This is a genomic window from Sulfolobus acidocaldarius DSM 639 (genome assembly GCF_000012285.1).
Taxonomy (GTDB): Archaea; Thermoproteota; Thermoprotei_A; order Sulfolobales; family Sulfolobaceae; genus Sulfolobus; species Sulfolobus acidocaldarius.
This window is the reverse complement of sequence record NC_007181.1, coordinates 229,064-454,943: the sequence shown is the minus strand read 5'-3', so window position 1 is coordinate 454,943 and position 225,880 is coordinate 229,064. Positions and strand designations below refer to the sequence as shown.

General features: G+C 37.2%; 269 protein-coding genes, 6 tRNA genes and 5 pseudogenes (2 of these 280 cut by a window edge). 158 read left to right on the top strand and 122 right to left on the bottom strand.

The window, feature by feature from the left end; genetic code table 11:
- On the top strand, positions 1-621 hold the 3' portion of the coding sequence (locus SACI_RS02655) for an alcohol dehydrogenase catalytic domain-containing protein (RefSeq protein ID WP_011277454.1). Its footprint begins 384 nt before the window's first position; the window shows 621 of its 1,005 coding nt (coding positions 385-1,005); its start codon lies beyond the left edge, outside the window; the stop codon is at positions 619-621.
- On the opposite strand, the gene rtcA is transcribed toward SACI_RS02655, so the two are convergent.
- On the bottom strand, positions 608-1,615 hold the full coding sequence (gene rtcA, locus SACI_RS02650) for an RNA 3'-terminal phosphate cyclase (RefSeq protein ID WP_011277453.1): 1,008 nt from the start codon (positions 1,613-1,615) through the stop codon (positions 608-610). The two genes, SACI_RS02655 and rtcA, sit on opposite strands and share 14 nt — an antisense overlap.
- Before the next feature lie 14 nt (positions 1,616-1,629).
- Here rtcA and SACI_RS02645 point away from each other — a divergent pair, with 14 nt between their 5' ends.
- Positions 1,630-2,070 (top strand): hypothetical protein, encoded by a 441-nt coding sequence (locus tag SACI_RS02645; RefSeq protein ID WP_011277452.1) that lies wholly within the window; start codon positions 1,630-1,632, stop codon positions 2,068-2,070.
- On the opposite strand, the gene SACI_RS02640 is transcribed toward SACI_RS02645, so the two are convergent.
- Positions 2,047-3,111, bottom strand: coding sequence for a DNA polymerase IV (locus SACI_RS02640; RefSeq protein WP_011277451.1), 1,065 nt, complete (start codon positions 3,109-3,111; stop codon positions 2,047-2,049). The two genes, SACI_RS02645 and SACI_RS02640, sit on opposite strands and share 24 nt — an antisense overlap.
- Positions 3,108-3,971 carry a carbohydrate kinase family protein gene (locus SACI_RS02635; RefSeq protein WP_011277450.1) on the bottom strand — a complete coding sequence of 288 codons (864 nt, stop codon included), beginning with the start codon at positions 3,969-3,971 and terminating at the stop codon, positions 3,108-3,110. Before SACI_RS02635 ends, SACI_RS02640 begins: the two co-directional genes overlap by 4 nt.
- A gap of 105 nt (positions 3,972-4,076) precedes the next feature.
- Here SACI_RS02635 and SACI_RS02630 point away from each other — a divergent pair, with 105 nt between their 5' ends.
- Entirely contained in the window at positions 4,077-5,435 is a 1,359-nt protein-coding gene (locus SACI_RS02630; RefSeq protein ID WP_011277449.1) for a RuvB-like helicase, read from the top strand.
- Between the two features lie 21 nt (positions 5,436-5,456).
- On the opposite strand, the gene SACI_RS02625 is transcribed toward SACI_RS02630, so the two are convergent.
- On the bottom strand, positions 5,457-5,924 hold the full coding sequence (locus SACI_RS02625) for an NUDIX hydrolase (protein ID WP_011277448.1): 468 nt from the start codon (positions 5,922-5,924) through the stop codon (positions 5,457-5,459).
- Entirely contained in the window at positions 5,911-7,362 is a 1,452-nt protein-coding gene (locus SACI_RS02620) for an L-aspartate oxidase (protein WP_011277447.1), read from the bottom strand. Before SACI_RS02620 ends, SACI_RS02625 begins: the two co-directional genes overlap by 14 nt.
- 66 nt (positions 7,363-7,428) lie before the next feature.
- Between SACI_RS02620 and SACI_RS02615 the strand changes: the two genes are divergently transcribed.
- Together SACI_RS02615 and nadC are read left to right on the top strand one after the other, a co-directional pair.
- Complete coding sequence (locus SACI_RS02615) at positions 7,429-7,995, top strand: GMP synthase subunit A (protein ID WP_011277446.1); 567 nt, start codon at positions 7,429-7,431, stop codon at positions 7,993-7,995.
- Positions 7,995-8,831 carry a carboxylating nicotinate-nucleotide diphosphorylase gene (nadC, locus tag SACI_RS02610; protein WP_011277445.1) on the top strand — a complete coding sequence of 279 codons (837 nt, stop codon included), beginning with the start codon at positions 7,995-7,997 and terminating at the stop codon, positions 8,829-8,831. The genes SACI_RS02615 and nadC overlap by 1 nt, the downstream gene beginning before the upstream one ends.
- On the opposite strand, the gene SACI_RS02605 is transcribed toward nadC, so the two are convergent.
- Positions 8,823-9,608: a KaiC domain-containing protein gene (locus tag SACI_RS02605; protein ID WP_011277444.1), complete on the bottom strand. Its 786-nt coding sequence runs from the start codon at positions 9,606-9,608 to the stop codon at positions 8,823-8,825. The two genes, nadC and SACI_RS02605, sit on opposite strands and share 9 nt — an antisense overlap.
- A 70-nt stretch (positions 9,609-9,678) precedes the next feature.
- Here SACI_RS02605 and SACI_RS02600 point away from each other — a divergent pair, with 70 nt between their 5' ends.
- From SACI_RS02600 to SACI_RS11805, 5 genes and pseudogenes are all read left to right on the top strand, one after another.
- On the top strand, positions 9,679-10,146 hold the full coding sequence (locus tag SACI_RS02600) for a protein-tyrosine phosphatase family protein (RefSeq protein WP_011277443.1): 468 nt from the start codon (positions 9,679-9,681) through the stop codon (positions 10,144-10,146).
- Complete coding sequence (locus SACI_RS02595; RefSeq protein WP_011277442.1) at positions 10,131-10,721, top strand: endonuclease V; 591 nt, start codon at positions 10,131-10,133, stop codon at positions 10,719-10,721. Before SACI_RS02600 ends, SACI_RS02595 begins: the two co-directional genes overlap by 16 nt.
- 25 nt (positions 10,722-10,746) lie before the next feature.
- Positions 10,747-11,349 carry a cysteine hydrolase family protein gene (locus SACI_RS02590; protein WP_011277441.1) on the top strand — a complete coding sequence of 201 codons (603 nt, stop codon included), beginning with the start codon at positions 10,747-10,749 and terminating at the stop codon, positions 11,347-11,349.
- A 16-nt stretch (positions 11,350-11,365) separates the two neighbouring features.
- Entirely contained in the window at positions 11,366-12,343 is a 978-nt protein-coding gene (locus SACI_RS02585) for a DHH family phosphoesterase (RefSeq protein ID WP_011277440.1), read from the top strand.
- 154 nt (positions 12,344-12,497) lie between these two features.
- Positions 12,498-12,638 (top strand): annotated as a pseudogene (locus SACI_RS11805) (putative integrase); the annotation flags it as partial.
- A 37-nt stretch (positions 12,639-12,675) separates the two neighbouring features.
- Here the strand turns inward: SACI_RS11805 and SACI_RS02580 are convergent.
- Positions 12,676-12,748 (bottom strand) — tRNA-Gln (locus SACI_RS02580).
- A gap of 71 nt (positions 12,749-12,819) precedes the next feature.
- On the opposite strand from SACI_RS02580, the gene SACI_RS02575 reads away from it, so the two are divergent.
- From SACI_RS02575 to SACI_RS02565, 3 genes are all read left to right on the top strand, one after another.
- Positions 12,820-13,923, top strand: a complete 1,104-nt coding sequence (locus SACI_RS02575; RefSeq protein ID WP_011277439.1) for an S-methyl-5-thioribose-1-phosphate isomerase — start codon at positions 12,820-12,822, stop codon at positions 13,921-13,923.
- Between the two features lie 61 nt (positions 13,924-13,984).
- Positions 13,985-14,389 (top strand): hypothetical protein, encoded by a 405-nt coding sequence (locus SACI_RS02570; RefSeq protein WP_011277438.1) that lies wholly within the window; start codon positions 13,985-13,987, stop codon positions 14,387-14,389.
- Between the two features lie 116 nt (positions 14,390-14,505).
- Positions 14,506-14,581 (top strand) — tRNA-Gly (locus SACI_RS02565).
- 28 nt (positions 14,582-14,609) lie between these two features.
- Here the strand turns inward: SACI_RS02565 and SACI_RS11540 are convergent.
- Positions 14,610-14,762, bottom strand: a pseudogene (locus SACI_RS11540) (putative integrase); the annotation flags it as partial.
- Positions 14,763-15,037: 275 nt separating this feature from the next.
- Between SACI_RS11540 and SACI_RS02560 the strand changes: the two are divergent.
- Both SACI_RS02560 and SACI_RS12365 read left to right on the top strand, forming a co-directional pair.
- Positions 15,038-15,637, top strand: a complete 600-nt coding sequence (locus tag SACI_RS02560) for a radical SAM protein (RefSeq protein WP_011277437.1) — start codon at positions 15,038-15,040, stop codon at positions 15,635-15,637.
- A gap of 166 nt (positions 15,638-15,803) precedes the next feature.
- A complete protein-coding gene (locus tag SACI_RS12365) occupies positions 15,804-16,739 on the top strand; it encodes an MFS transporter (protein WP_338057621.1) in 936 nt (311 codons plus the stop codon).
- A 555-nt stretch (positions 16,740-17,294) separates the two neighbouring features.
- Here SACI_RS12365 and SACI_RS02545 read toward each other — a convergent pair.
- Positions 17,295-17,921 (bottom strand): ATP-binding cassette domain-containing protein, encoded by a 627-nt coding sequence (locus SACI_RS02545; RefSeq protein WP_230937990.1) that lies wholly within the window; start codon positions 17,919-17,921, stop codon positions 17,295-17,297.
- On the bottom strand, positions 17,918-18,655 hold the full coding sequence (locus tag SACI_RS02540; protein WP_011277432.1) for a hypothetical protein: 738 nt from the start codon (positions 18,653-18,655) through the stop codon (positions 17,918-17,920). The genes SACI_RS02545 and SACI_RS02540 overlap by 4 nt, the downstream gene beginning before the upstream one ends.
- Before the next feature lie 115 nt (positions 18,656-18,770).
- On the opposite strand from SACI_RS02540, the gene SACI_RS02535 reads away from it, so the two are divergent.
- The 7 genes from SACI_RS02535 (at position 18,771) to SACI_RS02510 (ending at position 23,313) form a co-directional block, all read left to right on the top strand.
- On the top strand, positions 18,771-19,430 hold the full coding sequence (locus tag SACI_RS02535) for a hypothetical protein (RefSeq protein WP_011277431.1): 660 nt from the start codon (positions 18,771-18,773) through the stop codon (positions 19,428-19,430).
- A gap of 172 nt (positions 19,431-19,602) precedes the next feature.
- Positions 19,603-19,734, top strand: coding sequence for a hypothetical protein (locus tag SACI_RS12325; RefSeq protein WP_011277430.1), 132 nt, complete (start codon positions 19,603-19,605; stop codon positions 19,732-19,734).
- An 8-nt stretch (positions 19,735-19,742) separates the two neighbouring features.
- Positions 19,743-20,453, top strand: a complete 711-nt coding sequence (locus tag SACI_RS02530) for a hypothetical protein (protein ID WP_011277429.1) — start codon at positions 19,743-19,745, stop codon at positions 20,451-20,453.
- Complete coding sequence (locus tag SACI_RS02525; RefSeq protein WP_011277428.1) at positions 20,432-21,736, top strand: YcaO-like family protein; 1,305 nt, start codon at positions 20,432-20,434, stop codon at positions 21,734-21,736. Before SACI_RS02530 ends, SACI_RS02525 begins: the two co-directional genes overlap by 22 nt.
- A 5-nt stretch (positions 21,737-21,741) precedes the next feature.
- On the top strand, positions 21,742-22,443 hold the full coding sequence (locus SACI_RS02520; protein ID WP_230937875.1) for a SagB/ThcOx family dehydrogenase: 702 nt from the start codon (positions 21,742-21,744) through the stop codon (positions 22,441-22,443).
- Entirely contained in the window at positions 22,440-23,003 is a 564-nt protein-coding gene (locus SACI_RS02515; protein WP_015385449.1) for a hypothetical protein, read from the top strand. Before SACI_RS02520 ends, SACI_RS02515 begins: the two co-directional genes overlap by 4 nt.
- A gap of 10 nt (positions 23,004-23,013) precedes the next feature.
- Positions 23,014-23,313, top strand: a complete 300-nt coding sequence (locus tag SACI_RS02510; protein ID WP_011277425.1) for a transcriptional regulator — start codon at positions 23,014-23,016, stop codon at positions 23,311-23,313.
- 888 nt (positions 23,314-24,201) lie between these two features.
- On the opposite strand, the gene SACI_RS02505 is transcribed toward SACI_RS02510, so the two are convergent.
- Positions 24,202-24,274: transfer RNA gene (locus SACI_RS02505), tRNA-Asp, on the bottom strand.
- 131 nt (positions 24,275-24,405) lie between these two features.
- Here SACI_RS02505 and SACI_RS02500 point away from each other — a divergent pair.
- Positions 24,406-24,479: transfer RNA gene (locus SACI_RS02500), tRNA-Met, on the top strand.
- Between the two features lie 784 nt (positions 24,480-25,263).
- On the opposite strand, the gene SACI_RS12320 is transcribed toward SACI_RS02500, so the two are convergent.
- Positions 25,264-25,398, bottom strand: a complete 135-nt coding sequence (locus SACI_RS12320; protein WP_257719734.1) for a hypothetical protein — start codon at positions 25,396-25,398, stop codon at positions 25,264-25,266.
- 71 nt (positions 25,399-25,469) lie between these two features.
- Here SACI_RS12320 and SACI_RS02495 point away from each other — a divergent pair, with 71 nt between their 5' ends.
- The 4 genes from SACI_RS02495 to SACI_RS02480 all read left to right on the top strand — a co-directional run bounded on the left by SACI_RS02495 (position 25,470) and on the right by SACI_RS02480 (position 28,876).
- Positions 25,470-26,831, top strand: a complete 1,362-nt coding sequence (locus tag SACI_RS02495) for an ATP-binding protein (RefSeq protein ID WP_011277424.1) — start codon at positions 25,470-25,472, stop codon at positions 26,829-26,831.
- A 137-nt stretch (positions 26,832-26,968) separates the two neighbouring features.
- On the top strand, positions 26,969-27,100 hold the full coding sequence (locus SACI_RS12315; RefSeq protein ID WP_015385447.1) for a hypothetical protein: 132 nt from the start codon (positions 26,969-26,971) through the stop codon (positions 27,098-27,100).
- A gap of 221 nt (positions 27,101-27,321) precedes the next feature.
- Positions 27,322-28,125: an integrase gene (locus SACI_RS11535; RefSeq protein WP_015385446.1), complete on the top strand. Its 804-nt coding sequence runs from the start codon at positions 27,322-27,324 to the stop codon at positions 28,123-28,125.
- A 79-nt stretch (positions 28,126-28,204) separates the two neighbouring features.
- Entirely contained in the window at positions 28,205-28,876 is a 672-nt protein-coding gene (locus tag SACI_RS02480) for a hypothetical protein (protein ID WP_011277423.1), read from the top strand.
- Here the strand turns inward: SACI_RS02480 and SACI_RS11530 are convergent.
- The 3 genes from SACI_RS11530 to SACI_RS12165 all read right to left on the bottom strand — a co-directional run bounded on the left by SACI_RS11530 (position 28,834) and on the right by SACI_RS12165 (position 30,893).
- The gene (locus tag SACI_RS11530) at positions 28,834-29,097 is read right to left on the bottom strand and encodes a hypothetical protein (RefSeq protein WP_011277422.1); all 264 of its coding nucleotides are present in this window, start codon (positions 29,095-29,097) and stop codon (positions 28,834-28,836) included. The two genes, SACI_RS02480 and SACI_RS11530, sit on opposite strands and share 43 nt — an antisense overlap.
- Before the next feature lies 1 nt (position 29,098).
- The gene (locus SACI_RS02475; protein ID WP_230937877.1) at positions 29,099-30,610 is read right to left on the bottom strand and encodes a helicase HerA domain-containing protein; all 1,512 of its coding nucleotides are present in this window, start codon (positions 30,608-30,610) and stop codon (positions 29,099-29,101) included.
- 70 nt (positions 30,611-30,680) lie between these two features.
- On the bottom strand, positions 30,681-30,893 hold the full coding sequence (locus SACI_RS12165) for a hypothetical protein (protein ID WP_230937878.1): 213 nt from the start codon (positions 30,891-30,893) through the stop codon (positions 30,681-30,683).
- Positions 30,894-31,005: 112 nt separating this feature from the next.
- Here SACI_RS12165 and SACI_RS02470 point away from each other — a divergent pair, with 112 nt between their 5' ends.
- A complete protein-coding gene (locus tag SACI_RS02470; protein WP_011277421.1) occupies positions 31,006-32,469 on the top strand; it encodes a hypothetical protein in 1,464 nt (487 codons plus the stop codon).
- Positions 32,470-32,505: 36 nt separating this feature from the next.
- On the opposite strand, the gene SACI_RS02465 is transcribed toward SACI_RS02470, so the two are convergent.
- Positions 32,506-32,925, bottom strand: coding sequence for a hypothetical protein (locus SACI_RS02465; RefSeq protein WP_011277420.1), 420 nt, complete (start codon positions 32,923-32,925; stop codon positions 32,506-32,508).
- A 161-nt stretch (positions 32,926-33,086) separates the two neighbouring features.
- Here SACI_RS02465 and SACI_RS12035 point away from each other — a divergent pair, with 161 nt between their 5' ends.
- On the top strand, positions 33,087-33,242 hold the full coding sequence (locus tag SACI_RS12035) for a hypothetical protein (protein ID WP_011277419.1): 156 nt from the start codon (positions 33,087-33,089) through the stop codon (positions 33,240-33,242).
- Positions 33,243-33,430: 188 nt separating this feature from the next.
- Here SACI_RS12035 and SACI_RS02455 read toward each other — a convergent pair whose 3' ends face one another.
- The gene (locus SACI_RS02455; RefSeq protein WP_011277418.1) at positions 33,431-33,853 is read right to left on the bottom strand and encodes a hypothetical protein; all 423 of its coding nucleotides are present in this window, start codon (positions 33,851-33,853) and stop codon (positions 33,431-33,433) included.
- Positions 33,854-34,014: 161 nt separating this feature from the next.
- Between SACI_RS02455 and SACI_RS12030 the strand changes: the two genes are divergently transcribed.
- Entirely contained in the window at positions 34,015-34,170 is a 156-nt protein-coding gene (locus SACI_RS12030; protein WP_011277417.1) for a hypothetical protein, read from the top strand.
- Here the strand turns inward: SACI_RS12030 and SACI_RS11495 are convergent.
- Positions 34,167-34,673, bottom strand: a complete 507-nt coding sequence (locus tag SACI_RS11495) for a hypothetical protein (RefSeq protein WP_147127836.1) — start codon at positions 34,671-34,673, stop codon at positions 34,167-34,169. The two genes, SACI_RS12030 and SACI_RS11495, sit on opposite strands and share 4 nt — an antisense overlap.
- A gap of 111 nt (positions 34,674-34,784) precedes the next feature.
- Between SACI_RS11495 and SACI_RS02440 the strand changes: the two genes are divergently transcribed.
- Positions 34,785-35,072, top strand: a complete 288-nt coding sequence (locus SACI_RS02440) for a hypothetical protein (protein ID WP_011277414.1) — start codon at positions 34,785-34,787, stop codon at positions 35,070-35,072.
- Here the strand turns inward: SACI_RS02440 and SACI_RS02435 are convergent.
- A complete protein-coding gene (locus SACI_RS02435) occupies positions 35,069-35,620 on the bottom strand; it encodes a conjugal transfer protein (protein WP_230937879.1) in 552 nt (183 codons plus the stop codon). The two genes, SACI_RS02440 and SACI_RS02435, sit on opposite strands and share 4 nt — an antisense overlap.
- Positions 35,621-35,848: 228 nt before the next feature.
- Between SACI_RS02435 and SACI_RS12360 the strand changes: the two are divergent.
- Positions 35,849-36,052, top strand: a pseudogene (locus SACI_RS12360) (transposase); the annotation flags it as partial.
- Here the strand turns inward: SACI_RS12360 and SACI_RS02425 are convergent.
- The 3 genes from SACI_RS02425 to SACI_RS12025 all read right to left on the bottom strand — a co-directional run bounded on the left by SACI_RS02425 (position 36,049) and on the right by SACI_RS12025 (position 37,673).
- Positions 36,049-37,044, bottom strand: coding sequence for a transposase (locus SACI_RS02425; protein WP_011277412.1), 996 nt, complete (start codon positions 37,042-37,044; stop codon positions 36,049-36,051). The pseudogene SACI_RS12360 and the gene SACI_RS02425 sit on opposite strands and share 4 nt — an antisense overlap.
- 39 nt (positions 37,045-37,083) lie before the next feature.
- On the bottom strand, positions 37,084-37,263 hold the full coding sequence (locus SACI_RS02420) for a hypothetical protein (protein ID WP_011277411.1): 180 nt from the start codon (positions 37,261-37,263) through the stop codon (positions 37,084-37,086).
- Between the two features lie 251 nt (positions 37,264-37,514).
- On the bottom strand, positions 37,515-37,673 hold the full coding sequence (locus SACI_RS12025) for a hypothetical protein (RefSeq protein ID WP_011277410.1): 159 nt from the start codon (positions 37,671-37,673) through the stop codon (positions 37,515-37,517).
- 140 nt (positions 37,674-37,813) lie between these two features.
- Between SACI_RS12025 and SACI_RS02415 the strand changes: the two genes are divergently transcribed.
- Both SACI_RS02415 and SACI_RS02410 read left to right on the top strand, forming a co-directional pair.
- On the top strand, positions 37,814-38,275 hold the full coding sequence (locus SACI_RS02415; protein ID WP_011277409.1) for a conjugal transfer protein: 462 nt from the start codon (positions 37,814-37,816) through the stop codon (positions 38,273-38,275).
- Positions 38,262-39,245 (top strand): hypothetical protein, encoded by a 984-nt coding sequence (locus tag SACI_RS02410; RefSeq protein ID WP_011277408.1) that lies wholly within the window; start codon positions 38,262-38,264, stop codon positions 39,243-39,245. The genes SACI_RS02415 and SACI_RS02410 overlap by 14 nt, the downstream gene beginning before the upstream one ends.
- Positions 39,246-39,318: 73 nt before the next feature.
- Here SACI_RS02410 and SACI_RS12020 read toward each other — a convergent pair whose 3' ends face one another.
- A complete protein-coding gene (locus SACI_RS12020) occupies positions 39,319-39,471 on the bottom strand; it encodes a hypothetical protein (protein ID WP_011277407.1) in 153 nt (50 codons plus the stop codon).
- Positions 39,472-39,615: 144 nt separating this feature from the next.
- On the opposite strand from SACI_RS12020, the gene SACI_RS02405 reads away from it, so the two are divergent.
- The 3 genes from SACI_RS02405 to SACI_RS02395 all read left to right on the top strand — a co-directional run bounded on the left by SACI_RS02405 (position 39,616) and on the right by SACI_RS02395 (position 41,861).
- The gene (locus SACI_RS02405; protein ID WP_011277406.1) at positions 39,616-40,062 is read left to right on the top strand and encodes a hypothetical protein; all 447 of its coding nucleotides are present in this window, start codon (positions 39,616-39,618) and stop codon (positions 40,060-40,062) included.
- Positions 40,063-40,196: 134 nt separating this feature from the next.
- On the top strand, positions 40,197-41,051 hold the full coding sequence (locus tag SACI_RS02400) for a hypothetical protein (RefSeq protein ID WP_011277405.1): 855 nt from the start codon (positions 40,197-40,199) through the stop codon (positions 41,049-41,051).
- Positions 41,052-41,276: 225 nt separating this feature from the next.
- Positions 41,277-41,861 (top strand): hypothetical protein, encoded by a 585-nt coding sequence (locus SACI_RS02395; protein WP_011277404.1) that lies wholly within the window; start codon positions 41,277-41,279, stop codon positions 41,859-41,861.
- A gap of 155 nt (positions 41,862-42,016) precedes the next feature.
- Here the strand turns inward: SACI_RS02395 and SACI_RS02390 are convergent, their stop codons facing one another.
- Positions 42,017-42,865, bottom strand: coding sequence for a hypothetical protein (locus SACI_RS02390; protein ID WP_011277403.1), 849 nt, complete (start codon positions 42,863-42,865; stop codon positions 42,017-42,019).
- A complete protein-coding gene (locus SACI_RS02385; RefSeq protein ID WP_011277402.1) occupies positions 42,858-43,565 on the bottom strand; it encodes a hypothetical protein in 708 nt (235 codons plus the stop codon). The genes SACI_RS02390 and SACI_RS02385 overlap by 8 nt, the downstream gene beginning before the upstream one ends.
- An 888-nt stretch (positions 43,566-44,453) precedes the next feature.
- Here SACI_RS02385 and SACI_RS02380 point away from each other — a divergent pair.
- Positions 44,454-44,792, top strand: a complete 339-nt coding sequence (locus tag SACI_RS02380; protein WP_015385441.1) for a hypothetical protein — start codon at positions 44,454-44,456, stop codon at positions 44,790-44,792.
- 24 nt (positions 44,793-44,816) lie between these two features.
- The gene (locus tag SACI_RS02375) at positions 44,817-45,353 is read left to right on the top strand and encodes a hypothetical protein (protein WP_011277400.1); all 537 of its coding nucleotides are present in this window, start codon (positions 44,817-44,819) and stop codon (positions 45,351-45,353) included.
- Positions 45,354-45,598: 245 nt separating this feature from the next.
- Here SACI_RS02375 and SACI_RS02370 read toward each other — a convergent pair whose 3' ends face one another.
- Positions 45,599-46,429 carry a hypothetical protein gene (locus SACI_RS02370; protein ID WP_011277399.1) on the bottom strand — a complete coding sequence of 277 codons (831 nt, stop codon included), beginning with the start codon at positions 46,427-46,429 and terminating at the stop codon, positions 45,599-45,601.
- 739 nt (positions 46,430-47,168) lie between these two features.
- Here SACI_RS02370 and SACI_RS02360 point away from each other — a divergent pair.
- Together SACI_RS02360 and SACI_RS02355 are read left to right on the top strand one after the other, a co-directional pair.
- A complete protein-coding gene (locus tag SACI_RS02360; RefSeq protein WP_011277397.1) occupies positions 47,169-47,462 on the top strand; it encodes a winged helix-turn-helix transcriptional regulator in 294 nt (97 codons plus the stop codon).
- Between the two features lie 51 nt (positions 47,463-47,513).
- Positions 47,514-47,723, top strand: a complete 210-nt coding sequence (locus SACI_RS02355) for a MarR family transcriptional regulator (RefSeq protein ID WP_011277396.1) — start codon at positions 47,514-47,516, stop codon at positions 47,721-47,723.
- Here the strand turns inward: SACI_RS02355 and SACI_RS02350 are convergent.
- Both SACI_RS02350 and SACI_RS02345 read right to left on the bottom strand, forming a co-directional pair.
- Positions 47,720-49,024 carry an RNA-guided endonuclease InsQ/TnpB family protein gene (locus SACI_RS02350; protein ID WP_011277395.1) on the bottom strand — a complete coding sequence of 435 codons (1,305 nt, stop codon included), beginning with the start codon at positions 49,022-49,024 and terminating at the stop codon, positions 47,720-47,722. The genes SACI_RS02355 and SACI_RS02350 overlap by 4 nt on opposite strands.
- A gap of 31 nt (positions 49,025-49,055) precedes the next feature.
- Complete coding sequence (locus tag SACI_RS02345; RefSeq protein WP_011277394.1) at positions 49,056-49,361, bottom strand: hypothetical protein; 306 nt, start codon at positions 49,359-49,361, stop codon at positions 49,056-49,058.
- 88 nt (positions 49,362-49,449) lie between these two features.
- Here SACI_RS02345 and SACI_RS11795 point away from each other — a divergent pair, with 88 nt between their 5' ends.
- Positions 49,450-49,617 (top strand): hypothetical protein, encoded by a 168-nt coding sequence (locus SACI_RS11795; RefSeq protein WP_011277393.1) that lies wholly within the window; start codon positions 49,450-49,452, stop codon positions 49,615-49,617.
- Positions 49,618-49,619: 2 nt separating this feature from the next.
- Here the strand turns inward: SACI_RS11795 and SACI_RS02340 are convergent, their stop codons facing one another.
- Positions 49,620-50,069 carry a hypothetical protein gene (locus SACI_RS02340; RefSeq protein ID WP_015385440.1) on the bottom strand — a complete coding sequence of 150 codons (450 nt, stop codon included), beginning with the start codon at positions 50,067-50,069 and terminating at the stop codon, positions 49,620-49,622.
- 361 nt (positions 50,070-50,430) lie between these two features.
- Between SACI_RS02340 and SACI_RS02335 the strand changes: the two genes are divergently transcribed.
- Positions 50,431-50,718 (top strand): helix-turn-helix domain-containing protein, encoded by a 288-nt coding sequence (locus tag SACI_RS02335; protein WP_011277391.1) that lies wholly within the window; start codon positions 50,431-50,433, stop codon positions 50,716-50,718.
- Positions 50,719-50,727: 9 nt separating this feature from the next.
- Here SACI_RS02335 and SACI_RS02330 read toward each other — a convergent pair whose 3' ends face one another.
- The 3 genes from SACI_RS02330 to SACI_RS02320 form a co-directional block, all read right to left on the bottom strand.
- Entirely contained in the window at positions 50,728-51,027 is a 300-nt protein-coding gene (locus tag SACI_RS02330; protein ID WP_011277390.1) for a MarR family winged helix-turn-helix transcriptional regulator, read from the bottom strand.
- 595 nt (positions 51,028-51,622) lie between these two features.
- Complete coding sequence (locus tag SACI_RS02325; protein ID WP_011277389.1) at positions 51,623-52,189, bottom strand: hypothetical protein; 567 nt, start codon at positions 52,187-52,189, stop codon at positions 51,623-51,625.
- On the bottom strand, positions 52,186-52,476 hold the full coding sequence (locus SACI_RS02320; RefSeq protein WP_011277388.1) for a hypothetical protein: 291 nt from the start codon (positions 52,474-52,476) through the stop codon (positions 52,186-52,188). Before SACI_RS02320 ends, SACI_RS02325 begins: the two co-directional genes overlap by 4 nt.
- Before the next feature lie 173 nt (positions 52,477-52,649).
- On the opposite strand from SACI_RS02320, the gene SACI_RS02315 reads away from it, so the two are divergent.
- Positions 52,650-52,886 (top strand): winged helix DNA-binding protein, encoded by a 237-nt coding sequence (locus tag SACI_RS02315; RefSeq protein WP_230937882.1) that lies wholly within the window; start codon positions 52,650-52,652, stop codon positions 52,884-52,886.
- Positions 52,887-52,919: 33 nt separating this feature from the next.
- Here SACI_RS02315 and SACI_RS12310 read toward each other — a convergent pair whose 3' ends face one another.
- A complete protein-coding gene (locus SACI_RS12310; RefSeq protein WP_015385439.1) occupies positions 52,920-53,054 on the bottom strand; it encodes a hypothetical protein in 135 nt (44 codons plus the stop codon).
- A gap of 119 nt (positions 53,055-53,173) precedes the next feature.
- Between SACI_RS12310 and SACI_RS02310 the strand changes: the two genes are divergently transcribed.
- From SACI_RS02310 to SACI_RS02285, 6 genes are all read left to right on the top strand, one after another.
- Positions 53,174-53,527 carry a hypothetical protein gene (locus SACI_RS02310; RefSeq protein WP_011277386.1) on the top strand — a complete coding sequence of 118 codons (354 nt, stop codon included), beginning with the start codon at positions 53,174-53,176 and terminating at the stop codon, positions 53,525-53,527.
- Entirely contained in the window at positions 53,524-53,844 is a 321-nt protein-coding gene (locus SACI_RS02305; RefSeq protein WP_015385437.1) for a hypothetical protein, read from the top strand. The genes SACI_RS02310 and SACI_RS02305 overlap by 4 nt, the downstream gene beginning before the upstream one ends.
- A 21-nt stretch (positions 53,845-53,865) precedes the next feature.
- Entirely contained in the window at positions 53,866-54,015 is a 150-nt protein-coding gene (locus SACI_RS02300) for a ribbon-helix-helix protein, CopG family (protein WP_011277384.1), read from the top strand.
- Positions 53,997-54,206 (top strand): hypothetical protein, encoded by a 210-nt coding sequence (locus SACI_RS02295; RefSeq protein WP_015385435.1) that lies wholly within the window; start codon positions 53,997-53,999, stop codon positions 54,204-54,206. Before SACI_RS02300 ends, SACI_RS02295 begins: the two co-directional genes overlap by 19 nt.
- A gap of 128 nt (positions 54,207-54,334) precedes the next feature.
- Positions 54,335-54,988, top strand: coding sequence for a nuclease (locus tag SACI_RS02290; protein WP_011277383.1), 654 nt, complete (start codon positions 54,335-54,337; stop codon positions 54,986-54,988).
- A 1-nt stretch (position 54,989) separates the two neighbouring features.
- Positions 54,990-55,916: a phosphoadenosine phosphosulfate reductase family protein gene (locus SACI_RS02285; protein WP_011277382.1), complete on the top strand. Its 927-nt coding sequence runs from the start codon at positions 54,990-54,992 to the stop codon at positions 55,914-55,916.
- Between the two features lie 22 nt (positions 55,917-55,938).
- Here SACI_RS02285 and SACI_RS02280 read toward each other — a convergent pair whose 3' ends face one another.
- Both SACI_RS02280 and SACI_RS02275 read right to left on the bottom strand, forming a co-directional pair.
- Positions 55,939-57,306: a hypothetical protein gene (locus tag SACI_RS02280; RefSeq protein WP_011277381.1), complete on the bottom strand. Its 1,368-nt coding sequence runs from the start codon at positions 57,304-57,306 to the stop codon at positions 55,939-55,941.
- Between the two features lie 14 nt (positions 57,307-57,320).
- On the bottom strand, positions 57,321-59,255 hold the full coding sequence (locus SACI_RS02275) for an ATP-binding protein (RefSeq protein ID WP_011277380.1): 1,935 nt from the start codon (positions 59,253-59,255) through the stop codon (positions 57,321-57,323).
- A gap of 295 nt (positions 59,256-59,550) precedes the next feature.
- On the opposite strand from SACI_RS02275, the pseudogene SACI_RS12400 reads away from it, so the two are divergent.
- Positions 59,551-59,643, top strand: a pseudogene (locus tag SACI_RS12400) (integrase); the annotation flags it as partial.
- An 84-nt stretch (positions 59,644-59,727) separates the two neighbouring features.
- Here the strand turns inward: SACI_RS12400 and SACI_RS02270 are convergent.
- Positions 59,728-59,818 (bottom strand) — tRNA-Glu (locus tag SACI_RS02270).
- Between the two features lie 412 nt (positions 59,819-60,230).
- Between SACI_RS02270 and SACI_RS02265 the strand changes: the two genes are divergently transcribed.
- The 8 genes from SACI_RS02265 (at position 60,231) to SACI_RS02230 (ending at position 65,398) form a co-directional block, all read left to right on the top strand.
- Entirely contained in the window at positions 60,231-60,479 is a 249-nt protein-coding gene (locus SACI_RS02265) for an antitoxin VapB family protein (RefSeq protein ID WP_011277379.1), read from the top strand.
- The gene (locus SACI_RS02260; RefSeq protein WP_011277378.1) at positions 60,466-60,834 is read left to right on the top strand and encodes a type II toxin-antitoxin system VapC family toxin; all 369 of its coding nucleotides are present in this window, start codon (positions 60,466-60,468) and stop codon (positions 60,832-60,834) included. The genes SACI_RS02265 and SACI_RS02260 overlap by 14 nt, the downstream gene beginning before the upstream one ends.
- Before the next feature lie 294 nt (positions 60,835-61,128).
- Positions 61,129-61,785 (top strand): hypothetical protein, encoded by a 657-nt coding sequence (locus SACI_RS02255; protein WP_011277377.1) that lies wholly within the window; start codon positions 61,129-61,131, stop codon positions 61,783-61,785.
- 49 nt (positions 61,786-61,834) lie between these two features.
- Positions 61,835-62,350 (top strand): hypothetical protein, encoded by a 516-nt coding sequence (locus SACI_RS02250; RefSeq protein WP_230937883.1) that lies wholly within the window; start codon positions 61,835-61,837, stop codon positions 62,348-62,350.
- Positions 62,347-63,249 (top strand): DUF1464 family protein, encoded by a 903-nt coding sequence (locus SACI_RS02245; RefSeq protein ID WP_011277375.1) that lies wholly within the window; start codon positions 62,347-62,349, stop codon positions 63,247-63,249. Before SACI_RS02250 ends, SACI_RS02245 begins: the two co-directional genes overlap by 4 nt.
- Positions 63,216-64,130, top strand: a complete 915-nt coding sequence (locus SACI_RS02240; protein ID WP_011277374.1) for a nucleotidyltransferase — start codon at positions 63,216-63,218, stop codon at positions 64,128-64,130. The genes SACI_RS02245 and SACI_RS02240 overlap by 34 nt, the downstream gene beginning before the upstream one ends.
- Entirely contained in the window at positions 64,099-64,971 is an 873-nt protein-coding gene (locus tag SACI_RS02235; RefSeq protein WP_011277373.1) for a triphosphoribosyl-dephospho-CoA synthase, read from the top strand. The genes SACI_RS02240 and SACI_RS02235 overlap by 32 nt, the downstream gene beginning before the upstream one ends.
- Positions 64,934-65,398, top strand: a complete 465-nt coding sequence (locus tag SACI_RS02230; RefSeq protein WP_011277372.1) for a hypothetical protein — start codon at positions 64,934-64,936, stop codon at positions 65,396-65,398. Before SACI_RS02235 ends, SACI_RS02230 begins: the two co-directional genes overlap by 38 nt.
- On the opposite strand, the gene rimI is transcribed toward SACI_RS02230, so the two are convergent.
- On the bottom strand, positions 65,378-65,884 hold the full coding sequence (rimI, locus tag SACI_RS02225; protein ID WP_011277371.1) for a ribosomal protein S18-alanine N-acetyltransferase: 507 nt from the start codon (positions 65,882-65,884) through the stop codon (positions 65,378-65,380). The two genes, SACI_RS02230 and rimI, sit on opposite strands and share 21 nt — an antisense overlap.
- 43 nt (positions 65,885-65,927) lie before the next feature.
- Here rimI and coaBC point away from each other — a divergent pair, with 43 nt between their 5' ends.
- Together coaBC and SACI_RS02215 are read left to right on the top strand one after the other, a co-directional pair.
- Positions 65,928-67,157 (top strand): bifunctional phosphopantothenoylcysteine decarboxylase/phosphopantothenate--cysteine ligase CoaBC, encoded by a 1,230-nt coding sequence (gene coaBC, locus SACI_RS02220; protein WP_011277370.1) that lies wholly within the window; start codon positions 65,928-65,930, stop codon positions 67,155-67,157.
- A gap of 39 nt (positions 67,158-67,196) precedes the next feature.
- A tRNA-His gene (locus SACI_RS02215) sits at positions 67,197-67,271 on the top strand.
- 249 nt (positions 67,272-67,520) lie between these two features.
- On the opposite strand, the gene SACI_RS02210 is transcribed toward SACI_RS02215, so the two are convergent.
- On the bottom strand, positions 67,521-67,835 hold the full coding sequence (locus SACI_RS02210; RefSeq protein WP_011277369.1) for a 4Fe-4S dicluster domain-containing protein: 315 nt from the start codon (positions 67,833-67,835) through the stop codon (positions 67,521-67,523).
- Positions 67,836-67,898: 63 nt separating this feature from the next.
- On the opposite strand from SACI_RS02210, the gene SACI_RS02205 reads away from it, so the two are divergent.
- Genes SACI_RS02205 through SACI_RS02195 form a run of 3 tightly spaced genes read left to right on the top strand, consistent with a single transcriptional unit; the run spans position 67,899 to position 69,927 of the window.
- Complete coding sequence (locus tag SACI_RS02205; protein ID WP_015385827.1) at positions 67,899-68,486, top strand: helix-turn-helix domain-containing protein; 588 nt, start codon at positions 67,899-67,901, stop codon at positions 68,484-68,486.
- Positions 68,483-69,436, top strand: coding sequence for an aminotransferase class I/II-fold pyridoxal phosphate-dependent enzyme (locus SACI_RS02200; RefSeq protein WP_011277367.1), 954 nt, complete (start codon positions 68,483-68,485; stop codon positions 69,434-69,436). The genes SACI_RS02205 and SACI_RS02200 overlap by 4 nt, the downstream gene beginning before the upstream one ends.
- Positions 69,437-69,495: 59 nt before the next feature.
- The gene (locus SACI_RS02195; protein WP_011277366.1) at positions 69,496-69,927 is read left to right on the top strand and encodes a GtrA family protein; all 432 of its coding nucleotides are present in this window, start codon (positions 69,496-69,498) and stop codon (positions 69,925-69,927) included.
- A 79-nt stretch (positions 69,928-70,006) separates the two neighbouring features.
- Here SACI_RS02195 and alaXM read toward each other — a convergent pair whose 3' ends face one another.
- Positions 70,007-70,711 carry an alanyl-tRNA editing protein AlaXM gene (gene alaXM / locus SACI_RS02190; RefSeq protein WP_015385432.1) on the bottom strand — a complete coding sequence of 235 codons (705 nt, stop codon included), beginning with the start codon at positions 70,709-70,711 and terminating at the stop codon, positions 70,007-70,009.
- Between the two features lie 75 nt (positions 70,712-70,786).
- Between alaXM and cdvB1/B2 the strand changes: the two genes are divergently transcribed.
- The gene (gene cdvB1/B2 / locus SACI_RS02185) at positions 70,787-71,431 is read left to right on the top strand and encodes a cell division protein CdvB1/B2 (protein ID WP_011277365.1); all 645 of its coding nucleotides are present in this window, start codon (positions 70,787-70,789) and stop codon (positions 71,429-71,431) included.
- Positions 71,432-71,489: 58 nt separating this feature from the next.
- The gene (locus SACI_RS02180; RefSeq protein WP_011277364.1) at positions 71,490-72,635 is read left to right on the top strand and encodes a tryptophan--tRNA ligase; all 1,146 of its coding nucleotides are present in this window, start codon (positions 71,490-71,492) and stop codon (positions 72,633-72,635) included.
- On the opposite strand, the gene cbp1 is transcribed toward SACI_RS02180, so the two are convergent.
- The gene (cbp1, locus tag SACI_RS02175) at positions 72,626-73,114 is read right to left on the bottom strand and encodes a CRISPR DNA repeat-binding protein Cbp1 (RefSeq protein ID WP_011277363.1); all 489 of its coding nucleotides are present in this window, start codon (positions 73,112-73,114) and stop codon (positions 72,626-72,628) included. The genes SACI_RS02180 and cbp1 overlap by 10 nt on opposite strands.
- A 158-nt stretch (positions 73,115-73,272) precedes the next feature.
- On the opposite strand from cbp1, the gene SACI_RS02170 reads away from it, so the two are divergent.
- Positions 73,273-73,836 (top strand): LysE family translocator, encoded by a 564-nt coding sequence (locus SACI_RS02170; RefSeq protein WP_011277362.1) that lies wholly within the window; start codon positions 73,273-73,275, stop codon positions 73,834-73,836.
- Positions 73,826-74,545, top strand: a complete 720-nt coding sequence (locus SACI_RS02165) for a 5-formyltetrahydrofolate cyclo-ligase (RefSeq protein ID WP_048054420.1) — start codon at positions 73,826-73,828, stop codon at positions 74,543-74,545. The genes SACI_RS02170 and SACI_RS02165 overlap by 11 nt, the downstream gene beginning before the upstream one ends.
- Here SACI_RS02165 and abfR1 read toward each other — a convergent pair.
- Complete coding sequence (gene abfR1 / locus SACI_RS02160; RefSeq protein ID WP_011277360.1) at positions 74,516-74,866, bottom strand: biofilm/motility transcriptional regulator AbfR1; 351 nt, start codon at positions 74,864-74,866, stop codon at positions 74,516-74,518. The two genes, SACI_RS02165 and abfR1, sit on opposite strands and share 30 nt — an antisense overlap.
- 101 nt (positions 74,867-74,967) lie before the next feature.
- Between abfR1 and SACI_RS02155 the strand changes: the two genes are divergently transcribed.
- On the top strand, positions 74,968-75,180 hold the full coding sequence (locus SACI_RS02155) for a hypothetical protein (RefSeq protein WP_015385431.1): 213 nt from the start codon (positions 74,968-74,970) through the stop codon (positions 75,178-75,180).
- Here SACI_RS02155 and SACI_RS02150 read toward each other — a convergent pair.
- The 8 genes from SACI_RS02150 to SACI_RS02125 form a co-directional block, all read right to left on the bottom strand.
- Positions 75,177-76,064: an Mrp/NBP35 family ATP-binding protein gene (locus SACI_RS02150; protein WP_011277358.1), complete on the bottom strand. Its 888-nt coding sequence runs from the start codon at positions 76,062-76,064 to the stop codon at positions 75,177-75,179. The genes SACI_RS02155 and SACI_RS02150 overlap by 4 nt on opposite strands.
- A gap of 12 nt (positions 76,065-76,076) precedes the next feature.
- Positions 76,077-76,646: an adenylate kinase family protein gene (locus SACI_RS02145; protein WP_011277357.1), complete on the bottom strand. Its 570-nt coding sequence runs from the start codon at positions 76,644-76,646 to the stop codon at positions 76,077-76,079.
- 8 nt (positions 76,647-76,654) lie between these two features.
- Complete coding sequence (locus tag SACI_RS12015) at positions 76,655-76,822, bottom strand: hypothetical protein (protein ID WP_011277356.1); 168 nt, start codon at positions 76,820-76,822, stop codon at positions 76,655-76,657.
- On the bottom strand, positions 76,819-77,385 hold the full coding sequence (locus SACI_RS02140) for a rhomboid family intramembrane serine protease (RefSeq protein ID WP_011277355.1): 567 nt from the start codon (positions 77,383-77,385) through the stop codon (positions 76,819-76,821). The genes SACI_RS12015 and SACI_RS02140 overlap by 4 nt, the downstream gene beginning before the upstream one ends.
- 13 nt (positions 77,386-77,398) lie before the next feature.
- A complete protein-coding gene (locus SACI_RS02135) occupies positions 77,399-78,013 on the bottom strand; it encodes a M50 family peptidase (protein ID WP_011277354.1) in 615 nt (204 codons plus the stop codon).
- 14 nt (positions 78,014-78,027) lie between these two features.
- Positions 78,028-78,657 carry a hypothetical protein gene (locus SACI_RS02130; protein ID WP_011277353.1) on the bottom strand — a complete coding sequence of 210 codons (630 nt, stop codon included), beginning with the start codon at positions 78,655-78,657 and terminating at the stop codon, positions 78,028-78,030.
- Positions 78,658-78,668: 11 nt separating this feature from the next.
- A complete protein-coding gene (locus tag SACI_RS12010) occupies positions 78,669-78,836 on the bottom strand; it encodes a hypothetical protein (RefSeq protein ID WP_011277352.1) in 168 nt (55 codons plus the stop codon).
- Positions 78,837-78,901: 65 nt separating this feature from the next.
- A complete protein-coding gene (locus SACI_RS02125) occupies positions 78,902-79,738 on the bottom strand; it encodes a thiamine-phosphate synthase family protein (protein WP_015385428.1) in 837 nt (278 codons plus the stop codon).
- A gap of 46 nt (positions 79,739-79,784) precedes the next feature.
- On the opposite strand from SACI_RS02125, the gene SACI_RS02120 reads away from it, so the two are divergent.
- From SACI_RS02120 to SACI_RS02110, 3 genes are read left to right on the top strand one after another with little or no spacing between them, the layout of a single operon-like run.
- Positions 79,785-80,483, top strand: coding sequence for a DNA double-strand break repair nuclease NurA (locus SACI_RS02120; RefSeq protein ID WP_230937884.1), 699 nt, complete (start codon positions 79,785-79,787; stop codon positions 80,481-80,483).
- A gap of 2 nt (positions 80,484-80,485) precedes the next feature.
- On the top strand, positions 80,486-82,219 hold the full coding sequence (locus tag SACI_RS02115) for an ATP-binding protein (RefSeq protein ID WP_048054419.1): 1,734 nt from the start codon (positions 80,486-80,488) through the stop codon (positions 82,217-82,219).
- Positions 82,216-82,866 carry a protein-L-isoaspartate O-methyltransferase family protein gene (locus SACI_RS02110; protein ID WP_011277348.1) on the top strand — a complete coding sequence of 217 codons (651 nt, stop codon included), beginning with the start codon at positions 82,216-82,218 and terminating at the stop codon, positions 82,864-82,866. Before SACI_RS02115 ends, SACI_RS02110 begins: the two co-directional genes overlap by 4 nt.
- Before the next feature lie 579 nt (positions 82,867-83,445).
- Here the strand turns inward: SACI_RS02110 and SACI_RS02105 are convergent.
- The 3 genes from SACI_RS02105 to SACI_RS02095 all read right to left on the bottom strand — a co-directional run bounded on the left by SACI_RS02105 (position 83,446) and on the right by SACI_RS02095 (position 85,668).
- Positions 83,446-83,625 carry a hypothetical protein gene (locus tag SACI_RS02105; protein WP_011277347.1) on the bottom strand — a complete coding sequence of 60 codons (180 nt, stop codon included), beginning with the start codon at positions 83,623-83,625 and terminating at the stop codon, positions 83,446-83,448.
- Between the two features lie 122 nt (positions 83,626-83,747).
- Positions 83,748-85,148 (bottom strand): APC family permease, encoded by a 1,401-nt coding sequence (locus tag SACI_RS02100; protein WP_011277346.1) that lies wholly within the window; start codon positions 85,146-85,148, stop codon positions 83,748-83,750.
- Positions 85,149-85,347: 199 nt separating this feature from the next.
- Positions 85,348-85,668, bottom strand: a complete 321-nt coding sequence (locus SACI_RS02095; protein WP_011277345.1) for a hypothetical protein — start codon at positions 85,666-85,668, stop codon at positions 85,348-85,350.
- 279 nt (positions 85,669-85,947) lie between these two features.
- Here SACI_RS02095 and SACI_RS02090 point away from each other — a divergent pair, with 279 nt between their 5' ends.
- Positions 85,948-86,709, top strand: coding sequence for a hypothetical protein (locus SACI_RS02090; RefSeq protein ID WP_015385427.1), 762 nt, complete (start codon positions 85,948-85,950; stop codon positions 86,707-86,709).
- Between the two features lie 26 nt (positions 86,710-86,735).
- On the opposite strand, the gene SACI_RS02085 is transcribed toward SACI_RS02090, so the two are convergent.
- The 3 genes from SACI_RS02085 to SACI_RS02075 are packed head-to-tail and all read right to left on the bottom strand — an operon-like array spanning position 86,736 to position 89,658.
- Positions 86,736-89,057 carry a tRNA(Met) cytidine acetyltransferase TmcA gene (locus SACI_RS02085; protein WP_015385426.1) on the bottom strand — a complete coding sequence of 774 codons (2,322 nt, stop codon included), beginning with the start codon at positions 89,055-89,057 and terminating at the stop codon, positions 86,736-86,738.
- On the bottom strand, positions 89,058-89,303 hold the full coding sequence (locus SACI_RS02080) for a MazG nucleotide pyrophosphohydrolase domain-containing protein (protein ID WP_015385425.1): 246 nt from the start codon (positions 89,301-89,303) through the stop codon (positions 89,058-89,060). It abuts the gene before it with no gap.
- On the bottom strand, positions 89,293-89,658 hold the full coding sequence (locus tag SACI_RS02075; RefSeq protein ID WP_011277341.1) for a hypothetical protein: 366 nt from the start codon (positions 89,656-89,658) through the stop codon (positions 89,293-89,295). The genes SACI_RS02080 and SACI_RS02075 overlap by 11 nt, the downstream gene beginning before the upstream one ends.
- 37 nt (positions 89,659-89,695) lie before the next feature.
- On the opposite strand from SACI_RS02075, the gene SACI_RS02070 reads away from it, so the two are divergent.
- Positions 89,696-91,135: a gamma-glutamyltransferase family protein gene (locus SACI_RS02070; protein ID WP_011277340.1), complete on the top strand. Its 1,440-nt coding sequence runs from the start codon at positions 89,696-89,698 to the stop codon at positions 91,133-91,135.
- On the opposite strand, the gene SACI_RS02065 is transcribed toward SACI_RS02070, so the two are convergent.
- On the bottom strand, positions 91,121-92,020 hold the full coding sequence (locus SACI_RS02065) for a BadF/BadG/BcrA/BcrD ATPase family protein (RefSeq protein ID WP_011277339.1): 900 nt from the start codon (positions 92,018-92,020) through the stop codon (positions 91,121-91,123). The genes SACI_RS02070 and SACI_RS02065 overlap by 15 nt on opposite strands.
- Positions 92,021-92,065: 45 nt before the next feature.
- Here SACI_RS02065 and agl3 point away from each other — a divergent pair, with 45 nt between their 5' ends.
- Complete coding sequence (agl3, locus tag SACI_RS02060; protein ID WP_011277338.1) at positions 92,066-93,247, top strand: UDP-sulfoquinovose synthase; 1,182 nt, start codon at positions 92,066-92,068, stop codon at positions 93,245-93,247.
- A 52-nt stretch (positions 93,248-93,299) separates the two neighbouring features.
- On the opposite strand, the gene SACI_RS02055 is transcribed toward agl3, so the two are convergent.
- From SACI_RS02055 to SACI_RS02030, 6 genes and pseudogenes are all read right to left on the bottom strand, one after another.
- Positions 93,300-94,073, bottom strand: coding sequence for a nucleotidyltransferase family protein (locus SACI_RS02055; protein ID WP_011277337.1), 774 nt, complete (start codon positions 94,071-94,073; stop codon positions 93,300-93,302).
- On the bottom strand, positions 94,070-95,209 hold the full coding sequence (locus SACI_RS02050) for a glycosyltransferase family 39 protein (RefSeq protein WP_011277336.1): 1,140 nt from the start codon (positions 95,207-95,209) through the stop codon (positions 94,070-94,072). Before SACI_RS02050 ends, SACI_RS02055 begins: the two co-directional genes overlap by 4 nt.
- Positions 95,210-95,220: 11 nt before the next feature.
- A pseudogene (locus SACI_RS02045) lies at positions 95,221-96,040 on the bottom strand (class I fructose-bisphosphate aldolase).
- 15 nt (positions 96,041-96,055) lie between these two features.
- Positions 96,056-97,555, bottom strand: coding sequence for a hypothetical protein (locus SACI_RS02040; RefSeq protein WP_011277335.1), 1,500 nt, complete (start codon positions 97,553-97,555; stop codon positions 96,056-96,058).
- An 87-nt stretch (positions 97,556-97,642) separates the two neighbouring features.
- On the bottom strand, positions 97,643-97,858 hold the full coding sequence (locus SACI_RS02035; RefSeq protein WP_011277334.1) for a hypothetical protein: 216 nt from the start codon (positions 97,856-97,858) through the stop codon (positions 97,643-97,645).
- A gap of 6 nt (positions 97,859-97,864) precedes the next feature.
- The gene (locus SACI_RS02030) at positions 97,865-98,272 is read right to left on the bottom strand and encodes a CBS domain-containing protein (protein ID WP_011277333.1); all 408 of its coding nucleotides are present in this window, start codon (positions 98,270-98,272) and stop codon (positions 97,865-97,867) included.
- A gap of 61 nt (positions 98,273-98,333) precedes the next feature.
- Here SACI_RS02030 and htpX point away from each other — a divergent pair, with 61 nt between their 5' ends.
- A complete protein-coding gene (htpX, locus tag SACI_RS02025) occupies positions 98,334-99,329 on the top strand; it encodes a zinc metalloprotease HtpX (RefSeq protein ID WP_015385421.1) in 996 nt (331 codons plus the stop codon).
- On the opposite strand, the gene SACI_RS02020 is transcribed toward htpX, so the two are convergent.
- Together SACI_RS02020 and SACI_RS02015 are read right to left on the bottom strand one after the other, a co-directional pair.
- On the bottom strand, positions 99,298-100,419 hold the full coding sequence (locus SACI_RS02020) for an ATP-binding protein (protein WP_011277331.1): 1,122 nt from the start codon (positions 100,417-100,419) through the stop codon (positions 99,298-99,300). The genes htpX and SACI_RS02020 overlap by 32 nt on opposite strands.
- A gap of 22 nt (positions 100,420-100,441) precedes the next feature.
- The gene (locus SACI_RS02015) at positions 100,442-101,821 is read right to left on the bottom strand and encodes a cobyric acid synthase (protein ID WP_011277330.1); all 1,380 of its coding nucleotides are present in this window, start codon (positions 101,819-101,821) and stop codon (positions 100,442-100,444) included.
- 14 nt (positions 101,822-101,835) lie between these two features.
- Between SACI_RS02015 and cobS the strand changes: the two genes are divergently transcribed.
- Together cobS and SACI_RS11520 are read left to right on the top strand one after the other, a co-directional pair.
- Positions 101,836-102,594, top strand: a complete 759-nt coding sequence (gene cobS / locus SACI_RS02010) for an adenosylcobinamide-GDP ribazoletransferase (protein WP_011277329.1) — start codon at positions 101,836-101,838, stop codon at positions 102,592-102,594.
- Positions 102,549-103,484, top strand: a complete 936-nt coding sequence (locus SACI_RS11520) for a cobalamin biosynthesis protein (RefSeq protein WP_011277328.1) — start codon at positions 102,549-102,551, stop codon at positions 103,482-103,484. The genes cobS and SACI_RS11520 overlap by 46 nt, the downstream gene beginning before the upstream one ends.
- Here the strand turns inward: SACI_RS11520 and SACI_RS02005 are convergent.
- Together SACI_RS02005 and SACI_RS02000 are read right to left on the bottom strand one after the other, a co-directional pair.
- Complete coding sequence (locus SACI_RS02005) at positions 103,392-104,366, bottom strand: zinc-dependent dehydrogenase (RefSeq protein ID WP_230937991.1); 975 nt, start codon at positions 104,364-104,366, stop codon at positions 103,392-103,394. The genes SACI_RS11520 and SACI_RS02005 overlap by 93 nt on opposite strands.
- Before the next feature lie 84 nt (positions 104,367-104,450).
- Positions 104,451-105,251 carry a hypothetical protein gene (locus SACI_RS02000; protein ID WP_230937885.1) on the bottom strand — a complete coding sequence of 267 codons (801 nt, stop codon included), beginning with the start codon at positions 105,249-105,251 and terminating at the stop codon, positions 104,451-104,453.
- A gap of 210 nt (positions 105,252-105,461) precedes the next feature.
- Between SACI_RS02000 and SACI_RS01995 the strand changes: the two genes are divergently transcribed.
- From SACI_RS01995 to SACI_RS01925, 15 genes are all read left to right on the top strand, one after another.
- Positions 105,462-106,013 (top strand): hypothetical protein, encoded by a 552-nt coding sequence (locus SACI_RS01995; protein ID WP_011277325.1) that lies wholly within the window; start codon positions 105,462-105,464, stop codon positions 106,011-106,013.
- Positions 105,988-106,293 (top strand): hypothetical protein, encoded by a 306-nt coding sequence (locus SACI_RS01990; protein WP_015385417.1) that lies wholly within the window; start codon positions 105,988-105,990, stop codon positions 106,291-106,293. The genes SACI_RS01995 and SACI_RS01990 overlap by 26 nt, the downstream gene beginning before the upstream one ends.
- A gap of 331 nt (positions 106,294-106,624) precedes the next feature.
- On the top strand, positions 106,625-107,245 hold the full coding sequence (locus SACI_RS01985; protein ID WP_011277323.1) for a hypothetical protein: 621 nt from the start codon (positions 106,625-106,627) through the stop codon (positions 107,243-107,245).
- A 22-nt stretch (positions 107,246-107,267) separates the two neighbouring features.
- Entirely contained in the window at positions 107,268-107,795 is a 528-nt protein-coding gene (locus SACI_RS01980) for a hypothetical protein (protein WP_232463162.1), read from the top strand.
- The gene (locus tag SACI_RS01975; RefSeq protein WP_015385415.1) at positions 107,792-109,120 is read left to right on the top strand and encodes a hypothetical protein; all 1,329 of its coding nucleotides are present in this window, start codon (positions 107,792-107,794) and stop codon (positions 109,118-109,120) included. The genes SACI_RS01980 and SACI_RS01975 overlap by 4 nt, the downstream gene beginning before the upstream one ends.
- 270 nt (positions 109,121-109,390) lie before the next feature.
- Positions 109,391-110,221 carry an isoaspartyl peptidase/L-asparaginase gene (locus SACI_RS01970; RefSeq protein ID WP_015385414.1) on the top strand — a complete coding sequence of 277 codons (831 nt, stop codon included), beginning with the start codon at positions 109,391-109,393 and terminating at the stop codon, positions 110,219-110,221.
- A complete protein-coding gene (gene cbiG, locus SACI_RS01965) occupies positions 110,218-111,195 on the top strand; it encodes a cobalt-precorrin 5A hydrolase (protein ID WP_011277319.1) in 978 nt (325 codons plus the stop codon). Before SACI_RS01970 ends, cbiG begins: the two co-directional genes overlap by 4 nt.
- Positions 111,188-111,844: a cobalt-precorrin-7 (C(5))-methyltransferase gene (locus SACI_RS01960; protein ID WP_015385413.1), complete on the top strand. Its 657-nt coding sequence runs from the start codon at positions 111,188-111,190 to the stop codon at positions 111,842-111,844. Before cbiG ends, SACI_RS01960 begins: the two co-directional genes overlap by 8 nt.
- A gap of 216 nt (positions 111,845-112,060) precedes the next feature.
- On the top strand, positions 112,061-113,062 hold the full coding sequence (locus SACI_RS01955) for a precorrin-8X methylmutase (protein WP_015385412.1): 1,002 nt from the start codon (positions 112,061-112,063) through the stop codon (positions 113,060-113,062).
- Positions 113,059-113,814, top strand: coding sequence for a precorrin-3B C(17)-methyltransferase (locus SACI_RS01950; protein ID WP_011277316.1), 756 nt, complete (start codon positions 113,059-113,061; stop codon positions 113,812-113,814). Before SACI_RS01955 ends, SACI_RS01950 begins: the two co-directional genes overlap by 4 nt.
- The gene (gene cbiD, locus SACI_RS01945; protein ID WP_015385410.1) at positions 113,801-114,847 is read left to right on the top strand and encodes a cobalt-precorrin-5B (C(1))-methyltransferase CbiD; all 1,047 of its coding nucleotides are present in this window, start codon (positions 113,801-113,803) and stop codon (positions 114,845-114,847) included. Before SACI_RS01950 ends, cbiD begins: the two co-directional genes overlap by 14 nt.
- Positions 114,844-115,422, top strand: coding sequence for a precorrin-6Y C5,15-methyltransferase (decarboxylating) subunit CbiT (gene cbiT / locus SACI_RS01940; protein WP_011277314.1), 579 nt, complete (start codon positions 114,844-114,846; stop codon positions 115,420-115,422). Before cbiD ends, cbiT begins: the two co-directional genes overlap by 4 nt.
- On the top strand, positions 115,419-116,090 hold the full coding sequence (locus SACI_RS01935) for a cobalt-factor II C(20)-methyltransferase (protein WP_011277313.1): 672 nt from the start codon (positions 115,419-115,421) through the stop codon (positions 116,088-116,090). The genes cbiT and SACI_RS01935 overlap by 4 nt, the downstream gene beginning before the upstream one ends.
- Positions 116,077-116,874, top strand: a complete 798-nt coding sequence (cobM, locus tag SACI_RS01930; protein ID WP_011277312.1) for a precorrin-4 C(11)-methyltransferase — start codon at positions 116,077-116,079, stop codon at positions 116,872-116,874. Before SACI_RS01935 ends, cobM begins: the two co-directional genes overlap by 14 nt.
- 39 nt (positions 116,875-116,913) lie before the next feature.
- Positions 116,914-117,168: a hypothetical protein gene (locus SACI_RS01925; protein WP_230937888.1), complete on the top strand. Its 255-nt coding sequence runs from the start codon at positions 116,914-116,916 to the stop codon at positions 117,166-117,168.
- Here SACI_RS01925 and SACI_RS01920 read toward each other — a convergent pair.
- From SACI_RS01920 to SACI_RS01910, 3 genes are read right to left on the bottom strand one after another with little or no spacing between them, the layout of a single operon-like run.
- Positions 117,161-117,907, bottom strand: coding sequence for a DUF1614 domain-containing protein (locus tag SACI_RS01920; protein ID WP_011277310.1), 747 nt, complete (start codon positions 117,905-117,907; stop codon positions 117,161-117,163). The two genes, SACI_RS01925 and SACI_RS01920, sit on opposite strands and share 8 nt — an antisense overlap.
- On the bottom strand, positions 117,907-118,398 hold the full coding sequence (locus SACI_RS01915; protein WP_011277309.1) for an NTP transferase domain-containing protein: 492 nt from the start codon (positions 118,396-118,398) through the stop codon (positions 117,907-117,909). The genes SACI_RS01920 and SACI_RS01915 overlap by 1 nt, the downstream gene beginning before the upstream one ends.
- Positions 118,370-119,311, bottom strand: coding sequence for an AIR synthase family protein (locus tag SACI_RS01910; protein WP_011277308.1), 942 nt, complete (start codon positions 119,309-119,311; stop codon positions 118,370-118,372). The genes SACI_RS01915 and SACI_RS01910 overlap by 29 nt, the downstream gene beginning before the upstream one ends.
- Before the next feature lie 28 nt (positions 119,312-119,339).
- Here SACI_RS01910 and SACI_RS01905 point away from each other — a divergent pair, with 28 nt between their 5' ends.
- Positions 119,340-120,089: an ABC transporter ATP-binding protein gene (locus tag SACI_RS01905; protein ID WP_015385409.1), complete on the top strand. Its 750-nt coding sequence runs from the start codon at positions 119,340-119,342 to the stop codon at positions 120,087-120,089.
- Positions 120,064-121,053, top strand: a complete 990-nt coding sequence (locus SACI_RS01900; RefSeq protein ID WP_011277306.1) for an ABC transporter permease — start codon at positions 120,064-120,066, stop codon at positions 121,051-121,053. Before SACI_RS01905 ends, SACI_RS01900 begins: the two co-directional genes overlap by 26 nt.
- A 44-nt stretch (positions 121,054-121,097) precedes the next feature.
- On the opposite strand, the gene SACI_RS01895 is transcribed toward SACI_RS01900, so the two are convergent.
- Complete coding sequence (locus tag SACI_RS01895) at positions 121,098-121,340, bottom strand: SelT/SelW/SelH family protein (protein ID WP_011277305.1); 243 nt, start codon at positions 121,338-121,340, stop codon at positions 121,098-121,100.
- A 186-nt stretch (positions 121,341-121,526) separates the two neighbouring features.
- On the opposite strand from SACI_RS01895, the gene SACI_RS01890 reads away from it, so the two are divergent.
- Both SACI_RS01890 and SACI_RS01885 read left to right on the top strand, forming a co-directional pair.
- Complete coding sequence (locus SACI_RS01890) at positions 121,527-121,913, top strand: hypothetical protein (RefSeq protein WP_011277304.1); 387 nt, start codon at positions 121,527-121,529, stop codon at positions 121,911-121,913.
- Between the two features lie 172 nt (positions 121,914-122,085).
- Complete coding sequence (locus SACI_RS01885; protein ID WP_015385408.1) at positions 122,086-122,961, top strand: NAD(P)-dependent oxidoreductase; 876 nt, start codon at positions 122,086-122,088, stop codon at positions 122,959-122,961.
- On the opposite strand, the gene SACI_RS01880 is transcribed toward SACI_RS01885, so the two are convergent.
- The 3 genes from SACI_RS01880 to SACI_RS01870 all read right to left on the bottom strand — a co-directional run bounded on the left by SACI_RS01880 (position 122,948) and on the right by SACI_RS01870 (position 125,347).
- A complete protein-coding gene (locus SACI_RS01880) occupies positions 122,948-123,313 on the bottom strand; it encodes a DUF2203 domain-containing protein (protein ID WP_011277302.1) in 366 nt (121 codons plus the stop codon). The genes SACI_RS01885 and SACI_RS01880 overlap by 14 nt on opposite strands.
- Positions 123,314-123,587: 274 nt before the next feature.
- Positions 123,588-125,147 (bottom strand): sodium:solute symporter family protein, encoded by a 1,560-nt coding sequence (locus tag SACI_RS01875; protein ID WP_011277301.1) that lies wholly within the window; start codon positions 125,145-125,147, stop codon positions 123,588-123,590.
- A 5-nt stretch (positions 125,148-125,152) separates the two neighbouring features.
- Positions 125,153-125,347, bottom strand: a complete 195-nt coding sequence (locus SACI_RS01870) for a hypothetical protein (protein WP_011277300.1) — start codon at positions 125,345-125,347, stop codon at positions 125,153-125,155.
- A 418-nt stretch (positions 125,348-125,765) separates the two neighbouring features.
- Between SACI_RS01870 and cobB the strand changes: the two genes are divergently transcribed.
- Positions 125,766-126,524, top strand: a complete 759-nt coding sequence (gene cobB / locus SACI_RS01865) for an NAD-dependent protein deacetylase (protein WP_011277299.1) — start codon at positions 125,766-125,768, stop codon at positions 126,522-126,524.
- A gap of 7 nt (positions 126,525-126,531) precedes the next feature.
- The gene (gene sfsA / locus SACI_RS01860; protein ID WP_015385406.1) at positions 126,532-127,209 is read left to right on the top strand and encodes a DNA/RNA nuclease SfsA; all 678 of its coding nucleotides are present in this window, start codon (positions 126,532-126,534) and stop codon (positions 127,207-127,209) included.
- Here sfsA and SACI_RS01855 read toward each other — a convergent pair.
- Positions 127,177-127,869, bottom strand: coding sequence for a hypothetical protein (locus SACI_RS01855; protein ID WP_011277297.1), 693 nt, complete (start codon positions 127,867-127,869; stop codon positions 127,177-127,179). The two genes, sfsA and SACI_RS01855, sit on opposite strands and share 33 nt — an antisense overlap.
- Before the next feature lie 55 nt (positions 127,870-127,924).
- Here SACI_RS01855 and SACI_RS01850 point away from each other — a divergent pair, with 55 nt between their 5' ends.
- Positions 127,925-128,872, top strand: coding sequence for an ATP-binding protein (locus SACI_RS01850; protein WP_011277296.1), 948 nt, complete (start codon positions 127,925-127,927; stop codon positions 128,870-128,872).
- 6 nt (positions 128,873-128,878) lie between these two features.
- Entirely contained in the window at positions 128,879-129,337 is a 459-nt protein-coding gene (gene priX / locus SACI_RS01845) for a DNA primase noncatalytic subunit PriX (RefSeq protein ID WP_011277295.1), read from the top strand.
- Positions 129,338-129,397: 60 nt separating this feature from the next.
- On the opposite strand, the gene SACI_RS01840 is transcribed toward priX, so the two are convergent.
- The gene (locus SACI_RS01840) at positions 129,398-129,712 is read right to left on the bottom strand and encodes a hypothetical protein (RefSeq protein WP_011277294.1); all 315 of its coding nucleotides are present in this window, start codon (positions 129,710-129,712) and stop codon (positions 129,398-129,400) included.
- Positions 129,713-129,744: 32 nt separating this feature from the next.
- Between SACI_RS01840 and SACI_RS01835 the strand changes: the two genes are divergently transcribed.
- The 3 genes from SACI_RS01835 to leuS are packed head-to-tail and all read left to right on the top strand — an operon-like array spanning position 129,745 to position 134,926.
- Positions 129,745-131,016 carry a M20/M25/M40 family metallo-hydrolase gene (locus SACI_RS01835; protein ID WP_011277293.1) on the top strand — a complete coding sequence of 424 codons (1,272 nt, stop codon included), beginning with the start codon at positions 129,745-129,747 and terminating at the stop codon, positions 131,014-131,016.
- A 2-nt stretch (positions 131,017-131,018) separates the two neighbouring features.
- Positions 131,019-132,071 carry a radical SAM/SPASM domain-containing protein gene (locus SACI_RS01830; RefSeq protein ID WP_048054384.1) on the top strand — a complete coding sequence of 351 codons (1,053 nt, stop codon included), beginning with the start codon at positions 131,019-131,021 and terminating at the stop codon, positions 132,069-132,071.
- A gap of 26 nt (positions 132,072-132,097) precedes the next feature.
- Entirely contained in the window at positions 132,098-134,926 is a 2,829-nt protein-coding gene (leuS, locus tag SACI_RS01825; protein ID WP_011277291.1) for a leucine--tRNA ligase, read from the top strand.
- Here leuS and SACI_RS01820 read toward each other — a convergent pair.
- The 3 genes from SACI_RS01820 to SACI_RS01810 form a co-directional block, all read right to left on the bottom strand.
- A complete protein-coding gene (locus SACI_RS01820; RefSeq protein ID WP_011277290.1) occupies positions 134,918-137,266 on the bottom strand; it encodes a M1 family metallopeptidase in 2,349 nt (782 codons plus the stop codon). The two genes, leuS and SACI_RS01820, sit on opposite strands and share 9 nt — an antisense overlap.
- 229 nt (positions 137,267-137,495) lie before the next feature.
- Positions 137,496-138,614, bottom strand: a complete 1,119-nt coding sequence (locus SACI_RS01815; RefSeq protein ID WP_011277289.1) for an MFS transporter — start codon at positions 138,612-138,614, stop codon at positions 137,496-137,498.
- Positions 138,615-138,818: 204 nt separating this feature from the next.
- Positions 138,819-139,418, bottom strand: coding sequence for a class I SAM-dependent methyltransferase (locus tag SACI_RS01810; protein WP_011277288.1), 600 nt, complete (start codon positions 139,416-139,418; stop codon positions 138,819-138,821).
- A 188-nt stretch (positions 139,419-139,606) separates the two neighbouring features.
- Between SACI_RS01810 and SACI_RS01805 the strand changes: the two genes are divergently transcribed.
- The 3 genes from SACI_RS01805 (at position 139,607) to SACI_RS01795 (ending at position 143,923) form a co-directional block, all read left to right on the top strand.
- Positions 139,607-141,529 carry a hydantoinase/oxoprolinase family protein gene (locus tag SACI_RS01805; RefSeq protein ID WP_011277287.1) on the top strand — a complete coding sequence of 641 codons (1,923 nt, stop codon included), beginning with the start codon at positions 139,607-139,609 and terminating at the stop codon, positions 141,527-141,529.
- Positions 141,526-143,043 (top strand): hydantoinase B/oxoprolinase family protein, encoded by a 1,518-nt coding sequence (locus tag SACI_RS01800; protein WP_011277286.1) that lies wholly within the window; start codon positions 141,526-141,528, stop codon positions 143,041-143,043. The genes SACI_RS01805 and SACI_RS01800 overlap by 4 nt, the downstream gene beginning before the upstream one ends.
- Positions 143,044-143,167: 124 nt before the next feature.
- Complete coding sequence (locus tag SACI_RS01795) at positions 143,168-143,923, top strand: CoA transferase subunit A (protein ID WP_011277285.1); 756 nt, start codon at positions 143,168-143,170, stop codon at positions 143,921-143,923.
- Here SACI_RS01795 and SACI_RS01790 read toward each other — a convergent pair whose 3' ends face one another.
- Positions 143,924-144,643 (bottom strand): CoA-transferase subunit beta, encoded by a 720-nt coding sequence (locus tag SACI_RS01790; protein ID WP_011277284.1) that lies wholly within the window; start codon positions 144,641-144,643, stop codon positions 143,924-143,926.
- Entirely contained in the window at positions 144,640-145,602 is a 963-nt protein-coding gene (locus SACI_RS01785; RefSeq protein ID WP_011277283.1) for a hypothetical protein, read from the bottom strand. Before SACI_RS01785 ends, SACI_RS01790 begins: the two co-directional genes overlap by 4 nt.
- Before the next feature lie 57 nt (positions 145,603-145,659).
- Here SACI_RS01785 and SACI_RS01780 point away from each other — a divergent pair, with 57 nt between their 5' ends.
- The 4 genes from SACI_RS01780 (at position 145,660) to SACI_RS01765 (ending at position 150,623) form a co-directional block, all read left to right on the top strand.
- Complete coding sequence (locus tag SACI_RS01780) at positions 145,660-146,856, top strand: cation:proton antiporter (protein ID WP_011277282.1); 1,197 nt, start codon at positions 145,660-145,662, stop codon at positions 146,854-146,856.
- 74 nt (positions 146,857-146,930) lie between these two features.
- Positions 146,931-148,682: a molybdopterin-dependent oxidoreductase gene (locus SACI_RS01775; protein WP_011277281.1), complete on the top strand. Its 1,752-nt coding sequence runs from the start codon at positions 146,931-146,933 to the stop codon at positions 148,680-148,682.
- Positions 148,683-148,781: 99 nt separating this feature from the next.
- Positions 148,782-148,979: a chromatin protein Sac7e gene (sac7e, locus tag SACI_RS01770; RefSeq protein WP_011277280.1), complete on the top strand. Its 198-nt coding sequence runs from the start codon at positions 148,782-148,784 to the stop codon at positions 148,977-148,979.
- Between the two features lie 240 nt (positions 148,980-149,219).
- Positions 149,220-150,623, top strand: coding sequence for an Asp-tRNA(Asn)/Glu-tRNA(Gln) amidotransferase GatCAB subunit A (locus tag SACI_RS01765; RefSeq protein WP_011277279.1), 1,404 nt, complete (start codon positions 149,220-149,222; stop codon positions 150,621-150,623).
- A 111-nt stretch (positions 150,624-150,734) separates the two neighbouring features.
- On the opposite strand, the gene SACI_RS01760 is transcribed toward SACI_RS01765, so the two are convergent.
- Positions 150,735-151,823: a hypothetical protein gene (locus SACI_RS01760; RefSeq protein ID WP_011277278.1), complete on the bottom strand. Its 1,089-nt coding sequence runs from the start codon at positions 151,821-151,823 to the stop codon at positions 150,735-150,737.
- A gap of 101 nt (positions 151,824-151,924) precedes the next feature.
- Here SACI_RS01760 and SACI_RS01755 point away from each other — a divergent pair, with 101 nt between their 5' ends.
- Positions 151,925-152,752: a DUF929 domain-containing protein gene (locus tag SACI_RS01755; RefSeq protein ID WP_011277277.1), complete on the top strand. Its 828-nt coding sequence runs from the start codon at positions 151,925-151,927 to the stop codon at positions 152,750-152,752.
- Positions 152,753-152,916: 164 nt separating this feature from the next.
- Positions 152,917-153,315 (top strand): hypothetical protein, encoded by a 399-nt coding sequence (locus SACI_RS01750; RefSeq protein ID WP_011277276.1) that lies wholly within the window; start codon positions 152,917-152,919, stop codon positions 153,313-153,315.
- Positions 153,316-153,397: 82 nt separating this feature from the next.
- Here SACI_RS01750 and SACI_RS01745 read toward each other — a convergent pair whose 3' ends face one another.
- Positions 153,398-153,757 carry a DUF1059 domain-containing protein gene (locus tag SACI_RS01745; RefSeq protein ID WP_011277275.1) on the bottom strand — a complete coding sequence of 120 codons (360 nt, stop codon included), beginning with the start codon at positions 153,755-153,757 and terminating at the stop codon, positions 153,398-153,400.
- A 95-nt stretch (positions 153,758-153,852) separates the two neighbouring features.
- On the opposite strand from SACI_RS01745, the gene SACI_RS01740 reads away from it, so the two are divergent.
- The gene (locus tag SACI_RS01740) at positions 153,853-154,056 is read left to right on the top strand and encodes a DUF1059 domain-containing protein (protein WP_011277274.1); all 204 of its coding nucleotides are present in this window, start codon (positions 153,853-153,855) and stop codon (positions 154,054-154,056) included.
- Positions 154,057-154,060: 4 nt separating this feature from the next.
- Positions 154,061-154,870 (top strand): winged helix-turn-helix transcriptional regulator, encoded by an 810-nt coding sequence (locus SACI_RS01735; RefSeq protein WP_011277273.1) that lies wholly within the window; start codon positions 154,061-154,063, stop codon positions 154,868-154,870.
- A 179-nt stretch (positions 154,871-155,049) separates the two neighbouring features.
- Here SACI_RS01735 and SACI_RS01730 read toward each other — a convergent pair whose 3' ends face one another.
- From SACI_RS01730 to SACI_RS01705, 6 genes are all read right to left on the bottom strand, one after another.
- On the bottom strand, positions 155,050-155,373 hold the full coding sequence (locus tag SACI_RS01730; protein WP_011277272.1) for a hypothetical protein: 324 nt from the start codon (positions 155,371-155,373) through the stop codon (positions 155,050-155,052).
- Positions 155,374-155,407: 34 nt separating this feature from the next.
- On the bottom strand, positions 155,408-155,833 hold the full coding sequence (locus tag SACI_RS01725) for an OsmC family protein (protein ID WP_011277271.1): 426 nt from the start codon (positions 155,831-155,833) through the stop codon (positions 155,408-155,410).
- Positions 155,830-156,279 carry a hypothetical protein gene (locus SACI_RS01720; protein WP_011277270.1) on the bottom strand — a complete coding sequence of 150 codons (450 nt, stop codon included), beginning with the start codon at positions 156,277-156,279 and terminating at the stop codon, positions 155,830-155,832. Before SACI_RS01720 ends, SACI_RS01725 begins: the two co-directional genes overlap by 4 nt.
- A gap of 194 nt (positions 156,280-156,473) precedes the next feature.
- Positions 156,474-157,571: a lipoate--protein ligase family protein gene (locus SACI_RS01715; RefSeq protein ID WP_011277269.1), complete on the bottom strand. Its 1,098-nt coding sequence runs from the start codon at positions 157,569-157,571 to the stop codon at positions 156,474-156,476.
- Positions 157,571-158,020: a glycine cleavage system protein H gene (locus SACI_RS01710; protein ID WP_011277268.1), complete on the bottom strand. Its 450-nt coding sequence runs from the start codon at positions 158,018-158,020 to the stop codon at positions 157,571-157,573. The genes SACI_RS01715 and SACI_RS01710 overlap by 1 nt, the downstream gene beginning before the upstream one ends.
- Positions 158,021-158,166: 146 nt before the next feature.
- The gene (locus SACI_RS01705) at positions 158,167-158,607 is read right to left on the bottom strand and encodes a glycine cleavage system protein H (RefSeq protein ID WP_011277267.1); all 441 of its coding nucleotides are present in this window, start codon (positions 158,605-158,607) and stop codon (positions 158,167-158,169) included.
- Positions 158,608-158,646: 39 nt separating this feature from the next.
- Between SACI_RS01705 and SACI_RS01700 the strand changes: the two genes are divergently transcribed.
- The 7 genes from SACI_RS01700 (at position 158,647) to SACI_RS01670 (ending at position 164,068) form a co-directional block, all read left to right on the top strand.
- Positions 158,647-159,141 carry an HAD family hydrolase gene (locus SACI_RS01700; protein ID WP_011277266.1) on the top strand — a complete coding sequence of 165 codons (495 nt, stop codon included), beginning with the start codon at positions 158,647-158,649 and terminating at the stop codon, positions 159,139-159,141.
- Between the two features lie 19 nt (positions 159,142-159,160).
- A complete protein-coding gene (locus tag SACI_RS01695; RefSeq protein WP_011277265.1) occupies positions 159,161-159,511 on the top strand; it encodes a hypothetical protein in 351 nt (116 codons plus the stop codon).
- 351 nt (positions 159,512-159,862) lie between these two features.
- Complete coding sequence (locus SACI_RS01690; RefSeq protein WP_011277263.1) at positions 159,863-160,897, top strand: lipoyl protein ligase domain-containing protein; 1,035 nt, start codon at positions 159,863-159,865, stop codon at positions 160,895-160,897.
- Entirely contained in the window at positions 160,894-161,799 is a 906-nt protein-coding gene (locus SACI_RS01685) for a radical SAM protein (RefSeq protein ID WP_015385405.1), read from the top strand. Before SACI_RS01690 ends, SACI_RS01685 begins: the two co-directional genes overlap by 4 nt.
- Positions 161,796-162,851 (top strand): radical SAM protein, encoded by a 1,056-nt coding sequence (locus SACI_RS01680; RefSeq protein ID WP_011277261.1) that lies wholly within the window; start codon positions 161,796-161,798, stop codon positions 162,849-162,851. The genes SACI_RS01685 and SACI_RS01680 overlap by 4 nt, the downstream gene beginning before the upstream one ends.
- Positions 162,852-162,857: 6 nt before the next feature.
- Positions 162,858-163,685 (top strand): peptidoglycan DD-metalloendopeptidase family protein, encoded by an 828-nt coding sequence (locus SACI_RS01675; RefSeq protein WP_048054418.1) that lies wholly within the window; start codon positions 162,858-162,860, stop codon positions 163,683-163,685.
- Positions 163,686-163,729: 44 nt separating this feature from the next.
- Positions 163,730-164,068, top strand: a complete 339-nt coding sequence (locus SACI_RS01670) for a PIN domain-containing protein (RefSeq protein WP_011277259.1) — start codon at positions 163,730-163,732, stop codon at positions 164,066-164,068.
- Here the strand turns inward: SACI_RS01670 and SACI_RS01665 are convergent.
- The 4 genes from SACI_RS01665 to SACI_RS01650 are packed head-to-tail and all read right to left on the bottom strand — an operon-like array spanning position 164,034 to position 166,652.
- Positions 164,034-164,585 carry a thioredoxin family protein gene (locus tag SACI_RS01665; protein ID WP_011277258.1) on the bottom strand — a complete coding sequence of 184 codons (552 nt, stop codon included), beginning with the start codon at positions 164,583-164,585 and terminating at the stop codon, positions 164,034-164,036. The two genes, SACI_RS01670 and SACI_RS01665, sit on opposite strands and share 35 nt — an antisense overlap.
- Complete coding sequence (locus tag SACI_RS01660) at positions 164,582-164,923, bottom strand: hypothetical protein (RefSeq protein ID WP_011277257.1); 342 nt, start codon at positions 164,921-164,923, stop codon at positions 164,582-164,584. The genes SACI_RS01665 and SACI_RS01660 overlap by 4 nt, the downstream gene beginning before the upstream one ends.
- On the bottom strand, positions 164,910-166,244 hold the full coding sequence (locus SACI_RS01655) for a dihydrolipoyl dehydrogenase family protein (protein WP_011277256.1): 1,335 nt from the start codon (positions 166,242-166,244) through the stop codon (positions 164,910-164,912). The genes SACI_RS01660 and SACI_RS01655 overlap by 14 nt, the downstream gene beginning before the upstream one ends.
- 6 nt (positions 166,245-166,250) lie before the next feature.
- A complete protein-coding gene (locus tag SACI_RS01650; protein ID WP_011277255.1) occupies positions 166,251-166,652 on the bottom strand; it encodes a DsrE family protein in 402 nt (133 codons plus the stop codon).
- A 135-nt stretch (positions 166,653-166,787) separates the two neighbouring features.
- Between SACI_RS01650 and SACI_RS01645 the strand changes: the two genes are divergently transcribed.
- The 3 genes from SACI_RS01645 (at position 166,788) to SACI_RS01635 (ending at position 168,390) form a co-directional block, all read left to right on the top strand.
- Positions 166,788-167,219, top strand: a complete 432-nt coding sequence (locus tag SACI_RS01645) for a DsrE/DsrF/DrsH-like family protein (RefSeq protein ID WP_011277254.1) — start codon at positions 166,788-166,790, stop codon at positions 167,217-167,219.
- An 11-nt stretch (positions 167,220-167,230) separates the two neighbouring features.
- Positions 167,231-167,473 carry a sulfurtransferase TusA family protein gene (locus SACI_RS01640; protein WP_011277253.1) on the top strand — a complete coding sequence of 81 codons (243 nt, stop codon included), beginning with the start codon at positions 167,231-167,233 and terminating at the stop codon, positions 167,471-167,473.
- Positions 167,474-167,547: 74 nt separating this feature from the next.
- Entirely contained in the window at positions 167,548-168,390 is an 843-nt protein-coding gene (locus SACI_RS01635; RefSeq protein WP_011277252.1) for a 4Fe-4S dicluster domain-containing protein, read from the top strand.
- A 172-nt stretch (positions 168,391-168,562) separates the two neighbouring features.
- Here SACI_RS01635 and SACI_RS01630 read toward each other — a convergent pair whose 3' ends face one another.
- From SACI_RS01630 to SACI_RS01615, 4 genes are read right to left on the bottom strand one after another with little or no spacing between them, the layout of a single operon-like run.
- The gene (locus SACI_RS01630) at positions 168,563-169,483 is read right to left on the bottom strand and encodes a DUF1641 domain-containing protein (RefSeq protein ID WP_011277251.1); all 921 of its coding nucleotides are present in this window, start codon (positions 169,481-169,483) and stop codon (positions 168,563-168,565) included.
- A gap of 5 nt (positions 169,484-169,488) precedes the next feature.
- A complete protein-coding gene (locus SACI_RS01625; RefSeq protein WP_011277250.1) occupies positions 169,489-169,869 on the bottom strand; it encodes a DsrE family protein in 381 nt (126 codons plus the stop codon).
- Between the two features lies 1 nt (position 169,870).
- Positions 169,871-171,028 (bottom strand): NAD(P)/FAD-dependent oxidoreductase, encoded by a 1,158-nt coding sequence (locus SACI_RS01620; protein ID WP_011277249.1) that lies wholly within the window; start codon positions 171,026-171,028, stop codon positions 169,871-169,873.
- Between the two features lie 12 nt (positions 171,029-171,040).
- Positions 171,041-171,274, bottom strand: a complete 234-nt coding sequence (locus SACI_RS01615; RefSeq protein WP_011277248.1) for a sulfurtransferase TusA family protein — start codon at positions 171,272-171,274, stop codon at positions 171,041-171,043.
- A 522-nt stretch (positions 171,275-171,796) separates the two neighbouring features.
- Here SACI_RS01615 and SACI_RS01610 point away from each other — a divergent pair.
- Genes SACI_RS01610 through SACI_RS01585 form a run of 6 tightly spaced genes read left to right on the top strand, consistent with a single transcriptional unit; the run spans position 171,797 to position 177,484 of the window.
- Positions 171,797-173,107 carry a CoB--CoM heterodisulfide reductase iron-sulfur subunit B family protein gene (locus SACI_RS01610; protein ID WP_015385402.1) on the top strand — a complete coding sequence of 437 codons (1,311 nt, stop codon included), beginning with the start codon at positions 171,797-171,799 and terminating at the stop codon, positions 173,105-173,107.
- A gap of 54 nt (positions 173,108-173,161) precedes the next feature.
- Positions 173,162-174,259 (top strand): CoB--CoM heterodisulfide reductase iron-sulfur subunit A family protein, encoded by a 1,098-nt coding sequence (locus SACI_RS01605; protein ID WP_015385401.1) that lies wholly within the window; start codon positions 173,162-173,164, stop codon positions 174,257-174,259.
- 43 nt (positions 174,260-174,302) lie between these two features.
- Positions 174,303-174,986, top strand: coding sequence for a hypothetical protein (locus SACI_RS01600; RefSeq protein ID WP_011277245.1), 684 nt, complete (start codon positions 174,303-174,305; stop codon positions 174,984-174,986).
- A complete protein-coding gene (locus tag SACI_RS01595) occupies positions 174,973-175,665 on the top strand; it encodes a 4Fe-4S dicluster domain-containing protein (RefSeq protein WP_011277244.1) in 693 nt (230 codons plus the stop codon). Before SACI_RS01600 ends, SACI_RS01595 begins: the two co-directional genes overlap by 14 nt.
- A complete protein-coding gene (locus SACI_RS01590; RefSeq protein ID WP_011277243.1) occupies positions 175,662-176,573 on the top strand; it encodes a CoB--CoM heterodisulfide reductase iron-sulfur subunit B family protein in 912 nt (303 codons plus the stop codon). Before SACI_RS01595 ends, SACI_RS01590 begins: the two co-directional genes overlap by 4 nt.
- 59 nt (positions 176,574-176,632) lie before the next feature.
- The gene (locus tag SACI_RS01585; protein WP_011277242.1) at positions 176,633-177,484 is read left to right on the top strand and encodes a sulfite exporter TauE/SafE family protein; all 852 of its coding nucleotides are present in this window, start codon (positions 176,633-176,635) and stop codon (positions 177,482-177,484) included.
- A 126-nt stretch (positions 177,485-177,610) separates the two neighbouring features.
- Here the strand turns inward: SACI_RS01585 and SACI_RS01580 are convergent, their stop codons facing one another.
- Together SACI_RS01580 and SACI_RS01575 are read right to left on the bottom strand one after the other, a co-directional pair.
- Positions 177,611-178,009 (bottom strand): type II toxin-antitoxin system VapC family toxin, encoded by a 399-nt coding sequence (locus tag SACI_RS01580; RefSeq protein WP_011277241.1) that lies wholly within the window; start codon positions 178,007-178,009, stop codon positions 177,611-177,613.
- Positions 178,006-178,248, bottom strand: coding sequence for a hypothetical protein (locus SACI_RS01575; protein ID WP_011277240.1), 243 nt, complete (start codon positions 178,246-178,248; stop codon positions 178,006-178,008). The genes SACI_RS01580 and SACI_RS01575 overlap by 4 nt, the downstream gene beginning before the upstream one ends.
- A gap of 157 nt (positions 178,249-178,405) precedes the next feature.
- Here SACI_RS01575 and SACI_RS01570 point away from each other — a divergent pair, with 157 nt between their 5' ends.
- From SACI_RS01570 to fdhD, 4 genes are all read left to right on the top strand, one after another.
- Positions 178,406-179,548 (top strand): 2'-5' RNA ligase family protein, encoded by a 1,143-nt coding sequence (locus tag SACI_RS01570; RefSeq protein ID WP_011277239.1) that lies wholly within the window; start codon positions 178,406-178,408, stop codon positions 179,546-179,548.
- Positions 179,549-179,759: 211 nt separating this feature from the next.
- A complete protein-coding gene (gene fdhF / locus SACI_RS01565) occupies positions 179,760-182,690 on the top strand; it encodes a formate dehydrogenase subunit alpha (protein ID WP_011277238.1) in 2,931 nt (976 codons plus the stop codon).
- Positions 182,654-183,019: a DUF1641 domain-containing protein gene (locus SACI_RS01560; protein ID WP_011277237.1), complete on the top strand. Its 366-nt coding sequence runs from the start codon at positions 182,654-182,656 to the stop codon at positions 183,017-183,019. The genes fdhF and SACI_RS01560 overlap by 37 nt, the downstream gene beginning before the upstream one ends.
- A complete protein-coding gene (gene fdhD / locus SACI_RS01555; RefSeq protein WP_011277236.1) occupies positions 182,991-183,752 on the top strand; it encodes a formate dehydrogenase accessory sulfurtransferase FdhD in 762 nt (253 codons plus the stop codon). The genes SACI_RS01560 and fdhD overlap by 29 nt, the downstream gene beginning before the upstream one ends.
- A 102-nt stretch (positions 183,753-183,854) precedes the next feature.
- Here fdhD and SACI_RS01550 read toward each other — a convergent pair whose 3' ends face one another.
- The 4 genes from SACI_RS01550 to SACI_RS01535 all read right to left on the bottom strand — a co-directional run bounded on the left by SACI_RS01550 (position 183,855) and on the right by SACI_RS01535 (position 187,725).
- On the bottom strand, positions 183,855-184,145 hold the full coding sequence (locus SACI_RS01550; RefSeq protein ID WP_011277235.1) for a ferredoxin family protein: 291 nt from the start codon (positions 184,143-184,145) through the stop codon (positions 183,855-183,857).
- Positions 184,142-185,326, bottom strand: a complete 1,185-nt coding sequence (locus SACI_RS01545) for an NAD(P)/FAD-dependent oxidoreductase (protein WP_011277234.1) — start codon at positions 185,324-185,326, stop codon at positions 184,142-184,144. Before SACI_RS01545 ends, SACI_RS01550 begins: the two co-directional genes overlap by 4 nt.
- A gap of 3 nt (positions 185,327-185,329) precedes the next feature.
- On the bottom strand, positions 185,330-187,159 hold the full coding sequence (locus SACI_RS01540; RefSeq protein ID WP_011277233.1) for an FAD-binding protein: 1,830 nt from the start codon (positions 187,157-187,159) through the stop codon (positions 185,330-185,332).
- Between the two features lie 143 nt (positions 187,160-187,302).
- On the bottom strand, positions 187,303-187,725 hold the full coding sequence (locus tag SACI_RS01535) for a hypothetical protein (RefSeq protein ID WP_011277232.1): 423 nt from the start codon (positions 187,723-187,725) through the stop codon (positions 187,303-187,305).
- Between the two features lie 101 nt (positions 187,726-187,826).
- On the opposite strand from SACI_RS01535, the gene SACI_RS01530 reads away from it, so the two are divergent.
- Positions 187,827-188,231 carry a PaaI family thioesterase gene (locus SACI_RS01530; protein WP_011277231.1) on the top strand — a complete coding sequence of 135 codons (405 nt, stop codon included), beginning with the start codon at positions 187,827-187,829 and terminating at the stop codon, positions 188,229-188,231.
- On the opposite strand, the gene SACI_RS01525 is transcribed toward SACI_RS01530, so the two are convergent.
- The 5 genes from SACI_RS01525 to SACI_RS01505 form a co-directional block, all read right to left on the bottom strand.
- The gene (locus SACI_RS01525; RefSeq protein WP_011277230.1) at positions 188,219-189,031 is read right to left on the bottom strand and encodes an HpcH/HpaI aldolase/citrate lyase family protein; all 813 of its coding nucleotides are present in this window, start codon (positions 189,029-189,031) and stop codon (positions 188,219-188,221) included. The genes SACI_RS01530 and SACI_RS01525 overlap by 13 nt on opposite strands.
- A gap of 101 nt (positions 189,032-189,132) precedes the next feature.
- Positions 189,133-189,354 carry a hypothetical protein gene (locus SACI_RS01520; RefSeq protein ID WP_011277229.1) on the bottom strand — a complete coding sequence of 74 codons (222 nt, stop codon included), beginning with the start codon at positions 189,352-189,354 and terminating at the stop codon, positions 189,133-189,135.
- Positions 189,355-189,507: 153 nt separating this feature from the next.
- Entirely contained in the window at positions 189,508-190,305 is a 798-nt protein-coding gene (locus tag SACI_RS01515; protein ID WP_011277228.1) for a lipoate--protein ligase family protein, read from the bottom strand.
- Positions 190,277-191,137: a lipoyl synthase gene (lipA, locus tag SACI_RS01510; protein WP_011277227.1), complete on the bottom strand. Its 861-nt coding sequence runs from the start codon at positions 191,135-191,137 to the stop codon at positions 190,277-190,279. Before lipA ends, SACI_RS01515 begins: the two co-directional genes overlap by 29 nt.
- Before the next feature lies 1 nt (position 191,138).
- Positions 191,139-191,387: a lipoyl domain-containing protein gene (locus tag SACI_RS01505; protein ID WP_011277226.1), complete on the bottom strand. Its 249-nt coding sequence runs from the start codon at positions 191,385-191,387 to the stop codon at positions 191,139-191,141.
- A 35-nt stretch (positions 191,388-191,422) separates the two neighbouring features.
- Here SACI_RS01505 and SACI_RS01500 point away from each other — a divergent pair, with 35 nt between their 5' ends.
- From SACI_RS01500 to SACI_RS01480, 5 genes are all read left to right on the top strand, one after another.
- Complete coding sequence (locus tag SACI_RS01500) at positions 191,423-192,169, top strand: lipoate--protein ligase family protein (RefSeq protein WP_011277225.1); 747 nt, start codon at positions 191,423-191,425, stop codon at positions 192,167-192,169.
- 133 nt (positions 192,170-192,302) lie between these two features.
- Positions 192,303-194,300, top strand: a complete 1,998-nt coding sequence (acs, locus tag SACI_RS01495; RefSeq protein WP_011277224.1) for an acetate--CoA ligase — start codon at positions 192,303-192,305, stop codon at positions 194,298-194,300.
- Positions 194,301-194,514: 214 nt separating this feature from the next.
- Positions 194,515-195,915 carry a selenium-binding family protein gene (locus SACI_RS01490; protein ID WP_011277223.1) on the top strand — a complete coding sequence of 467 codons (1,401 nt, stop codon included), beginning with the start codon at positions 194,515-194,517 and terminating at the stop codon, positions 195,913-195,915.
- On the top strand, positions 195,884-196,438 hold the full coding sequence (locus SACI_RS01485) for a hypothetical protein (RefSeq protein WP_011277222.1): 555 nt from the start codon (positions 195,884-195,886) through the stop codon (positions 196,436-196,438). Before SACI_RS01490 ends, SACI_RS01485 begins: the two co-directional genes overlap by 32 nt.
- Positions 196,439-196,578: 140 nt before the next feature.
- Positions 196,579-196,890: a muconolactone Delta-isomerase gene (locus SACI_RS01480; protein ID WP_011277221.1), complete on the top strand. Its 312-nt coding sequence runs from the start codon at positions 196,579-196,581 to the stop codon at positions 196,888-196,890.
- A gap of 9 nt (positions 196,891-196,899) precedes the next feature.
- Here SACI_RS01480 and SACI_RS01475 read toward each other — a convergent pair whose 3' ends face one another.
- Positions 196,900-197,520, bottom strand: a complete 621-nt coding sequence (locus SACI_RS01475) for a haloacid dehalogenase type II (protein ID WP_011277220.1) — start codon at positions 197,518-197,520, stop codon at positions 196,900-196,902.
- Positions 197,521-197,909: 389 nt separating this feature from the next.
- Between SACI_RS01475 and SACI_RS01470 the strand changes: the two genes are divergently transcribed.
- Entirely contained in the window at positions 197,910-198,521 is a 612-nt protein-coding gene (locus SACI_RS01470; RefSeq protein ID WP_011277219.1) for a DUF981 family protein, read from the top strand.
- Positions 198,522-198,584: 63 nt separating this feature from the next.
- On the opposite strand, the gene SACI_RS01465 is transcribed toward SACI_RS01470, so the two are convergent.
- Positions 198,585-199,112, bottom strand: a complete 528-nt coding sequence (locus tag SACI_RS01465; protein ID WP_011277218.1) for a nicotinamide-nucleotide adenylyltransferase — start codon at positions 199,110-199,112, stop codon at positions 198,585-198,587.
- Positions 199,109-200,431, bottom strand: coding sequence for an FAD-binding oxidoreductase (locus SACI_RS01460; protein ID WP_011277217.1), 1,323 nt, complete (start codon positions 200,429-200,431; stop codon positions 199,109-199,111). Before SACI_RS01460 ends, SACI_RS01465 begins: the two co-directional genes overlap by 4 nt.
- 182 nt (positions 200,432-200,613) lie before the next feature.
- On the opposite strand from SACI_RS01460, the gene SACI_RS01455 reads away from it, so the two are divergent.
- Entirely contained in the window at positions 200,614-201,456 is an 843-nt protein-coding gene (locus tag SACI_RS01455; RefSeq protein ID WP_230937889.1) for a hypothetical protein, read from the top strand.
- A gap of 31 nt (positions 201,457-201,487) precedes the next feature.
- On the opposite strand, the gene SACI_RS01450 is transcribed toward SACI_RS01455, so the two are convergent.
- Positions 201,488-201,796 (bottom strand): hypothetical protein, encoded by a 309-nt coding sequence (locus SACI_RS01450; RefSeq protein ID WP_011277215.1) that lies wholly within the window; start codon positions 201,794-201,796, stop codon positions 201,488-201,490.
- Positions 201,797-202,079: 283 nt separating this feature from the next.
- On the opposite strand from SACI_RS01450, the gene SACI_RS01445 reads away from it, so the two are divergent.
- From SACI_RS01445 to SACI_RS01430, 4 genes are all read left to right on the top strand, one after another.
- Positions 202,080-203,099, top strand: a complete 1,020-nt coding sequence (locus SACI_RS01445) for a PTO1314 family radical SAM protein (RefSeq protein WP_011277214.1) — start codon at positions 202,080-202,082, stop codon at positions 203,097-203,099.
- 189 nt (positions 203,100-203,288) lie between these two features.
- The gene (locus tag SACI_RS01440) at positions 203,289-204,539 is read left to right on the top strand and encodes an MFS transporter (RefSeq protein WP_011277213.1); all 1,251 of its coding nucleotides are present in this window, start codon (positions 203,289-203,291) and stop codon (positions 204,537-204,539) included.
- 242 nt (positions 204,540-204,781) lie between these two features.
- Positions 204,782-206,263 carry a glycogen/starch/alpha-glucan phosphorylase gene (locus SACI_RS01435; protein WP_011277212.1) on the top strand — a complete coding sequence of 494 codons (1,482 nt, stop codon included), beginning with the start codon at positions 204,782-204,784 and terminating at the stop codon, positions 206,261-206,263.
- Between the two features lie 136 nt (positions 206,264-206,399).
- On the top strand, positions 206,400-206,669 hold the full coding sequence (locus tag SACI_RS01430) for a ferredoxin family protein (RefSeq protein WP_011277211.1): 270 nt from the start codon (positions 206,400-206,402) through the stop codon (positions 206,667-206,669).
- A gap of 232 nt (positions 206,670-206,901) precedes the next feature.
- On the opposite strand, the gene SACI_RS01425 is transcribed toward SACI_RS01430, so the two are convergent.
- Genes SACI_RS01425 through SACI_RS01415 form a run of 3 tightly spaced genes read right to left on the bottom strand, consistent with a single transcriptional unit; the run spans position 206,902 to position 209,695 of the window.
- Complete coding sequence (locus SACI_RS01425) at positions 206,902-208,125, bottom strand: FAD-dependent oxidoreductase (protein WP_011277210.1); 1,224 nt, start codon at positions 208,123-208,125, stop codon at positions 206,902-206,904.
- Positions 208,122-208,967 (bottom strand): electron transfer flavoprotein subunit alpha/FixB family protein, encoded by an 846-nt coding sequence (locus SACI_RS01420; protein ID WP_011277209.1) that lies wholly within the window; start codon positions 208,965-208,967, stop codon positions 208,122-208,124. The genes SACI_RS01425 and SACI_RS01420 overlap by 4 nt, the downstream gene beginning before the upstream one ends.
- Complete coding sequence (locus SACI_RS01415; protein ID WP_011277208.1) at positions 208,964-209,695, bottom strand: electron transfer flavoprotein subunit beta/FixA family protein; 732 nt, start codon at positions 209,693-209,695, stop codon at positions 208,964-208,966. The genes SACI_RS01420 and SACI_RS01415 overlap by 4 nt, the downstream gene beginning before the upstream one ends.
- A 425-nt stretch (positions 209,696-210,120) precedes the next feature.
- On the opposite strand from SACI_RS01415, the gene SACI_RS01410 reads away from it, so the two are divergent.
- Positions 210,121-211,167 carry an AAA family ATPase gene (locus tag SACI_RS01410; RefSeq protein ID WP_230937890.1) on the top strand — a complete coding sequence of 349 codons (1,047 nt, stop codon included), beginning with the start codon at positions 210,121-210,123 and terminating at the stop codon, positions 211,165-211,167.
- Positions 211,168-211,512: 345 nt separating this feature from the next.
- On the opposite strand, the gene SACI_RS01405 is transcribed toward SACI_RS01410, so the two are convergent.
- Positions 211,513-211,902, bottom strand: a complete 390-nt coding sequence (locus tag SACI_RS01405) for a CBS domain-containing protein (protein ID WP_015385400.1) — start codon at positions 211,900-211,902, stop codon at positions 211,513-211,515.
- Positions 211,903-212,111: 209 nt separating this feature from the next.
- On the opposite strand from SACI_RS01405, the gene SACI_RS01400 reads away from it, so the two are divergent.
- On the top strand, positions 212,112-212,534 hold the full coding sequence (locus tag SACI_RS01400) for a hypothetical protein (protein WP_015385399.1): 423 nt from the start codon (positions 212,112-212,114) through the stop codon (positions 212,532-212,534).
- Positions 212,535-212,720: 186 nt separating this feature from the next.
- Complete coding sequence (locus tag SACI_RS01395) at positions 212,721-213,293, top strand: DedA family protein (protein ID WP_011277204.1); 573 nt, start codon at positions 212,721-212,723, stop codon at positions 213,291-213,293.
- Positions 213,294-213,322: 29 nt separating this feature from the next.
- On the opposite strand, the gene SACI_RS01390 is transcribed toward SACI_RS01395, so the two are convergent.
- From SACI_RS01390 to SACI_RS01370, 5 genes are read right to left on the bottom strand one after another with little or no spacing between them, the layout of a single operon-like run.
- The gene (locus SACI_RS01390) at positions 213,323-213,760 is read right to left on the bottom strand and encodes a hypothetical protein (RefSeq protein ID WP_011277203.1); all 438 of its coding nucleotides are present in this window, start codon (positions 213,758-213,760) and stop codon (positions 213,323-213,325) included.
- Entirely contained in the window at positions 213,757-214,260 is a 504-nt protein-coding gene (locus SACI_RS01385; protein WP_011277202.1) for a hypothetical protein, read from the bottom strand. The genes SACI_RS01390 and SACI_RS01385 overlap by 4 nt, the downstream gene beginning before the upstream one ends.
- Before the next feature lie 3 nt (positions 214,261-214,263).
- Entirely contained in the window at positions 214,264-214,632 is a 369-nt protein-coding gene (locus tag SACI_RS01380; RefSeq protein ID WP_011277201.1) for a DUF1634 domain-containing protein, read from the bottom strand.
- Positions 214,622-215,479, bottom strand: coding sequence for a sulfite exporter TauE/SafE family protein (locus tag SACI_RS01375; RefSeq protein WP_011277200.1), 858 nt, complete (start codon positions 215,477-215,479; stop codon positions 214,622-214,624). Before SACI_RS01375 ends, SACI_RS01380 begins: the two co-directional genes overlap by 11 nt.
- 33 nt (positions 215,480-215,512) lie before the next feature.
- Complete coding sequence (locus SACI_RS01370; protein ID WP_011277199.1) at positions 215,513-217,753, bottom strand: DEAD/DEAH box helicase; 2,241 nt, start codon at positions 217,751-217,753, stop codon at positions 215,513-215,515.
- A gap of 33 nt (positions 217,754-217,786) precedes the next feature.
- Between SACI_RS01370 and queC the strand changes: the two genes are divergently transcribed.
- The 3 genes from queC to SACI_RS01355 all read left to right on the top strand — a co-directional run bounded on the left by queC (position 217,787) and on the right by SACI_RS01355 (position 220,514).
- Positions 217,787-219,175, top strand: coding sequence for a 7-cyano-7-deazaguanine synthase QueC (gene queC, locus SACI_RS01365; RefSeq protein ID WP_011277198.1), 1,389 nt, complete (start codon positions 217,787-217,789; stop codon positions 219,173-219,175).
- A gap of 40 nt (positions 219,176-219,215) precedes the next feature.
- Entirely contained in the window at positions 219,216-219,686 is a 471-nt protein-coding gene (locus tag SACI_RS01360; protein WP_011277197.1) for an AAA-associated domain-containing protein, read from the top strand.
- Positions 219,687-219,770: 84 nt separating this feature from the next.
- Positions 219,771-220,514: a VIT1/CCC1 transporter family protein gene (locus SACI_RS01355; protein WP_015385398.1), complete on the top strand. Its 744-nt coding sequence runs from the start codon at positions 219,771-219,773 to the stop codon at positions 220,512-220,514.
- Here the strand turns inward: SACI_RS01355 and SACI_RS01350 are convergent.
- Both SACI_RS01350 and SACI_RS01345 read right to left on the bottom strand, forming a co-directional pair.
- Complete coding sequence (locus tag SACI_RS01350) at positions 220,483-221,412, bottom strand: MBL fold metallo-hydrolase (protein ID WP_011277195.1); 930 nt, start codon at positions 221,410-221,412, stop codon at positions 220,483-220,485. The genes SACI_RS01355 and SACI_RS01350 overlap by 32 nt on opposite strands.
- A gap of 16 nt (positions 221,413-221,428) precedes the next feature.
- Complete coding sequence (locus SACI_RS01345) at positions 221,429-221,761, bottom strand: hypothetical protein (RefSeq protein ID WP_015385397.1); 333 nt, start codon at positions 221,759-221,761, stop codon at positions 221,429-221,431.
- 38 nt (positions 221,762-221,799) lie between these two features.
- Between SACI_RS01345 and SACI_RS01340 the strand changes: the two genes are divergently transcribed.
- The 5 genes from SACI_RS01340 to SACI_RS01320 all read left to right on the top strand — a co-directional run.
- Positions 221,800-222,975 carry a glycosyltransferase gene (locus SACI_RS01340; protein WP_011277193.1) on the top strand — a complete coding sequence of 392 codons (1,176 nt, stop codon included), beginning with the start codon at positions 221,800-221,802 and terminating at the stop codon, positions 222,973-222,975.
- A gap of 3 nt (positions 222,976-222,978) precedes the next feature.
- The gene (gene cas4, locus SACI_RS01335) at positions 222,979-223,590 is read left to right on the top strand and encodes a CRISPR-associated protein Cas4 (protein ID WP_011277192.1); all 612 of its coding nucleotides are present in this window, start codon (positions 222,979-222,981) and stop codon (positions 223,588-223,590) included.
- A 40-nt stretch (positions 223,591-223,630) separates the two neighbouring features.
- On the top strand, positions 223,631-224,839 hold the full coding sequence (thiD, locus tag SACI_RS01330) for a bifunctional hydroxymethylpyrimidine kinase/phosphomethylpyrimidine kinase (protein ID WP_011277191.1): 1,209 nt from the start codon (positions 223,631-223,633) through the stop codon (positions 224,837-224,839).
- Positions 224,836-225,702: a PfkB family carbohydrate kinase gene (locus SACI_RS01325; RefSeq protein ID WP_011277190.1), complete on the top strand. Its 867-nt coding sequence runs from the start codon at positions 224,836-224,838 to the stop codon at positions 225,700-225,702. The genes thiD and SACI_RS01325 overlap by 4 nt, the downstream gene beginning before the upstream one ends.
- Before the next feature lie 93 nt (positions 225,703-225,795).
- Positions 225,796-225,880, top strand: the start of a protein-coding gene (locus tag SACI_RS01320) for an MBL fold metallo-hydrolase (protein ID WP_011277189.1). It continues 611 nt past the right edge of the window; the window shows 85 of its 696 coding nt (coding positions 1-85); the start codon lies at positions 225,796-225,798; its stop codon lies off the right edge, out of view.

Here is a 225,880-nt window from a genome sequence, read left to right as displayed (position 1 = left end):
GGCGACAATCTGGTTAGGGTTAATACCTCAGATCCAATAAAGTTAGCACCTCTTGCCGATGCTGGGTTGACTGCTTATAATAGTGTTAAGGATTTAGAAGAGAATTCTAAAGTCCTGATAATAGGAACTGGTGCCGTAGCACTGATAGCTTTACAGCTTTTGAAGCTAAAAAATGTGGATGTTACAGTAATTGGTGAGAATCAACTAAAACTTGATAGTGCAGAAAAATTAGGTGCAGATGAAGTTATATCAATTAAGCGAGAAGAAGATAGTTATCTTTCTCTGCTCCCAGGGAAGAAATTCGATTATATTTTAGATTATGTAGGCTCAACGAGAACCTTAGCCGAATCACCCTGGCTCTTGAATAAAAAAGGCGAATTAAGAATAATTGGGGAATTTGGTGGAGTCCTTAGAGCGGAAGAACAATTACTAGTTCTTAGAGGTTTAAGAATACGAGGGATACTTTATGGTAGCCTTCAAGATCTAAAACATATTTTAGATATTTATTTAAAGGGTAAGATTGATACACTTACCACGGTGTATAAGCTAGAGGATATAAATGAGGCTATTACTGATGTAACTGAAGGTAAGGTAGTAGGAAGGGCAGTTATTGTACCCTAAAAAGGAAGGGACTGCTTCCCTTTATTTCGCCTTTAATATCAATGAATTTTCTTATGACTTTCTCATTCGTTATTGAATGTAAGGTTAATTTTGACGCCGTATATTCGCCTTGATATAGACTGGCATACAGCATTAACATATCACCCATATGGCTATCGAAGGCTGCATTGGTCTTAAGCTCCTCTAAAAGTTTTAGAGCAGCTTCTTCTCCTACAGTTTCTGCTCTTTTACCCCTCTCACCTAACGCATCAGCTCCAATTATCCCGTACTTACCTATTGCAGATAGACATATACCACTCCCTTTACTTATTTCACCTTCTCTAACATCTAACCGAATATCTATTTTATCCTTAAGTCTTCTAAGGATTTTCTCTGCAGATGATTTTTGTCTGTCTGCTATATGCACAGGTAAAGATGAAACATGAGATATGCCTACAAATCCTTCCAACTGTCCAAATTCAGTTATAGAAAAGCGTTGTGGCTCTCCCCTTACGTTACTTATTCTGATTTCTCCTCCTCCCTCTGGATAATGTCCTCTCTTTATTAATTCTACATTAAAACTTATACCAATTCTCTCTAAAACTTTGCTGAACACTAACCTTATGTAATCAATTGAGGGTGATTTTGGTACATCTGTACCACCTTTGATTGTTACAGTAAGTTTTCTGTTCAAAAGGAGTGGTAGGATTGTTTGAAGTATTAATGTCGTACTTCCCGCAGTGCCTATATCAAAGACGAAGTCTCCCTTTTCTTGTATATCACCAGGACTAAATATTAGCTCTGTTGAGCCTACGTAATCTCCTTTTACCGTGGCATTTGTTAATATTTTTACAGCATTTACTGCAGTTAGATGTTGTCTTTGTAAGCCGGGTTTAGGTCTGTTAGCTCTAATATTATATATTCTGAAGGGTTTTTTAGTAAGGGATGATAAAGTTAATGAGGTTCTAAGTATCTGTCCACCACCCTCTCCAAAGGAACCATCTATCTCTATCATTGGGGTGAATAATAATGAATGTGAAAATAAAACCTGTCGTGAACATACTAGGAGTAGAGGAATTAATAATATTGCCTATAACTAGGAATAGGGAATATCTACTATCACTAAATTTTTATGAGGATGTTCCAGGAGGACGAATGGCTAGACTTGTATTGGTGTTGGATAAATATAATGAGATAATGAATGATATAACTGCTATTAAAGGAAAGAAGGCAGTGGTTGAAGTGAGTGCTATTAAAGAAGACATGGATAAACTATCAAAGATAATACATATAGATAATAGGTCAGTTACAGATAGGATACCATTTTACTTCGATATAGAGATATTAAAGGACGTTGATACTTCTCAAAGGGGAGTAAGAGGTTTTATAAATTACGTTTACGCGTACGGAAATCCTGATTTAAGCAAAATCCTTAACTCGTTGCAATTAAATGTCGAAGAAATCAGATAAATTTGTCTTATTGATTATTATGTTATCTAATTTTACTCCTATTCTTCGTACATTTCTTCTTTTATCTCTGACCAGCAACTCTCTAAGTAAATCCTCAGCAACTTTATAAGCATTATCTATAGATATTCCATGCTTAAACTTTTTTCCCTTACTTAGAATATCTAGATCTTCCATAATAGCTATAACAGTTATTCTCATTGGAATACCATTAACCTTATTGTATGCTTCATTAATAGCCTTCTTTAGGTAGGGTAATATAACCTTCACATCTCTTGTGTTATAGGGTAAAGTTAAATATCTTCCATGAGGAATTTTACTTTTATTTTCTACAGGTTCACTATATTTATTCTGAGCTAACTTTAGTAGATATAAGGCTTTTGCTTTTCCGGTAATCTTCTCAAGTTCATTGTAATTTTTACTTAGAATATCTCTCAATTTCTGTATGCCTAATTCATTTAGTCTCCTAGCCAAAACACTTCCTATTCCCGGAATTTCGTCAATATCCAATTCATTCAAAAAATCTTGTACTTCTGTCGGTCTAATTACACCAAGACCATTAGGTTTGCTTTTGTCAGCAATTATTTTTGCCAAAATTTTGTTAGGTGCGACTCCGACAGTGACTGTTATTTTTTCTTTCTCAAGTATCTCTTGCTTTATTTTCCTAGCTAATTCTATTCCATTTTCAAAGTTTCCTTCTACTTTATTAGTTACGTCTAAGTAAGCCTCATCTATACTGGCTACTTCAATTTTATCAGCATGTTTGTTTAACAAGTTCATTATCCTATTTGAGAATGCCTCATAAATCGGTTTTCTCATAGGCACATATATTGCGCTAGGTGCAATCTGCATAGCTTTTATGATAGGCATTCCCGCCTTTACTCCTAATTTTCTTGCCTCATAATTCGCGGTGGCTACAGCCCCACTCGTTTTGGTTCTACCGGAATATACGCAAACTACCAGTGGTTTTCCCTTATATTGTGGGTTTAATACTTCCTCTACTTGTGCGAAGAAATAATCAAAATCAACGAATATCACTATCATTTACATTTAGTATTTGGTGTATAAGCATTTAAGGCATTCATAACTTCCTCTCTAGTGGGAGAATTTATCCCTCCTATTCTCATTACTTTTAGTGCAGAGGCAGTTACAGCGAATCTAAGAGTATCCTCTATTGAGTATCCCTGCACATACGCATAATTAAATGCGGCGTCAAAAACATCTCCAGCACCTGTTGTATCTAAAACAGTTTGAACTTTATATGGCTCGCAATAGCACTCTTCATTTTCTGATATTACTTTAGCTCCCTTCGATCCCATTTTTATTACGATCAATCGTGCTTTAAGACTTTCTATCTTAACCTTAGTGCTTTCCCTCTCATTCAAATATATTATATCTGCATTCCCAAAATTTTCAGGAATTTTTGAACTATTTGGACCTGGATCATAAGTTATAAGTTTAGCGTAAGGATCCCTAACAACAATATCCGGAGAAATTGAAGCAAAATGTATAACATCAAATAGCCCGAAGACTTTCTTTATATCCTCTTTATCAAGGAGAATTGAAGAGCCTAGCTTCCTGACCATTGAAATGCTTCCGTTATCTCTCAAAAATATTAATGCCATGCTCTGTGGTAAGTTTGTTTCCTCTACGTAATCAAGTCCTACTCCCATTTCTGCTATCCTTTCTAGTACATAAGACACAAGTGAATCTTTGCCTATCTTAGATAAAATCTTAATACTGTGACCAAATTTGTTTATAGCTACAGCATAATTAACTGCTGCTCCACCTGGTAAAATTTCTAGTGTATCTGTTGTTTCAAACTCATCGATATCAGGTATTTTGTTAATCTTAGCTATAATATCAATGTTTATCCTGCCTACTGACAAGTGAAGTGGTTTCATTCCTACCTACCTCTCAGTTAGCCGCCACATCCTCACAATTCAGACCCAAAGATCGTCATCACTTAAGTAAATTTCAAAAATCCACTCTTTTATATAATTTATGGAATGGCCCAGATAAGAGAGATTAAGAAAATAGAAAGGGAAAAAGCAAGTATACACAGTCATATAACTGGTTTAGGTTTAGACGAGAAGGGTAAAGCAAAGTTCATTGCAGATGGTCTAGTAGGACAAGTTGAAGCCAGAGAGGCATCTGGTATAGTGGTTCAGTTAATTAGACAAGGTAAAATGGCAGGTAAGGGAATACTTTTCGTAGGTCCACCAGGAACAGGAAAGACAGCATTGGCTGTAGCCATTGCAAAAGAGCTAGGAGAGGATACCCCATTTACCACTATAAATGCCTCTGAGGTTTATTCTACAGAGCTCAAGAAAACTGAGATACTAACGCAAGTTATTAGAAAGTCAATGGGAGTTAGGATAAAGCAGAAAAGAACAGTCTATGAAGGTGTAGTTAAGGACGTCAAACTTAAGGTAGCCAGAAGTAGGTACAATCCATATTACGTTTCTCCGAGAGAAGCACAGATCGTTTTAAGTACTAAGGACGATGAACGAACCTTAAATGTTGGTGATGCAATTGCTGAACAGTTCATGAAATTGAATGTAAAGAAAGGTGATGTAATATGGATAGATGCTGAAACCGGTGAAGTTACAAAGGTAGGAAGAGCCAAGGGGTTTGAAGGTGCAAAGAGCTATGATATTGAAGTTGTTAGACAAGTTGATATTCCTACAGGCTCTATTAAGAAGGAAAAGGATATAACTATTACAGTAACTCTTCATGATTTAGATCTTAATCTAGCTGCGCAATCAATTTCAATTACCGCATTATTTAGCTTTTTCACTGAGAGAGAGATAAACCAAGATATAAGAAAGCAAGTTGATAGGCTTGTTAAAGATATGGTAAACAGAGGAGATGCAGAACTGGTACCCGGAGTACTATTCATTGATGATGCTCATATGCTCGATATAGAAGCGTTCTCGTTCTTGACGAAGACCTTGGAGTCAGAACTAGCTCCAATCCTAATACTAGCTACTAACAGAGGTATAACAAAGATAAGGGGCACAGATATAGAATCTCCTCATGGAATTCCGTTAGATCTGCTAGATAGATTATTGATTATTCAGACCAGACCATACAATGAGAGTGAGATAAGAGAAATAGTAAAGATTAGGGCTAACGAGATAGACGTAAAACTTGATGAAGATGCAATAGTCTTACTAACAAAGTTAGGAGTAGAAAACAGTTTAAGATATGCGGTTCAACTTATAGAACCGGCTTACATTGTAGCCCAAAGGAAAGGGAGGGAGAGTATTAAATCTGAAGATATAGAAGAGGTCTCAAAATTATTTAGTGATAGTAAGAGAAGCGTAAAATATGTAAAGGAATATGAGAATCTATTATTGAAATGATGAATGGTCGACGGAACGGACCTATGAAGAATTGTTGCCGGACTGACAAACTGTGTATAATTTCTTTTGAATTATATCATTTAATATTCGATAAGTCATACCCCATATTCTATAGTTCTCGTAATAAAAAGCCTTATCTCCTGGCTTTAAGTCAGATATCCTAATCCAAATTGCTTTTTCAAGTTCTTCTTCTTGAACTATAGGCTCAAGTTCCTCCTCAACACAGCTTATGTATGCTGATACTTTCATATCAGGCGCATTATTAGGTGAGTATATACCAACTCTTATTAGATTCCTAGGCTTTATTCTAACTTCCTCATAACATTCTCTTATGGCAGTACTTTCACATTCCTCGTGGTCTTCTCTCCTTCCTCCAGGTAAAGCCATATGTCCGCTCCATGGATCACCGGGTTTCTCCTTTCTCTTTATTATTAGAATTTTTCCTACCTTCGAGATTAAAGCTACTACTGCAGCTTTACAATCTTCCATACTCTTTATTGCTCATCAAAAAGTAAATTCTTTTGCCATTCCATTCTTCCTTTTCTTCAGGATAATCTGATCTAAAATGTACACCTCTACTCTCTGATCTTATTAACGAAGCCAATCCAATCATATGGGATATGATAGCTTCGTTAGTTGAATGACGTCGATAAACTTCTATTGCCTTCCTAATCGCTTCTTCATTTCTTACAATTCCTAAACTTTCCCAGTTTATTTTCTGTATATCTCTCACATTAATTGTATTCTCGTCACGAGTCTCTCTAACCTGTAATTCATAAGTTATCCCACCAGATGCTTGTACTCCTTCCCAACATTCGTCAACATAATTTTGTAAGTTAAATCCAAAGACTAAAGATTCTAATAAGGAGTTACTAGCTAATCTATTTGCTCCATGTAATCCTGAATCGCTTACCTCACCAATTGCGTATAAATTTTCCACATTTGTCTCACCCTTGAGGTTAACACGTAAACCACCTATTGTGTAATGGGCTCCAGGGAAAATAGGTATTAAGGAGCTTTGATGGTCATATCCATGCCTTCTGAGATAATTAGATAAGGTAGGGAAGTTCTTTTCAAAATCCTCTATCTTACTTAAATCCATATATATCTTATGTCCATTTATCATTTCAAAATAGATAGCTCTGGCAATAATATCCCTAGGGGCTAGTTCACCCCTCTCATCATACTTATATAAGAATCTTTCCCCTTTTTCATTTACGATTATACCACCTTCTCCCCTTAAAGTCTCTGAGAGAAGGAATGCTTCGCCATCTAAACTTGTAACAGTTGGATGGAATTGAATAAATTCCATATCACTTACTAAAGCACCGGCTTTGAACCCTAGAGCAATACCCTCTCCTAAATTAGTTTCCTTGTTAGAAGTATAAGCAAATAAGTAACCATAACCGCCTGTTGCTAGAACTAATTTGTCTATGTTTTCTATTCTACCTCTATTTCTGGTGGCAAACCCATATACCTTGTTATTCTTCGATAGAATAAGTGTTAATTCATCTATTACGATAGGTATATGCAAATCTAAAGCTTTCTTATATAGAAAGTTCCAAATCTCTCTACCTGTCTCATCCCCCTTATGTAGTACCCTTCTAGAGGAATGCCCTCCCTCGAGTCGTAAATCTTTATCAAAATTAAAGCCTAATTTTTGAAGAATTTCGACAACTTTCAGACCCTCCCTTACAACATATTCCACAATCTTGTAATCACATAGATTTTTACCAACTCTTAATGTATCTTGTATATGTTTTTCTGCACTGTCATCAACACCTAGTGGAACTGCTATACCTCCTTTAGCTATAGGCGTAGAACCGCCATCTATCTTCTTGGTTATAATGGTTACTTTATGTCCTGCTAATTTTAGGGATATAGCTGATGATAATCCGGCTATACCAGAGCCTAGAATATAGATCAATTAGACCGAACATAAGTTCGGACAAGGGATATAAAAGTTTTAATTTTAGCAAGAAATTAATAGACCGTGAAAGTTGCTGTAATATATTTTGGTGGTCAATACAACCATTTAATAGTAAAAGACCTGAAATATCTTGGATTAGAAGCAGTAGCAATAACTCCTGATAAATCAGTTGAAGAATTGAAGGAATTTGATTCTGTTGTATTTGGAGGAGGTCCCTATTCAGTTATTAATGAGTTAGATAAGATGGGATTTGCACCAGATTATGTCAAAAGTCTGAATGTGCCGAAGTTGGGAATATGTCTAGGTCATCAACTAATAGCAAAGGTCCTAGGTGGCGAAGTTAGGAAAGCCAATAAACCAGAGTATGGTCTAACTACAGTTAATATAGTGGATGAAGATACGATACTTAGAGGATTAAAACCTAGTATAAAAGCATGGGAAAGTCATAATGATGAAGTTGTGAGACCTCCATCAGGTTTCAGAATTCTGGCTAGTAGTGAGAACGCCAAAGTTCAAGCAATGGTAAATAATGACAACTCAATTTTTGGAGTACAGTTTCACCCTGAAGTAAAACACACAGAAAAAGGAATTGAAGTATTTAAAAACTTCATTAAGATATGTAGGAAATAATGATTGAAAAATTAGTCATAAATAGGCTTTTGCAGTTACTTGAGGAAGATCTTTATCCTGAGGATATTACAAGTAGAGTAATTAGAGGTGTGAAAGTAAAAGGAATAATATTTTCGAAGGAGAATAAAAGCATCTTGGCAGGCAACAAGTTTATAATACCATTTCTAGAGTATTTAGGTTTAAAGGTAGATTATTATAGAAAAGATGGAGAATTATTTAGTAAAGGGGAGAACATATTGATTTTCCAAGGAGATGCTGAAGCCGTATTAGGAGTAGAGAGACTAGTTTTAAACATGTTGAGTAGGCTCTCAGCAATAGCTACAGAGACCAGAAAGATGGTAAATATAGCCAGGGAGATAAATCCTAAAGTGATAATTGCTGGGACAAGAAAAACTACGCCTGGTCTAAGAATTTTTGAGAAATATGCCATAGAGATAGGTGGCGGGGATCCTCATAGGTATTCATTATATGATATGGTACTAATAAAAGACAATCACATTTCTATTATAGGAAACGTCAAGGATGCTATAAAGCAAGCCAAAGAGATCACAAGTTTCTCAAAGAAAATAGAGGTTGAAGTCTCTAATATTAATGATGCAATTGAGGCATACAAAGCTGGTGCAGACATAATTATGTTAGATAACTTTAGTCCTCAGGAAGTAAAGGAGGTGGTTAAAATGTTAAAGGGCAAAGTACTATTGGAAGCTTCCGGTAGGATAACCCCTGAAAATGTAAAGGAATATGCAGAAACTGGTGTTGATATAATTTCCAGTGGGTATTTAACTCATAGCGTGAGATCCTTAGATTTATCCATGGATGTAGAGAAATTAACTTAATTCCATATCTTTCCTTGATTCAGCTTCCTTAATTTTATCCATTACTTTTTTGGGTAAAGATGTGTCTTCCCGCCTCAGGTCTAGTTTTCCGATTAGAACTATTCCTTTCCCTTCCCTAATATCTATTTCCCATATATACTTATCATGATTAGTCTGTCTCATTTTCTCGATAAGGATATATCTACGTAGCATTCCATCCTTTACACTTCTACGAAACCTAATTATACCATCGGCAACATGTTCGACACCAAATCCAAAGGCTTGAGAGGTTGTTATGGCGTATTGTGACGTGGCATAGATAGTAAACTTCCACTTGTTTAGCACCCTTTTTAAATAATAACTAATCTTTCTAGCAAGAGCTGGTTTATCCAAGAATAGTGCACTAACTGAATCTATTACAAGCCTCGCATAACCATGACCTAATTTTTGCTTAGCCAAAATCACTTTATTTATGAGTTCTTCAGCTGTTAATTCTGTAAGCGACCATTCATCATCTTTTTCCTTCATTAATGCATCAATTATTATCAGCTTTTTATCCAAGTGTTCTTCAAAGTCCCAGCCGAATTGCTTAGCCTGCTTTACTATAGAATCTCTACTTTCCTCTGTTGTCACATAAACACAGGGATTTCCTTCCTTTAACCCTTGAGCAACGAAATGAAGAGAAAATATTGTCTTACCAGTTCCAGGCTCACCAGTCAGAGCTACAAAAAAACCTTGAGGTATTCCTCCTTCAATAAGCTTGTCGAACTCATATATACCTGTTGATAATCTTATCACAAATTTATATTAACTCTTGTTACATTAAAAACACAGATGAAGAACAGCGGATCTTCAGAGTGATGAAGACATGTATTGGGTAAAAAAGCATGTCATAGGCGGATCAGCCATTCCTTATACACAGGATGAAATAATTGGATGGATAAATGAGGGTGTGAAAAGAGTCTTAGTATTGCCGGAAGAGTTTGAGATTGATGAAGCATGGGGTAGCCTAGAGTACTATATATCAGTACTTAAGAGCTTTAATATAGAATATTTATACTCTCCTATTCCAGATGGGCGTGCACCTAGTGAAAATCAATTTCTTGAGATCTATAAATGGTTACGAAAAGATAAAGGAAACTTAGTTCATTGTGTTGGGGGCATAGGAAGAACCGGGACAATCCTAGCCAGTTATCTAGTTTTAGAGGAGAATATGAGTGCAGAAGAGGCTATTGAAGAAGTTAGAAGAGTAAGACCTGGAGCAGTTCAAACTTATGAGCAGGAACTTTTTGTATTTAAAGTAGAAAAGATGAAAGATAAATGGAAGATTTTATGATAGAATTTCTTTCTAAGCTCCAGATATTTATATCGAAAAACATAACCATAAAAAGATTAGGTATAGAAAATATAAAGAATTTATGTGGTGTTGATATAGCTTATAAGGGAAATATAGGGTATGCTGTGTCGGTGATGTTTGATGGGAAAGACTATTTTCATAAATATGTTAAAGGAAAAGTGGATTTCCCATATATACCTGGATATCTGTTTATGAGAGAAGCACCTTTGATGATTAAAGCTGTAGAGAGCTTCCAATGTGATCTAATATTGGTTGATGGTCATGGTATGGCGCATCCTAGGAAAAGTGGTATTGCAAGTGTAATAGGTGTGATATTAGACAAACCTACTATCGGAGTCGCTAAGTCAAAACTTTATGGGGACATAGTAGAGGAGGGTTCTACAAACTTTATAGTTGTTAATGGTGATAAGGTTGGAGTTAAAGTAGGTAAATACTATTATAGTATAGGAAATAAAGTAGATATAGATGATGTCGTAGAACTGTCAAGGAATGGATACCCAAAAGTTCTTGCATTAGCTGATAAATTATCAAAAGAGCTAAAGAAAAAAGAATAAAAAACATGTGTTCGTATTATAACATATGAAAATAGATGTGCCAGATATCCCTGAGGAAAAGGTTATAGAGTTAGACCCAAAAACCACTGCTTTGGTAATCGTTGATATGCAAAATGATTTTGTAAGAAGAGAAGGTAAATTATATGTACCAAATGCTGAGTCTACAATCAATCCAATAAGGAGCTTAATTCATAAGGCTAGGGATTCAGGCTCTTTGATAATATACACGCAGGATTGGCACATGAAAGATGATCCAGAGTTTAAAATCTGGGGGGAACATGCATTAGCTGGATCATGGGGAGCTGAGATAATTGAGGAATTAACACCGGATAAAGAAGACTTTATAGTGAGAAAATATAGATATGATGCATTTTTTGAAAGTCCTTTAGATTATATATTAAGGGTTAAGGGAATAAAGAACGTTGTGATAACTGGTACAGTAGCTAATATATGCGTGCTTCATACTGCAGGTAGTGCTGCACTTAGATGGTATAATGTGACGTTGGTTAAGGATGGAATATCTGCAATTACAGATTTTGATTACTATTCTACTCTTAGACAAGTCAATTTCTTATATAAAGGCAGGATAGGAAATTCTGATTCAATTAAATTTATTACTAATTTATGACGAAAATAACACCAGTATGGATTATTATGCTATAGTTCACAACGATTTTGACGGTACTGCTTCTGCAGCAGTTTATGCACGAGCCGTCGGATCATTACCAACTAAAGTATTCTTTACCGAACCTACGAAAATACACAATCTTTTGAAATCATTAGAGTTAAGAGGAATAAAAAAGATCATGATTGCAGACATAGGTATAAACCAATCTACCCTAAATGAAATTCTGACTCAATTAAATAGACTACAGACAGAGGGTGCAGAGATCGAGTGGTTCGATCATCATGTCTGGAAAGATGAATGGAAGACCAAACTTAGAGAAATTGGCGTTACAGTATATCATGATGTGACAACATGTGGTGCAGGAGTTATTAACAAGAATTTGAATCCAGATGACGAGGTATCATCCAAGCTTGCCAAAGCGGATTGTGCAGTTGATATCTGGCTTCACGATGATCCCTTAGGTGAAAAGCTTAGAAGAATAGTCGAATCTAACAAAGATTTTAAGTGGAAGGAATATCTAATCAACAAATTTTACAACGGAGTTATTTGGGATGAAGAATTTGAAAAAATACTTGAAGACCAGGTAGATAGAGAAATTAATGGATACTCTAAGTTACACAAACATATAAGAGTACTAGAAATAGATGGAAGAAAAGTTGTAGTGGCTGTGAGGTGGAAAGGTCCACCAGATATTAGTTATGCCTCACAATATCTCATGAATAGATACAACTCAATAGTCTTCGCCTCAGTTAATGGTAAATCAATATCGTTTAGGAGTAACATTATAGATATAAGAAGATTCGCTGAGAAGTTAGGTGGGGGAGGTCATCCACTGGCTGCTGGTGCAGGATTAAATGCGCCTTTTTGGAGAAAATTGTTGAACAAGATCGGATATAGAAAACCCATGTTAGACTGGGCTTCTAGCGTAGTAAGGAATGTGATAAAGGAAGTGGGGTTTGTTGAGTATGAAAAAAACATCAGAAAGAGCAGCTAAAGTTTTCCGGACTTAGTATGCCATAAACCAGCCTGATTTTAGTTGATAACATTTAATGGAATAAAATGTTGAGCTATACAGCTTATGAGTTTTCAACTCTAGGCAAGATTTGATAATTATCAAGTCTTAAAAAGTGCAGGTCTGATAAAAACATATGGGTAATAAGACTTTCTCATTTGGTGATATAAGAATAAGGGAGGTCTACGGTCGGTATTATCTTTACTCCTTAGAGAAGATTGAAGGAAATAAAATGAAGTAAACTTATGTTGGTCCTTTAGATAAGATAGTAAAATTTTACGTGAGGAATGGGGGTGTGGGTATCCCCACAAAGGTAGCCGGGCAGGGACTCGAACCCTGGTCCCAGGGGCCAGAGCCCTGGATCCTTGACCGCTAGACGACCCGGCTAAATATACTTTGCTGAAATTTAACTAAAAAGCTTTCTTTCATCTTCAATTCTATAGACAAGTTTAATATTTTTGCATTTTCCTTTAATACCAATGGTAAAGTTAGAGGAGATAAAGCAAATATTCAAACCTAAATTACTTCCAATAATCTGGAATAAAACTAAGTTAACACTCCTCGATCAGTCGCGTCTGCCCTTTGAGAAGATTTACGTGGATGTAACTAAGGTAGAGGAGGTTTCAGATGCCATTAGAACTATGAAAGTCAGAGGAGCACCGGCAATAGGAATTACCGCTGGTTATGGTATGGTATTAGCTATTCAAGATAGTATCTCACTAGAAAAAGCCATAAGTGATCTGACAAAAGCTAAAAAAATATTAGACGAATCAAGACCTACTGCAGTAAACTTAATGTGGGCTACCTCTAGGATGCTTAATAAAGCTAAGGACCTAGTGGAACAGGGAAATGCAAAGAGTGTCAAAGAACTTAAAGAACTGCTAGAGATTGAAGCAAATAAAATATTTGAAGAGGAATATGAGGCTGAATTAAAGATAGGACTATACGGTATAGAAAAGGTAAATGACGGTGATACAATACTCACGCAATGTAACGCAGGTGGTTTAGCTACCGGGACTGGATTAGGCACGGCTCTAGCCCCAGCAAAATTAGCCAATGCTCTAGGGATTAAAGTATCTGTTATTGCACCTGAGACGAGACCATGGCTTCAGGGAAGTAGGCTAACTGTTTATGAACTCATGGAAGAGAATATACCTGTAACGTTAATTGCGGATACAGCTGTAGGTTTAGTTATGTTTAAGAAAATGGTAAACAGTGTTATGGTCGGTGCAGATAGGATACTGTCTGATGGGCATGTTTTCAATAAAATTGGGACATTTAAAGAGGCTGTTATAGCTCATGAACTTGGCATACCATTTTATGCTCTAGCTCCCTCTTCAACCTTTGATATGATAAGTACAGTAGATCAGGTGAAAATAGAGGAGCGTAGCCCAGATGAGGTCAGAAGCATAAAGGGAGTCTATATTAGCCCCAAAGAAGTAAAGGTTTACAACCCAGTCTTTGACGTAACACCACCTAAATATGTTTCTGCAATAATAACAGAGTATGGAATTATCTATCCTCCTTTCGATAAAAATATGCGGAGAATGCTGGGAAAATAGGTAACTTATAGATAGATGTATGGAATAGTTTTAAATATTTTTAGATATGTAGAAATATGAAATGAAAGGAGCTGTAATAGCGGTAATAGCAATTATATTGATAGCAGCGGTGGCATACCTATATTTTAGCGGTTATTTTTATAGTGTAACTGTTACCGGTGTATATGTTACTTATCAGAATAATTTACTTATAAAGTATATTAAAACAAACTATTCTAACACTACTATAAATCTTCATGGTGGACAAAAATTTACTATAACACTTAACATATCATCTGGAATAGCCACTACAGAAATAAGTAGTATAACAGTGTCCTCACCATTTCAGGTATTTTCCACAAATCCACCTACACCATTTGACATAAAGAGTGGAAGTTATATGTTGGTTAATGTAACTATAACTGCTCCAATGTCTGATTTCAAGGGGCCTATACAAATAGTGATAAACGGTAACCCAACGATTTAATTATCTAAAATAAAATTATTTTTTAATCTTGGTCTTCGTCTTAGCTTATATATTTCAACTCAAAGGGCTAACGCGGAAAAATTTATAATTTAAATGATTATATAGTATATCTGCCTGCGGCCGTAGTCTAGCCTGGATTAGGACGCCTGCCTGCCACGCAGGAGGTCCCGGGTTCAAATCCCGGCGGTCGCATTGTGGGGGATACCCCCACACCCCCACTGCTAATGTAAAACTCTACGATCTTGTCTAAAGGTCCCACGTAACGTTCCTTTACGTCACCGCCTACATTCTCTAGCTTATATACATAATATCGCCCTTTAATCTCACGTATAATATAGTCGCCGTGTTTATAACGCGTCTTACTTTTCGCCATTTTAAAGTCCAGTAATATAGTTATCTATCATGATTTATAACGATTCGTAATACGTGAGAAATCGCTGAACCATTAATAAAGTTGAAAAACGAGTATTAAAGGTTCTTAAAGGGCCAAAAATTCTTCTGAGTTTTACCGCAAAAACTACACACCAACATTTATGTTTTACTCAGTCTCAATGAAGTAGCTAGAATTAATTTAACATCTCATATATGGATAGATATTAAAAGAAGTGATTTATTCTAGCGGAAATTAATAAAAGATTAAATAGTGCCTTGAATTTTACAAACGCCAGAATAGTTATAACTGGTCAGGTTGTACTCATAAGGCCATATATAGACTATGTAGAGGAAATCATAGAAAGGGCATTTGACATAGGATTCGAGTTTGTGGGAACTCACCAACTACTTAGAGTGGGTCATATATATTTTAACTACGAACTTCTCCTTATTTCAGACGAAAAAGAGATAGACAAAGTACTAAAAATAAAACATAAATTAAATAGCAGTTATGAAGAAAGCATTTTATTTGATTTTGATGTTGAAATCATGAAAGGACTCAGACCTCTACCTAATACCTGGGGGCAAAGTTTAATAGTAGCACTTAGTGGAGATGTATTTGGGCAAGAAGAGGCTTCGTGCTTTTCAGAGCTAAGTCTAGTCAATATAAAAAGAATAACACGAAAGGAAATTTGGGAGAAAAATGATTTATTAAGAAGAATTAAAGAGTTTAAATATCCTGAAAAATGCTCCCATAGTGAGTTAAAAACATTATGTAGGGGAGGGTCAAGGTTCATTATGTATTTACTAACTAGAGATTTGATGGAAGATATACCAGGATGCCATAGGTCGAATAGAAATGATCAAAAAAGATAATTTTTTCTACCTAGGATTATCCACTTCATTATTGACCTTTGGTAACTCTCTGTGGATTTTTTATCTACCATTAATCCTCCTGAGAATAGGTATAGACGTAACACTACAAGGAATTATATATTCAATTATAACACTACTGGGAATTGTATCGTCTCCATTTTCATGAATCTTAGCTGATAAATATTCTATTCGATTAATTCTTTTCTTCTTTACTATCGTAGCTTCCTCGCTAAACTTTAGCCTGTACTTTGGAATAACATATAGCCTAAGAGATTTTTCGCTAGCTTGTATAATCCTGAATTTGGGTTTAATTCCTACCTTTATTTCGGTAGCATCTAGAGTAATAATTGCTGAGTCTAAAAGGCCAGCCCAAACATATGGATTATTCTTATCTGTAGCCTCAATACCAAGTATTATAGGGCCATTTTTAGGCTCCTTTTTGGTTAGTAATGGCTTATCCTTTCTTATCTCCTCTTTCGTTAATGTAATTAGTGCGGTATTGAGATTGAAAATCGTTGAAGTGAAAGGAACCATTAATACTGAACGCAGAATAGTTTCGGCACTTAGGCAACTTAAACAAACAAGGTTAGTAATTTTATCCATCTCCTTGGGTCTGTTTTCTCTTGTAGCGTCACCTGATAGTTACATACTGATAATCTACAGCGTTGAACACTTTGGTTTCGATAAAACGACCTTAGGAATTTTCTATTCGGTTCAAACCTTATTATACACAGTTGTTCCTCCATTAATAGGGAGAATTGCTTCACGAAAAATCTTGATATCAGCGTACACCCTTGAGGGGGTCTCTTTCTACTTACTCACGGTCACGAAGACGACAATTGTCGGCTTTTTAATGATGGCTCTATTAGTATTTTCAGCAATAGCATGGGAGGTACTGTTTTTTGGGGAAGTGGCTAAAATTGGAGGAAGGGGAGTAAAATTTGGGATTCTTTCTGGAATATCAAGTTCATCTACAGCTATTACCTTGGCATTTTCAGGTTACTTATACCAGATTAGTTCGACCTTGTTATTTTATTTGTACGTTTTGTTTATCATCTTGTCATTGCTAGCGTTCATAATTGCGTTATACAAAGGCTCCTAAAGTTTGATTGACATTTAAAGGAGATGGGCTTATGGTCTTCTTCATCAACTTTCGATTTGAGATCAAAAATCGTTGAAGTGAAAGTAGACAACATTAACTAACGTCATTTTACAAATTTTTATAAACTTCGCTGACGTTTTTCTTAGATTCCTCAAACTTATCAGCTAACTCGTTAGCCTTCAAACGTATCAACGTGTAGTCAGTGAACACTGATTCATGTTTACAGGTGCTACTCTGACTACATTAAGTACTCTATTATAAGGGACTAGTAATCAGTACTTGTTGGGGACGAATGAAAAGCTAACCTTCTACATAGGTTAAAGAGAGTATGAATGTTTGAAGAAGGCCAAGCGGACTAGGTGAATAAATAATAAGTATTAGCCCCTTGTGCTTAAAGGAAGTCAGCAAATTTACATGTGCTTAGCAACATTATCTGGGAGCCAAAGAAACTATTTAGTTTCACAATCATCACGTACATGTGAAGTCCAGCAACTAAACCAACAACCGGCCCAGCAGGCTATTTCTATCCTCTCTGAACTTCTCTTTGTCTTCTTATTAGACTTTAATACCCTCAAACAACTCTCCCTCTATCATTGTATATACTGGTGTCCCACTAAACACTTTGACTAAGTCTTTATCATGCGTCACTATTATTCCCTCCTTTACTCTCTCCCTGATGACTCTGATTACCTTTTCCCGCTTTTGTGGATCTACATTTTCTAGCGGTTCGTCGAGTGTGCAGACTCTTGGCTTAGCGAAGAGGGCAAGGGATAATGTTACCAAAGACCTCTCCCCTGTTGATAGCTTGTAAAAAGGCTTATTGATAACTTTCTTACTTTCCAGGCCGAATCTTTCCACTAACTCGAGAAATTCTCTCAAGTCACCGCCCTTTAGTTCTGCTACTATCTTCGCAGTATCAAGGACAGTGTTTCCTATGAAATAAACTTCTGGTAAATTTGTGGAGTACTCTAAAAGATTCTTCGCACTCCTGACCTCTTTGCCGTTTATCTTTATTGATCCGCTATAAGGGATAAGACCAGATATAGCTCTAATTAACGTAGTCTTCCCAGAACCGTTAGTCCCATACAAGAGGGCTACAGTATTTTCTACTACAAGATTTATCCCTTTCAGTATTCGAGTTCCCTTAAGCGACACTACTAAATCCTTTATCGTGATACTCACTTCCAAATTACCTCCTCTAGCCTAAGAGACTCTAGCCTCCTGAGTAATGTAGTACTGAGAAAACTCAGGAGTAAAGAGAATCCCAGAAGCTCTAGGATGTATGGGCTGAAGTGCTGGTTTATCACTGAGTGAGTTATTGCATCTTCGGCTAAGAAAATAGGGTTCAATGAGGAGGTCTGTGGGGATAGTTGGGTTAGTACCAATAGTGCAAGGAAGATTATGTAGACGTAATTAGAGGCTCTGGCCCCTACTTTTAGGAGTAGAATAACTATAACCAGAAATGTTAATGAGACTATGAAAAATCCAGCTACCAAAGCTGAAATGGTAAAGGGAACTATATTGCTAAGGGATACAAAGGTATGAGTTACCCCAATAGCCACCTTAGCGACGAGTGGTGCTATGATGCCTCCAAAGAGGAGGGAGAAGAGTACTACTGACACAGAGACTCCAAGTAATAGGCTTATCACATATCTCATTAACTTTAGCTTACTGAATCTTATCAGATAAGCTAATGACGAGGACTGGTATATGAGAGTGTTTGAAAAGCCTGCTGATATGCTCGCTGAGAGCAGTAAGACGCTAGAAGAATACCAGATTGCTCCTACTTCCAAGTTCTTTACAGAGCTTAATGCAAAATAGAGTCCTACACTGTCTAACAGCATCATGCCTGTCATATATATTAATGCTGTAGGAGATATTGTGAACTTCACTATCATCGACTTCTCAAGCTCCATATAATTTATTACCCCTAACTTAATTGCTGACGTTAAGGATTATAAGGGGTCGAGAAAGTTAAAAGTTGTTAACCACACTACTAGTTTATTAGGCTTAAATTATGCTAAAATTGCTATGAAAAGTATCTTCATTTATCTCCTTAAACAACTCACCGTGAGCAGGCCTGCCCTATACAATATCATTGAAGGAGGTCTCATGTTTGGACTGATAAGTTACGCTTACATACCATCCTACCTCTTTGGTTTCTCCTGCTTTACAATTATAACCATTATCAGCACAGGGGTGAGTTATGTATTAATGTATAATTCTACTGGGATTATCTTCTTTAATAAGTTCGGTAAATTAAATAAAACTAAATATCTTTTCATTTTACATTTAGCAGGAATTATCTCATCTCTAATATATATTGTACTAGCTATGATAATTTTCTATTTCTTGAACTACAAACTTAACCTCTATTCAACTCTAGCTGTCTCAGCATTCGTCTCTTTGTCAATGACCTCATATTCCAACCTAGTGACTGCTGTACTAACTAAGTATAGGCTAAATTCCTGGCTCCTAACGGGGATCTATCCGCTTGTGGTTGTTGTGCCCTACATCCTAGCGTACATCTTTCGAGATTCGTTAAACATATTTTGGCACTTTGTGGTCTCCCTAGAGAATGGTTCTCTTAGCGAAATTTTATGTGAAACCGCCATAGTGCTGTTCGGTCTACATATTACTGTCTGGTCTTTTTATTCCACAGCAACACCAGCATCCAAACCAACATGCTAAGGAATTGACTTGCTTAGTTAGAATTCCTTTCCTGTGTACTATTTCGACTTTCATGTCATGTCTAATAAGTCAAAAAGAAATGAAATTTAAATATATCACATAGTTAAAACTCCTTAACTTTATCTACAATTTAATAGTATAGTTAAGCTAATTTATATCGGGGGATGGTAGTATGAGAGCTTATTATACTGTGAGGAGAGCAAACCTGATATACCAGGCATATTCTGAAGGAAGGGTGTTATTTAGTTGGTTTGGCTGCTGGTTTGGTTGTTGGTTTGGGGGTGGTGGTAGAGTTAGTGGGTGATGTCGACTATGCAGAGAGCCGGGACGTATAAGATATCTCCGTTTTTTGTTACAATTAGAGACGGTAATAAATATGTTTTGTTTTCAGAAGCTTCTGGGATAGTTGAATTCGAAGAGGCTGAATGGGCTAAATTCTTAAGCGGAGAAATTGATGAGAAAGAAAAAGGCGAACTGGAGGAATTAAGGCTTATCCTTAGTGATGATGAAATAATTTACCTTAAAGTAAATTCATTAAATTTTAAGAACCTAGATCCGTTCTCTTTTAGAGTCATCAAATCATTTCAAGAAGTCAAAGACAAATCTAAGATAGCAGTTATATCTAGTAATATAAGCTACTTATTATCCGAAAATGATGAAATTGTGACGCTACTTAAGAGTAGAAAGTTTGAGAAGGTAGTGATAGGGTATGCGATGGATTATTATAGGTTCTTTGTATACGTAATGGACTCTAAGACCCCATGCTTATATGAGATTTATGTATGGTTAAAGAACTCCAAACTAATTATGGACGTAAAATTAGGTGGTGAAATTATCTATAAAACTACTTCAAATCTAGATGTTAGTGCTGAAAATCTGTTGTTGGGGTTTATTAAACTCCTTCTTAATTCTAGGAATTATAACGGAAAACTTATCTATATAGACGTGAAAGAGGGAGAGATGATCCTAAATACACCCCTAAAGATACCAGGGTGCACGAAGTGCGCCTCGAAGAATTTATAAACGAGTTCATAGGCCCTGTTTTCGGTTACGTAGCTGAGAAGTATGATAACGTTATTATCACTAGATTGCTTAATTACGTAAATTATAATATATTAGAATCTCATATAGGACAGGGTTGGATCAGGAGCAGTATAGAAGTGCTGACTCCTCCTCAAGTTTTACCTCTATTAAAATACCTAAGTAATGTTGTACCAGCCGGAGGTAAGGGGTTCACAGAAGAAGAGAGTTTAGAAGGAGCAATAGGCGAATTCTTGGAAAGATTTTATGGGGCTTTTACATTGTTCGACGACGAAAGCATAATATTTGGTAGAATAGGAGATCTCATGACTAAGTATGAAATCTTTCCAATAACTTACAAGTTCTTCTCGACAGAACAACTACAGAAGCTTTTGATATTTAGAGATTATAACGAGAACGTTATGCTCAGTCTTACAAGAGCCAAATACTATAAAGGGTCTGACGTATATATACCCGTCCAAATAACTTATTTACTTAACTTGATAAGGCCTGGTGAAGATCTTATAGCTTACTCTACGACTGGGGGTCTAGCATTTCATAAGGATTTCGAGAGCGCTTTTATCCACGGTCTACTTGAGTATCTTGAGAGGGATACAATAAACATTTCTTGGATATCTAGAATCCCTCCAAAGAGGATAAGATTGCCCGAGAGGATAAGGCGAAAGTTAAAGGTGCTAGAAGATAGGAACATAACTTGCCTTTCTTTTCCGGGCGAGTTCAAAGGTTTATTCGTGGTCGGCTGCCTAGGTTTCATTAACGACCTTTACGTAGCCGGCGCAGGGGCTGACATAACGCTAGAGGAGGCTATAAGAAAGGCAGTATTTGAGGTATACCAGTCTATATCATCATTTAGCAAGATAACAGATGAGGAGATTAAGATGGCGAGAAACCTTAAACCAGACTACTTAACTGATTTTGGTCTAGTTCCTCTTTATTACAGCTTTGTCAAGACAAACTTCTTAGTAGAGTACCTAAGAAGCCTACAGTCCATTACTTATGAGGAACTAGAGAGAGAAGAAAATCTTTCCTATAAAAGTCTAATTGATATTATTCTAGGAAAAAACTACTATATAATTTATAAGGATTTTGATATCGAGAAGTACTTAGGGGAGGGTAAGCTAGTTAGAGTCATAGTACCCGACCTCACTCCAGCACATATCCCTAATCTGCCCTTCTTAGGTCACAAAAGATATTATACAATCAGGAAAGAGTTCAACCTAAGCAATGTAGAACTCTTTGTGGAAGAGCCTGTACCATTTCCGTAGGTGGTGTGAATTTGAATCCTTTTGAGAGGTTTTATCTAGATACTCAAATATTCAATTTTACTTTACTCCCTAACTCGTTACCGAAGAAATACGGCAACGTCAAAAAGATACCTCTTCCAACTCCCATAGAAATCAATGTTAGTTTCCAAGAGGTAATGAAGAGAAGACACTCTAGTAGGGCATTTAGGAGGGAGAGGATAAACCTCAACAAGATATCCAGCTTACTATGGTATTCTGTAGGGGTGAAAGAAATAGAAAACGGAATTCAGTTTAGAATGTTCCCATCTGCTGGCAATCTGGCAGAAACTGAGGTGTACTTGATCTCGCTCTACACAGACTTAGAGAAAGGTGTATATCACTATGACCCTGTGGAAGGATCCCTAGACGTCCTCAGCAATGACTTGGATGAAGAGCTAATGCTACAAGCTATAAAGAACTCACTGCCTGACATAACCTTTGTTCCGCTAATAATACTCCTTACTAGCTTATACTGGAAGCCGATGGTTAAATATGGAAATAGAGGAGCCAGATTTTCCCTGATTGACACCGGAATAGTGATAGAAAACTTTTACCTAGTAGCTACTGCACTAGGTTTGGGAATATCTGCGATTGGAGGTTTTAATGACGATTTCTTTAATAAACTGATAGGAGTAGGAATGGAAAAAGGAGAGGTAGTTATAGGAATGTTGGTAGTGGGAGAGGAATGAGAAAGGAAATAGACGTAGAGGAATCATTGAATATTGCAAGAAATATTGTCTATTATTATTTATATATGTCTAGTAAACGAATATTGAATTTTATAGGAATATCTAGCCTATCAGGCTTTATAGTATACAGTATAGTTAAGACTGAACCTCTATTACTGTTAAATACATTACTTTTGCTTTTCTCTGGTATCTATTTGGCATTATCCTATAGAATGTTAAGGCAGGCATACATTAGCGATAAAATCTTTTGGTCTGCTAGAGACCGCATCTTTATTAGAACTTTCCTCTTGGCCGGATATGCTGTCTTACTGTTACTATTTTACCTATCGTTGCACTTTACTATCCTGTCATATTTAACATTCTTTTTAGTAGCGACATACTTAGTGTTTATGTCAGTTAATCTATGGTTTATCTTAAAGACTATAAGGAGAAAAGACACGCTTCTGCCCGTCTCGTACCTTGTCGAAGGAGTACTCTTAGCATTAGTACCCTATATGCCTTTGTCTGCTCTTGGAATGGCGATTGTATCACTATGTTATAATTTACTTATAAAAGAGTAAGGTGCTTTAAATGGAGCTCGATAAGTTGGTAGATCTTATAAAGTCCAACAAGGCTCTTAACGTCTCTGTCAGGCTAGGCATTCTACTTGGATTGTATTACGTTAAGTCTGCGTGGTTTAAGGATTTAATAGAATCAACTAGACTTAACAAGGCTGAGCTATATCAACATTTGAAGGCTATGCATAAATCTGGCTACTTGAAAATTAGCTACATGCCTACACCTAGTGGAAAAAGAATGAGAGTAGTAATTACGGAGGAGGGAGAAAAAGTAGCTAGAGAAATATTGAAACTACTAGGAAAATCTCAGTAACATCAGATGACCATTCACTTATTATAATGGGACGACCATCCTTAATCCTCTTGATTTGATCAAGTTTTGAAATTCTAAACTCCTTTGTGACTTAATAATTACTCAGGAAGGTTCTGTTATTTACTAGCTTCCAATCACTAAGTCCACTTATCGTTCATAAAAGTTTCACATTTAACTCTACTTCATTATTCGACAGAGCTTCATGTGAGTCTTTAGGAGCATAAACAGTGTTCTTACAAAATTTTTACACATAGATATTTCTCTATATAGAAAAGCCTAATCTTCTTAATACACAAGATGAGGTTAGAACTTTAACTGTATATGATTCGTGGAGAGCTCACTATTCCGTCTGGGAAGTACACTACTATAAAAGAGGGAGAAAACGTTACGTATAGTTGAATCTTATGGTTATGTAGAAAAAACTGACTTCCTCACCGTTTTGAAAGGTCATGTTTCCCCTGGTGGCTCACCGGTTTCCGTCATTGATTCAGGCTTACATCTCTCACCTTAGGGGCAGTCGAGAGGTGCATACAACCCCTCCCATCTAACTCCAATATTGACTTCTAGACCCAAAAACCTTTTCCATCCCCGCCTTGAAGGGAGAGGTTTTCCTCACTTTGTAATCTCAGCTAAGTTGTAGTTTATAATGACTTATTTTTCTCGATCCAGTAATACTGAACGTTAGAATAAATGTGTCAAGTAATTTTGCTCTTAAAGTCAGTTAGTAATCTGCCGATATATCTCGTTATGTTGATCAATTCCTCAAAAATAACTTGAGTGCATCCCATGATAAAGTTTTGATAACTATGCATTACGTTACTTCGTTTTTCAGCTTTCCGTCTAACCGAGGTAATATTAAAGAGAACGAATATAAAATATGTAGTACAACGCCGCGGCCGGGATTTGAACCCGGGTCAAGGGCTCGACAGGCCCCCATCCTAGACCGCTAGACTACCGCGGCACGCGGCAATTTAGTATTGTAAATCTTATAATTTAAATTTTACTTGCTTACGCCTATAATTAACGTGACGTAATATGGGTAGAAAGTTTTAATTAGATTTAAGTTGAATTACAAAAATGGCGGGGTAAAATAGCGGCGTAGGGAAGCCTGGTATCCCGCAGGGCTCATAACCCTGAGGTCCCTGGTTCAAATCCAGGCGCCGCTAATGCTTCCCTACATTACATCCCCGCCACCACCTCACATACATTTTTGAAATTTGTCGATGAAAGTGGTAAGAGGTTTTATGTAGTTTTTACTAATTATTTCAGTTATAAAGTCATATATACATTCGAGATTCCTTCTTTAGTTGTAAGAAATATTATAATTTCACATAGCATGATCTTTCTTAGTCTCCGTTACGTTTTTATTAACAAATACTGAATCAACCGGTCGTTTGAAAAAGGATTTATATTTATTCTTATTCCAGGTAAAATATGCTGACAACAATTTTGCTTCTTTAATATAAATTGATTTTTCCCTTTTTGAGGTCAAAAATAAGTGTTTTTAGGTGAGGATTATTTTATGGAGATGAGTAAACTTAAATAGAGTTTATTTCCTTACCCTCAACCAAACTATCACTACGTTATTAAGATGTATATAGATGTTAAACCAGTTTACACACTATCAGTGATCTGATTGAGTTGTGGGTAACCTAGTAACTCTACTGGCCTCTTTACTAATTCTCTCTTCTTTTCCTTTATTAGTTCTACATTTTACATTATTAACCTCTAGTACATATGGGTTACTAACAGTTTCCTCAGCCTTTATTCACGTAAAAATCTATAGCAAGAGAACTCCCTTCAATTCATGTAAAAGTAGTGCAGTGTTCGGGATTTGAACCGGGCCAGGGCTCGGAAAGGTATAGATCTTCTTAGCATATCCCGGCTGCCTGAGCTTATATTATCGCTATGTTTTATAAATTTTAGAATTTTTAAGGGATGTCAACACCATCAATTAATTCTCTCAGTAATTAAGATTTCCCCACGTAAATCTTTACTTCCAAGAATCCTCTTTAGCATTTGGGTTCCCTTCTCTATCAGTCTCGTAAAGCCCACAGCAAGTTGTTGTAGTTTTAATAAATTCAATCTAGCGAGCCCTCTATGAAGTTATAACACAAAATATAAGCTAATAAAGTTGTATCTAAATTATAATTTTTATGATACAACAATTTATTGACAGAGAAAGGGAGCTAGAGTTTCTTGAAGAGAAATACAATGAGGATAAAGCCCAATTCATCATACTTTACGGAAGAAGGAGAATAGGGAAGACTGAGTTAGTTAAGCAATTTATCAAAGATAAAGAAGCAATATATCATTTGTCTACGACGGATGGAATACAAAATAACGTTAATAGACTTAAAGAAACCTTTGCTCGCTTTACTGGTAAAAACTACTTCAGATCACTTAACGTCTTGTTTGACGACTTGTTAATCTACTTTGGGGACGAAATTGGAGATAAGAAGGTTATCCTGGCGATAGACGAATTCCAATACCTAATTGAGGCTGACAGAAGCATAATTTCCCAAGTACAGAGGGCATGGGACGAAAAGTTAAGGTCAACTAAAATCTACCTGTTAATCACAGGATCTAGTGTAGGGATGATGGAGAATGAGGTGTTATCTACGAAATCGCCCCTCTATGGAAGAAGGACGGGCAGTTGGAAGTTATCTGCGTTACCGTTTCCATCCCTCTCAAGTTTTTTCCGTAATAAGGATATAGAAGAACTGATAAAGATTTGGAGTACCGTGGACGGAATACCATTTTACATTCTTCAACTTGACCCTAGACTCAGTGTAGAGGAAAATATAAAGTTCAAGATAATGAAGAAGGGGAATGTACTATATGATGAACCCCTTTATCTTCTCAGGGAGGAGTTTAAGGAACAAAGGGTCTACCTCAGCATATTAAGGGCTGTTTCACAAGGTTATAATACAGTGAGCAAAATATCAGAAGTAACGGGTTTAGATAAGGGTAATCTAACAAGCTATTTAGACAGGTTAGAGGAGAATGAGATTGTAGAAAGGGTTATACCGTATGGGATGAAGAGAGGTTGGTGGGAAATTAAGGATAACTTCTTTGACTTCTGGTTTAGATTTGTATATGAGAATGTCAGCGACCTTGAGATCGATAGGGTTGAAGAGGTGATGAATAGGGTCAACTTAGAACAGTATTTCTCTTCAAAGTTTGAAAAGCTGATAAGGGAGTTAATAAGAAATAAGACAATACCTTTACCATTTAAATATGAATATGTAAGCAAGTATCTGCATAAGGGAGAGGAAGTCGACATAATAGCTGAGGGGAAAGACGTCTTGTTTATGGCAGAAGTAAAATGGTCAGATAATGTGGACTGTAAGCCACTGATTAATAAGATGAGAAGAATCATTAGTAAATTGAATCAAGAAGGGAAAAAGAACGAGTACTACGGAGTGTTTGCTAAATCATTTAAGAACTGTGACGCTGATGTTTCATTTGATCTTAACAAGTTAACACAAACACTTAGGATAAAACAAGGTTACTAAGCTTATTCAGAAATGATTCGGCAGCAAGAAGTTCGTTATGCTAAACCCAGATGATGCATATGGGTAATGCCCACACCTTACAAAGCGGTAGTTAATTACAGGAAAACTGTTGAAAAACACTAATGTAATTACTAATAATGATGATTGAGACTAGGGAAGATATGATAAATTATACAGTAAGCCGTGATAAGAAGCTTATAGAAGCTTTTACTAATCCGAAAGTCTATACGATGATAGAGGGAAGCTTATTTGAAGCTGTTGAAATATAATAAGAAGGCTAAGGAAAGTTTAGGAAGAATTGAGATAGCTTACTGGGCATGTTGTTGGTCTAGATGCTGGAGTAAATCCGAGGTTAATGATTTTTTGCCTCAAAGCGAATAGTTGCAACTCTAACTGGTTAAAGTTACGTATGCTAAGTTCTATAAATAGAGTCTCTTTCAATTAGTGTAAAAGTAGTGCCGCGGCCGGGATTTGAACCCGGGTCACGGGCTTGACAGGCCCGCAGTGGGGGATACCCCCCACGCCCCCAAGCCTAGAATCAAGTCTAGAATTGAATGGAGTTAGAATAAGTGACCTTAATTCTACGTCTTCTAACAACTCTGAATTTTCTGATTCTAAACTGATACAATTTCAATTAGAACTAAAGAGAAAAGGATTAACTGAAGATACAATTAAGAGGTATATTAGTTGCATTAAGCGAGGGAGTAAGGAATCGAATAACTGCGTAAAGGCGTGGCGCAACTTCTACAGGCTAGTCCTAGGCCGGGAACCGCCAGAGGGGCTGAAGGTGAAGAAGACGGGGGCCGATTTGAGAATCCCCTCAGTTGAGCAAATTAAGGATACATTAGCTAAAGTATCCAGTAACGCGAAGCTCTCACTCTTCTTCCGCTTACTTTTGGAATCGGGGCTGAGGGAGGCAGAAGTTTTACGAGTGATGAACGAGTATGACGCCACTAAGGATGTATGTGAGGGTATCTGTTACTATGAGCTTAATTGGACTAGAGGGAGTAAGGGCTCATTCTACCTCTTCCACGTGATGCCAATCATGAGGATGGAGCTAAAGAAGCCTTATGTAGATAAATACGTAAAACAGTTAGGCCTAATACCCCCGAAGTACTTCCGCAAGTTCGTATCAACGCAAATGGCGACATTAGGCATACCCTTTGATGTTATTGACTTCATTCAGGGTAGAAAACCTACGCGTGTGTTGACTCGACACTACGTCTCGCTATTCGGTATAGCGAGAGAACACTATAAGAAGTACGCCGAGTGGGTTAAGCAGAATTTTCCTTAGTTAACTCCCCAGTTAACTTAAGGTAATACTTTATTCCCCACCACAATACTTCTATTCATCTTTTAAAATCACGAGAAATGTGACCCCCCAAGAATGCGAGATTATTATTAATCCAGAAGGATTTAGAGTAAATAGTTGTACGGGGGAAATTATAGATGAAGATATACCTATTATTAATAATAACTCATACACTGACTTCTCTGCAATTGAATATTATTCTTCAAAAAGAGAAAAAAGAGACACGAATACAAAGCTGCATAGGAAGAGTACAAAAGATATTATACTGCAATACATTCTATCGAGGCTTTGTGATGAAGAGAAAGATCTATTCTATCATATATTAGCGAAATTTGAGAAACAGGATCCCGCACTATTATTAGCAATCTTTGAGTTCGTCTTAGAAAAACACGGGAGGCGCGTCAACAGGGAGTACATGGAGTTCTTGAGGCAGAAGGGGATAGGGGCCTACGCAATAAGGCAGAGGAAGAAGCTCCTCAGGAGCATGAGGATAGACCCACTAGAACTATATTTCAACAAACTTGATGAAGAGAAGAGAAAAGAAGCTAAGGAGTTATACACTTTGCTGAGTAAATACTACCCAGGCTTCCACGAGTTAAAGACGCGCGAGAAATTAGAACTAATTAAGAAGTACTCGCAGGACTACAAGCTGAGGAATAAGTTGATTTTGAAAGAATACGAATGGATCACTTATTCCAGCCTGACAGCATTGAGCCCACTGAGGTTCTTGTGAACTAAGGCCTCTACGTTCTCGGTCTTCAGGGAGCGGAGGATGTAGTTCTCTTTTTCCTTATCGTTGAAGTACCTGACCAGGAACACGTCCCTTACCACAGTGATCGCTATCATTTTGTCTTTCAATTCTATAAATAATATGTCATCAAGAAGAGTCGCGTTGTACCCCTTGAGCTTTACGATATTGTAAAGCTCTTTCAGGCTCTTTATTTCTTCAGGCATTCTACTCAGTCCTCCATTTCTCTTTCTCTTTCTCAGTAAGTTGTATTTGGATCCTAGTCGTTATCGCCCCAGTCCTCAATATCCCTTGTCCTCTAGAGCTCTTGATGATGAATTGTATTTCCTCGTCACTGAGACGCATTAAGTTCTTTAGGTCATCAAAGGCCTCTTTCTCTTGTTTAAGGATAAGTTTGTTATTAGCTAGCTGGAATGCCTCCCTGCTATATTGGTTCATGTTGTAATGTTGTATGAGCTGGGTCATCGTGATTATGCTGGTCCTCAATGCCCTAGCTGTCCTGTAGATTATTGCAATAATTTGAGCGATAGAGGGATACTCAAATAGGAAGTGAGCCTCATCGACCAAGATAAGTTTCTCAACATCTCTAGGGAGCTTATTTATGTAAGCGTATAACATTAACATGGTAGACGCTAGCCTCCTCTTCCTAGCGTCATCAGTCTTTAGCCCTAGGATTACAAACTTCTTATTCTTCAGATCAACAGGATTCCCAGCAAACACATACTTATCAGCACCACTCACTAGGTTGAGGAGGAAGTTTTCTAACTTCCTGTATTCTGTAGCATGCTTTCTCTTTGCTAAATCTTCTAAGTTGTCCATTAACTCATTCAAGTCCTTAGCCCTTTCTAGTTGTGATATTAATATACCTCTCAGTTTTGCAGGTATCCCATAATTCTCGATTACGAAATCAGCGATATTTCCTGAGCTTACGACATTATCATAAACTAACTTTACAGGGTCTAAACCTAGGCTATCACCATCTTTGAAGACCACATTAAAATCAGCCTCATTTTGGAAGAATTGATTGTAGTTTGCCATTGGGTCAACGACTATTACTATCATGTCGTTGTTAAGTTTCCTCAGCCTATCTATTAGAACAGCACCAGTAGTAGTCTTCCCTGCACCTGTCGTTCCTGTTATTGCCCAATGAGGGTTCTGTCTACCGTTTACGGCTGAGTAAGGATTAATTACTATGGGGTTGCCCTTCTCATCAGTTCCTAGGAAGATCCCGTTAGGCTCTAAAATTTGAAGCCCTGCTAATGGATAGAACTTTGAGAGGCTTATATTGCTGCTTATCCTATATCCTACTTTACTCTCAAGCTCGTAAAGTTCATGCTGAGCACAGCAGGGAGTATCAACTCTAATTCCTAATTGCTGAACCTTTTGTGCTAGCTCTTTTGTTATAGCCTCAAGTTCATTTTGTGTGTGGGCATGGACTATAAATAAGAACCTAAACTGAAGTGGTATTGCTGAAAGCTCATCTATTTCCCTCTTTAGTTGCTGAGATGTTGCCACCATTTGCTCGATCTGGACGCTTGATGAAGCATACCTACTCATCCTTTGTTGTTTTAGTACTAATGTTGTTAAATACGACCTCACTTTCATTTCATCTAACTTCTTAAACTGCAGGACTATTTCGAGTCGTTTAGGAATATTCTTTAACTCAAGAAGACCTAATGCACCTTCAGGGATGATGGTGCTGAAGGCATATGAAACCAATACCCTAGCAAAGCCATCGCTTGTTTCAACATATTTTGCATACTCTTTCTTTACGTTAGGTCTTTTAATTTCATCTATAGTTTCGAGGTTTAGGTCTTTTTTTTGTTGCTAGCACGTATGTGTTTGTAATTATGTTAAACCTAGAACCTTCAAACTCGAAAATGCCTGGTTCTCTAGAGATATAAATGTAACCTTCATCTGCATTTGCAAGCAGAATTGCAAGTTCTCGTTTTTTTAGATCCCTATCCTCTTCAGAGAGAAGGAAGAACGGCACAGGCTCCAAACGATAGAACTTCAATTTTTTTGTAGTTAACTGGGGAGTTTTTTGAACTTTCTTTAAACTTAACATCGCTTCTCGAGATACTGCTTTTTAAAAATGGATAAGATGAGGAAAAGTGGATAGGAAGAAAATAGTAGGGATTATATTTCTTGTGCTATTCTTATTTCCAGCATTACTTAGCGGAGGTAACATAATAGTTCGTGCACAAGGAGGAGGCGGAGGATCTGGAGGCCTGTCAGGATTCATTACTACACTTCAAACAGCACTTCCAGTATTGTTGTTATTATTAGCTATATTAGCGAATAGGTATGATCAGAGATATGCCCTTACGTTATTTGCTGCAAGTTTAATCGTGGCAGGGGCGTTAGGAATATTGAATATAAATACGCAACAGTACGGCGTAAGTATAGCATTAGTTCAGCTTAATGTCCAGGTGTCAGGACCTACTGACCTATATCTAGATCCGGTCACGCATACGGCAACGGCGACGTACTATGCTACATGGAGCCCATCAATGCCAGCGTCTATAGACTGGCTAGTGTACTATAACGGTTCGGTAATTCTTAACCAAACTACTACATTAGGACAGATAACAATTACTTTCACAGGAACAGGAAAGTACATAGTTGTTGCAATAGTTAGTAATCAACAGAACTTTGCGCAGGGTGTTGGAGTATTAACAGTTACTGTAAGTAATCCGCCTGGAATTCTCGACTGGATTACAAACGCTATAACAAATGCAATAACTGGCGTTATAAACAAATTAACAGCAGGCTTCCAGGCGCTCATTTATCCATTGCTACAACTGTTCTCGACGCCCCTAGACTGGCTGTTGTACTCGCCTGCACCGAGCCAGACGACACAGAGTTACTTCAGCCTCGTGCAGAAATTCAGCGTGGGCCTAGCGTTACTGTTCTTAGCGTTCTCAGTGGCCTACAACGCGTTCACTGGGGGCTATTACGACCTTGTCGACCTAGCACAAGATATAATCTACAAGCTAGGCGTATGGGGGCTGTTCACGAGCGCAGGGCTTACTATCTATACGTATGCGGCGAACTTCATAAACGCGATAATCTACTCAGTCGCAGGGCCTAATCTGGGGATAGCTTCAATTTCGCTCACCAGCGGGACGATATTGTACACAGCATTGACGGGAGGACTAGCGACAATTCCGTTCTTCGCCAACGACATCGCCTATCTGATTTCATGGCTTATGATCTTCATATTTCTCGCCCTGGCCATAGCTACGTTTAGATGGAGCGTGATGCTAGCGATAGTCTCTCTAATCCCACTTTTAGCGTCCCTTTGGATCTTCGAGTGGACTAGAAAAATAGCATTCATGGCGATTAATTTACTGATCAGCATGATGCTAGCAGGGCTTATACTCGCTTTCACTTTAGCAATACTTGTCAGTTTTGGCCTAACAGGTACTTTAATGTTATTCTTACTACCTGTTGTACTCGGTATCGAGAGTATATCTACTATCGCACTGTTAGCATTTGAGCTGAGTTCAGGAAGTGGACTAGTATCAAAAGTACACTCTAAAATCCAGTCACAAATAGAGAAAAGTCAACATTAATAAGGACAAGAAGAGGAAAGTTAGTACTATTTCTTATTAAGATTTAAGATATAGTTTTTTGAAAGCTTCAGCCATATTTATTGGATCCAAAACATATCTAATCATAACCCTCTCGCCGTTCTTGAGTACTACAACCCAATCCCCTATAGTTTTAGAGGTACCAGCAAGGTTAAGGCCGTATGCTGAAATGCTTTGCACATTCATTGGCACGATGTCTTGTATTTCATCCCATCGAATTCTTTTCTCTACCTTTTTGCCTGTAACTATCCCATACCCTCCAGTAAATAATCCCTCCTCGTCCCAGTACCACTTTTCATATGTGAATGCTCTGCCCATTCTTTCAAACGTGCCTAAGAATGAATCTAATGATTTCTGGTACGGGTAGGGATTCAGACACCTGTCTTGTTGTGAGTACGCGTCAGCCACTCTGTTCTTAATTTTATCAAACAGTCCCATAATTATCCATTCTCTTTCAGAAATTTAAACCTTAAGCTCTTCTTGAGCTATACCTTATTTTCCCTTTAGCTCCCCCTCAAATTCAAGGTGAGCTTCCCTAAATCTTAGGGCTAGCTCAACGCCAGCTAAACGTTTAAATTTTGCAACACAATAATTAGCTTATGTTTGTCGTAAAAGCAAAAGACCCAAAAGATATAATAAAATTGGCTAAGCAGTACAGCGACTACCCGATGGAGCTGATTTTATACATAAATAACCCTCGGGTCATAGGGGGCTTAAGGCTAAAAAGGAAAGTTGAAATAATAAGAGCTGATTGATCAGAGGATTGATCACAGTTTTCCGTAAATGCTTCTCAACAATTCTACTATTGTTATACCGATAACCAGAGAGATTATGAGTAAAAGTGCAACGTTACTTGCTATTACAGAGTGACGAAAGCCTCGCCCTTTAGGGCGGGGAGGAGGTCAGTGAAGAAGAAAGAAGACGCAACTACATGTAAAAAAGCTCAAAACATCAAGTTAAACCTTGTTTTTACATAATTTAGTTTATTGTACGGGTCATCAACATTAGGTATTACTATTTCTCTGCCGTCTTTCAAGATTACTCGCCAGTCGCCGATCTCTTTGTAGACTGGCGATAAGATATTCAAAGTTAGACTAGGCCTATTGGCTACGTTTTCTTGCCTTACATTCATAACGATGACTGACTTAACTTCGCCCCAGTCAGCGACTTTCTCAGCTACTACTATATCACCACCTTTTCCTAGGAACCTCTGCTTCGCTGTCTTGCCTCTCTTCGCTAAGAAAATGCCCTCCTGGTTTACTGCGTATAGCCCTTGCATCACTCTCGAAGTAAATAATTGATACCTAGTCTGGAGCTGATTCAGAAATACCAATTCATTGTATCTAAATTCTCTTTCCATTCCCATAATTATCTATTCTATTCAAAAAATTTAAACGTTTAGCTCTTCTTGAGCTGGCGTTATTTTTCCCTTTAACTCCCCCCTTAAACTCCCGGGGAGTTGCCCTTAATTTTAGGGCTAACTCACGGATAGTTAAACGTTAAAAACTGAGAAGTTAATAATAGCATATGTATGTAATCAAAGTGAAAGACCCTAAAGAAATAGTAGAGCTGGCGAGAAAGTATAAAGGATATCCTATGGAGCTATTGATCTATCTTAACGACCCGCAGAGTGCTGGAGGTCTGAAGTCAAGAAGAAAAGTAGAGCTCATAAAATCTGACTAGATCTTCCCGTAAATGGATCTAAGGAACTCTATAATTGCAACGGCGATAACGATAGAGACCGCGACCAAATACATCAGATTACTTGCTATTGTTATGAAGTCTCTAGCAACTAAAATGAGCAACACGGCAAGGGTCGTTCCGCTTACCCCTGCCCTTATTACCCTCTTCTTGTACATCAACATTTTTTGCTTATACTTTGCAATTATCTCGCTCAAGCTCACGCTCTTTTTCGTAGTCTTCCCCTCTACGATCTTCTCTTTCTCTTCTTTCAGCTTCTTCTCTTTCTTCTCGCTAGGTGCTATTAGGTTTAGCAAATAGAACTTAACGAAGTGGTAGACATACTGGAACTCGTCCATACTCTTTTCGTCATACGTTATGATGTAAATTGCTGGGATCAGCGAAGCCATTGCAATAAGTATGCTCTTGCTGAAGAATATTAACGCAAGCAGTGCACTAGGGAAGATTACTGCCAACTGTTTCAGACTGACCTGCTTAATCCACAACGGGAAGCTCTTCTCTTCGAGTGAGCTGATAGTATAAATCCAGCCGATCCGCTCTTCTTTCATTCTGTTTCCACTTTACCAGCTTTTAAAAACAATACATTCTGAAGCAAGATGAAGCTACTAAACAAAATAGTGTCGGCAGTAAGGAAGGGCGCCATAAAAATAGCAACCCCAGTGCTCCAGTACAGGAAGGGCAACCACGACGGAGCGATGGGAGGGATACTGGCAGGCCTAGCGATGTTAGGGGGCTCGATAGCATCTACGTTCGACAGCTCATTCAAATCGCTACTGGGCAACGACGCTTCCTATATAGGCGACTTCCTGGGGATACTTGGGTTTGCCGCCCTCGTCGGAGGCATAATGGAGTACAGGAGGGTAAGGAGCTTAAGGAGGAGTTAGCCATTAAGTATGTCTCTCAGAAATAAAGTTACAATGTTTTTTTGCAAATAGTCTTCCCTCATTCTTACCCAATCAGGTGGATGGTTTTCTAATATCCATGCGTAAAGCCTCTTCAGTCTACTTTTAGGTCGTGGCTTAGGATCATTGAACTTAAGGGGCTTACCCACCGCTTTATCTGCTTTATACTCCAAGTAAACCCCAATGGCCTTAATCGTAAAGGCCAGTGGAATAAGGAGCAGAACATTGCATGACGCCACCCACGGCGCTAATATTAATCCTAAATAGTATATGTTGACTTGTTCAACGTGGCCCAACTCATGCTTAAGTATAGTTTCAGGGAGGTCTCTCTTCAGAAGGATAATTTTCTTCTTGAGGAGTAGAGTGTTTACATATATAGCGTTCTCTTCGCCCCTATCAAGTAAACGTACCTCTACATTATTAATACGATACAAGTATACACTATTCTTTACAAGCCTATACATCGTAGCCTCATAGAATACCATTAAAGAAATTGACATCAATATGGTAAAGTAAACACTTACCATCATCTTATCCAGTTTTAAAATAGTATAGTTTGAGTAAAAATGAGAGCCTTAGGTCTATTTGTATTACTTGTTATATTATTAGGAATGACAAAAGAGCCACAAGCCTCGCCCTTTTAAGGCGGGGTAAAGATTTTTATTTGTGAAAGGAAAGTGTTGTTGTGTAGAGGGAAGCCCATAAGGTAAAAGTTAGTCAGGTCAGCCAATATATGTGTCCCTCTACACATGCCCTCTATACATACCCCTGAGTCCCAAGGAGGGTGGAGTGAGGGTAACCTCACCCAAGGGATAGGGGTAAAATGGCTGAAGACCCAGCCAGTGGTCTACCGCTGGACGAGCGGAGCGGGGTGGGTTCTGCCCACTAGCTGTGAAGCGATGAAAATGAAGGTGGTAAACCACAAACCTATGAACCGCCCTAGGGGAACCCTCGCCCTTTAGGGCGGGGAGGAGGTCAGACCCCTAGGCTTTCTTACTACTTCAACGTCGTGGTAAGCACAATATCTAGAAGTATTATATTCCACAACTAGGAACGTCTTTATACCGTACTCATGAAGCTTGTTCATTATAGCCTCGATGAGTTTGCGGTAAGACCATATGTTCACAGTAAACTTATTGCCCTTGTCCTGAGAAATAAAGTATGGGTAGCCTAAGTACACCGTCGAGACACCGAGGTTCCATAACGCCTTAGCTAGGTGTGACGCTAAAGTTCTGTAGTAATGAAGAAGTCTACGGTATAGTTTATTGAAGAGCCTTTTCCTCTCTTCTAATACCTCTTCCCTAGCCTCTACTTCTTGGATCTTCTCAGCCTCACTCTTCAGTCTGTCCAGCTCAGCAATCTTCTTCTGGAAGTAGAAGTAGTCACTCTTAACAACAGAGCCACGGTAAAAGAGAACGGTACCATCGTCAACTATGACGGTAGCCAGCATGTTAATACCGAGATCGACAGACGCTACCTTGTTACCTTTAGGTGAGGATATCTGTATTTTACCCCTCTCACCGTGAATAATGAGGGAGTCCTTTACTAGTTTACCACTCCTCTTAGCTACGACTCTGCCAACGTCAACTGGTATGTATGCATAAAACCTGTTATTAATAATATGAATTTCTAGCCTACCTTGTACACCAGACCACCTAAGACGCCCTGAGAATGGTATTTCCATCTTCCAGTCCTTTAAGATTAAGGCGTGTCTTTCTTCATCGACCTTATAGCGGTCTTGCCTAACCACAAGGATCAGCTTCCTCTTTCCGTCTTCTTTCCAATAACCGGGTGGTGAAACATGGTTCATGAACAACGGTAGCTTATCCTTGTTCTTCAGTAGCGAAAAGAACGAAGACCAAGCCTCGTTGTTTTTTTTTTGAAGAACGGCCTGAGCGTTTACTCCTAGTACCTTCTTGTACTTCTCATAGTACTTCTTCCACGTTCCGTTCAAGTCTACTTTCTTTCCTTGGAAGAACTGCTGTCTTCTCTCTTAAGTGATCTCGTTCCACATCTTTACAGTTACATCTGCTAGTTTCCTCAGTTTCCTCTGTTGGTATCCGTTAGGGAACAGCCTTACTACGATTGTACGGACACTACCCTCTGGTATTGCGGGAGTAATGATCGGCTCCCACTCCTCATCTTTACGAAGTTCACCAGAGGGGAGTGCCACGAAAGAAAAGGTGCTTCTTAGACTTAAAAAACCTTTACCCCGCCTTAAAAGGCGAGGCTTTCCTCATTTTGTAATATTATTACAATCACGATATTAAAGATAATAAAAATAAGAAAGCGAAAGATTTTCAAATGTGTTTTTACAGAAGTAGAATTGGCGGGGCGGGGTCTGGTGATGAATGGCTGACACGCAGATCCGATGAAGAGTCCACCTAGGCTGACCCGCCCCACTATTATTCTTATCTTCTATACTTAAAACTTTAACGAATTATCCTCATGAGAAGGTTTACTTCTAGCCTTTTCCCTTTCCTCAGCTTCCTTAATAAGCTCGTCAAAAAATCTGTCAAGTTCCTCCTTGCTCTCAAAGATTATGTCAGTTTCCTCTTCACCTTCTCTCTTTACTATTTTCATATATGTAAACTCATTGGGAGTGGATAAAAAGGATTTGGATGAGGTGTTAAATTAACTCCATAGTTTTCTATTTAGTTTTGAGGAAGACTCCATCTTTAAATAAATACTTAAAATGAAAACATCTAGTTGGTGATATACTCATGGACACTGTTGACAATTACATCCTTGCCCTCCTTAAGGTGGCAAAGGAGGAAAATGCTGAGGTAACTGCTACAAAGCTCCAGAAGATATTCTTTTTGTTAGAAAAGGAGGGAGGAGTTAATCTAGGTCTAAACTTTGAACCATGGTTGTTTGGACCATACTCAAAGCTACTCCAAGACCGTATTAACAGTCTGATTGAGCTCGGTATGGTCGACGTTGAGGAAGAAGAGGTCAAAGACGTCATATCAGGGCTCACCATAGGCATAAAGAGGAAGTATGTACTAGCAAATGACGTCAAAGTGGATAATGTAAGGAATGAAATCATACAGTTCTTCAAGGAGTGGGTATCCAAGCCCAGACAGGAAATACTAACTTACGTTTACAGACGTTACCCTGACTACACTAGATACTCTGTAATAAGGGATAAGGTGATTAGGGGAAAACTTATTGGGAACGCGTAAGAAGAGGTCGATCTTTAACAACTTTGTTAGAGATGGCATAGGTTTTTTTGAAGAGGCCCAAGCGGCGTATGATAGGTTACAAAACAAGGCTGAAGAGGTAAAGGATGTCCGTTCTCTCGAAGAGAAAAAGATGTTTAGTATAGCAAGGGCCTATGAGGCCTTCTCAAAGGCTTTGCTTTCTACTTATGGCACTATTATACTTATACCAGTTGCAATATTTTCTGTGAATTCAAATGCTAATCTGAGGTTTCCTAGACATCTTCAGAGAATAGAGAACTCTTTTAGAGAGTTAATTAGGCAGGGAACTTCGCCTAAGGTCATAAAGAAAAAGCTGGGCCACGACCCTGTAGGAGGATCTAAGATAGTGGAACTACTTAGAGCCTCTAGCGAGTTGTTAAATGAACTGGGGCAGACCGAGTTAAAGAAACTGTTTGACGATATAAATAGATTCATAGAGAAGCCTCCCAAAGATAGAAATTATAAAGAACTTCAAGACCTAAGAAAGAAAATTACAGTTTCATTTACGCTTAGAGAGTTAAGCAATGAGGTAACTTCCCTATTGGAAGAATGCTTACTGTCCTATCCTGAAGAGTCTGCTGAATACTGTCAGGCACTGAGCGAAAAGGATAAGAAAGTTTTGAAAATTTTGTTAGATAAACCTTACCTTTTGGATCAAATTCTAAGCATAATGGATTTAGGCGTATATGAGCTCCTCGACACTCTACTATATACGGCATATTTAGCGCATGCCGCAAGCGGGATTGCTGCGTATTCCGAAGGTAGGGAAGATGTGGACGAAAAATACTTAGAAGAACTTAGGGATCACCAAAAAGAGATGCTTGATAACCTAAAACACGTTAGTGATGCCTTATATGAAATAGCGTACAACGATGAGTTTGACGAAGTCTTAGCTGATATTGAGGAAAAGGCTAGGTCTTTGCTAAAGACTGACCAAGATGAGGAAAAATAGGAAGCTTCTGACAAAGATGAGACAAGCCTCGCCCCTCAGGGCGGGCAGGAAGCCAGACGAAAACTGTTCATGATTATCTGGAGGATTGGGTCCCATAAGGAGGTTTGCGGTCGGGATTAAGCTCATAATACTTCTTAATAAGTAGTTGTCTAAACTCCTCTAGATCTTCCTTGCTCTCAAAGATTATGTCTACTTCCTCTTCACCCTCTCTCTTCTCAATCTTCATATGTGTAAACTCATTGGGAGTGTATAAAAAGGATTTGGATGAGGTGTTAAATTAACTCCATAGTTTTCTATTTAGTTTCGATGAAGACCCCGTATTAAAAAATAAATGCTTAAAGTGTAAACTATATTTTAGTTGGTGGCATTTATGGACACTGTTGACAATTACATCCTTGCCCTCCTTAAGGTGGCAAAGGAGGAAAATGCTGAGGTAACTGCTACAAAGCTCCAGAAGATATTCTTTTTGTTAGAAAAGGAAGGAGGTGTTGATTTAGGATTAGGATTTGAGCCTTTTTATTTTGGCCCTTACTCTGAGTATCTGCAAAATAAAATAAACAAGCTTATTGACGCAGGAATAGTGAGCGTGGAGGAAGACCCGGTGGAGGATATGATAACTGGCTTTGTGGTAGGAGTGAGGAGGAAATATGTATTAGCTAAAGACATGGAAATAAAGGGAGTAGACAAAAAAGTATTGGACTTCTTTAGGGAGTGGGTAAGGAAAAGTAGGAGCGAGATTTTAAAATACGTCTATTATCGTTATCCTGAGTATACCAGTTACTCCATTATACGGGATAAGATATTGAGAGGGAAATAAGGCTGAGTCAGCCTAGCAGGAAGAAGTCTCTGTTTTACAGTTATATTAGGGATGCAATTAAGAACGCAGAAGGTGCGATAGCCACTTATGAGTACCTTAAAACCAAGGCCAGCGAGATAACAGATGTTGAAGCTTTGGAGGAAAAAAAGATAGAGGACATAGCGTCTTCCTATGAGAATTTCTCTAAGGCTTTTTTGGCCGGCTATGGGGTATTAATACTACTCCCCGTCTCTATTATCTCTGTTAGTAATAAAGCCCACTTAAGGTTCCCTAGGCTAGTTCAGAATGTCATAAACAGCTTTACCAACTTAGTAAAGGACGCTGTAAATGAAGAGAAAATTGCGGAAAAACTTAAACATGACCCTATAGGGAAGTCCCATATAGCTGAACTTCTATCTACGACTAGCAAGCTGATGTTTGAGCTAAAACAACGAGAACTAGGAAGGTTATATAGAAGAGTAAAGGAATATATAACTAAACCACCTGAGAAAAGAAGATATGACGAATTGCTTAATATTAGAAAGGATTTAGTAAATAGTTTCAGTCTGAGGAATCTAAACGATAGAATACTTAACTTGATGAGATTGTGCTTACTTTCACCACCAGAGGAGGCTGAGGGATACTGTAAGCAATTGTCTGATGAGCAAAAACTGATAATCTCTACACTCATAGATGAACCTTACCTACTAGACCAAATACTGAGCATGCTAGACCTTGGTAATCAAAAGTTGTTTGATTACCTTCTTTATACAGCGTTTTTGACAAACGCTTACATAAAGAGGTTTACTAAGGGTAGAACTGATGAAGATTGGGAGTATTTGAAAGATGTAAAAGATCATCAGAAGGAAATATTAGAAAACTTGGTAGAGCTTAAAAAAGAAATAAGTAAGCTCTATAAGTCGGACGAGTTTGACGAATATATTTCTGAGGTAGAAGAAAAGGTCAGATCTCTGTTAGAGACCAACCAAGCTGAGGAAAAAGAAAAATAGGCTGAGGCTTAACATTACCCTTAAAAATCTAGTCTCAGACTAGCCTTTTCCCATTTTTATGAGATCATGGTCTTGGTCTTCCTTAGCCTGATGAAAAACCATTTTGAATTAACTCCCCGGTTGACTGAGAAAAAATTCAACTATGGTCATTCTAAAGGACAAGAGTCTTACCTTTAGGTCAGTCATCTCAGTATATTTTATTAATTCAGTTTTGTAATTATATATATGTCTAATGAGGAATGCTCTGAAAAAGTCGATATACCAAATTGTGAAGAGTTTAAGGAGTATCTTAAAATATGGCGTTGTTGTTTTAGACGTGATGATAAAGCGTATTTTAGAGCCTTAGATGCTGTAGAGAAAATTAGAAATGAGAATGATGAAGTAAACTCTAAAACAGCAGCGCAGGAGTTAATCAAATTCCTGCAGAGCTGGCACGTTTTAAGTGCAAGTGACATTAGCGAAAGCGAAGATAAACTTGCAAGTGAGATAAGATATATCAAGTTCGATTTATTGAAAGACCTTTCTAACAAAAGACTATGCGAAGATGAGAATCTTGAAAAATATGAAGATATAATTAAGAAGGCATACAGACGTCTGGATAATATAGAAGGAGTTGGCCCAACTGCTACATCGAAAATACTGCATATACTTTTTCCAAACTTCTTTGTGATGTGGGATAGATGCATAGCTGAGCATTACATACGTAAGTCATATAGTAGGGTCAATGAGGGCGACTACTTCTGTTTCCTGAAGAAGATGTGCCAATTAATCAGAGAGATAAAAAATGCAAAGATATCGAGAATTTTATGAAGACAAAAGATGAAAAGGAAAAGACCATAACAAAACTAGCAGACGAATATAATTGGCCGAAATTCACATATTGTAATGAAAAGTGCCAAAACGACTATTAACCTGATATATTTTTAAGAAATGAAAGAGACCTCTCAGGGTGGGGAGGAGGTCAGTTATGTAGGTGATGAGGCCAGCTTATTTAATATTTCTTCTAGCTTTACAACTTTCAAATTAGAATGAATTAGGTCCCTCATCTCTTCAGCGTAATTCCTATGATCGTTGTTACTGCTAGATTTTATGAAATCATTTAAGTTATTTAAGAGAGATTCCTTTATTGTGGCTAAGTCATAGTCATTGCTTATAAGAGTTATACTTTCACAAACACCACCCTTTAACGCCAGAAAAATTTCAGAAAAGAGTGTCGAGTCAATAAGGCCTATGTTTTTTACTTTTCCAAACGCACGCATAAATATATTCAACTTCATAAGCTCTTCAGAAGAACTACTGATAGATATTAAACTAGGAAATAATGAAAACTCATTAGATATTCTGCGAATTAAATATTCTTCTGAATCTTTTATCCTATTCTCTGTAAGTACAAAATCTTTAATTTCTGACAGCCTTCTATTTATAAGCTCATTACGAAGTTTAGAGAAAAGCCTCTTTGCGAGGAACAACCTGATGCCTGGAGTAGTATCAGGATAAAGCTTCTTTCGTGTATTCTCAAACAGCTCATCAAAGTTATCCCTAATCCTATCTAGTGCTTTATCTCGTTCTTCTATAGAGAGGTTATCCCAATTAATCTTCTGCATTTCCAATATAAGTGAATTTCTTAATATTGCAAAGGACCCAGCTGTTATTTCAAGAACTTCAGTCTTCACTGTATTGGGTATGTAAATCTCGGAGGACCTACCCTTCAAACTTTTGACTAGTTTTTCGGCTTGTAGATGCCTATTCTTATCCATAAAGTCATAGAAGTAATCAAGGAGTATATTTGTGTCTAATGCAAAACATTTATCCAAAAAGTGCCTCACCTATAATCTCACTGTACTTATCCTTAATTGTGGAAGGTTTAGCAAAAATGGTTATCAGGTAAGTTAGGATTTCATAATCTAATTTATCCCCCTCCAAGTATGCAATTATGGGGTAAGAAAGAACAAATATGAGAGTATTTGTCGTTGACATTAAAGCTCTCAGCTTTGCGTCATCTCTAGCCTTTAACCTTTCTACTGTCTCGTAACGCCTAATGTTCTCTACTAGGTCAGTTAACAGTCCTAGGAAGACCTTGTAGTAGAACTCCATTATGGTGTTAACCCCCTCCCTCTCTTCAATGGTCCTCATGAACTCCTCTTTCGCCTTCACAAGCTTGTCCAGTAGCCCATAATATTTGCCTAGCCAATACTCCTTATACTCCTCAGCAGGGAGGTTCTCTAATAATTTATAAAGATTATCAAGCTGTTGTAATTTCGCTGGGTATTTTTTCATGAAGTCCTCTATCTTAGTAAGATCGTCAATATCTAGTGTCGTTAAATAGCTAAACAGACCAGACATCACTTCTAACGTGCCGTTCTTTAACTCCTCATCGTCAAGTAACTTCTTTATCTCTTCATCTACCTTTTTTACATAGTCTTGAGGAATCCCCAATGACCGTAATTGTACTCCACTTGGCTTAAACAAGTAAACTTGCTCAATAGAATTCCTAAGTTCTACTGTTAAAGACATTCTAAGTTAACTTGATGTAACCTAACTATTTATGTCTTATGCTTTGTTTAAAAAATAATAATTGTAAAAACTTCTTTATCAATCGAGAGAAATCTAAACTCATATCAGCTGCAGCTGAAACTTAATTTAATTTTTTAGCTACAATTTTGAAAAATGGGACGTAAAAGTAAGGAAGGATCCTATCCTCAAACTGACGACGTGGGATAAACTGAATAAACTCCCCAGTTAAATGAGAGAAATTCAACTACTATTATTTACTACTACTCATGCACAAGTAGCAGATTTTACCCATAGCCTATACTCCTCTAGCTGGGTCCAAATGCCTTTTTGTGAGCCTCCTTCTTATCGCTTTTTCTAAACTTTTTCTCAAAAATAAATCTAAAAGTGCAATTTAGCAAGACTTTAGCAAATCTTTAGCCTAAATGTAAAAGAGTGTAAAAGTTTGAGTTTTTGTTTTAGAGTTTTAGATTAAGTAGTAGTAATAGTGTTAGTTATATTTGTTTCAGTTTACAGTTACTTTTACAGAAACTGATAAGTTAATTGAATATAGGACAGGACCAAAGCAGACTTTTACATTTTATTTTTCTCAGTTAACTGGGGAGTTAACTATACTCTATATTATGTCGTCTTAATGTAGAGAAGAGAGGGCATGCAAAGTGTAGCGGAAGCGTAGGTGTTCCCTATCTCTTCGTGAGTTGAAAGTAATACGCATGTGAAGGGATGAAGGTGAGAAAGTTGGAGTTGGTTAGCTTCTGGGAGCAAGACCAGAAAGGCGAATACTTCGAGAAGGAGGACTCCGTTACAGATTAATGATATTCATTAAGCTGGTTGTCTATGGTAGGGATGACACCTACGATAATTTAATATATGTTATTGAGATTATTCTTTATGGAACAAGAGGAAAATATAAAGGAAAAAGTTAGGATGATGTTTGTGCAAATGAGTAAAATCGACTTCACCCCATTGTTTGAACTGGATAGACAATTGTCAGCTAATCCGAGTCTAAGGTCTGAATTCGTAAAAGATCCACTAAAGGTTGCTGAAATATACGGCTTTAAATTACCTGATAGCCTAAAGGAAGAAGGTTTCCATTTACGCTGTATAGATACAGATAACAGATATTACCCATCAGAAAAGGTTCCGCTATCGAACAGTTGCAAAAGAATGAGGGTAAAGTACCTTGGGCAAGAGCGGAAGTCAGGTTTGGAGCAGCTCCTGGTTGTTTAGCACTATGTGGAATAGGGATGTAATATGGAAACCTTGGATGAAATAACAGAAAAAAATGAGGAATGGCTTTCTATTCTCAACACAGCCATAGATAGATTAATTATAAGTAAGGATTCCTTCCTAACATCACTTTTAAAATCACTACCGCCAAAGGAAAAGATAAATTTTACTTTCTATTTACTTCCTTTTACTGAAACTGAAAAAGTAAAAACAGAATTCAGGGTTCCAGAGAATCTAAGATTGATTGCGTCAAGCTACTGCTTGTCATTCGATCACGTAGACATAGTCACTATGGAAGATATGATCATATCAAAAAACATTGTCAGTAAAATAGGTAAAACTTTAATTTTGGGTTGTTTAGCAAAATTTGAGATAAGAGGAAAAGATTTAAAAAATAATACAGTTGTGGCCCATGGAATCATATTTGATCCTGGTTGGTCAATACCGATAAACATAAATAATGTTAAGGGTCACGATGTTCTATTCACATGGGGAAAAGAAAAATTTATCTCGTTTATTGACAATAGAAATTTCGTCTTATGTAGAATCTCATGGAAATAGATACCTTTTTCATATTATCCTAATTTCTATAGCCTGACTTCCTCCCCGCCCTAAAGGACGAGGCTTTCGTCACTTTGTAACATAAATTTAAGGACGTAGACTTATAGATGGGCTGTCTGAAATTATCAAAGCTTGCCTTGGGTAAGCCTGTAAATTAAGTAACCCATTAACCCCAATGCGAGAAGTGTTTAAAGCCAAAAATGCTAATTTTTAAGGGTATAGAGGAGCAAGGATATAGTGAAAAGCTAACAATTTCCGCCTAGCTTTTGTATGTAGCCCCTAAGGATATTAATATTGCCCTCTAAGGTAGTAAGAATCCATTGGTTAGGTGATTGTGGAGGGTCAGTTGGCAAACCTGTGGCTCTCTGCAATAACGCCTGCCACTTCACTATTAATGAGTTCACGTTAATGAGAGTATTTATGTAATTATTTAAAATATTATTATAAAACACGTCCATCTTCTTACATATACTTTTTATTGCAATTAATATTTCGTACGGTCCAGGCTCCCTAATGTCTTTATCGATTTCTGACCTAATGTAAGACAAATGTTCAGTTGCTAAGTTTAATTTAGCCTTTAACAGTTCTACTTGGTCTCTAGTTAAATTGGTATTCGTTGTTATGTCGCATATGTCTATAGGTATTTGAGGTGAGACATTCCTATAGCTGTTAAGATAATCTACATAATCAACACATCTAGCTTCATCAAAATGTCCTCCCTGGATTTGCTGTTGACTTTGTGCTTGTAAATCATATCCAAAAAACGTAAAGAACATTCTTAAATGTGTTCTGTAAGATTCTACCATCGCATTTCCAACGTATGGAATGTCATAATACTTTTGAACATTCGGATTAAAGATCAAGTTTACTAACATGTCAAGTTCATAATTCAGGTGATGCAAGTTCAAGAAGAAGTCCTCAGTAACATAATTCTCGATATCTTCAAGTTTGATTTCAATGTTGTTACAATTAGGTTGATTATTACAATTAGTAACTTTAGTAAGGCTTCCATTATTATATACGATACTTAGTTGAGCTACTTGCACTCCTTGTATACCTTTTGAGAGATCGTCCACAACTGACCGCTTTATTTTTACTTTTTCTATGCCTAGATTACGATCTTTGATAAACTCTGCAGTATAATCATCATTTTTACTACGATTATTTATTCTAATGTAAGCCAGTTGGCCGTTTGACTGCTTTAGAATATCCTGTAGAAAGTTTGGTAGAAAAGTATCTATAATCTTCCTAATTACTGCCCTTCTGACTATCCTAGGAGGATCTGGATTACTGCTACCAATGAAAACTCACCTCTAATATTCTTTAAGTTAAAAATCAAATATAAACTGTAAAGTTGTTTTTCATAAATTATGCCCTCTAATTTCTCTAGAAGACTGTAGCTAGCTAAACTCCTTAGAAACGTTGGTGATTATGATTTTTCTCTATTTAAAAAAACCATGGGTATCGGTCTTGGATCCAATCTGCTATTTTAAAGCCTATCTCAAGAAAGATGAAATTAATAGGCCAAAAAAGGATAAATAGGCCACCGATAATTAGAGCGTAGAAAACGACGATATTAGCATAAGTTTCTACTGATATCGCTATTGGGTTAAGGACAGACGTTACGAAATGAAGAAATTGTTGTCCTAAAAGTATACAAGCAACTATAGATTCTAGTAGCGAATAAATAGTTACAAATATAATTTTATGCTTATATAGATCCATAGGAGCTTTATCGAACACGAGTTTTTAAACATTTCAATTTATGTATTATGTAAAAATGTTTTACGTAAAGCATAAAGCTTTTAAGGTATTATGAGTAGATTAGTAATTGAAATGAGTATAAGGCATAAGGAACTAAGTGAGATAGAACAGAGGGTTCTAAGGTTTCTGCTGAAAAACGACGGGACCGCCCTGAGCGATATCATTGAGAAGACACGTTCTAGTCCAAATTCTGTCACTTCCGCTCTACGTGAATTAATCGAGGTTGGACTTGTAGAAGAGAGGAGGGAAGAAGTGTTCCCAAGGAGGCGCTTCCTATATCTTACAGGAAAGGGAAAGGTAGTTGCGAAGAAGCTAGACGAGATATATAGCCTCCTAGAAAATTAAGGAACAGAGAAGAGTAAACACTTTTAACATGGTACATAAACAGTAAATAGTATGGAACGAACCAAAATTGGCAAGAACCTCGACTTGTTACTCTCACCCCCGTTGAGGCTATTACTGCTCATATATTCGCTTGGCGAAGCCACGGTCTCGCAGCTAATTAAAGAGAGTGGCGGGATGAGTGCTAGCACAATAACAAAATACGTCAGACAGTTAGAGGGGTTGGGGTTAGTTAGTGTGGAGCTGACCTCCTCCCCGCCCTAAAGGGTGAGGGTTCCCCTAGGGCGGTTCACAGGTCTGTGGTTCACCACCTTCATTCCCATCGCTTCACAGCTAGTGGGTGATTTAAACACCCACCCCGCTCCGCTCGTCCAGTGGTAGACCACTGGCTGGGTCTTCAGCCATTTTACCCCTATCCCTTTGGTGGAGTTACCCTCACTCCACCCTCCTCGGGACTTGGGGATATGTAGGATGTTTATCGCCCCGTTCAAGTCTGCGTTAACGACTTTCCCTATGTGGGGACACTTAAACAAACCACGGTGTATACGCCCATTTTCATGGGCTTCCCCACATAGGGAACACACAATTGAAGTATAAGCCTCGTTCACCGTTTCGACTTTGATGCCGTACTCCTCTGAGACCTCTTGCATCCTCCTAATAACGTAGTTGTAGTTCCAGAAGTTTACAGTGAGCTTATTCCCGTGGTGTTTTGATATTTCCTTGGGATACCCGACCTTAATTATCGATACTCCTTTCTCGTAAGCAGTCTCTACAGTCTTCCTAGCCATAGAGTTCAACACGTGTTTTAAGAACCTCTTCCTCTTTAGAAACAACGCCTTCAACCTCTTACTCCTCTCTTGCTTATGCAATGACAACTTTTTCTGCGTAATTGCAATCTTTCTAGAGTAGTTCTCATACTCTGATAGTACAGAACCACCTTTGAACAACACCCACGAGCTATCATCGAACACTACAGTAGCCAAGTTAACAATACCTAAATCTACTCCAGCTATACCATTACCTTTGGGCTTAGCGTTAACCTCCACCTCAACTGGTATAGATGCACACCAATGTAGTCCATTATGGAATATCTCTAACCTTCCTTGTTTGCCCTTCCACTTAAGCTTGCCTTTGAAGTGAAGTGTTAACCCAAAGTCCTTCAGATAAATTGTTCTAGCGTTCTCGTCTACTGTATACCTATCATTTCTGATTAGTATTAACAGTTTGTAGCTACCACGTTTATCCTTCCAATACCCTGGTGGTCTAGGCTTAAACCAGCTAGGCAACTTACCGTCTTTCTTGTCCTTCATTAGCGAGAAGAAGGAACGCCATGCCTCGGCGTTCTTCCTACACACTTGTTGGGCATTTACCTTTAAGTACTCCTTGTATTTAGCGTACACTACTTTCTCAGTGTCGTTAAAGTCCACCATCTTCCCTTCCTTGAACTGTTGCATCCTCAACCAGTTAACCTCGTTCCAACACTTGGCAGTCCATGTTGCTAGCTCCCTCAACTTCTTGCCCACGTCCTTCGAGACAACTAGTCTAACTATATTACTCCTCTTCACTTTCCTTCGCCCATTACTCCTCAAAAAACCTTTACATAGCCCTAACAAACACTTCCTTTATCTTACCCTCAGTAGAGTCGTAAGCCCTTTCCAAGACGGCGAAATATTCTTCAGCCTCCTCTAAGCTCTTAGGGGCTAACAGTCTGAAAGCCTCAGCTAAGTACTCTACCTCCTCTTCCATGTCCTTCTGGCAGTACGTCATGACGTCATAGTTCTCACACCACTTTAGGAACTTGTCATACCACCTCTTTATCGCTTCAAAAGAGTAGGGGTTTAGAGAAAAGACACTTCCCTTTACCTTAACTTGGTTAAGGGTTAAGTTGAACTCTACGGACATTCCGTGTTCACCAAAATTCTACTTTGTGTACACAAATAAAAAGCTTTCGGTGATAAAACTTATATAATTTTGTGTACACATTTGACTTATGAAAATCAGAGTATACAAAAGTGGAAACCACGTGACCTATTACTTAAATGTGCCAATAGATGTAGTGAGGGCATTAGGTATCTCTGAAAACGACGAGTTTGTCCTAAGCGTAGAGAATAAGGATGGTGACGTTATGCTATGTTATAAGAGAGTAAAAAAAGGATGAAATCACTTGACGAGGATGAGGACGCCGTATTGGATGAGGTATGAGAGAACGACGAACAACTGCCACATATAGAACATAAACTCGCCGTCTTCTTCAAAATCACCAGTTTCCTCGATAGTTTTTTGGATATCATAAGTTATAGCCTCATGCACTGTTGCACCAGGCTTTATCCTTTCGACGTAGTACATTACAGTCGCCGCATCCATGTCACGTATTCTCACTAATTGCCCGGTCGTCTTGATTCTGACCACTATCTCTTTGCCTTTACTCCGTACAAGGTCGAAGTTTGCAAATAGCCTCCAGTTCTTCCTATTGACCACTATTGGGTTTTTACCTATCTCTTCCTTAGGGTACATTATTGGCTTGCCGTCAGGATCCGTGATGACATCTGGTAATGTATATGTCTCGTGTTGTTTCATGACGTCCGGAAACTCAATTATTTGTTCTACCATTACTATCACATCTTATATTCAATTAAAGGATTTTGATTGTTTCTGTTTCCTTAACTTCGTCCTTTCCGTTTGTCCCTACACTGTCATCCCTGTCATTTTATTGACATTCAAGCTGACCTCCTCCCCGCCTTAAAAGGGCGAGGCTTGTCGTCTTTTTGTCACCAAAACTTCGGTAGGGACAGAGAAGAAACTAGTTAAGGTCACCAAGAAAGGAGTAGACATCATAAAGCACATATTAATGATCAATGAGTTGCTTCAGTCCTAATCCAGGATCGGCCGGTACTAATTAGAAATGTTTCGTTTAACGGTTAACGAAACTACTTACATATTTTCAAAAGTAACGATTACCAATACATAATACATGGAGCTGTCAGAAGTAGAGCAGAGGATTCTCAAGGCATTATTAAAGAAGGACAAGATGACAGCTAGAGAGCTGGTTGACGCCTCACACTCGTCCACTTCTGTGCTTAACCCCTCATTAGAACATTTGATTAAGTTAGGCCTCGTTAATGAAGAAAGAGAGCACTCGTTCCCACGCCGCAGGTTCGTAATATTGACAGAGAGCGGGAAAGAGGTCGCTCAATTATTAGTTGAGATTGAAAGGATCGTCGAAATGAAAAAAGCCTCGAAGTCTTTATCGAGCTCGTAAGACGCCTATTCATGCTTTGTCTTCTGAGAGGAGCTGGTTTAACTCTAGAATCTTCTCAAAGACCATGCGGCCCTTGTCTGTTAGTTTGGCTATTTTCTTTACGCTCTTTACCCTCGTCTTCTCTTCCTGGACCTCTATCAGGCCCAAGCCTTGTAGCTTAGGGACAATGTTGTGCACTGTACTCCAGCTCGCCCTAGTAGCATCCCTAAGCTCGCTTAAGGTGGGCTCTTTCAACAGCCCTACGTACAAGACGAACTTCATTTCTGTTGATAACAACTCGAAGAGCTGTTCATTAATCTTGATTTCCATGGATGTTCCACTCTACATAATACATATAATGTTAATAAATCTTAAAGTTTAGGCCATATCTACCGAGGGCAGAGAAAATGGTCACATCTGTGGTTCAAGCCCTAAGGAAAACTCCCCAGTTTACTGAGAGAAATTCAGCTAGCATTATTAACTACTACTCACAGTTTGGCCATTGGCACAGTTAAGTAGCCTTGGGCCCAGGCTCTCTAAGGCTTGACGGAGCCCTAACGTCATCTTAACGTCATTAAAAAATTTCTAAAAAATGTAAAAAATTGAATTAGTCTAATAATTATAGTAAATTAGCAAGCGTAAAAATGAGTGTAAAAGTTTGTGTTTGTTTGTTTGAGTTTTGTTTGTTTTTCAGTTAGTAGTAGTAATAATAGTAGTTGTATTTGTTTCAGTTATAATTTTTCTCATTTAACTGGGGAGTTTTTACAAAAAAGATAGGATCTATGTCACTTTTATTCAATTTATTTCTTTCATATAAACTGGGGAGTTAACTGAATTAGCGAGAAAGAATGACGTACTTTGAATTTTTATTACAAAAGTGAGAAAAAGAGTGCATAGAATTAGGTGTTTGTTTAACGTAAAAGAACTAGTGCAAGAGATCCCTATCGAGTTTGGCCTTCATCACAAGGCTTCTCTTGTTAGGCCTGAACCCGAAAATAATGTGATTGCTGGTCAGATCGTCTAGTATCTGCTCAATCCTGTACAGCTTGACCTTTCCTTTCAGTTTATAGTAGACCTTCTCTGCAACGCTCTCAGTCGATGATGCCTCAATGTACCCTTTCTCTTCGTAAAATACTCTTAGAACCTCTTTCTCTTCCTCGTCCAGGTTCCTTCCTAATTTCTTCTCAGCCTTCTTTACTACCTCCTCAAAGTCAGACCCCTTGCTAAGAAATAGCAGCTGCTTCCCTTTTTCAGTCAAAGAATAAATGTTGAGCCTGTTGATTGTCCTGGCCTTTTGTATTAGCCCCTTAAAGATGTACCTTTCCAGCCTGGGGTAGACCTCGTTTGACGTTGTGTTTATCAGTTGTGCTAACTCTCTAGCTAATGCAGGCCCTTGAACTAGCCTGAGCAACATCTTCGCTATCTTCTCTGACCTAACTAGTATACTATTCATAATATTATTATTAGAAGAAGAAGGAGTAGGGGGCGTCATGGCGTTACAACCAAAGCCTCTTTTGCTATTACCTTCTCGAACTCAATATCGTTAAGGACCTCCAGGAGCTTTCTTCCTTTCTCGGTGAGCCTTATGATTTTCTTCCTATTCTCGTAGCTTATTTCAATTAAGCCTAATTTTAGCATTGTTGGTATGACAGTGTAATAGAAAGCACTAGACGCGATCCTCGTCTTCGTATAGAGTTCATTTAACGATATTTCGCTTTGAACATGTTTCAAGATAAGGTATAGGTGAACACATCTCACTGGGTTACTCAACTCTCTCATTTTCACTTCCTTATTTTCTACTATAGAAGCAATATTATAAAAATTTTATAATACATGATATACTCAAAACTTTTTATGGCGTATGAAAAAGTATCTGAACTATGAGTTACACATTAGTAAATAGTAGAGGAAATATGCCTAGGGATCTTTCAAACCCCTTAAGGTGTGAACATTTGTACAGGGTACTACTAGCGTTAGAAGAGCCGAGAACCCTCAGTGAGCTGTGGGAGGCGGCGAATGTCAGCACTGGAATATATTACAATACGATCGAGAAGAACTTGCTAGCGCTGGGCCTAATAAAGTACGAAGAGAAAGGGAGGAGCACGCTCGTGTCTCTCACAGACAAGGGAAAGAAGTTACTAGAGCTCATGAAAGAGATAGGATTTGAAAAGCTTACCCAAATCCGTTAATCATAATGTTTTTCAGAAAAGTAAAACTTCAAGTCAAGCTCTTTTTCCAATTTTAGTCAACTCTTCTTCCAGAATCATATAAGTCTTATCGTCTAATTTTGTTGCTAGGCTTTCCCTTAATCTTAGGATAACATACTTCGCCCCCAAGTAGTAGTCCTTCGTCACCATATTATACAAAAGGATTAAAGACATAAGACGCTTAACTGAAAGTGAAATCTACCTTCTATAATAGAAGACAAAAGATTTATAAGCCACCTTCTACAATAGAAGATAGAGGTAATACAAAAATGTCCACCCAAGTAGTTGAGAGGAAAACTCCCCAGTTCCAAGGGGAGCAAAGTTCTGATCTTTTTTTATATGCGATTTCGAGCTTGACTAAGGAGGAAAGGGAAGAGATCTTTACAGCATTTGAGGACTACTTCTGGAGCTTGATCGAGGCTGGGGAATTAAGTAAGCCAGCCTACTACAAGTTAGCCTCTGGGGCTATTCATTTATCTGATGACAGGGTATTAGAGCTGGTAAACGATAACACCCAGGCGAAGAAATTCTTAGCAAAGCTCTTGAAAGAGAAGGCAAAGAAGCTGTTAGAAGTTTCAGCAGAATTAGAAAAGGAGGCTAAGGCTGAGGGTGAGGAAGAGTGAGCAATCAACTTACGATAAGGACCCAACCACATAAAGACATTAATATCTTAAAAGTGATGAAGGACCAGCAGGGCGTTATAGAGATAAGTGCTGATATAAGGAGTGAAAGTAGAGACGGCCTATATCATCATACTATGCTCATACTTAACGGTTCTTGGTTAAGGTTTTCGTGCTCTTGTGAGGCATCTTCATATGGGATGCTCTGCAAACATGTTTTGAAGCTATATAACTACTATCAGAGACATAGAAGAGAACTACTAAGGGAAGAAGAGAATCAGGGTATAACGTTTGACGGATGGGGTGAGCCAGATGAGTAACAATCTAGAGGACTGAGGACCATGCGAGTGATCAATTTTAAGGCGGAGGAAGATTTGGTCAGTAAGCTAGACTTGTACGCCATTAACAAGAGGGTCTCAAGGAGCGAAATAATAAGGGAGGCTCTGCAGAAGTTCTTGGAGGCTGAGGAAGGATGGAGCAAGTGGACCTAAATGATTTGCTATTGGAACTAGAAGACCAGATACTGCTACTCCAGAGACTGGCAAAGGACGCTAAGCTAGACTTAAGGCTGAAACAAAGGGCGGAGGGCTATAGGAAGGTCCAGAAGGCAAAGCGCGTCGTATCAGAAATCTCATCTTTGTTGAATGAGCTGGAGGCTGAGCTAAATGAAAGACAAGAGTGAAGTCTGCCCGTTCCTGGACCAGACAAGAGTGTGGTGCCTGAGCGAGGCTAACCCGAGCTACATACCACAACTGATCTACTGCCTTACCTCATACTCGAAGTGCATCTACTTCAAGGAGGCTGAAAGGAATGTCAACTGATTTCAAGCAAAGGTACTGGGCCAACTCTAACTTTGACGGCTTTGAGGTCCCAAACGAGCACCTAGGTAGGGAGTACCTAATCTACGGGCTACTTCACATTAAGTTAAAACAGTGGAAGGAAAAGGGCCTAATTCCAGATAATATTTACCTTAGGAGGACTGGTATAGGTACGCTGACGAGCGTTATTAATCACGACTACTACAAAGACGTCTTAGACAAATACGACTTCACGATTTATTATCACTATAAAGAGAACGGGGAAGACAGATACTGGCCTGGGCTGTTTATTGACACAACAGGATCTTCATGGACTGAAGAACAGTCAGAGCAAAGATATGGTGAACCTATCTATGCAGTATTATCTACCAAAGTTTGGGTTGCGCAAGAATTTGATGTGTTGGGAAGAACAATTTTTATCCACTATAACGATAGAGAAGATAAATTGAAATTAATCGTAGCACTCTCTATCCTTAATCTCTATGGGCAGAATAAGATTAGATTAAATGAGTACGAATATGGTGCGAAAAGTCAGTACTATATCATACCTGTCAAGTTTTGGAAAAATATCACTGAACTCAGAGTTATAATAAAGGGGTATTATCAATCGTTCGTAGAATATCTTGCAAGGGTGAGGTGTAAATAATATGGAAACAAGAGTAGAGGAGGCAATTGAACTTATTATTAATGCTAGCGAAGAATTATCAAACTTACCATGGGAATTAGGTTTTAGTGGAGGAAAGGATTCTACTACAGTTCTAAGTTTAACTCTGAAAGCTATGGAAAGAGGTGCTATGATTAAGACGCTGTACGTAGTTTACGCAGACACTTTGCTAGAGCACCCGATCTTGAGAAAAGAGGCTTTAGACGCTTTAGAGAGCTTAAAGGTTTATCCTAATGTTAAGCCTATTAGATTAACTCCCATAGAGGATTTCATCTCAATGATGGTCGAAAGAGGCTATCCTGCACCATCTCACAGGTTTAGGTGGTGCATGGAAAGACTGAAGCTAAGACCGATGAAGAGGTTTATGGAGCAATTGGGAAAATTTGTCCAACTTTCTGGTGTAAGGATGACGGAAAGTAGTGAAAGGGCTAAACAGACTGCGTATAACGGAAAGCATGAAAAAATAATAAGGTTAGGTAATCCGATTATTATGCCCATACTCGACTGGACTACTGAGGACGTGTTTAGGTACCTACGTAGCGAGAGGAGGTGGGACGGTAGGGAATTCGACTATTTACTGAACTTATATGAAGTGAAAGAAGACAATGACGGTTGTGGTTGTGCGTTAACCACTGACGTTAGGTTTGGCTGTTGGGTCTGCACTGTAGTCAAAAACGACAAAATGCCAGTAAGTGATACCTTAAAGGAGGCGAGGAAGATGATAATGGACATCAGCAGAGATCTTAGGTATAGGATAATCGATAAAAATGGAAAACCAAGAAGCTTAAATGAGGAGGGGAGGAAAGAGGTTGCTAAAGTTTTCATAGGGGTATTAGAAAAAGAGCCTGAGGCTTTCGGCTATGATACCAAAGAACTGAGAGAGAAGTTAGAAAAAGTGATAGAAGAATGACAGTGTGGGGACAAACGGGAGGTTAAGAATATACATATGATGCCATCTCATATTTGCTCATTAAATGAGATTTCATCCAGTCTTCTACTTCCTTTATTGGATAAAGTTCTACTAAATTTCTGTATGGGGAGGAGCTTGGTATCGGATATTTGAAACTGTATACTATATTTAATAGCTCCTCTAGTTTTTTGCCACCTTTTACAACTAAGTCGTATATTTTTTGCCTACCATAATCAGTAAGTATAATATTCCCCTTATCATCGCTATCCTTTATTTGAGTGTAGCTGAAGAAACTAATCCACTCACTTTTATCTATGATAGATGCTAAAGGAATATCGACTCTTATTAATCCAGATAAATTTGAGAACGCGGGAAAGTTCTCGTTTTGTAACTCTTCTCTTAGTTTTAAAAAAGCACTAAGTATATAACTAGTTAAATAGGAGTCTTCCTTCCCTTCGGCGTCTATACCATCGTCTATAACTTTATTCCATCTATATATTTTAGGCAAATTACCACTAGAAATAGCATCAATTAATGATACAGGAACTTTGACCACCTTCTTAACTACACCTATAACATTATGAAGCAGATCATATGCCTTCTCTATATTATTAGAGTCATTATCTCTTAACCTCACTACTTCTCTAAGATAAATATCTACGAGTCCAGCATACTTAATTAAAGGACCTATAGGACCGTCCATTAAAATTAGGCTGTCTTTGTAAAGCTGCCTTAATTCATATAATAATGATAACTCTAAGACCCTCATTAATTCTTTAACTCTATTTCTGGCGACTTGTCTTATCTTCCCTGATGAAATCAAATCTTCTCTATAAATTAGTTGTCTGTGTTGTCCGCTTTCATTTTCACCAAGTGTATATGATATATCTGAAATTCGTATAAATGTATCAACAAGATTATTACTAAAATTCATGAACTTCGTAGAACTATTATCTTCTATTATCGGTATATTGGGCGGTAGCGGTATTATAGCTGACTGGTAGTCTTCTATAGTCTTCTTAGGGAAGAGAACAACTTTTAATATTTTCACTTTTAAGGGTCTTAATGTTTTATTTCCAGCATCTAATCTCATTGCACCCGCGATAATATTCCCGAATACGATAGGAACTAAGACATTATTAGCCTTAAAACTTCCTATCACTCTATATCTACTAGTACCATCGATAAATATTAGATCATTATTAGTCGCTTGAGGTAGAGGATATTTTAGCTGAATTTGAAGATTTAAGGAGTCGCTGTCATCTAAAGATACGTTTTCGGTACCTACTATCTCTTCTTCGGGATCATCATCCGAAAATCCTTGAACTGAGAGCTTAACACTTTGGTTTCCCTTTAACCATTCTTTCAGATCGTTTTCATTCTCACTCATTCTTTCACCTAATGTTAGCTTACATCATAGGGAATTACTGGAAACCTTATCTTAATAGGTGAGATAAAGGTTGACGGCTGATAAATGACCATTTGGCCTTTCTGTAATTGGTAAATCATGTCCTTAAAGTCTGAAAATGCTTTGTATTCATCTTCTTTAAGTTCTGCTGCATCTGTATTTCCTACTACATAAGTCGACGCATTTCCATATACCTGTGTTTCTATCCGTGACGCAAACTGCTGCGCTCCGATCAAACCTATATTTAGACTTCTAGCTCTTGCTGCGATATCAACTATAAGATCTTTAATAGGCGATTCGCCTCTTTTAGGAGCGAACTTGTTTAGTTCATCTACAAATACGATGATATAGTCGAATCTTCTATTATTATTTTGATCTTGTTGAATGTTCATTAAAGTTCGCAGTACCGAGCTGAACACTATATTTTGCATTGTGTCGGACAAGCCATTTAACTGAATTATGTTAATACCTTCATGAATATTCGTATCTTTTATTGGGTTTCCATGAGCATTTTGTAATTCTAATCCTATATTTCTGTTTGTTCCTACAAAATCTATTAGATACCTTATTATAACGGGAACAGTGCGTTCATCTACATTATTAGTAAGTAGTTTCATAAAAATACTACGCTGCTTGTTTGCATCATTTAATAATTTATCAAAGCTTATTTCTTCTTTCAATTCTGGAATTACCTTCCTAGCTAAAAGACTTATAGCGACCCTTTGTGGCTCACTCATAGTATCGTATTTTCCGTTCGAAAGAGCGGTAATTAATTCAGGTATTCCTAAGTCCATTAGGCCATAGGAATAAGTCGGAATTGTTTGTTGTAAAAGTATATTCGCAGCATTAGAGATTTGAGAACTGCATATATTATCACCAGCATAAGTATAATAATATAACATAGGTCTTCCACTGGAATCCTTTGGAATAAGATCACTGGGTTTACTTAAATTATATAATTCTTTGATTCTTTTCCACATTCCAATATTATATTCAGCAAGATCAGTTCTATTACCGAACAAATTTTTGATTGTACTATATAATGAGTCCCAATCTTTATACAATAATAGATTGTGTAAGTTAAATAGGTCGCATTGTTTTACGTTGAAAAGAACTGCCGCGACTCTTTTATTATTCATTTTGGCATGTTGTAGGAAATTAGGTATTAAAAATAACGCGTAGCTGGTTTTGGTAGCTAAGCCTGTTTTACCTGTTATCATAACATGAGCCCCTTGCTTACCCGCAAGATAAGTTGAGTCAAAGTAAATAGGTATCCAGCTGTTTGAATCTAATGGATTAGTGAAATTGTATAAAAACCCTGCTAAAACTCTATATTCAGGCTTTATGATGGAATTTAATCTATCTATGTCATTTTGACTAGCTAATCTCACTAACATTCTAGATTCTGCTGGTTTAGTTATAGAAGGTTCCCTACTTATGACTCTGACCTTATAAAAAGTAATCACTCTTGGTTCAATGGGCGGGTTAATTAAAGGTTCCCCAACTCCACTACTAAAATATTCTGCAATACCGTTCTCAGAAGTAGACATTGTCATTGAGTCAACTACTAAACCCACAATATATTTTCTATTGCTAGCTGAAGGATCCTCAACTATTACGAAGGATGAGCCTACCTCAATGTCTATATGGGATTTTGTCCATACCCAAAACTCGTTATGTTTCGCTGGAGTATCTTTTGAAATTATGACCTTTCCGATATAGTAAGTTTGTTGTTGAGACTGGCTCACCTGTTGAACTGAGGCTTGATTAGAAGGCTGTGAAGGAATATTACTCTGTTGAGCTTGCTGAGGTGCAGATGAATCAGAAGTTTGCTGAGGCGCAATACTTCCAGCTTGTTCGGATATGTTAGGTTGTTGAGTTGAATCGAAACTTTTATTTACCCTACTTTCCGAATCATTTTTAGCAGACATAGTCTTCCTCTTACCCCCTTCTATTATCCTTAGTCAAAACCTACAATTAATTTTTTACATGCAATATTGTGGTAACACCAAAATGCAGCCTCCTCCATTCTTCATAAAATGAGGCTCATCTACTATACACAAATTTTTCAATTAACTCCCCAGTTAACTTAATAAAAATTGTAATGTTGATAATACCATTTTATTAGTATTACTAACGAGGAATCCTTTACGTGTTGTTTCAATTCTAGAGAAGATCCTCTAGTTAGAATAGCTTATAAATTTTGGTGAAAAATATCGTAATAGGATGCCTAACTTTTACATTAGTTCTAAATTCTATATTAAAGAGATTAAGGGAAAGTATTATGTCTATAATATAGAGAAGGGCCAAGATGGTAAGGAAAGGCACAATTACATAGGTCCTTTAGAAAAGATCATAGAAACGTATATGGGGGTATTAGGGGGAAACCTCATAACCTTAAAGTGCCGCGGCCGGGATTTGAACCCGGGTCACGGGCTCGAAAGGCCCGCATACTATCGGCGCATTACACTTGACCGGGCTATACTACCGCGGCGTAATCTAAATCATAAAATTTCAGAAGGGATATTTAAAGCTATGTTAAAGGTTTGGATATAAATAAGTTGTACATTCTCTTCATAAATTTATTGTAGGCCAAACATTTCATTAATAAATTCGACTCTTAAACTACCAATTAAGATTGACGTTTAATGATCTGAAATAGTTCTAACCAGTATATCGAGCAAAGGCTTCCTTTAGCCTGTTTACAAGATGAGGAAAGCCTCGCCTTTCAAGGCGGGAGAGGAAGTCAGGTAATAATAAGCTCTAAAACTTTTCTCATAAATACGTTGATAAATATGTATTGCTATTAATCCCTCTCTAGTAGAGAATTTTGTTGCTACACAGTAGAGTGGCCGTAGTTTACTTTAGGCGAAAGCTAATATATGTATGCATGCATAAATATATTTATGCCTAAAGTCATTACAATATCAGATGATGTTTATGATAAATTATCGAAATTAAAGAAGGGTAGGTCATTCAGTGAAACTATAAATGAGCTAATTGAGTTCTATAACAAGAATAGAAAGGGGAATAAGGATGTTTTACTCCAAATGTTTGGAATTCTTAATGAAGAGGAGGCTACGGAGATGGCTAGTGAGACACTGAATATCAGAAAGAGTTTTAGGTTTAGGGCTGTTGAAAATGGTGATACTTGACTCCAATGTGATAATAAGAGTAATGAGAGGAGACAAAAACACATTTAAAGTAGTTGAGGAGTTCGAAGATACGATAGCTACAACGGTATTTAACGTCTATGAGATTCTAAGATCTAAGTTTGGATATAAGGTTAGAGAGCATATTGAAAAAATGGTTATATATCCTTTCACAGCTAGAGAAGCTTCAATTGCATCAGATATATATCGAGAACTCGCTTCACGGGGCAAAATAAAGGAAGATATCGATGTTCTAATAGCTTCTATTGTCAAGTCTAATAATGAGGTTTTGATAACCTATGATAAAGACTTTGAGGATATAAAGAAAATTATTGGAATAAATATTATAACATTATAGTATTATGTATTCGATAGTAGTATTTCTTACGTAATAGTCGTATAAGTATTCAAATGTAGGTTTTCTTCTACATTATAGTGTTGTTACAATTTGTATCAATCATTATCTTAATTAAGTATGGGAACTTCGAATTTATCAGGTAATTTTAGTTTGTTCTGCCTACTAGGTTTAATTTAAATAATTTTGTGATGATATATGCTTGATGATGACAAAGAGCCGAATGGATTAGTGACATCTAATTTTGTGGGCAGCCACTGATAGAGAACATATATATCATAACCCGAATCTATTTTTGTGGTAAAGAGAGCGGAAGAGAGAAAAAAGAGTAAGAAAGTTGTTCCGTTATCAGAGGAATTGATAGATACTTTGAGATCTGAGTTATTGAGATTGATGATTATTAGATCAACTTCTTTGGATGGAAATTTTAGGGCAGAGGATAGGTGGAAAGAAGGACTAGAGGAAATTTTATGGAACGTAGTAGACATTCTAAAAATATCTAAGGACGCGGAAGTGTTTAATTTCATATCCTTAGTTTACTTTTCCTACACGTCTGAAAATGCACCAGGCGGTAATATTCCAATACCTTTGACTTCTGTAAATGAGTTATTGAAGAGTAACCAACAGTTGAGAGATTATATACATCAATCGATGAAGCTGTCGATTCTTAACTACTCGAGGATACTAAAGAACATGAATTACGTTATAGAAACTGAGAAGGATTTAGAAACTATTATAAAATTTGGTCCTTACATATCTAGGCTCAATCCCATTGTTATTGTGTCAAAAAATGGTTCAAACTTTGATTTGGCTATAAGTATTCAGGGGGCGACGAAGGACTTGAATGATATATTATTAGATGCTTTAGAAAGCTTTTTCTACCAATTAAATTTTGAGATAATTGGTAAATCTGCTAGTGAACAATTGATTAAGATAGTAGTAAAAAGAATATAAGTTCTATATTGATAAATCTTTTATAATTGAATTAACCGTAATGTATATAATGGGTAGACGACCTTGCTTTATGTCTGACGAGAAATATCAATTTATTAGAAATTTATCAACAGTTACAGGTAAATCTATTTATGAACTTACTAACTATTCAATTGATCTATTGGAGAAAGTTTACGAAAAAATAGGAATAGATAATATGAATTTCTTCATGGAAGAGATTAAATTTTATGTTATCATCAGGGATTTTATAAAAATAGAGTTCCAGAAATATGATCCTAAGTTAATAGGAATTAGTATTTCCAATTACCTTAAATCGGAGGGAATTGTAGATTCAAAGAGACCAGAATTCATCTTTATACTTAATATTATAGCGAAACTGCTAGATGGTAAGGTGGTTTTCCTAAATCTTCATGGTAAAGACCCTGAGCTGGTTAATGTGATGTTTAACAGTGAAGAGCAAGCAAAATATTTTGAACAACTATTTAACATTGTGGCATCGGAACTTAATTTGAAACTAAGGATTATTAAGGACGTGTTGGTGGTAAAAATACAAGAAGTATCATGATTTTTACTGGAATTGACCCCGGGAGTAGGACTTATGAAGCCATATCTGTAACCGAAACCGGAAATATTTCCAGGAAAATTGAGATACCTACAGACCTAGTGAAGCAAGCTTCTTATTCTTTACTTAGATATTTGTTAGACGAAAGACCTGTAGCCGTTGCAATGCCATCGGGTCATGGCTTACCGTTTAAGAAAATTACCGATCTCTCTGAAAAGGAAATTTTTCTATTAACACTTGCTGACCCTGAGAAAGAGGGACACTTAAGGAACTTTATAAGATCCTCAAAAGCATATATTTTCAATGGGTTCACAATTCCAGGAGTAATAGAGCTAGACTCAGTACCCGTGTATAGAAAGATAAACGTAATAGATATGGGAACAGCAGATAAGGTAGCCTCAGCGTTTTTTTACAGGACAATGTACGATAATTTTGTGCTAGTAGAAATTGGTTCTAATTTCTCCTCTATACTGGTAGTTCAAAATGGCGAGATTACAGATGGGTTTGGTGGGACTATACTACCTGGTTTCTCCTCTGCTGGTTTCTTAGATGGAGAAATTGCATACTTATTATGCAAGTACGCTAAAATTTCTAAGGAGACAATTTATTCAGGAGGTAACTGGGAAAGAGGAGTAGAAATAATCAGGATAATTTCTGAATGGTATTCATCTAAATATGATCTCCCAATAATAGTTTCTGGCAGGAGAAAGTGGGATGTAGATTTTGGTAAGAAATTTTCTTTCCCTTTCAAAGAATCAGCCATAGGTTCAGCTTATATAGCAAATTCTCTCTATGGTGGAATCTACAGGAAATATATAGATTTCCTTAAAAGTGCAGGTACTCCATTATCACATGTGAGGCTAAAGGGATGGGAAGAGATTATTTCCTTGACAAGGATCTAGTACTAGACAGGGATAACAACATATACTACGTGTACAGTAATATTAATCCCTTTGGATATATTTACGCGATATTAAAGTACGTTTTTACTGGTAAGGGATTATGGAAAGGATATGAGAGAGCTTTAAAATATTATGGGATTCATAACGTCCTAAAAGTAAAGCAGGAGTTTATCCATGAGTGCTGTTATGGTGTTAGCTTTCCCGTACTAAGAAAATCAGCAATTTCTAATCACCTCAAGCCTGAAGAGAAAATAAGGGAAATAATAAAGCATCCCTCACAGAGTAAGCAAGAGCTTACACTCCTCGAAATAATTCAGTACATTCATACATCTAGGTTAGGAGTCTCTGGCAGTTTACTTACAAACACCTATCATGAACTCTCTGATCTAGATATCGTAATATATGGATGCAAAGAATCATTGAATGTGATTGAGAGTTTTGAAGGTTTCAATGACGATGAGGAATGGATCTATGAAACCAGTAAGAATTACGGCTTAGAATTAGACTTAGTTAAAAAATTATATACTAGAAAAATTAGGGGCAAATATTACAATAACGTAAAATATTCTATTTTATTTGTAGATGATAAACCTCAAAGATATTGTGAAGATGTGTGCATTCCTACTCATAAAAGAGTTAAAATTAAGGCTGAAATAGAACCTGATTGTAAAGCATTATTTTACCCTTCTAAAGTGAGTCTGTATCATGTGGAAGGCGATGAAAAAGTAGACAATTTAGTTTCATATGAGGGCATATATTCTTATCTATTATACTCCTCGAGAAAAATAGAAGTTGATGGCTTACTTGTGAAATGTGAAAATTCCAGTCAAGTAATAGTGGGCGATAGAAATGTTGGAGGGAGAGTTAGGAGAATATTGTGAGAAAGTAGCATTTATCCTTTCTAACGCCACTGTCTTAGAAGCATCATATTACAAACCTGGAAACGCTTCAAGAACAAGAGATATTAAAGGTGTCAAGTTCTCGGACCTTGTACAGTCTGCATTACTTTCAACAAATTATTATAAAACCGCTTGTATAAGGGGTAGCTCACAGGAAAAGCCATTGTATGATCTTTTGTACATGATGGCTAAAATTAGTAAAACACTGCAAGTTAATTTTTCCATATTAGGTACTGCTATGCAACTTCTACCCTTAGCATATTCTTCCTCTTCAGCTGACTCCATTGGTCAACTTATTTTTAGAGCAACACAGCTAATTAGGTCATTGGATAGTATTGAATCTAGGTATTTTAAGATGACTCTGGAAACATTGCAACCAAGCTATTTGGGTAAATTAGATAGGGCATATGATTATAGAGAGCAAGATGATAATCTTTCCCTATTTGAAATTCTCAAGATATCAGCCTTTGATAGTGCAGTTAGAAATATGTTGGATGGCTACAAATATTCTCTATGGGTTGCAAAACTTGTTGAGCAGGAGGGGTATGATAGAGGGATTCTATTGGGATTTTTAAAGGTTTTATGTGAATTACCAGATGGGTTAATATTTAGGAGAAACGGTGGAAGAATAGCAATGGAAGTATCAAAACTGGCTTGCCAATGTTTGAGTAATGAAAAATTGGTGAGTATTTTAGATGAATATTTGGTCTCTAGGGGATATAATCCTGGCTCTACGGCAGATATAGTTGCAGTAGGTATAGCTATTCACGAACTGGGTGTTCTTTATGGCGATAATGGCACTTATAACCAGACTTCCGTGTGAAAATTCCCTGATAGAGAAAATAAACAGTTTGAATGTGGACTATGTTGTTGGTTTAGGTGACGTGGAGTGTCCACAATTTTTAAGAGATTTTTATGGTATTTTAGGGGAGATGGACAACATAACTACAATGAAGTATTTGAAAAATACAGGTAAATTAATAGAGTCTTCTTTCCTTACTTTTAGTACTAACTTTTCGAATATAACTATTACACATTTTCCTCCTAGATTAGAGTATGGATCGTTGATAGTTAGAAACCAAATACTCACAAATAGCCCAAAGATTGTATTTCATGGTCATTCTGAAGTTCAGAAGATATACAATCTAGGTTTAACTAAAATAGTATCTATTGGAAGCGGAGAAAAAGGGTACTATGTTATTTACGATTCTAATATGAACGAGATTATTTTAAAGAGGAGCAGCCATTAAGTATGCATCTTCTCCGTCTGCATAATAGTGTTTAAGGAGTTTAACTTCTCTGAAATTGAATTTCTTGTACAGTGATATTGCAGGATAGTTTGTAACTCTTACTTCTAGATATACTTCCTCAGCATTATATGTATCTTTCATGGCTTTGAGAGAGTTTTGTAAAAGTGATGTGCCGACACCTATCTTTCTGAAGGGTTCAAGAACAGCAATAGACACTATATGACCTTTTCTAACTAGAGACGGAATGTGTTTAAGATTACTAAATCCCCATTCTATTCTCGGCATGACATAACCAACAACTTCACCTTCTAGGTCAGCTACATAAAATGCCTGTCCATATTCCTTTAAATGTTCAACAAAAAAATAATATGGATAATTTTCGGGTAGTGCAGATCTATTTATCCTAATTATTTGGTCTATGTCTGATAATGTCGCAAGCCTGATTTGATAATTGATTTTCCTCTTACTATCCTCGGTTATTTCCATAATATAAGGTTTTTAGTGATCACTTAAATTTATATTTGGTCATATGGTACACCCATCGAAAAAAATTATAGGAGAGGTTTCTAGAGAATTACTAAATAAAAAGATATTGGTTGGTGTAACAGCTAGTGTATCCATTTACAAAAGTCTCGATTTAGTCAGAGCATTGATGAGAAGGGGAGCAAATGTTAGAGTCATAATGAGTAAGGATTCAATTAGATTGATTAATCCCATGATGTTCCATTGGGCTACAGGGGAAGAGCCTGTAGTAAGTGTAGGAGGAGAAATAGAACATGTTGAACTTGCTGAAGAATACGATGCACTAGTTATAGCACCATCTACAGCTAATACAATTTCTAAATTAGCCAACGGAATAGCGGACACTTCTATAACATTGACTGCACTGAACTTTGTTGGAATTAAGAAACCTGTTATTTTGGTACCTGCAATGCACCTGACAATGTATGAGGCTCCTCAGTTTAAAGAGAATATAGAAAAACTTGTCAAACAGGGCATTGAAATAATTAGCCCAGAGATTACCAGGGATGTGGCTCATTACCCAGATATTGAATATCTCTCTAGTTATATCACATCTTTTCTTCTCAGGGGAAAAGATCTTAAAGGATATAAAATAGTGGTGACTGCCGGTCCAACTAGAGAATACATTGACCCGGTCAGGTTTATTTCAAATTCAAGTAGTGGTACTATGGGTGTGTCGATAGCTAATGAAGCCTATTTTAGGGGCGCAGACGTTATCTTAGTTCACGGTCCATTATCCTCAAGCGTTAAGCCATACACTAAAAGAATCAGGGTTGATACTACGCAAGAGATGGCTGAAAATGTAGAAAAATTGGTTAGAGATGAGAAATATGGTATAGTTATATTAGCCGGTGCACCAGCTGATTTTAAGCCCAAGAATACTGCTTCAAGTAAAATAGATAGCCATTCAGAAGTTCCTAAAGTTGAATTAGAGACGACTCCTAAAATTTCCTCAAAATTGTCAATCTATCGCCCACTACTAGTGGGATTTTCTGCTGAAACCGTAAATAGTGATGAGGAGCTGATCGAGAAGGCAAAGATGAAAAAAGAAAGGCATAAATTTGATATAATAGTTGCAAATAACGTGAAGAGAAAGGACATAGGCTTTTCCTCAGAATATAATGAGGTAATAGTTATAGGAAATTCTTTCGTTAGGAAGCTAGAAAAGAACTATAAGACAATTATAGCTAGAGAATTGTTAGATATCGTTAAATACGAAGTAAGTAGAAAGGTTTAAGTTTAAATTCTTTGCATGAATCTATTGTCTTGTAGTTTGGCTCGGGTAGCTCAGCCTGGTTAGAGCGATGGGCTGTGGACCCATAGGTCCCGGGTTCAAGTCCCGGCCCGAGCCCTTTTTATGTATTTTTAACTAGAGTGACATCACTAATTGCCGATTTTATGTCTAATATTCTAGAACTAGAAAAATAAGAAAGGATGTTATATCTAGATTAATGTGATTTAACAAATTGTGTGTATAAAATATAGCTCTTTGTCTTCTATTTTTGTTTATAATTCTCGATATAAGCCTATAGCTTAATTCAAGACAATTCTAGAAATTTTAATATTAAAATAAGGTTGGAAAAATAAAATTCTTAACTTCTTAAGGAGGCTTCACATCTATTGCTGCTACTGGGCAAACGTTTACACATGCCATACAGAATATACAGGCTTGTTCATTAACTGGATCTGCTTTTTTCTCAGATGCGGGATGACCTGGTGTCTCATACCATTGAAACACATTCACAGGGCACGCAGTTATACATGAACCGTCTGCTATACATAGATCGAAGTCTACCCCTACTATAGTTCCATGTACACCCAACACCTTAGGGGATTCCACTGGTCCATAAATCTTGTGACCTGAATGGTCACCTACTACTGGCTTACTTGTTCTATAATTCGGATCTATACCCATTCTAATCCCCAATATTATACTAGCAGATAGTTTAAAATATTTGTCGCCCCTAAACTATTCGGGATGCTATTATACGTAACGCTTCTTACTCCTCTTGATGAATGGATAACAAATATGGATTGGACAAGAAATTCCTTTACGATTCTAGATATCAAACCTGAGGAAAATTTCTCTACATTCAGACTTTTAATAGAACTCAAGGGGAACCTTCCAGATACATATAAGGAGTCCTTTTCAAAGGTATCTAAGGATACTTATATGGGAATCATCAAAGTAAGATCTAGTGGAGTTATAAGAGTCTTAGGTAATTACTCTATAATTAATGGGACAGTAAGTAATGACTCTGTCGTATGGGTTGTAGTTCTTAACGGATACACAGAATTAAGAAAATTGTTAAGAGACTTTATCGATAGTAAGATAGACGTTAAAATTCTCAAGGTTCTAAAGGCTAAACCATCTTCAATAATTACAGGAAGACAGGAGCAAATTCTGAAGATCGCACTAGAGTTAGGGTACTTTGACTTTCCCAGAAGAATTAGGCTGAATGAGTTATCAAAGAAATTAAACATTAGTACATCTACACTTGCTGAAATTATTAGAAGGGCAGAGAGAAATATAATTGAGGCATTTCTAAGGGAGAGAGACTTATGAGACATGGTGGCGTAGAATGGGTTCATGGAAGACCACTTAAGATAGATGATTTCAGTGTTAATCTGAATCCTCTAGGTACACCAGAATTCATCGATGAACTCATAAGAGACGCATTAATGAATAAAGTGTATTCGTATTATCCGCCTTTGCAACTGAGAGATATAAAGGAGTTCATTGCTGATCTTTATAACGTTGACATTTCACTTGTGGGAATTTTTAACGGAGCATCAGAAGTAATTTCGTTGTTGGAACCATGCAATGTACCAGAGCCTAATTATTCTGAGTACAAAAGGGCAGGAAGTTATTACGCAATGGAGTCAGACGATATTTTTATTTACTCTTTGGAGGGTAGCTGTGTAATTACAAGCAATCCTGTGAATCCTACTGGATCTTTTGTAGAGAGAGAAAAGATAATTGACTTCCTATCCAATGGGGGCAAACTTATCCTAGACGAGTCCTTTGCCGATATTAGTTTAATTGAACCTAACTATGATTTAGCAAGTGAGTTTGATAATTTACTTTTTATTTCGTCCTTTACCAAGTCTTTAGCAATACCAGGTCTAAGGATAGGTTTTACAATAGGTAAGAGATCTAAGGAGCTTGAAGATAAATCTCCACCTTGGAGGCTAAATAGTATAGCCTATTATGTATTTTCTAATCTTCATGCGAAGGAAGTTAGGGATTTCTTTAGAAAGAGTAAGGATCATCTAAGTAGTCTAATATCTGGTTTATCTTCCCCTTTTAAAATATACAAAACGGTAGCACCATTCGTTTTGGTTAAATTTCCTATACCTGCCACGAGGGTTAATCAGATGCTAAGACCATTGGGTTATCAAATAAGGGATTCAGAGGGATTTAAAGGGCTAAATGAATTTTATGGGAGGGTAGCTGTAAAACATAACACTAATGTTCTATTCAAAAAGATATATGATTTAGTAAGTATTCAATAAATAAGGGTTAAAAATACTTGTGAGAAAATTTAATAACACAGGGTTCATTTTATTATCGTATGTTCGGGAGGTTCCTGAAATATTCACTAGTAGGTGCACTAGGTGTTATTGTTAATGAGGGAGTGTTGCTACTACTCCGTGACTATTTACCTCTTACTGTTGGTCTTGCACTTGCCATAGAATTCTCTATACTCTCAAATTTCATTCTAAATGATATATGGACTTTCAGGGATAGCCGAGTTGGTAGTATTGGTGGTAGGTTACTGAGATTTCATGTATCTTCGCTTGTAGGTGGAGCAGTACAATATGTCATAGTTATAGGATTAGTGATCTTATTTGTGAATTACTCAAATTTAACTGAATTACTGTTTTTACTGTTTTTTTCCTCACTGAAACTTTCATCAATTTATCTTGCAGCAATAAATTTCATTGGTATTGTAGGGGGTTTTGGAGTAAGATTTATTTTAAGCCTCAAGTATGTTTGGGGCTAAACTTTGAGCTTCTTGATCGAAGAACAGTTGGAGCACTTCATTGTAACTATAATTCAAAAAATGTTAACGTACTAAATACCTAAGGTGAAACAGTATAGTATATTCGTTTTCTGCCTTTCCCTCTATTCTCGACTTTGATAATTTTAATTTCACCTATTTCTTTTGTGTTTGAGACATGGGGTCCTCCATCAGCTTGAATATCTATTCCCTCTATTTCTACTATCCTCCAAGTATCTACATTTGGGGGCATTCTCTCGGCTAATTTCACTATTCCAGGAATTTTCATTGCCTCGTCCCGCTTTAGAAAGTAAATTTTGACCGGAATATTTTTCTTAATTACCTGATTCGCTTCATTTATTATCTCTATTAACTTATTTTTATCATCTATATCAAAATCGTCCTTTGCATATTCAGGAGAAATATTGCCTCCGGTAATCCTGGAGTTATACTTAGTAAAGGCTATGGATGCGACAACGTGTGACGCTGTGTGTAATCTCATCATTCTATAACGCCTTCCCCAGTCAATCTCTCCCTTAATTTCCTGTCCTTCTTTTAACTCTTGTGAATTCTCGACTTCGTGGTATATTTCATCATCTATTTCTCTAACAGATGTTACTTTATATTTTTTGTCATCTATTACAAAATATCCCATATCATTTTCTACTCCTCCACCTCCAGGATAGAAAGCAGTTTTATCTAGAACTACTCCCTGAGGACTGATTTTCAGTATTTTTGCACTGAATTCTTTTACGTAGCAATCAGAAAGATATATTTTTTGATTCATTGACTTTATTCTACTTCTTCTCTTTTATATTAATTTTTAGTAGTATAATATCGCACCTTCTGTTTTATAAGAGGTATGACCGCAATATATATATTGACCATGATAAGCAAAGAGTTCCAAAAGATATGGGAGGGGAATCAAAAAGTAAAGATTCCCAAGAGTAAAGATCCTCTCAAGTACAGGCTTGTTCAGGCTCAGTATAGAGTAAGATCCATGGTTAGTAGACTTGACGTTTATATAGGAAGAATGCAGGAGAGAGATAAAGTATTATTTGAGAGAGTTGTAGAGTCACAGATGAGTAAAGACCAGTCAAGGGCAGCAATGTACGCTAACGAATTAGCAGAAATAAGGAAGATCACAAAACAATTATTGACAACCCAGATAGCATTGGAGCAAGTCTCTTTAAGGCTAGAGACTGTAACTGAGCTTGGTGATATATTTGCTAACTTGATACCCGTAATGGGTGTAATTAATGAGTTAAAGACTTCGTTGAAAGGCGTAATGCCCGAACTGTCTATAGAGTTAGGTGAACTAGGTGAAGGTTTACAAGAAATAGTAATTGAAGCTGGTGAATTCAGCGGTGTAAGTGGTATAAGTGCAACCTATTCACCAGAGGCAAGACAGATATTAGAGGAAGCTTCTGTAGTTGCAGAACAGAGGATGAAGGAGAAATTCCCATCTCTACCTGCTGCAGGAATTACACAGCAACAAAAGAGCTAATTTTTCCCTCCCTTACCATTTTTAAAGCTTTTATTTGTAATTTTCTCACTCCTTTTATATGGCACAAGATTTTACTGTAACACCTTGGGAAGTTAAAGGGAAAGTAGATTATGATAAATTAATTGTGCAATTTGGTACGCAGAAAATGACTAGTGAGCTCAAGGAGAGGGCAAAGAGGGCTATTAATGACGAGTTGCACGTAATGTTGAGGAGAGATGTATTTTTCTCACATAGGGACTTCGATTTGATACTAAATGATTATGAAAAGGGTAATGGTTTCTTTCTATATACTGGTAGGGCACCGTCATTAGGAATGCATATCGGTCACTTGATTCCTTTCATATTTACTAAGTGGTTACAAGAGAAGTTTAAGGTGAATGTATATATTGAAATAACAGATGACGAGAAATTCCTAAGGAACGTGGATTATACATTGGATCAGACAAAGGAGTGGTCATATGAGAATATATTAGATATAATAGCTGTTGGGTTCGATCCCAATAAAACATTCATATTCCAAGATACTGAGTACATTAAAAATATGTACCCACTGTCCGTAAAAATTGCTAAAAAACTAACTTTTAATGAAGTAAGAGCTACATTTGGACTTGATACTTCCTCCAATATAGGTATTATATTCTATCCTGCTTTACAGATAGTCCCCACAATGTTCGAGAAAAGGAGATGTTTAATTCCTGCAGGTATTGATCAAGATCCTTATTGGAGATTACAAAGAGATATAGCTGAAAGCTTAGGGTACTTCAAGGCAGCCCAAATACATAGTAAGTTCCTCCCTCCTCTTACAGGACCAGAAGGAAAGATGAGTTCCTCGCAGCCTGAAACTGCTATATATCTTACGGATGATCCCAAAACTGTTGAGAGAAAAATAATGAAATATGCATTTTCTGGTGGGCAAGCTACGGTGGAACTTCACAGGAAATATGGCGGAAATCCAGATATAGATGTTGCTTTCCAGTGGCTCTACATGTTCTTTGAACCTGATGATCAGCGGATAAGGAAGATTGAGGAAGATTATAGGTCTGGTGCTATGCTGACAGGAGAACTTAAGCAAATTTTGGTAGACAAGTTAAATGCATTCCTGGAAGAACATAGAGAAAAAAGAGAGAAGGCTAAAGATTTAGTGAACGTATTCAAATTTGATGGAGATTTAGCAAGAGATATGTGGAAAAGAATTCATGTATAACCTCTTTTATACACTCCCAATCTCTTCAAATGATATACTACCAGGTTAGTGGACTTACCTAGAGTCTTTGCAATTCTATAGATCGATTCTCCCTTAAGATACATTTCCTTAATTTTATTTATATCCTCATCACTCAGCTTCTTTATTTTTCTCCCCACGTTATGCTTTTTCAGTATTCGTAGTGCTGAAGATTCACTTATTTTTAACATCTTACTGATATATCTTGCACTATGACCTTGTTTAGCTAGCTCGACCACTTCCTGCTCATTAATCCTCTTCTTTCTTATATTAACTCCTGCATTTAAGAGAATATTTCTCACTTTAGTATAACTAATTCCTAATTCTCTAGCTATACTCTTCATGGACTTTCCTTGATTATATAATCTTTTCAACTCATCTACGGATGCTTCAGTCATAATTGAGCTATCTACATTCTTTAAAATAAATTTTTTCCCAATCTTTGTATTGTTAAACTTCATTTGAATTAAATTTGAAATCAGATTGTGTAAGTGTAATTATCTTTCATATTCGCTTAAACACGTGAATGATCTATTCTTACATCGTGTAGCCAAAGATCTTTCAGAATACAACAAAATATACTTTAAAATTTAAGTTATCAATAGGGTTAAGAATATTTATGAGTGAAGTTTATTCTCTTGCTACTGGAATTTTAATGGGTTTATCCATTGCTGCTCCTCCTGGTCCTATAAATGCAATGATGGCTAATGAGTCTACTAGATCATTTTTAAATGGAATCGCAGTAGGCGCAGGGGCTATGACTGCAGATTTTGTATTCTTTTGGATCACATACTTGTTTAAGTCTATTATACCATCAAATATTCTGTTTGTTTTCTACATAGTAGGAGGAGTGTACATGTTGTACCTGTCTTATAGTGTTCTTAGAGCAAAGCAAGTATCATCTAGTACAGGTGGTAGTTATGTTAAGGGTCTCAGTGTAGCAATAGTAAATCCTTATCAAATAAGCTGGTGGCTTACATTCGGAATCTCCATGCTTAATCAATTCTCTGTACTGGTAGCACCAGGTTTCTTTATAGGAATTTTAATATGGATATTAGCTTTTCCGTTCCTGATAAACAGGATAGGGCAAAGATATGTAAAATATGTAAAAATATTTTCCTTCACCATTTTACTTATTTTCGGCGCATACATATTATATCAGGGTGTTCATTATTTTATCTAAGGCTGAAATAAGAGAGAAAATTTGGAGTTTACTGGAGGATAAGAACATCGCATCTTTCCCGAGACCTGTTTTCGGTAGAATTCCTAATTTCAAGGGATCTAAAGAGGCTGCGCTGAGACTAAGAGAGATAGTAGAATACAGGAAAGCCAAAGTACTCAAGGTAAATCCTGATTCTCCTCAAAGATGGGTGAGAGAATTTGCTTTAATTGACGGTAAAACTGTGCTAGTACCTACACCGAGACTGAAGGGCGGTTTCTATCTTTTGGATCCGTCGAAAATCAGTGATTATAAGAAAGCCTCAACCATATCAGGTTTTATATACTTAGGGGAGTTAGTAGACATATATTCTATACCCAAAGTAGATCTTGTAGTAGTAGGCTCAGTGGCTTTAACCTCAAGAGGAGATAGGGTTGGAAAGGGTGAAGGCTATAGTGAGCTGGAATATGCTATACTGAGGGAAATTGGAAAGATTGATGAAACAACTCCAGTGGTAACAACTATCCATGATATTCAGATAGTTGATGAAATTCCAACTGAGGTATTTGACGTTCCTGTCGATATTATAGTGACGCCCACCAAAGTAGTATATACAACAAATAAAAGAGAAAAACCAAAGGGTATTTACATAGAATACTTAACGAAAGAAAAGATAGAGGACACTCCTTTTTTGAAGGAGTATTTAAATAAAAGACTTAATAACTTGGTTTAATTCTTTGCATAATTCCTCAGACTTAGCTATTAATCTATTTTTCAGTTCTTCTTTATTTACACTATACACGTACTTGGGTCTTCCTCCCTTCATGTTATCTCCTTTTTCCTTATCAACTAATCCTGCATCTGAAAGCTTCTTTAATATTATGCTTGTTCTACTTTTACTAATTTTTAGTTCTGCAGATATTGCATCAATATCCTTACCTTCTTTGCTTTCAAGTATCCTTAGAAATGTGTCTATTTCTGATTCAGAAAGACCATAGGCTACTGATAAGAATCTTTTTAAAATTACATATTTTTCAGTAATTTCAATACTCATTTTAATCTCGCCTTTGTTAATTTATATCTTAGTATGTTTTTTTAAATCTTACTACTACTGTCTTTATACTTTTTATCTTTTAAAACTAATTGTATTATGCAATGGGAAAGGAAGATTTAAAGGCAGAAATCCTAAAGATTATTGAAGAGAACAGACAGGGTATTACCTCCACCCAAATTCGAGATATCCTCATGGAGAAAGGAATACAATTTAATATGGTAGAATTCAGAGAAATATTAGCGGATTTGGTTAGAGAAGGAAAAATCAAAAAGGAACCAGATTATGAAAAGAAGAAGTTTTTATTTAAAATCTAATTTACTTCTACGTTATTTATAATTTTTTGAGCTATACTCATAAATTCTTTTGAAGTAGGACTCTCAGGATATTTTACGAAGAATGGTTCACCCATATCGTTAGCCTTAGCTATGATTGGATCTAATGGTACCTGACCTAATAATGGTACTCCCATTTCATCTGCCATTTTCTTGCCTCTTCCTTCACCAAAAATGAAGTAAGTCTTACCGGAGTCTGGGCAAACGAAATGACTCATGTTTTCAACTACGCCTATAATCTTTGCATTTACAGTCTTTGCGAAATTTATAGATCTCTTGACAGCTAGTGTTGACACTTCCGACGGAATTGTAACTATGACCATCCCTGTAAGGTTTGGTATTAATTGGGCTATTGATAATGCTTCGTCTCCTGTCCCCGGTGGCATATCAATAAATAGGTAATCTAGTTCTCCCCAATTTACATCTCCCAAAAACTGTCTAATTGCAGTATGTTTTATAGCCCCTCTCCAAACTACAGGCGTATCGTCTTTAGGTAAGAGGAAATCAATGGAAACTACTTTTATGTTGAATGGTCCGGTAACTGGATTAATTCCATTATCATCTGCAGTTAAATACTGTCCTCTAACTCCTAGCATTTTAGGTACTGATGGACCGTGAAAGTCTACATCGACTATGCCTACTTTTCTTCCGCTAGCTGCTATCGCCATAGCTAAATTTGACGATACAAATGATTTTCCTACACCGCCTTTTCCACTAAGAATAGCTATCTTATACTTAACCCTCTTCATTCTAAGCTGTAGCTTCATATCTACTGCTTGTGGTGCTTGTGGCTGTACCTTTCTTAGGTCTCTGGGTTGTTTTGTGGGTTGCTGGGGAGAAGACATTCTGAAAGGATTATCACTCAAAAATTTTCACTCTCAACTTTTCTCATCTTCATACTTACTAATAACCTTATCTAATGATAATAAGAAATTCTGAATTTTTTCATCATCTAACCAATCAATTTGCTCACATTCATTTTTAATTATTTTTTCTAATATCTGAGAAATTGTCCTTCCTGTATTGTTTATGCTACATACCTTATCTTTTCCAAAAGCTTCTATTGCCTCTGCCTCTATTACACCTAATATTTCAGCCTCTAAATTTTCCGCTATCTTTAACTCATTCCAATTTCTCTTTTTCAACTCCTCATGCAAGATGAAAGGATCTCTTTTCAGAACTACGATCTTATCCGCTTTAGGCACAAGAGAAGGGTAAATTGTCTCGATCACAACATTAGGATTATTCTCTATATATTTCTCTATTAACTCAAATACTTTATCTTCATCGATGATATAACTTTGTCTAATATCATCATATTCTGTGTAAGCCTTATTTTCTATTATAAATGATGAGAGAAGAAGAAAATTTAGGTTTAATTTTTCAGATAACGCCTTTGCAACTGTAGTCTTTCCGGTTCCCGGTGTCCCTGCTACGATTATAATCATTCTTCTAATTATTTAGTTATGAAGACTAAAACTGTTTCTACAATAAATAAGGCTAGGGAGATTCCTATAATAACTAATTTAAGATCCTTGTCCCCATTCCCTTTCCATACTTCATAGATACCATATGGAAACATGCATATACCTACTATTAGTAAAATGAGTTCTACTACATTCACATATAATAGTCTCTTCTGAAAGTTTTATAAAGAATTAGAGACAGTAATAACCCCGCTATTACCCCACCTGTGTGTGCATAGACATTCACGTTAAGAAAAGGAAACAAATTACTAAGCAGAAATATGAGGAGAAGAAGTAGAAGCCCATTCTTTTCTCTCTTCTCTAAATAATCGTTCAATGCATAGAAAGAAAGCAAGCCAAATATACCCCCTGAGGCACCTGCTGAAGGAGGTCCATTGGGATCCAATAATAAGTATACTAGATTGCCAATAATTCCTGAGACTAAAAAGATAGGTATTTCTAGTTTTGCTGACCTACTTTTATATAACCAATAGATGAAATACAGAGCTGCGGTGTTAAATAACCAATCCAATATTGAAGGAGTAACAAATATAGAGGTCAGTAATTGCCAATAAAAGTGATAATCTATCACTAGTCTATTATATTGAATTAATAAAAATAATAGGAACGGATTTACAAATTCAAGTATTAAACCCACTATAAATCCTATAGTAACCAATACCATTATAAAAAAGGTAGCATTTCTTATTGGATTAGACATTCAGTTTCACATCTCATAATATTACAAGAGCTAAAGATACTATGAGACCTATTATCCACAGTGTTTTATTCCATCTGAATACCTTAAATCCATCTAGGGGAGGAATAGGTAACAGGTTAAAGAATGCTACCCATGCATTAAAACTATAAAGCTCTGCAAAGAAAATGTATACAAGAGGATTTGATGTAAAGCCAGCAATAATGAATGAAACTATACTTACTGCAAGGTTAACAGCCGGTCCTCCAAAAGATATTTTTCCTTCAACCTCTTGGGTAGGTACACCGAATCTACCCAAAATTAGTGTATAGCCTGACGCAAATATTACAAATGGAGATATTCCAAAGGCACTTATCAAATTAACTAATAACGTTATTAGAAATCCTGTGAAACTCAGGGCAAATCTCGAATATGAACCATACCTCCTAGCAATTTGTCTATGTGCTATTTCATGCGGAACTATGGCTATTGTTGCGGTTACGATCGGAAATACTAAATAGACTAAGGGATCATAGGTCAACGAATATGGTCTTATATACGCTATGGCTATGGACAGTATTGCCAAAAGAAACGCTAAGCCTTCATTCAGATTCCTAAATCTCCATTCAAGTTCATTTAGTAAGTTACTCAAAGTATATCCTAAAGTTAGTTAATTCTATGTTTAAAATATTTATTCCTTAATAATCCTAAACTTTTCGAGGAAATAGGGTTTGATATCTCAGAGTAATACATGAAAGTTAGATTATCGACCTCCCATATTAGCCCTCTATTCCTGTCATCTATAACTATTAATTTATCATCTACTATCCCTTCAAAAACTGTGTTTGTAAGTTTTTTGAATGAATTGAAAGCTTCAAATATTACAAATCTATATAAATAAGGCAATGAGAACTCTAATCTGTCGGTATTTAATAGTTTTTCTGTAGCTCTATATATGCTCTCATTTATATAATTATTTTTAGCAAAGTTAACTTGAACATTCCCATCCTGATTTATAACGAGAAAGAAAATGTTATCTTCCTCGTCAATATTAGTATGAACGGTTAAGTTAAACGCAGTTCCCCTGTTTTCTCCTTGCTTCTTACCGACAAGGTAAAAAGTCCTTATATGATCTTTGTTAAGTATGAAATCTGAGAGATTGTCTACGAATATTTTATATGGAAGTCCTACCTTATCTAATTCAGAAATTACATTCCTATTAAGACCTATGACCACGTTGTGATTACTTAATATTTTGAAGTCTCCTCTTAATTGATTTACATAAACATCAAACACAAAATCAAACTTCACTCTTGCTTTTTAAAATATCTTGCGTAAATTTCAGCCTCTATATTCATATTTCGCAGGAGAATCTCTTCTAAAACTTTACCATCGTCCCCTTCTTTTATATCCGAGTTCTTTATTATTCTTTCAATTTCCTCCAACATTTTAACAGCATCTTTAAGTTGTGACATATTCACTCTTTCCTTTTGAGTAATAATTAAGCAGTACGTACATAAGACGTGGTATTACTCCAACATTATTCATTTTCAGTTAATTCCCTGTACTTCCTTGCGATATTAAGAACTTTTTTTGTTACATCGATAGGATCTCGTCCAAAGACATAAGTATTAGCCTCAATATTTTTTCCTCCTAAATGAACTACACAGTCAGCATCATCAGTAAATGCGTCTACAATTTCCTTTGCTATATCTTCATTTGTAGCGTAATCATGAGGTCCAACGTAAACTACTTTAAGCTTTAGTTGACTGAAAACAGTTTTTAAGGTCTCATCGTATTTTATGTTCATTACAGCCCTTATATCTCCTCTTTTTTTTATTATACCCAGGAGAATTCTAGACAAATGCTTACTAGCTCCCCTCATTGGTTTTGAGGCAGGTGTAGGTACTCCCAGAACTCTTGTGATTCTACCAGGAATTGCAATTACATCGTCTTCATTTTTAGCATTCTGTTCTGCATAGGCAATATTGCTTAGAACCTGAGGTATAAGTGGAGCTACTATTGGATTTTGAATCAATGAAATTGCGATATCCATGATTTCTTCATCTGAACTATGATAGAATAATTTGCATATGTCACAGTCTTGCGGTATTAGATTATTTATTTCTCTATGGTATTTACACAGTTTTAATTCATTTAATACTCTTAAACCAAAGTCTGTTATGTAATACATAGCAGACTTAGTGTTATTCCTCAATAGAAGTTCAACTACATTGTTAACGACGTCGTAAATTTCCTCTTCATTTAATCCCATCTTCCTTATCTTATTAACTTCCTCTTGTTCGTCCTCATCAAGGTATTGCTTTATTGCTGGCTGGCTAACACCTAATAGTGTAGCTATCCTGGACTGCGTCATACCCCTCTCTCTAAGTTTTTTAGCTACGAATACTCTAATTACAGGAATGAGATCGTCTGCGATGATTGATAATGGTGATTCAGCCACAGTACTTTATACTACTTTTGGAAAAAATAATTGGTGTGGAACTTATAAGGCTATAGACGGTAGCTTCCATACAGTCGCAAACCTTTCTTACATTGTAGTGGGTATAGTGAAAGGTGAAATTTGCGGTAATGAATATAATGTGAAAGAGATTTCGTACAAGGATAACATATGCGAAGACTGTAATCCTGAAGATGTTATGAGGAAAATGGAATATGAGGAGGCTCAGAAATTAGACGTTGATCTCATATTTCTAGACAGGAAGCTAACATTCGATAAATTTACAGGTAAAAATATCATAAGCATTGCAAAGGATCCCGCTAATGTGCCTAACATTAATCATGAAACACCTTGGCTCGTGTCCTCTTATGAACGAGATGGTATCAGAGGAGGATATTTTAAACTATTTAGCTTTTCTTGGGTCTTCCTTGTGGAAGTTACAGTAGATTGGAGCTGGGAAAATATTTTGTCATTATTGTATGTTTTGGGCAAAGAGCCCATTCCAGAGGCTTTAGGATACAATTATCTATTATTCTTGGTAGATAAAGTTGCTAAATATTACAGGGATAAGGGTAGTAAGGCACTAGATGTTATCGCTCACAATTATAATAATTACAGGGAATTCAGAAGTTTTATTGAGTGGAAAAGGAAAAAGGGATAATTATGTTGTTTAAAGAACTTAATGGAAGGCTAAGGGAAATAAAAACTATCACAAGACCAACAGCGGATGGAAGAGGCACTATAACGTTCAAAACGTTTATGGTGGAGATTCCCTTCTCATCAGATACACAGATTGATGTAGGAAAACTTTTGCTCGTAGAGACCATAAGGAAGGGTGTCTATTTAATTTTAGAAATAACTGACTATATTCCTCAACATTTTGGAATGATAAACCTAGATGGTACCATTCCCCCAGAGTTAAGAAACGAAATAATGAGAAGGATAGAGGAAACGTGGAATACAAATCAAGCTTGGATTGACGTTATAGCAACACCTGTCGGTTACATAATGAAAGAAGAGGACGGAAAGATAGAGTTTAAAAAGGGCTATGTACCCCCCTTGCCTGCTTCAAAAGTGAAACTTTTCACATCAGAAGCTCTAGAGAAGTTCATTTTCTATCCTGAAGGGACAATACTAGGTAAGTCAGTCAACGAGGAGATAGATCTTAAGGTAAACTTACTAAAGGCTATAAATTACCACATAGGAGTTTTTGCATACACAGGATCAGGTAAGTCGAATTTAACCTCATTAATAGTTAGGAGGGCTTTAAACAAATACAAGGACCTTAAAGTCGTAATAATAGACGTTTCAATGGAATATTCTATTCTTCTTTTAGATGAATTACTCTCCTTAAACTCAAGACTAGTCACCCTAGATAGGTTACCATCTAATGAACTAGATGCTGGAAAAAGGCTGTTGAGGACACATGTTTTACCTGAAGAATTAGAGGACGTTCGTGAATCTATAAGGAAGGGCTTTATCAAATTGTATACTGAACAAAAACTAAGAAGGCTATACATTCCCCCGCAGGGGATAAGTTATCTTAGTTATGGCACATTAATTGAAATGATACGTTCACAGATAGAAGATAAATATGTTTCCACATCCCAGAAGCCTCTCTTTATGGCTCTCCTTCAATCTCTCGATAACCTCATGAGAGAACGTAAATTAACTAAAGACGATATTGTAGACGATACAATTAACCCACTGCTCAGAGAAGCTGAAGAGAAAGCAAGAGAAGCAGGAGTCAGAGACGGCTCAGTGATATTCACCTTCTTATCTTCCATAAAGACATATATTCAGGTTAAACCATCAGAGGTGGAAGAATACGATGTAGAGAGCTTAGCTATTGAAATATTGGATCAAGACCCCTCTTCACCAAGACTATTTGTGGTAGAGACACCTAATATAGACGATGCTAGATTAGTTACCCATTTGCTGATTGAAAATATATATATGAGGAGGAAGAGAGCCTACTCTTCCTTACCGGTAATTCTTTTTGTATTAGACGAAGCTCAGGAATTTATACCGTTTGAGACTAGACAAAAAGACTACACAGAGCAGTCCTCTTCCTCTGTTGAAAAATTACTTAGACACGGTAGAAAGTATCATCTTCACGCTTTGATAAGCACGCAGAGATTAGCTTACCTTAATACAAACGTACTGCAACAGATCCACACCTACTTCGTGAGTACCTTGCCAAGACCCTATGATAGGCAACTGATATCAGATACATTTGGTATATCAGATTCTCTGGTAGACAGGACGTTAAATTTCGATATAGGTCAATGGCTATTGATTAGTTTTAAGGCTGCACTAAAGGAAGATATTCCAGTAATGTTTAAAGCTGAGAACAATGTACAAGAATTAAAAGAAAACTTGAAGAGGTATACATGAGTACGAGTGAAAAAGAAGCTATTCTAAAATACCTCTCAACTATAGTTGTAAATTCAGATGTACTGGAGGCTTTCATGAAACTTGACAGGAGGAAGTTTCTTCCTGCTAAGTATTCAGATATAGCTTATTCTCTCAAGCATATAGATCAACCTATCCAAATTACTAAAAATTACAATACTACTGCATTGGGATTAGGAGTGAAAATGGTGGATCTTTTAGAATTAAAGAAGAGTGATAAGGTCTTAGAGATTGGTACAGGGAGTGGGTATTATACTGCATTAATGGCTGAAATTGTTGGGGCAGAAAATGTATATACAATTGAGTTTGATGAGGAGGCGTACAATTTAGCAAAGAATAATCTTAAGGAGTACCATGGTATTCATTTGATTTTTGGGGATGGAAGCCTTGGTTACATTTCAGGATCTCCATATGACAAGATCATTGTTTGGGCATCTTCGCCTACTTTTCCATATGCTCTATATCAACAGATGAAAGAAAAAGGAATTATGATTGTGCCAATTTCTGATAATGAAAAAAGACAAGGGTTATACAGGATATATAAGGGAGAGACTGGCTCTCCTGTGATAACTAAGGTAATGGACGTATATTTTACACGACTGAGGGGTTTATGTGGATTTTGGTACTAATGAGAGGCTTTTTCCTACGTAACGTAAGATTATATGGAGACATTTTAAAGGCTAATCATTTACAACGTTAATCAGCTCCTAGTTAAAAGCTGTCTTTCTCGTTAATCCTTCTCCTTTATTTACGCGTCTGTACATAAGCTGAGTATTATTACTTTCGCTATAAATTAGTATGAGTATACTTAAAGATTCTATTTATTCTTTTAAAACAGCATATGTTGAAGATAGTTTATATGAATACATATTCATGGTTACATCAAAAATTAATATTTTATGTTCAACTTTAATTTTTAATTAAAAATCTCTAAAAACTCATTTTAGAAGTTAGAGTTATAGATTTTATCAGTACTCAAGACCTTCCTCACACATCGGTACGTCCGAGCTCATCATTAATATCTAGTGTAAATTATAAGTATATAATTGTTAAGTCTCTGAGCTCATTCTTTACTTATTATAATTTAGTTAATCGTAGTAAATAGTAATTTAATGAACTGCACTAACTAATACATGCTTAAACGATTTATGAGTTTTCCTAGATATATAATGGTAAAATATTTGTAGAATTTTGTAGATATATTTATATTACATTCTTTCACCTAAATATTCAATTATACTTCTTATCCCAATCAACACTCCAGTAATAGCTAAAGCCATTGAAAGTACAAGTATCCATATATTCTGAAATGATGAACCTAAATAATCAAACAAAATAGCCATTAATATGATACCCACTGCAAAAACAATCCTCTGTTTAGAGTTCATTGAATAATAATCGGCGAATCGTAGAATATTAATTTATATGACCGAAAAAGGAGAATGCTGTATTATTCATTTAGACTAAACTAAAATATTACTAAAGTTAAAATAAGTAGTTAGGACTAGAACTATCTACTTCTTACTTTTGCGAAATACTCTTCCATTGTAATTAGTTGATTGTTTTCGTCTACAAGATATTTACCTGCTATACCTTTTCTGGCTTTAATAATATACCAAAGCGTAGCTGCAGCCAACACGGAAATCAAGTAAACAGCCTGGAACATGTCTGGTGCCTGTAAAGACCCAATCATACCAACTAAGTTAATAGTAGTGGAGCCTAGGAATACGATTAATATTTTAGGAGTTAACTCTCTTAATCTCCAGTAAAACACTGGTGCACCTAGATTGTCGACTATCCTTCCAGCTAACCAGAATAAGCTTGATATGAAACTAATCTCTGTAAATGCAACATCAGCTGATCCAGTATAAGTTAAAGAGGAAATAGCAAATATGGCAGAAATTAAACCGACCACTACTGTAGCTATAAGTGGCTCTCGCTCGGAGTTTAATCTAGAAAATACTTTCGGCATAGCCTTCTCTCTTGCAAGGTTAAATAAGATTCTTGCAGCACCCACTGTTGTTCCTATGTTTGAAGCAAGTAGACTATTTATGGATAATATTAGACTGATTAGCATTACGATGAAACTAATTGGATATAGCTCCTGAATTAAGGGTTGTGGAGAGTTACTTAGAGTCTGTATAGGTTCATTCCATAGAGCTACTAACGCGTAAGTACCTGCTAAAATTGCTCCTCCTCCTACGACATAGGCAATCTTTATTCCAGTGGTAATAGTTGAGGTAGGCTTTTTGGTTTCCTCTCCTAAGTAAGCAGCAGCCCCTGCACCTGCTATACTGACAATTGTTAGAACCATCGCAGTACCTAAACTACTAAAATTCGTTCCAACAGGGGATAAATATGTTATATCAAATCCTCTCGTGGCTACTGCATAGCCGAAAAGAACGTATAAGAATATTACTTCTAATGTAGCACTTATACTAACTATGTATCCCAACACTTTTCTAATGTGTAGAATTACTGAAGAGAGCGTGGGATAAATTAGTCCTATCACAAGGGAGAGAGGGAGAACATAATCTGGCAATTCAAGATTTAACATTTGAAAAGTTACTTTCAGTAATAGGTAAACTGAGAAGGAATTAACAGCATTTAGTGAAGAATATGCTATTACTTCAGTTATAGCTTCATAGTAGGCTACGGTCTTACTTCTCCATGCAGCTGATCCGAATGTATAGTATCCTCCTGGAGAGGCAATTTTCTTAGTATATTTTGTCAAAGTGAACATCCAGAGCAAACTCGCTAAAAAGGCTAGGAGTGTCGCAAACAAGACTGATTTTCCTGCATAAGCTATTGCTGCAGTTGTTGTGGATACAACGCTTCCTAATGGTGCAGTTACAGCCATTGCTTGTCCATATGATTCTCTTATCGACAAAGAACCTTTTGAAAGTTGCATACTACATCTCCCTTTAAGCTTTACTGTCCTAAAGTTTTAAAAAGTTTTCCTAGTTTACCCCCGTTAGTTTCATGAAAGCTTAAAGGGAGTTCCCCTTGAAAAGTATAAAAAATGGCTTATAGGTAAAATATATAATACTAATCATCAAGGTAGTTAAAATAAATGATTTTTAAATATAGTATAAAAATCGTGTGTAAAATTAGGACTTCAATAATTCTATTGCTTTTGAAACATTATTTTTTACTTCTTCGAATCTCACTTTAGCGTCTGGAGGTAAGGGTTTGTTCGATTTTATGGAATTTAGCTTTTCTAAAGCTTGACTTAACAATTTAAAACTACTCTGCTTATCTCCCTTATCTATTTTGCTATATGCTTCTCTAATAGCTTTTATTGCATCTTTCCACAAATTTAAACCTTCCTCAGTTATGGTACCATCTTTAGTTAAATACGTTTCAAAATCATCATTTGCAAGAGGTATACTGTAATTAACTAGCTTCCACATTATATCTATTAGGCTCATAATAAGTTCATAAACCAACAGGAATATAACATTTATCTATGATAGATTAAGTTTTACACCAAAAAGAAATTATCTTGATTTCTAGAATTATCTCTATCCCAGACAAATTGTATAAAGTCTTCTATTGAACAGTATCATGGCACCATATTAGATGTGAATTGCACTTGAGTTTCCATCATGTCGTTCAATTATGCCTCCTATAGGTCGTGAAAATACATCTTAACTCTGAACTATTTTCATTGACATGAATTTTTTAAACATATGAGAAAATTATCTCATATGATAATTGAACTGTCTTTAGCTACCACATTTCTAGCAGGGTTGACCATAGTATTAGGGGGTATAGTTGAAGGTTATGGCTATGGTCTTTCATTGGGTACTAAATGGCCTTATACTAGAGACATGGTTCATCTTGCTGTTAGAAAAGCAGATCCTGAGGCTATGCATAGAATATCTGCAACTTTAGTGGGTTTACTTTCCTTAACTATTTTAATTCTTGATTTTAACCTGCTCTCTATTGCAGGATTTATCAGTGTTATATTTACAGCGTTACTTGGAATGGCAACACTCTACGTACTAGCAGGAAAATTACCATCTATATTTCAAGGTTTTCATGACATTGCAGCGTATACGACAATGGTAATATATCTTCTAATAGCAATGGGTTTTGATCCTAGCAGGTTTACTAGTTTCATAATAGACGCAATTACTCCACCACACTTTTTGTATTTTGTAATATTCATGGGTGGTGTGGTTACAGGAACTAGGAAGATGAGGTTCAGTATAGGTGACGTTAGAAAGCCTAAGAACAGATTACAATGGATATGGATTGTGCACAGTATAGCAGGAGTAATCTTCTTTCTTTCATTAATTTTATTGCAGTTGTGGATTCCATTGGCTCTAGCTCTGATAGAAGGCATAGTGGGTTTACTAGTTTTCAGGGGTATAAACAGAAATCCTGAGAAGCCTGGTATAGTGGTTGGATTACACCAACTGTTCTCAATCGCAATTGTATTATCTTTGGTTATATTTAGCATTTAGTCAGTTGAGGTGCATTTCTTCATCTTTCAGTCTATTTGGTCATCATCCAATTTATCTAAGCTAATTCCTACTTTTGTTTCACTATTTAAGGAATAGTACCTGTATAATAATTCGGCAATAGCCTGATATAACATTTCATTAACTCCGGTTCTATTCGAATTTAGTGAGGCTGAAGTAAATCTCCATGGTCTGCCTTGCAGTATTTTTGCTATTAGTAAAATTTCTTGTTCAGGCTCTAAGGACCATTCCCTTTTAGCATCCCAAAAGTATTTTAACGCTAGTAGGTGAATCCCATCGGCTGAGGATTCATATGGGCTTACTCCTTGAAGAAATGCTACTGCTTTATCTACGTATATCGGGTTTATCTTAACTTCTTTATGAACTTTTATACCACTGAGTATTATTTGGGCAATTTCTGGGTCCATGGAAAAGTAAACATCATGTAAGGTGTTAAGTAGTTTTTCCTTCAATACATATGCTGCTACTCTTACTGCCTTAGTTGCAATTTCGCTTATAGGCTTTATTACTATTACAGGGTAATCCCCAAGTTTTTCATTTTTCTTGGGCGAAACATGAACAGGGTAGAATCCGTTTCTAATCCAGAAATTAAGTACTCTCATATCTCCCATAAATGAGGATCCAACCCAATCAATTTCCTGCCTCTTAGCATCTTCGATTATCATCTCTAACATCTGGCTTCCGAATCCCTTGTCCTGTAGTTCTTGCATTACTGCTATTCTTACAATTCTCCATCCTTTCATCTTTCCGAATTCTATCAGCCTAGAGTGTTTTATCATTCTATCTGGTATAAGATCTCCATCAAATGTCACACCCATTAATGCTGAATGTATTAGCTCATCAGATAAACCTCCCTCATTAGCTATCTGTACTACTCCTATGTAACTATTCGTGCCCTCAATACTTAATCCCTTTATTGTATGATGAATCCCATCTCCCATTATCATCAGGTCATTGGGATTATTTCTGTAATGAGCTGTGACCAAAATTCCATAAACTTGCCTCAATTTACGATCATCTGAGAATAACTCTTCCTTGTCTAAGGTTTCGAAATACACTTTATCGATCTCTTGTTGCACATCCTCCGGTTCTGCATCAAGTAATAACGAATCGTACAACCATTTCTCAATAGGATCGCCTTCAGCATACCTTAGAGGTTTTCTCATTTCCTCCCAATACACTGTAGTTTTTCTCTGTTTAAGCAATCTATTTAGGTATCTTAGGAATGCTTTACCTGAACCTTCATAACCGTGAACAGTCGTTACGAGAACGACCTTTTTCCATGTCTTGAGAGCTGAATCAATATACCCAATACCTATCGCTGCTGCCTCATCCACGACAAGTAAATCACCCTCATGCTCTAAAGTAGCTTCAGGTATCTCAAAAAATACTCTGAATCCTTCTCCTTCAAGGCTATTTATGAACCCCATAGGAGATCTTTTTTCCCTGTATTCTACTCCCAATGCGTCAAGACCTCTCTTGAGGAATTCCATAGTCTGTGAAGAGCTTGCTATTGAAGGTGCAGTAACTATTATCTTGTATTTTCGTCCCTTTCTAAAGCCATGTTTAAATATTAGACCTGCCATACCTAGTCCAGTTACCGCACTTTTACCTCTTCCTCTAGAAGCCGTTATAACTAGAACTTTTCTTGATCCGTATCTCATTCCGATAAATGACTCTAAAACTTTGTTTTGATCAGAGCTAAGGCATAAGGAATGCAACTCTACTGGCATTGTAGGCTTTTTAGGTAATTGTGGTGAGGGTTTTTCCTTCACCTCACCCTTAAAAGGCTTTGCGTAGTATTCGGAGTTAGATATGACGAAGATGCCCTCATGCTCGGTTAGTTTTCTTATAAATCTCGTTTCATAAACATCAAGTACCTTTCCCTCCCTAAGGATAGAATTTTTAAATATCTTATTATTCTTTAAGTCGTTTGTGTAAAGTATTATTAATCCGCCACCTCTTACTAAATCCACTAATCTACCTATGTGATTGGGTTCAAAGTTATCTACTAAATCTAGAATAGCAACATCAAAAGTAGAACCTAGATATCTTTCAGAGCTTGAGTAATCGATATCTATGAGTTTCTCGCTATTTTTAACAATCTTTCTTAGTTCCTCAAGTCTATCCTTAGCCCCCTTAGCCCAGGGATGAAATGCATATGCTATAAGGGGATCTGGATTTATGTCTAAGTAAAGCTGTAAAACTTCTAAAACATGACGTAAAATATCCGATTCATCTTGAATAAATACTAAATTTCTGTAATATCTATCCTTACTATCTAACATTGAGTTCCTTAGAATTTCAAAGAATTCCTTTTTTTCCATCATTTATATGTGGTATTTCTTCCTTAAAGCTTCTTCCAAATCTATTCCTACTAGGTTAGCTACTGACACAGTCCACGCTAAAACGTCAGCCAACTCTTCTTCTAACGAATCCTTATTTTTTGATAATAGTGCTTCAGCTAGTTCCCCAACCTCTTCTACCAACCACGTAAAAGTAGCGTATACTCCTCTCTCTGAATCCTTAACGTAATAAAGCTCTTTCATCTTTTCCTGGATGTACTTAAGGTCCAAGACCAATTTCCCTCCTTAGTAATCTTAAGTCTTCTTTATTTAGCTTCACTATGAATGTTGACTTTTCATTGAACTTTTGATCTACAAAGAATATTTTTACGCTTCCGTTCGCTTTACTAACATTTTCTACAAACTTCCTGTCTGCAGGATATTCTAAATATAAGGGATTATCAGGATTATCCTTAATTATGTGTCTAATTATTATTTCACCACCTTCCCTATCCACTTCAAGATCTGTATCTGCATTGGGGTTCGTGGGCAGATCTTCACTCATGCATATAACAATGTTATCGCAACAGGCTACACAAACGCCATCTTTTAGTTCCTTTTTGACATTCTCTGGAATTTCCATCATATTCTCTTATTTACTTTTGGATAAAAAATAACATGGTATGAAAGTTAGTATAGGTAAAAAAGTGGTTGCTAGTCAAAATCAGTTGGCTACATATGTTGGTGCTAAGATACTTGAAACGGGCGGAAATGCATTTGATGCAGCTGTAGGAGTAAGCGCAGTTCTTTCGGTTGTTTTACCCTACACTAGTGGACTGGGCGGAGATGGTTTTCTCTTGGCAAATACCCCTGAGGGTTTGATAGCTTATAACGCTTCAGGGTGGACTTCAAAAAATCTGAAGATTCAAAAAATACCGAGCCCTAGACACCCATCAACAGTTTTAGTTCCTGGGTTAGTGGACATGTGGGATTACATAGAGAGGAAATTCATGAGCTTAGACTTGCAGACTGTTTTGCAACCAGCTGTAAAGTTAGCTACAAATGGTTTCTACATAGGAAAAGAGCTGGGGAGAGCCATATCTAGAGCCATTGATATGCCTGAAAGTTGGTCTAAACTGTACAAAGGCAGAATGGCTGGGGACTTCATTAAACTTAGAGAACTAGGAGAAGCACTGAAAGTAATTTCTAGAAATCCTAGAGAGTTTTATGAAGGCAAACTAATGGAAGAAATAGTCCTGGGCTTAAATAAACAGGGTGTAGAAATGGAGTTTTCTGATTTCGCCAATTTCAGGGGTGAGGAGGTTAAACCTATAAAATCTACTTATAGGGATTTCACACTTTATGAACTTCCTCCTAATAGCCAAGGCATAACGACTCTTGAGATACTTAAGTTGTCTGAAATGGTGGAAACATGGAAGCATAAGTTTGACGATATAGAAAGAGTAAAAGAGATGGTGAAAATCTTTGCAATTGGATATAATGATAGGGACAGATATGTTACTGACCCTCGTTTTTACTCACCGGAAATTAACCTATTAGATGAAAACGTATTAAGAGTAAAATTGAGAGAGATGGGTATATTACCTAACCGTATACTGAGAACTGAGGACACAACTTTCTTTGTGGTAGCAGATGGCGAAAATGAAGTTGGTTTCATACAAAGTCTATTTTTCCATTTCGGATCAGGAATCACTGTGAAACAGTTTCCGTTTAATAACAGGGGGTTTGGATTTACAGAAGGAAATAACAAACCAGAACCCAGAAAGAGACCATTGCACACCTTATCAATACTCTACGCAGAAAAAGACGACGAGAGCTTGTTTATAGGATGTGCTGGTGGAGATCTTAGACCTCAAATTCATGCTGAAGTGTTTCAGTATTATGCTGATTACAACATGGAGATTGATGAGGCTGTTAATGCTCCGAGATTCATATTATTGAGCGATAAGATTGTAGCTGAGAAGAGGTTGAATTTGCCTTTCCAGCAACTTGACTATTTCACACCTGAGGTAGGGGTAGTTCAAGCTCTGAAGAGGAAAAGCGATAGATACTATGCAGTAGCTGACTTAAGGAGTGAGGGTGTAAGCTTATCCGTTCAGTAACTTTTCTATACTGCACCCTAATTCCTTGAATGCTATGACCATAGCTCCTAATTCAGGATTTCTTTTTCCTACTTCTCCTTTGATCCCGTACAACGATAAATAGTTCTTAAATGTTGCTAAGTAGATTGGTGACTTAAACATTCCTCCCTTCATATATACAGTGTTAACGTTTAATCTTCTAGCCATTAGGACAGCTTGATTTGCTAACTTCTCCGCACCTTCCTTCAAAATACTGATTGCCAGTTCGTCACCTGTGAGTGCGGAGCTGTTTACAGCCTCAGCGACTGAGGCTATTATGTCCGCCTGACAACTGCTAGTATAGGACCAAAGCACAAGATCATCTAAGTCTTTTACTCTAATTTTCTCTAAAACTTTATAATATAAGTTACTCTTTTGCCTAAGACCATCCATTACCTCTAAAACAGCCCTTAATGCTCTTCTACCAACCCAATAGGCTGATCCTACATCAGAGAGTAACCATCCTCTTCCACCAATTCTGTGGAAATCCTTTCCATCGTATCCCTCCACTACACTTCCAGTCCCAGAGATTACTACTACACCTTTCTCTCCTAATGTTTCTGCAAAAAGGGCTATAACTCCATCGTGGTTTACTATAACTTTTTTAGCTACAGTTGACGCTAAGGAGTTAAAACTTTCATAATCATATCTCGAATCTAACCCTGCAGCTCCAATTGATATTACATCAGGTTCTTCTCCTTTTGTTGCCTTAAGGGCAGCCTCCCTTATGTTGTTAATTGCCTTACTTAATCCTACGTTATGATAATTGCCTGGTCCTGTTTCCCCCTCGCCTATATATTGACCGTCACAAGTGTAAGCTACTGCCTTAGTCTTTGTTCCTCCTGCGTCTATGCCAACTATAATCATGATTACATTTATTAATCTATATAATATAAATATTCTCGAAGCGTAATGAGGATTCTAGTACTAGGAATTGATGGTCATTTAGGATGGCCATTGGCATTAAGGTTAGCTAAAAGAGGTCATGAGGTAATTGGTATCGATAACTTGTCGACAAGGAGGTTTTCAGAAGAGGTTGGGTCAGATTCAGCTTTTCCTTTGCCTCAACCACAGGAGAGGGTGAGTGAGGCAAAGAAACATTTGGGTGTAGACATAACCTTTTACGTGGGGGATATTACTAATTATGGATTCTTTAAGGACATAGTACAGAGATATAAACCTGATGCCATAGTGCACTTCGCTGAGCAGAGATCTGCTCCGTACTCTATGATAGACATGGATCACGCGGTCTACACAGTTATAAATAATGAGGTAAGCACTTTGAGAGTTATCCAAGCTGTATTGGAGGTAGATCCAACAATACATATATTGAAGATGGGTACCATGGGTGAGTATGGAACACCTGCTTTCGATATACCTGAGAGTATATATGTTGAAGCTATAGTTAATGGTAAGAAAGATAAGATAATAGTTCCTAGAAAAGCGGGTTCTGTTTATCACTGGACTAAGGTTCATGATACTGATTTTCTTCTTCATTTCCAAGAACTTTACGGGCTCACTGTCACTGATATAATGCAAGGTCCTGTATACGGTACTAGAACAGAAGAGATTGTGGAGGAAACACTGAGGACTAGGTTTGACTTTGACGAGGTTTGGGGAACTGTGGTTAATCGATATTGTGTAGAAGCCATCCTCGGGCTTCCACTAACAGTTTATGGAAAGGGTGGTCAAACTAGAGGATTTATATCATTAGAGGACAGTATCCAAGCATTAACCTTGCTCTTGGAGAATCCTCCTAAACAAGGGGAATATAGAGTTGCTAATCAGTTTGCAGAGATATATAGTGTTAAGAAAATAGCTGAATTTGTAAAGAAGGCTGGAGAGGAGCTAGGATTAAATGTGGAAATAGGTTCATACGAAAATCCTAGAGTGGAGGCGGAAGAGCATTACTACAACCCTGAGAGGAAAGTGTTGCCATCCTTAGGATTTTATCCTAAAAAGAGATTACCTGAGGATGTTAAAATAATGATAAAGGATCTACTACCTTATAAGACTAGGTTAGAGAGATTTAAGCATGTTATATTGCCAAAGACTAAATGGAGAAAACCACAATACGTTAAAAGAGTAAGATAAACATAAATCATGATTTATCTTTTTACTTGATTTCTTGATCGTTCTTGGAAAATCACTGATACTTCTTAACATGAAAAGAGTAAGTGAGGTTTAAAGCGTCGATATAACTTACTGGATCTCCTACATTTAACCATTTTTCATCTTTCAACAGAATTCCATATACCTCACCGCCTTCGCTTATGATATTTTGAATTCCGTATGTTAGTTCGAGCTCTTTTCCCTCCTCTACTTTAACCTTATTCAAACCCTGAAATATTTTTGGAGAAAATATGTATACAGCAGATATACCTATGTTTGACCTAGGATTTTGGGGTTTTTCTTGAGCTTCAATCACTCTATACATTTTATGCCCCATATACTCTCCTTCATCTTTAACATCAACTATACCATATCTCTTAGGATTCTTAACTTCTCTAAGTAAAAGCACAGCATCTGGTTTTACCTCATCAAAAAGTGAGACAGCCTCCTTATACCCTCCTGTTAATACTCCATCATCAGCATGAACTATGAATGGGTCGTTACTAGAGAAGTCTTCAGCTTTTAATACTGCATCACCGAACCCTTTCGGATGAGGTTGAAATACAAAAGTAACCCCCATATCAAATAGATAGTCCATCAATAATTTTCCATGTTTTCCAACAACTATACAGAACTTTTTAACTCCAACAGAAGACAAAGAATCAAAAATAAGATCTATAACAGGTCTCGTAATTAGATCTCCATTTTCACTACTAAAAAGAGGTAAAAGTGCCTTTGGAAGCACTGTAGTTATGTATTTCATTCTACTTCCCTTACCTGCTGCGGTAATAACAGCCTTCTCGATCAATTATTTTCACCCTTATTCCTTAGTTCTATCCAGTTAAGAAATTTAAATAATGAGATAGGCACGTAAACATCTGAGATTGTAGCAAAATCAGTAACATAGAAGCTGAACAATGTATGATTTCCCAGAAAGTATACGGCTACAAAACCCAGCCATATAGACCATGCAGACATGGTGAAGATAATTAGTTTAATGTCTTTCATTATAAAGGCTAATGGTGTAGTTACGACCCAAGCCCACATTAGAAGCGGATTCACATTAGCATATAGTCCATAGCCTAAGAAAAATGGGTGAATATCTAAGAACCAATCCCACGGTGCACTTATCTGGTTTGTTGCAGAAAGGGAAATGTGCCCATTAGTAACATCCCAACTTAGCATGTGCAGAAATGACGCATCTAACCATTGTTTTATACCACCAAAATAGATAATTAATGGTATTGAAAAAGCCACGTATATTGCTACCGGAATAAGTATCCCATAAATAACTCTCTTGGTACGTTGTTTTACTATCTCTCCTAGATAATATATGTATGGTATAAGAAGGGGTAGCAAGCTCTCTTTAGCCAGGAATGCTAAACCTAAACCTACAGAAGACGACTTTATTCTATCTGAGAGCAGAAGATAGAGTGTGAAGAGGGAGAAAAATCCAGCATATATCTCGAGCATAGCAATTCCGTGCATAACCCATATGTTTGGGTCTAATGCAATCAGTACAGATGCAATTAACCCAGATACATTTCCCAATACATTGTTTCCGATAAGTTTTCTAGCCATTAGAAAGGCAATAATAATTGTGAGATCACCTAAAATCCATGAAGGTATTCTCCAGACTAATGGATTATAGCCTAAAGCGTATATGAAGAGTGCCATGATATACTTAGGTAGTGGAGGATGCTCCGGATTTACGTAGTATTGTATATTAGCTTCATTTGGATATGGAAAATTCATAGGTACTTGGACGTGAAATACAAGCTTTAATATATTATATGCAGCTGAAGGGTACCACACTTCGTCTCCAACGTAATCCTTTATACCCGCAAATGTTGAAACAGTGTAAAAGGTGTAAATAGAGATTATTGTTGCAAGGATTACAACAGATATTATCCCAAAATATTTAATTATTAGTTGTTTAAACACAAGTTTAAACTTCAACCCAGTATTTTTAATATTTCCCCAATATCCTTTCCCTCATGAACTAATCCAGAAATCGCTCTTGCCATTTTATCCGGCTCTTTGGACTGCCATAAGTTTCTCCCGACCGTAATTCCTGAGGCACCCGCCTGAATAGCGTCTTTTAGCATTTGTAGGAATTCAGTATCATTTTTTGTTTTAGGACCTCCCCTTATTAAGATTGGTGCAAAAGCCAAATCTACTACTTCCCTAAATGAGTTTTTGTCCCCTGTATAATCTACTTTGAGGATGTCCGCACCTATCTCTGAGGCTAATCTAGTTACGTATTTAACTAACTTGGGATCTTTAACAGAATCTGGATTATCAGGAGAGACAAATAATGGCTCGATTATAAACGGTATTCCATAGTCATTTGCTTCTCTTCTCGCTTTAGCCAAAACTCTCGATGTTATATCCCTCTACACGATCATCTCCATATCCTACCACGAAATACGTAACTACGGCGTCAGCTCCAGCCTCAATAGCATCCTTAACAGAATATATTTGTGAATAATATCCACTTTCGAATCTCTTATAATCAGACCTCCATACATTTGCCGTATCTAATCTTGCTATTAACATGGGAGATCCTCTGGAGAAGAAGTTCTCCTTCACGATCTTTAACATACCAGGCGTCATTTGAAGTGCGTCTGGTCCATTAAACGATATTTTTCTAACCACTTCTGCTACCCTCTCAATACCTTTTAATGGTCCCATTACTAGACCGTGGTCTAGAGCTACTACGAAGGCTTTGCCTCTCTCAAAAAGTCTTTTCATCCTAATTTCAAAACCAATCATAAATTTCTCTTCATGTTATTGCATAAGAATTTTTCTTATCTCCACTAACCCTCTTTTAATAATATATCTTGCAAAGGGACTTGATACATAACTGAGGCTTATGAAAATGCTGCTTCCGATCAGAGCAGATACCAACATGTAAAGGTAACTAAAATTACTAGAGAAGAACATGATCCCTACTAATGTAGTAAATATACTTATGAAGGTTGAAGTTACAATATCTTTTACCGGAATTTTCATTGAATAAAGGGATTTACAAATCCTAGCTGAGGAAATTGTCATCCAAACTGAATTTACTGTAACTCCTATTGTCATCAGTGAAGATAATAGGGCAGGGGAGGATCCTTTGTAAATATAGACTAAGATTACTGAAATACCTACTCCTATAATAGCGAAGATAGTATTTGAAGCATTTAACTTTGCAGTGTAACTTTTTTTAATGTCAAATCGCTCTTCGCTACCTAAAGCCCTATCGATCATTACAACCGCCTGATAAAATAATGTGTTGAGTCCTCTTAGGAAAGAGGAGATCGAAATTATTATGAAAGTTATAAAGGCTTGCATATACTCTGGTCTAAGGTGGTATAGAAGCCCTCTACCCTCTATTATAACTAGGGATAGAAAAAAGGCTGATACTACAAAATAAAGTTTAACGAAATTCTCCACAACCTCAGCGCTTTTAGTTTCACTCAATTTTGCAATTAACCCGTCATAGAGCGAGTATGTCCACGTGACTATGTTGGATATTATTATTGCAGACTCAAAGTAAGCTACTGTAATCGCATCGTTTGTTATAGCCAGTGTTATCCATACTATTGTAGCCTCTAATATGAGTTGCAGAAATGATATTATTGTGGTCAGTGACTTTTTAGCTATTTCTACAGTTGTTTTAAAATCAACCTTGAGGTTAGATTTTATAAAATTTGAATATACCAGAGTTTGAGCTAAATAGCCTATACCGTAAGCTAGGGATACAGCCAGTATATTTAATTTAAAAACGTAAAATAATACCAGAACGATTACTAATCTAGATATCTGAAAGATCACGCCTGAGATTCCGATCATCCTTGGCGATAATCCTCTAGTTATTGCAGTAGTTATACGAAGTACGTAGAATGTCAATATAACTATTATTCCTGAATAGAACGCGTAAGTATTAAAATATCCTATAGTTGACATGAGATAAGGGGTTAATACTACATATATTAGGGAGGAAATTGCACCTGTTATCAAATTTAATAATAATATTCCACCCACAGGTCTGTTTTCAACAGAGAACCTTGATGTCACTAACGAGAAAATATCTGCAGGTAAGGTAAAGTAACCCATTATTAGTACGAACATAGACTGCCATGTAGCAAATATTATTTGCCCGTTCTGCAAATTACTGAGGTAATGGGCTACCAGGTAAGTGAATACAAAAGAAATGGGAGCACTAACTATTCTCGTACCGAAATTGAATAAACCAACGTAAATTGGTCTTATTTTCTTCTCCTCTACCTTTTTCTTTTCCACGTTTTTCCGTTTCTTATCCCGAACTTTATTTTTAATCGTTGTAAAGATAAGTCTCTAAAGTCACTTATTGCTAACTTATAGTCGAAGTTAGTTACAGAATAAGAATTTTTCTATTTTCCATTCTATCTGTTTGTCCTCTATACTTACATTTATCTGCTTGTACTGTGTTGAGGAGATATATGGTAAACCCAGGCATTCTGTGGATTTACTTATTTCAGCAATTAAGTTAGAAAGAGTTATGTGTTTTTTCCTTGCGATTTGGTTTAAAATTTCATACCATTCTTTTGGCACTTTGATTCTCATGAAAATCTAATCACCTTCAAGTAAGTTATCTATAGCTCTAGCTACATCTCTAATGGAGAGAATCCCAACTAATTCCCTCTTATCGTTAATTACAGGTAAGTGTCTTATGTTAAACTGCCTCATTAGGGATAATGCTCCTGCTATCGGTGAATCCTCTCTTATGGTTATTAATGAAACTGTCATAATTTCCTCTGCAGTGCTTTCCAGGTTCTTACCTTTACCTATAGCTCTCACTATGTCTCTCTCAGTGATTATGCCAATTGGCTTATTATTTTCTGTAACTATCACTGAACCAATATTTTTCTCTGTCATTATTTTGGCTATTTCACTAATTTTCGTCTTCTTATCTACTGAAATCACTGGCGACCTCATATACTCTTTTACAATATCCTGTTCACTCAAGCTCTCATCCATATCCTTATTCTCTTAAAGTTACTAAAAACTTTATTAGGTTAAATAGGGATTTTTTATACAAATGGCGGTAAGTCTCCTTAAATTTAGATTAGGAATGGTTTTATCTGCAATATCTGTCATTATTCTGGGATTTCTAGTAGCTTATGGATTACTTGGGTACTTGTTTGGGTTCGCTTACACATCGATTATCGTTACAGGTGCTTTAGCCTTTGTGACATTTTTTACAATCATACAATGGTTATTGGGTCCTCTTATGATAAAAGCTGCGTATAGGCTAATTGAAGTGAAGGCTGACGACCCAACTTATGGTTGGGTATATAACTTAGTTCAGGAAGTAGCAACCTATAACAATATGAGTATGCCTAAGGTTTATGTTGCACCTGTAAATTTCCCTAATGCATTTGCATTTAGTAGTCCTTTATTTGGAAAGAATATGGCAATAACGACTCCTCTTATAAACATACTCAATAAGGACGAGATTAAAGCGGTAATAGGACACGAAATAGGTCATTTAAGACATAGGGACACTGAGATATTACTAGCTGTAAGTTTAATTCCGACCTTAATGTATTGGTTAGGCTACTCATTATGGTGGGGAGGATTACTTGGAGGTGGAGGCGGCGGAAGAAATAGTAACTCTGGTTTACTGTTTCTCATAGGCATAGTATTAATTGCGGTCAGTTTCGTATTCAACATTTTCGTGTTATTCCTAAATAGGATGAGAGAAGCATACGCTGATGTTAATTCAGCACTTACAATTCCCAATGGTGCTAGCAACCTACAGACTGCCTTAGCCAAGATAGTGATTTACACAGACCCAGGAATAGTTGATAGGGTAAAGCAGAAAAGTGGAGGTGTAGCAAAGATGCTGCTGTTCTCTGGAACAGATGTGAGTAATGAGGAAATTCCATCATATAAAGCACAGGAACTTGTTAATTATTGGAGAACACAAAAAGTAGGAATATTATCAGACCTTTTCAGTGACCATCCACATCCAGCAAAAAGAATTAAATTATTGGACAAATTTACTCAAGCTCAATGGTCGCCGGTGGCTTAGTAGTAATATCATAAACAACCTCATGTATTTTTTTAGATATATTGAGTATTTCATTCCCTATTTTGCTGAGAATCCCTCTATCAAGTTTAGTTATTTCAGCTGTCATAAAATCTTCCGTAGAGACAGCTCTTATTCCTACTGTATATTCACCATCTTCTCTTCTAGCGACTGGTATAACAACATGGGTGACGTCACTACTCGTAACCATTTCCATTAATTCTCTCAGTTTCTCATAGTCTTCCTCATTAGTTTCTATTTTAGCCACCCTACCATAAGCTCTTACATCTCCTTTTACACCTGTGGCTTTGATCTTCTTATATGTGAAGACATTGCTCCCAACTCTTTTACTAAGTTCATCATGTTTTTCACTTTGAGCCTCAAAAATAAACGCAAAATACTGTGATATACCCATGCCATCTAAATATTTCTCTACTACTGTTGTAGCCTTTCTAACCAGCTCTAGTTTTTCAATCGTAAGTTTACCCACGGTTCTTACCAAAAGCCCTGGTCCAGGGAACGGTTGCCTATTGTATATCTCCTTTGGTAATCCAAGGTATTCACCCAATTTTCTCACCTCATTCTTGTAAAGGTCAGCTAAAGGCTCAACAACTTTAAACCCCCATTCTCTCTCCGTGTCGATACCCAATTGTACTAAGACGTTATGTTGTGTTTTTATCCCTCCCTGCGTCTCTACCCAATCTGCTGCTATGGTACCTTGTATAAGGTATTTTGCGTTATATTTTCTAACCAGCTCAGACAATATATCATAAAATATCTTTCGGAAAGTTTTTCGTTTTTCCTCAGCATCAGATAATCCTTCTAATGCCCTAAGAAATTTTTCCTTTGCGTCAACAACTTGTAAAGGTAAGACGTTTTTCACCATATTTTTCACTTTTTCAACCTCTCCTTCTCTCAAAAATCCAGTATCGATTATTATAGGTATTACCTTATCTCCCATTAATTTGTAGGTAAGTGTGGCAGCTGTTGTGCTATCTACTCCTCCGCTAACTGCAGCAATTGCCTTTCCGTCTAATATCTTTTCTAATTGTGGCTTTACTTCATCAATGAAATTTTTCGGATCGAACTCCATGTGTAAAAATTACAAGACTAGCTTAAATGTATAGCTCATAAATTTTATCTACATCTACGTGTTGCTTTAAGACGCGTGAGAGATTATCTACCTGCTTTTTTATTTCAGTTTCCAAATCCTCAGCATATATTTTAAGACCAAATACCTCGCTAAGAACCTTCTTTCCTCCTGGGGAGAACATGGAGCCATGAATACTTAGACCTAACTTATCTCCTTTAAGTACTCCATCTGGCACATAAACCGTCATTTTCCCTCTTCTCGTGATGTAGGTTAGAGGCTCTTCATTGATGTATTCTATTCTTCCTCTCCTTATTTCATACCCCTCTATTCCTAACTGGGCTGATGATAAACTCACGACTTTTTCCTTCTCGTACACAGTGTTAATTCCGAATAATCCTAGTCCATCCACCTGATTAACATCTCCAAGTTCTAGTCCTCCACTATTATCAATCATTTTACTCCCCATGATCTGAAATCCCCCACATATACCGAGAACGGGTTTCCTCTTTAGGAAATCAGTAAAGCCTCTGCTCTTAAGCCACTCTAAACTCTTTATTGTATTTTTGCTACCTGGTAAGATCACTAGGTCTGAATCAGTTATTTGCGTAGGTTTCTTTACAAATTTAAGGTGAGCATTAGAGTTATTTAGGGCATAGAACTCATTGAAATTGCTCATCTGCGGATAAGCTATTATACTAACCTCCATTTCTCCGTTTCCTACCTCATTGAGGTTCATGGAGTCCTCTGGCATTATTAATGGTTCCTCGAAATACGGTAAGCTGCCTAAGTATTTCATATTTGTTCTCTCCTCAACCCACTTTATCCCTGGTTCCAGGAACTTTTCATCTCCCCTAAACTTATTTATTATAAAACCCCTTAATTTTTCCCTCAAAGAAACAGGCAAGGATAAATAAGATCCCAATGCTGATGTGAAAGCTCCGCCCCTATCTATATCGAGAACTAAAATAATTGGAACGTTAAAATTAGCAGAGACTTTTAATGCTAAATCTTTATCTAAAAAATTTGGCTCTATACCACCAGCAGATTCTACAATAAATTCATTAGAGAAATTTTTCTCTATTTCAGTCCAAAAATAATTGAGTGTTGAATAGTAGTCTTGAGGTCTAAATAGACCCTTCGATTCACCAAAAAAGATGACCTCTAACAATCCGTTACCTGATGGTTTAAGTAATAACGGGTTCATATATCTCTCAGGGGAAAAACCTGCGCCAATAGATTGATAAGCCTGAATAAAAGCTATCTCCCCATAATCTAATGTTGCATAACTATTCAGGGACATGTTTTGGGCTTTAAAAGGTTTAACATGAAATAGTTTGCTTAAGCCCGTCACAATTGTGGATTTTCCTGAGTCACTCATTGTGGAAGCTATTATAACTGCCATTATAACTAATTCCTATGGGGAGGATATTAAAGGCAATATTAGGGCAACTATCATTTTTCACGATAATACCTTCTCCGAGTGCGTCTTTAGAGGAGATAGCAGAGTTCTCCTTCATCTCGCCACTCATGGTCGGTATAATTACAGGTATAATAGACTGGTTTGTTGTCTTGTTAGGTATAAGGCTTATAGGTAGCTTAGGTGCTCTTCTACTAATACCTACAGTGGAGATAATTAGGGGATTTCACCATTTGGATGGTCTATTGGACATGGGGGACGCATTGATGGTGGGAAAGGAGAGAAGACCGCAAGTTCTTCATGATCTACAGACCGGGTCGGGGGCTATAGGTCTATTTTTAGTTTATTTTTCTATATTTCTTATAGCTACACTTAACTTGAATGTAAGCAATCTGTGGTTCTTCCTCCCATCCGAGGTTCTAGCGAGGGCAAGCGCAATATCCCTTCTAGGTCTAATGAAGCCGATTCCCGGTAGTTATCTGGGAAAAGTGTTTCATGATAAAATGAGGGACAAACTATTCTCTATTAAATTCCTCCTCGTACAAGTATTTGCAATACTCTTCTCATCACCTGTACTTATCTTGGCTTACGTTATCCTACTTCTCGTGTTCTACCTAATGGCTAAGTTAGTTTTTGACGGGATGTCAGGCGATATAGTAGGAGCTATTATAACTTTATCTTTTCCAATTTACTTACTAGTTGCTGAGAAGACTTGTTACCATTACTTTATCTTTCAATACTCTTTGACCTTACCTTAGGGGAACCTCCAGTTATAATACATCCTGTAGTATGGGTAGGGAAAATATCATCTAGATTAATAAAACCTTTCTCCAACAGGTTTTATGGAATATTCTTCTGGATAGTGTCTGTCGTTCCGATTCTGTTCATCCTCTGTATACCTTTATACTTTCCTTGGTATGTAGAACTACCACTACTGGTCATTTTTCTAAAGACCACCTTTTCCATTAAGTTACTATATTCGTTGGTCAAGAAGAGCACACCTGTTACCACTTACAGTAGGTCATACTCACAGCAGTTAGTCAGGAGAAATGTTTATGAGTTAAGTGAGGGTCACGTTAGATCTGCCGTAATAGAGTCATTATTTGAAAGTACTGTAGATGGAATAATATCCCCAATATTTTGGTTTCTCGTTTTAGGCTATCCAGGTGCATTATTACAAAGGTTAGCGAATACCATGGATAGCATGGTCGGATATAAGACACCTGAGTACAGGGAACAGGGATGGTTCTCCGCTAAATTAGATACTATTTTAAACTACATCCCAGCCAGAATAACTGCCTTGTTGATGTTATTATCAGCATATCTTTTAGGGTTAAGACCAAAAAGCACTCTAAGGATACTGAAAGAGAGCAAAATAGAGAGCCCCAATGCTAAATATCCCATCTCATTTGCTTCATCAATACTAAACGTCCGGTTAGAAAAAATTGGATTTTATAACGTGGGTTTAAATGGATGGAATTTACCAGAAGATAACCACGTGAAAATTGCCCTAAATCTATTTAAAGTGACTCTAATCCTCTTTCTCGCTATTTTTTCAATCTTGTATTATTACCTTTATGGCTTGTCCCTCTTCAGCTACCCTTACGGCTTCATTGAACTGGTCAATAGTAAATTTATGGGTTACTAGTTTGGAAACGTCTATTTTTCTCTCAGATATTATTTTCAACGCATCTACAGTATCTTCTTCAATAGCGGCATTACTTGAGATTATTGAGATTTCGTTGTTTAAGAGATCACTTATATCATAGTTCAGGACAGTACCCTTAAATGGAACTCCAAACAGGAGAACTTGACCTCCTTTTCTTACAGAGAGAAGACCTGATAAGATTGCTGAAGGTGCGCCTGAAGCTATAATAGCTATATCCACTCCTCTACCGTCTGTTAGTTTCTTAACCTCATTTATAGTGTCTATCTTTTTAGAATTAAATGAGTAATCAGCCCCTACTTTATAAGCATACTCAACCCTAAAATCTGCTATGTCAGTTACTATGGTTTTAGAGGCTCCATTTACCTTACTTAGCATTACGTGGAGCAATCCCATAGGTCCTGCTCCTACTACCAACACATTATCTCCTCTGTTTAACTTGACCCTCCTTTGTGCTCTTACAACAGTTGCCAAAGGTTCAATGAAGGCTCCTTCCTCAAAACTAACATGATCAGGAAGAACTAGTACACCTCCCCTTTTCACATTCCAGGCTGGGACTCTAAAGTATTCTGCAAAACCTCCGGGCTCAATATTAGTCCTTCTATAGTGAGGACACATGGTTGCACTTCCATGAGTGCAATAATAACACTCATAACAAGGAACGTGATGATGTGCGAATACTCTCTGACCGGGTTTTAGACTATCTACACTTGACTCCTCAATGATCCCTGATGGTTCATGACCTATAATTGGCTGAGACGCTGTGTATTGTCCGCGAAGTTTTTCGATATCAGTACCACATAGCCCACAGGCTTTCATCTTTATTATAATATCTCCTTTTTCCTTGATTGAAGGTTTATCCATATCCTTTATTGACGCTCTGCCATTTTCAATAATTACGGCTTTCACGGTAGAAAGTTAAATCAAATTATATATCAATTTTTCCACTCAAGGATAGTCATCCTTATACATGATGTTTATCTTATCCCCTACTTTTTCCACAATATCCGACAAAATTCTTTTCACTCCCTCTTTCAGCTCAAATAACTGTGGATCATGTTCACCTTTACTGGTATCTATGAGAAAAATATGTGAATCCTTGATTATATACATTTTCTTGATCTCTTTAGACTCTAACTTATCATGATTTATGTTACCCTGTGTAATTAAAATGTCATTACCTACTATTACACCGTCCTCAGTCTTTTGATATGGGATGTTATATGTCTTAGCTATGCCGATTACTAGATCAATGTATGTTCCTTTTCTACCTATTAACCTATCTAACCATGTACTTCTAGATATTGCGTTCATACCATCAAAGTAAGCATTTATAAAGAGTAAATAAGATGAGAATCCTAAGGTTAAATTATAGGAGGACAACTGATAGAATACTCCATTTTCTGTAGGTACAACCAGGTAATTGTTAACAAGGAAGTACCTACTGACCCAAATATAAGTAACAACCAGCATTGAAATGGATAAAACTGAAAAAGCAAAAGATGTGTATAGTGAATACCTGGACTTCCAAAACAGGGGAACTATACCAGACAGGGCTACAAAGACAATTGTTGCAACCATTGAAGGAATTAGTATAGTATAATTAACGTTGTAAAAGCTTACACTCATTAAAAATCCCATAACTTTAATGCTATAAGTGTAAGTCGATAAGCCCATCACAGGTATAAGAAACAGGCATACTAGGGTGACTAAAGCTATAATTAACGATATGATAGACTCTGTCCGCATTTGAAATGTAGTTATGAAATTACTAATAAAAATCTTATGTCCACCTCCATATTTTAAGGGCGTATACCAAGAATAAGAAGAGATAAATACTTGCGGTGGTTTACAACTTGATCTTTTAAAGTTTATTCGATGTCAGTTGTTTAAGTTAGCTGAATTTTAGATGCAAGCATAAATATTCAAAAGTTGTTTATGATAAACTAGTACATTAGTATGGTTTCAAGTACCAACATCTATTACAGGATATTTATATTAATTTTAGTTGTTACACTAGTAGCTTCTATTTTTATAACATTTTATCAGCAAAAACTAGCAAGGGTAGTTACGTTTTCCAATTTACCTCCTTATATAAAGGTCATGGGTATAGGGATGTACGGTAATGAGACTATAATATCGCTAATTGCGAACAACACCATCTCCACATACATTCCTCTTATGAATGGTTATGTCTTTATTCCTGGAGTAGGGAATTATTCTGTATCCCCTGGAATGTTAGTTCCTCCTCATTCTGTAAGGGAATTTAACATAACGTTACCCATAACTTCAAATCTATTTGAGTATGTGGTCAACTCAACTAATGTACAAATTTCTGGCATTATTGGGGGAGAGTATAATTTTACAAAATTTTATATCTCTTTCAGTGACCTGGTAAAGCCAGAGATCATATTAGTGGCTAACCTTTACAACGTTTCATTTAATGGAACTTATGGTATATTTTTTCTTAAGGATTATAACGCCTTTGAATGGTACCCTAGAGTATGTTGAAAATGCCTACATAAATGACAACACTAATAATGAAGTTGTAGCCGCTATGTCTGTTCCATTAAACAACAGTATAAAGTACCTTAACATCTCACTTATACAGGGTGCAAACTACCTAAAAATACCCATAAAACTAAGTTACAATCCTTTTCACATTTCATCTTTAGAGAGTAGAGAGATATATACAGCCGGCATAACTATTTTATTAAAATATGAACTACCAAACGGTGACCAAATTTTAAAGGAGTTCAATCTAACTATGGTAATAGATTATCAAACCTAAATTCTCTTTAATTTAGTCCTCAATATTATTATGTTCTTCAATGTTAGACCCTAATGGGGAATTTGATTCCGTAAAACGACGTAACAGTTCTTTATACTAACAGATGAAAAAGTTAAAGTTATACTTTCATTAAAATCAAACACAAAGATAGCTTATGTGAATAAGTATATGAATATTCATCTGTCGAAATATATAGATTTTCATTTAAAGTTTAATTAACAATTTGAAAGAAAGATAAAAGGTAAAATATCTTACTTAATTTAGTTACTTCAGAGCAGGGGTAAAAAACTTTTTAACGCAAATTTAAAAATAGGTAGTCCAGTAGAGCATTATGAATAAGAAGAGACTTCTTCTGTTGTCGGTATTTCTTGTATCTGTTTTTGTTCCAGTGCTAGTTGCAGACGTAATTTACTACTACCAAGGGCAAATAACTGTCGGTAATGTAGCCCCACCAATGTATTTTGCGATACAGCCAAATGGTAACGCTAAAATTGGAAATAACTCTAATGTTCCAAGTTATATTAATGCTCAACCCTCCTCTGGCGGAAGCGGATTTACTGCTCAAGTAAATATCACGAATGCAACGTACAATTACTACTTCAACTTTATGGGATTAGCGGTTAGCAAGACAGGCTATATATATCTAGCAAAAGTAGCATATTCGTATACAGCAACTAATAATCCTATTCAGAATGCCACACTATATATAATGAATCAACAAGGGCAAATTGTCTACAAATATAAATTAATCGTGAATGGTGTAGTTAACAGTACCCTACCTAGCACCCCATTACAAATTAATTCTGGGAGTTACATCGTGAGCCTACTAATAGTTCCATATCAGGGAACCCTGCCAAAGACTCCCTCTAATGATCTAGCTACAATAACAGTCAACTTCGGATTTTCGCCAATGACAGCATCTCCACCACCTATACCTCTACCCTCACCATAAAAAGGACAAGGTGGCAGGGGTTTTGGATAAACTAAAAAAAGTTTTTTTAATATTAGTCCTTGTGCTTGCGTCCTCATTTGTTCTGACTACCTTATCTGATTACGTGCTTTTTTATACGTCTACAAATACAATATCATACCGTAATTCGCCGATAGTGATTTTGGGCTTAAGTGTAAGCCAGTTTGCTTATTCTCAGATTTCTCAAGGTAAGGTCTCATTATATTTCTATATAACTAATTCTACTCAAGCTTATTTTCTGAATGTACTTAAGATATTAGTAAACTCCAATGGATACTTTTACATATCTAACGTGACAATTGCTTCTCAGAACATGGTATATAAGGTAAATATGATATTGAAAAACTCAACCAAAACCTTGACATATACTATTTATCCTCTCTCCCAGTCCCCATTAAAGGTTTATCAGAACCAGGTTTATAACGTTAGTTTTGTAGTTTACTTCACTGGCTCCTATCAGATATCCAGTTTTTCCTTGACCATGTACTATTCTTATGGGACTGATAGTCTAGTTAGGGGTGTACCCCCTTGAGGCGTTACTTCTTGTTGCCTCTATTATTTGTAGCTCTCGTTATAACGTCAGCATCTGTGTACTACTTCTTTCAGGCTCAGCTAATTTTTACACCCTTTGTTCTCGTGTCTCTGAAAAATTTGGTAAACTCTTGTTTGCCAGATTATTCTTCTTTAATCACACCAACAGTTAATAACGGAGTTTACAGTGAAAATGTGCCAGCAATCACAGTTCAATCTACACAAAACAGTTATAATCTGTTGAACACTCCTATTCTTAATTTCAGTCTTTCCACAAAATCTTATGTTAATGGCAACTCTAATTTGCAAGGAGCTTCTCTATACTTAAGAAACTCCACATCGACTTATAGCTTACCAGTAAACGCCTACTCAGGTAATTATTTACTGTTAGAGTCTGCAAACGGGTTAACAAGTTTTCCACTCACCCACAATCTTTACATTAATTTTACGACATCAATAAATTCAATATATAACTATCAATTGGCTGTTTCGTTAACAAAGATGCCTTCAGCTAATATATTCAATTACCTAGACGGAGATAGGCAGATGGGATCATTAGACTATTATGGACTTGGGTCAATTATCGGATTATATTATAATAACATTCCCATAATAACGTCTCCGTCTGGTTGGTCACCAAATTATTATCAGCAATCCTTAGAATTAGTTGTACCCATATCTTCAGGCATGTCTTCAGTTATACCAACCTATGATCAAGGTCTAATATTTTTCAATTATACTACTCAGCAAAATAAAAATGTTACTGTATTTTTAATTGGAGGTTTTGGTGCAGGTTCAAATACTCCTGCAGATGGATTCGAAATTTACTTTTTCATGAACCCTGTATATATTCGTAATGGGAGTATTGTAAATTATGTATCAGATCCGTCAATAGGAAGCGAATTGCTATACGCACAAGGTTTACTAATATTTCCTTATTCTAATGGAGATTATTTTATGGTACAATGGGATCCTTATTGGATAGAATCTGGAGCAAGTAGTGCATCTGTTTTCAATTTATTTAACGTAACGTCAAATAATGGGTATATAAGTAGTATTACACCATATGGTCCACTTGGTAATAACGGTTTTGGAATTCAACAGACTTCCAATTACTTTTACGTCTGCATGAAAGCTACTTATAACCCATCCACTGGATGGTTATACACTCAAGTTACTGATTTAAATAGTGGTGAGACCGCTACTCTATCGTATAACGTAGGTCTTAAATATTCTGCAGGACAATACACTTTTGCTATAGGCGGAAATACAGGGGGTTCATATGCTAATTGGGGCATAGTTTACGCAACAGTATACTCTTCATGATGATATCACCAGTAGGCGATTAGTGAGCGCACCTGGCCTTACTGAAAACGTGAATGTTAATCCCTCCTTGAGTTTTCTATTGCGTCAGTAGTCGGACTCATCCTCACCTTTCAGTGAGGGTGAAAGTACATCATCCTAACTATACTAATTTTTCTAGTGTTATGAAAAAATTTACGGGATATAAAGTCCGAATGCACTTTATGAACACGTTCTGAAGAGTAATTATCCAAGACACGAATAATTTTTATGTGTTCTCCTTCTCTAGTAATTATGAAATATAAAGTTCCTATTTTAGGTATCCATGGTGGAGCTGGGAATTGGGATAAGAGGAATCATGAAAGAGCTTTAGTTGAACTGGAGAAAGCTCTTGAAAGGGGTTATGATGAATTTAAGAGGGGATCAAGTCTCGAAGCTGTTGTGGAAGCTATAGCTTACATGGAGGATTGCGGAGTATTCGATGCAGGCGTGGGAAGTGTGAAAAATTCCAAAGGCGAGGTCGAGATGGATGCAGGGATAATGCATGGTAACACATTAAGGGTTGGTGCTGTAGCTTCTGTCAAAGTTAAAAACCCAATAAGGGAAGCTCTAAAAGTTCTCAAGAACGGAAGACATGTGCTATTGGTAGGTAATAGAGGAGAGGAATCCCTTGTCACCATAGAAACTTCAATTACGTCTCCCCTAAGATCAGGCGACACTGTGGGTGCAGTAGCACTTGATAAAGAAGGTAATCTGGTTGCAGGAACTAGTACTGGTGGGATTTCGGGGAAATTACCCGGAAGGGTTGGAGATTCGCCTATACCTGGGGCAGGTTTTTACGCAACCGAGAGAGTTGCAGTTTCCTCCACTGGAATAGGAGAAATTATACTCAGGACATTACCTGCTAAAGAAGTTGATATTCTTGTATCCTTAGGTATTTCTATTGATGACTCCATAAGAAGCGTTATAAATAAGGTGACCTCGATTTTCGGTAAGGACAACATAGGAATGATCGGACTAGACAGCAAGGGTTTCGTATCTGCTTATTATAATACTATTGGTATGGCAAGAGGGGTAAAGGACAGCGAGGTAAAAAGAATTTATGTATTTGAGGGAGAGCTGTGATATACTGGAGGAGAGGGATAGCAGTAATTTACGCTACAGCTGAGGACAGTGCAAGAAAGCTCTGGAACATTATTAAGAAAGAGTACCCAAGTGTGCTTTTTAAATATGACGATAATTTGTTAGGCAAGATTTGGAATTGTTATGATGCACTAGTTTTCGTTATGGCATTAGGTGGAGTTGTAAGGACTGTATGTAAGTATGCTAAGAGTAAAGACGTAGATCCCTCCGTTATTGCAGTTGATGACTCCCTGAAGTTTGTTATTCCTTTGTTGGGCTCCCACTGGGGTTCAAACCAACTCGCCTCTGAGATATCCAGAATATTAAACGCCACGCCCGTAATAACCACAGCAAGTGAGATAAACCAGGTGACTAGCGTAGAAGAGTTGGCAAATTTACTAATATGCAAGGTGATTAATGTTAACGCGATAGTCAGGGTAACCTCAGCTTTAATTAGGGGAGAAAAGGTATGTGTTGAGGGCGTGAACTCTTTACCAGTAGTTAAGGGCAATTACGTTTTAGGTAAAGATGCTGAATGTAAGTACTTTGTTAAAGTTATTAAGGACGGAAACGAGAACATGGGTGACGACAACACTGTTTATCTCAGACCATTGAAATTGTATGTTGGAATAGGTGCAAAGAAAGAAGCCTCTGTCGAGGAAATTAAGGAGGCAATATATTTTGCTCTAGGTCAGTTGAAAGTAGGATTGGACAGGGTGTTGAAGATAGCTTCAGTAAGGGAGGTTGTAGAGGAAGTCTCTAAAAGTCTGAATATTCCGTTTCAAAAGATCGACTGGGAGACTATAAATTCATTTAATGACGAATGTTTAACCCCACCTAGTGAGAAATTGGAGGAACTCGGAATAAAGGGCGTAGCTGAGATCAGCGCATTCATAGCAGGAGGTCCTTCTGCGAAGTTGATCTTAAGGAAAATAAGTTATAAGAGCAAAATAACAGTTGCAATAGCAGGTGTTTGAAACGCTCTACATAGTGGGTGTAGGTGCAGGAGACCCTGAATTAATAACACTTAAGGCTCTAAAGATTATAGAGAAGTGTAAAATAGTTGCCGGTTGGCAGAGTGTAGTTTCTAGATTTAATTTATCAGGAAAAGAGGTAGTATATCTAAATTATAAAGACCAGGATAGGCAAATACCCGATTTGGTAAAACGAGCCAGAGAACAAGATGTTGCTATATTAGACCATGGCGACCCCTCAGTCTCTGATTTTCAGTTCGTTGGAAGGATCAGGGAATCATGCAGACAGTTTGATGTTAAATATGAAGTTGTACCTGGGATATCCTCTGTATTGAGGGCTTTGGCTTTAGTTGAGAAGGATTTATCTCAGGTAGTCTTTATGACTTTTCATATTAGAGGGGAATTAGATTACACTGAAATAGATAAGAGTATAGCCTTGGGCAGGGATCTATTGATAATCCCAGAACCTTATTCATATGGAGTAAAGAAGATAGCGGAGAGGTTAGTTGGTTTGGGTCTAAATCCTGAAATGGTTGTGATGGAGAGGCTCAGTTTCAGTGACGAAAAGGTTAATCATTTCATGGCAAAGGAAATATTGGATATGGACTTGAAATTCAGTGACATGAGTATAGTCTATGTAAAATTAAGTTAGTCAAGGTAAGGGATTACAAGTTCAGGTTTATTGTATGTGTAAGATGTAGAGTGCCTTTCTGAACAAGTTACATGTGACTAAATAGAGGGAATTTTTACAGTCTTAACGTAACTAATGTAATCTATGACGCTTTATAAATAGTGCTTCCGATTTTAATTTTATAGAGATTCGTGTTTGTGCCATAAGTTTATATGTTTGGATACCCTATCCATCATAATGCGAGAAAATACTGCAGTTTTAATTTTAACTCATGGTTCTAGAAGGAATACGTTTGTTGAAGATATGGGAGAGGTCACATCGTATGTGGAAAGGAAACTGGGAATTCCAGTTTATCTAACACATAATGAATTCACTGAACCTAATTGGCGTACGCGGTTAAATGAACTTTTATCACATGGTTATGATCATTTTATTTTTGCCTTAGCATTTCTCGGCAGGGGAAATCACGTCGCCCATGACATTATGGGCGAGTTAAACGTTTCTGACTTTTACAGATGGAGTGAGACAACATACAACGGAAAGAGGATTTATGCATATATAACCAAACCTTTAGCAGATTCTGAACTAGTTAAACTTGCTATTTTTTACAGGATAAAATCCGCATTTAAGGACGTTGAAGAAGGTCATTATATTGAAGACCCTGAGGAGATTGAGGAAAATACTATGAACATGATAAGAGAGAAATTAAGAGAAATTTTCAGCGTTTTTAATGATGAAGAGCTAGAGGTAATCGCAAGGGCTGTCTACGCATCTGGGAACTTTGAATTAGCTAAACATGTATACATATCTTATGATGCAATAGGGAGTGGTCTAGAAGCTTTGAGATCAGGTATATCGATACTAACTGATGTTAAAATGGTGAAAGCCGGTATTAGGTGGGAACAGGTCGAGAATTACCTTGATAACTCATCAGAATTAGCTAAAAAAATGGGTATAACCAGGACTGCAGCTGCAATGAGACTTGGGCTAAACTCATCAAAGATTGTTGTAATAGGTAATGCACCTACTGCTTTGTTAGAGGTGTTAAGAATTCATGAGGAAAGAAAGGTTGACATTCCGTTAGTTGTTGCATCTCCTCCAGGATTTACTAACGCAAGCGAAGTAAAAGAACAACTGATAAAAAGTGGTATTCCATGTATAGTAGTAAGGGGAAGTTATGGTGGAAGTAATATTGCAGTTGCAATAATTAATGAACTAATTAGGAGGGTCAGGATATGAAGGGCAAATTGTATATTGTTGGTGTAGGTCCTGGTTCACCAGAGATGAGAACGATTAGAGCAGTTCAAGCCATAAAGGAGAGTAATGTAATCGTTGCTTACACCACTTATGCTGATTTAGTGAAAGACCTAACTGACGGTAAGGAAGTCATAACTGCCAGAATGAAAGAGGAGATCTATAGGGCTAGAACAGCCTTGGAAAAAGCCATGGAAGGAAATGTTGTCTCTCTTATTTCAAGTGGCGATCCACAAGTTTACGGAATGGCTGGAATTACTTTGGAAATGATGTATAAGAATAAAATTCAGGTAGACTTTGAGGTAATTCCCGGTGTTACTGCAGGGTTAGCTGCAGCATCTAGACTTGGTTCACCGCTATCAATGGATTTCGCCTCAATTAGTCTGAGTGACTTACTAGTCCCTGCGGAGGATATCCTATTCAGGGTGAGAAAAGCTGCAGAGGCAGATTTTGTAATAGTCCTGTATAACCCTATAAATAAGCCTCTTCTTGAAAAAGCCATGAAAATTATTTCAGAGTATAGGAAGCCTGAGACTCCAGTGGGAATAGTGAAAGGTGCTTATAGGGAGTCAGAAGAGGTATTTACCACGACGCTCTCGAACTGGAGAGAATACGAAGATAAAATTAACATGATTACTACAGTGGTTGTTGGGAATTCACGTAGCTATTTGTGGGGAAATAGAATATTGACGCCAAGAGGGTATGAGAGGAAATACAGCCTTGATGTCAACACTTAAGAGATTTGGAATAACTACTGGTGCAACTGCCGCAGCAGCATCAAAGGCTTCAGTTATCTTTTTGATTAAAAACGAAACACCAAAAACTGTCACCATCCCAACGCCTATTGGTCTGAGACTAGAGATATCAGTGGGAAATTACAGTAGAAAAGAGAGTGAGTTTTGTGCCTCTGCAAAGAAGTTTTCTGGGGACAATCCTGATATACTTGACGGTCTTGAAATTATTGCGTGTTCAGGTAGGAGTAACTCTCAGACTATAACCATTACAGCAGAAGAAGGGGTGGGCACAATAACTAGACCTGGACTTAAAGGAGATGTGGGAGATAAATCCATTAGTCCAATAGCTAAACAGATGATTATTGACGCTGTAAAGGAAGTGGTAAGTTCTGGTGTTTACGTAAAATTATATGTACCTAAGGGAGAGGAGTTGGCAAAGAACACTATGAACCCTTTAGTTGGAGTTGAAGGAGGTATTTCAATACTTGGTACTACAGGAATTGAATATCCTGTAAGTGATGAGGATTATATCGAGCATATAAAGTCTGAAGCGTGTGTAGTAAAAAGTACAGGTCATAAAACTTTAGTCCTTGCTCCAGGGAATACTAGTTTTAAGTTCGCTAGGGAAATTTACGGTGATAAAGTCATCAAGATAGGGGACAACGTAGGTTCATCGTTAAAGGTAGCTGAGGAGTTAGGGTTTTCTCAAGTGATTCTTGTTAGTTTACCCGGAAAACTCGTTAAGGTAGCTGCAGGAATGCTAAACACTCACAGTAAATTCGGTGACGCAAGGTTAGAGACTTTGACTTTCTCGTCGGTAGTAGCAGGCATTTCCCTGGAAAAAATCCAAAAAATAGTGAAATCCCTTTCCATCTCAGAGGGGTTATCATATCTCACAGATGAAGAACGGCAGAAGGTTATGAAAGTGGTATCAGATAGAGCACTCGAGAAACTAAAAAGAGTGAGTAAATTAAAATTAGGAGTTGTAGTTATCTCTGAGGATGGTAAAATTATGGCAAAGAGTGGTGAAGTATGAGAGTCCCAGGTATCCCTGATGAGGAATTTATAAGAGAGGAGAAGATCCCTATGACTAAGGAGGAGATAAGAGTTTTAGCTCTTTCCAAGGCTAGGCTATTCTACGGTGCAAAGTTCCTAGATGTGGGCAGTGGAACAGGTAGTGTTTCTGTAGAGGCAGGGCTAATTGTTGGGGAGAAGGGTAAAGTGTATGCTGTTGAGAGGGATCCTCAGGCTGTGGAACTTACAAGGAAAAATGTGGAGAAATTCTCCCTTAGAAACGTGGAGATTATTGAGGGTGAAGCACCAGAGGTATTGAATAAAATAAATGATGAACTTGACTCTGCATTCATAGGTGGTACTGAAAGGTTAGAAGAAATCATACCTGTTGTTAGTGAAAAGATTAGAAGGGGAGGTATGATTGTCCTTGATGCCATTCTGATTGAAAGTGCAGTAAAGGCTTTACACACTCTCAGCGAATTAGGCTATAAGGCTGAAGTGATTGAAGTAATAGTTGCAAAGGGAATGAAAACGAGCAAGGGATATGCTATGATTTCAAGAAACCCAATTTTCATAATATATGGTGAGAAAAAATGAGACAGTTGTATGTTATAGGTTTAGGTCCTGGAGATCCAAATCTGATAACTGTAAGGGGTTCGGAAATTCTAAGTAAAGCTGAGGTCGTTTTTGTGCCCTATTCAACTGGCACTAACAGGAGCTTAGCCTTGAGTATAGTGGAGAAGTACAGTAAGGCAGAGATAGTCACTTTGGGTTTTCCAATGAAAAAGGACGTTGACCCAAAGGATTTGGAAAGAATAGGAGAGGAAATTTGTAGTAAATCTAAGTCTCTCTCGGCTTTTGTTACTCTTGGAGACCCCTCCCTATACAGTACATTTTTTAGGGTAAGTAATTATCTTGGATGTTTTAATAGTGTTGAGATTGTCCCCGGTGTTTCGTCTATAACTGCATGTGCTTCAAAGGCTTTCATGCCTTTAGCCTTAAGAAATGAGGCTATAGCAATTATTCCCGCTGACCGATTAGATCTGATTTCAAAGGTTAAACAGGACTTTGAGACCATCATAGTATTGAAGGGTAATGAGAACTTGGACAAAATATCGGAGGAACTTAAAGACGACTATGATCTTCTGTATGCAAGGAGGTGTTATTTAGACGGGGAGAAGGTTATACCGTGGAGTGAAAATGAGTACGATAAAGATTATTTTTCAATGTTGATATGTAAGGTGAGAAATAATGAAAAAGGGTAAAGTTGTTTTCATAGGTGCAGGTCCCGGAGATCCTGAACTTATTACTGTAAGAGCTAAAAACGTTATAGAGGACGCTGATGTAGTACTTTACGCTGGATCATTAGTTAATCCTCAAGTATTAAAGTGGGCTAGGAAGGACGCTGAAATAGTAAATACAGCAAGCTTAACTTTGGAGGAGATAACTGATATAATGATAAAGAAAGCCAACGAGGGAAAGTTAATAGCTAGGTTAAAATCCGGAGACTTTTCCATATATGGCGCCCTTATAGAGGAGATTTGGGCTCTGCAAGATGCAGGAATACCTTATGAATTAGTTCCCGGGATAACTGCTGCAATAGCAACCGCAAGTGTTCTAGGTATTGAGTTAACCTTACCTAAGATTTCACAAACAGTTATTATCACAAGAGCTTCCGGTGCAGTTCCTATGGAGGGTTCAATAAAAGACTATGCACCCTTTCTTATGAAAGGTGCTTCAATGGCAATATATACAGGTGTTCAACTCATAGATAAGGTAGTTAGGGAACTGAAAGAGGGAGGAGTACCTGACGATATGCCAGTAATTGTAGTATACAAAGCAACGTGGCCTGAGCAGAAGATACTCAAAGGAACAGTTGGTGATATAGCTCAGAAAGTTAAGGCTGAAAAGTTGACGAAGGACAGTATGATTATTGTGGGTAAGGTTGCAGATCCAAACAGATATAAGGATCAAATAAGGTCTAGTGTGTACGATCCTTCCCATGCACATTCATTTAGACCGAAAAAGAAAGTAGTTGATGAAGCATAAAACGGTATGCTTATTAGGTATGACCAAAGAGTAATAATTGTGAGAAGACTATACGCTTTTACAACACCTAAAAGAAGAGAGCCAATAAGGGACTATGAATTAAGGATGCTGAGGGGTATTTCTGAAAAGTTTGAGCTTGGTGACATCATAGAGTACGCCAGATGGGATGACGAGGATATTAGATACATTGAGGCTGTCTTTGAAGGTGGAAAGGTTAAGATGAGATATAAGGAGGGAAAAGAAGGTATAGCTGAGATAAAGACCAGGAGAGGAGAACCGCTTAGGTTTAGATAATTAGGGCTAAAAGGAGTTCTCCTATAATTATAGAGAATAAGCCTGATAGGAATATTCCATCAAATGTTCCCATTCCTCCTATACTCACAATTTGAGGGTTGGCTTCTAATATACTTCTTATATTAAGTAAATCTGCCCCAATTAGTGTGCCAAATACACTACTGATATATGCCGATATAGGAACTAGATAAGGGTTATGTAGAAAGAGTAAAACGCTGAAAATCCCTGCGATAATTGGCGGAATTAAAGGATTCATAACTACTCCTACACCTTCCATGACTTTTGAAAAGTATTTTGATGCTGCAATCAGGATTATAACATCTACAACGAGAAGTATTATGTTGTGTAAATTATGGAAAGCAAAGTATATTAATAGAATGGAGATTATTAGGGGAATTAGGCATCCTCCAACATTAATTGCTATCAATGTTTTCCTAGGCTTTATGGACAATCTTGTAACAGGAAGAGGGATTCCAAATACATAAACTACATCTACTTCTGGTACTAGCTCTCTTTCCCTTTGAACCTCTTTGACAACAATATTCACGGAGCTGAATAAAAAGCTGAAGATTGTTAATAAAGAAGAGAAAACGAATGCTAATCCATGGGACAGTCCTATTAGTCTAAATAAATAGGTGAAGTAGCTAAGTGAGATAATGAACAGAAATAAGGCGAGGAATACGTAAAGAATCGCTGTAATTCCCCTGACCGGAAAGAAGACTATAATTCTATTAGCCATTAGTTTTCATCTATATTGCCACATATATTTTTGACTTTCCTATAATCTTCAGGAGTATTTACATTTAGGATTTCTTCCTCAACTAGTATATCCTGGTATTCGTTTAACTTCAAAGATTTCCACAGGCTAATTCCTACGTAGTCTTTTACGTCCTTGATGGAGCAGATTTGAGCCCTACAATCATTGATCAGTTTCATAAACACGTGTTTAGGAATTAATGGCGTATCAGAGGGTGTGACTATAACAGGAAATCCTACTTGTTTAACAGCTTCTATAACATCATTCTCATAACCATTACCATATGTAATGATCTTAGGAATATCTGAGAAGATAAGGGAACTCCAAGGGGTAATTGCAAGGTATATCTCCTCTGCAAACTCTCTCAGACTTCTATAAACCCAGTAGTACATCGGAAAACCACATATTTCTAGGATTGGTTTATATGGGGATATTCTACTTCCCTTACCTCCCGCCATTATTATAGCCTTCAAACCTTACCAACTCCTCTTCAAAATCCTCAGTGTAAACTTCACCGTTTACCTCAAGTGCAGGTGTATCCCTCTTGAGTTTACCTATTAAAACTCCTCCTAATCGAGTTAATTTTTCATAGTCTCTAGTTATAACTATGAAGGCTCCAGACGAAATTAGCGTATATGGGTTTATATTCAGTGCTTTAGTGATCTCGACAGTTTCCTCTAGTAAAGGTATTTTCTCCTTTTCTACAACTACTCTTAGGTTAGTAGCTTGAGCCACTTCCAATAATGCTTGATAAATACCACCTTCCGTAGCATCATGCATTGATATTGCATAGTCCTTAACTTTCATAGCTTTATCCTGCACTGGAATAAGATATTTGAATCTCTTGGCTCTTTCAATGAGGTTTCTACTAACTCCCAGTCTACTCAGTTTATCCTCATATTCATTTGCCAAAATCCAAGTGCCCTCAATTCCAGGGTTACCGAAAAGAACTATATAGTCATTTTCCCTTACGTCTGAGAGGCGTAGAACGTGATTAGAAAATGAAAAAGCTGTAGTTACTACAATATCTCTGTCTAATCCTTTGGTTAGCTCAGTATGCCCACCAACTACTTTACACTTCAGTATGTTACATGCCTCACTTATCCCCTCAATGACAGGAGATAGACTTTCCTCGTCATGAAGTAAAAGGGTGGTAATTATTGACTTACATTCAACCCCTTTCATATTTACGTCATTACAGGCAACTACAACAGACAAATATCCTGCATCCTTGCCTGTTTCTGTTATTGGATCAGAGTGTATAACAAGATATTCGCCTTCTACTTTTACGTATGCATCGTCTTCTCCTATGCCTGGGCATACTACACAATTTCCTATGGGTAATCTGTGGAGGAAGGCTTTAGGATTTAATTTTCCGAAACGCATAATAGGTTCCCTAACTCATGCTAACTATATGAGTATTATAACTATTGAAGATTTATGGAAAGTTTATAAGGGTGGAATAGAGGCTTTGAGGGGCATATCCTTTAATGTTAATGAAGGAGAAATTTTCACAATTCTAGGTCCCAATGGTGCTGGAAAGACGACTACAGTGAAAATCCTCTCATGTGTATTAAAGCCAACTAAGGGCAAGGTTATAGTCTTAGGCTATGAAGTTCCTAAGGAATGTAAAAAAATAAGAGAAATGGTAAGTAGTGTACCACAGGAATTTCAAGGTTTTGCTGATTTAAGTGTAAGAGAAAATATTGAGTACTTTGCCTCACTTTATAAAGCGAAAAATAAGGTCGAAGAGGTTTTAGAACTTTTAGATTTAAAGGAACATGAGAAGAAGAGATTCAGGAATTTGTCTGGGGGATTAAAGAGAAGAGTAGCTATAGCCTGTGGTATAGTCGGTAACCCAAAGATTGTGTTTCTGGATGAACCTACTGTTGGATTAGATCCTGAGTCAAGGAGAAAGATGTGGGATATAATTCGAGCCTTAAAGGAAAAGAAAATTACAATATTTCTAGCTACTCATTATTTAGACGAAGCTGAAAAGTTAGCAGATAGGGTTGTGGTTATTTATAAGGGGAAAATGATCAAGGAGACTTCTCCCAGGGAGCTTGTAAATGAATTTAATAGCTCCTCATTGGAAGATGCTTATCTTGAGTTAATGAGAGAGTTAAGGGGGGAAAACTTTGAGAAACGTAATTCCGACTACTAGGGCTATAATTAAGGATAACCTGAGTAGTAGAGTTACATTAGGTTTTGTGATATTCTTTCCGTTAATTTTAGCCCTGGTGTTCTCGCTGTTAGGGAATGCATTTCAACCCCATGCTACAGTGTATTTGACTGGTGAAAACGCTCAGAAGGTTGGAAAATACGTTAATGCATCAGGACTATTTACAGCTTATATTGGTGGCTCTCCTTCTATAGTCAAGTATGAGCCTGTAATTTTTATCAACTTAACGTCCAAAAACGTCTACTATAATCAACTAGAACAAGAATATGTCCCTTTACTCCAGTCTTATCTAAATTCATACTACACAAATCAAACTAGTATATTTAGTTCTCAACTTATCTTAACCAGAAATACTCCTGTAGCATATGAGATTTCAGGTGTGATTGGGGTAATAGCCTTATCTAATGGTATATTTGGTGTTACTGGTGTAGGGTCAGGTTATTATAGGGATAGACTTGTGGACAGATTAGCTTCTTCACCATTACGTGACTATGAGTGGGTATTATCTTTAATGATCTACGAGGTTCTCATCACTATCTTATCCTCTATAGTTGTATTAGGTTTAGGTTTAATATTGGGCTTTACCCCTGTTTCTATATTAGAGTTCTTGGGAGTACTAATTCTCTCGACGTTGATGTTTTCTGGTCTGGGTGCCATTATATTAGGTTTGACGCCTAAGGATAAGATCTTCTTAGCTAATGTTGTTCCTACATTTATCGTTTTCCCACTTATGTTCATAAGTAATGCTTTCTACTCGTCATCAATATTCCCATCAATTTTAGGTTTAATTGCAGAGTATCAGCCAGTTTCGATTGTTAATGACGTGGTTAGGCAGGCAATAGTGTTTAACGTGTTACCAAATCCTATCTACTTGATTACGATTATCATCTTAACTTTAGTCTTCCTGGGTGTAGGGGCTAGATTGTTAAAATTGAGAGAGATGTAAAAATGGTAAAGATAAAATAAAAAGAGAAATTTATTTCTTTACTCTTATTGAGCTGTAGCTTTCTTTGATAGCTCTTTCAATATTTCTTGACTGTCGGGGAATCTCTTCTCTTTGAACCTTGAGAATATCAGTTGACCGTCTACATATACGTCGAAAATCCCATTCTTGCCTTGTTCTAACTCTACATTAACTCCCTCATAATAGGAAAGTAGGTCTCTAGCTAAATTTAGGGCTCTATCTAAAAATCCACAGGGTCTACAATAAACTATTTTTACATTGGTCGGCATAATGATATAATGTAGCCAGTAGCTTAAAAGTCTTAATATTAACTTTTGAAGCAATGAAGAATATTAGCATTTACTCGTGTAGATTTCGTAAATCTTATTTTTACTATAAAAAGAAATATAATAGTATTTGACTCCATATTATATTCACACTTATTAACCTGTAAAGTGATTTGTAAATGATTAAAAATGAGAATAGCTGTAACCTATGATAAAGAGTATAATCTAAAGCCCTTAGATGAGGCAGAAATTATAGGAATTATTGACGAAGAGAAAAAAGAAGTAGAACAATACGAGAATGCAGGTATGGGTAGTAAAGAGGCTACAATGGACATTATACTTAATGCTATAAATCCACCACCAGAGGCGATTATAGTAGGCAAACAGTTCTTATGCCCTGGTTCATATATGATGAGCCACGGGAGAATAAAGTACGTTCCAACAGAATTAAAAACATTGAATGACGTTCTAAATAATCTTGAGACAGTGAAGAAGAATATGACCGAAGAACTGGAAGAAGACATGTATGCAGAAGAACACTTCCACCATCATCACCATCACGGATACGGATTCTAAAAAATAAAAACAACATTTTATTTTTCTATATCAATTATGAAGCTTTAAAATCTGTTTAATGTTTTTCTTCTTCTCAAAATAATTTTAGTGTTGAGACTAAATCTCTTGTATTTGGCTTTTACGTCAATTGATTTTATAAAAACCTTATATTCTCGTGGTCATATTTCTTTCTATGCGTATAGGATTGGCTGGTTTAGGAATAATGGGTTATAGGATAGCGGCTAATTTAGCTAAGGCAGGAAAATTAAATATGGTATATAACAGGACAGTGAGTAAAGCAGAGCAATTCCATAAGGAGTACGGTGTTAAATACGCGGAAGACCCAAAGTCGTTAATTCAGTCAGTAGACTTCTTAATCACTATGCTTTCAGACGACGAGGCTGTAAAATCCTTTATCACTCCTTTGCTTCCATATGTAAAAGACAAAATAATAGTAGATATGTCAACCATATCCCCATCCACATCTATCTCACTTTCTAATGAAGTATCTAAACACGGAGGTATTATGTTTGATACACCTGTTATAGGCACTACCATTGCTGTTGAGCAAAAGAAGATAACTGTACTAGTTGGAGGACCTAAGGAAAAATTCAACATAGTTCAGGACGTTCTAAAGGAAACAGCTGCTAACGTTATTTATGTGGGCAAGAACGGATCTGCTCTTTATGCTAAAATCGCCAACAATTTGCTTACTGGTATATATATGACGGCATTAGCTGAGGCTTTTACTTTTGGAGTAAGATCTGGCTTGGATCCTGAAGAGATAAAGACGATCTTATCTCAATATGCCAGTGTGAAGTCTCCCTTTATGGAGCTCAAATTACCTAAAGTAATTAGTGGTGACTATTCAACACAGTTTGCAACTAAGCATATGGCTAAAGATCTCGAAATAGCAGTAAGAGAATCCCAAAACCTAAAAGTGATCACACCTTTAACTTCTATATCACTTCAATTATATAGATTGGCAGACGGTCTAGGTTATGGAGATAGTGATTTTGCCTCAGTTATAGAAGTTTATAAGAAGTCACCTAAGTCTAAGTCAGACTAAGAATGTCCTCAGTACCAGATATTCTTTTTCTTCCTCTGAATCCTTCTTCAGCGTAATGCCAGTATAAAATATCTTCTTCATCAAGTTTCCAACACAGATATGCTGGTTTGTTGTTTATTAGGGCAGGAAAATCAACTAGTCCTATATCAGGATCCCTCAGAACAATCCCTTTTTCTGTGATTTCCCTTACAATCATGTCTACTTGAACAGTGTACTTGAATATTGAGCTTTTATCGCCCCTAACTAAACTCTCCTCAACTAATCTCTTCACTCTCTTTATCTCCTTTAGCTTTTCTCTTAACCATGGTAACAATTCTCTTGCAGTCTTTAAGTCAAAATATGGGTATTCCACTCTAAACTAATAGGCACTCTATCTAATAAATTAAGAATCTTAATAGAATCCTAGAGCAACTAGGGTAAGGTAATAGTCTAAATCTATATCTCTAATCATTCTATCACACCTCATATTACTACTTTTGTCTTAAGCTTTATTAGTCTTTGCCATGGTATTCCATAGTCATTTGTCTATTATGAGTTTTTCCTTTCAGGATATAAATAGTATTTATGTTGAAATTGGTACAGGAAAAAAGAGAAATAACTTAGAAAAATTCTGATTATATAATTCTTTATACTACTTCAAATTCTTCTGCCTTAATTTTCTGAGATGGCCTCCAGCCTACTCCATAGGCTATTAAAGTTCCAATAACTGTCACAAGTATGTTTATTGCCAGCGATAAGACTCCAATGTAAATTGGACCATAAGGAGTAGCTAAATACGACTTTAATAAAGTTCCGAAGTTATTAGTGTAAAGTACCATGTAAACACCTGAAGCTATACCTGCAATCCAACCTGCGAAAGTAGAATATCCCTCTAGCTTGTTAGTGTAAAGTCCTAAGAATACTGCAGGAAGAGTTTGAAGTATTAAGATTCCTCCCAATAATTGAAGCTGCACAGCATATGTAGCCTGTACAATGAAGATGAACGCTAAGGCTGCGAATTTAAATACAGTGGATATTATCTTAGCTAAGTTCGACTCAGTCCTTGGTGATAGTTTTTTGAACTCTCCTATCACATTTCTTGTCAATAGATTTGAGGCTCCTATTGCCATTATTGCCGCTGGCACTAATCCTCCTACGAATATTGCCACTAAGCCTAAACCTACGAACCAACTAGGCATTGTTGCAGCTATTAAACTTGGAACAGTTAAAGCGCCGTTTTTGTTTGAAACAACTATGCTCAGAGCTGATGGGACAGCATAAATCAATATTCCGAATAACGCTAATAGCGCTAATCCTACTCCATATAATGGAAGTAATGATGTACTCTTCTTTAGCTTATCTGTATCTTGTGCTGACAATGAACCGTTTATAGAATGTGGGTAAAGATATAGAGCCATCGCACTCCCTAGAGCTAACGTAAAATAGTTTGTTATGGCGCTTGGACTGAGAAATTCATATGCTGCAGCTCCTTTTCCTTTTATTGCCTCTATTGCAGAAAATGCGTGGGAGAACCCACCATAAGCTAACGGTACTGCTATAATAACAGTTAATACTGTGATCCAGATAAGAATATCCTTAAACACGGCTGTAAGTGCTGCTCCTCTTAGACCACTGGTTATGGTAAATGCAGCCAATACTATGAAAGCTATAATTAGTGCCCATTCGCTTACCGATAGTCCCCCATAGGTTCCTGTTACACCTAGTCCGATTAGTAGGACTGTAAGGACAGCCTGCATTCCAAATATCTGTAATGCAATATATGGTAATTCTGCCACTGCTCCAGTTAAGGCAACTGCCACTGATAATGGTCTGTTATTAAATCTATCTTTAACGAAATCAGCTGCAGTTATGTATCCTCTCCTTCTCGATATACTCCAAAGTCTTGGCATTGTCAATAAGGCAATTCCAAATGTCCATGCTACGTATGGTACAGCGTAGAAGAATAAGCTTCCGCTTGCGTAGACACCTGAGGGTATCGCAATGAAAGTGTATGCAGTATACAGATCTGCTCCCATTAGGAACCATACTAATAGCCAACCTAATCTTCTGCCTCCCAAACCCCATTCATCGAGCTTTGAGAGGTCTCCTTTTCTCCAGTAAGCTCCATAAAATCCTAATATTGCAAATACTACAAAAAGTCCTATGAAAACTCCTAAAGTTGTATAATCAACATTTATTCCTGACACTTTTTTCACCTCTTAAATATTAAAGAAACAGCTACGAAGAGAACAGTACTCACTATAAGCATTATGATTTGATAGAAATAGAACATTGTAAGCCCTGCAAAGGTCATTGTTGCATTATTGAACACTGGATATATCGAAAATAGAATTATATCTATTATTGTTACTATAAACATGGCTATATAAAACCCATTTTTTGGCATAATGCTCAATTACTACTGTGTAATATACTCATTAATAGGCATAAAATAAGAAAACTACTAAAAAAGGTTTAAACAAGCTTATTGTGAATCAAAAAATTTAATTTGATATTTCAAATAAACCATAACTATACCTTATCCTAGCTTTTAGATATTTATGTCAAGATGAATTATGGTAAATACTAGGCGTTAGTTCAATTAATTTAAACTATTTGTTGTTAAAAAATAGATTTAAAGTGGTCATAATGTAGAATTATACCGGTTTATAATGGTTTTATTATTTTAGCATTGTAAATTTTATTTTGAATATATGCTATTTTATCTATATTAATGACTACTGCTAAATCTTTCAATCAGATTGAAGGGGTTCTTCATGCTTCCGTACTCGGTAAACTCATCATTTTTAAACTACTCTGGATTAATGTATCTAGTGGAAGAAGCAAAAAAAGTTGCTGAGATGATTCTCTCTTCGGTCAATGCTATAGCTTTCACAGGAGCAGGTATAAGTACGGCTTCAGGCATACCGGATTTTAGAGGTCCGCAGGGTTTATGGAAGAAATATTCTCCTGAATTGGCAAGCATTGAATATTTCCAAAAATATCCTGATGCCTTTTGGCAGTTTTACTCCACAAGAATGAAGTCCTTATTTGAAGCTAAGCCAAATCGAGCCCATTATGCACTAGCTCAACTTGAGAAGATGGGTCTCATTAAAGCTGTGATAACTCAAAATGTAGATGGTCTACATAGTGTGGCTGGATCTAGGAATGTAATCGAACTTCATGGAAATATGAGGAAAAGTTACTGCACCTCATGTCTCAGATCCTACGATAGTCTAGAAGTGTTAGCACGAGTGGAAAAAGGCGAAGTTATCCCTAGATGTGAGTGTGGTGGAATATTGAAGCCAGATGTCGTGCTATTTGGCGAGCCAGTACATGGCATATATGAAGCCATGAGAATAGCTAACGAATCTGATCTAGTGCTCGCGATAGGCAGTTCACTGACGGTTTACCCCGCAAACCAGATACCCCTAATAGTGAAAAGAAACGGAGGGGGGCTAATAATTCTAAACGGAGAGGAGACTCCATATGACGAGTATGCAGATTTAGTAATAAGAGAACGGATTGAGATATTTCTTCCTGAAGTTATATCTCACATTCAGTCCCTACACCGCTCCTCATAGATCAGATATGACCACTTCATCATTTGTTGTTTATGATTTCGACACTCCATTATTTGAAGATATTGTTAAAGAACGGATAAATAGATTTGTTGTTATAACGCAGTCCGGAAAATTGTGCCACTTACACGACCCAGGAAGACTCAAGGAATTGATATACCCAGGCAATAGGATTTTGATAAGAGAGCATAAAGGAAGGAAAACTAACTATATGGTTCTAGCTGCCCACTCTGGTACAGGATGGGTTGTAACAGATAGTTCCATTCATAATAAAATAGCGAGAAATTTTCTTCCCTCTGACGTCAAATCAGAGGTCAAGGTGAATAACTCAAGGTTAGATTTCTATTACGATAACACATTTGTTGAGGTGAAGGGCTGTAGTTTAGTGGTTGACGGTAAAGCACTATTTCCTGATGCGCCTACTGAGAGAGGTAAAAGGCATTTAGAAGAACTGATAAAGCTAAAAATGCAAGGTTATAGATCGTTGATCTTGATCCTGGTCATGAGAGACGACGCTATCTGTTTTTCTCCGAATTGGAAGACTGACAAGAAATTTTCAATGGCATTCAAGAACGCAGTCGAAGAAGGAGTTGAAGTTACAATAAAGTTACTTAAACTTATAGACAATAAGATATGGTACATTAAGGATATTCAGCTATGTCCTGATGCGTTTAATTACTCTCACTAGTCCATCAACGTCTCCCAAGGTCGATATTAACACTGCTTGGACACCTAGCTTTCCTAGAACTGATATTAACTCTATTGCTCTCTCTACATTAAATGTAGGTTGCTCCAATTGTGCAGTAACTTGTTTATTACTCTCTGTTTCAACAATAATGTATGGTATTAGTTTTGACGTATCAATTCTAGCTATTTGGTTCGGATCCTCAAGTCTTAATACTAAATAGAAATCAGCGTCATTATTTTTCAGTCTTTTATCTATCTCTTCTTTACTTTTCCTTAGACTTATTATCATTCCTGCTTTAGTGAGAGGGCTATATTTCTTGAGGAGAGCGATTGCGTCCTCACTTGTCATATAACCTACCTCTCTGCCGACTTTAGGTTTGTCTCCAAAGGTGAAAGTTACATCAAACTCTACAAGCTTTGAGGTTAAGGATAGTGAAGCAATAAATAGTTCATTTACGTCAGCTAGTCTTTGATTTATAATTACTCTCTTGTTATTTCCATATAAGTTCCTCACGACTGTGGCAATTACTGAAGGCATCACTGACGGATATCCTAATGGAGAGTCGGGTATGTTAAATCCGTCATACTCCTCTAACTTCATTAGTGTCTTCAGTAGTTTCTCCTTCTTTGTCTTTCCATGTATCTCAGCCAATACTTGCATTAGTTTTACATCACATATAGTCTAGTTTAAATTTTTCTGTTTCCACTATAATAACGTGAAATGCGGTAAATGTGATGATGAGGCAGTAATAAAAATACCTTACGCTAACATATCCTTATGTGCGAGGCACTTTACAGAATGGTTAGAGAATAGATTTGAGCGAGTAGTTGAGAAATATAAGATGTTTGATGGGTCGGATAGGATTGGAGTAGCAGTCTCTGGTGGGAAAGATAGTACTACACTTCTACATCTAATGAATAAGTTGGCTCAAAAAAGAGGGTTTGAGATCGTCGGAATTCATATTCATTTAGGTATAGATATGGGAAAGGGGTACTCAGATAAGAGCTTAGAATTTGCACTGAAAAACTTTCAGATGTTAGGAGTGAAGTACAAATTAATAAATGTTAAGGAAAAATATGGTTTCACTATAGACGAGGCAAAATTTAAGATTAGAAGACCTATATGCAGTACCTGTGGCTTGGTAAAGAGATATTCTATGGAGGAAATAGCTGAGGAGGAGGGATTAGATACTGTGGTTACTGGGCATAATCTTAATGATATGGCACAATTTGTCCTCTCGGGATATTTCAGTGGAGATGTAAATAATTTATCTAGGCTAAAGCCTGTTCTACCTCCTACCAGAGGGTATAAAGTGAAGAAGGTTAAACCTCTTTTCCTTATCTACGAGAAAGAAATATTAACATACGCAATACTAAACAATATACCCTTCATATATGACTCCTGTCCTCATACTTTTAGGGTAGGCGGGGCTACACAAGACAAGATCAGGAGGAAATTAGAAGAAATGGAGGACGAGATCCCTGGTTTCATGTTGTTATTAGTTCAAAACTTCACGGACAAGATACAAGAGCCCCTAGAAGTTATATACTCCAAAGTTGAGGAAGTGAGTAAGTGTAAGATCTGTGGAAGACCCACCACTAAAGATAGAGAAATATGTTCATTTTGTGCTACTAAGATGAAACTAACGAGCGTCAGTAGGTAATATGGAATGGAAGAAAATAGAAAAAGAAAGAGAATAATTTTACACTATCCTGACGATACGCCAGCTGGATACATAGAGTTTGATGGTAGAGTTTCTAAGATATATAATGAAAAAGGGGAGTTCATATTCCAGGTTGAGGGTTCTTTTCCGCCAATACCTAGAAAAGTAAATTACGATTGGATAGACAAAATTCTTGAGAAAGGTCTACCTGACGCTAGGAAGAGATTTATACTCTACGTGGCAAGCAGGTACTTAGTAAATGTAAAGGGTTTGAGTGAGGAAGATGTTGTTAAAATACTGGTAGATTTTTATGGAAGACATGGAGGAAGTAAGGTATATGAATCGTGGATACGGTCTGTTGTGAGAGGAGTTAAGAGTAAAAATTTGAAGCCTTGGAGCTTGAAAAAAATAGAAAGCAATGACAAGGAGATGTACGAGCTGATTCTCAAGGTTCTTAACTCATGATCAGTGCATGAATGGTTCGTCATGAAATCCGTGTACTTTTTTATCATCACCTGGAAAAGCTCACTCTTCCTCCTCATAGAACTTGTCTAGGAATGAGTCAACTAGCTGTCTCTCACCGAAAACCGTTATATCATCAAACTTAGAGTCGTAATATTTCTTAATAGTTTTTATTAATGAATCTATAGCTGTCGGTATTAACTCTAAAATTTCTGCTCCGTCTAACTTGTCTGTCTCATAAGTTACGATGGAAGTATTTTTATAAACTGAAATTCTGGTCAGTGCTATAACTTTTCCATCCTCAACTTTTTTATAAATGTTAATTGTTAGGAGGGGTTCACATAATGTGTGTCTCGTATACTCGTAGTACTTAAGCATAATTTAATTTACTCAAACAGCTAAATAAAAGCGTGGATTACATAAAAGATTTGTTCGAATTCCTAAAAATAGACACAACATCAGCTAAAGGTAGAGGAGAAGAAGGTGCTAAATTTTTAGTCGATTACTTGAAGGATAATGGAATAGAGGCTAAAATTATTAGACATAAGGCTAAGAATCCTTATGTTTATGGCGAAGTCAATGTAGGTTCCAAGAAAACACTCCTCATATATAACCACTATGACGTTCAACCAGTGGAACCATTAGAGAAATGGAATTCTGATCCATTTAACCCGGTAATTAAGGACGGTAAAATATTTGCTAGAGGAGTAGGCGATGATAAAGGAACTCTAATGGCAAGACTACAGGCAATTATAGAACTCTTAAGAGAAAACAAGTTGAAGGTAAACGTTAAGTTGTTTTATGAGGGGGAAGAAGAGATAGGAAGCCCCAATATGGAGGATTTCCTTAAGGATTACTCTAAAATGTTAAGTGCAGATTATGTTCTGTGGGAAGGTGCAGGTAAATCTCCAGAGGGACGCCCAGAGATCGTTTTAGGTGTTAAAGGATTATTGTATGTAGAGCTTAGAAAGAAAACACCCAAAGATTTACATTCAATGTATGGACCAATTGCTCGTAATCCTGCATGGGACTTAGTTTACTTATTAAACAAATTAAGGGATGAGAAAGGTAAAGTGCTGATTCCCAATTTTTATGATAAAGTTGTATGGCTCAGTGAAGAAGAGAAGAAGTATCTGCGTACTCCTGATGAGTACTTGGCTAAAGCTATTGAACAGAACGTGCCAGGGAATTCAATGATAAAGCTGGTCGAAGAACCCACATGCAATATCGACGGAATTTACTCCGGTTACACTGGAGAAGGCTCAAAGACCGTAATCCCTTCCCTAGCCTTTGTGAAATTAGATTTTAGGTTAGTTCCCAACCAAGATCCCCAGGAAATTCTAAGCTCACTTAAAAGGTACATATCAGACCCAGAAATTGAAATAATAGTACATGGTTCCGTGAAACCATATAGAACCTCCCTTAACAGTGAGATCGCTAGAGCACTTATACGTTCGGCAAAGGAAGTATACAATGAAGATCCTGTTGTATTACCCAACAGCCCAGGTACTGGTCCTATGGAAATGATTGCTAGATATCTTAACGTTAACCAAATAGCTGATGGTGTAGGTGTTGATAATTACTCGTCAAACATTCATTCATTTAATGAAAATATATTAGTTAATGACTACTACAAAGGCATAGAGTGGACAAAGAGCTTACTAAGACATCTAGGTGAGTAAAAATTCTATGGTTGGTACTAACTACTGGGAAGTGTAATTTAACCTGTGACTATTGTGGCGGTTCATTTCCAAAGGAGGCAGTGCCTTGGGAAGTAAAGTATGACGTTAGTAAACTAAAGAATGTGATTGAAAGAGATAGTGAGGCAGTTGTCATATTTTATGGCGGAGAGCCATTGTTAAACCCTAAATTCATAATGTCGGTCATGGATAATGTAAAAGCTGTCAGATGGGGAATTCAGAGTAATGGAATAGGGGCTAAACTACTTCCTGATAAATATTGGAAGAGGATGAATATAGCCCTATTCTCTATAGATGGTAGAGAAGAGATTACGGACAAGCATAGGGGGAGAGGAGTTTATAAAGTTGTAACTAGGAATGCTAAATACGTTAAGGAGTTCGGAGTGGAAACTATTGCGAGGATGGCTGTTACTGAGGATAGTGATATCTATGAGGAGGTCATGCATCTTCTGTCCCTAGGAATTTTCGATAAGGTCCATTGGCAATTAAATGTCATATGGAGTGAGAGATGGGATTTTGAAACATGGGCGTATAAATCCTACTTGCCTGGGCTAAGGAGACTTTACGAGTACTTCATGAGTGAGTTAAGGAGAGGAAGAATTGTCAAGATTGTTCCATTCCTTGGAGTAATCAGCTCACATTTCTTTAAGAAATATAGAGGAGTTGCCTGTGGAGCTGGTTATGAGAGCATTTCAGTGTCCACAGACGGAAGAATCCTATCCTGTCCTATTGCTGTTAGGGAAAAATGGGCTGAATTAGGAACTCTGGAATCATTTAGGCTTTTAGATGAGCCATTACCTGAGGAGTGTAAATCATGTGAGTTCAAGAGTTATTGCGGTGGGAGATGCCTTTATGCCGTAAAGGAAAAGTATTGGGGTGAGGAGGGATTCAAGGTGGTCGACGAGGTTACTAAGGAGTATCTGAGGTTAACTTTATCTGGAATAGAAGAGATCAAAGAGCTAATAAGAGATAACGTAATAAGTCTAAGTGATCTAAAGTACGATCCAGTTATGGACTCCACGGAAGTTATACCTTAATATATTCTTTTTAATTATTAAGATATGTGGATTTCCTAAACGAAATAGCATCAAAATGGCAAAAGGTTTGGGATTCTGAGAGAGTTTATGAGGCAGATGTTGATAGGACAAAGGAGAAAAAGTTTATCACGGTGGCATTCCCATATACCAATAGTCCCTTACATATAGGTCATGGTCGCACGTATATTACAGCTGACATCTACGCCAGATATTTACGTATGAAAGGATATAACGTACTCTTTCCGTTCGCCTTCCAATTCACAGGGACTCCAATTTTGTCCATAGCTGATGCGGTAAAGAGAGGAGATGAGGAAATAATTTCGACTTTTACTAATGTTTATCAAATACCTATTGGGGTTATATCTAAGTTCTCTGACCCCTCTTACCTTTCTGCGTACTTTAAAGAGGACATGCGAAACACTGCATTAACACTGGGCTTAAGTATAGATCGAAGAAGAGAGTTTACAACTATAGACCCAGCTTTTGAGCGTTTTGTACAGTGGCAATATAAAAGACTTCAGGAGATAGGATATATAAAAAAGGAAAAGGCACCTGTCGCTTACTGTCCTGTGGATGAGTTCCCTGTAGGTATGCATGATACTAGAGGGGATATAGAACCTGAGATAATAGATTTAGACGTAATATACTTCCAAGGTGAAAAATTATTATTCCTCACAGCGACCTCTAGACCAGAGACAATCTTCGGTGCAGTAGCAATACTAATTAATCCAGACAGTGATTACTCCATTGTTGTAGATAATAAAAATGGTAAGAGGCTTGTAATGTCTACTGAGGCGTTTAAGAAGTTAAGCTTTCAGATGAGTTTAACTGAAGAAGAAAGGAAAAAAGGCGGAGAATTAATAGGATTGAACGTTACAAATCCTGTAACACTCAAGAAGCTGACAGTTCTACCTAGTAAATATGTAGAATCTAAACAAGGTACAGGAGTGGTAATGGCTGTGCCTGCACATGAACCCTTGCATTATTTAGCTTTAAGTGAGTTAAAGGAAAGTTTCGAGATAGTTCCTGTGATTAAATCTGAGGACTACGGCGATTTTCCTGCAATGGAAGTTCTTGAGACAGCCCAAACCACTAGTGCACAAGAGTTAAAAGATTACATAGACACGCTTTATCGCATAGAGTTTCATAAGGGCTCAATAAGAGATGAAGTTGTTGATCTGGTCCCAGATTATATGAAGCAATTTGTAGGCGAGAGAATAGCAGGCAAAAGTGTGAGAGAAGCGAGGTCGAGTGTTGTTGAACTTTTGAGAAATTTAGGTGTTCATGGTAATATTTACGAAATAATAAATGGTCCGGTTTACTGTAGGTGCGGAGCTGAGGTTGTCGTAAAGGTTTTTGATGACCAATGGTTTATTGACTATTCTAATAGTACTTGGAAATCATCAGTTTTAAAAAGTCTAGATAAAATAGAGATTTTACCTCAGGATGCAAAGAGAGAGATAAGTAAGATAATATTTAACATGAAACCTAGACCATTTACAAGATCCAGGGGCTTAGGAGTAAGACTACCATGGGATGATAGGCAAATAATTGACAGTCTAAGTGACTCTACAATTTACACAGTATTTTATATAGTAGCAAATAAGGTTAAGTCGTATCCTACTAGTATACTTAATGAGAGATTCTGGGATTACGTAGTTCTAGGTAGGGGAGATTCCTCTCAGTTATCCCGAGAGTTAGGAATTCCAAAGGAGCAACTTGAAGAATTAAGAATGGAAGTGGAATATTGGTATCCAGTGGACTCAAGACATAGTGGAAGGGACTTGGTTCAGAACCATATTCCATATTACTTGTACCATCATGTTGGCGTATTAGGAGAAGATAAAGTTCCTAAGAGAATAGTCCTTAACGGCTTTATAAGGGTCGGAGGAAAGAAGATGAGTAAGAGCTTTGGAAATGTATATCCGCTAAACAAGGCTATTCGAGAGTACGGTGTTGATACAGTCAGGCTTGCCTTAACTTCCACATCTTCTTTATCTGATGATATTGAGTTTAGTCCAAATATAGCTAAGAGTATCGGAGAACAATTGAAGCATATTCATGATTTTATAGAGAACTTAATAAAACTACAATCTGTCAATGAGATAAGAAAGGTTGATCTATGGATATCATCACTTATCTCAGAATACATCGATTTAATTGATAATTGTCTATCAAATCTCGACCTGAGGACAGCTTACAAGACCATATATTATGATATATATGAGGATTTGAAAGATTACTTAGAACTTGGAAACGGAAAAATAAATTCAGATATAATCAAGAATGTAATCTCAGTCTGGATAAGGTTGATGGCTCCATTTACGCCACATTTAGCTGAAGAGCTATGGCACAAGCTAGATAATTCACTTGTTGTTAGACAGAGATTCCCGTCAAAAGGAGAACTACAATATGACAAGAGAGCTCTTCTCGAGATAGAATACCTGAGGTATACAATAGATTTGATTAATTCCATGAAGTCAAAGATGTCGAAGGAACCTGAAACTGTAATCATATATGTTAATGAGGATAACACGCAGAGAGACCTGATCAGGAAAGCCATCGAATCCCTTAAGGAGAGGAAGAGCTTACCTGACTTCGAAAAAGAGGTGGGAGATAGAGAAATGGCTAGGTTAGCTTATGAGATAGCTGGAGATTTACCAGATAAGATAAAGAACTTAGCTGAAATTGGTATAAACGAGAGCGAGATTCTGACCTCTAATGCCCAATTCCTTCTAAATAAACTTGATGTAAAGGAGATTTACATATACAACTCTAAGGATCCATCAACTCCAGATATAAAGGGTAAAAAATCAATAGCGTTACCTTATAAACCAGGAATCATTTTAACTTAATCTCTTCAAAGCTTTGAGGATCTCTAAAGCGCTTTTTATCTCTACTTCCATTTCAGGGAATTTATTACTTGTGAAGTACTCTTCCACCTCAGGTATGTTTAAACCTAGGTATGGAATAGCTCCTCTAAAGCTTCTCCCAAGTATTCCTGTACCTGCGTATATGCTCCTTAAGAACTCCATATAAGTCTTAGTCCATCTCCATACAGCAAATCTGGAATAAGGATTTGCAGATGCCAAAGGAATTATTCTTGCTGTGTCCTGCCTCTTTATTTCCCCGTTTAATGCTAAACTTAAAGTGTTAACCACCAGGTAAGGTTCTCTGAAACTCAGCATTGCATTTAGTATCCTTTGTTTTTCTTCATCAAATTTCTCCTCTCTGTATTTCCTTAGGAGCTCATCATATCCATTTTCACCTTGAGTTATTGCATAGGCTATAGCAACAGCCTCCTTTAGATTAGGATTCAAACTATCATAGTTGTCGAATGATATCGATAACCCTTGAGCAAACCTATCGTCCACATATGCAAAACTTCTCAGCAAGTTGCCATAAACTCTCTGTGATAGGTCATCTGTCCTCTTGCTCCATTTTGGTAACTGAAGTTCTAGGAAATCAGTTATTAACGTATATTTAGATGGATTCACTGTCCATAGGAAGAAGAGTTGCCCCCTTATTTCATCTACAACTAGATAGTTGTCGTCATTCATTAGTTCTTTAACTGCATTCTCGTAAACTTCATAACTGATTCTACCTGCTAGTAGTAAGTTATAGTAGTCATCAAGTAATCCCCACCTTTCATAATGGTTAGGATTAGCGTTCAGGAATAGATCCAGGTTATCATACTCTACACGATAGAAACCAACCCTATCTAAATTGACCTTTAGAGATTTCACCTCACTTCCAACATCTATTGTCATACTCTGCTCTTTCATCAACTGAGTTATTCTTTTACCATTTACCTCTAAGGTAAGGGGAATGAGATAGGTAGTATTCTCATTAAGGGGCGTTAATGAGAACCTCTCCTGGTATAATCTTATTTTGGTTCCCTCTACCTCTACCTTAACTGCAGGGTAGCCTCTCTTAGTGATCCAGTCTTTTACGACATCAGCGATTGGTAGACCTGACGCTTCTTGAAGGCTATTCCAAAAGTCTTGTCCCTCAGCATTAGAGAATTTGTATTTTTGAAGATAATTCTGAATTCCCTTCTGGAATGCCTCTTTGCCCATATAACCTTCTATCATTCTCAGTATACTGGCTCCCTTTCCATAGCTTATATCGTCAAATATCTGTTCAATTTCCTCAGGGCTCTTCACATGAGCCTCTATTGGATGGGTTGTTGATAACGAGTCCCTCAGCATTGCCCCTGACGTTTCACTGTGTATGAAGTCTCCAAACATGTCCCAATTGGGAAATAGGTGATCAATTGCTTTATAGCTCATGAATGTTGCAAAACTTTCATTTAGCCATAGGTCGTCCCACCACTTCATGGTAACTAAGTCGCCGAACCATTGGTGGGCTAGCTCGTGGGCTACCACTTCAGCTACTCTCATCCTCTGAATTACAGAGGATTTCTCGTCAGCTAGTAGGGCAGTTTCTCTAAATGTTATCGCTCCCCAGTTTTCCATAGCTCCAAATGCAAATTCAGGAATTGCAATTAAGTGCTCCTTAGGTAATTGGTATTTTATGCCAAAGTATTCGTTGTAAAAGTTAATTACTTTCTTTCCTACTTCCAGGGAGAATCTTCCCTTAGATATTTTTCCTGGAACTGAAGCTACAATAACTTGTATACCGTCTAGTTCATCTTTAATCTCCTCAAACTTACCCACTCCTAGGTAGAGGAGATATGTAGACATTTTTGGCGTCTCGTAAAACTCGACCAGCTTTTTATCTCCCTCTTCAGTGACCTTCTGAATAGGCATGTTCGATATGACATCTAGATCTTTATCAACCCTTACCTGTATTTTAAATACAGCCTTATAGGAGGGATGATCCACACAGGGAATAAACTTTCGAGCATGATTTGATTCGAATTGAGTGGAAACAATGTAATTCTTTCCACCATCATAAGGAGCCTTATAAATCCCTACAAGTTCCCTTTCTCTTACCTTTCCAGTGAAGTCTACCTCGATTGTTCCATCGAACTTACCAGTCTTTATCCTTAACTTCTCCCCGTCATAATTATAGTCAATTTCCTTGCCGTTTATCCTGACTGAGTGAATAGAAAACCCTATAGCGTCCAGAACTAGCTCATCATCTAGGCTACAATATATTTTCTCTTTTCCTCTATAGCTTAAATTCTTAAAATCAAAGTCCAAATAGACCTCATACTTACTTATTTGCATATTTTCGTATGATTCTTTTCACATAAAAAAGTAACTACCCATTAGGATTATAGTACTTATATTTTATTTCATTTGAATAACTATTTGAAAGAATACTTTTCATAATTCATTAGACACGTCTGAAAGGAGATAAAGGTACACTTCAACGCACCCATGTAAACTAATTAACTTTACGTATCATATGCTAAGGACAAAAAACATACCCTTTCAAAAAATTAAGTCTTCATTTTTAGACTCGTTGAGCCTGTTGCTGGGTTGTAAAAACTACAAGTAATAGAGCTAAAATGCCTATAATACCACAAATTAACGAATACATCTCTGACAACTGTAGGTTTATACTATAAAGTATTGCAAAGACTACACTTCCTAATGTCCCACCTAGAGCTTTTCCAGTGTAAAGTATCCCGCTGTTTACTGTCGAGAATCGTGTTCCAAATATTTCCCCTGCAACATTGAAATAAAGTGTTATCATTGAACCTCCCGAAAGACCCACTAAAATAGTCGAAATCGCAATTTGGTTCAACAGTAAAAACAACGCACCCAATGTTATCGTTAAATCTAGAATTAATGTGGTTCTTATTATACCTAGTCTATCTGCAACCATTCCAAAAAATGGTCTAAGTCCACCGCTCAATAGAGGTAAAAGTGAAATTAAGGTAATCAGCTCCTGTTGTGGAACTCCTTTTCCAAGAACTGATAGTTGCGAGGATATCACACTGAAAGGTACGAGCACGGTTACAAAGGAAACATATATGAGCCAAAATCGGGTAGTAGTTATAATTTGCCTTGGAGCTTGTCCTGATAATAGTTTTGGATAATCTGACAACCAAAGTAGAATTGGCAGTACGATAACTTCAGTCAACCCAATACCAAGTGTTATTGTCTTATAGCTTGTCGCCATTGCTATAAAAGGGTTAAGAAGTGCTGAACCTATTCCTAAGCCCATGGAGACTACACCTGTAGCGACTCCTTTTTTGTCTTCGAACCATTTCATTGCTAGATTTGCAGCTATGCCGTATAAGATTCCCTCTCCCGCACTTCCTATTGACCATACAGTGTAGAAGACATATATGTTCGGTGAAAGATATGTTCCTAAGAAGCCTATAGATGATAAAATCCCTGCTATAATTCCTATTCTCTTAGGTCCCTGTTTATCAGCAAAATGACCTCCTAAAGGTTGTGCCAATGAAGAGAATATACTAAAAAGTGTAAAACCAAGTGCAACCTGGACTAAACTCACATTGAATCCTGATTTTAAAAGCGGTTGCAATGCGTTCCAAGAATATTGATAAATAGAGTTAAAGCACATTATCACAAAGCCTATTACCACATACGTTTTTCTACTCATTACACAAACCCCAGATAAATGTTAGGCAAAGTAAATCGATTTTTAGATTTTTATATTTCAAATTCTCCTAAAAAGCTTTAAAATCATCTCTTTCAACACTCTAATACCCTGAAGTTGCAAGACAGTAACTAATCTGGCTTAGTTGAAAGGAACGCATAGTAACAGCAGAGATATCTTTACCACTATAAAGACGTTTTACGTGATTTAAGCCCTAGTTAGGACTGCTATGTAGTAAGTCAATGATTCTTTTAACTCCAACCTTTTACTAAATATTAGTTTGAATATCTTGCTTAATCTACTTATATCTGCTTCAAACGATTTCTCGGGTTCACTCCCAAAAAATATATCGCCATTTATGAAGAATGAGCTAGGTTTCATCACTTTAGTAATCTTTTCGTATGCCTCGAATCTCCTTCTACCTAAATTATGAAAAACTAAATTGGAGACCACAATATCAAAGTGCCCTAATTCCTCAGTGATATCTAAAACGTTTAACCTTTTGAAGAATACCCTGTCTCTTATACCTAAGTGTTCCATGTTTTCTTCAGCCTTCCTCATATCTGAATCCAGAAGACTTGAGTTTTCAAAAGTGTCTATTCCTAATATTTTCGCCTTTGGAAAATACTGGGTTACAACATAACTTAAAAAACCTAATCCGCATCCTACATCTAAAACACTTATCTCCTTATCTCTTGGTAAGCCAGTCTTCATAAAGGCTTGGAAAAAGAGCTCTTTAGCAATTCCCCTTAACATTTCCGAATCTTCCTTGGTTGAGTGATGATATGTTCCAAAATCCACTGACATAAATTAAGATCATCTCTTCAATAATAAAACTTTAAAGAAAATAATATCGTAACTATCTTGCTGAATAAAGAAAGTTTCTACTCTCAGACTATAATTCTTGTCCTGCGTACACTAATGGAAAAAATTCACTCTACTGCAGAAGCCGACCTAGAAAATAGTTTTTAATCCAGGCTTCTTATTTAGAATTCATGATTGTTGCTGTTGATGTGGGCGGTACATTTACAGACGCGATTGCGATAGACGAAAATGGTAACATAAAGTATTATAAAGGTCTATCTACTCCTAGGAATCCTGAGGTAGGTTTAAGGAAGGCAATAGAAGAGTTAAATGTAAAAGTTGATAGGGTAATTCACGCTACCACAGTAGCAACTAATGCCTTCTTAGGTCAGCTTAATCTCGAGCTACCAAAAACTGCCTTAATTACGACTAAAGGTTTTAAGGACATAATTGAAATAGGCAGACAGAACAGACCTGAACTGTATGACATGTACTTTCACAAGCCTAAGCCCTTGGTACCGAGAGAATTGAGATTCGAGGTAAATGAGAGAACACTTTTTGACGGTAAAGTACTAGTTAAATTAAATCCCTTAGAAATTGATGAAATAGCTGTTAGACTAAAGGACGTTGAGAGTGTAGCTGTTTCCTTTCTTCACTCATATGCAAATCCTGAGAATGAAGACGTCGCAAAGGAAGTTCTCTCAAAGCACTTTAATTATGTTTGCATTTCGCATGAGGTTTGTCCTGAGCAAAGGGAATATGAGAGAACCTCTACAACTGTTATAAACGCCATGCTCATGCCCATAGTCTCCAGATACTTAGAGAGTATATCTAAAGACATTCCCTCACTGTACATAATGTCAAGCTCTGGGGGACTCGTAGATGTTGATGAAGTTAAGAAAAGACCAGTGCAGATTATAGAGAGTGGACCTGCAGCAGGAGTCGTCGGAGCCCAAGTATTCTCGCAATTACTAGGTATTAGTAACGTAATAAGCTTTGATATGGGAGGGACAACAGCAAAGGCAGGAAGTATTGTTAACAACGAAATAGAGATTACCAGCGAATATGAGGTCGGTGGGAAGGCTCATCATGGAAGACTAGTAAAGGGTTCTGGTTACCCGGTAAGATTTCCGTTTATAGATCTAGCTGAAGTATCGGCAGGTGGTGGTACCATAATTTGGAGAGATGAGGGTGGAGCTCTAAGAGTAGGTCCAATAAGTGCAGGGGCAGATCCAGGTCCAATAGCTTATATGAAAGGAGGAGATAAACCCACTTTAACTGACGCTAATCTAGTTCTGGGTAGGATCAATGAATATTTACTTTCGGGAAATATGAGATTAGACGTTGAAGGAGCCAGGAGCGGTCTAGAAAAGCTGGGAGATCCAATCGAAGTTTCTTATCAAGCTGTAAAATTAGCCAGTATAGAAATGGCTAGAGCGATAAGATTGGTAACTGTGGAGAGAGGATTAGACCCTACAGAGTTCACCTTATTCGCTTTTGGTGGTGCTGGTCCCCAGTGGGCTGTAGATGTTGCAGAAGAATTAGGAATCAAGAGGATAATAGTTCCACCTCATCCAGGTCTTTTCAGTGCACTCTCCCTCCTTGCAGTAGACGAGAAAATAGAGGCTAGGAGTCCATTTCCAAGAGATGTGGATAGTGAATTTCGAAAATTAGAGGAGAGTTTAAGAAGGAGAATGGGCACTGTTGATTATTTTATAAGATATGTTGACGCTAGGTATAAGGGTCAGGGTTGGGAGCTCACTGTTTTGGTAAAGAACGATTATAGGAGGGATTTTGAAGAGAGACATAGGGCAGTATATGGTTATACTTTACCCTATCCAATAGAAGTTGTCAATGCTAGAGTGTTTGCAGTGAGGAAGACAGTAAAGCCTGTTTTACCTGACCCTGTAGGAGGAAATATTAATAAAAAGATTAGAAAAGTTTACATTGATGATTGGGTCAGTGCAGATATTTACTTGAGAGAGAAATTACCTAAAGGATTTAGAGCAAAAGGTCCTGTAATTGTGGAAGAGTATAGTTCTACAACACTAGTTAAGGACGGATGGGAGTTAGAAGTAGGTAAAATGGGATTTATGGAGGTGAGAAAGCAGTGACAACGTGGGAGGTAATCGATAAGGCTACAACATTTATAGCTGAAGAGATGGGCGTGATGTTAAAGAAATCCGCATTATCTCCTAACATAAGGGAGAGGATGGATCATAGCTGCGCTATTATAGATAACCAAGGGAGGATTGTTGCACAAGCGGAGCACATCCCAGTCCATTTAGGCTCGTTTAAGGTTGCCGTGGTAAACGTTCTCAAGTATTTAGGAGATGAAATTAAGCCCGGGGAGAATTACATCTTTAATGACCCATACATATCAGGTACACATTTAAATGATGTAGGGCTATTGACTCCTATAGATTATGAAGGGAAGATAGTGGGATACGTTGTAAATAAAGCCCATCAAGTAGACGTTGGTGGTCCAATCCCTGGAAGTCTAAATCCCTTAGCTAAAACATTGTATGAAGAGGGAATAGTGATACCTCCTGTTAAGCTAGATGAGAGAGTAATAAAGATAATAAAGGAGAATTTCAAGATGCCTGAGGTCTCCATTGGTGATTTAAGAGCTCAGCTATCTGCAAACAGTTTAGGAGTAATTAGAGTAAGACAACTAATAGAGAAATACGGTTTGCAGAACGTAGTAGAGGGTTGGGACGAAACCATAGAGTACACGAGAAATGTGGTTAGTAACATTAATTGGAAAGAGGGCGATTACCGAGCTGAAGACTATTTAGAATGGGAGGATAAACTATTGCCCATTAAACTCACCTTGAAGGTGAGAAAGGATAGGGTTACCGCAGATTTCAGTGGAACTCATGGACAGATTGATGGTCCCTTGAATGCAGTTTACGGGGTAACATATTCCGCAGTGTCATTTGCTATAAGATCAGCGTTAGGAAAGTCAGTGTCAACTAATGAAGGTTTTTACTCATTTGTCCAAGTTAAAGCCGACGAAGGTACCTTGGTTAACCCAGTTAAGCCTGCCCCAGTTAGTGGAGGCAATGTAGAGACATCGCAAAGGATAGCTGATGTTACTTTCTTATCCCTATCGAAGTTCTTACCTGTTCCGGCAGCGAGCTCAGGAACTATGATGAACATTATGATGGGAGGCTTTTACAAAGGAAGATATTGGTCGTACTACGAGACAATTGGAGGAGGCAGTGGGGCAAGACCAAGTGAAGACGGTATTTCTGCAGTACATTCAAATATGACAAATACGCTAAATACTCCCATTGAAGTTGCTGAAAGCGTTTATCCTTTACTATTTACATCATATACTGTGAGAGTGGGAAGCGGAGGGAAAGGAAAGTATAAGGGTGGAGATGGAATTATTAGGTCCTTCAAAGTACTATCCCCCACTAGATTAGCCTTAATGGCTGATAGGTTTATTATTGGTCCGTGGGGTCTTAACGGAGGAGAAAGGGGAAAACCTGGTAAAGCCACAGTTAGGAAGAGGAGTGATGAACTGGTAAGTTTAAAGAGTAAGTGTGTTGTTGAGTTGGATGAAGGAGATGAAGTAATAATTGAGACTCCAGGTGGAGGAGGATATGGTTCAAGTGATTAAGGTTCTTGAAAGCTGTATTTAGTTCTTATCTTCGTTTATTAGGATATTGGTAATGAAGTGTGGTCAGGTAAATTAAAGACTGATGTAAGAATTGTTTTTATATTTAATTAACGTACTAGATATTATGTCAAAACTAGTGAGCTTAGACAGGGCTATAAAACTAGTTAAGGAGGGAGATTGGATCACAATAAGTGGTATATCATTTCACAGAAGTCCCATGGGCTTTATATTTGCACTAGTGAACAGTGATGTAAGAAATTTGGGATTTGTGGATAGAGAGCCAGGTTTAGGTCTAGAGATCTTACTTAAGCATAACGTTGTGAAGAAAATAAGGGCTGCAATGGCAACCTTGGAATGGCTAGGTATTCCCTCAAACTTCAGGAAAAAAGTAGAGAGCGGTGAAGTTGAATTTCTTGAGGACAGCTGTGGTGCGTTTATAGCCGGAATAAGGGCAGGGGCTTTTGGAATCCCATTTATGCCCGTTAAAGGTGTACTTGGGTCTGATCTGGTAAAATTACATGAAAAAGTTGGAAGTTGGAGAGTAGCCAAGGATCCTTTCTCAGGGGAAGAGGTTCTGTTAGTTAAAGCTATCACTCCAGATGTAGCTATAATACATGTCCATAAAGCAGACGAGGAGGGAAATGCAGAGATTATTGGACCTTTATTTGAGGATGAGTTTAAGGCAAAGGCATCTAAGACAGTTATTATAACAGCTGAAGAGATAGTGCCTAGATCCTACTTTTACGGCAAGAGACCCACAATTAATGCAGACTATGTGACTGCTGTTGTGGAGCTTCCAAGGGGCGCAGAACCAACGAGTATGTTTGGAGTGTATGACGTTGACTGGGGAAAAGTTCTTGAGCTCATTCAACCCATTTGATTATTTTATCAATCCTTCTCTCAGGTTGTAAGGATCCAGTTTCCTAATGTATTCTATGTCCTTTTCAGTTACTCTAACTTCCTTGATATCCCCCTCATAGACATCGAATCCCGTATTACTCTTTATTTCATTAATATTACTCCAGGGGTACAGAACTATCACTTCCCATCTGTTCTTTTCCCTATTAAAATGAAGAACTCCTAAATTTGTAACTACATATACTTCGTTCTTAGAGTGTTTAGCTGTCCCGGTTACAAAGTCAACTCTCTTAGGGAAACTCTGCCTATTATGTCTGAAATTCCACAGTATTAGTTTTCTTATTAGGGGCATCATAAATGCTGTTGCTGCACCCCCAGGTAACCTCACTTTAGGTTTTTCATAGCTTCCTATAACTGAAACATTAGCGTTAATTTCTTCGTCTATTTGAATTGGTCCTAAGAACATAACATCTAGTTTACCCTTCTGAACTAAATCAAATAAGTCAACTGTGGTAAACACTGGAGTATATTGAGCTAGCATTGGATCTCCTGTTGATGGTGAAATTGTTATATCTAGGGGGTTATCAGCCTCTGCCACGCCATATATTCTTATATTCTTGTGATATACGTCTCTAGCTAGAAAGGAGCCTAATGCAGGTAATATAGAATTTAAGCCAACATATACTTTCTCGCCGTCTTCTAATATCTCTGCTATTGCTTTAGCCATATGCTCTACTATCACTTAGTTAACACCACGAATTTATCTCCCTGAGTTTTCACCTTCAGATCTTTCAATTCTTCTGGTATTTTAGGCTTCTTTTGGGATGTTAAAATGATCTCTTCAAAGTTGCTTCCAACCTGTTTAAGTATCTTAGACATACGCTCTTGATTGTAAATTGCAGGAATAGCTTCAACTAAATAATACCTAGCCTGTTCCAGTAGGTCTCTTAAGTCCTCTCTCCATACATCAATGATTTTTCCATCCTTCTTAGCCTTACTCTCAACAAGCGGAATTATAGCTATTTTACCCTCTAATTTGTCTGTAGTGTAGTCCTTTGCTACATCATAAACTTGTTGAAAGAATCGTCTCATATAGTATGATGCTATGTCTGTCAAGAATTTCCTATCCTTAGTGTCATATTTAGCGTGAAACTCTGAATATAACCAATTGTAAGCCTCTATTACCTCATCCCTTTTATCCTTGACTAAGTCATAAAACTTGAGGTTGAGTTTCTTGAGGACAGCAAGATTTAACAATTGCATACCTACCACAACTGCCTCTCCCTCGATATTCGGTAATCCGTAACTGCTTGATGGTGTAAATGCTAAAGGCTCTGCTCCGATACCGTAAGTTATTCCCTCTTGAACTTCGGAGTAGAACACAATTCTATAATGATCAAGGAACTTAGACCCAGGATACCACTCCAAGTACTGTTTCAATCCCCTATCTTTTATTTTCTCTATTTCCTGATAGAGTTTTTCAAAAGCCTTCTCGAAGTCATTAAACTTTCCATCCAACCTACCATAGGGTATAAATATAGGCTCCCCAATAACTGGACTTAAGTATTTTAAACCATAATAGTATGCGAGATCATTCATATTAACGTCCATTACAGTTTTAATTACATTCCTCATGTGCTCATTTAAAGAATCAATATGGTAAATTTTCTTCTCCTCTTCCTTTGATCCAAATAGTGGCATTGTAATATCTACTACTTAAAAGTTAAAAATTAAATCTCATACTCAGTAGAGCAAAAAGTGGAAACAGATGAAATATATGTAGCATTACTTGAGTTGTTCTCACTCCTAGCCCTCGCTCAAGGTGGTAGACTACTTCTTCGGAAATATTTTATCCCAGCCCTCGTAGCTGAAATAATAGTTGGAATCGTATTCAGCCCTTATGCTCTAGGAGGTGTAATCAACAGTATTTTGCAGGTTAATCTATTCTCCATCAACAATTACGTAGTGCTATTTGCAAACTTCTCAGTAATTCTGCTTATTTTCGCCGCAGGTCTTTCACATGGTTTTAAGAACCTTAGATCCTCTGGATTTCTAGGCTTTTTGGCAGCTACTTTAGGTGCAGTTATCCCCACTTACCTAGTGTTCGTAGTATTTTCTCTGGTATATGACACTCAGGTAGCCCTACTCATGGGTGCTGCGAGTGCTGCAACCAGCCTAGCTGCAACTGTGTCCATAGTGGATGAATATAAGCTATATAGAGAAAATTTTTCCAGGCTCCTTATCTCTGCTGCAGCTATAGATGATGTAGTTGCACTGATAATCTTATCTACAGTAGTGGAATTAATAACACTAGGAAGTCTTCCCTTAGTTCAAACTACACTAAGAGTTCTTGAACTTTCTCTGGCATGGATAGTTATATTTTTTGTTGCAGTATTTTTGATTCCTAAGATTTTGACAGTAGTTAGAGATGAGATAGTTGATAATATATCGTTGGTGATCTTGTTTGTCCTAGTTTTGATTATGCTTGTGGTCGGCTTCTCTCCTGTAATAGCTGCTTTCATTGCAGGTGTAGCTATAGCAGAGAGTGTAAAGTCAAAGAGAGTTAACGGATTCACTGAAACCCTTATTTCCATATTCGGTCCTCTATTTTTTGTTTATGTAGGCATGGAAACACCATTTTATATCTTCTTTAATTTAAATGATTTACTTTTGGGTTTACTGCTATCGTTTCTTGCGATTGTGGGGAAAATATTTGGGATATTACCTGTTGCCTACTTTTACACTAAGAACCTGAAGCAATCTATTATCACAGCTGTAGGCATGATACCTAGAGGAGAAATTGGTCTAGTTGTCGCAACTGTTGGGTTATCCGGAAATGTTCTTGATGTATCTCAATACTCGCAAATAGTGATTATGGCTCTAATTACCACATTCTTGGGGAGCTACATATTTTCAACTCTTATTAGAAAGTGGATAATTGTTAAGTCAGGTTAAAGGAATCACATCACAATTCAGGCACGGTCGCACTCATCACTACCTTTTTATAATTCTGCATGAATAACTATTTAATGGTAATTGCCTGCACAAGGGACTGTTATGATACGTGTATCTTCGATGATAATTATAAACCTTTAAAATCTTTTCCCTTTTTGGGTTTTACCTGTTCAAGAGGTAATGCTGACTTAAGGAGAAATAAGATCAATAGAGTCTTAAGTCCTCTGGTAGAGGGAAAGGAGACTAGCCTAGAGGACTCTGTGAAATACATAAGTAAGATTATTAAAGAGACTCCCAAAGACAAGATAATTCATGTCGAGTATGATGGTAATCAAGGATTACTTACCTGGTATTATCCAGCCAGATTGTGGAATTTATTAGGTACGTTATCTATAGACTACTCTATTTGTGCGTCTGAAGGTCACGAAGCTATCAAGGCGCATTACGGTAGTTCCTTTGGTGCTCTGCCCGAAGAATTTGAGAAATATGACAGTGTAGTTTTTTGGGGTAGCGAAAGTGCTGTCTCCTTTATACACGGTTGGAAATTGTTACAGAGTAAATACAAGATCACAGTGGATGTGAGAATTAGTGAAACTGCAAGGAGGAGTGACAAATACTATTTGGTAAGACCAGGCAGTGACGGATTTCTGGCAGTTGGAGTCATGAAGAGAATTTTCGCTCGCGGAGTAAGTGCGGATATACTAGATGATGAAGCGACTCTCAGAGAGTACGTGAATAGTTATACTTGGGATGAGATCGAGAGTGTAACTGGGCTCAATAGGAAATATATTGAAGAGTTAGGAGATCTTTACTACGATCGTAGACCATTGACCATCATAGGGTTTGCTTTAGGAAGGACATATTATGGCGGAGATGCAGTATCACTAATATCTTTGATTCCAGCCTTACTAGGTCTAAGAAGGGGGTTCTTCTATTCCAACAGCCAGGGGTGGGGAATAGACTTTAGCTATTTGAGGGGATTACATCTTTCAAAACCAGCGAGAATTGCCCCAATGGGTAAAGTTGGAGAGGAAGTAGAAAAGGGAAATATAAAAGTTATTTTTGCCTGGAATTCTAATCCCATACACTCTCTACCTAATAGTGATAGGATAGTGGAGGCGATAAAGGAGGGTAGGTTAACATTAATTATGCATGACCCGTTCATTAATGAAAGCGTTAAGCTTTCTAACGTAGTTATCCCCTCACCGACTTTTCTTGAAAAACGGGATGTTGTCTACAGTTATTGGCATGATTACCTGGTATATAATGAACCAATTTGTGAACCTAAGGGAGTTGATGAGATTAGGTTGATGAGGCTAATTGCGAAACAACTAGGTATCTCTCATCCCTTGATAGAAGAGGATGAATGGAAAGCAGTAGATTATGCAATACGAAGAACAGGTGTAAGTTTAGAGGAGTTAGTTAAGAATAAGGTTGTAAAGGTCAAGAGGTACTACGATGGCTTCCAGAAAGTGAAGGTAAATCCTTTACCCAGACTTAAAGAGCCACCAGTGGGTGAATATCTGGTTTTCTCCTCTCATCCAAATCACACAAACAGCCAATTTAACGAGATATATGACAGACCTAAACCAATAGTTTATAACTGTTGTTATGAGGGAGAGGGTTACCTGGAGAGTGACTTCGGTAAAATTCGCGTTATATTTAAGATATCCGAACGTGTCCCTAAAGGAGTATATTACATGTATAAGTCAGGGTTATTTGACTTAGACGACAAACCTGTAAATAGTATAGTAAATAATGCTATAAATGAATATGGTGGTACTCCTCAGATAAATTTCACAAAAGTTAGGGCTATTTTGAAATAAATTGTAATGTGATACTAATGATATTTGGATATTAATGTAATACTGGTATATTAATGATAATATTAATTAATGGCGAATTTAAGATATACATGAACAAATATGGCAAAAGTCAGGTTTAAGTATAAGGGTGAAGAGAAAGAAGTAGACACTTCAAAGATAAAGAAGGTCTGGAGAGTTGGCAAAATGGTGTCCTTTACCTATGACGACAATGGTAAGACAGGTAGAGGAGCTGTAAGCGAAAAAGACGCTCCAAAAGAACTAATGGACATGTTAGCAAGAGCAGAAAAGAAGAAGTAAGGGGAAGGTATAAAGGGCTTTTTAAATGTCAAAAGTTTTTATTTTTTGTTGCATTTCAACTTTAGAAGATCTTTTATAATAGCCTAAATTTCTTTCATGTGGAGTTTTTCCGCTATTCTTAGGCTTCGATAATAATAATGGTAATGTTGAAGTATTAAATTTCTTTATATAGCCTTCTGCGATTTTCATGATAAGAAAAATATTTTATGTTTAATTATTACGGTTTTAAGGTAAAATATCATGTCTACTAAAATCATGAACGATATTCAAAAAATTATAGGTCCAGACTATATCAGACCGAAGCCAGAGGTAATTCTCACCTTAAATGACATTATTAATAGGAATCAAAGTCCTGTAGATTTAATTCAGCATACACTAGATAAAATGAAAACTGACGCTGAAAAGTTCAACAGCTATATAACAATTATTAAAGATGAGGCTCTTAGACATGCTGAGAAATTAGAGGAGCATATTAAAAGAGGAATACCTACTGGTCCCTTATCGGGTTTACCTATCGCAGTAAAAGACAACATATTTACCAAAGGCATAAGAACAACAATAGCCAGTAAGATCTTCAGAGAATTTTATCCTAATTATAACGCTACTGTTATCAACAAACTACTTGAGGCAGATGCCATAATTGTCGGTAAAAACAATCTCCATGCTTTTGCGTCAGGGGTCAGTAATCTCGTCTCGGAGTTTGGACCTACAAGAAATCCTTTAGATACTGAAAGGATAACAGGTGGCTCTAGCGGAGGTTCAGCGTCATCAGTAGCCTTTGGCTCTGTTCCTATCTCATTAGGTACCGACACAGTTGGGTCAGTAAGAGTTCCCGCCTCGTTCTGTGGTGTGATAGGGTATAAACCCAGTAATGGTCTCGTAAGCAGATACGGATTGTTTCCAACTGCTTGGTCTCTAGATACCATAGGTGTTTTAAGCAAAACCGTTTTAGACGTTGCACTGATCTCCTACTTTATAATGGGTTATGACGAGAACGACTCTTCGACAGTCAATATCCCAAGAATAAACATAGATAACGTAGCTCAAGGTGTAGAACCTCGAAGGATCACGTTAGGCATATTAGTACAAGAAAGCCAGACTGAGGTCGAGAAAGAATTTTTAGATAATGTGGTTTCAAAACTTGACTCCGAAGGCTTTAAGACAGAACGTGTAAACTTCGATATAGAGACTTCTCATAAAATCACTACAACTATAAGACTTGCTGAGGCAGCTGCATTTCACAAAGATTTATTCATGTCTAGGGAGGATGATTATCCCAGGGATGTGGCAGAGCTGATCAGAAATGGTATGTCAATTCCTGCTCACGAATATATTCAATCCATGATATCCAGAAAGTATTTAATTAGTGATTTTCTTAGACTTTTCAATCACGTTGATGCTGTGATAACCCCAACGGTGCCTATACTTCCTCCAAAAACTAATGAGATAATGGGTAAGGAGCTAGATTATAGGAGAACCATTATTAAATATACCGGGTTTGTTAACCTACTTGGTTTTCCAGCAATTAGTATTCCTTCAGTTAAATTGAGTGGATTACCAATAGGTTTACAAATAATAGGTAAAATTTATCATGATGAGGCACTGCTGAAAATAGCAAAAACTGTGGAAAATATATCATGGTAAGATTAATGTATTCATTTGTTCCTATAGGACAAAAATGGAAATTTTTTGTTTAATATAAAAAAATTATAATTTACTTAATATATGGATTTAATATTCATGTTTGTTGTTGTTTTATATTGGGTATGGGTAGATTGCTGGGTCGCTAAAGTATAACACCATGTTAGAGTTCGTAGCTGACATTAATTGACTTGGTGATGTTATACCTGGCACAACAACCTGTAAGTCAGTGTTAACTAGTGTAGTCCATATTGGGTTCTTAGCATTAGCCATTCCAACTGCACTATCATAGGTCATCATTGCGTTCTCAAGAGCCTGAATATTGTTCAAACAGTTAGCTGTTGGGTTAGTAGTGTTTGATGGCACTATAGCCTGGCATTGGCCTGTTATTGGGTTGGGGAATATGTTGGGGTCAAACACTAACACAACGACAATATACCATGGGATACTCTGGTTTGTGGTAAATGTGACCAAGTGGTCGTGGGCTGGTGTTGGTAAAACACCCTCTGGTAGGTTAAACACACCGTTCTTAATACCCAAAGCCTGCTCAACAGCAGTAAATGCTGGTGAGTAGATGTAGGTCATGTGGTCAGGACAGGCAGTCATTGTCCCAGCAGCACCACATTGGGTGGTAATAACATAAGTCACATTGTTGTAGGTAAATGTTGGGAATCCCTGGGGTGTTGCATTAAGTTGTGTGGGACCAAATATTGAGAGACCTGCAAAAGCAGGGACTAAAACAAACACTGGTGCAGCGTTCTTGGGGAACGCTGAAATATTACCAGCACCGACTTCACAGCCCATTGCAGCCTTGCTCTGGTTAGTCTCATTGGGGAAGAACGTTGTGGCAGGGGGTGTACACATGAACTGGGCAGTATACTGGAACGTTATTACTTGGCCATTGTAAAAGGCACCAGAGGAGTTAACAGTAACAGGCTTAGTCAAAGTAGAAGTAACTGTTTGAGTCTGTGTAGACGTGACTGTCTGTGTTGCGGTAACTGTCTGTGTAGAGGTGGTTGTCATTCCCGGTGTGGTTACTGTAGAAACCACAGTTGTTGGCACTGTAGTAGTAACAGTTGATGTGGTCGAAGGCTTGGTGGCATATAGTGCGAAACCTACAGCCGCAATTATAATAAGGATTACGGCTACCGCTACAAATACAGCGTTAGATACCGCTCTAGTATTTTTCTTGTGTTTACTCATTTTCCAATCAAATATGATAGCGTATATTTTCTTACTTAAGAATTAGTTAAAAATTTTCTAACGACAAACTAATATATCGGATTTTATGAATAAACCTAAGTATGCCATCTAAGTATTACAAGATTATTGTTATAGTTTTACTAGTAATTATAACTGGAGTCATTATAGGTGTTTCACTGTCTTCTTCAAACAATTCATCGTCTTTAGGTAAGAATATCTCCATATATCCAGAGTTAGTTGAGTTAAGTAAACAGGGTTATAATGTACAAGCTTATCCTACTAATTTACAGGTTCTTCCATTAAACTTTTCATCAGAGGGTAAACCTGCGGTAATATACGTAGGAGCTGAATGGTGTCCCTATTGTGCAGTTGAACGATGGGCTCTAATATTAGCTCTTCTTAGGTTCGGAAACTTTACAGGCTTAGAGTATATGCAATCTAGTTCCACAGACGTTTATCCTAATACGCCTACCTTCACTTTTGTGAAGGCTAACTACACTAGCCCATATATATCTTTTATAGGGATAGAGTACGAGGCTAGAAATGGAAGTCAGTTAGAACCCGTTCCTACCAATATTTATCAAATGTGGACCCAATATGGTAAGGGTCAGATACCGTTCATCATAATAGGGTATTATTATCAGGTAGGTACTTCAATTAATCCCGGTCTCATGTCAGGGCACGATTGGAATTACGTTATAAGCCAGCTTAATGATCCAAATAGTCAAATATATCTACAAGTGTATGCGCAGGCTAATCTAATTACTAAATATATTTGCCAAATTGACGGCGGGAAACCTACAAATGTCTGTAATGTTTTCTTGAACAGTACATCTTCGACCACTACTACATCTCAATCATCCAGTAGCCTCCAGGCATCACAGGTAGTTATGGTTTTGCCAGAGATTGAAAGTAGATATATATCATGAACTAAAAATTAATCTTACTGTCTAAGTTAAAACGCATAAAAGTTCTCTCTGTTTTTCTCTCCACAGTTCTGTGAACTGAAACATTGATAGGATCACCAAGATTAAGGTAGATTGTCCATCACAGTTTTATAAATTCTTTTAAAGAATGATCAGACTAATTCAATGTGTTCTATGAATTAATGTTGTACATCCACTTGCTAGGAGTTATAGGATGGGCTGGTCTTAGTACTGGAGCTTATTATCTCATTGAATTTATGAAATTATCAGATTCACGAATACTGGTAGCCTATAGAAAGTTAGTTTTTATCGAGATCATATCCTTGTTTGTTATCGCTTTATCGGGAGCTTATATGTGGATGGAGTTAGGATTTCCCAAGTGGGCTTATTATGCCTTTATTATATCTCCCTTCCTCCTTTTCTTGGAATTTTACCACTATAGACTTACTTATAGGGGACTAGTTGAGTTCAGAAGGAGGATGAGGTTTGTATCTGTACTCTACATACTCGTTACACTCTTTTTGTTTTACGTTATGATATTTAAACCTGAATTCTTCCATGTATAAATATAGTTCGAGAACCAATAGTCACTTCCGAGAGTGTATATTTATTCTATTGAATATAAGGTAAAAAAGAATAAAAAACTTCTTACATTACTTTGATATTTTGTTTTATCTTGTTTAGGGTATCTTGTGGTATTGATGTTAGTCCGTGTGACATCTTTGCATGAGCCATGAGCTCTTCTAATAACTCTTGTTCTGAAGATGCTGCCTTTATTTCAAATCCGCAGTCCATTCCAACACTGCTACAGGCGAAATAGTATTTTCCGCTCTTCTTTATGTTTTGCTTTATTTTGTTTACTAGATCAGGTGGTATTGATGTTAGTCCATGTGACATTTTTGCGTGGGATTTAAGTGCTTCTAACAGTTCGTCTTCACTTCCAGCATTAACTATTTCGAATCCGCAGTCCATTCCTACATCCGCACATTTGAAGGTGTACTTTACCATTTACTATCACATAACATTAGTTTTTTAAATATATATAGAGGCGTTTGAATAGTTTTAATGAATTAATAAATATATCTTTCACGGAATTATAATATATGGTATTTGGATTTGGCAAGAAGAAGAAGTACGAATTTAGTTGTAGTAGCGTAGGAATGAACTGTGGATTTGAAGTAAAGAATGCGTCCTCTGAACAGGAAGTGCTAGAAATACTGAAGGTCCATGCTAAGACTGCCCACGGTATGAAAGAAATTCCATCAGACGTAGCAGAAAAGATAAAACAAAACATTAAGAAAGTGTGATTCCATGGATATAGTAGATAAGAGAATTCTTTCATTTTTTCTCAAAGATGGCAGAATATCACAGAGAAGAATAGCAAGTCTGCTTAACTTGACGCCTGCAAGTTTAAATTATAGGTTCCGAAAACTTATAGATAGCAATATTTTAAAGGGATTTAAGTTATATATTAACCCTAACTTTTATGGTCAATATCAACTGTATATTGCCTTTAAGAATTACAAGGAGATAGACGCTGATTGGATTTCCTTTAAGCTAAGATGTCTAGAATGGCTTAATGTCTACGGCATATATGGTTCAAGTCAAACTGAGTTAAAGGATAGGATAGAGTATATGCGTAAGGAACTGGGAGATCCTGTGTTAACTTATTTACCTGTTCAGTATAAGCTCAAACCCTCAAGTTTAGATAAGAAGATTGTTGAAATGTTGAAGGAAGACCCTAGGCTAGCTTCTTCGGAAATTTCTAAAAAGTTAGGCATCAACACTAGAGTTATAGAAAAACATATCAGGCATATGAGATTCAGAGGGATGATTTTGATAGTGCCAGAAATTAATCTAGGAAGGGCAGACATAGTTATATTCTCCATGTTCTCTAAGAGAATTGAGGACATATCACCCGTTTTACAGGAATGTAAATTGTGGCAATTTACTGATGGTTATGCTGGAATAACTGTTTGTTATGCTGATAATGTGGAAGGAGCTAAGAAGTATATTAATGGCGCCAGAGAGGTTGATAAGGATTCAGATGTCATGATAATATATGATTATGAATTTAAAACAATGAAGCAGAGCCCAGAGTCTACCTCCTCTCCGTTCTGAAGAGTAAGGCTGTTGGCTACCTCTTGACCAGAGGAAAACAATTGGATTGAAATATTTTTAATTTCTAGTTTATACTTACCCGTATTTTTTAGTATAATTTCATGGTTAACAGATATACTTTTGATTTGAGCTTACAATCTCAGAAAAAACATTTTAAGAGGTTTACTATTTTTAAATTTCTACTGTAAGAACGACTTTCGTAACTCACTTATTTTCTCTAATATATCGTTCATCTCTACTATCTCTTTCTCTAGTTGGGGGTCTTTTTTCAAGGTATTCATAACACTAACTATTTCATCCCAATATTCTCCCATGTATATTTCGGGGCTATATTTATGCATAGATATAAATGAGATATTTTTAAGTAACCTACTCATAACCCCAAGTTTAATTAGTTCACTTCTATGTTTGCTAATGAAATCATTCAAATAGTCTAGCAGTACTTGAATGTAAGCAATAATTTCATTTCTTTCCCTTTCACCAGGTTTTAGTAGCTCAGACATGTTTAATCCCCCCTCTCTGAGTTAAACCTCATTTTCAATTAGTCTCTTCTATTTTCCACCTTATATTCACTTTTATTCCTCTTGTCAATGTATCTTTCATGGGGCACCTCCTTTCAGCCTCCTCTATAACCTCATTAATCTTGGTATCATTAGACTTAACTGAGATATGGTAATTGACTTCGAGCAAGCCTGGTGGTACACTGTTTTTACCTTGAAATCCATCAGGATCTAACTTTCCCTCTATATAACCCTCTATCCCTTTCACGTCTACCCCTTTCTCCTTTGCAATGTAATTAACTGTTAGTATAAGACATGACAACGCTGAAGCTAGACATAGTTCCTCAGGTTTAACATAATTGGAGCCTAAAGTTCCAACTTCTAGAATTTGATCGTCCATTATTGTTATAGTTACCTTATCCCCCGAAAATTCTCCTTCAGCCGTAAATGTGATTATTGTCAATTTATTACACCTATATCCTTAAGGATAGCTGCCTCTATACCATATTTTATGTAAAGATCAGTCCTCTCTTTCTCGTTGAAGGTTCTGTTCAATTTTTCTTCAAGCCTTTCTATTTGTCTTGTGATTACTGTACTAATATTTGTTTCAATAGAGGGTCTGTTTACCTTAAAGGTATAGTATATGTCGAGTAAAAACTCATACATATTCTCCTCCATATTCAGTAAGACGTTTTCTAACGCGGGGATTAATTGACCATTAAAATTTAGCATTTTTGCTTTAAAGTAAGGTTTCCATTTTAACATATTAGCTTTCACAAACTCCCATGAGGGAGGAAAACCTGTGTATTCCTCAGCTGTAGGAACTGTTACCACTTTATATTCCTTTCCATCGACTTCAACAATTGCTTCGACCTCTAACTCTAATTGATTTACCCTTTCCTTTGTCATTTAATTTATTCTTTTATCATAGGGAGAAAAATTTTTCTTTTTTGTTTTTGTTTATTTTTAATTATGGAGCAACAAACATCTAATGAGGAATGTGTAAAAGACTGTCTTACAGCCAGTAGCAGGTCACCGAACTGGAAATTTATAAGTATCTCAGAGTGTCTTGCTAGATGTAGAGAGATACAAATAAAGAAACTCTAAATGACTTCTTGAACTTCAGGTTTATTGAGTATCTCCTGTATAGCATTGATTAAATCATTTTCTGAAAATCCAAATATAACAGGCTTTTCAGTTTCAAATATTCTCCGCACCACACTGTTAATATTATTAACCTCTACTCCTCTAAGGCTCTCCTCTAGTTTCTCTAGAAAGTTCTTAGGATTCATGACAAAGAAGTCTCCTGATATAGATATCTCATCAACCTTTTTTTCCACTATTCTCATTGTTATCCTTAACAATTTTCTGGCTTTATAATCAATGTGACAAATTGCAACTGATGAGGAGATCTTAACACACCTCTCTGAATGTAAATCAGGATGTCTATTGTCCTTATAGTAGATCCACTCCTCATTAGCTTTTTCTTTAGCTAACGATTCCCACAATTCGATCTCTTCCCTAGTCAACCTTGAGTCCTCAAATTTTATGCCTAATGACCTCTCAAATTCATCCTTCAACTTCTTCTCAATTTCCTCCCTTGGTGGCACATATCCTAACTCTCTCTCTAGGGACGTTAACCAATCCCTTATGTCCTTTGCCATTTTATCTCTGAACTTCTCTGAGGGTACTTTTATGCACCTTGTCATAGTATCAACATCTAACTGAAAAAGGATATTTCCCGTTATGACCACTGCGTTGCCAAACGTTGATGCACCATTACCACTTATTTTCTTTCCGTTTACTACTATATCCTGATCCCTTAAGTTTGCGTTAAGACCATAGGATTTCAGGACGTTAACCACTGGTGTTAAGAATTTCTCGTATAACTGAGAGGGATTTCTTGGAACTTCTTCAGCTCTAACTACTATAAAATAATCATGCTCACCTGGGGTAATTACCACTGTTCCGCCACCTATGTCTCTTCTCACAACAGTAATGTTATTCTGCTTAGCACATTCAAGATCTACTTCCAACCAGACCTCTTGATGTACACCGACGTTGATGAATGGAGTCCTGGCATAGAACGTCATTAAGGTATTTTTCCCGTTCTTGTTAACGTAATCTGCTACAGCAACAAACGAAGTTATCATATGATAGCCGTCTTGGGGAGGTAAGGAGACATATCTCCAGTCTCCCATTACTGTAGCCTCTTACATGTTAATTTCTCTGAGGTTATAATCTCCTTGAGTTTTTGTATAGCTTGCTGTCCTGTTAATAATTGCTTAACTTCCTCCTGGTTACTAATTTTAATCTTTGCGATCCATCCTTGACCATAAGGATCTCTGTTTAAGATCACAGGGCTTTTTTCAACTTCTGAGTTGGAATCCACTACCTCACCGGAAACTGGTGCAGGCACTGGTCCAGCCCATTTCCCGCTCTCTAGAGTTGCTACAGGTCTTCCCCTCTCTACTTTTATACCTTTCTTCTTTATCCTTATCTTCACAATTTTCCCTGCCATGGTTTGTGCTAAATCCGTTATACCAACTACCGCAATATCACTTCCCTCTATTTTCACCCACACTGTGTTCTTTCCATCAATATAATAGTATAGGTTTTCTGGGATTTCACAATTAGCTTCTACTACCATAATAGGTCTATACTATATCTCTAAATTTAAATAAATAAAATTTACCTTAAAGAAAATATGAATGGCTTTTTTATTTTATTATATTATCTGCATCAACATAAATCTGTATTCTACCAGCTAAACTAAATGGACTCTGAGGACTCTCTTCAGGAACTATTTTTCCATGACACAATCCTATTTGCTTCCTCCTCAAATTGGCTTCTACAATCTTGTATGTTCTTAAATGCTCTCTTAACAAGATCTACGTCAGTAACTGAGACTTTAATAATCCAACTTCCATATGGATCTTCATTAATTATTGATGGGTTTTTTATAACCCGTTCATTAATATCTACCACCTCACCTTCTATTTGCAATCTTATTTTTCCTATCCACTTTGCACTTTCTACTGAGAACAGTATGGTTCTATTGTTGACCCTTTCTCCTACCCTTCTAGGGACAGACACTTGGAATATCTTTCCTGCAAGGTACTGCCCTAGATCGGTCATGCCCACACTTACAACCTTATTTTCCTCGACCTTAATCCACACATGTCTCTCAGGTTCATACAATAGATCGTCTGGGAAATTGAAAAATGAAATTTTCATACACTTTTTAAATCATAAAAATAATTTATAAACCTAGCTATGGTACATTTTGCAGTTTGGTTAGACGGCGTAATACTGAAGATCGACCTAACAGATCACCTATACAAAGTCTACAAGGGAGAACGTACTATGAGCTTACCTATAACTTATGAGGTTTATGAGGACTGGCATACATTGTACGAACAAGTTAAGGACAAGCTTGCAGTTTTATCCCCCTACGATTCTGTCACAACAGATGAATTGCTTAAGAGGATAAATGTAAGCCCATTGTATGTAGTTTCGAATACTGGAAAAACGAAGCCTTCGAAGGAGCCTTTTGAGATCTTATTTAAAATAACTGAATGGGATCCCTTAGACGTCGTTATGATTGGTTCTTCGCCCCTAGATTTACTTTCAGCCAGGTTTTTTGATTCAAGGATAAAAGTAGTTTGTGTGAACAGATACTATGATTGCTCTAAATATTCCCCTTTTATTATGTCAAATGACCTGCTAAGCGCACTAGGCTCGTTGAAGAGATTGAAAATTTTTATTTAACTGTGATGAAAATAAAATCATGTCCATAGAGAATGAGGCAAAGAGGTTAGCAGCTACCTATGCTAGATGGCTCAGGAATCCTCAAGATGCTCTTTTTGGAAAAGAGAAAGAGGGAGTCGTAATCAAGATATATCAAAGGCTAAAACAGGCTAAGACTAAAAGCGAAATACTCGAGATTCTTCAGTTGAACCAATACGATATGGAGAAGACCACTATGAACGATATGAGTAGGATGATAACAGAGCTCATTTCTAAATTAAATTCCTATGATGAAGACACTGCAGTTAAATTTACAATTGAGGTATTTAGATACCTCCAGATAGCTCTATATACCAAGTTAGATAGTATGAAGAGGGGTTTATGGTACTGATCTATGACTGTTAGGCATCTTTGATTTTTACTAGGTTTCCTCTTTTCTGCACTTATACACAAATCTCTCTGGTTCCTTAAGGAACGCTAACATACATATTTCAGTATCAAAATAGTATAAAATTTCTTGGTGAGATTGTCTATATGGTGTGCATTCAGCTTCAAAAAGCCTGTTACACACAGGGCAAACCACTTTCATGGTATTTTTATCTCAAATTCCCCTTATAATTTCACCTGAACTTGGTGTAAAACCGCATTTCTTAAAAACTTAATAATTTCTTACAACTTACTTTTTCTTTTGAAAAGATTTTAAGGATAGATTTTTATATTTACTAAACTAAAGCAAATATTAATGAGAGAATTCAGATTTATTGTCGAAAGAAATAGTCAAGACTATATTCTTGCAGGCGAGGAAGCACTTCTGTTATCTGTAGCCTCTGGAAGTAGTCCTGTGCTCAGGTTCGTCATATTTGACCCTCCAGCTGTCCTAATAGGATATCATCAAACAGTTGAGCAGGAGGTAAATCTAGAGGAAGTGCGCCGTAAGAATTGGGATGTTGGTAGGAGACCCACAGGAGGCGGGACTATAATAATGGGACCGTGGCAATTAGGATGGGAAATTTATGCAGACAAAAGTCTCCTGGGAGAGACTCCAGATAATGCCATGAGACTAGGTGCAGAGGGTGTAATAAGGACACTGGGAAAATTAGGTATAAGTGCAAATTTCAGACCAAAAAATGATGTAGAAATTAAAGGGAGAAAAATATCTGGGATAGGTGCATTCTCGGAGGGAAGATATATGGGTGTCACTGGTACAATTCTCTTAGACTTTGATGTCGATGCAATGGTATCAGTGCTTAAGTTGACATCTGAGAAATTAAAGGATAAACTGTCTAAGGACTTTAAGGACAGATTAACATGGATTAACAAGGAGTTAACTTCTAGTATAGATATGGTGGACTTAATAAAAATAGCCAAGGAGGGATTTTCTGAAGCCTTGGGAGTTGAGTTAAAAGAATCTACTTACCATAAGGAAGAAACTGAGACCATAAATAGGTTGGCTAGGAAGTACTCATCCCCTGAGTGGATATTCGGTATGAGAAAGCCGTTAGAGGGTGACAACATTAGGTATTTAGAAAGGAAGCTCCCTGGAGGTCTAGTAAAAGTGCAGATTAAATTGGCTGGAGAGAATCTAATTCAGTCTGTGCTTATTACAGGAGACTTCTTTGTGGAACCTAGGACTGCAATCTATGACTTAGAGGCAAGGCTGAAATGGAGTAGAGTAGAGGATATAGATAATGAGATCAAGGAATGGTACAAGAATGTAAAGATATTGGGGATTACGCAAGAAGATCTAATAAACTTAATGAAGGAGGCGTTAAAATGAGACCACTGTTTATTTACGCTCCTAATTTGAAAAGGTATGAGACTGATTTTATCTCTTCTAGTAATGGATGGAAGTCCATTTCTGTCACAGGTAAATATTGTGCCTTTAATTGTAAACATTGTGGTAGAAGGGTTTTAGAGACTATGATAGATGGGTCTAGTGAAGAGAAGCTCACAAGGGAACTAGAAAGAGCTGTTAAGGCAGGAGATAAGGGGATAATACTCTCAGGTGGCTCTACGATCAGAGGAGACGTTCCTTTATGGAAATACGGACACGTTATTTCCAAGTACGCGGATAAGCTTACAATCATAGCCCATACCGGGGTGGTAAGGAGCCAAGATATAGCAGTTAAGCTCAAGGAAGCTGGTGTTAAGGTGGCTTTACTTGATATGGTCTCAGATAACACAACTATTAAAGAAGTTCTGAGGCAACCATTTACGGTAGACGATTATCTGAACTCCTTTAAATATCTTAAACAGGCTGGAATTAAGATAGTGCCTCATGTCATAGTTGGTCTAAGTACAAAAGGTATCAAAGGTGATTTAGAGGCTATAAGATTACTAAAAGAGGTTGAACCGGACGCCATAATTATTGTTGGGTTAATGCCATTACTTGGGACACCCATGTACAATGGAAACCAGCCATCTCCTGAGGAACTCATTACTGCCCTAAGATTTGCTAGGGATACATTTAGTAATATACCTATAAACCTGGGCTGTGCACGACCGCGAGGTAAAGATTATGTAAAGGTGGAGACGTTTGCTGTGGACTACGATATAGATGCAATCGCATTCCCTGAGGAGGAAACATATGAGTATGCAATGTCAAAGAGAAAAGTTTTTCTTAGTAATGCCTGTTGCGGAAATGTTGTTCTCGATATAATTTCAGGTGGTGTTTCATGACTCTTCGTTTAGTTTCAAGTCCTGATTGGGTGAGATTAAGCTTCGGTGCAGACATAGTCCTAGGATTCTCTCCGGGAGTATTTTTTAACAACGTTCTAAATACAACCATTAACCTACTCCAATACTATCCAGACGGTTGTAAGGCAAATTGCTCTTACTGTGGACAAGCAAGGGAGGTCGCACAGGGTCCAGAGTGTAAGACATTGATAAGGGTAGAATGGCCTTTGAGACCTTTAGATGAGGTCATCAAGAGAATAAAGGATAGACAAGGCGACATTAGATACGGTCTTCAAAGAATATGTGTAGGTCAGTTGGCTCATCCTAGAGCTTCTCCTGATGCCATAGAGATTACAAGGAGAATTAGAGAGGCTGGAATAGAATTACAGATATCAGAACTAGTTACAGCAACTTATACGTATAAGAGGCATATGATTGAAATGAAGAGGGCTGGAGCTAATATGATAGATGTGGCAATTGATGCAGCTAATAAGGAACTTTTTGACCAGGTTAGGGGGAAACTGGTTAGGAGCATGCATTCATGGGATAGATACATTCAGGCAATAGATGAGGCTGTAGAGGTTTTTGGCAAGAAGAACGCTGGTATTCACTTGATTGTAGGTTTAGGAGAAACTGAAAGGGATGCTATACATCTTATGTGGTACGCCCATTCCAGAGGAGCCAAAATATCACTGTTCGCATTTTATCCTGAAAGTGGTACTCCTATGGAAAAGAGAAAACCAGTACCAATAGACGTTTATCGAAGGATGCAAGTTTCCAGATGGCTTATAGAGAATGATTTAGTGAAATATGACTCATTTAAATTTAATGAGGAAGGTAAGCTAGTGGATATAGAAATTCCTAGTGATCTCACTGTTGAGGAGTTAGCTCCCGCATTTATGACCAGTGGTTGTCCAGGTTGTAACAGACCTTACTCAAATGAAAGACCTGGTGGTGTACTGAAGAATATTCCACTATATCCTGACCTTGAAGTCACTAGAAAGGCAATAAAACAGAGTAAGCTAGAGGTCCTAATCAAAAAATTGTTGAATTAGATGTCCATGTATATTCCTACTGGTTCACTAGTCAGTTTTTTCTCTAGCGGTTTTCCATCCCATGTGAGAGCCAAAGCTATTGATGTCTCTTCTCCAGATTTTCACACCTTCTACTCTCCTGTGGAAGGAGAAGTGATAGATACAGAGAAAATTAGAGTTGGAAGACCAAACAGGTTTGCTGAAGTGGACTATGATTACGTGATACTTATAAGGCAAAGCAATGGTAACATGGTTAAAATCCTTCACGTAAGACCCTTCACAGAAAAGGGAGAATATGTGAAAGAGGGTCAACCTTTAGGCGAATTTATTCTAACACCCTACACAGGAGGAGATTTTCCTCATGCTCATATCGAGGGCGTTAGAATTTCATTCCCTAAAATAAGTATGTATAGGGAGTCATTAAGAGGAATTATAAAGGTTAAGACTAGAGATTATTTTGACGTTATGATAGAGGATTATGCCCAGGCAGGAAAATTTAGAGGATTGGGATGCTGTGGCGGTCTGCTTAATGCCAGTATTCCATATGCTTGTTACGGTGGTCTTATAGGTGGTTATAAAGAACCAATATCGCTTTTCGGTATACATCTAGGTAAAATTTACAGGAAAAGGAAGAATTACGCTATTTTTGAGGGTAAAAGAGGACTTATAAGAAATTGGGAATTTGATTCGTCATTCAAGGTTTTGGAAAATAAACCAATCTGTGGGAAAGCGTTCATGGAGGTGGTACTATCTTACGGAGGATTCCCCTATATTAGGTTCTTTTCGTCAACAGCGATGGAAGAGGGAGACTTAATAGACTTGCGAAGTGTAATTCTTAAAGGTTTTAATCACTAAATAGGTAGTGAATGTATAAATCCCACTTAGAGAATATAGTATATATGTATGTAGTTATATCACCTAGCTCCTTTCAGAAATTAGAAGAAATCCTTAAGTCCCTTGGCAGGGAAAATAAACTAATAATCACTACTTTAGGAGTTTCATTTGCGTTGAGAAATCATGTAAACATAGACATTGCATTGGATAACGGTGCAATAGTGAGATCCTTTTCACATAAACCACCTAAGATTGAAGGTATACCAGATTATGAGTCCGAGGCGATAATGGTTGCTGTAGAGCTAAATGCCCTTCTTGTAACTGATAATGATGACGTTAAAAAGAAAGCGTTAGATCTTGGGGTAAGGGTTATGTCTTCTCAAGAGCTTTTATCATCATCTTGAGGATGATAGTACTAGGAAACCCTCCAGGAATCTCAGTCCTCTCGTTGAATACAATCTTTGGTACACTTAAGACCCTGTATTTTTCCTTCTCGTATTCATACTCGGTTACGTCAAAGATCTCTAGGGTTACGTCTGGATTAATCTGAACTAACTGGTAAAGAAATTCTGCGGTTATTGGGCATTTAGTACAATCTGGAGTTACAAATAGTTTAATATTTCCTCTAATCCCTTTTGCTAATTCAATCTCCTTTTGGTCGAGTTGAACTATATCATTAGATATTCTCGCTAGTGCATTTAAAAAGGGCCATAACTCATTGGCGGTGGGTATACCATAATAAGTAAAGTATGTTCTATTGTCCTTTTGAACCTTAATGAGAGGCTTTTGGCACTCCTCCAATTGCTTAGTTACTACCACATCCTTCAGATAGTTGATTAACTCCTCTCCGTCACAATAATATATTGTGATATTTGATTTAATTGCCCTTGTGTATTCTCTAATTATATTATCGTAACTCATAAGAAGTACCTCAATCCCTCTATTCCGTCTAATGCCTTAATAAGTGAATCTTCAAGACTCTTCTCGCTTTCAAACTTCTTTATGACAAACACAGTATTTCCTTCAATTGAGTACTCCAAAGGTGAGCCTAGTAATTGAGATATTCTTGAGGCTCTAGCGTATTTTATTCCCATGGATAAGAGATCGTCTAGAGTCTCTTTTCCAGTTGGTAAGGGTATAGGCAATATAACTCTTCTCTCTTCTATTCTTATTTCATAATCGTCAAGAAGGATCTTCTTTGTGTTACCGTCTGTGACTAATGAGAGCCCTCTTTTTCTAATATAATCATTTAAAGTCATTATTCTCCTTATATCTATCAACGTCTAGGTCAAAAAAACTCTTTGCTGAATTTAATATGGCTTCAGATAAAGAAGGATGAACGAAGGGAATTAGTGAAAGTTGTTCCACGGTCATTTTACTGTTCACAGCCAACGTTAATATATTTATCAACTCCTCTGCCTTTTCTCCAATGACCTCCCCAAAAACTATCTCATTTTTCTCGTTTATTCCTATCTTCACATATCCTTCTCTGTTTCCACTAATTATCGCTCTGGTTGATGCATTAAATGGGAAATATCCGAACTTCACTGCGTCATTTATATCACCTATGACACCTATTTGAGGGTCTGTGTAAAGCACTCTGGGTATTTTAATACCTTTTACGTTAGCATGAGCTATACCAAGAATATCCATAGAGCATATGATGGCATCAAGCATGGCTGAATGCGCAGTCTTATTCGCTTTATCTACCACGTCTCCTACTGCATAAACATTTTCTCCAGCCCTAAGCCTTTCATTGGTTATTACTCCGTTTTTACCTGTGATTACTTTAATATTCTCAATTCCCTTTGGTAAATCTGGTTCTCTCCCCGTCGCATACACTACAACTTCTCCCTCAAAATTTCCCTTATTTGTTTCAACTATCCTTTTCGAGATATTAGTGACTCTTGTGTTTTCAATTAACTTTACACCGTCAAATTCTAAAGACTGTCTCAAAAAGTTAACTGCATCTTCAGGAAATGTCCTGAGGATTTTTCCTCTGGTGATTAATGTGACATTCGAGTTTAGTCGAGAAAAGTATTGGGCTAACTCTATGCCTGCAAATCCTCCACCAATTATAACTACAGAACTAGGTATATAGTTCAGTCTGACTGCTTCATCTTCACTTATTGCATTCTCTATACCCTGTATTTCAGGTTTCAATGGTTTTGTACCAGAGGCTATAATTATTCTCTTAAAGTCAATTTCCTTACCATTTACTTTAACCCTATTATTTGTTAATATCCTTGTTTCACCAATCTCAGTGTCTCCACCTGCATTTTCTATCAGCCTTTTACCTGCGTCTGATAGGTAAGAAACAAGCTCGTCTCTCCTTAGGAAAAATCTTTTGCTTTCCTTTGTCTCTATCTCGATACCAAGATAATTTCCTATTTCCTTTCCTCTGTTTAGAAAATAGGTTACATCATAAAAAAATATACTTGGGACACAGCCGTAATTTACGCAAACTCCTCCAAATCTTTCCCTCTCCGTTACCAGTACCTTTTTACCTTTCCTTGCTAATATACTTCCTGCAATATATCCTGCAGTTCCTCCTCCTACTACCACTACATCATATTCCATGATTGATCAGAAGAATAGAGATCTGTCAGCATCCATTGTTAAATCTATTAGTGTTGATCCTCCTACTATTTCAACTCCATCTACTATGTCACTCTCATTCATATGGCACATATCTTTTAGACTTTGCACGCATACGTACATTTTAACACCATTTTCTTTTGCCATGTCGAAGAACCTAATGAATGGATTACCTCCCTTTCTTCTCTCCTCTTCTTGCCACTTCTTATCCAATAGTTTTGGTCCTTTTATCATAAAGAACACTGAAGTTTCGTACTCCATTGAGGCGGATATTGAAGCCATAAATAAGGGTGCATATGTTCTGTCAATATCGTCTGGTCCGTGAGTAACAACTATCAGGATTTTCTTTTTCTGTTCCTCAGCCTGAGACTCAGATTGAGCCTGTTCCATACTTGACTACCTCTTATTGAATTATATATTTTTGTACTTATTTAAGTTTTTGTTACTTTATTCATAATTTGTAGAGCTTGCAATTAAGTTCAAAAGTTATATACAACAAAAACAAAAATAATATTTGGTGAAAAAATGGGAGAAGAAAAGAAGAAAAAACTATCTATAATAGTGTTCTCAGGAACAATAGACAAGCTCATGCCAGTAGGAATCTTATCTTCTGCAGCAGCTGCAGGTGGTTATGAGGTTAACCTGTTCTTCACCTTCTGGGGTTTACAGTCAATTACCAAGAGGAGTATTCACAGCCAACAACCCCCACAGATAGACAAGAACTATGAGCAAATGGGACCTATAATGATGCAGAGAATGCAAGAGATGAAGTATCCCATGTGGCATCAATTAGTTCAGCAAGCTAAAGAAGTTGGCGAAGTTAAAGTGTACGCATGCTCAACTACAATGGAGTTCTTTGGCGTAAAGAGGGAGGATTTAGCGGAATTTGTTGATGATGTGGTAGGTGCGGCAACTTTTTTAGATAGGGCTGAGGGTGGAATTACATTATTTATCTAAGGTGAGAGAAAGTGACTCAAGAAGCAAAAATATCAAAAACCCTTGATGCAAGGGGAATGTATTGCCCTGGACCCGTTCTAGAGACAGCTAAGGCTATAAAGCAGATACAAGTCGGTGAAGTATTAGAAGTATTAGCAACAGACCCAGCTGCAAAACCTGATATTGAGGCTTGGGCAAGGAGGACAGGTCATCAAATCCTAGATATCCAGCAACAAGGAGATGCAACTAGAATACTTATCAAGAGAATGAAATAAGTAAAGTTCAATTTTTTTTATTATAATAAAAATTTATAAGTACCCTTCTTATATTATTTATTTGTGTGAATTTGATGGCAGCTAAAACTATAACTCCGCCTTTACCCGACGACCCTAGATACTTGGATATGTCATATGAGGTACAAGGAGCAGTAGCTGAGGAAGAGAGGAATCTAATGAGCAATTTGAAACCTGATGAGAGAGAAGCAGCAATTAGATTTTGGGAAGCTGTGAAAAGCGATTTCAGATTTAATGAATATTTGAGGGGTTGCTTAAACTGTGGAGTATGTACCTCAGGCTGTCCTGCAGCCAAGTTTTACGATTTTGGACCAAGGGAAATGATTCAGTATATGATGAGGGATTCTGTCGATAAGATTTGGGAATTCACCAATAAGAAAGTCTGGGCTTGTGTACAGTGTTATACGTGCTCAATGAGATGCCCATTTAATAATGAAATTGCGGGTTTGATAATGTTGCTGAGAGAATATGCAGTAAAATTTGCTTTACCATCAGCTAAGGAAGTGCTTGCTCCTTACAGAAGAGTTTTGCTTACAGTAATAACCACAGGGAATCAAGTAACACCTAATATGATTCAACCTGAGGCTTTCCCTGACTGGGGGCCAAGAGCCCTAGAGGAGTCTGAGAACATGGATATCTATAGAAAGGCAATACCAGTGGATTTACTACAAAGGTCTGATGTAGGTTGGCATACATCATTACAGACTGCGGTAGAGTTAATGACAATCTTTATTGAATCTGGAGTTCTTGATTCTCTTAAGAACGTGGATAAGGACCTTTACGACATGATTATGGATATATACGAGGAGAGAAAGCAACAGTTAGAGGAACTAAAGGAGAAATGGGAAAAAGGAGAGCTCAACGAAGACGAACTACCTGATAGCTGGCTAGATTTGTAAATTTTTTGTATATACTAGAACCCCATTATATTATTTTTACACATGTGCTGAGATTATCTCTCCAAATCCTCACTGTGTTTAAAAGAGCTGAATAAGGAGATAAGAAGTAGAAATTTACATGGCATTTATCTAATATCTGATAAAATGATACTAAAAAATAATAAAATAAAAATTACTTGTTATGACTTGAGAATTCTTTTCCTATCGCTTTAATTACCGAGAATAATACTCCAAGACCTACTTGTACCTCAGGGTCTGATAACTGCTTAATCAAACCACTAATAGACACTTTGGGAGGAGATTCTAAAGCCTTTCTAACGTCCTCTGATTTCATTGCATTCATCATTCTCGAGACGAGACCGTTTCCATCTGTCACACTATTTAGTAATCCCATAACTCTTGGATAAGCCTCTAGGAACTGTGAGAGATATTTCCCTATCTCAGCTAACGCATCATCGTTTAGCATATCCTTCATTGTTTTCCCTGCATAGGCTAGGTTTAATAACACATCTAATGCTCCTGAGTTTTCAAGTTCTTCTAATCTGACCATTAAGCCGTCTATGGTCTTAGCCCTTCTTAATATGCTCTTCAACGATCTTACTGAGTTATCATCCATTTCCCTCAAAATCTCTAACAGGTTGGACGTATACCTTGAAATGTTGGCTAGAGCTTCATCATTGAGCATGTCTCTGAATGTTCTAATGGTGTAGGCAGTGTTCATAAGTACATCTAGTGTTCCATCCTCTTTCATGGTCCTCAATTTACTTGTAACATCAGCCAATGCGTCTATATTGTTCATTAACCTCATAGTATTATGGAATGTATCAGGTCTTGACAGAACCTTAGTAAGCTCTAATAGACTGGAGACCGTGTTGCTGAGGTTTTGAAGAGCATCATCGTTTAGCATATCCTTCATTGTTTTCCCTATATACGCATAATTTATTAATGCGTCCAATGTTCCTGATTCTTTCAACTCATCAAGTTTCTTAAGTAATTCAGTTAGTGTTGGTGTCAGTTCTACCAATTCAGATAGTGCATCAATTCTCTTTTGGTCTAATTTAGAAAAAATCTTATCTAGATTTAGGTCTTGCATTACCTTCACCACACTGAGATAACTTGTCCCCCTTCTACATCCATCATGAACGTAGTTATTCCCGCTATTTCGTCTACAAGGTCATTGTAATCTGCTTTACTATAGTTAAACAGCTTGCTGGCGTAAGAGCAAGCATAAATCTTCACCTTTCCGCTCTTCTTTGCCTTTTTGAAGAGCCCTGTAAAGTCCTCATCTTTCTTTTCAACCATTGTTTTTGATGAAACATCTGAGTCTTTAACTTCAGGGTTTTTTGTGAAAGCCCTTACTGAATCCATTGTCAAGAATACGAATACTTCGTCTCCCATAGATGAGGATATTACAGAGTTCATTGCTGCATATGTTAACCTTGATCTCTCATTAGTACCCACTATTATCCCTAGTTTCATTTTATACCACTGCCTTGGCTGTTACAGTCCAGTATAATTTATTGTACATTATCTTCCCCCACCAGTGGATGTAGGATGGGGGTGGAGGACTCTCGTTCATGGTATAACTAAACCTAATGTAGGTTGCTTGATCAGTTCCAGTTGCTATATAACAGAGTACATCTCCTCCGTAGTGCTTCATACCTAAATTACCTTTAATGTCGTTCGCTATGTTATGGGATACGACATAAGATTCAAAGTCTGCAGTGGAGCCTGCCTTAGATACGGGTAAATCGGTAGCATCTCCCATTACATATACATTAGAATGGTCTTTCATTCTCAGGGTGAACTTATCAGTTGGTAGCCATCTCCTCCTGTCACCCAATCCTGAATCTCCTACGACTTTTGCTCCCATATTTGGTGGAATTGCAATTAGCAGATCGTACTTCAGCTTACCTCCTTCTTGAGACTCAATTATCTTCTCAGTTGGGTTTACATTTGTTACAGTGAATGGTGAATGCACTTCAATACCTCTCTCTTCAAATAACTTTAGCATGAATTTGTTAGTTATTGGTCTTCCAAACACTCCCTGAACTGGGTATGTGTAAATAATTTTAGTCTTGTCCCTTATTCCCCTCTTTCTTAAGTAATCATCAAGGACTAATGTGTTCTCTAAGGGTGCAACAGGGCATCTGTGGGGTAATCTTGCTGTATTAACTACGATTGTTCCTCCCTGGAAATTGTTTAGTGCTTCTCTCATCTTCAGGGCATCTTCATATTCATAAAAGTTAACTGATCCAGCCCTATAGCCTGGTATCTCATCCCAACTGTACTCTACTCCGGTTGTTATCACTAAGTAGTCGTAACTGTGTGAAACACCATCTGCAGTTACTACAGAGTGGTTCGCTGGGTCAAATTTTGTTATAGTCCCTTTCTCACCGTGTATAAACTTAATTCTATGGTCCAGTAGCTCGCTTTCTTTTTTCATTAATTCTGGTGGAGTCTCAAGACCATAGGCTAATAACAATTGTCCGGGGTAGTAAATATGATCGTCGTTCTTGTTTAGAACTACAATTTCCACTTCTCCTTTATGAAGTTCATGGTCTAATTTTTGGGCTAGCCTATTTGCTATTATTGTGCCTCCTATATTTCCTCCTGCTACAATTATCCTTTTAGCCAAACCATAATCACCTCATTTAGTTATGAATAATATGTGCTTACTCCCTTCCTGTTCTTCTTTTACTATCTTAACTCCCCTTCTCTTCGCCCATAATGTTATGTCTTTTTTTGTCGCCTCATCTCCCAATATTACTTTAACAGCTTCACCATCTTGAAGCTCATCTATCACACCTGAGAGTTCACCAATTGGTCCTGCACATGAGGAACTGGTTAAGTCTAGTTCTTTGTATATTCTCAGACTGCTCACCTTTGGGTCACCTTTTATATATATATGGTAAATTGTGATTAATAAATTTTTTATAAAGGCTGTACAAAGTGTGCTTAATAATTTTATAATGTACGTATTAACTTAATATCATTTACGGTTCTGGAATCTACTTGTAGGAAATTTAAAAAATAAAAAGACAGTTTATGTTGTTTTTGAAAATGTAATACTTTTTTAATTTAATTTAAGACCTAATTTACGTTTACCAGTCAATTTGTGCAAGTTTAACAAGTTTAGTGAATAATTAGATTATTTCTTTTTATCTTAAAAAGTTGCGGTAAAGCGGTGATTACTTACTACACAGAGAAATACCTTAATGATTTAATTATTATTACCTATTTTATTGAAAGTATTTTATTCAGTTTACTTCAAAAATACTACCATAGCTACTAAAAACACGGGCGCTTTCCAATTGAGTCAAGTTTCTGGGCAAAATAGCTTTAGGAAAAGTTTTTATATTTTTATTAATATTTTATAAATAACAAAGGTGTCTCAAATATGAGTATGAATAAAGAGCAGGAGAAGAAGCTTGACGAGGCTATAAAGGAAGCATTTCCTATGGCTGACCAGGTGGATTGGGAGGATGTCTATCAGAGGATAATTTACAAGTACAGTACACCTCATGGTCTCCAGCACGTTAAGGAGGAGTTATATAAGCTGGAGGATAAGGGTGAGATACTAGTCCATCACGTTAAACCCATGTATAACCCTGTAGAATATCAGTCCTTAAATGGTCTTCCTAAAAAGATTCCGACAACAAAGTTATGGCATCATAAAAGCTGTGGTCAGTGTGGTCATATCCCTGGTTACCCGACCTCAGTCTTTTGGATCATGAATAAACTTGAGATTGATTATTTAGACGAACCTCATCAGACTTCATGTACAGGTTGGAACTATCACGCATCTGGTGCGTCTAATCCTGTCGCATTAGCAGGTGTTTATGTTAGAAATATGTGGAGGGCTTATGAAACAGACTATTTCCCTCTAATACATTGTGGTACCTCGTTTGGGCACTATAAGGAAATGAGGAACATGATAATACTACACAGTGAAATAAGGGAGAAACTGAGACCAATAATGAGAAAACTAGACATGGATATAGTTGTACCAGAGGAAGTAGTCCACTACTCAGAATGGATGTATGTTATGAGCAAGAAAGCTGCACAGCAAAAGAAATATAACCTAGAGGGAGTCAAGGCTGCTGTCCACACACCATGCCATATCTACAAGTTAGTACCAGAGGATACAATATATGACCCTGAAGTTTACCAGGGAAGAAGACCTGCAGCTCCTTCAGGCACAGTAAAGAATCTAGGTGCCAAATTAGTAGATTATTCTACGTGGTGGGATTGCTGTGGATTTGGTTTCAGACATATTTTGACTGAAAGGGAGTTTACCAGAAGCTTTGCTTTATTCAAGAAAGTTATACCTGCTGTAGAGGAGGGTCATGCAGATGTCTTCGTAACCTCTGATACAGGATGTGTGACAACTTTAGATAAGAGTCAGTGGGTAGGTAAGGCACATGGAGTCAATTATAATTTACCAGTATTAGCAGATGCGCAGTTTGTCGCTCTTGCTATGGGAGCTGATCCCTATACTATTGCCCAGATACATTGGCATGCAACGGACGTGGAGGGATTTTTGAGGAAAATAGGTGTACCAGTTGATGACCACAAAGAGAAGTTCCTGCAGTACTTACACGATTTAAGGGAAGGAAAGGAAGAAACCCAATACCTATATCCAAAACATAGAAAAATTGACTTCTATCTGACACTGCCTGATAGAGTTAAATGGTATAAGTCCCAGCAAAAGTAATAACAAAAGTTTTTATTTAAAATTTTATTTAACTTTATATCATAAGGTGGAAAGATGGTGAATAAATCGGTTCTGGTTGTTGGAGCAGGACCAGCGGGTCTCTCAGCAGCTAAGGAATTAAGTAGAATGGGAGTTGATTTAATATTAGTGGAGAGGGAGTCCTATCTCGGCGGTACGCCTAAAAAGTTGAAATACAGTCTTCTATTTCCTGAATTAAGACCTGCATCTGAGGTTCTTGACCCTCTAGTGAAAAGTGTAGAAGAGAATGGTAATGTAAGAGTTCTAACAGAGAGTATAATTGAGAATATGAAAAACGTTTCTGATGGATTCGAGGTTGGTATAAAGGATAAGAAGGGAAACCTAAAGACCGAGAAGGTTAATGCAATAATAGCCGCCTCAGGGTTTGAGCATTTTGACTCTAGGAGGAAGTACGAGTATGGGTATGGATTGATTCCCAACATATACCAGATATCTGATATAGAGGGTATGCTCCACGAGAACAAACTGGTCACTACAAAAGGTACACCTCCAAAAAGAGTAGCAATATTATTATGTGTTGGTTCCAGAGATGCTACTGTTGGGAATACTTACTGCTCGAGAGTCTGTTGTGCAATATCAATTAAACAGGCAATGGAGATAAAGCAGAGAATACCTGATGCAATTGTCCACATCTATTACATGGATATAAGGACATATGGACTTATGGAGGATAAGCTGTATTGGAAGGCACAATTGGATTACAGGGTTGGGTTCATAAGAGGTAGGATTTCTGAATTCATGAGAGGTCCTAATGATACCGTAATAATAAAGGGAGAAGATACAATGAATTTGAACAGGGCATTAGTTGTACCATATGATATGGTTATATTAGCTAACGGAATGGAGTTAGGTTTAGGATCCAAGCAAGTAGCTAAAGTTCTTGGTCTCGAGCTAGAGGAACACGGTTTTGTGAAACCTCTTGATCCCGACAGGTTGCCCGTACAGTCCACGAGAAAAGGTGTATTCTTAGCTGGAGCAATAACAGGACCTAAGGGGATATCGGACTCAATAACTGAGGGCTATGCAGCAGCTTTAAAGGCATATCAATATGTTACCAGTGGTGTTTGGGAGGAGTCTAATTTTGGTAAGATGCAACAGGTGATACATCATTAGCAAGTTACTGAGCGTAGATTACGTTAGAGATATATACAATGGTATGTTAGCCAAGGAGGTTACAAACACCGCAAAATTAAATCCGAAAGAATCGTTAAAAGCGATAATAATGGCTATGGAGGAGAAGACCAAGTTCCTTAGATCACTGAACATAAATTCTGAGCACGATGTTAGACAATTATTCGATAGTGTGTTTTATGCTAGGAAACACTTTAATTATGTTTTGGAAAAGAATGGAATAGGTAGAATAAGGGAAGCTTACAATAAATTGAAAGATACAAGTTTAGATTACTCAGAGAGGTTAAAGCTGTTTTCCTCCCTGGTAAGTGAAGAACCTGAGGATATATTGGATATGGCTAGGGAGATAATTCATTTCTTGGAGCCTGAACAATATCCTTTATGGACTAGGTGGATCTGGAATGATAAGAAGAACACAGGTTCAATTACATATGTACTAATGGACAATGTAAAGCTTAACAGTAAGGATGATTATTTTGAGGCTCTGAAGGAGCTTAGAGAGATCTTATCAGTTTTCGGTCTGGACACTAATAATTATTTTTCAACTTCTATTTTTTTGGTATATGCATACGTGCGTTATGTTGATTATGCAACCCTTTTAGCTGTGGATAGAAAGGGAGGAGGTCTCTATCCTCCTCATCTCTCTACTACAGCTATGGTTTTAGGGTTAAAATCCTTTCTTAAGGTGATAAAAGTTGCCAATTCCTGAATCTGAAAAACCTATAGTAAAGGGAGTTATTCAAAAAGAGAAAGTAATAGTTGACGGAGTGGAGGTAGACGGAACATGGAATGCATTTATGGTAGAAACAACTCAGACTGGCTATGACCCCAGTATATGGGACGAAGTTGCAAATACCTTAGAGGGAGTGACAATAAGTGCTTGTTGGCAATGTGGTACATGCACTTCCGGTTGTACTATGAGAGAATACGACCCAGATTTTGGACCGAGGAAGTTTATTGATTTAGCGAGAAAAGGGGACAAGCAAGCTTTGATCCAACTACAGGATTCGCTATGGAGATGTGTCTCATGTCAAAAATGTACCCATAGATGTCCTAAAGGAGTCATGGTAGAAGAGGTCGTTCACTCGATACATAATTACTTCTTAAAGCATAACTTAGTTAAAAAGGATCCTGGAACTATATTTGATGAACTCTTCCTGGAGACAGTTATGAGAAATGGAGGTAGGATATCAGAGTTAACATTGGGAATGGCTGCATCGAAAGCAGGAATGGTTACCTTAGGTATAAAGGACTTAATATCGATTGGTGCTGCAATGTTGAAAGGTAAACTAGTCGGTGATGTCCTAAAACCCAATAGAGTGAAAAATTGGGATAAAATCAAGGAGGTATTAGAGGAAGCAATGAAAGAGGAGGTGGTTCCTGAATGAGTAATCCATATGGTAAAATAGCCTTTTACCCAGGTTGTGCATTAGACGGTTTAGGAAAGACATATGAGGTTTCACTTAAGTTAGTGGCACAAGATCTAGGAATACCTTTAGACAGAATTGAGGACTACAATTGTTGTGGAGCTTTGGAGGTAAAGAATGTAAACACTATGGCTGGTCTATTATTACCTGCTAGAAATCTCTCTTTAGCTAGAGAGATGGGTGCAGACGCAGTAGTTTCTGCCTGTCCGGGCTGTCACTACTCCCTATCAAGGGCTCAATACTACATGTCAAAATATCCTAAGGTCAGAGAGAAGGCTAATAATTATTTAGAGAAGATGGGTACGGTCAAGTATGATCTTAAACTTATGTTAATTCACGCAGTTGAATACGTATATAATACTGTAGGAATAGAGGGAGTCAAGGCGAAGGTCAAGAGACCATTGACAGGACTGAAGGTTGCTCCATATTATGGATGCCTATATTCGAGACCCAAGCAATACTTACTCACGGGTATGGCTCCACTGAAGGACGACCCGGAGAGACCATTCTTTATGGACGAGATACTTAAGGCTATAGGCGCTGAAGTTGTTCCATTTGAAGCTAAGACTATGTGTTGTGGAGGTCCACATGTATATTCCGACGTAGAGGTGGCTATGCACCTTGAGGCTAGAATATTAAAGGAGGCTAGAAGGAATGGTGCAGAGGTTTTAGTTACCGATTGTCCATTGGGTCATGTAGCCATTGAGACAAATATGAGAAAGATTGCTGAAAAGTATGGAAAAGATTTAGAAATGCCTTTAGCCTACTTTTCACAACTCCTAGCTTTTGCCTTTGGTCATAGCCCTGAGGAAACCCTATTAGTAGCTAATATAACTAACCCTATGTCAGTGTTAAAGAGATACATGTAAACGAATCATTACTTTTTTATAACTTAAGTTTTTTTATCTTATTTGATATAAAGTATATTATGACTCCGTATACTGAGGTGGAATTAACACTCATACAATATGTCCTCGTAGTGGTCTCTGGCTTCATTATTGGGCTTATTTTAGGTCTTATAGGAGGGGGCGGGTCAATACTCGCAGTTCCCCTATTATTATACTTTGTAGGTTTAGGTAATGACTCTTCCAGCTTTGGTAACTATTCTAACATAACCCACTTAGTTTTAGGAACCTCAGCACTAGCAGTGGGTTTAAATGCATACATTAATTCATTTATTCACTGGAGGAAAGGGAATGTTAAAGTTTTCGAGGGAGTCGTATTTACCATTCCAGGTGTTATAGGCTCGATATTGGGTGCGTATTTCGGTTACCTCACCACAGGGAATCTTATTCTCATAATGTTCGGGATAGTGATGATTTTAATTGGTTTAAGGATGATTAAGAGCAAGTGCAAGGAGGGATCAAATGAGACAAAAGGTAGTGGTGATACTGGTGTGGTAAAATCAAAAGACCGTATTAACATTAGGATAATATACACAGGCTTTTTGGTCGGTCTAGCCTCTGGATTTCTAGGTATAGGAGGGGGATTTCTTATAGTTCCTGCATTACTCTTTAGTACCTCTATGAGTATCATTTCAGCTATTGGCACATCACTCATCTCTGTAGGAACCTTCGGGCTTTCAACTGCATTGACGTACGCATCTTATGGTGAAATTGACTATATCTTGTCCCTAATTCTCTTGGCAGGCGGAGTAGGCGGTGGGTATATAGGTACTCTACTCGCGTCAAAATCACCAAGAAGCACTCTTAGGAAAGTATTTGGAGTTGTCCTGATAGTTGTGGCAATTTATATAATCTACAGAAATTTGCTCTTGTAAACATTAAGTAAAGAAGATTAATCGAACTAAAATTCGTGATGAAAATTAAGATGGCTAGATGAATAATCTTACAACTTGTACAATAAATTAATTAATTTTAGTCATCTCGTCTCCGTTAAAGAGACTTTAGGGAAGATAGGACGATATTTTGTTCCTTGCGTTTTCCAGTTCTTTATCTAGTGTGATAAGCTCACAGTTTAACAAGATACTTGCAGATAAATGAAGCAGGTCTAAAGATTTTAGTTTTGTTATGTTTGCTAAGGATTTAGCGGTTTCAAAGAGTTTATTGAAGTCCAGTTCCTCCTTTTTACAGTTTCCCTTTAATACGGTATAATTTACTAGAGCGTCCAACTCTTCTTCACTCAGTTTTAGAGTTCTAGAGAAAACAGAATATAACTCAAGTTCAACTATATCACTTATTATCCTCTCTCCTTCCTTTGGAACGACCATAAGGGAAAGCTCATGGTTAGGGTCTTTTTCATTAACGTATGCTATAAGTACACTCGTATCTATGTAGTATCTCATTCCCTGTCAGCTATTATCTTGTTTGAGTTAGGTAACTCTATAGGTAAGCCCTCTCTTTGCCATCTTTCAACTAGTTCATTAACTTTTTTCCTCTTGTCTACAATTCTTTTAACCTCGTTCAACCCTTTACGGATCATTATGTTGAAGGCTTCGTTTTTCGATCTAGCTATACCCAATCTAATCATCTCTTCCGCTACTTCATTAATATCATCATTTACTTTTATTGTTACTACTCTCATACTATAATATTACTAGAGTATTAGATTAAAAATTTTCTTCGTGGACGCCAAGTTTAATGGAGTTAGTGTATCGTCTTGATTACTTACATATATAGAACACTATTGGAGTCATAATCTTTATATATCCTTCTCTACAATAGAAGTAATGAAATAACGCATGTATCTTATAGAGATTAGACCAGTGTTGGAGAAGCATAGGTTGAAACAATTCCTTCGTAAATTCAGGTTCCATTTACACAATACTCATAAGATACCTCATATAACCCTAATTTACTCATTTAAGCCTAAACCTCTGGTGAAAATCAGTGAAATTTCTCAGATTATATCTGATGTTGCAGGAAAGTATGAGGATCTAAGGTTTTTGTTTGATGGAATCAGTATAAAGAGAGGTTCTAAGGGTCTAGTGCTTGCTTTTAACATTAGCCCTTCTATGGAATTAGTAGCCCTTCAGAGGGAACTATACCAGAGGCTTAAGCCATTAATAAAGATTGAACGAGGCAAGGAAAAATTCTCTGAAAGTTTGTGGTTTCATGCAGCAATAAGTTTTGGAACTACAGAAAAAGAACTAAAGGAGATAGAAAAAACTGATAAGTTTGAAAGATTGAAGCAATTCCTCTATCCTGGAGTTGCCTTAAGAATTTGTTTGCTAGGAAATAGTAAGATAGTCGCAGAATACGATACTGCGACGAAGAGTCTCCTTGTCAGGAAACAAGCTCTATCCAAGAGATATCTGTCAAAAACCTTTAAGGCATATAGGGAGAAATTCCTGAAGGTTAATATCGATAATATGTCAATGAGGGAGAATATTTGGTTCGTTGCGGATACTCATTTTGGTCATAAAAATATTATTAAGTATTGTTCTAGACCTTTTATAGAAGTAAAGGAAATGGACGACTTCATAATCAGGAGGTGGAATGAAGTTGTTTCCCCCAACGACACCGTTTACATATTGGGAGATTTCTCTATTAACCACAAGAAACTGAAAGAATATACGAGTTTGCTCAGGGGAAACAAGGTTTTCATACAAGGTAATCATGATGTCCCAGGCGTAGGTCCAGAGAGCATGTACTTTAATTTCGCTGGATATGACTTTCTGTTGACCCATAAGCCTAGTCCTCAAGGAAATGTCTGGAATATTCATGGGCATGTGCATAATAATAGGCTAAGAGAATTTCCTTTTGTAAATGGAGAGTTAAAAACTATCAATGTGGGAGTCGATGTAACTAAGTTCTATCCTGTTAATCTTTCATGGATAATAGACCATATAGAGAGGAAGGAAACTAAACTTTGGTTATCCTAAATTCACCTTAATACTATCTTTACGAGCAAAAGATTCCTAGAATGAAAATGACTAAGAAGTACCTAAGAATATTTTAATTTAAATCGACTGAATTTTAATCATATTAACGAAATAATTATCAATACACAAAATTATTATCGTGGTTTTCTTAATAATTTTACCACAGTATTAGCAATAGGAATATAACTTTCGCAACTTTATATTATTGAATATGGGTTCCGTAAGGGTTAAAGTTGATGGTAAAGAGGTGGAACTGAATACAGAATTAAGCCTAGCTTTAGCTCTTATGGAAAAAGGGTTCTATGTACCTCATGTATGTTACAACACTGGTCTAACACCTATACAAAGTTGTGATACGTGTATAGTGGAAGTTAACGGTAAACTTGTTAGATCATGTGCAATTAAGGCAGTAGAAGGGATGTCAATTAACGTTAATTCTCCTAGAGCATTAAATGCTAGGAAGACTGCAGTCAGTAGAATACTTCGATATCACAAGTTGTACTGTACTATTTGTGAAAATAATAATGGAGATTGTGAGCTTCATGAAGCAGTAATTAAGCTAAATATAAACTCCCAGAAGTATGTGGATAAGGGATATGCTTTAGATGATACTGGTCCTTTTTATACTTATGACCCTTCACAATGTATTCTATGCGGTAGGTGTGTTGAGGCTTGCCAAGATTTTGCTGTAAATGAAGTAATCTGGATCGATTGGAATTTAAACCCACCTAGAGTAGTCTGGGATAATGGCAATCCCATAGGAAATTCCTCCTGTGTTAACTGTGGGACTTGTGTAACAGTATGTCCAGTGAATGCATTGATGGAGAAGAGCATGCTAGGTGAAGCAGGGTTCTTTACCTGGATAAACAAGGATCTGAAGAGAAAAGCTATAGAGGCTATTGGGAAAGCAGAGGACAACTTTTCTCTGCTCATGACTTTCAGTGAATTGGAGTCTAAGGCTAGGGAAACTCAGATAAAAAGGACGAAGACAGTTTGTACTTATTGCGGTGTTGGATGTTCGTTCGAAGTGTGGACTAAGGGAAGAAAAATATTAAAAATAGAACCAAAACCGGAGTCTCCTGCAAATGGAATACTTACATGTGTTAAAGGAAAGTTTGGGTGGGATTTCGTAAATAGTCCAGATAGACTCACCAAACCCTTGATAAGGGAGGGAGATAAGTTCAGGGAGGCTACGTGGGAAGAAGCTATCTCACTTATTTCGAGGAAATTTAAAGAAATAAAAGAAAAATACGGTCCAGATGCTATAGGCGTCATCGCGTCAGACAAAATGAGTAATGAAGAGGCTTATCTAGCCCAAAAATTCGCAAGAGCTGTGTTAGGAACTAATAATGTGGACAACTCTGCTAGGTATTGCCAAGCTCCTGCAACTGTTGGATTATGGAGGACAGTGGGCTTTGGAGCAGACTCTGGAACCATAAGGGATATTGAGAGTGCCGACCTAATTGTTGTGATTGGTCATAACACCACAGAGAGTCACCCTGTCATAGGCAGTAAAGTAAAGAGGGCAAAGAAGATAAGAGGAGCTAAAATTGCTGTAATCGATGTGAGAAGGCATGAAATAGCTGAGTGGGCTGACTTATTCATTAAATCAAAACCAGGAAATGACGCAATCATACTCGCAGGCGTAGCAAAATACATTTTGGATAACGGATGGGAGGACAAGGAATTCATAAGGAATCGTGTGAATGGGTTTGAGAAGTTCAAGGAGTCTATTGAAGGTTTCAACTTGGATTATGTTGAATCTGTAACGGGCGTGCCGAAGGAGCAAATAATTAAGCTAGCTGAACTTATACACAACGCTAAGAACGTAGTTGTTCTTTGGGGAATGGGGATTACCCAACACGTAAACGGAGCTGACACATCAACTATGATATCTAATCTTTTACTGTTAACTGGTAATTATGGCAGACCAGGCACAGGGGCTTACCCAATGAGGGGTCATAACAATGTTCAAGGTGTTAGTGATTTCGGCTGCTTACCGAACTATTTCCCAGGATATCAGAAGTTTGAAGAGGGAGTAATTAAAAAATTCGAAGAGAACTGGAAGGCTAAACTTAATGAAAAACCCGGTCTTCAAATTCCTCAGATGATTGAAGGAGTTCTTGAAGGTAAAATACACGGGTTGTACATTATAGGAGAGGACACTGTGATGGTGGACTGTGGTACTCCTCTGACCAGAAAAGCATTAGAGGAGGCTGACTTTGTCGTAGTGCAAGACATGTTCATGACAGAAACTGCTAAGTTAGCTGACGTTGTCCTACCTGTTGCTTCCAATCTGGAAAAGGACGGAACATTTGTAAACACTGAAAGGAGAATACAGAGGTTCTACAAGGCAATGGAGCCTATTGGAGAAGCAAAAGCAGATTGGGAAATAATACAGATGATAGCTAATGCTATGGGGGCAAACTGGAATTATAAACATCCCTCAGATATAATGGATGAAGTGGCTAAACTATGTCCCATATTTAGTGGAGTGACTTACGCTAAATTAGAGGGCTTCAATAGTCTGCTGTGGCCAGTTTATGAAGAAAGAGACACACCTCTGCTTTACACTGAAAAATTTGAGACTCCAGATGGTAAAGCTATAATGTATCCTTTAGAGATTGAGCCAGTTGAAATGAGAGACGAAATTCACAAGATAACCCTAAATAGCGGAAGAGTGTTAGAGCACTTCCATGTTGGTAATATGACGAGGAGGGTAGCCGGGCTCACAGGGAGAGTACCTGAAACTTTTGTGGAGGTCTCTAAAGAATTAGCTCAGAAGTACTCTATCAATACGGGAGATCTCATAATGGTAAAATCGAAGTTTGGTGGAGAGATTAGGGCTAGAGCACTAGTAACAGATAGGGTTCAGGGTGATGAGATATTTATACCATTATACGCTTCAGACCCTTCTAAGGGAGTAAACATCTTAACTGCCCCAATAATAGATAAGGGCAGTGGAACTCCAGGGTATAAGGATACACCTGTTATTATAGAAAGGCTGCAAGAAGGGAGCAAAACAGATAATCCATTACCTACATACAACTGGAGGTATCATACAAAAGAGAGGAAAAAACAAATAGGGATACAGGTGGAGGAAAAATGGAAGAGGGAGGAATTCAAACCTTTGACAGATTAATTGAGGAATTGACTGAGAGCAGAGAGGCATTAGAGCAATTCCTAAAGTTGATAAATGCTCTTCATAAAACAGGTATATTGCAGTTTCTGAATGGCGTCCTCATGAAATTTGATGAAAACTTAACATTCTTAGCTGAACAGAATTCCATGCTCATAAGGAATGTAAATGAAATTTACTCTATACTTGCAGGTAAGGAGGAGGTAAAGGACATAAAATTAAGCGAAATTGTGAGAGAGCTTAATGACCCTGATGTTAGGAGAGGCTTATACTTGTTGTTGAAATTATTAAAGGCGATTGGTAGTGCAAATAAGGAAAGTCAAGATCAGTAAGGTTAAGGACGGTTACAGAGCCAGTTCCGAGGATTTTGTGGCTGTTGAGGAGCCCCTTCAAATTTTTGTAAACGAAAAAAATTTAGCCATAATAATGAGGACTCCTGGTAATGACTTAGAGCTCACGTTAGGGTTTCTCTATTACGAGGATTACATTAATAGTTTAAGGGATGTTGAAGAAATCAGTATGCTATCTGATAACGAAATACATGTAAGGCTAACCAATGGTAAATTTGTAGAGACGAGAAATTTTGTTATTAACTCTAGTTGTGGAATCTGTGGTAGAGGCTTTCTTAATGCTATTGAATTACTAAAATCTGACGCAAAGACCAGTAATGAGGTTATTATTTCCCTTCCTGAGAAACTGAGGAGTAATCAGGGAGTATTTAATATTACTGGTGGTTTACACGCAGCTGCTCTGTTTACACTTAGTGGAGAATTAATAAGTATATATGAAGACGTAGGGAGACATAACGCTGTTGATAAGATAATAGGAAGTTTAATCCACAAGAGGCGACTTCCTTTCACTGAAGGTATACTTCAGGTTAGTGGTAGAATAGGTTATGAAATTGTAAGTAAGGCAATAAAAGCAGGAATTCCGATTATAAGCGGTATTTCAGCACCAACGAGTAAAGCTATAGAAATTGCAGAGGACGCAGGTGCAACACTTGTTGGTTTTGTCAGAGGGAATAGCTTTAATGTGTATACTCACCCCGAAAGAATCGATCTCTAAAACGCGTAGAGGAATAAAATATTAGTTTTAAAGCAAAGGGGTTAGAACGTTTAAAATAAATTAAATAAAAACATCATTAAACTTGTCTTTTATATCTCGTTGTTACCCATATCTAAATGCTACTCCGAGACCATATCTTGGATACTTCCAGGAAATATTATCGAATGGACATGCTATTCTACAGGCTCCGCACTCAACACAGTTCTCATAGGATACTACTATTCTATTGTTGTCTACCCATGAGTACACATTTGCTGGGCAAACAACGATACATGGTTCAGGTACTCCATTAATTTCAGCACACTTTTGACACTTATTGGGCTCAATTATTGATAAGTGTGGTTTTTCGTCTCTCTTATATCTTAAAGTATATAACCTTTCCTCAATTCTCATGCTTTTAACACCCCCATACCTAACATTAAGTGTTTAATAAGTCTGGGCATATCTAAATTAAGGGAAAGGGAACCATAAGCCCATGAATGAAGTGCATCCCCCAGGAAGTTTACATAATAGTTCAAGTTCTCTTCCTTAGTTAACTCTTGTATCAGAGGTCTAGCCTTTACAACTCCTTTAATCTCCTTGTCTTTCATAAGCTCTTCTTCGTACTTGAAACACTCATATCCCTCTAGAGCCGCTTTACCTGCTATAGATCCAGAAATAACTGCCGGTCCTATGCCATTGAATGTTAATGCGTTAATTAAACCTATGGAGTCACCTGCGAGGTATATTTTACCAGAACAGGCTCTATATGAAGGGAATCCCTGTTCTGGTATGACTTTTGCAGAATACTCCCTAAGAGACCCGCCTTTAACAAGTTCATTAATTCCTAGTCTCTCTTTAAGTTCATCCAATACTGTGTAAGGAGAGATCTTCTTCTTTATTAGTATAGACATTGGAATACCTACACCTATTGCAATAGCGTCCTTGTATGTGTAAAGGAATCCAGCATAAGGAACTGGGTTAGTGCCAAATATTCTCCAGCTGGAACCCTCTTCATCGCTCTTAAATCCTAACCTCTTATTTATTTCGTCCTTATTCAAATTGTATACTTCCTTTACAGCTTGAACTGAATGTTCAGGCTCTAGATCAGGTCTAATTTTCATTCCCATGGAAATTAACGCATTAACTCCTTCAGCTAAAACAACCTTGCTTCCACTAATACTTCCCCTGTCAGTAACTACTTTGTACTTTTCACCATCTTTTTCTACACCCAAAGCAGTGGTCTTAGTCACTAAAACTGCACCAGCTTTCTCAGCTTGTTGAGCCATCCATTTATCGAGCTTAAGTCTACCTACGTTTATTAGACCTGATGATATATCTACACTGATTCTCACTTTCCCTGTAGAGTCCATGAATATTAAATCAACATTTTTCACTTTTCTCTCAAATGGCATTGATGATGTATCAAATACTTTTGCGATTTCCTCTGTCCTTATCATCGCTCCGGAGACATTTTTTGATCCTGGTTCAGGTCCCTTTTCCAGGAGAAGTACTTTAGCTCCTCCTTTTGCTGCAGTAAGAGCAGCAGCTGATCCTGCTGGTCCTGCTCCTATAACTATAACATCAAACTCCACTTTTCACTCCCCCTTCTTTTTAATTAACTCCATCATTTTTGGAACAATCTCAAATATATCTCCTACTACTCCGAAGTCACAGTTGTCAAATATTGGGGCAGACTGGTCAAGATTGATAGCACCGATCTTCCTTGAAGATAAAATACCCACTAAGTGCTGTACAGCGCCTGAAACGCCTAGTGCAATATAAACTTTCGGTCTTATAGTAGTTCCTGTTTGACCTATTTGCCTATCCTTTGGATACCAACCCATGTCGGCTAATGGTTTAGACACACCTAGAACACCACCTAACGCTGTAGCAAACTCTTCAAACTTCTTTATGTTCTCTGGACTCTTTATACCTCTACCTACACCTACAACTATATCAGCCTCAGTCAATATATTCCTTTTCTCTATGTTTTTATATTCTAGAACTTTTAACCTACTGTACAAATCTTCTATTTCCTCCTTTATTAATTCTCCTGTCCTTCCAGGCATTCTGGGTAATGGCATAAATACACCGGCTCTGGTAGTGACCATCACTGGTCTGTGTCTTGGACACACTATAGTGGACATTTCCTTTCCTCCGAAGTCAGGTCTAGTTGCCAATAACACTCCCTTATCATCAACATCAAAATTCGTACAATCAGCAATCAATCCAGTATCAATCTCTATTGCTGACGTGGATGCCAATTCCCTAGCAGCTCTAGTACCAGGGAAGAATATTCCCTCTGGCTTATACTTCTTAGCTAACTTTGCTAGAGCCTTAGTGTAAACCTCATTATCATATCTGTCATATCCCTTTGTCTCGGCAAAATATACCTTATCAGCTCCGTATTCATAAACTTCGTTAATTATACCCTTTACGCTCTCTCCACCTATAACTACTCCTGCAACTGAGGTATCCATTAAGTCTGCTATCCTCCTGGCTTCGCTCAAAATTTCTAGAGATGCCTTGTTAATCCTATCACCAATATGGTCTATGTAAACCCAAATCTCAGAATTCACCTTGACCTTAGCCTTTGGCTTAACGTATTCTTTAAGAGAACTTTCAGCCTCCTTGAGGGACTCATATATCTTGTTTAAGAACCACTCAGCTGCCTTCTCAGGATCTTTCTTACCGTCTATGATTTCAGGCTTTCTCGTCTTTGGTGGTGGGCTTACTTTTATGACCTTAGTGGGAGAACCTGCAAGACCAATTTTTGTTGGTTCAGCCTTAATATCGTCTTTATTCCATACTGTTACCTTAGCAGTCTTAGCCTTTATTAGAGAGAGTATATCAGGTTGTCTTGGCTTATTTGCTGTCTCTAAAATTGTGAATACGGCTGGTAATGGAACCTCAATAACTTCCTCCTCAAATTCTGTTGTCCTCACTACAACTGCTTTACCATTTTCTATACTTCTTATCTCTCTAACATAAGCTACAACTGGAATTCCTAACCATTTACCTGTTTGTGGACCTACTTGCTCCGTTTCTCCATCTACAGCTCTTCTACCAAAAAGGATTATATCAGCCCCTCCTAGTCTCTGAACTGCTTTAGCCACAGTATAAGATGTAGCCCATGTATCAGCACCAGCCATCGCTCTGTCACTTATTAGGTAAGCTTCATCAATTCCCATGGCTAGTGCTTCTCTAAGAGCTACCTCTGCCTGTCCTGGTCCCATAGTCAAGACCATAGTCTTTCCGCCAAACCTTTCCTTCAGTCTAATTGCCTCCTCTATTGCATGGTAGTCTGGTGGGTTTATTACGGCTGGTACACCTTCTCTGACTAGGTTATTTGTTACTGGATCTATTCTGAGGTCATCAGCGTCTGGAACTTGCTTTATACTAACGACAATTTTAAGCTCTGCCAAATCTCTTCGAGATATAAACAGTCTCCATATTTTTAAAGTTTAGTAATATGGTATAGTGATAAATAAACAAGAATAAACATTATCTATCACGGATTAAAATGACAAACAGTATCATAATAAAATTGTAGTATGACTATATGATTTCAGATATACGTATTGGGTCTACCGAATTTTTGTGAGTTCTTTAAATACACATCTCTGGGATCAGCTAACTCCAAGGCTATTCTGTATGCCCTACTATTTTGACCAAATCTCTCCTCTATTATTTCCAGGTCTATTCTCCTAACCTCTCTTTCATCAGCTATACCAATGAGGTGAAGATATTCATGCAACAGTATGACATATAGATACTCATATTCGTAGCCAGAAGACCTAGCTCTAGTGTATTGTTGAAGGTTTACATATATAGTGTAATCTCCGTCCCTCACATATCCTAAAATTTGTGGCGGTAAATATTCTACAAATCTAACTGTAACTTCTTCAGGCGTTTGTTTACCTAATCTTCTTTTAATCTCATCACGTATCTCATTAAGTACCACATCAGCTAATATTGTTAAGGGTGGCATCTTAGGTCATTAAATATAATTTTCTCGCCAATCCTAATAAGCTATGATATTCGTGCAATCCAGTTTCAGATTTATATTCTTTAGCTACGAAAAGATATCGTATGCTTATATCACCAGAGGAACTAAATGAGAGGTTAAAACAAGAAGACGTATTTAATTTTATAGGAATAAGATTCGAAAAAGTTGAGAATGGTTACTCCCTCCTCAAATTCGATTTTGACAAGAGACTTACTAGACTAGGAGGAATGTTACACGGTGGTATAATGTTTTCAGCTATGGACTATGCAGGAAGTATGGCAGTGCTTTCGTTGAGTGAAGTTAAAGATGAAGTCACTGCAGAGCTCAAAGTCAATTTCCTCAAACCGATGAACAAAGGTCCATTTACAGTTGAGGCTAAAGTAGTAAATAAGGGAAACAAATTGGTCACTGTCCAAATTTACGCTTACGACGGAGATAAAGAGCTCTGTGCTGTGGGTCTAGGGACATGGTCTATTTATAGATTCTGAAACTCAAGTATCCTCTTTGCTATCTTATAATGCACATAGTCTACCAGTTTATCATCAAGCCTTATTGCCCCCCTTCCCTCTCTCTTTGCATTATCATAAGCCTCAATAACCCTCCTAGCCCATTCTATCTCTTCTGCAGTTGGGGAGAACACCTGGTTAGCTATTTCAACTTGTGTGGGGTGAATTACCTGTTTGCCCACAAAACCCAGTTTTTTTGCCTCCTCGCATTCTCTCCTGAAACCGTCTACGTTCTTTAGATCGAAATACACCTTATCTATGGGGTCGACATCGTAAGCCTTAGCAGTGGTCACAACATAAGTTTTAACAAACTCATTTTTCTCGTAAAAGTTATAATCTCCCCCTACTGAGAGGGATAAATCTGCTATACCGTAGCTTACGCCTACAACTCCCTCAGATCTAACTATATCCTCTACTCTTATCAAACCCTTTCCTGTCTCTATCAAGGGAATTAAATCTTTTCCTGTAGCTTTGTGCAGGAATGATAAGTCACCCTCTGCTTTAGGAACAACTATGCAAGAGATCTTGTCTATCCTAGAAATGGTGACAATGTCCCTATATGCGTCCACTAGTTGAAGCGAATTCATCCTAACACATAACTCCCTCTTTCCCCATTCCAGTTCATTGATCAGCTTTACCAGTAACTCTCTAGCCTTTTCTTTATCCTCTGGTGGCACTGCGTCCTCAAGATCAAATACTATAGAGTCAGCCTTGAGCTCAATGGATTTTCTTATCATCTTTTCAGATATTGAAGGCACATATAACTGAGATCTTCTAATCATATTCATAATAACCACTGATAGTGTTAAAAACTTTATAATTTAAAGGAGACATTAAAGATACAGCTTACAGACGGAATTTATCATCGACTGAGAGAGATCAATCAGAAATTATTATAGGAGTTATCTTCGTTTTCCTCATTTTCTGAGTCTTTTTTCTCGATGTACTTCATGAAGAAGTAAATAGATAAGATCCAGACTGTTGCAATAACAATAAGAACACTTCCTATGGCATACTGTCCTACTACATCCAGAGCTATACCTAGCCCTTCTAAAAAGATAACACCAGCTAGTCCAAATAGCAATTGATCAAAGTCTTCTCTCACGTGTATCTATGTGTCTTTTAAGTTAAAAAATAATTTTTTGTAAACATCATAAGAGAAAATATCTAACATGTTTAAAGTAGTATTATTTTCACTTACCTTGAGGTGACAAAGGACTCTCATTACTCCTTGAGGGATCTTAGAGAACTAGGAGGTTCAAAATTGTTCTAGGGAGCCCTTAAGATTCCATAAATCGTTAGAATATTTTTTCTGATATAGCTCTAGTGATAGTTGAACTTCTTCAGGAGTTAGGCTTCCTATAAAAGTTTCATCCCCTAACTCTTTCGAAAAACCTTTAACTAAGCTGTCAATTATTTTCTCTATTTTTACGTCCATGAACTCATATAAGCCTGCTATCCTACTTCTGAGCATTTCGTGGTCATATCCTGGCGCATTAATAACCCTTAGCCAAACCTCAGGTTCAAATCTGAGCAGAAGTGTACCGTGTTGTAGAAGTGCCTTATCGTTCCTAACCTGAGCTGATCCAGAGATCTTCTTCCCTCCTAAGATTACGTCGCTGGATCCTCTTCTCAAGTAGCAGAGATCGTGTTTCTCCTTATCTCCAAAATCCTTTACCTTAGCACTAGAACCTATTATTTGTAGAGCATCAATTATACCTTTGGCTATGGACGATGCAGATTCATCCACAGGGATTTTAGCTAATTGGTTATCCAGTGATAATACAACACTATAGGTTATCTCGTCATTTTCAGGATGTAAAAGTGCTCCGCCTCCTGTAGGTCTTCTCACTAGCTTAAACCCTAACCTCTTTATTTCTTCTATCTTTACTGCTCTTAGAGCGTCTTGTGATCTCCCTATACTAACACCTGAAGGAGACCACATGTAAATTCTCAGTGTATCATATTTTACATATGGTCTGAGACCCATTATGGCTTCGTCAATTGCCATATTATAATGCGGATCCCTAGGACCATCTATTATTATTCTTAACATTTGCCATCGCCCTCAAATATGCCTCTTTTGCCCTGTAGGAAGTTCTAGCGTGAGGTAGTGCAACGACATATGAAAAACCTAAAGAATAAGCTATTTTTTCAAGTTCCTTGTACTCTTCCATGTTATAACGTTTCTTAACTTCCAGTTGTTTAATGCTAGGTCTCATGTACTGGGAAAGGACTAAAATATCTACACCGACATTTCTCAAATCCTTCATGGTTTCAACTACTTCCTCTAAGCTCTCCCCAAGACCTAAAAGAATAGAGGATTTTTTGACAACGTTCTTAGCATAACTAAGTACTCTTAAACTTTGTTCGTATGATGCTCTTGCGTCTCTCACTAATGGAGTCAGGCTTCTTACCGTTTCCACGTTGTGTGCAAATACGTCTACGCCAGACCCTATTACTTTCTCCACTAGTTCTTTATTCCCCATAAAATCTGGTGTAAGGACCTCAACTATGACGTCAGGATTCATCTCTTTCACGGCTTTAACAACTTGAGAAAAATGAGAAGCTCCCCCATCTGCTAAATCATCCCTGTCAACACTGGTTATGACAACATAGTCTAAACCCATTTCCCTTACTGCCTCTGCTACTTTTATTGGCTCCTCATGGTCTAGTAGGACTGGTTTACCCTTTTTTACATAACAAAACCTACAACCTCTTGTGCAGATATCTCCCATTATCATGAACGTAGCAGTTCCTGATCCCCAACACTCCATGATATTTGGACATAGAGCTTCCTCGCATACAGTGGATATCCCTTTCTCAGACACTATCCTGCTAAGTTTCTTGAAGTTCTCATTAATCCTTACTACCACTTCGCTTTTCATCTCAGCTCACTTCTACTAACGCTAATATGGACCCCGGTCCTACTTTATCTCCCTGGTTGACTAACACCTTCAGAACCCTTCCCTTAACTTGGGATAAAATTTTCAGTACCACTTTTTCAATCTCCACTTCAGCAACTAGGTCGTCGAAATCTACATAACTCCCCTCTCTTACATAAACCGACACTACTTCTCCGTCCCAATCCCTCCTCCTTGGCCAAATATCCTCTGGTACCTTAATCTCGTACTGCACATGATATATAAAGCATAGTTAAAATTAAAACTTAAATGAAATTACGCGTTCTGATAAGTGAGTATCCTAACGATCCTTATTTAAATGTAGCCATAGATGAGGCTCTATTCGCCTATAACAGTATAGTACTGAGACTGTGGAGAAATAGTACCAGTGTAGTTTTGGGAGTACTATCGAGGGTTAAGGATGAAGTGAATATTGAGGTAACTAATCAGTTGGGAATTCCCGTAATTCGTAGGATCACGGGAGGAGGGACAGTTTATCATGACATGGGGAATTTTAACTACACAGTAATTCTTGAAAATAAAGATGTGAAAGTTAAGGGTATAGATTTCCTTTACGGGTTCCTTTTAAAGGGTACAATAAATGCTTTAGAGCGTATAATAGGGGATAGGGTAGAGACTTACAATCAAACTGATATTGCTTACAAGCACTATAAGATTTCAGGAAATGCTGGTTACATATCTAATAACAAGTATCTACTTCACGGAACTCTGCTGATAAACTCAGACCTTGATTTACTACACAAAACTCTGATTATACCGCCCAAGAGTCTGAGAAATAAGGGGATAAACATGATCAAGTACAGGGTTAACAATCTATCATATCTTCTTGGAAGGGATATACAACTAGATTTAATCATTTCATCGTTTACAAAGGCTTTTGAGGAAATTTTAAGTGTAGACAGTTATGTAGACGAGATAACTAAGAATGAGTTAGAACTGGCATCTATGTTAGTAAGAGACAGATATGCAAATCCTAACTATATATTTAAGATTTAATAAATATATTTAAGTCACTTTTTATAGTACGATTTTAATAACGCGAGAGAATAAAAATATTTTTAAAGATTGAATTTATATATACACTAATATAAGTAAAATTTATATTACTCAATTAAATATTTATAATGGTATGTCCGTATCCTGGGCTCTTCCTTTTGAACAAAAAATAATACCCAAAAAGGGTGCAAGTAAACTAGTAGATATAAATACTTACAAAGAGATTCACAGTCAAACAGTTAAGGAGTATAGAAATTTCTGGGCATCAGTGGCTTCTGAACTGGAATGGTTTAAACCATGGGAGAAGGTCCTAGATGACTCTAATCCTCCATTCTATAAGTGGTTTGTAGGTGGGGAGATTAACGCCTCATACCTAGCTGTAGATAGACATGCTAAAAGTTGGAGAAAGAACAAGGTTGCTATTTTATGGGAAGGAGAACCAGTGGATGAAAGGGGAAATCCTAAAGAAGTGAGGAAGCTAACTTATCACGATCTTTATAAAGAAGTTAATAGGGTAGCCTATCTCCTTAAAGAGAAATACAAGCTGAAGAAGGGTGACACTATTGCCATTTACCTACCCATGATTCCTGAGCTACCTATATTCATGCTAGCAGCTGCCAGACTGGGTGTTGTGTTTACAGTGGTCTTTTCAGGATTTAGCGCTGATGCACTTGCAAACAGGATAAATGATGCTGAGGCAAAGCTTGTTGTAACAGCCGATGGAGGGTGGAGAAGGGGCAAGATAGTAGAGTTGAAGCAAATTGTCGATAAAGCTCTAGAAAAGACACCTACAGTAAAAGATGTTATAGTGGTTAGGAGAACAGGACACAAGGTAAACATGATGGAAGGAAGAGATAAGTATTTTGATGAAGTGATAAAGGATATACCGCAGAATGTTTATGTAGAGCCTGAAAGGCTAAAGTCAGAAGATCCGTTATACATACTTTACACCTCAGGTACTACAGGAAAGCCTAAGGGGATAGTCCATGATATTGGAGGCTACGAGACTCTGCTTCACGCTACCATGAGGTGGGTGTTTGATATAAGGGATGACGATATTTACTGGTGTACCGCAGATATTGGATGGGTCACTGGTCACTCTTACATAGTATTTGGTCCTCTAACAGAGGGTGCAACAACCGTAATGTACGAAGGAGCGCTAGACTATCCACAACCTGATAGGTGGGTCTCGATAATTGAACGCCACAGTGTAACAATACTATACACTTCCCCAACTGCAATTAGGACTTTCATGAAATTTGGAGAAGAATGGGTAAAGAAGCACGATACAAGTACTGTAAGGCTGATTCACTCTGTTGGAGAACCAATAAATCCAGAGGCGCAGGATTGGATGTGGAAATTAGTTGGAAGAGAGGAAATACCATTCGGTTCTACATGGTGGATGACAGAAACCGGAGGAATAATGATAAGCCACTTGCCGGGTCTCTATCTAATTCCAATGAAACCTGGAACTAATGGAATGCCAATAATGGGTGTTGAAGCTGATGTAGTAAATGACGATGGGAAACCCTCTAATTTAGAGGACAGGGGATATCTAGTCATAAAGAACCCGTGGCCAGGAATGCCATTAACAATATACAAGGATCCTGAGAGATACGTTAAAGTGTACTGGAGCAAATTCCCAGGTATGTTTTATGCAGGCGATTATGCAGTGAAGGATAGGGATGGGTACTTCTGGATACTAGGCAGAGCAGATGAAGTCATAAAAGTGTCTGGTCACAGATTAGGTACCTATGAGTTAGAGTCAGCGTTAATTGAACACCCTGCAGTAGCAGAGGCTGCAGTAGTCGGCGTACCTGATCCTGTAAAGGGAGAAGTACCCTATGCGTTCGTGGTGCTCAGATCTGGACAAACTCCCAGCCAACAGTTAACCCAGGAGATTTTGAAGACTGTAAGAGAAAAAGTTGGTCCGATTGCTGTGGTAGACAAAGTGTTCTTTGTTAGTAAATTACCAAAGACCAGAAGTGGGAAAATAATGAGAAGAGTAGTAAAAGCAGTAGTAACTAAGGCAGAAGTAGGAGATATAACAACGTTAGAGGACGAAGCGTCAGTTGACGAAGTTAAGAAGGCTTATGAAGAGTTTAAAGCTGAAGTAGGAAAATCAAGTTAAATATCTTCTGATATGTAATTTAAAGTATTTTTCTCCTTATCTCTTTTTTACCCTTTTATTTTATGTGATATTTTTGCATCCAATTGAGTTTTAGGGAAGGATAATGTAAATCATAAGTTGAAAATTTTTAAAATATCGGTATCCTAACTAATAACATGAACTTTTATTGCATTAATAATGTAAGTTTATAACTTTTAGATTGATATACTTAATTATGGGATTACCTCAGGTATTTGCACCATTTAAGAGAGATCCCACATTTTACCCATCTCCTAAAATGGCTATCAACTCACCTCCTGAGGATCTGGCTTATGTCGCATGTCTCTACGTAGGAACAAAGATCAATAGACCAGATTATATAGCGGTTGTAGATGTTAACCCAAAATCTGAAACCTATACGAAAGTAGTAGCTAAGGTTGAGCTTCCATACACTGGAGATGAACTGCACCACTTCGGCTGGAACGCGTGTAGCTCCTCACTCTGTCCAAATGGGAGACCAAATGTTGAGAGAAGGTTTCTAGTGGTTCCAGGATTACGTTCTTCAAGAATTTACATAATAGACACAAAACTAGATCCTAGAAAACCAAATATCGTTAAAGTTATACAACCAGAGGAGATAAAGAAAGTCACTGGTTACTCAAGGCTTCATACGGTTCATTGTGGACCTGATGCTATATATATCAGCGCACTGGGTAACGAAGTCGGTGAAGAACCTGGAGGAATATTAATGCTTGACCACTATAGTTTCGAACCCTTAGGAAAATGGGAAATTTACAGGGAGGATCAAAAGCTATCATATGACTTCTGGTGGAATCTTCCCAATGAGATTATGGTGACTAGTGAATGGGCTACCCCAACGACGATCGAAAATGGTCTAAATCCTGAACATTTGAAGGAGAAATACGGCAACAGAATTCATTTTTGGGATTTAAGGAAGAGAAAGAAGATTTCGAGCATAACTCTGGGAGAGGAAAACAGGATGGCTTTAGAACTCCGACCCTTACATGACCCTACTAAATTGATGGGATTTATCAATCTAGTAGTTAGCCTTAAAGATCTCAGCAGTTCCATATGGCTCTGGTTTTTCGAAGACGGAAAATGGCAGGCTCAAAAGGTCATCGATATACCAGCAGAGCCTGCAGAGGGTAATTTACCTGATATACTTAAACCTTTTAAGGCAGTCCCTCCTCTAGTAACCGATATTGACCTTAGTCTAGATGATAAGTTTCTATATGTTAGTCTATGGGGCACAGGGGAACTGAGGCAGTACGACGTAAGTAACCCATTTAAGCCCGTTCTCACAGGTAAAGTGAAGTTAGGGGGAATCCTGTACAGAGCTGATCACCCCTCAGGTAATAAACTTACAGGAGCCCCTCAGATGGTGGAAATAAGTAGAGATGGTAGAAGGATTTACGTTACTAACTCGCTTTACAGTTCTTGGGACAATCAATTTTACCCTGAGGGAGTCAAAGGATGGCTAGTCAAACTAAATGCGAACCCCGAGGGAGGACTTGATATAGATAAGGAATTTTTCGTGGATTTTGGAGAGGCTAGAGCACATCAGACGAGGTTAAGAGGAGGAGATGCTTCCTCAGATTCTTATTGTTATCCTTAGTCTAATTGAAGGTCTAGATCCTTACAAGGGATTGCTTTTTTCATATTACTTTTACAGTTTCAAGAAAGTCAAGGAGTCCTTCGTAGTTCCTCTTCTCTCTACTCTTTCCTACTATTCCTTAGGTATACTTGTAGTGTTTTTCACATTTTCTAGTCTTCAAAGTTCCAATTCAACCAAAGTCATAGTGATATTTCTCGTCATAATTCACATTTTGATGAAGATGTTTTTAGGAAAGTTGCTCCATTACACAGGAAGTATGAGAGTATCAGTTTATAACTTGGTTAAATCCACATTTCTGAACTCCATCCTGCAGATGAATGTTATCCTTTTGATAATTTTGGCGATAATAGTGAATACATTATTCGTATTCCTTCCTGTGGGAGTATTTATAGTGAGAGAAGTCACTTACTTTATCGTGCTAAAGAAAAACAATGTACTAGTACTTTTAACTAAGTTCAACTTTGACTATATTTATTCTGTAACACTGTTGATCTTAGCGTTAGCTGTGTTACTTCAGAGTTGAGGGTGATGGGAAGGAAAAGGGCAAGTTTGTATCCTTCTTCCTGTAGTAATTTTATCCAAATCGCTCTCTCCGTGTATATTCAATTATAAAATATAACTAATTATTTTTATTTTATGACATTGTTTATAATATGATGTAAAATGTTATTCCTCTTGTGGTTCAAAGTTAAGCAACCTGAAAGTATAGACCAAAAGAAGCTCATGGAAATTTGGACTAAAGAAGCAGAGGCTGCGCTTTCAGCCGTGAAGGGTGGGAAAATTAAGGGCTTATATAAGGTAAGTGGTAAAAGAGAAGTTGTAGCTATCCTAGATGTTAGCTCCCATGAGGAATTAGATGAGATACTGGAAACTCTACCAATTACAAGGGAGTTAGGTCATTCAGTGAATGTTGACGTCTTCCCAATACATCCTTATGATAACTTCTACGAGTTAATGAAAAAGCTAACCAAATAACCTTTGTTTTTAAGATACTAATTTTCTTTTTAGCCAATCATGTAACTCATGGAAATCTTTTACTACTAAATCAGGTTGATAACCTAACGGATCTATTGGCTGGTTAAATCTATTCACGTAAATTGCACCCATGCCGGCATTTTTAGCTCCTATCACATCAAATGGATTTGATGAGACCAGATAAGCATTAGGAGTTACACTCTTCATGAAGTGTTTGTAAACTAACGGAGAAGGCTTGTATACTTTTACCTCCTCAGCACTAACTACTCCTTTAAAGAACTTTAGTAATCCATTATGTTCAAGGTGCATTGAAACTTCCTTCATCGAACCATTGCTTAAGGCATAGATATCGACTATTTCAGACATGTCTTGTAAGTACTTAGCGTCTGAGTGTGATCGTAAATTATTCCACTTGTTTAACTCCTCATTAAACTTTTCCATTTCACCCCTACTTGTTAACGTACTTTGTAACGCCAGTTTAGTTATCTCTTCAAAGGTGGCAAATTTACCTAAAATAGTGAGTAACCATGTATATTCAAGTTGCTTCCTTCTAAATTCCTGAATAATTGATGAGAGATCGAGAATTGTCCCGAAAACATCAAAGGCAAGAACGAAATTTAACCTCTTCATACTTTCTTACTGTTTTTCCTTATATTTAATTGTTTATAAAATAATAATAATCTGAAACTGCTATAATAACCTTACCATGAACTCAGTTACTACAAATCTAAGTACCTCATTTAGTTAGGTCTCCTGCATATTGTCATTATATTTTTCCATCTACCGTGGTGAAAAATAAACATTTTCACACATAACATTTATAAGTTAACAAGAACATAGTTGATAAGATTGAAATAAAAATGTATTATTAATATTTTATGTGTATTAGTTATTATTCCATTTATTTGCTCGTTATCCCCTTTACCTAAAAAATTATCATTATAAATGTTCACAAAAGTATCTACTTAAACACACACCAGTTATATTCTGATAATGTATAATATAACTTGGTGATTAAAATGGCATTATTCATAGATCCATTAACAAGTCAACTTATAGTTCTAGCCTCTTCATTTTTAGTTTTAGCTTATGGATTTATAAAGACGTATTTCACTGTCCACAGCTCAATTCAAGAATATCGTGAATCCTTAAGATCTCTTTACATGCCATTACTTGTAATGGGGTCATTTATGGCTATAACGGGATTATATGGTTTATTGGTCTGGCCATTGCCTGGAAGTTATAATATACTATTTTATGATCTTTACCCAATACTTGGTTTAGGCTTAATGGGTATAGCCTTTAGTTTAAAGAACAATTACAAATTAGAGTTATTCGGATTTTTGGCTCTAATACTAGGCTTAGTTACCATATATTACGGCGTTCAGGGCTACTTCAAAGGTTTAACCACTGAACCTATAGCACTGTTGGGTCTTTACACATTAGTAGGTTTAGCTTCGTTCTTCTTCTACCCAGTGTCCATATTTGTAGATAACGCATCAAAAGGGAAAATATTCTTGATCATCGACTCTGTATTCCTAATACTTAGTGCCTTATTAGCAGGATATATAGCATTGGAGGCAGTCCCAGCACATCTAAGTGGTTTCGCCCATTGGACGCCTTTCCTTTAAGTTATTTTTTCTTTTTTCCCTTTTTAAACTAGTTTAGAACGTAAAAATAGATGTGATCTTTTCTCAATCCTCTGTATAATCATTCTTTGTTACATCCCTTATCCTTTCATCACCTTTTATATCTCTTATAAATTGACTAACGCTCTTTGGAACGCATTCCATCCACTTTAGATCATTTTCCATAATTAGCTTCCTTATTCTGGTAGCGTTGTATATATCCCTGTTAAACATAGGCACTCTTTCTACCATATACCCAGCCTCCTTAGCAACTGTGTAAACTAGAGGATTTCCGCTTATTATTACATCAAAGTGAGGAGAATACATCTCCACTATTCTTATCCAGTTTTTACTTGTAAAGGACTCCATCACAGGAAATATTACAACTTTCCTTAAATCGATCCCCGTTTCGGCTAGACTTTCCTTAACCATAACTAATCTCTCTCCGGCTGTAAATGGGTTGTAAGGTGAATGGCTTTCTTGACCGCTTCCTATCATAATTATTAATTCCTCATATCTATCCAACAACCATTTGACTACTTGAAGGTGACCTAAGTGAAATGGTTGAAATCTTCCTGGGAATAATGCTCTCATCTATTTTCACTCAATTTATATGCTAGTTCTACATATTTGTTAGGGTTCATAATATCGTAAGGGTCAAACAGATCTTTAATCCTCTTCATTAACTCTAGTACCTCCTTACCGTTGTGGGAAATTATTTGATCACCAAGCAGTTTCGCCTTTTGTATTCCAATTCCGTGCTCTCCAGATACAGATCCACCTAACTCTATTGCAACTTTAGCTACTTCCTCAAACACTTTCTTCCCTACTTTTGGATCGTCATAAATAACATTAGGGTGGAGATTTCCGTCTCCTATGTGGGCAATAGTTGGCATCTTAACGTTATATGCTCTCTCTATTTCCCTTAATCTCCTTATTGCCTCTACAAGTCTAGATACCGGAACCACTATATCCTCTATGTACATTGTTTTCCCCTCAGCCTTTAATGCTATGGCAGCTTGTGCTCTAAGTGAGTATATTCTTTCAGCCTCTTCCCCTTCAGCAACTACATATTTTTTGTTACCAAGTATTTTCTTTAATTCCTCCAAATAGTCTTCTTCAACGGATATAATTAAAGCTCCCCCATCCCTTACTTCTTCGAGACCTGCATTAAGATGTTTATTTAGAGCATTAATTACCTGATAATCTACGAATTCAGCTAACTCAGGCATTATCTTATTTTTCCTTAGACTTACAATTACTTCAGCGGTATCCTCGAGGCTGTCGGTATATGCTAAAATTGTATACTTTTTCCTTCTGGGTAATGGTATTATTTTGAACCATATCTCTGTTATTATTCCTAGTGTTCCCTCACTCCCCACAAATAGGTGCACTAGATCGTATCCTCCCCTATTCTTAGTGAACGGTTCTCCGATTTTCACCACTTTACCATTCGGAAGAACTACCTTTAGTGCTAGAACCCAGTCCTTAAATGTGCCGTATTTTACTCCTCTCATCCCCCCAGATGAGTTTGCTGTTGCGCCGCCTACACTACATAGGAAGAAACTAGCTGGGTCTGGGGGTAGAAAGAACCCTCTCTTCTCTAACTCTTTATCTAGCCTCTCTAGGTTCACTCCTGCTTGTACTCTCGCATACCAGTCTATTTCATTTATCTCTATGATGTTATCCATGTATTTCATATCGAGCAAGATACATCCGTCGCATATTAAATGACCTGAAAGACTTGTACCTGCACCCCATGTAACTATTGGAGTTTTAGTCTCCCTAGCGTAATTAACTATTTTCACAACATCTTCTTCAGTTCTTGGGTATACTATCATCTTTGGTCTTATTTTGAATCCTACGAAATCTTCTCTTTCAACTCGTTCCTCATACTCAATACCTTGGATCACACTTATTTATCTCCCCTCTGAATTATATTCTTTATCAGAAAAAATATTCATTACTACTTCTTTAATTCTTTTACTATATTTACAAAACAACATCTCCAAAGCTTAATAATACAACTTATTATTTGCCATAAACGAATATATCGTAAAAAGGTTTTTATTAGAACAATAGTAAACCTATGGTAATGATTAGCAAACCAATTGTAGGAATAATAGGTGCAATACTTGTAATTGCTGTTATAGCTGGAGTAATGCTCATTCACTCCCAATCACCTTCCAATGATCAATCTAGTGCCAGCCAAGTTACCTATAAGGTTCTGGGGACAATATACGTGTATAACGTCAGTTATCTCTCAAATTACTTTATGAACCCTAATGTCACTAAGTACATAAATACATTCGGATCAGGAGTATTTTATGCTATTTCAGTAAACCAGAGCAAAGGAGTAATGGGTTATATACAAGTTAAGGGACCACTTGCCAGTATGATATTTCAATATATAAACAAGACTCTTGTTAGACACGGTTTCCAGCAAGGTTCATACGGTTCCCTTATTTACGACTATAAGACAAAAACTGCTGTTGGCTTCGATGGAAGATATATATACGTGGTACATACTAACTCTACTAACTCAACTATTAACGTGAACTTATTAATATCACTGTATAACTCAAATAAGCAGTTACCTACAACTACTGAAAAAGGCTTGATTATAAGCGGAAACTTACCAAAGCTGAATTTTACGGGTAAATTAGTTAACAACCAGGTAATATTGAACTTTAACTATACAGGTAATAACTTCGATAAATTGACTAAATTACTGAAACGATTCTTGTTTGAAACGGACAATTTGACCATAACAGGTAACTTCGTTTATAAGAACTCGACTTTTGTAATATATTCCTTAAACGTAAACAACACTACATATGCCCTGCTCGGAGCAGAGGATCATAATGACATGATCACCGGAGTCATTATAGTATCAAATTCTAGTGTTAGCGTGAATGAAATCTACTCCTACTTGTAATAAAGAGAAAAATTTTTTATTTAAAATTTCTTTAAACCATTCCCAGAATAGATAATATAATCAAATTTATCACAAAATAACTACTCAAGGAAATTACGCAAGATACTAGGACTGAGGATAGTCTCAGACTGAATTTGAATTTTTTGGTCAGGAAGTATGCTATAAATGAACCTATAATAACAGGCAGTACAAATCTGGTTAAGGGGCTTATTAGTAACATTATTGGTCCATATAATAATGCATAAAGGTCGAGAGAGAGAAAGAAGAAAAGCGTTGTAACACCACTCAAAGCACCCAACGCTAATGCGTACTTGCTCTTATCATTATTACTGAAGTTCATTGCATCCTATCTTATTACTTCTACTTTATAAAGATTATGGCGAGTTTAGGCTATCATGGTAATATTTTTATAAAATAGCCGAACACAATCAATAACTTAGATTAACTGGATCTACTTGTTTAAACTCCCAAATTAAGATAAACAGGCTTATAATACAGGAATACATATGTTATAAACCAGTTAGTTATATTTATTTTTTACAAACATTTGCATTATTCTTATAAATGATATTTTTTCAAATGTTATGAAATGATTTATTAATAACCTAACAGAAGTTTTAATAATGTCAAAACTTAAGCCCATGACATTAGGAAATATCAAGAGGGCTTTCTTAGGCAGGGGAGTGAAAAAGTTACCTCTCATAGCAGGTCATAAGTTACTCTACACCTGTAACCTTAGATGCAAAATGTGTCCGTTCTGGAGGAGAAAAGATGAAAAACTATTATCACTAGAGGAAGAAATCCTTATGTTAAAGACCTTAGAGAAGTCAGGAGTTCTATTTATGGGATTCGAAGGAGGTGAACCATTACTGAGGAGAGATTTGGACCAGATATTGGAGGAATCTTACAGTAGATTTTATACTTCCTTAGTAACCAACGGTTGGTTGTTAAGGGACAGGGTAAAGTACATTTCAGAATATTTAGATTATCTGTTTGTATCTATTGACGGTATAGGAGAAGTACATGATAGAATAAGAGGTATACCAGGCTCTTTCGACAGAGCTGTTGAGGGCATTAAAGAAGCTGTAAGATATCTTCCAGTCTCGTTAAGCTTTACCATAACTAGAGAGAACTACGATCAAGTTTTAGATGTACTGGAGTTGTCAAGAAAATTAGGTGTAACAGTAAGCGTACAGGTAGAATACGACTATTCAACTGCTGAGAAACTTAGCCCTGAAAGGAAAAAATTGCTGGAAGTATTGAATTTACTTATCGAACTGAAGAGGAAAGGCTATCCGATTGTTGAGTCTCCTGAGTACTTCCAATCCATAATAAATTCCTGGTATAAGGGAGTGAATTGGAGATGCAAGCCCTGGATGTTAATAAACATAGATCCTCAGGGAAGAATAGTTTTACCCTGTTATGTGCTTAATGAGTATAACGGAGACAAGTTAGTGTGGGAGACTAATATAGTTAAACTATGGAACAGTTACCCGTGGGAACAATATGAAAAGTGTAACAAATGTGCATTAGCCTGTTATTTGGAGCCTTCTCTTTTTAGTTGGACCAACTTTAATATGGTGAACGAGAGAATAGTGAATAACATTTTAGGGTATGTCTCAAATTTTGTAAAGTGGAATTAAGGGTAAAATAAGTCAAATTCAGTGTTGATCTCATAAGTTTCTTCATCGAATAAACTATCTCTCAATGGTAGGTTTATCTATAATGTAGTGAGTTCATTTAACTCTAATTTTTAAATCAGTTAGGAACGTTTACGCAATTTATTTTATTTTAGGTAACTTTTTAACTAGAAGATATTCTGATACTTTATAATGATTAAGCCTAACGTAAAATGGATGTATCTTGTAATTCCTTTTAACGCTTCTACTGGTCCTTTGTCCACACTGATCACTCTTCAAATACTCAATCTGGGAGGAAACGCAATTGAAGTAGCGTATACAGTGTCATTAGGCAACCTGGTCTTAATCATTGCTTCCATGTTCTGGGGATATGTAGCAGATAGGTTCGATAGGAGGAAGCAGATATTAATAAGCACGGGAGGAACTTCCCTGCCCCTATTTTTAATGATGATGTCACGCTCAATACCTCTGATTTCATTGAACTATGCATTTGCAGTATTCATGAGTACAGCATCTACCACTCCGTTTAATCTACTTGTAATGGAGACTACAGATAAAAAACACTGGGGTTCACTATTTTCTAGGTATTCCCTGTTTTCGTCAATAGGAGTTCTAGTTGGTCTCCTCATATCTACTTTCTTAATCACGTATCTAGAGATTAGCTTGATTGAAGGGATATTAGCCATAATATCCCTATCTACATTTATCCTTTGTTTTAGGTTCATTCCTAAGCCTCAAGTATCCTTTGAGAGGACTTCCTTAATACATAATAAGGAGTCTTTTTTCAGTAGAATCAGGCAGATCCCTTTAATCTTTCTTCATTTACCTAGTATTCACTCATTTAAGATTTTTTCGTTAAAGCGTCTTAAGACTCCGCACGTTAATTATGTTCCCTTACTTTACATAGGACTAATAATATTTTACATTAGTAGTGGAATATTTAACACTGTATATCCTGCAGGACTATACAAGAGAGGTCTAACTGAGAATGAGGTACTGCTGGTGACCTTAGTAGGTATGTTAATACAGATAGTCGGTTTTCAATTTTCATCAAGGTTATTAGAGAATAGAAAGGAAGAAAAGCTAGCACACCTATCCCTTTTACTTAGGGGAGGAAATTACATAATAATAGGACTAATAATGCAGTTCTTTGTAGGAATACCAGTACTACTAGCAGGATTAACGTCGTATCCTTTAGCTGCTGGAATAGCTTATGCTATATTTTACTCCTCGTCAACTACCTTGATATTTAAAATTTTAGGGGGAAGACATCAGGGTGCAGGATTAGGTATTTACAGCACCGTTGTGGGAGTAGCACTATTTGCAGGCTCGCTTATCTCTGGTTACATAACACATTACTTTAGTTATGGCATTGATTTTATGATAGCAGGCGTACTATTGATAATATGCTCTAGAATATTTGCTTACCTATCTTCCCAATAAACGTTACAATAGTTTTTGCGTATACTTTCCTTAATCAAATTTCTCCATCACGGTTAACCTGGTTATTGCAATTTAACATTATAAATCCTAAGCGCCTCTATTTACCTTAATTCTTTACTTAATACCCCAATCCCTCTATTTTTCATACTGCAACACATTAGTATAATATATGATCAACTTTTCATCTGTAAAAATATTTTAGGGTCAAAACTTATAAGCAAAATCCATATAATCTTTCAGCCGTGATAATATCAATAACACCAGAAATAGCCACTGATGAAGTTCCAATTTATGCAGGAGGATTAGGAATACTAGAGGGCGACAAATATCTAGAGGCATCAAAATATAATGAAAAGTACGTAGTGTTAACATTATTTTATCCAAATGGTCACTCAAGATATTACGTTAATAACGAAATAAGGGAAGAGGTAGTGGATTATTCTTACCTAGAGGAAAATATGGTAAATGAAGGAGATATCGAGATACAGGCTCGACCAGGAAATGTAAAATTAAAAGTACTGTCTATAGCGAGAGGAAATGCAAAAGTTGTGTATTTTAAGACAATTAGTCCAGATTGGGCAGTAAGGGCTACTAGTAGACTATACGTCGAGGACAGTAAGTTTGATTATGAGTATAAGTACATCATTCTGGCTAAAGCCTCAGAGGAATATGTAAAGAAGTTAGATAACGTTAAGGCTGTATACGCGCATGAATCACTTGCTGGCTTAGCATTGATAGGGCTTTATGGTAAATATGAAACTCATTTGGTTACTCATACTCCAGGTCCATGGGGTCATCCCTATTTCTCCTCCAGGACATTAAGGGAGGAGTTTGGAATTCATGTGGATGTGGAGGATGTAATGCTTACAAAACTACTTTTGAACTACTCTAATTATTTTCACACAGTGTCGGTAAAACATAATGACCTGACCAAAATTATGTTTCCTGAGTCTAGTCCTTCACCTCTTACCAATGGTGTAAGCTTTGATAGATGGATGCATGAAGAAGTAAAAAAGATCTACAATACCGGTAAGGGCTCATTTGGAGAGGCTAGAGTTAAAGCCAGGAACGATTTATTGAGTCTACTGAGAAAGTACAAAGAGATAGATCAAGATAAGTTGATAGTAGTCTGGGCTAGAAGAATGACTAGATATAAGAGACCTTATTTCGTGAGCAGGTTAATCAGAGAGATGGGCAAGGACTTGAACGTAGTATTTGTGATAGCAGGAAAGGCTCATCCTAGGGATGCTGAAGGAATAGTGTATATGAACGAGTTTAATTGGTTAAGTAAGGAGCTGAAGAACGTTATATACATTCACGACTACTCCTTAACCAATGCAAAGTATATATTGTCAGGGGGAGACTTGCTGTTATTCACCCCATTCTCTGGGTGGGAAGCCTGTGGGACTAGTTACATGAAGGCTGGTATAAATGGTGTACCTACACTTTCATCAAAAGATGGGGGAACATTGGAGATAATAAAGGATGGTTATAACGGATATTTCTTTGGAGAGGATATTAGGGAATTTGTGGATATATATAACTCGCCTAAAGCTAAAGAGATAGATAGCAGAGATTACGTTGATTTTGTCAATAAATTCCTTTACATAATAAATAAGGCTGAATCTGATAGAGATTGGTTCAAAAATTTAAGTGAAAATACGTTCTCGTCATTTATTAAATTCTGTGACATAAAGAGGGTTATGGACAAAGTGATAACCTAGTCTGTCATTTAGTTAGGGTTTTGAGAGAGTTTGATTAGTTTATTTATCAATAATAGAGTAGACATATCTACAATAAATTGCTTGTAAGTGACATTACAAAAAATATTTTTATTTAGCATTTTACTAAATATCAAGTATGATACCTTTACTTAAAAGATTGGGGCTGAATACGTATACAGTAAATAACAAATCTCACATTCAAGTTAATACTGACATATGTTTAACTTGCAAAGATAAACCATGTGTTGCGTCGTGTCCAGCAGGGACATACGAACCTTCTGAAGATGGCAGGATAATTGTTCATTACGAGAGATGCTTGGAATGTGGAGGAGCGATAGTCATTTGTCCATTCGGGGCTATAACATTTAACTTCCCTGAGGGAGGAATTTCGTATAGGTATGGATAAAGATCTTGTGAAAGAAGTTCTGTAGATGACGGAGTTTTTTAATTACCGGCATTACTTTTTCTCACATACCACGAAATCTATTACGCTACCCATAACACCGTCTTAACATATATTTATTTCACTTAAAACCTACAAATTCTATATGTCGAGAGTATTGTAATCTCTCACTTAGGAAATCCAAGAACATAAAAAACATGATTTGTAATCTTCCTAACCTAAGAAAAAGGAAATGTTACTTACTAGCCCTCATTAAGTCCATTAATGCTTTGGTTAACGAAATATCCTTCTCCTTAAGCCTTTGAAGGGCTACCTCCATTAATGGTTTCCTCTCCTCTGTTACTGTAAACATGTCCGTTAATACATTGCATAGAACCTCTGGATATGACACTAAAGTCCTAGGGTCATTTATTACTGAAAACCTGTTGTATGCTAACTCTAGGTGCCTTAATACGAAGCTCTCCTTAAGCATCTGGTAATAGACGTCAGTCTTTGTGTAGTCATTAATCTCTTTTAGTTTCTTTGCAGCTAGTCCAGCTATCATACCTGAGCCTATAGCTAGATCCATACCTCTTATGGTAAATCCATCATTTATTAGAAAACCAGCTGAATCCCCTACAGCTATTAGGTTGTTATCATAGAGTGGAGGAAGATTTCTGTATCCGAAATATGGAATCGCATGTGCAGAATACTCAAGAATTTCTCCCTCTATACCCAACTTCTCCCTAAATGCTTCAACTAAATCTTTTGCAGGTACTTCAGATTTAGGTAGGGAATCAAAAGTTACAGCCATACCCACTGACAAAGTATCTTTGTTAGTGTAAACAAAACCTCCCCCTTTGACGCCCTTCACGGCAGCAACTATTGTTCTAACTTCACCTTCATCTTCAGGTAGATTTACGTCAGTCTTTATTATCTCTTTTGCTCCTAACATCCACTTATCAGGGGTAAACTTTCTTAAACCTAGATACCTGAACACGACAGACGTAACACCTGATGCGTCAATCACCAACGGTGCTCTCAGGTTTCCTCTGTTGGTCTCTAGATTAATCCCTCCAGTTTCTCTTTGAGCATTTGTGACTAACGTTGAATATGAAATCAATACGCCCAGATTTTCTGCCTCACTTGCAAGCCATCTATCAAATTTTGCTCTTAATATAGAGTAACTATTCTTCTTTCCTTTTTCCTCAAAAGAAAAAGACAGTTTCCTGTCATTACTGCAATAAAATTCAAATGTTTCCTTAGTTATAGGTCTCTCTAGGGGGGCTCTCTCTAACGCATCTGGTATAAGTTTCTGTAGGGCATGTATGTACATTCTTCCTCCTGATACATTTTTTGCACCACTATAGTCTCCCCTCTCTAATACAATGACACTCAACCCTTCTTTGGCTGCTGTTATTGCAGCAGATAGTCCGCCTAAGCCTCCACCAACTACAATTACATCAGCATCAAAACTCATTTCTTACCCACTTTTTTCACCATTTCTTGACAGAATTTTATTACGTCCCCCACAACTATGTAATCAGCGTTTTCGACTATAGGTGCATTCTTGTCTGTATTTACTGCTACAATTATCTTAGAATCCTTTATACCAGCTAAGTGCTGTGGCTGACCCGATATTCCTAGAGCGAAGTATACTTTTGGCTTTACTTTTAGACCAGACAAACCAATTTGTCTATCCTCTGGTAACCAACCCAGATCAGCAGTAATAGGTCTGCTTCCACCTAAAGCTCCTCCTATGGCTCTAGCCAACTCGTCAGCGAACTTTATATTCTCCTTAGAGCCTATCCCTCTCCCAACTGAGACTATTATCTGAGCAGACGATAGATCTACTCCTTCTCCACCTTTTTGCTTAACCTCAATTTTCTTAACCTTACCCTCCTCTAAATTAACGTTCTTTTTCTGTGTTTGTCTCTCTTTTGCTTCAACGTTCTTCTTGGATATGGAGACCACAATTGGGGTATTGAACTCAAGCTCAGCAATCCCCATTCCGCTATAGACTACTCTCTTAGCTTTGTTGCCAGATATCTCAATTACATCAGGTAAAATTGGGTATTTTAATAAACCAGCAGCGTAGGCTCCTACTACTTTATCCCTTTTTGTGCTTCCCGTTATAAGTAAATCTGGCTTAAGTGATGCGAGATATTTTGCTATGGCTTCCTCATCCATCTTATCTACAACATGCAATTCATCTGCATACTTTGTATCTGATGTGGAGACTGCTACTATCTTTTCATTTGGAAAATAGCTTGATGCTACCTTTATATATTCAGGATCTTCTGAATAGACAACTATGTTCATGAAATCACCCCTTCTTGCCTCAAGTATGAAAGTAGTTTATCGACAGCTTCTTCCATCTTAGAGCCATCTATTATTATCTTTTTCCTCTGGATTACATAAGGAGATACTGACGCTAACTTTACCAATGGCTTTACATTTGCATTTACGCTCTTCACAGGCTTTTTAGAGGACTCAAGTATTTGCTTGACTGTAGGTATTCTAGGCGTGTTTATCTCTCCTACTACTGAAATTACAAGTGGTAACTCTGCCTCAACTATTTCAGTAGACGAGATTAAGTTTCTTTCAGCTCTTATTTTCTTTCCTTCTATCGTTATGGACTTAACATAACTTATTAAAGGCAGTCCAAGTAAACCAGCTAGATATGCAGGAAATATACCACCGCTACTATCTGTTGTAGCCTCTGAACCTATCACAAGATCAGGATTGAGTTGTTTTAATTGATCTGCTATCATATTTGCTGTACTGTAAATATCTTGTTCTTTCATATCTATAGCTATAACCTCGTCTAGACCCATTGCTAAGGCTTCTCTAATAGCCTTTCTATCTGTATTACCTGCTGTTATACCTATTGCCTTTCCACCATGTTTTTCTTTTATTCTTATAGCCTCTTCAATTGCGCTCTTGTCGTATGTGCTTATTTTTGCTGGTACATTTAGATCTAGAGTGCTTCCTGTTATTTTTATTAAAGTATCATCTGGGACTATCTTAAAAAGGGCTACTACGTTCACACGTTATATTTATCCTAGGAACTAATATATTTTGTTGATACGATAAGAAATTAGTTAAGTAATATTGTTACAGATATATCTAATACCATGAATAATGCTCTAAATTATAAATATAAAAAAATTTTAACTAAAAGAAGTCTTATCTATATTTCTAATGAAAACTCATGCATATATATTTAAAAAAAGTCAGTTTCACCTAGAGATAAGAGTTAAAAATAAATCTTTATTTAATACATAAAAGCAGGAAAATTACAAAATAATAAACATTGAAACAAAACTCATGTTAGCTTACATTTCCTGAACTTGAATCACAACTCTTAAGCTAAAACACATAAGTTGATAGCCCTCCGTAAAAGCTATATTAGTAACTAATAGGGTTTCTATAATCTATAAAAACAGGAAATTATAAGGGAGAAATAGTTCTCATGAGACGGGATAAAATAAATATGGATAAAGCTATATTAGTAACTAATATGGCTATCTGCAAAATTTTTGATCCTTACCCGAAATCCACCAGGGAAGACTTCTTTGACTCTGAAGAAATTCTAAATGAAGTCGAGAAACTCGTTCAAGGAAAATTTTGGCCTCTACTTATAGGTCCAAAGAGGACTGGAAAGACATCAATACTTAAGATAGTGGCAAACGAACTAAACGGAATATATGTTGATGCTACAAATATTAGATCCATAAAACAGTTCGGTGAAGAACTGATAGAATCTAGCGTATCCTTGAGGCTCTCGTTGGATTTGAAAGTACTGAGGATAGAGATACAGAAAACTCCCCTAAAGGGAGTGAGGTCACTTCTAAAAAAACTTGATCATAAAATTATTTTAGTAGATGAAGTTCAAAACGTAGTCTCGCCGTGGTTTTTGACACTCCTATCGAATGTCTACAACGAATCCGAAATTAGATTTGTGTTCACAGGTTCAATGATAGGGCTCTCAAAGGCACTGTCAGGCGAGGGAAAAGGAAAAGTTAGTAGTGTACTCAAAGGTAAACCTATACTATCAATTGAAATCTATCCTTTCTCAGAAGAATTAGGTAGAAGGTTTCTTAAAATTGGCTCGGAGAGATGTGGTATAAAACTGAGCGAAGATGAAATTGAAGAAAGCGTAACGACATATAGGGGAATACAGGGGTGGTTAACGTACTATGGTAGCTTTAGAAACCTTGGTTATAGTCATAACAAGGCTAAAGATATGGTGAAAAAGGTAGCTGAAGGGGTAATAAAGGAGGAGCTAGGACGACTAAGCGACACCCAGAGGGCAATACTTAGATCCCTATGTCTAGTAGAAGAGGTTTCATGGAAGGAACTCAAGAACCTAACAGAGGGTTTGACGAAGAGGGAGTTTAAGGATTGGGTATTTAATCATGCTCTAAAGCAGTTGGTAAATGCTAGATTAGTTAAGAAGGATGTTAATGGTTACAGGATTATCGACCCTATGTACAAGTTGATCTTAAATGAAAAATAGGAAAAAGTCAAAGTTGAAATAACACGGAACATAGTATGAATTTATTGAATTTGATTTTAACGTTGACATATAAACATTCTGAGTTCCTCCCCGCCCTGAAGGGGAGACTTTCCTCATTTAGCAAAATAATCACTGACGCAGTGTTTCAATCCTCAAAGAAAAGGTAAACAAAGTAAAAACGTGAGTTTATGAACACTTAATAGAAACAGCCCTTAACTAACTTTTTCCAATCTTCAATTACCTTATTACAAATACATGGATAATTTAGAGGACGTAGTTTTAGGTGAGATCAATAGTTTAGGAGTGGGTAATAACTACTTGATAAGAGTGAAAATCAGACATTTTTTACCAAAACGCTAAGTCTAGTGCTATAGCTCCAACTGCTTTCACCACATCTCTTACTGAAATTACTCCTATTGTCCTGCCCTCGTTATTAATAACCACCAAGTGTCTGATTCCCCTAGATGTCATCAGTGCAACTGCCTCACTTACATCTGAGCCCCCATTAATTGAAACCGGATCTCTGCTCATTATTTCGCTTATTGGAGTGTCTATAGGAATATCTTGAGCTATAGCATAAACTATATCCCTTTCAGTGACGATCCCTACTGGTCGAAAATCATTGTCTACAATAACTAAGGAACCAACCCCTTCCCTCCTCATTACCTTTGTGGCATCCTTTATACTAGTCTTGAGGTCAACGGTGACTGGTTTTCTCGAAACTAATTGGGACACGAGCACAACTAATATAACTATTGTAAGTATTTATTAATTGCCCAACTGATGGATCGTGCTTAAGTTAAGGAGATACCAATAAATTTAGACTAGATCAAAGTATTTAAAACTGGGAAGACGTATTGACCCGCCTAGAAATATACATCAACGTTTATGAATTTCGAAACTCTATAGCCAAGTTTAAAGTTCAAAGGATATTACAAGGATGGATGGAGTTGGAGGGAGGTTATCTTGCTAAGGAGTTTGGGAGATACGCCGTTGTAGTAGAGAGCACTTTTCCTAAGGATAGGCTTAAAGAGTTGGAAGAACTTGACATAGGGAGTTTTCATGAGGTACTATGGAAGCCTGGAAATTTTCGGAACATATTACCACTTCAAATAGCTGAGAGTTACGTAGAGACCTCCTATGAATTATGCCTTCAACCATTTCCAGGGATGGATCTAATAAATAACGTAGCAAGAGATAATTTTGAGTTAAGAATTAAGGACTGCTGTGTATCCATTAGAGTAAATGAAACCAACATAAAAAGTGGGTTAAAGTTAATCCTTAATGCGTTTAGGCTTTACTATAAAATTATTGAGGCACAGGAAGAAACTGCACTTAGCATTGCTCAAAAATCCCTCCAGTTATAAGATATCTTATACCTCAGGGACTCTGTCATTCTTAAACTGCTGATATCAGATTCAAGGTTTAAGCCTCTTCGTAGTAACTACAGATATATAGAGTTTCTCCGCAAGTACTCTTTCATAACATTATTAACATCTATAATAATTCTATTTCTCAAAAAATATTTAAAGCCAATTTATGTACTGAGGTTAATGAATGTAAGTACAAACTATCTGATAATTTTCTCGTTGATGATATTAGAGGGTATAGGATTTCCCATACCCAGTGAGGTGATAATGCCATATACAGGATACTACTCTAGAACAGGAAACATGGATCTATTTCTTGGTATAATAGTGGGAACTCTGGGAAGTCTAGTAGGATCAATAATAGACTACTATATTGCATTTAAATTAGGGTTACCTTTTCTTAAAAGATATGGTAAGCTCTTCCGGCTGACCAGTAAAAGACTAGATAGATTAAATGGTTGGTTTAAAAAATATGGTAATTATGCGGTCTTTGGTTTTAGGTTTGTACCTGAAATTAGAGCCTTAATATCTTTCCCAGCTGGTCTAGCAGCCATGAACATTTTTAACTTTTTGATTCTAACCTTCTTAGGACATTTAATATGGGATTCAACTTTAGCAATTCTAGGGTATATATATTATTATCAAATCGGATTTCTGATAACAAAACTAGAGCAAGCAGCATATTATTTAGTAGGCGCTGGTGTCATAATCATTATAGCTATACTCATAATTGCCCTATTTAGATCAAGAAAATAATTTTTCTTAACTGATTTCTAAACTGATTTCTAAACACTTTTATTTCTCTTATAGAGCCTATAGAAGAATATGATTAAGGCTATTTGTCCGAAATCCACCGTAAGCTCGTTTATGTTGCTGTAGTGTATGTAAAAAAATAATGGTAATGGAATGATTTCAGGTCTCCATATCTCATATATGACATAAAAATTGACGTAGTTAAGGATTGAAAAGGAAAGTGCAGAGGAATCTATAATTAAGTTCGAGGCTAAACTCTTGGAGCCCCACAAGATAATGGAGGAGAAAATGAAAATAATTAGAAGTATGAAGGCTGAAAAGCTTAAGCTCACAGGTAATGCTAGATCATAACTGGGTGTTGCCACTTGTTCATTTATTGGTGTAAAGCCACCAAATACCAATCCTATTATTATTAGAATGGATGAAAATATGAGAACGTATGAGTAGTAACTAACTATTTGATTATTCACAGATGCGAATATACTTTTAGTTTTAATAAAATTTTTCCGATTTCCTTAATAAACGATATAAACTCCTGATAAGCTAAGATAACTCCTCTATGATCATTACCGAAAATAGCAAAAGTCTCATTGGCAATACAGTGTTTTGGAGTAATTAAACCATAATTCCCACAGAACCTAGAATAAATAGGAGATAAACCCTCATCTAACTTTATATCTTTTATTTTTGTATCCACGTGAATTTCACAGGAACAGCAGTACCAAAGCTCGTTTGAAGCCTCACCTGATACCAAATAAATTACTTTTAGTAATTTCAAATCGCCAGGCAAATTTGGTAAAGGAATAACAATATCTTTGTATCTAAGCTTGTCCCCATCATATCTTAAGTTCTCAAATTTTAAACAATATACTTCCTTCAGTTTTATGGGCTTGTTACTCTCTACACTAATTACTTCTGATTCTAATTTAACTCCTATTCTTTTTCCATCAGTACAAATCTCTAATACCATTATTTATTTGTACACTAAGGGGATTATGAAGATTGCAATAAGCAAATCTAACAATACTATAAAAGTAATCACTATGTAGAGCTTATTCCTTTCTGCTATGAATCCAGCTAGCCCTAAAATAACTCTAATGACCGGAGTTGCTATTAATATTATTAGACCAAATAGAATATAGTCTACGCCATCGAAACGATTTAAACCTTGCAAAACCTGTATAGGACTCACTCTTGATGTGTTAAATGTTGAATGCCTTGATGCTAGACGTTGAAGAGCTGTGGGATCTTGGGCTAATAATATGAATCCAAGAATTATCAACGCAATGCTTATTATTACACCAACTCTAAGTGTGTAGCTCATCACGTTATCAAAGTCCATGGAAGACACCTCGTATTATCATCTCCACTCCCAGGATAATCAGAAGAGCAATAAAGATAAACCTAATTCTACTGTTCCTGATTCTAACTAACACCTTAGTTCCTGCTAAAGCGCCTATCAAGACGCCTATTGCAGTTACCCCCGCAAGGACTGGCTCTATGTAACCGAAAACCCAGTATAGAGAACTACTTGTGGCTGCAGTTACACCAATCATAAAGTTACTTGTCGTTGTACTAACTTTTAGTGGAAGATTCATTGCCCAATCCATTCCTATAACTTTTAGTGCCCCAGACCCTATACCGAGAAGACCAGATATTAAGCCAGCTACAAACATTATGATCTCTCCTAGCCACCACCTTATTGCGTGGTATTCAACCTCTGTCTTTAACGCTTGATCATAGTAGCTACCATATAATTTAAACAACTTAGTTGTCCAGTCAGGTTTAACGTTTTTAGGAAGCTCGTCTTTAGCTTTAGTTAACTGAACGTAAACCGAACTCAATATTACTATTCCGAAGATAATGAACAAGATATCCTCCAAATGCATTTTGTAAATTATATTAGCTATTAATGATCCCACAATGGCACCAAGAGTTGTTGCAATTTCGAGGGACATACCTATTCTCACATTTGTTATCTTATCTTTTATGTAAGCACTTGCTGAACCACTTGAAGTTGCTATTGTTGAAATCAAACTTGCTCCTGTAGCGTATGGCAACGGGATTCCTAGAAACAGCGTGTAAATTGGTACTAATACAGTTGCACCACCAAGCCCAGTGAGAGAACCAACAAAACCTGCAACCGTACTTGACAACAGTAAAGTCAGGAGATATAATATCAGATTCATCATGAGACCAACATTAACTTTATCCTTTAAAAACTAAACTATGGGTTTACCATTAATATTTTGTTCAACCGAATTATCAAATTCACCAAGTTTGATTTTAGTCATCAATCTATGCGATTTTCTTCTAGATAACATTTTGTTGTTATTACCACAGTAAGGGCTATAAATACATTTAGGGCAACCATCTTCGCAATCACACTTTCCTGTAATATCTATAGATATATCATAAGCCTCCTCTAACCTATCATATAACAACTTACTTACTCCACTTCCTCCGACAACAGAATCATATATCACCACGTGTCCAGTGGGATAACTTATCCCAGCCAGATCCGTCATTGATGCCCCTGCAACAACCCTCGCTGAAGAAATCAAAACGTGTTCTGTAGCGTGATAAGCTTCAATTGAATCGAACTCATTGAACTCTTCCAATATCGGGTGCTTGATCAAGACTCCTTTTGTGGTATATGTAAATATTATAGGTTCTTTATAGAAAAACTCCTGCTTAGGTTTATTTTTATTCCCTGATATTTCATATGTAGCAAAACCGTCTACGCTAATCATTATTTCAGAGATTCCATACTTCACAGGTAAACCAAATACTTTTCTTTCCTCAATTTCCTCAAAGGACAGAAGGTGTGTAGAGTAAACGGGTTTAGTGTAATAGCTCAAGTCATCTTTAGCTCTTCTTAGAGTAGCCCTTAGGGAATCCAGTTTTACATCTTCAACAATGTAATTCCTTTTTGATATAAAGTAAATTGCCTGAGGATAAATATCATAAAGCGCGACAGGTAATTCCCTCTCTCCCAATCTGTTTCCATCCCTATCATATAGACCTACTATAGGTCCTGTGGACCTTAAGTAAGTCGATCTCACGTAGGAATATAGAGGAGGTAAAGCGGAAACAACGTTGTTTTCAATTTTCACCTTTCCGTCTTTTACTAACTCCTCATAAGCTTTTACCCATGCTTTGGGAATTACTCTTCCCAACCTCAAACTCCCCTTTTCAGCTAAATAGGCTGCAGCATGAATCTTTACTACCTCCTTATTACTCACATCAAATGTTAAGGGTAAGACTTTCCTATTGAAAAATTCGGTAGGCTTCCTAAGGTAATATGTATCAATAGGATCTTCACCCAATAAGGTGAAGATATAACCGATCTTACTTCTCCTCCCTGCTCTGCCAGCCCTCTGCAGATACTTTGTGTAGTTTGGAGGATTTTCAGCCATTATTACCACATCTAAATCGCCTATGTCTATTCCAAGTTCAAGGGTAGGAGTAGCTATGACTCCTTTAATTTTCCCTGATTTAATAGATTCTTCAACTTTTAGCCTATCTTCTTTATTTATCCCAGCTCGGTGAACATGAATGTTCTCTTCACCAAATCTAGCAGTTATCTTTGCAATTAATTCAGCCATTTGTTGTGAGTCCACAAACGTAAGAACCTTATAACCCTCCTTCACAAGAAATGCGGTAAGGTATGCAGAGAGAGTCCATCTACTAGCTGACCCAATGTTTAGTAGAGCGTGAATTGCAACGCCTTTTCTTCTAGGGGAGCCATAAATAATCTCCCCTTTTACTCCAAATAACTCTTCGAACAAATATGGAGAAGCATCTATTGTCGCACTTGAGCCTATGACATGGTAGTCAGTTAACTCCCTTAACCTATCACTAATCATCCTTATATGTGAGCCTAGAACGCCATCATATGAGTGAACCTCATCAAATACAAAATGATCTGCTGTTCTAATCAGCCTTCTAAACCTATAGCTGAGAGGTAGACCTATATGAATCATATCAGGATTCGTGATAAGAATATGTGGAGGATTCTCGTATAATCGCTTCCTCTCCTTCTCAGGTGTATCACCATCAAAAACTCCCATCTCTACTCCTAAAGGTGAGGCTAACCTCCTCACCCTCTCCAACTGATCACGAGCTAATGCCTTAGTGGGATAAACTAAAACACTCCTCTCTCCTTTCAATGCAAGATCCAACAAAGGGATTAAGAACGCTTCAGTTTTCCCTGTCCCCGTTCCTGAAACTATCATTACGTTATTTCCATGAGATATTTTATTATAAGCCTCCTCCTGAAATTTGTAGAGTCTGTGTATCCCCACTTGCTTCAACATTTGTTTCAAATTTCCACCTAATGGTAAGTCCTCTACCTTAGCCCCCAGATCAGGTTCAAGAGCAGTCTCCGTAAATATGTGGGCAATCTTGACGTTAAAATACGATAACCTCTCTGAAACTCTATCAATTAATTCAGTGGACAATTTTATTACTCCTCCTTTCCTATTTTCCTAACCATGTGTAGTGTAACCGGAGTATTAATTCTAAATCCTCACAATTATAAGGAAATCGAGAAGAAATTAGCTAAAATCTTAATCAGGGCTGAGGACAGAGGCAGAGACAGTTTTGGAATTGTCGTAATTCAAAAGGACGGGTCTACTAAGTCCTCAAAGCATGTGGGAAAGCCATCTCTTCAAGAGGAAAAATTATACGGGATACTTGATGAGAACAGTAAAGTGGTTATAGCCAACAATAGGGCTGAACCGACAACTGAATACGTGAGACGTAAAACTGAAAATGACATACAACCCTTTGAGGGAGAAAGATTTGTTGTCACACATAACGGTATAATAGCCAATGACATGGAATTAGAGAAGAAGTATAAAGTATCTAAGTTATCAAGAATAGACAGTTCAGTACTCCCACCTGTACTAGACAGGTCATGGAATGGTAACTTGGACTCATTATCGGAAATTCTAAATAGTATTAGAGGAAGTTTCGCGCTAGTTATAGGAGATAAAAAGAATCCAGACAGGATATTTATAGCCCAAAACTTCAAGCCTGTCTACATGATGTATGATAGAGATCTAGGGGCTGTGTTCTTTACATCTTTAGATGATTACTTTGACGCAACCGAGCTTGACAACGTAACAAAGTTAGATCCCTATTCTGTTGTCATGGTTGATGACAAACTTGAGATCAGGAAAGTTCCACTACTGAAAGAGAAGAATAAGAAGAGAATTTTAGTAGTTGCAAGTGGTGGTCTAGATTCAACTGTAGCTGCAACTTACCTAGTCAGGCAAGGTCACGAGGTCACACTTCTTCACTTCAATTATCATCACAAGGCAGAGGAAAAAGAGAGGGAAGCCGTGAGAAAAATCTCCGAGTACCTGAACGTTCCTTTTGTAGAAATAGATACAGACTTATTCAAAATTGTGGGTCATTCAACCCTAATAAAAGGTAGTAGTGGAGAGATAGTGAAAGATAGGAAGGGAGAAGAGGGTGCTGAGTTTGCCCATGAGTGGGTTCCAGCTAGAAACTTGATATTCTTCTCAGTGGCTTTGGCAATGGCTGAAGCTTACGGTTTTGACGCAATCGCATCAGGTATAAACTTAGAGGAAGCTGGGGCATATCCTGATAACGAGATGGAATTCGTAAGGATGTTCTCTAGGCTGGTACCATACGCTGTTGGTCCCAATAAGAAAGTAGAAGTGTTAATGCCTGTTGGGAATTTAGTGAAACACGAAATAGTTAAACTAGGTGTCCAGATTGATGCCCCCTTACATTTAACTTGGAGTTGTTACGAGGGAGGTAATAAGCACTGTGGCAAATGCGGTCCATGCTATATGAGAAAAGTTGCATTTGAGGTAAACGGATTGAAAGATCCAGTTGAATATGAAGCTTAGGAAAAGTTTAAAATAGTTTTAGATTAAATAATGAAATTGAATGGTAGAGGGACCCTTACATCCGGATGCAAGAGTAGCAGACCTATTAGGATTACTTTCAGTTCTATACAACACTTTTGATGGAAAAGCTGACGTTTACGTTCTAGAGAAGGAACTGGAGGTCGACATTGATGAACTAATGCCTATTCTTTACGCGGCAAACTCCATGGGTTTTATTAACCTAGTTGAAGGGGATACTATAATAACAGATAAGGGAATAGAGTTTATCAAAGGAAATATTAAAAGAAGAAAAGAGTTATTAAGGGAATCCTTAGATAGAATAGAACCTTTCAAAACAGCCAAGGATTTAAAGAGATTTAAGACTGAGGATTTGCTGAAGTCACTTGAAGAGAAGGGAATTACATTATACAGTAGTCCATCAGGGCTAAGAGATCTGGAGATAATATTGACTGAATGGGGTATATACTCCAATTTCCTTAAGAAGGACGGAGAGGAATACGCTGTCCCCTAAGCTAATTATGATTTGTCGTATTACTGTATTACTAATTATGATGGGGCGTAATTCAAGAATAGTTTAAAAATGCAAAGTCTAACCATGAATATAATGGAGGAGCCAATTGTTCATAATACACATGAAGCTGATATCTTCAGAACTAAAGTTTTCGGAATACAAGATGGACTCATAGGAGTAGGCGCCCTAATATCTGGCGCATCAGGTTACTCTCACGATCCTTTAATAGTATTAGTAACAGGTTTACTCGCGACTATAGCCCAGGCTTTCTCCATGGGCGTAGGGGAATACATATCCACTAGAGTCAGATCACAAATAATAGAGAATGAAATAAAGAAGGAGAAGTTCGAAATAGAAAACTATCCTGAGAAAGAAAAAGAAGAACTTAAATCATTTTATATGCAGAAGGGGTTAACAGAGAGTGAAGCTGAAAAAATTGCTAACAAGATAATGACCAATAAGTACGTTGTACTACAGGAGATGTTAATCCACGAGTTAAAGATGACACCAGAGGAATTTGAGAGTCCAGTAAAGTTAGGATTTCTAATGTCTTTTTACTTAATAGTCGGTGGTATTATACCACTAATACCATTTATATTGGGAATGTTCTTTTCAATACCATTTCTATATCTAGTTGTGTCCTCAATGGCTGTTATACTTGTTACATTGGCTATTTTCGGTGTCTTATCTACTAAGTATACCGGTCTCAGTAAGAGTAGAGGTGCCTTTGAGCAGATTGGCACAGGGTTAATTGCACTGATAGGTAGTTATTTCGCCGGTATGATAATATCTTACTTTATCCCCCTTCCCCAGCACTTAGTAATTTAGCTAAACCCCTAGGTATTTTAGCAGGTCTATTGTCTCTTTGGAATAGTTCTCTTCTTTTAGCCTCGAGTAGCTGAGGTGGTTCCCTCAGATACTCTGAAGCCGAAATTACTTTACAACCTACGCTGTTTGCAACCTCTTTCACAGGTTTCAACACACTTTCGTAGTTCGGATCCCTGAGTACATGATGATCAATTATAGCATACTGTAAACCATTTCTCACCACTTCTTCCATGTTCTTTATCTCTGTATCAAGTTCATCCTGTGACAGTGCTCTTCCTAGTAGGTAACTTAATGGTCCATCTATTATGAGGAAATTTGGTCTCACTGACTTAATGAAGTCTATATGTGAATTCTTTGGTGCTCCTTCTATGTCAGACGTGAATAGTATAGTTGAGTCCTTGTCATTTATAGCTACTTGTATCACATATCCTAGTCTCTCATCGGCACCATGAGGAACGGCTTTTGAAAATTGAATAGTTGTTGAGCCATACTTTACAACTTTACCGTCTGCACTTTCCATTGTTTTAGGCTTTCCCGTTATCGTCTTAATGAAGCGTGGAGCTCTCCTGAACTTTTGGCTTGGGTTTATAAAGTTTTGTGGGTCCTTAATGTACACAGTCTTGTTTTGGTATATGTCTAGTGGGATGACATATCCTGGATCATGGTGATCGTAATGATAGTGGGTTATTATTATGATGTCCGCAATTTTTGCCTCCTCATATATTTTCTTTGCCAGTTCCGTGAGCCTGTCGACCTCGATCTGGTGAGGGGGTAAGCCAAACCTCCTTGGAGCTAAGGATACCGCAGGGTCTATCAGTATTCTCACATCCTTTGTCTCTACCAGTGTTGCCTGCGACCTTACTCCAAGGCTCTCAAATGCTAAAGGTGTAAATTCCATTTATTATTTTATCTCCTTAGAACCTTAAAGACATTATGTCTAATAACCCTTCTCTTATGGCTTTCTCTCCTTCCCTGACACTCATATATGCAAGTCTTAGACCGTAGTTTGTTCTTCTCTCTGCTATTTTACCCATGCCGTAAAGTGCTAGTCCGGTTACTGTTGTTGCATGGAATGGATCGTCTAGTACTAGTGCCACGAACTTGCCTAGTCTTTTCAGGCTCTCCCCCCTCTTCTCGTAGTCACCCAGTAGCTCTCTCACAATACATATATTGGGCATTTTCTCTTTTACGCTAAAGGGCAGTGTATTAAGGTAACTCCTAATCCCAGTATTATAGTCTAATACCACGAAAGAGTTTTAATATATAGATTGGAAAAGGATTATCAATGCTTAATGAAATCGTAGTATTCTTTAGCATATTAGTTTCATCATGGAACATTTATAACAGTGCTCTATCATTCTATGGGCTTACTTGGAGGGTAAACCAAAAAATAGAGTACAGCGATAAAACTTTCTCTATTCTAGTGCCAGCAAAAAATGAGGAGAAGGTTTTAGGCAGACTCCTTGATCGGCTGATAAACCAAGAATATGATAAATCTAAATACGAGATTATAGTTGTGGAGGACGGATCAACAGACAGGACTTTTCAAATTTGTAAAAACTACGAGGAGAATTACGATAATGTGAGATGTGTCAAGCTGGACAAATCTAATGTTCCTAATGGAAAGAGCAGGGCGTTGAACTATGCCATGAAACTTGCAAAATTTGATATAATAGGAGTATTTGACGCAGACACGTTTCCTAGGTTAGATGTTTTAAGCTATGTGTCAGGATCCTTTGATTCAGATAACGTTGTAGCTGTTCAAGGAAAGTTAATTCCAATAAATGTTAGGGAAAGTATAATAGCGAGATTTGCCAGCCTTGAAGAGCTTTTTAATGAGTACTCTATTGGTGGAAGAGCCAGATTTGGATTGTTTGTCCCCTTAGAAGGTACTTGCACATTCGTTAAAAAATCCATTATAGAGGAGATGGGGGGATGGAATGAATATAGCTTAACCGAAGATTTGGATTTGAGTGTAAAACTGACTAGTGCTGGTTACAAAATAATGTATAACCCTAATGTGGTTGCATGGAGAGAAGTAGCCAGTAGTTTGAGATGGTTAATAAAGCAGAGGTTGAGGTGGTACAGGGGACACTTTGAAATTTCATTATCCATGCCCAAGAAGATTGACCCCAGGATATTTGACGGAATACTCCTTATAGGAACTCCTATATTTATGTTGATGAACCTTGTAAATTACTCCTTAGTCCTAATATATCAGACCCCGCTTTTCGTTGTGACCATGGTAATTGTTTCCACGGCGACTCTTTTGTCTTTCATAACGGCAGTTGGAATATCGAGGAAACACTTAATTGAATATCAATACTCTATACTATCCCTCATTTACATGAATTTCGTAATGTTATTAAATGTCACAGCAGTATTCTTGGAAATAGTGAGAGTTCCAAGAGTTTGGATAAAGACGGAGAGAAGTGGGAAGATATCAGTACCTGAGGTGTAGTTTATGCTGATCGAGGCTCTTATAAATTCCAAAATAAAGGACTATATGTCCCACCAAAGAGAAGAGGGAGTATTATACGTTACAGACCTACTGAGATGCCCCATGAAACTTAGATTTGAGACCATGTATAAAGAGATCGCACTATCTGAAGCGTTCACCCCAGCTACTATGCTAGGAGACCTTGTTCATTTAGGACTACAGGAATTCATAAAGAGTGTGTACCCCAACTCTCAAATCGAAGTTGAAGGAGAGAAGACTATTCCGGTAGACGGAAAGGAGATAAAGATTAAGGGTAGAGCAGACGCCATAATACAGATAAACGACGAAAAGGTCATAGTTGAAATAAAGAGTGCTAGGGCAGACAGAAGCCTACCGCATGAACATCACAAATATCAACTGCAAATTTACCTCTGGCTTTTTGGGATAAAGAGAGGACTTTTGGTATACATAACACCAGATAGGGTCACCGAATACTCAGTAAACGAACCCGCAGAGGAGGTAACTATAATAAGATTAGCAGAAGAGACGTTGAAGGCTAAGATAGCTCCACGTTATTCCTGGGAATGTGAATATTGTGCCTTTAAGACTTTGTGTCCCTATAAGAAAATAAAGTGACTAGAATTATTTTTATTCATGCCCTTCACTCTAATTATTTGTGAGGAAAAGACCTGTAGTCATGACAATAGCAGGCAGTGATTCAGGTGGGGGTGCAGGATTACAAGCTGATCTGAAAACTTTCACAACATTAGGCGTATTCGGGACAGTAGTAGTCACAGGCTTAACTGCACAAAACACTAAAGGTGTATTCAAAGTCCTTGAAGTTCCTCCAGATTTTGTGGAGTCTCAAATAGATGTAATTATGACCGACCTGAAGCCCGAATACGCAAAAACGGGAATGCTAGCTAACTCCCGTATAGTTGAAGTAGTGAGGAAAAAGGTAAGGGAATACAACATAAGGCTAGTACTCGATCCGGTAATGGTAGCTAAATCAGGTGACCTATTGGTAACAGAGGATACCGTGTCAGCTTTGAAGGAGTTGATAAGGGAATCCATAATACTCACTCCAAATAAGTTTGAAGCTGAGAAAATAGTGGGAAGAAAAATCGAGAACATACTAGACCTTAAAAATACTGCTCGTGAGATCTATACTAAGTATGGTGTCGATGTTGTTGTAAAGGGAGGGGGAAGCTTGGGAGGAATCGATTATGCCATTGTCCAAGGAGAAGAAATCGAATTACAGAGTAAAAAGATGGAAACTAAGAACACTCATGGGAGTGGAGATGTGTTCTCTGCCTCTCTCACAGCGTATTTAGCCAAGGGTCACAAAATCAAGGAAGCAGTAAAGATGGCTAAGGAGTTTGTGTCAAAATCCATAGAGTACTCTTTGGATTTAGGGGAGGGGAATGGTCCAGTTGATCCTTTTTCTAATGTGGAAAGCATAGTCGAAAGAGAAACTGCAAGGGAAGATGCAGAGAATTTGTTATGGCAACTAGAAAGAAACCCTAAACTAATAAGGACTGTATTAGAAGAGGAAGACAAGAGCAATGTTGCTGTTCTAACCAGTTATCAAGACGTTGCAACATTAGCCGGGGGTACGATACCTTATCTAGATAAGATTAAGGTTGATGGACCCGTACTAATAAACCTCAATAATAAGGTAACGCAAATTGCCAAGGATTATAAGAGGAGAATAGTTCTATCAGTTTCCTTGAACAGTAATCTACTTAACGCTGTTCAGGAGGGTACGATAAAAATTACAAAGAGCGGTCTTGATGGAGACCTAATACTACATGAAGGTAGGGCTTATCTCACGGCTAACACTGTAGAAGAGATGATAGAGAAACTTAAAAGGGTGTCAAAATGATTGTTGTCGTTGGAAGTTATAATGTGGATTTTCTAATTAAGGTTAGAGACTTCCCGTCAGAGGGAGAAACAGTTTTCAGCGATGGTGTCTATATAGATCACGGAGGGAAGGGCTCAAATCAAGCTGTATCTGCATCAAGACTAGGTGGAAACGTTAGGTTAATCTCTGCAGTGGGTAATGACGAGTTCGGAAAAAGGGCTATAAAATTTTGGGAGGACGAGAGGTTAGATGTTGCGTATGTGAAAATTAAAAACGCGTTAACAGGGTCTGCTTATATAGTCTTTGATAGGAGAGGGAGGAACTTCATAGTCGTGAATAGAGGAGCAAACGCTCTCCTCAGCGAGGACGACTTAGATGGATGTTTAAATGGAGATATTTTACTTACACAATTGGAAGTGAACGAGAACGTTGTCAAGAAAGCATTGAAGGAGTTCCCCGGTGTTAAAGTACTAAATCCAGCCCCCGCTGTTCTTAATGACAACTCCCTGCTTGAGTACGTTGACATATTAACTCCAAATGAAATTGAGTTTAAGGAATTAACAGGTACTCAAGATTTGAACTACGGAATAGACTTACTCTTAAAGAAAGTTAAGAGAGCAGTAATAGTAACGTTAGGTGAAAGGGGAGCTTATATAGGCACAAGGGAGAGGAGAATTTTAATCCCTACACTCGCAGTAGACGCTATTGATACTACAGGAGCTGGTGATGTGTTTAATGCATCCCTGGCAGTTTACCTTGAAAAGGGCTATAGTTTAGAGAGGGCGGTGAGAATCTCTAACATAATCTCAGCGTATTCAACTACAAGGATAGGTGCCTTAGGACCCAGGTTGAGCGAGGTGAGTGAACTAATTGAGAAAGAGTGAAAAATCCAAGAATAAGGTCAGAATAAAAAGGTTAAATAGTAAACATAAAAGCCCTTGTCCTTACTGTATAATATATTTAGAGAGTGACGAGAAGTGAAAATAGTCTTTGTGGGAACTGGAGCAGGGTCAACAAAAGGGAGCAAAAGAGTGAAATCCTCTATATATGTGAAAGGCAGTG

What these genes read in the sequence shown, in the direction of transcription:
- SACI_RS02090 (WP_015385427.1), top strand. Translation starts at nt 85,948, where the DNA reads ATGATAATTGAACTGTCTTTAGCTACCACATTTCTAGCAGGGTTGACC.
- SACI_RS01995 (WP_011277325.1), top strand. Translation starts at nt 105,462, where the DNA reads ATGGTTTCAAGTACCAACATCTATTACAGGATATTTATATTAATTTTA.
- SACI_RS02005 (WP_230937991.1), bottom strand. Translation starts at nt 104,366, where the DNA reads ATGGATAAACCTTCAATCAAGGAAAAAGGAGATATTATAATAAAGATG.
- SACI_RS02320 (WP_011277388.1), bottom strand. Translation starts at nt 52,476, where the DNA reads ATGAGAGAGTTGAGTAACCCAGTGAGATGTGTTCACCTATACCTTATC.
- SACI_RS01450 (WP_011277215.1), bottom strand. Translation starts at nt 201,796, where the DNA reads ATGAACTTCAGTAATAATGATAAGAGCAAGTACGCATTAGCGTTGGGT.
- SACI_RS01735 (WP_011277273.1), top strand. Translation starts at nt 154,061, where the DNA reads ATGGATATAGTAGATAAGAGAATTCTTTCATTTTTTCTCAAAGATGGC.
- SACI_RS01590 (WP_011277243.1), top strand. Translation starts at nt 175,662, where the DNA reads ATGAGTAATCCATATGGTAAAATAGCCTTTTACCCAGGTTGTGCATTA.
- SACI_RS02260 (WP_011277378.1), top strand. Translation starts at nt 60,466, where the DNA reads ATGGTGATACTTGACTCCAATGTGATAATAAGAGTAATGAGAGGAGAC.
- SACI_RS01570 (WP_011277239.1), top strand. Translation starts at nt 178,406, where the DNA reads ATGTATCTTATAGAGATTAGACCAGTGTTGGAGAAGCATAGGTTGAAA.
- SACI_RS02065 (WP_011277339.1), bottom strand. Translation starts at nt 92,020, where the DNA reads ATGATTATAGTTGGCATAGACGCAGGAGGAACAAAGACTAAGGCAGTA.
- priX (WP_011277295.1), top strand. Translation starts at nt 128,879, where the DNA reads ATGGAAGAAAATAGAAAAAGAAAGAGAATAATTTTACACTATCCTGAC.
- SACI_RS01905 (WP_015385409.1), top strand. Translation starts at nt 119,340, where the DNA reads ATGAGTATTATAACTATTGAAGATTTATGGAAAGTTTATAAGGGTGGA.
- SACI_RS01420 (WP_011277209.1), bottom strand. Translation starts at nt 208,967, where the DNA reads ATGAACATAGTTGTCTATTCAGAAGATCCTGAATATATAAAGGTAGCA.
- SACI_RS01400 (WP_015385399.1), top strand. Translation starts at nt 212,112, where the DNA reads ATGGAGTTGGAGGGAGGTTATCTTGCTAAGGAGTTTGGGAGATACGCC.
- SACI_RS02375 (WP_011277400.1), top strand. Translation starts at nt 44,817, where the DNA reads ATGGAAACCTTGGATGAAATAACAGAAAAAAATGAGGAATGGCTTTCT.
- SACI_RS02290 (WP_011277383.1), top strand. Translation starts at nt 54,335, where the DNA reads ATGTCAACTGATTTCAAGCAAAGGTACTGGGCCAACTCTAACTTTGAC.
- SACI_RS02640 (WP_011277451.1), bottom strand. Translation starts at nt 3,111, where the DNA reads ATGATAGTGATATTCGTTGATTTTGATTATTTCTTCGCACAAGTAGAG.
- SACI_RS01465 (WP_011277218.1), bottom strand. Translation starts at nt 199,112, where the DNA reads ATGAGAGCATTATTCCCAGGAAGATTTCAACCATTTCACTTAGGTCAC.
- SACI_RS01385 (WP_011277202.1), bottom strand. Translation starts at nt 214,260, where the DNA reads ATGGTATTAGAGATTTGTACTGATGGAAAAAGAATAGGAGTTAAATTA.
- SACI_RS02195 (WP_011277366.1), top strand. Translation starts at nt 69,496, where the DNA reads ATGTTCGGGAGGTTCCTGAAATATTCACTAGTAGGTGCACTAGGTGTT.
- SACI_RS01970 (WP_015385414.1), top strand. Translation starts at nt 109,391, where the DNA reads ATGAAATATAAAGTTCCTATTTTAGGTATCCATGGTGGAGCTGGGAAT.
- SACI_RS02590 (WP_011277441.1), top strand. Translation starts at nt 10,747, where the DNA reads ATGAAAATAGATGTGCCAGATATCCCTGAGGAAAAGGTTATAGAGTTA.
- queC (WP_011277198.1), top strand. Translation starts at nt 217,787, where the DNA reads ATGTGTAGTGTAACCGGAGTATTAATTCTAAATCCTCACAATTATAAG.
- SACI_RS01675 (WP_048054418.1), top strand. Translation starts at nt 162,858, where the DNA reads ATGTATATTCCTACTGGTTCACTAGTCAGTTTTTTCTCTAGCGGTTTT.
- SACI_RS01890 (WP_011277304.1), top strand. Translation starts at nt 121,527, where the DNA reads ATGAGAATAGCTGTAACCTATGATAAAGAGTATAATCTAAAGCCCTTA.
- SACI_RS01475 (WP_011277220.1), bottom strand. Translation starts at nt 197,520, where the DNA reads ATGAAGAGGTTAAATTTCGTTCTTGCCTTTGATGTTTTCGGGACAATT.
- SACI_RS02205 (WP_015385827.1), top strand. Translation starts at nt 67,899, where the DNA reads ATGCTATTATACGTAACGCTTCTTACTCCTCTTGATGAATGGATAACA.
- SACI_RS02415 (WP_011277409.1), top strand. Translation starts at nt 37,814, where the DNA reads ATGGACACTGTTGACAATTACATCCTTGCCCTCCTTAAGGTGGCAAAG.
- SACI_RS01655 (WP_011277256.1), bottom strand. Translation starts at nt 166,244, where the DNA reads ATGGAATATGATGTAGTGGTAGTAGGAGGAGGAACTGCAGGATATATT.
- SACI_RS11530 (WP_011277422.1), bottom strand. Translation starts at nt 29,097, where the DNA reads ATGCCTGAAGAAATAAAGAGCCTGAAAGAGCTTTACAATATCGTAAAG.
- SACI_RS01580 (WP_011277241.1), bottom strand. Translation starts at nt 178,009, where the DNA reads ATGAGATACTACATAGATACGAGTGTACTTATAGCATACGTTAATGAA.
- SACI_RS01550 (WP_011277235.1), bottom strand. Translation starts at nt 184,145, where the DNA reads ATGAGAATTGAGGAAAGGTTATATACTTTAAGATATAAGAGAGACGAA.
- SACI_RS01760 (WP_011277278.1), bottom strand. Translation starts at nt 151,823, where the DNA reads ATGAGTAAACACAAGAAAAATACTAGAGCGGTATCTAACGCTGTATTT.
- SACI_RS01805 (WP_011277287.1), top strand. Translation starts at nt 139,607, where the DNA reads ATGATTGTTGCTGTTGATGTGGGCGGTACATTTACAGACGCGATTGCG.
- SACI_RS02645 (WP_011277452.1), top strand. Translation starts at nt 1,630, where the DNA reads ATGAATGTGAAAATAAAACCTGTCGTGAACATACTAGGAGTAGAGGAA.
- SACI_RS01440 (WP_011277213.1), top strand. Translation starts at nt 203,289, where the DNA reads ATGATTAAGCCTAACGTAAAATGGATGTATCTTGTAATTCCTTTTAAC.
- SACI_RS01410 (WP_230937890.1), top strand. Translation starts at nt 210,121, where the DNA reads ATGAGACGGGATAAAATAAATATGGATAAAGCTATATTAGTAACTAAT.
- SACI_RS01910 (WP_011277308.1), bottom strand. Translation starts at nt 119,311, where the DNA reads ATGCGTTTCGGAAAATTAAATCCTAAAGCCTTCCTCCACAGATTACCC.
- SACI_RS02570 (WP_011277438.1), top strand. Translation starts at nt 13,985, where the DNA reads ATGAAAGGAGCTGTAATAGCGGTAATAGCAATTATATTGATAGCAGCG.
- SACI_RS01360 (WP_011277197.1), top strand. Translation starts at nt 219,216, where the DNA reads ATGGTAGAGGGACCCTTACATCCGGATGCAAGAGTAGCAGACCTATTA.
- sac7e (WP_011277280.1), top strand. Translation starts at nt 148,782, where the DNA reads ATGGCAAAAGTCAGGTTTAAGTATAAGGGTGAAGAGAAAGAAGTAGAC.
- cbiT (WP_011277314.1), top strand. Translation starts at nt 114,844, where the DNA reads ATGAGAGTCCCAGGTATCCCTGATGAGGAATTTATAAGAGAGGAGAAG.
- SACI_RS02495 (WP_011277424.1), top strand. Translation starts at nt 25,470, where the DNA reads ATGATACAACAATTTATTGACAGAGAAAGGGAGCTAGAGTTTCTTGAA.
- SACI_RS02330 (WP_011277390.1), bottom strand. Translation starts at nt 51,027, where the DNA reads ATGGAAATCAAGATTAATGAACAGCTCTTCGAGTTGTTATCAACAGAA.
- SACI_RS01870 (WP_011277300.1), bottom strand. Translation starts at nt 125,347, where the DNA reads ATGCCAAAAAATGGGTTTTATATAGCCATGTTTATAGTAACAATAATA.
- SACI_RS01425 (WP_011277210.1), bottom strand. Translation starts at nt 208,125, where the DNA reads ATGAGTTTTGATGCTGATGTAATTGTAGTTGGTGGAGGCTTAGGCGGA.
- SACI_RS01690 (WP_011277263.1), top strand. Translation starts at nt 159,863, where the DNA reads ATGAGAGAATTCAGATTTATTGTCGAAAGAAATAGTCAAGACTATATT.
- SACI_RS01585 (WP_011277242.1), top strand. Translation starts at nt 176,633, where the DNA reads ATGACTCCGTATACTGAGGTGGAATTAACACTCATACAATATGTCCTC.
- SACI_RS02075 (WP_011277341.1), bottom strand. Translation starts at nt 89,658, where the DNA reads ATGATGGAAATTCCAGAGAATGTCAAAAAGGAACTAAAAGATGGCGTT.
- SACI_RS02530 (WP_011277429.1), top strand. Translation starts at nt 19,743, where the DNA reads ATGCAGAGAGCCGGGACGTATAAGATATCTCCGTTTTTTGTTACAATT.
- SACI_RS02230 (WP_011277372.1), top strand. Translation starts at nt 64,934, where the DNA reads ATGGCGATAATGGCACTTATAACCAGACTTCCGTGTGAAAATTCCCTG.
- SACI_RS02085 (WP_015385426.1), bottom strand. Translation starts at nt 89,057, where the DNA reads ATGATGGAAAAAAAGGAATTCTTTGAAATTCTAAGGAACTCAATGTTA.
- SACI_RS02385 (WP_011277402.1), bottom strand. Translation starts at nt 43,565, where the DNA reads ATGTCTTTAACAGTAGAACTTAGGAATTCTATTGAGCAAGTTTACTTG.
- SACI_RS02395 (WP_011277404.1), top strand. Translation starts at nt 41,277, where the DNA reads ATGTCTAATGAGGAATGCTCTGAAAAAGTCGATATACCAAATTGTGAA.
- SACI_RS01515 (WP_011277228.1), bottom strand. Translation starts at nt 190,305, where the DNA reads ATGTTAAGAATAATAATAGATGGTCCTAGGGATCCGCATTATAATATG.
- SACI_RS01820 (WP_011277290.1), bottom strand. Translation starts at nt 137,266, where the DNA reads ATGCAAATAAGTAAGTATGAGGTCTATTTGGACTTTGATTTTAAGAAT.
- SACI_RS01920 (WP_011277310.1), bottom strand. Translation starts at nt 117,907, where the DNA reads ATGGCTAATAGAATTATAGTCTTCTTTCCGGTCAGGGGAATTACAGCG.
- SACI_RS02285 (WP_011277382.1), top strand. Translation starts at nt 54,990, where the DNA reads ATGGAAACAAGAGTAGAGGAGGCAATTGAACTTATTATTAATGCTAGC.
- acs (WP_011277224.1), top strand. Translation starts at nt 192,303, where the DNA reads ATGTCCGTATCCTGGGCTCTTCCTTTTGAACAAAAAATAATACCCAAA.
- SACI_RS01530 (WP_011277231.1), top strand. Translation starts at nt 187,827, where the DNA reads ATGCTTATATCACCAGAGGAACTAAATGAGAGGTTAAAACAAGAAGAC.
- SACI_RS01985 (WP_011277323.1), top strand. Translation starts at nt 106,625, where the DNA reads ATGAATAAGAAGAGACTTCTTCTGTTGTCGGTATTTCTTGTATCTGTT.
- SACI_RS02095 (WP_011277345.1), bottom strand. Translation starts at nt 85,668, where the DNA reads ATGAGCCTAATAGATATAATGTGGAAGCTAGTTAATTACAGTATACCT.
- SACI_RS02180 (WP_011277364.1), top strand. Translation starts at nt 71,490, where the DNA reads ATGGCACAAGATTTTACTGTAACACCTTGGGAAGTTAAAGGGAAAGTA.
- SACI_RS11795 (WP_011277393.1), top strand. Translation starts at nt 49,450, where the DNA reads ATGAAAATCAGAGTATACAAAAGTGGAAACCACGTGACCTATTACTTA.
- SACI_RS02540 (WP_011277432.1), bottom strand. Translation starts at nt 18,655, where the DNA reads ATGGAGCTTGAGAAGTCGATGATAGTGAAGTTCACAATATCTCCTACA.
- agl3 (WP_011277338.1), top strand. Translation starts at nt 92,066, where the DNA reads ATGAGGATTCTAGTACTAGGAATTGATGGTCATTTAGGATGGCCATTG.
- SACI_RS01600 (WP_011277245.1), top strand. Translation starts at nt 174,303, where the DNA reads ATGTTAGCCAAGGAGGTTACAAACACCGCAAAATTAAATCCGAAAGAA.
- SACI_RS01355 (WP_015385398.1), top strand. Translation starts at nt 219,771, where the DNA reads ATGAATATAATGGAGGAGCCAATTGTTCATAATACACATGAAGCTGAT.
- SACI_RS01490 (WP_011277223.1), top strand. Translation starts at nt 194,515, where the DNA reads ATGGGATTACCTCAGGTATTTGCACCATTTAAGAGAGATCCCACATTT.
- SACI_RS02295 (WP_015385435.1), top strand. Translation starts at nt 53,997, where the DNA reads ATGGAGCAAGTGGACCTAAATGATTTGCTATTGGAACTAGAAGACCAG.
- SACI_RS02340 (WP_015385440.1), bottom strand. Translation starts at nt 50,069, where the DNA reads ATGGTAGAACAAATAATTGAGTTTCCGGACGTCATGAAACAACACGAG.
- SACI_RS02000 (WP_230937885.1), bottom strand. Translation starts at nt 105,251, where the DNA reads ATGCGGACAGAGTCTATCATATCGTTAATTATAGCTTTAGTCACCCTA.
- SACI_RS02145 (WP_011277357.1), bottom strand. Translation starts at nt 76,646, where the DNA reads ATGATTATAATCGTAGCAGGGACACCGGGAACCGGAAAGACTACAGTT.
- SACI_RS02100 (WP_011277346.1), bottom strand. Translation starts at nt 85,148, where the DNA reads ATGCAACTTTCAAAAGGTTCTTTGTCGATAAGAGAATCATATGGACAA.
- SACI_RS01785 (WP_011277283.1), bottom strand. Translation starts at nt 145,602, where the DNA reads ATGCCACTATTTGGATCAAAGGAAGAGGAGAAGAAAATTTACCATATT.
- SACI_RS12025 (WP_011277410.1), bottom strand. Translation starts at nt 37,673, where the DNA reads ATGAAAATAGTAAAGAGAGAAGGTGAAGAGGAAACTGACATAATCTTT.
- SACI_RS02115 (WP_048054419.1), top strand. Translation starts at nt 80,486, where the DNA reads ATGTTGTTTAAAGAACTTAATGGAAGGCTAAGGGAAATAAAAACTATC.
- SACI_RS01745 (WP_011277275.1), bottom strand. Translation starts at nt 153,757, where the DNA reads ATGGTAAAGTACACCTTCAAATGTGCGGATGTAGGAATGGACTGCGGA.
- SACI_RS02070 (WP_011277340.1), top strand. Translation starts at nt 89,696, where the DNA reads ATGAAAGTTAGTATAGGTAAAAAAGTGGTTGCTAGTCAAAATCAGTTG.
- SACI_RS02310 (WP_011277386.1), top strand. Translation starts at nt 53,174, where the DNA reads ATGTCCACCCAAGTAGTTGAGAGGAAAACTCCCCAGTTCCAAGGGGAG.
- SACI_RS02510 (WP_011277425.1), top strand. Translation starts at nt 23,014, where the DNA reads ATGGAGCTCGATAAGTTGGTAGATCTTATAAAGTCCAACAAGGCTCTT.
- SACI_RS01810 (WP_011277288.1), bottom strand. Translation starts at nt 139,418, where the DNA reads ATGTCAGTGGATTTTGGAACATATCATCACTCAACCAAGGAAGATTCG.
- SACI_RS02155 (WP_015385431.1), top strand. Translation starts at nt 74,968, where the DNA reads ATGGGAAAGGAAGATTTAAAGGCAGAAATCCTAAAGATTATTGAAGAG.
- SACI_RS12310 (WP_015385439.1), bottom strand. Translation starts at nt 53,054, where the DNA reads ATGGTGACGAAGGACTACTACTTGGGGGCGAAGTATGTTATCCTAAGA.
- rimI (WP_011277371.1), bottom strand. Translation starts at nt 65,884, where the DNA reads ATGGAAATAACCGAGGATAGTAAGAGGAAAATCAATTATCAAATCAGG.
- cobM (WP_011277312.1), top strand. Translation starts at nt 116,077, where the DNA reads ATGAAAAAGGGTAAAGTTGTTTTCATAGGTGCAGGTCCCGGAGATCCT.
- SACI_RS01340 (WP_011277193.1), top strand. Translation starts at nt 221,800, where the DNA reads ATGCTTAATGAAATCGTAGTATTCTTTAGCATATTAGTTTCATCATGG.
- rtcA (WP_011277453.1), bottom strand. Translation starts at nt 1,615, where the DNA reads ATGATAGAGATAGATGGTTCCTTTGGAGAGGGTGGTGGACAGATACTT.
- SACI_RS01695 (WP_011277265.1), top strand. Translation starts at nt 159,161, where the DNA reads ATGTCCATAGAGAATGAGGCAAAGAGGTTAGCAGCTACCTATGCTAGA.
- SACI_RS01720 (WP_011277270.1), bottom strand. Translation starts at nt 156,279, where the DNA reads ATGACAAAGGAAAGGGTAAATCAATTAGAGTTAGAGGTCGAAGCAATT.
- SACI_RS02105 (WP_011277347.1), bottom strand. Translation starts at nt 83,625, where the DNA reads ATGAACTCTAAACAGAGGATTGTTTTTGCAGTGGGTATCATATTAATG.
- SACI_RS01635 (WP_011277252.1), top strand. Translation starts at nt 167,548, where the DNA reads ATGGCAGCTAAAACTATAACTCCGCCTTTACCCGACGACCCTAGATAC.
- SACI_RS12020 (WP_011277407.1), bottom strand. Translation starts at nt 39,471, where the DNA reads ATGAAGATTGAGAAGAGAGAGGGTGAAGAGGAAGTAGACATAATCTTT.
- SACI_RS12010 (WP_011277352.1), bottom strand. Translation starts at nt 78,836, where the DNA reads ATGTCACAACTTAAAGATGCTGTTAAAATGTTGGAGGAAATTGAAAGA.
- SACI_RS02020 (WP_011277331.1), bottom strand. Translation starts at nt 100,419, where the DNA reads ATGGAGTTCGATCCGAAAAATTTCATTGATGAAGTAAAGCCACAATTA.
- SACI_RS01680 (WP_011277261.1), top strand. Translation starts at nt 161,796, where the DNA reads ATGACTCTTCGTTTAGTTTCAAGTCCTGATTGGGTGAGATTAAGCTTC.
- SACI_RS01660 (WP_011277257.1), bottom strand. Translation starts at nt 164,923, where the DNA reads ATGACTTTAAATGATTATATTAGAAAAAGAGGGCTCTCATTAGTCACA.
- cbiD (WP_015385410.1), top strand. Translation starts at nt 113,801, where the DNA reads ATGTCAACACTTAAGAGATTTGGAATAACTACTGGTGCAACTGCCGCA.
- SACI_RS01470 (WP_011277219.1), top strand. Translation starts at nt 197,910, where the DNA reads ATGGCATTATTCATAGATCCATTAACAAGTCAACTTATAGTTCTAGCC.
- SACI_RS01715 (WP_011277269.1), bottom strand. Translation starts at nt 157,571, where the DNA reads ATGGGAGACTGGAGATATGTCTCCTTACCTCCCCAAGACGGCTATCAT.
- SACI_RS02210 (WP_011277369.1), bottom strand. Translation starts at nt 67,835, where the DNA reads ATGGGTATAGATCCGAATTATAGAACAAGTAAGCCAGTAGTAGGTGAC.
- cobB (WP_011277299.1), top strand. Translation starts at nt 125,766, where the DNA reads ATGTATCTAGTGGAAGAAGCAAAAAAAGTTGCTGAGATGATTCTCTCT.
- SACI_RS01380 (WP_011277201.1), bottom strand. Translation starts at nt 214,632, where the DNA reads ATGGACTTTGATAACGTGATGAGCTACACACTTAGAGTTGGTGTAATA.
- SACI_RS01645 (WP_011277254.1), top strand. Translation starts at nt 166,788, where the DNA reads ATGGGAGAAGAAAAGAAGAAAAAACTATCTATAATAGTGTTCTCAGGA.
- SACI_RS02595 (WP_011277442.1), top strand. Translation starts at nt 10,131, where the DNA reads ATGGAAGATTTTATGATAGAATTTCTTTCTAAGCTCCAGATATTTATA.
- SACI_RS02245 (WP_011277375.1), top strand. Translation starts at nt 62,347, where the DNA reads ATGATTTTTACTGGAATTGACCCCGGGAGTAGGACTTATGAAGCCATA.
- SACI_RS02015 (WP_011277330.1), bottom strand. Translation starts at nt 101,821, where the DNA reads ATGGCAGTTATAATAGCTTCCACAATGAGTGACTCAGGAAAATCCACA.
- sfsA (WP_015385406.1), top strand. Translation starts at nt 126,532, where the DNA reads ATGACCACTTCATCATTTGTTGTTTATGATTTCGACACTCCATTATTT.
- SACI_RS02200 (WP_011277367.1), top strand. Translation starts at nt 68,483, where the DNA reads ATGAGACATGGTGGCGTAGAATGGGTTCATGGAAGACCACTTAAGATA.
- SACI_RS02030 (WP_011277333.1), bottom strand. Translation starts at nt 98,272, where the DNA reads ATGGATGAGAGCTTGAGTGAACAGGATATTGTAAAAGAGTATATGAGG.
- SACI_RS02435 (WP_230937879.1), bottom strand. Translation starts at nt 35,620, where the DNA reads ATGATGGTAAGTGTTTACTTTACCATATTGATGTCAATTTCTTTAATG.
- SACI_RS02335 (WP_011277391.1), top strand. Translation starts at nt 50,431, where the DNA reads ATGGAGCTGTCAGAAGTAGAGCAGAGGATTCTCAAGGCATTATTAAAG.
- SACI_RS02265 (WP_011277379.1), top strand. Translation starts at nt 60,231, where the DNA reads ATGCCTAAAGTCATTACAATATCAGATGATGTTTATGATAAATTATCG.
- SACI_RS01730 (WP_011277272.1), bottom strand. Translation starts at nt 155,373, where the DNA reads ATGTCTGAGCTACTAAAACCTGGTGAAAGGGAAAGAAATGAAATTATT.
- SACI_RS02355 (WP_011277396.1), top strand. Translation starts at nt 47,514, where the DNA reads ATGGAACGAACCAAAATTGGCAAGAACCTCGACTTGTTACTCTCACCC.
- SACI_RS02405 (WP_011277406.1), top strand. Translation starts at nt 39,616, where the DNA reads ATGGACACTGTTGACAATTACATCCTTGCCCTCCTTAAGGTGGCAAAG.
- SACI_RS01325 (WP_011277190.1), top strand. Translation starts at nt 224,836, where the DNA reads ATGATTGTTGTCGTTGGAAGTTATAATGTGGATTTTCTAATTAAGGTT.
- SACI_RS01445 (WP_011277214.1), top strand. Translation starts at nt 202,080, where the DNA reads ATGTCAAAACTTAAGCCCATGACATTAGGAAATATCAAGAGGGCTTTC.
- SACI_RS01685 (WP_015385405.1), top strand. Translation starts at nt 160,894, where the DNA reads ATGAGACCACTGTTTATTTACGCTCCTAATTTGAAAAGGTATGAGACT.
- SACI_RS01500 (WP_011277225.1), top strand. Translation starts at nt 191,423, where the DNA reads ATGAAATTACGCGTTCTGATAAGTGAGTATCCTAACGATCCTTATTTA.
- SACI_RS02275 (WP_011277380.1), bottom strand. Translation starts at nt 59,255, where the DNA reads ATGTCTGCTAAAAATGATTCGGAAAGTAGGGTAAATAAAAGTTTCGAT.
- SACI_RS02455 (WP_011277418.1), bottom strand. Translation starts at nt 33,853, where the DNA reads ATGGGAATGGAAAGAGAATTTAGATACAATGAATTGGTATTTCTGAAT.
- SACI_RS01375 (WP_011277200.1), bottom strand. Translation starts at nt 215,479, where the DNA reads ATGAATCTGATATTATATCTCCTGACTTTACTGTTGTCAAGTACGGTT.
- SACI_RS02250 (WP_230937883.1), top strand. Translation starts at nt 61,835, where the DNA reads ATGGGTAGACGACCTTGCTTTATGTCTGACGAGAAATATCAATTTATT.
- SACI_RS01950 (WP_011277316.1), top strand. Translation starts at nt 113,059, where the DNA reads ATGAAGGGCAAATTGTATATTGTTGGTGTAGGTCCTGGTTCACCAGAG.
- SACI_RS12325 (WP_011277430.1), top strand. Translation starts at nt 19,603, where the DNA reads ATGAGAGCTTATTATACTGTGAGGAGAGCAAACCTGATATACCAGGCA.
- SACI_RS02235 (WP_011277373.1), top strand. Translation starts at nt 64,099, where the DNA reads ATGTTGGAGGGAGAGTTAGGAGAATATTGTGAGAAAGTAGCATTTATC.
- SACI_RS02535 (WP_011277431.1), top strand. Translation starts at nt 18,771, where the DNA reads ATGAAAAGTATCTTCATTTATCTCCTTAAACAACTCACCGTGAGCAGG.
- SACI_RS01430 (WP_011277211.1), top strand. Translation starts at nt 206,400, where the DNA reads ATGATACCTTTACTTAAAAGATTGGGGCTGAATACGTATACAGTAAAT.
- SACI_RS12315 (WP_015385447.1), top strand. Translation starts at nt 26,969, where the DNA reads ATGATGATTGAGACTAGGGAAGATATGATAAATTATACAGTAAGCCGT.
- SACI_RS01765 (WP_011277279.1), top strand. Translation starts at nt 149,220, where the DNA reads ATGTCTACTAAAATCATGAACGATATTCAAAAAATTATAGGTCCAGAC.
- SACI_RS01775 (WP_011277281.1), top strand. Translation starts at nt 146,931, where the DNA reads ATGGTAATTGCCTGCACAAGGGACTGTTATGATACGTGTATCTTCGAT.
- SACI_RS01610 (WP_015385402.1), top strand. Translation starts at nt 171,797, where the DNA reads ATGAATAAAGAGCAGGAGAAGAAGCTTGACGAGGCTATAAAGGAAGCA.
- SACI_RS01895 (WP_011277305.1), bottom strand. Translation starts at nt 121,340, where the DNA reads ATGCCGACCAATGTAAAAATAGTTTATTGTAGACCCTGTGGATTTTTA.
- SACI_RS01560 (WP_011277237.1), top strand. Translation starts at nt 182,654, where the DNA reads ATGGAAGAGGGAGGAATTCAAACCTTTGACAGATTAATTGAGGAATTG.
- SACI_RS01740 (WP_011277274.1), top strand. Translation starts at nt 153,853, where the DNA reads ATGGTATTTGGATTTGGCAAGAAGAAGAAGTACGAATTTAGTTGTAGT.
- SACI_RS02360 (WP_011277397.1), top strand. Translation starts at nt 47,169, where the DNA reads ATGAGTAGATTAGTAATTGAAATGAGTATAAGGCATAAGGAACTAAGT.
- SACI_RS01855 (WP_011277297.1), bottom strand. Translation starts at nt 127,869, where the DNA reads ATGCAAGTATTGGCTGAGATACATGGAAAGACAAAGAAGGAGAAACTA.
- SACI_RS01755 (WP_011277277.1), top strand. Translation starts at nt 151,925, where the DNA reads ATGCCATCTAAGTATTACAAGATTATTGTTATAGTTTTACTAGTAATT.
- SACI_RS02035 (WP_011277334.1), bottom strand. Translation starts at nt 97,858, where the DNA reads ATGAGAATCAAAGTGCCAAAAGAATGGTATGAAATTTTAAACCAAATC.
- cas4 (WP_011277192.1), top strand. Translation starts at nt 222,979, where the DNA reads ATGCTGATCGAGGCTCTTATAAATTCCAAAATAAAGGACTATATGTCC.
- SACI_RS01395 (WP_011277204.1), top strand. Translation starts at nt 212,721, where the DNA reads ATGAATGTAAGTACAAACTATCTGATAATTTTCTCGTTGATGATATTA.
- SACI_RS01480 (WP_011277221.1), top strand. Translation starts at nt 196,579, where the DNA reads ATGTTATTCCTCTTGTGGTTCAAAGTTAAGCAACCTGAAAGTATAGAC.
- SACI_RS12030 (WP_011277417.1), top strand. Translation starts at nt 34,015, where the DNA reads ATGTATGTAATCAAAGTGAAAGACCCTAAAGAAATAGTAGAGCTGGCG.
- SACI_RS12035 (WP_011277419.1), top strand. Translation starts at nt 33,087, where the DNA reads ATGTTTGTCGTAAAAGCAAAAGACCCAAAAGATATAATAAAATTGGCT.
- SACI_RS02625 (WP_011277448.1), bottom strand. Translation starts at nt 5,924, where the DNA reads ATGGAAGATTGTAAAGCTGCAGTAGTAGCTTTAATCTCGAAGGTAGGA.
- SACI_RS02240 (WP_011277374.1), top strand. Translation starts at nt 63,216, where the DNA reads ATGGGAAGAGATTATTTCCTTGACAAGGATCTAGTACTAGACAGGGAT.
- SACI_RS02140 (WP_011277355.1), bottom strand. Translation starts at nt 77,385, where the DNA reads ATGTCTAATCCAATAAGAAATGCTACCTTTTTTATAATGGTATTGGTT.
- htpX (WP_015385421.1), top strand. Translation starts at nt 98,334, where the DNA reads ATGGCGGTAAGTCTCCTTAAATTTAGATTAGGAATGGTTTTATCTGCA.
- SACI_RS02120 (WP_230937884.1), top strand. Translation starts at nt 79,785, where the DNA reads ATGAGATCGTCTGCGATGATTGATAATGGTGATTCAGCCACAGTACTT.
- SACI_RS01605 (WP_015385401.1), top strand. Translation starts at nt 173,162, where the DNA reads ATGGTGAATAAATCGGTTCTGGTTGTTGGAGCAGGACCAGCGGGTCTC.
- SACI_RS01670 (WP_011277259.1), top strand. Translation starts at nt 163,730, where the DNA reads ATGTATGTAGTTATATCACCTAGCTCCTTTCAGAAATTAGAAGAAATC.
- SACI_RS02630 (WP_011277449.1), top strand. Translation starts at nt 4,077, where the DNA reads ATGGCCCAGATAAGAGAGATTAAGAAAATAGAAAGGGAAAAAGCAAGT.
- SACI_RS01700 (WP_011277266.1), top strand. Translation starts at nt 158,647, where the DNA reads ATGGTACATTTTGCAGTTTGGTTAGACGGCGTAATACTGAAGATCGAC.
- lipA (WP_011277227.1), bottom strand. Translation starts at nt 191,137, where the DNA reads ATGAAAAGCGAAGTGGTAGTAAGGATTAATGAGAACTTCAAGAAACTT.
- SACI_RS02325 (WP_011277389.1), bottom strand. Translation starts at nt 52,189, where the DNA reads ATGACGCCCCCTACTCCTTCTTCTTCTAATAATAATATTATGAATAGT.
- SACI_RS01485 (WP_011277222.1), top strand. Translation starts at nt 195,884, where the DNA reads ATGCTTCCTCAGATTCTTATTGTTATCCTTAGTCTAATTGAAGGTCTA.
- SACI_RS01840 (WP_011277294.1), bottom strand. Translation starts at nt 129,712, where the DNA reads ATGCTTAAGTACTACGAGTATACGAGACACACATTATGTGAACCCCTC.
- coaBC (WP_011277370.1), top strand. Translation starts at nt 65,928, where the DNA reads ATGGTACACCCATCGAAAAAAATTATAGGAGAGGTTTCTAGAGAATTA.
- SACI_RS02300 (WP_011277384.1), top strand. Translation starts at nt 53,866, where the DNA reads ATGCGAGTGATCAATTTTAAGGCGGAGGAAGATTTGGTCAGTAAGCTA.
- SACI_RS01935 (WP_011277313.1), top strand. Translation starts at nt 115,419, where the DNA reads ATGAGACAGTTGTATGTTATAGGTTTAGGTCCTGGAGATCCAAATCTG.
- SACI_RS01955 (WP_015385412.1), top strand. Translation starts at nt 112,061, where the DNA reads ATGCGAGAAAATACTGCAGTTTTAATTTTAACTCATGGTTCTAGAAGG.
- SACI_RS01885 (WP_015385408.1), top strand. Translation starts at nt 122,086, where the DNA reads ATGCGTATAGGATTGGCTGGTTTAGGAATAATGGGTTATAGGATAGCG.
- cobS (WP_011277329.1), top strand. Translation starts at nt 101,836, where the DNA reads ATGGGGAGGATATTAAAGGCAATATTAGGGCAACTATCATTTTTCACG.
- SACI_RS01525 (WP_011277230.1), bottom strand. Translation starts at nt 189,031, where the DNA reads ATGATTAGAAGATCTCAGTTATATGTGCCTTCAATATCTGAAAAGATG.
- SACI_RS01625 (WP_011277250.1), bottom strand. Translation starts at nt 169,869, where the DNA reads ATGAAACTAGGGATAATAGTGGGTACTAATGAGAGATCAAGGTTAACA.
- SACI_RS02465 (WP_011277420.1), bottom strand. Translation starts at nt 32,925, where the DNA reads ATGGGACTGTTTGATAAAATTAAGAACAGAGTGGCTGACGCGTACTCA.
- SACI_RS01705 (WP_011277267.1), bottom strand. Translation starts at nt 158,607, where the DNA reads ATGAAAATTTCATTTTTCAATTTCCCAGACGATCTATTGTATGAACCT.
- cbp1 (WP_011277363.1), bottom strand. Translation starts at nt 73,114, where the DNA reads ATGAAGTTTAACAATACAAAGATTGGGAAAAAATTTATTTTAAAGAAT.
- SACI_RS02280 (WP_011277381.1), bottom strand. Translation starts at nt 57,306, where the DNA reads ATGAGTGAGAATGAAAACGATCTGAAAGAATGGTTAAAGGGAAACCAA.
- SACI_RS01710 (WP_011277268.1), bottom strand. Translation starts at nt 158,020, where the DNA reads ATGGTAGTAGAAGCTAATTGTGAAATCCCAGAAAACCTATACTATTAT.
- SACI_RS01665 (WP_011277258.1), bottom strand. Translation starts at nt 164,585, where the DNA reads ATGAGTTACGATAATATAATTAGAGAATACACAAGGGCAATTAAATCA.
- SACI_RS02440 (WP_011277414.1), top strand. Translation starts at nt 34,785, where the DNA reads ATGAAGCTACTAAACAAAATAGTGTCGGCAGTAAGGAAGGGCGCCATA.
- SACI_RS01795 (WP_011277285.1), top strand. Translation starts at nt 143,168, where the DNA reads ATGTCAAAACTAGTGAGCTTAGACAGGGCTATAAAACTAGTTAAGGAG.
- SACI_RS01630 (WP_011277251.1), bottom strand. Translation starts at nt 169,483, where the DNA reads ATGCAAGACCTAAATCTAGATAAGATTTTTTCTAAATTAGACCAAAAG.
- SACI_RS02600 (WP_011277443.1), top strand. Translation starts at nt 9,679, where the DNA reads ATGTATTGGGTAAAAAAGCATGTCATAGGCGGATCAGCCATTCCTTAT.
- SACI_RS01455 (WP_230937889.1), top strand. Translation starts at nt 200,614, where the DNA reads ATGATTAGCAAACCAATTGTAGGAATAATAGGTGCAATACTTGTAATT.
- SACI_RS01575 (WP_011277240.1), bottom strand. Translation starts at nt 178,248, where the DNA reads ATGAGAGTAGTAACAATAAAAGTAAATGATGATATTAATGAAGTAGCG.
- SACI_RS02635 (WP_011277450.1), bottom strand. Translation starts at nt 3,971, where the DNA reads ATGAAACCACTTCACTTGTCAGTAGGCAGGATAAACATTGATATTATA.
- abfR1 (WP_011277360.1), bottom strand. Translation starts at nt 74,866, where the DNA reads ATGAGTATTGAAATTACTGAAAAATATGTAATTTTAAAAAGATTCTTA.
- SACI_RS01650 (WP_011277255.1), bottom strand. Translation starts at nt 166,652, where the DNA reads ATGGAACAGGCTCAATCTGAGTCTCAGGCTGAGGAACAGAAAAAGAAA.
- SACI_RS01535 (WP_011277232.1), bottom strand. Translation starts at nt 187,725, where the DNA reads ATGCCACCCTTAACAATATTAGCTGATGTGGTACTTAATGAGATACGT.
- SACI_RS02515 (WP_015385449.1), top strand. Translation starts at nt 22,440, where the DNA reads ATGAGAAAGGAAATAGACGTAGAGGAATCATTGAATATTGCAAGAAAT.
- SACI_RS02380 (WP_015385441.1), top strand. Translation starts at nt 44,454, where the DNA reads ATGGAACAAGAGGAAAATATAAAGGAAAAAGTTAGGATGATGTTTGTG.
- SACI_RS01350 (WP_011277195.1), bottom strand. Translation starts at nt 221,412, where the DNA reads ATGGAATTTACACCTTTAGCATTTGAGAGCCTTGGAGTAAGGTCGCAG.
- SACI_RS02110 (WP_011277348.1), top strand. Translation starts at nt 82,216, where the DNA reads ATGAGTACGAGTGAAAAAGAAGCTATTCTAAAATACCTCTCAACTATA.
- fdhF (WP_011277238.1), top strand. Translation starts at nt 179,760, where the DNA reads ATGGGTTCCGTAAGGGTTAAAGTTGATGGTAAAGAGGTGGAACTGAAT.
- SACI_RS02345 (WP_011277394.1), bottom strand. Translation starts at nt 49,361, where the DNA reads ATGTCCGTAGAGTTCAACTTAACCCTTAACCAAGTTAAGGTAAAGGGA.
- SACI_RS01815 (WP_011277289.1), bottom strand. Translation starts at nt 138,614, where the DNA reads ATGAGTAGAAAAACGTATGTGGTAATAGGCTTTGTGATAATGTGCTTT.
- SACI_RS02585 (WP_011277440.1), top strand. Translation starts at nt 11,366, where the DNA reads ATGGATTATTATGCTATAGTTCACAACGATTTTGACGGTACTGCTTCT.
- alaXM (WP_015385432.1), bottom strand. Translation starts at nt 70,711, where the DNA reads ATGAATCAAAAAATATATCTTTCTGATTGCTACGTAAAAGAATTCAGT.
- SACI_RS02170 (WP_011277362.1), top strand. Translation starts at nt 73,273, where the DNA reads ATGAGTGAAGTTTATTCTCTTGCTACTGGAATTTTAATGGGTTTATCC.
- SACI_RS02125 (WP_015385428.1), bottom strand. Translation starts at nt 79,738, where the DNA reads ATGACGCAGTCCAGGATAGCTACACTATTAGGTGTTAGCCAGCCAGCA.
- nadC (WP_011277445.1), top strand. Translation starts at nt 7,995, where the DNA reads ATGATTGAAAAATTAGTCATAAATAGGCTTTTGCAGTTACTTGAGGAA.
- cdvB1/B2 (WP_011277365.1), top strand. Translation starts at nt 70,787, where the DNA reads ATGACCGCAATATATATATTGACCATGATAAGCAAAGAGTTCCAAAAG.